Source organism: Cytobacillus gottheilii (assembly GCF_001636345.1).
In the GTDB taxonomy this organism is placed as follows: Bacteria; Bacillota; Bacilli; order Bacillales; family Cytobacillaceae; genus Cytobacillus; species Cytobacillus gottheilii.
Genome location: NZ_KV440945.1, coordinates 3,986,538 through 4,217,223, shown reverse-complemented (window position 1 = coordinate 4,217,223; position 230,686 = coordinate 3,986,538). Strand labels below are relative to the sequence as shown.

At 37.5% G+C, this 230,686-nt stretch carries 203 protein-coding genes, 5 pseudogenes and 2 riboswitches (1 of these 210 running past the window's edge); of the genes and pseudogenes, 150 read left to right on the top strand and 58 right to left on the bottom strand.

Features of this window, described 5'->3' with window-relative positions; all coding sequences use genetic code 11:
* Positions 1-58: 58 nt before the first annotated feature.
* Positions 59-457, top strand: a complete 399-nt coding sequence (locus A6754_RS20470) for a DUF2500 domain-containing protein (protein ID WP_066450278.1) — start codon at positions 59-61, stop codon at positions 455-457.
* Positions 458-788: 331 nt separating this feature from the next.
* Here A6754_RS20470 and A6754_RS20465 read toward each other — a convergent pair whose 3' ends face one another.
* Genes A6754_RS20465 through A6754_RS20455 form a run of 3 tightly spaced genes read right to left on the bottom strand, consistent with a single transcriptional unit; the run spans position 789 to position 3,204 of the window.
* Positions 789-1,658: a GNAT family N-acetyltransferase gene (locus A6754_RS20465; RefSeq protein WP_066450275.1), complete on the bottom strand. Its 870-nt coding sequence runs from the start codon at positions 1,656-1,658 to the stop codon at positions 789-791.
* A gap of 35 nt (positions 1,659-1,693) precedes the next feature.
* The gene (gene plsY / locus A6754_RS20460; RefSeq protein WP_066450274.1) at positions 1,694-2,308 is read right to left on the bottom strand and encodes a glycerol-3-phosphate 1-O-acyltransferase PlsY; all 615 of its coding nucleotides are present in this window, start codon (positions 2,306-2,308) and stop codon (positions 1,694-1,696) included.
* Positions 2,309-2,367: 59 nt separating this feature from the next.
* Positions 2,368-3,204, bottom strand: coding sequence for a hypothetical protein (locus A6754_RS20455; protein ID WP_066450273.1), 837 nt, complete (start codon positions 3,202-3,204; stop codon positions 2,368-2,370).
* 114 nt (positions 3,205-3,318) lie between these two features.
* Between A6754_RS20455 and A6754_RS20450 the strand changes: the two genes are divergently transcribed.
* The 6 genes from A6754_RS20450 to rlmD all read left to right on the top strand — a co-directional run bounded on the left by A6754_RS20450 (position 3,319) and on the right by rlmD (position 9,604).
* On the top strand, positions 3,319-3,894 hold the full coding sequence (locus tag A6754_RS20450) for an RNA polymerase sigma factor (RefSeq protein ID WP_066450271.1): 576 nt from the start codon (positions 3,319-3,321) through the stop codon (positions 3,892-3,894).
* Complete coding sequence (locus A6754_RS20445) at positions 3,891-4,373, top strand: anti-sigma factor (protein WP_066450270.1); 483 nt, start codon at positions 3,891-3,893, stop codon at positions 4,371-4,373. Before A6754_RS20450 ends, A6754_RS20445 begins: the two co-directional genes overlap by 4 nt.
* Positions 4,373-5,449, top strand: coding sequence for a hypothetical protein (locus tag A6754_RS20440; protein ID WP_082851771.1), 1,077 nt, complete (start codon positions 4,373-4,375; stop codon positions 5,447-5,449). The genes A6754_RS20445 and A6754_RS20440 overlap by 1 nt, the downstream gene beginning before the upstream one ends.
* Before the next feature lie 15 nt (positions 5,450-5,464).
* Entirely contained in the window at positions 5,465-6,379 is a 915-nt protein-coding gene (locus A6754_RS20435) for a LiaF transmembrane domain-containing protein (RefSeq protein ID WP_066450261.1), read from the top strand.
* A gap of 307 nt (positions 6,380-6,686) precedes the next feature.
* Complete coding sequence (locus A6754_RS20430; protein WP_066450258.1) at positions 6,687-7,622, top strand: diacylglycerol kinase; 936 nt, start codon at positions 6,687-6,689, stop codon at positions 7,620-7,622.
* 593 nt (positions 7,623-8,215) lie between these two features.
* Positions 8,216-9,604: a 23S rRNA (uracil(1939)-C(5))-methyltransferase RlmD gene (gene rlmD, locus A6754_RS20425; RefSeq protein ID WP_066450247.1), complete on the top strand. Its 1,389-nt coding sequence runs from the start codon at positions 8,216-8,218 to the stop codon at positions 9,602-9,604.
* A gap of 15 nt (positions 9,605-9,619) precedes the next feature.
* Here the strand turns inward: rlmD and A6754_RS20420 are convergent, their stop codons facing one another.
* The 6 genes from A6754_RS20420 to A6754_RS22865 all read right to left on the bottom strand — a co-directional run bounded on the left by A6754_RS20420 (position 9,620) and on the right by A6754_RS22865 (position 15,767).
* Positions 9,620-11,101: a recombinase family protein gene (locus A6754_RS20420; protein WP_066450243.1), complete on the bottom strand. Its 1,482-nt coding sequence runs from the start codon at positions 11,099-11,101 to the stop codon at positions 9,620-9,622.
* Positions 11,098-11,268 carry a hypothetical protein gene (locus tag A6754_RS23075; RefSeq protein ID WP_180320251.1) on the bottom strand — a complete coding sequence of 57 codons (171 nt, stop codon included), beginning with the start codon at positions 11,266-11,268 and terminating at the stop codon, positions 11,098-11,100. The genes A6754_RS20420 and A6754_RS23075 overlap by 4 nt, the downstream gene beginning before the upstream one ends.
* A 281-nt stretch (positions 11,269-11,549) precedes the next feature.
* Positions 11,550-11,993 (bottom strand): recombinase family protein, encoded by a 444-nt coding sequence (locus A6754_RS20415; RefSeq protein ID WP_066450240.1) that lies wholly within the window; start codon positions 11,991-11,993, stop codon positions 11,550-11,552.
* A gap of 364 nt (positions 11,994-12,357) precedes the next feature.
* Entirely contained in the window at positions 12,358-13,869 is a 1,512-nt protein-coding gene (locus tag A6754_RS20410) for a recombinase family protein (protein ID WP_066450237.1), read from the bottom strand.
* A complete protein-coding gene (locus tag A6754_RS20405; RefSeq protein ID WP_066450235.1) occupies positions 13,866-15,248 on the bottom strand; it encodes a recombinase family protein in 1,383 nt (460 codons plus the stop codon). Before A6754_RS20405 ends, A6754_RS20410 begins: the two co-directional genes overlap by 4 nt.
* Before the next feature lie 372 nt (positions 15,249-15,620).
* Positions 15,621-15,767 (bottom strand): hypothetical protein, encoded by a 147-nt coding sequence (locus A6754_RS22865; protein ID WP_156495831.1) that lies wholly within the window; start codon positions 15,765-15,767, stop codon positions 15,621-15,623.
* A gap of 213 nt (positions 15,768-15,980) precedes the next feature.
* Here A6754_RS22865 and A6754_RS20395 point away from each other — a divergent pair, with 213 nt between their 5' ends.
* From A6754_RS20395 to A6754_RS20335, 13 genes are all read left to right on the top strand, one after another.
* Positions 15,981-17,489: a type I restriction-modification system subunit M gene (locus tag A6754_RS20395; protein ID WP_066450234.1), complete on the top strand. Its 1,509-nt coding sequence runs from the start codon at positions 15,981-15,983 to the stop codon at positions 17,487-17,489.
* The gene (locus A6754_RS20390) at positions 17,489-18,646 is read left to right on the top strand and encodes a restriction endonuclease subunit S (protein ID WP_066450232.1); all 1,158 of its coding nucleotides are present in this window, start codon (positions 17,489-17,491) and stop codon (positions 18,644-18,646) included. The genes A6754_RS20395 and A6754_RS20390 overlap by 1 nt, the downstream gene beginning before the upstream one ends.
* Before the next feature lie 43 nt (positions 18,647-18,689).
* Positions 18,690-22,028: a DEAD/DEAH box helicase family protein gene (locus tag A6754_RS20385; RefSeq protein WP_180320250.1), complete on the top strand. Its 3,339-nt coding sequence runs from the start codon at positions 18,690-18,692 to the stop codon at positions 22,026-22,028.
* A gap of 168 nt (positions 22,029-22,196) precedes the next feature.
* The gene (locus A6754_RS23070) at positions 22,197-22,697 is read left to right on the top strand and encodes a hypothetical protein (RefSeq protein ID WP_066450227.1); all 501 of its coding nucleotides are present in this window, start codon (positions 22,197-22,199) and stop codon (positions 22,695-22,697) included.
* Positions 22,698-23,106: 409 nt separating this feature from the next.
* Entirely contained in the window at positions 23,107-24,708 is a 1,602-nt protein-coding gene (locus tag A6754_RS20375; protein WP_066450226.1) for an ATP-dependent nuclease, read from the top strand.
* The gene (locus A6754_RS20370) at positions 24,692-25,804 is read left to right on the top strand and encodes a DEAD/DEAH box helicase (RefSeq protein WP_082851769.1); all 1,113 of its coding nucleotides are present in this window, start codon (positions 24,692-24,694) and stop codon (positions 25,802-25,804) included. The genes A6754_RS20375 and A6754_RS20370 overlap by 17 nt, the downstream gene beginning before the upstream one ends.
* A 14-nt stretch (positions 25,805-25,818) precedes the next feature.
* A complete protein-coding gene (locus tag A6754_RS20365) occupies positions 25,819-26,214 on the top strand; it encodes a hypothetical protein (RefSeq protein WP_066450225.1) in 396 nt (131 codons plus the stop codon).
* 50 nt (positions 26,215-26,264) lie between these two features.
* Positions 26,265-26,861: a hypothetical protein gene (locus A6754_RS20360; RefSeq protein WP_066450224.1), complete on the top strand. Its 597-nt coding sequence runs from the start codon at positions 26,265-26,267 to the stop codon at positions 26,859-26,861.
* Positions 26,848-27,897 carry a DUF262 domain-containing protein gene (locus tag A6754_RS20355; protein WP_066450221.1) on the top strand — a complete coding sequence of 350 codons (1,050 nt, stop codon included), beginning with the start codon at positions 26,848-26,850 and terminating at the stop codon, positions 27,895-27,897. Before A6754_RS20360 ends, A6754_RS20355 begins: the two co-directional genes overlap by 14 nt.
* 314 nt (positions 27,898-28,211) lie before the next feature.
* Positions 28,212-28,823: a DUF1643 domain-containing protein gene (locus tag A6754_RS20350; protein ID WP_066450219.1), complete on the top strand. Its 612-nt coding sequence runs from the start codon at positions 28,212-28,214 to the stop codon at positions 28,821-28,823.
* A gap of 45 nt (positions 28,824-28,868) precedes the next feature.
* A complete protein-coding gene (locus tag A6754_RS20345; RefSeq protein ID WP_066450216.1) occupies positions 28,869-29,681 on the top strand; it encodes a hypothetical protein in 813 nt (270 codons plus the stop codon).
* Positions 29,682-29,996: 315 nt separating this feature from the next.
* A complete protein-coding gene (locus tag A6754_RS20340) occupies positions 29,997-31,334 on the top strand; it encodes a DUF262 domain-containing protein (protein WP_066450208.1) in 1,338 nt (445 codons plus the stop codon).
* Entirely contained in the window at positions 31,331-33,184 is a 1,854-nt protein-coding gene (locus A6754_RS20335; protein WP_066450205.1) for a GmrSD restriction endonuclease domain-containing protein, read from the top strand. The genes A6754_RS20340 and A6754_RS20335 overlap by 4 nt, the downstream gene beginning before the upstream one ends.
* A gap of 627 nt (positions 33,185-33,811) precedes the next feature.
* Here the strand turns inward: A6754_RS20335 and A6754_RS20330 are convergent.
* Complete coding sequence (locus A6754_RS20330; protein ID WP_066450203.1) at positions 33,812-34,483, bottom strand: DUF3885 domain-containing protein; 672 nt, start codon at positions 34,481-34,483, stop codon at positions 33,812-33,814.
* A gap of 85 nt (positions 34,484-34,568) precedes the next feature.
* Here A6754_RS20330 and A6754_RS20325 point away from each other — a divergent pair, with 85 nt between their 5' ends.
* The 21 genes and pseudogenes from A6754_RS20325 to A6754_RS20220 all read left to right on the top strand — a co-directional run.
* Positions 34,569-35,033: a hypothetical protein gene (locus tag A6754_RS20325; RefSeq protein WP_066450196.1), complete on the top strand. Its 465-nt coding sequence runs from the start codon at positions 34,569-34,571 to the stop codon at positions 35,031-35,033.
* The gene (locus A6754_RS20320) at positions 34,988-35,263 is read left to right on the top strand and encodes a hypothetical protein (protein WP_066450192.1); all 276 of its coding nucleotides are present in this window, start codon (positions 34,988-34,990) and stop codon (positions 35,261-35,263) included. Before A6754_RS20325 ends, A6754_RS20320 begins: the two co-directional genes overlap by 46 nt.
* 31 nt (positions 35,264-35,294) lie before the next feature.
* Entirely contained in the window at positions 35,295-35,672 is a 378-nt protein-coding gene (locus A6754_RS20315; RefSeq protein WP_066450186.1) for a CPCC family cysteine-rich protein, read from the top strand.
* A gap of 43 nt (positions 35,673-35,715) precedes the next feature.
* Positions 35,716-36,156: a DUF4275 family protein gene (locus A6754_RS20310; protein WP_040342972.1), complete on the top strand. Its 441-nt coding sequence runs from the start codon at positions 35,716-35,718 to the stop codon at positions 36,154-36,156.
* 334 nt (positions 36,157-36,490) lie between these two features.
* On the top strand, positions 36,491-36,925 hold the full coding sequence (locus A6754_RS20300) for a YhfM domain-containing protein (protein ID WP_016202197.1): 435 nt from the start codon (positions 36,491-36,493) through the stop codon (positions 36,923-36,925).
* A 43-nt stretch (positions 36,926-36,968) separates the two neighbouring features.
* Positions 36,969-37,355, top strand: coding sequence for a YxiJ family protein (locus A6754_RS20295; RefSeq protein ID WP_066450184.1), 387 nt, complete (start codon positions 36,969-36,971; stop codon positions 37,353-37,355).
* Positions 37,356-38,298: 943 nt separating this feature from the next.
* Positions 38,299-39,315 (top strand): siderophore ABC transporter substrate-binding protein, encoded by a 1,017-nt coding sequence (locus A6754_RS20290; RefSeq protein ID WP_066450180.1) that lies wholly within the window; start codon positions 38,299-38,301, stop codon positions 39,313-39,315.
* A gap of 19 nt (positions 39,316-39,334) precedes the next feature.
* Positions 39,335-40,351, top strand: a complete 1,017-nt coding sequence (locus tag A6754_RS20285; protein ID WP_066450178.1) for an ABC transporter permease — start codon at positions 39,335-39,337, stop codon at positions 40,349-40,351.
* Positions 40,348-41,412 carry an iron chelate uptake ABC transporter family permease subunit gene (locus tag A6754_RS20280; RefSeq protein ID WP_066450176.1) on the top strand — a complete coding sequence of 355 codons (1,065 nt, stop codon included), beginning with the start codon at positions 40,348-40,350 and terminating at the stop codon, positions 41,410-41,412. Before A6754_RS20285 ends, A6754_RS20280 begins: the two co-directional genes overlap by 4 nt.
* A complete protein-coding gene (locus tag A6754_RS20275; RefSeq protein ID WP_066450172.1) occupies positions 41,409-42,161 on the top strand; it encodes an iron ABC transporter ATP-binding protein in 753 nt (250 codons plus the stop codon). The genes A6754_RS20280 and A6754_RS20275 overlap by 4 nt, the downstream gene beginning before the upstream one ends.
* Before the next feature lie 49 nt (positions 42,162-42,210).
* Positions 42,211-42,933, top strand: coding sequence for a dihydropteridine reductase (locus tag A6754_RS20270; protein WP_066450169.1), 723 nt, complete (start codon positions 42,211-42,213; stop codon positions 42,931-42,933).
* 70 nt (positions 42,934-43,003) lie between these two features.
* A riboswitch (SAM riboswitch) is annotated at positions 43,004-43,101 on the top strand.
* Between the two features lie 86 nt (positions 43,102-43,187).
* Positions 43,188-43,940, top strand: a complete 753-nt coding sequence (locus tag A6754_RS20265; protein ID WP_066450166.1) for a cyclase family protein — start codon at positions 43,188-43,190, stop codon at positions 43,938-43,940.
* Between the two features lie 218 nt (positions 43,941-44,158).
* Complete coding sequence (locus A6754_RS20260) at positions 44,159-44,650, top strand: YehS family protein (protein ID WP_066451784.1); 492 nt, start codon at positions 44,159-44,161, stop codon at positions 44,648-44,650.
* A gap of 390 nt (positions 44,651-45,040) precedes the next feature.
* Complete coding sequence (locus A6754_RS20255; protein WP_066450163.1) at positions 45,041-48,805, top strand: PDDEXK-like endonuclease domain-containing protein; 3,765 nt, start codon at positions 45,041-45,043, stop codon at positions 48,803-48,805.
* Positions 48,806-49,097: 292 nt separating this feature from the next.
* A complete protein-coding gene (locus A6754_RS20250) occupies positions 49,098-50,207 on the top strand; it encodes a phosphatidylglycerol lysyltransferase domain-containing protein (RefSeq protein ID WP_066450160.1) in 1,110 nt (369 codons plus the stop codon).
* A 34-nt stretch (positions 50,208-50,241) separates the two neighbouring features.
* A complete protein-coding gene (locus A6754_RS20245) occupies positions 50,242-50,631 on the top strand; it encodes a GtrA family protein (protein ID WP_066450155.1) in 390 nt (129 codons plus the stop codon).
* Between the two features lie 175 nt (positions 50,632-50,806).
* Complete coding sequence (locus A6754_RS20240) at positions 50,807-51,493, top strand: response regulator transcription factor (protein WP_066450151.1); 687 nt, start codon at positions 50,807-50,809, stop codon at positions 51,491-51,493.
* Entirely contained in the window at positions 51,493-52,758 is a 1,266-nt protein-coding gene (locus tag A6754_RS20235; RefSeq protein ID WP_066450150.1) for a HAMP domain-containing sensor histidine kinase, read from the top strand. Before A6754_RS20240 ends, A6754_RS20235 begins: the two co-directional genes overlap by 1 nt.
* A 121-nt stretch (positions 52,759-52,879) precedes the next feature.
* Positions 52,880-53,641: an ABC transporter ATP-binding protein gene (locus A6754_RS20230; protein ID WP_066450145.1), complete on the top strand. Its 762-nt coding sequence runs from the start codon at positions 52,880-52,882 to the stop codon at positions 53,639-53,641.
* 10 nt (positions 53,642-53,651) lie between these two features.
* Entirely contained in the window at positions 53,652-55,988 is a 2,337-nt protein-coding gene (locus A6754_RS20225) for an ABC transporter permease (RefSeq protein ID WP_066451782.1), read from the top strand.
* 182 nt (positions 55,989-56,170) lie between these two features.
* Positions 56,171-57,730 (top strand): annotated as a pseudogene (locus A6754_RS20220) (IS1182 family transposase); the annotation flags it as partial.
* A 164-nt stretch (positions 57,731-57,894) separates the two neighbouring features.
* On the opposite strand, the gene garD reads toward A6754_RS20220, so the two are convergent.
* Positions 57,895-59,403, bottom strand: a complete 1,509-nt coding sequence (gene garD, locus A6754_RS20215; RefSeq protein WP_066450144.1) for a galactarate dehydratase — start codon at positions 59,401-59,403, stop codon at positions 57,895-57,897.
* Positions 59,404-59,526: 123 nt separating this feature from the next.
* Here garD and A6754_RS20210 point away from each other — a divergent pair, with 123 nt between their 5' ends.
* The 6 genes from A6754_RS20210 to A6754_RS20185 all read left to right on the top strand — a co-directional run bounded on the left by A6754_RS20210 (position 59,527) and on the right by A6754_RS20185 (position 65,337).
* On the top strand, positions 59,527-60,450 hold the full coding sequence (locus tag A6754_RS20210) for a LysR family transcriptional regulator (RefSeq protein ID WP_066450143.1): 924 nt from the start codon (positions 59,527-59,529) through the stop codon (positions 60,448-60,450).
* Between the two features lie 96 nt (positions 60,451-60,546).
* On the top strand, positions 60,547-60,879 hold the full coding sequence (locus tag A6754_RS20205) for a DnaJ family domain-containing protein (RefSeq protein ID WP_066450140.1): 333 nt from the start codon (positions 60,547-60,549) through the stop codon (positions 60,877-60,879).
* 102 nt (positions 60,880-60,981) lie between these two features.
* Entirely contained in the window at positions 60,982-61,707 is a 726-nt protein-coding gene (locus tag A6754_RS20200; RefSeq protein WP_082851766.1) for a hypothetical protein, read from the top strand.
* Positions 61,708-62,454 (top strand): hypothetical protein, encoded by a 747-nt coding sequence (locus tag A6754_RS20195; protein WP_066450139.1) that lies wholly within the window; start codon positions 61,708-61,710, stop codon positions 62,452-62,454.
* A gap of 588 nt (positions 62,455-63,042) precedes the next feature.
* Positions 63,043-64,305 carry a group II intron reverse transcriptase/maturase gene (ltrA, locus tag A6754_RS20190; RefSeq protein ID WP_066441994.1) on the top strand — a complete coding sequence of 421 codons (1,263 nt, stop codon included), beginning with the start codon at positions 63,043-63,045 and terminating at the stop codon, positions 64,303-64,305.
* A gap of 333 nt (positions 64,306-64,638) precedes the next feature.
* Positions 64,639-65,337 carry a hypothetical protein gene (locus A6754_RS20185; protein ID WP_066450137.1) on the top strand — a complete coding sequence of 233 codons (699 nt, stop codon included), beginning with the start codon at positions 64,639-64,641 and terminating at the stop codon, positions 65,335-65,337.
* A gap of 148 nt (positions 65,338-65,485) precedes the next feature.
* Here A6754_RS20185 and A6754_RS20180 read toward each other — a convergent pair whose 3' ends face one another.
* On the bottom strand, positions 65,486-66,565 hold the full coding sequence (locus tag A6754_RS20180) for an iron-containing alcohol dehydrogenase family protein (RefSeq protein ID WP_066450135.1): 1,080 nt from the start codon (positions 66,563-66,565) through the stop codon (positions 65,486-65,488).
* Between the two features lie 776 nt (positions 66,566-67,341).
* Here A6754_RS20180 and A6754_RS20175 point away from each other — a divergent pair.
* The 5 genes from A6754_RS20175 (at position 67,342) to A6754_RS20155 (ending at position 74,468) form a co-directional block, all read left to right on the top strand.
* Positions 67,342-68,865 (top strand): glycine betaine uptake BCCT transporter, encoded by a 1,524-nt coding sequence (locus tag A6754_RS20175; protein WP_066450133.1) that lies wholly within the window; start codon positions 67,342-67,344, stop codon positions 68,863-68,865.
* Positions 68,866-69,497: 632 nt separating this feature from the next.
* Positions 69,498-70,757 (top strand): group II intron reverse transcriptase/maturase, encoded by a 1,260-nt coding sequence (gene ltrA, locus A6754_RS20170; RefSeq protein ID WP_066450131.1) that lies wholly within the window; start codon positions 69,498-69,500, stop codon positions 70,755-70,757.
* 208 nt (positions 70,758-70,965) lie between these two features.
* A complete protein-coding gene (locus tag A6754_RS20165) occupies positions 70,966-71,691 on the top strand; it encodes a 3-ketoacyl-ACP reductase (protein WP_066450129.1) in 726 nt (241 codons plus the stop codon).
* A 974-nt stretch (positions 71,692-72,665) separates the two neighbouring features.
* On the top strand, positions 72,666-73,550 hold the full coding sequence (locus A6754_RS20160) for a glycine betaine ABC transporter substrate-binding protein (RefSeq protein ID WP_066450127.1): 885 nt from the start codon (positions 72,666-72,668) through the stop codon (positions 73,548-73,550).
* Positions 73,551-73,742: 192 nt separating this feature from the next.
* Positions 73,743-74,468, top strand: coding sequence for an MOSC domain-containing protein (locus A6754_RS20155; RefSeq protein ID WP_066450126.1), 726 nt, complete (start codon positions 73,743-73,745; stop codon positions 74,466-74,468).
* Between the two features lie 97 nt (positions 74,469-74,565).
* Here A6754_RS20155 and A6754_RS20150 read toward each other — a convergent pair whose 3' ends face one another.
* Positions 74,566-75,141: a TetR/AcrR family transcriptional regulator gene (locus tag A6754_RS20150; RefSeq protein ID WP_257298775.1), complete on the bottom strand. Its 576-nt coding sequence runs from the start codon at positions 75,139-75,141 to the stop codon at positions 74,566-74,568.
* Between the two features lie 269 nt (positions 75,142-75,410).
* On the opposite strand from A6754_RS20150, the gene A6754_RS20145 reads away from it, so the two are divergent.
* The 7 genes and pseudogenes from A6754_RS20145 to A6754_RS22860 all read left to right on the top strand — a co-directional run.
* Complete coding sequence (locus A6754_RS20145) at positions 75,411-77,354, top strand: efflux RND transporter permease subunit (protein ID WP_257299246.1); 1,944 nt, start codon at positions 75,411-75,413, stop codon at positions 77,352-77,354.
* A 2-nt stretch (positions 77,355-77,356) separates the two neighbouring features.
* Positions 77,357-79,168 (top strand): hypothetical protein, encoded by a 1,812-nt coding sequence (locus A6754_RS20140; protein ID WP_066450121.1) that lies wholly within the window; start codon positions 77,357-77,359, stop codon positions 79,166-79,168.
* A 380-nt stretch (positions 79,169-79,548) separates the two neighbouring features.
* Complete coding sequence (locus tag A6754_RS20135) at positions 79,549-79,893, top strand: hypothetical protein (protein ID WP_066450119.1); 345 nt, start codon at positions 79,549-79,551, stop codon at positions 79,891-79,893.
* A gap of 320 nt (positions 79,894-80,213) precedes the next feature.
* Positions 80,214-81,509 (top strand): IS110 family RNA-guided transposase, encoded by a 1,296-nt coding sequence (locus A6754_RS20130; protein WP_066448703.1) that lies wholly within the window; start codon positions 80,214-80,216, stop codon positions 81,507-81,509.
* Positions 81,510-81,992: 483 nt separating this feature from the next.
* Positions 81,993-82,658, top strand: coding sequence for an HAD family hydrolase (locus A6754_RS20125; protein WP_066450115.1), 666 nt, complete (start codon positions 81,993-81,995; stop codon positions 82,656-82,658).
* Positions 82,659-82,859: 201 nt separating this feature from the next.
* Positions 82,860-83,525, top strand: a complete 666-nt coding sequence (locus A6754_RS20120) for an HAD family hydrolase (RefSeq protein WP_066450114.1) — start codon at positions 82,860-82,862, stop codon at positions 83,523-83,525.
* Positions 83,526-83,854: 329 nt separating this feature from the next.
* A pseudogene (locus A6754_RS22860) lies at positions 83,855-83,989 on the top strand (IS3 family transposase); the annotation flags it as partial.
* 60 nt (positions 83,990-84,049) lie between these two features.
* On the opposite strand, the gene istB reads toward A6754_RS22860, so the two are convergent.
* Positions 84,050-84,769 carry an IS21-like element helper ATPase IstB gene (istB, locus tag A6754_RS20110; RefSeq protein WP_066446112.1) on the bottom strand — a complete coding sequence of 240 codons (720 nt, stop codon included), beginning with the start codon at positions 84,767-84,769 and terminating at the stop codon, positions 84,050-84,052.
* Positions 84,766-86,271, bottom strand: a complete 1,506-nt coding sequence (istA, locus tag A6754_RS20105; RefSeq protein ID WP_066446114.1) for an IS21 family transposase — start codon at positions 86,269-86,271, stop codon at positions 84,766-84,768. The genes istB and istA overlap by 4 nt, the downstream gene beginning before the upstream one ends.
* Positions 86,272-86,421: 150 nt before the next feature.
* Between istA and A6754_RS20095 the strand changes: the two are divergent.
* Positions 86,422-87,635, top strand: a pseudogene (locus A6754_RS20095) (IS3 family transposase); the annotation flags it as partial.
* Between the two features lie 59 nt (positions 87,636-87,694).
* Here A6754_RS20095 and A6754_RS20090 read toward each other — a convergent pair.
* Both A6754_RS20090 and A6754_RS20085 read right to left on the bottom strand, forming a co-directional pair.
* Positions 87,695-88,702 (bottom strand): DUF3231 family protein, encoded by a 1,008-nt coding sequence (locus A6754_RS20090; RefSeq protein WP_047945067.1) that lies wholly within the window; start codon positions 88,700-88,702, stop codon positions 87,695-87,697.
* 326 nt (positions 88,703-89,028) lie between these two features.
* Positions 89,029-90,264 (bottom strand): annotated as a pseudogene (locus A6754_RS20085) (IS110 family RNA-guided transposase).
* A gap of 627 nt (positions 90,265-90,891) precedes the next feature.
* On the opposite strand from A6754_RS20085, the gene A6754_RS20080 reads away from it, so the two are divergent.
* The 5 genes from A6754_RS20080 (at position 90,892) to A6754_RS20060 (ending at position 94,575) form a co-directional block, all read left to right on the top strand.
* Complete coding sequence (locus A6754_RS20080; protein WP_026907431.1) at positions 90,892-92,745, top strand: heavy metal translocating P-type ATPase; 1,854 nt, start codon at positions 90,892-90,894, stop codon at positions 92,743-92,745.
* Positions 92,746-92,937: 192 nt separating this feature from the next.
* Positions 92,938-93,171 carry a heavy-metal-associated domain-containing protein gene (locus A6754_RS20075; protein ID WP_026907430.1) on the top strand — a complete coding sequence of 78 codons (234 nt, stop codon included), beginning with the start codon at positions 92,938-92,940 and terminating at the stop codon, positions 93,169-93,171.
* 33 nt (positions 93,172-93,204) lie between these two features.
* Positions 93,205-93,504: a hypothetical protein gene (locus tag A6754_RS20070; RefSeq protein WP_026907429.1), complete on the top strand. Its 300-nt coding sequence runs from the start codon at positions 93,205-93,207 to the stop codon at positions 93,502-93,504.
* Positions 93,505-93,569: 65 nt separating this feature from the next.
* Entirely contained in the window at positions 93,570-93,803 is a 234-nt protein-coding gene (locus tag A6754_RS20065) for a heavy-metal-associated domain-containing protein (protein WP_026907428.1), read from the top strand.
* A 64-nt stretch (positions 93,804-93,867) separates the two neighbouring features.
* Positions 93,868-94,575, top strand: a complete 708-nt coding sequence (locus A6754_RS20060) for a Crp/Fnr family transcriptional regulator (protein WP_082851762.1) — start codon at positions 93,868-93,870, stop codon at positions 94,573-94,575.
* A gap of 598 nt (positions 94,576-95,173) precedes the next feature.
* Here A6754_RS20060 and A6754_RS20055 read toward each other — a convergent pair.
* The 5 genes from A6754_RS20055 to A6754_RS20035 form a co-directional block, all read right to left on the bottom strand.
* Positions 95,174-95,563, bottom strand: a complete 390-nt coding sequence (locus tag A6754_RS20055; protein ID WP_066450111.1) for a hypothetical protein — start codon at positions 95,561-95,563, stop codon at positions 95,174-95,176.
* 150 nt (positions 95,564-95,713) lie between these two features.
* Positions 95,714-97,093, bottom strand: a complete 1,380-nt coding sequence (locus tag A6754_RS20050) for a sensor histidine kinase (protein WP_066450110.1) — start codon at positions 97,091-97,093, stop codon at positions 95,714-95,716.
* The gene (locus A6754_RS20045) at positions 97,090-97,770 is read right to left on the bottom strand and encodes a response regulator transcription factor (RefSeq protein ID WP_066450109.1); all 681 of its coding nucleotides are present in this window, start codon (positions 97,768-97,770) and stop codon (positions 97,090-97,092) included. The genes A6754_RS20050 and A6754_RS20045 overlap by 4 nt, the downstream gene beginning before the upstream one ends.
* A gap of 157 nt (positions 97,771-97,927) precedes the next feature.
* Entirely contained in the window at positions 97,928-98,614 is a 687-nt protein-coding gene (locus A6754_RS20040) for an ABC transporter ATP-binding protein (protein WP_066450108.1), read from the bottom strand.
* A 1-nt stretch (position 98,615) separates the two neighbouring features.
* Entirely contained in the window at positions 98,616-99,650 is a 1,035-nt protein-coding gene (locus A6754_RS20035) for an ABC transporter permease (RefSeq protein WP_066450106.1), read from the bottom strand.
* 285 nt (positions 99,651-99,935) lie between these two features.
* Here A6754_RS20035 and A6754_RS20030 point away from each other — a divergent pair, with 285 nt between their 5' ends.
* The 8 genes from A6754_RS20030 to A6754_RS19995 all read left to right on the top strand — a co-directional run bounded on the left by A6754_RS20030 (position 99,936) and on the right by A6754_RS19995 (position 106,925).
* Positions 99,936-100,775, top strand: a complete 840-nt coding sequence (locus tag A6754_RS20030; RefSeq protein WP_066450104.1) for a tyrosine-type recombinase/integrase — start codon at positions 99,936-99,938, stop codon at positions 100,773-100,775.
* A gap of 159 nt (positions 100,776-100,934) precedes the next feature.
* Positions 100,935-102,230: an IS110 family RNA-guided transposase gene (locus A6754_RS20025; RefSeq protein WP_066448703.1), complete on the top strand. Its 1,296-nt coding sequence runs from the start codon at positions 100,935-100,937 to the stop codon at positions 102,228-102,230.
* A 485-nt stretch (positions 102,231-102,715) separates the two neighbouring features.
* On the top strand, positions 102,716-103,063 hold the full coding sequence (locus A6754_RS20020; RefSeq protein ID WP_066450101.1) for a hypothetical protein: 348 nt from the start codon (positions 102,716-102,718) through the stop codon (positions 103,061-103,063).
* On the top strand, positions 103,042-103,314 hold the full coding sequence (locus tag A6754_RS20015; protein WP_066450099.1) for a GNAT family N-acetyltransferase: 273 nt from the start codon (positions 103,042-103,044) through the stop codon (positions 103,312-103,314). Before A6754_RS20020 ends, A6754_RS20015 begins: the two co-directional genes overlap by 22 nt.
* 222 nt (positions 103,315-103,536) lie before the next feature.
* A complete protein-coding gene (gene pdxR / locus A6754_RS20010; RefSeq protein WP_066450093.1) occupies positions 103,537-104,979 on the top strand; it encodes a MocR-like pyridoxine biosynthesis transcription factor PdxR in 1,443 nt (480 codons plus the stop codon).
* A gap of 154 nt (positions 104,980-105,133) precedes the next feature.
* Complete coding sequence (locus A6754_RS20005; protein WP_082851761.1) at positions 105,134-105,328, top strand: hypothetical protein; 195 nt, start codon at positions 105,134-105,136, stop codon at positions 105,326-105,328.
* Positions 105,321-105,815 (top strand): YfmQ family protein, encoded by a 495-nt coding sequence (locus tag A6754_RS20000; RefSeq protein WP_257298756.1) that lies wholly within the window; start codon positions 105,321-105,323, stop codon positions 105,813-105,815. Before A6754_RS20005 ends, A6754_RS20000 begins: the two co-directional genes overlap by 8 nt.
* Before the next feature lie 666 nt (positions 105,816-106,481).
* Positions 106,482-106,925 (top strand): NlpC/P60 family protein, encoded by a 444-nt coding sequence (locus A6754_RS19995; protein WP_066450090.1) that lies wholly within the window; start codon positions 106,482-106,484, stop codon positions 106,923-106,925.
* Between the two features lie 167 nt (positions 106,926-107,092).
* On the opposite strand, the gene A6754_RS19990 is transcribed toward A6754_RS19995, so the two are convergent.
* Complete coding sequence (locus tag A6754_RS19990; RefSeq protein ID WP_066442657.1) at positions 107,093-108,328, bottom strand: IS110 family RNA-guided transposase; 1,236 nt, start codon at positions 108,326-108,328, stop codon at positions 107,093-107,095.
* Positions 108,329-108,924: 596 nt separating this feature from the next.
* On the opposite strand from A6754_RS19990, the gene A6754_RS19985 reads away from it, so the two are divergent.
* The 17 genes and pseudogenes from A6754_RS19985 to A6754_RS19905 all read left to right on the top strand — a co-directional run bounded on the left by A6754_RS19985 (position 108,925) and on the right by A6754_RS19905 (position 133,340).
* A complete protein-coding gene (locus tag A6754_RS19985) occupies positions 108,925-110,376 on the top strand; it encodes an IS1182 family transposase (RefSeq protein WP_066450089.1) in 1,452 nt (483 codons plus the stop codon).
* A gap of 912 nt (positions 110,377-111,288) precedes the next feature.
* The gene (locus tag A6754_RS19975; protein WP_180320298.1) at positions 111,289-112,785 is read left to right on the top strand and encodes an AbgT family transporter; all 1,497 of its coding nucleotides are present in this window, start codon (positions 111,289-111,291) and stop codon (positions 112,783-112,785) included.
* Between the two features lie 312 nt (positions 112,786-113,097).
* On the top strand, positions 113,098-114,807 hold the full coding sequence (locus A6754_RS19970; RefSeq protein ID WP_066450085.1) for a serine hydrolase domain-containing protein: 1,710 nt from the start codon (positions 113,098-113,100) through the stop codon (positions 114,805-114,807).
* An 18-nt stretch (positions 114,808-114,825) separates the two neighbouring features.
* Complete coding sequence (locus A6754_RS19965) at positions 114,826-116,913, top strand: glycoside hydrolase family 3 N-terminal domain-containing protein (RefSeq protein WP_066450084.1); 2,088 nt, start codon at positions 114,826-114,828, stop codon at positions 116,911-116,913.
* 74 nt (positions 116,914-116,987) lie between these two features.
* Positions 116,988-118,241, top strand: a complete 1,254-nt coding sequence (locus tag A6754_RS19960; protein WP_066450082.1) for an exo-beta-N-acetylmuramidase NamZ family protein — start codon at positions 116,988-116,990, stop codon at positions 118,239-118,241.
* Positions 118,242-118,441: 200 nt separating this feature from the next.
* Positions 118,442-118,627: pseudogene (locus A6754_RS23095) on the top strand (ABC transporter ATP-binding protein); the annotation flags it as partial.
* Positions 118,627-120,279 (top strand): ABC-2 transporter permease, encoded by a 1,653-nt coding sequence (locus A6754_RS19955; RefSeq protein WP_066450081.1) that lies wholly within the window; start codon positions 118,627-118,629, stop codon positions 120,277-120,279. The pseudogene A6754_RS23095 and the gene A6754_RS19955, both read left to right, overlap by 1 nt.
* A 357-nt stretch (positions 120,280-120,636) precedes the next feature.
* Positions 120,637-121,749, top strand: coding sequence for a sugar ABC transporter substrate-binding protein (locus tag A6754_RS19950; protein ID WP_066450076.1), 1,113 nt, complete (start codon positions 120,637-120,639; stop codon positions 121,747-121,749).
* A gap of 125 nt (positions 121,750-121,874) precedes the next feature.
* Complete coding sequence (locus tag A6754_RS19945; protein ID WP_066450074.1) at positions 121,875-123,395, top strand: ATP-binding cassette domain-containing protein; 1,521 nt, start codon at positions 121,875-121,877, stop codon at positions 123,393-123,395.
* A 12-nt stretch (positions 123,396-123,407) separates the two neighbouring features.
* Positions 123,408-124,580, top strand: a complete 1,173-nt coding sequence (locus A6754_RS19940; protein WP_066450072.1) for a sugar ABC transporter permease — start codon at positions 123,408-123,410, stop codon at positions 124,578-124,580.
* Between the two features lie 189 nt (positions 124,581-124,769).
* Positions 124,770-125,744 (top strand): sugar ABC transporter substrate-binding protein, encoded by a 975-nt coding sequence (locus A6754_RS19935; RefSeq protein WP_066450069.1) that lies wholly within the window; start codon positions 124,770-124,772, stop codon positions 125,742-125,744.
* Positions 125,744-127,207, top strand: coding sequence for a sensor histidine kinase (locus A6754_RS19930; protein WP_066450067.1), 1,464 nt, complete (start codon positions 125,744-125,746; stop codon positions 127,205-127,207). The genes A6754_RS19935 and A6754_RS19930 overlap by 1 nt, the downstream gene beginning before the upstream one ends.
* Complete coding sequence (locus A6754_RS19925; RefSeq protein WP_066450063.1) at positions 127,182-128,705, top strand: response regulator; 1,524 nt, start codon at positions 127,182-127,184, stop codon at positions 128,703-128,705. Before A6754_RS19930 ends, A6754_RS19925 begins: the two co-directional genes overlap by 26 nt.
* Positions 128,706-128,722: 17 nt before the next feature.
* A complete protein-coding gene (gene xylF / locus A6754_RS19920) occupies positions 128,723-129,781 on the top strand; it encodes a D-xylose ABC transporter substrate-binding protein (protein ID WP_257298747.1) in 1,059 nt (352 codons plus the stop codon).
* Positions 129,782-130,039: 258 nt separating this feature from the next.
* Positions 130,040-131,110, top strand: coding sequence for an ATP-binding protein (locus A6754_RS19915; protein ID WP_066450059.1), 1,071 nt, complete (start codon positions 130,040-130,042; stop codon positions 131,108-131,110).
* Positions 131,111-131,713: 603 nt separating this feature from the next.
* Complete coding sequence (locus A6754_RS19910) at positions 131,714-132,547, top strand: Na-translocating system protein MpsC family protein (protein ID WP_066450057.1); 834 nt, start codon at positions 131,714-131,716, stop codon at positions 132,545-132,547.
* Positions 132,548-132,656: 109 nt separating this feature from the next.
* A complete protein-coding gene (locus A6754_RS19905) occupies positions 132,657-133,340 on the top strand; it encodes a Na-translocating system protein MpsC family protein (RefSeq protein WP_066450055.1) in 684 nt (227 codons plus the stop codon).
* An 86-nt stretch (positions 133,341-133,426) separates the two neighbouring features.
* On the opposite strand, the gene A6754_RS19900 is transcribed toward A6754_RS19905, so the two are convergent.
* Genes A6754_RS19900 through A6754_RS19890 form a run of 3 tightly spaced genes read right to left on the bottom strand, consistent with a single transcriptional unit; the run spans position 133,427 to position 136,463 of the window.
* Positions 133,427-134,572 carry a glycosyltransferase family 4 protein gene (locus A6754_RS19900; RefSeq protein ID WP_066450053.1) on the bottom strand — a complete coding sequence of 382 codons (1,146 nt, stop codon included), beginning with the start codon at positions 134,570-134,572 and terminating at the stop codon, positions 133,427-133,429.
* A gap of 18 nt (positions 134,573-134,590) precedes the next feature.
* Positions 134,591-135,112: a phosphatase PAP2 family protein gene (locus A6754_RS19895; RefSeq protein WP_066450052.1), complete on the bottom strand. Its 522-nt coding sequence runs from the start codon at positions 135,110-135,112 to the stop codon at positions 134,591-134,593.
* Between the two features lie 25 nt (positions 135,113-135,137).
* Positions 135,138-136,463 carry a UDP-glucose dehydrogenase family protein gene (locus A6754_RS19890; RefSeq protein ID WP_066450051.1) on the bottom strand — a complete coding sequence of 442 codons (1,326 nt, stop codon included), beginning with the start codon at positions 136,461-136,463 and terminating at the stop codon, positions 135,138-135,140.
* 366 nt (positions 136,464-136,829) lie between these two features.
* Between A6754_RS19890 and A6754_RS19885 the strand changes: the two genes are divergently transcribed.
* The 4 genes from A6754_RS19885 to A6754_RS19870 all read left to right on the top strand — a co-directional run bounded on the left by A6754_RS19885 (position 136,830) and on the right by A6754_RS19870 (position 141,290).
* Positions 136,830-137,441 (top strand): acetate uptake transporter, encoded by a 612-nt coding sequence (locus tag A6754_RS19885; RefSeq protein WP_066451775.1) that lies wholly within the window; start codon positions 136,830-136,832, stop codon positions 137,439-137,441.
* A 183-nt stretch (positions 137,442-137,624) separates the two neighbouring features.
* Positions 137,625-139,085: a PAS domain S-box protein gene (locus A6754_RS19880; protein ID WP_066450050.1), complete on the top strand. Its 1,461-nt coding sequence runs from the start codon at positions 137,625-137,627 to the stop codon at positions 139,083-139,085.
* Positions 139,086-139,449: 364 nt separating this feature from the next.
* Entirely contained in the window at positions 139,450-140,112 is a 663-nt protein-coding gene (locus A6754_RS19875) for a 5-bromo-4-chloroindolyl phosphate hydrolysis family protein (RefSeq protein ID WP_306806933.1), read from the top strand.
* The gene (locus tag A6754_RS19870) at positions 140,109-141,290 is read left to right on the top strand and encodes a toxic anion resistance protein (protein ID WP_066450045.1); all 1,182 of its coding nucleotides are present in this window, start codon (positions 140,109-140,111) and stop codon (positions 141,288-141,290) included. The genes A6754_RS19875 and A6754_RS19870 overlap by 4 nt, the downstream gene beginning before the upstream one ends.
* A 190-nt stretch (positions 141,291-141,480) precedes the next feature.
* Here the strand turns inward: A6754_RS19870 and A6754_RS19865 are convergent, their stop codons facing one another.
* Positions 141,481-143,115, bottom strand: coding sequence for a PAS domain S-box protein (locus tag A6754_RS19865; protein WP_066450041.1), 1,635 nt, complete (start codon positions 143,113-143,115; stop codon positions 141,481-141,483).
* 255 nt (positions 143,116-143,370) lie between these two features.
* Here A6754_RS19865 and A6754_RS19860 point away from each other — a divergent pair, with 255 nt between their 5' ends.
* The 4 genes from A6754_RS19860 (at position 143,371) to A6754_RS19845 (ending at position 146,394) form a co-directional block, all read left to right on the top strand.
* Positions 143,371-143,601 carry an excisionase family DNA-binding protein gene (locus tag A6754_RS19860; protein ID WP_066450039.1) on the top strand — a complete coding sequence of 77 codons (231 nt, stop codon included), beginning with the start codon at positions 143,371-143,373 and terminating at the stop codon, positions 143,599-143,601.
* Positions 143,602-143,847: 246 nt separating this feature from the next.
* Positions 143,848-145,041, top strand: a complete 1,194-nt coding sequence (locus A6754_RS19855) for a YhgE/Pip domain-containing protein (protein WP_066450037.1) — start codon at positions 143,848-143,850, stop codon at positions 145,039-145,041.
* Positions 145,042-145,087: 46 nt separating this feature from the next.
* Entirely contained in the window at positions 145,088-145,627 is a 540-nt protein-coding gene (locus tag A6754_RS19850) for a PadR family transcriptional regulator (RefSeq protein ID WP_066450035.1), read from the top strand.
* Positions 145,628-145,830: 203 nt separating this feature from the next.
* Positions 145,831-146,394: an FAD-dependent oxidoreductase gene (locus tag A6754_RS19845; protein WP_066450033.1), complete on the top strand. Its 564-nt coding sequence runs from the start codon at positions 145,831-145,833 to the stop codon at positions 146,392-146,394.
* 75 nt (positions 146,395-146,469) lie between these two features.
* Here the strand turns inward: A6754_RS19845 and A6754_RS19840 are convergent, their stop codons facing one another.
* A complete protein-coding gene (locus A6754_RS19840) occupies positions 146,470-147,756 on the bottom strand; it encodes an MFS transporter (RefSeq protein ID WP_066450029.1) in 1,287 nt (428 codons plus the stop codon).
* Between the two features lie 62 nt (positions 147,757-147,818).
* Positions 147,819-148,970: a winged helix-turn-helix domain-containing protein gene (locus tag A6754_RS19835; protein ID WP_066450027.1), complete on the bottom strand. Its 1,152-nt coding sequence runs from the start codon at positions 148,968-148,970 to the stop codon at positions 147,819-147,821.
* A 144-nt stretch (positions 148,971-149,114) separates the two neighbouring features.
* On the opposite strand from A6754_RS19835, the gene A6754_RS19830 reads away from it, so the two are divergent.
* A complete protein-coding gene (locus A6754_RS19830; protein ID WP_066450025.1) occupies positions 149,115-150,032 on the top strand; it encodes a DMT family transporter in 918 nt (305 codons plus the stop codon).
* A gap of 61 nt (positions 150,033-150,093) precedes the next feature.
* Here A6754_RS19830 and A6754_RS19825 read toward each other — a convergent pair whose 3' ends face one another.
* From A6754_RS19825 to A6754_RS23370, 4 genes are all read right to left on the bottom strand, one after another.
* Positions 150,094-151,056, bottom strand: a complete 963-nt coding sequence (locus tag A6754_RS19825) for a D-2-hydroxyacid dehydrogenase (protein WP_066450023.1) — start codon at positions 151,054-151,056, stop codon at positions 150,094-150,096.
* A gap of 133 nt (positions 151,057-151,189) precedes the next feature.
* On the bottom strand, positions 151,190-151,537 hold the full coding sequence (locus A6754_RS19820) for a hypothetical protein (RefSeq protein WP_066450021.1): 348 nt from the start codon (positions 151,535-151,537) through the stop codon (positions 151,190-151,192).
* Between the two features lie 375 nt (positions 151,538-151,912).
* Positions 151,913-152,755, bottom strand: coding sequence for an MBL fold metallo-hydrolase (locus A6754_RS19815; RefSeq protein WP_066450018.1), 843 nt, complete (start codon positions 152,753-152,755; stop codon positions 151,913-151,915).
* A 182-nt stretch (positions 152,756-152,937) separates the two neighbouring features.
* Positions 152,938-154,404, bottom strand: a complete 1,467-nt coding sequence (locus A6754_RS23370) for a TerD family protein (protein WP_066450016.1) — start codon at positions 154,402-154,404, stop codon at positions 152,938-152,940.
* Positions 154,405-154,729: 325 nt separating this feature from the next.
* Between A6754_RS23370 and A6754_RS19805 the strand changes: the two genes are divergently transcribed.
* The 7 genes from A6754_RS19805 (at position 154,730) to A6754_RS19770 (ending at position 161,278) form a co-directional block, all read left to right on the top strand.
* Complete coding sequence (locus A6754_RS19805; protein ID WP_066450014.1) at positions 154,730-155,335, top strand: glycerol-3-phosphate responsive antiterminator; 606 nt, start codon at positions 154,730-154,732, stop codon at positions 155,333-155,335.
* On the top strand, positions 155,332-156,426 hold the full coding sequence (locus A6754_RS19800) for an ABC transporter ATP-binding protein (RefSeq protein WP_066450013.1): 1,095 nt from the start codon (positions 155,332-155,334) through the stop codon (positions 156,424-156,426). Before A6754_RS19805 ends, A6754_RS19800 begins: the two co-directional genes overlap by 4 nt.
* Positions 156,423-157,361 carry a carbohydrate ABC transporter permease gene (locus A6754_RS19795; protein WP_066450012.1) on the top strand — a complete coding sequence of 313 codons (939 nt, stop codon included), beginning with the start codon at positions 156,423-156,425 and terminating at the stop codon, positions 157,359-157,361. The genes A6754_RS19800 and A6754_RS19795 overlap by 4 nt, the downstream gene beginning before the upstream one ends.
* Positions 157,358-158,170, top strand: coding sequence for a carbohydrate ABC transporter permease (locus tag A6754_RS19790; RefSeq protein WP_066450010.1), 813 nt, complete (start codon positions 157,358-157,360; stop codon positions 158,168-158,170). The genes A6754_RS19795 and A6754_RS19790 overlap by 4 nt, the downstream gene beginning before the upstream one ends.
* A 42-nt stretch (positions 158,171-158,212) precedes the next feature.
* The gene (locus A6754_RS19785) at positions 158,213-159,565 is read left to right on the top strand and encodes an ABC transporter substrate-binding protein (protein WP_066450009.1); all 1,353 of its coding nucleotides are present in this window, start codon (positions 158,213-158,215) and stop codon (positions 159,563-159,565) included.
* A gap of 76 nt (positions 159,566-159,641) precedes the next feature.
* The gene (locus A6754_RS19780; RefSeq protein ID WP_066451773.1) at positions 159,642-160,370 is read left to right on the top strand and encodes a glycerophosphodiester phosphodiesterase; all 729 of its coding nucleotides are present in this window, start codon (positions 159,642-159,644) and stop codon (positions 160,368-160,370) included.
* 299 nt (positions 160,371-160,669) lie between these two features.
* Positions 160,670-161,278, top strand: a complete 609-nt coding sequence (locus tag A6754_RS19770; RefSeq protein WP_066451768.1) for a DNA-3-methyladenine glycosylase — start codon at positions 160,670-160,672, stop codon at positions 161,276-161,278.
* A gap of 117 nt (positions 161,279-161,395) precedes the next feature.
* Here A6754_RS19770 and A6754_RS19765 read toward each other — a convergent pair whose 3' ends face one another.
* Entirely contained in the window at positions 161,396-163,060 is a 1,665-nt protein-coding gene (locus A6754_RS19765) for a glutamine--tRNA ligase/YqeY domain fusion protein (protein WP_066450006.1), read from the bottom strand.
* Positions 163,061-163,295: 235 nt separating this feature from the next.
* A complete protein-coding gene (locus A6754_RS19755) occupies positions 163,296-164,207 on the bottom strand; it encodes a DUF1002 domain-containing protein (RefSeq protein WP_156495829.1) in 912 nt (303 codons plus the stop codon).
* Between the two features lie 651 nt (positions 164,208-164,858).
* Here A6754_RS19755 and A6754_RS19750 point away from each other — a divergent pair.
* The 3 genes from A6754_RS19750 (at position 164,859) to A6754_RS19740 (ending at position 171,640) form a co-directional block, all read left to right on the top strand.
* Positions 164,859-167,579, top strand: a complete 2,721-nt coding sequence (locus A6754_RS19750) for a tetratricopeptide repeat protein (protein WP_257298730.1) — start codon at positions 164,859-164,861, stop codon at positions 167,577-167,579.
* A 232-nt stretch (positions 167,580-167,811) separates the two neighbouring features.
* The gene (locus tag A6754_RS19745; protein WP_066449994.1) at positions 167,812-170,613 is read left to right on the top strand and encodes a response regulator; all 2,802 of its coding nucleotides are present in this window, start codon (positions 167,812-167,814) and stop codon (positions 170,611-170,613) included.
* A 208-nt stretch (positions 170,614-170,821) separates the two neighbouring features.
* Positions 170,822-171,640 (top strand): CheR family methyltransferase, encoded by an 819-nt coding sequence (locus tag A6754_RS19740; protein WP_257298727.1) that lies wholly within the window; start codon positions 170,822-170,824, stop codon positions 171,638-171,640.
* A 232-nt stretch (positions 171,641-171,872) separates the two neighbouring features.
* On the opposite strand, the gene A6754_RS19735 is transcribed toward A6754_RS19740, so the two are convergent.
* Complete coding sequence (locus tag A6754_RS19735; RefSeq protein WP_066449989.1) at positions 171,873-173,015, bottom strand: SpoIIE family protein phosphatase; 1,143 nt, start codon at positions 173,013-173,015, stop codon at positions 171,873-171,875.
* A gap of 267 nt (positions 173,016-173,282) precedes the next feature.
* Here A6754_RS19735 and A6754_RS19730 point away from each other — a divergent pair, with 267 nt between their 5' ends.
* The 9 genes from A6754_RS19730 to A6754_RS19690 all read left to right on the top strand — a co-directional run bounded on the left by A6754_RS19730 (position 173,283) and on the right by A6754_RS19690 (position 182,578).
* Complete coding sequence (locus A6754_RS19730; protein ID WP_066449986.1) at positions 173,283-174,644, top strand: aspartate kinase; 1,362 nt, start codon at positions 173,283-173,285, stop codon at positions 174,642-174,644.
* Positions 174,645-174,785: 141 nt separating this feature from the next.
* Entirely contained in the window at positions 174,786-176,372 is a 1,587-nt protein-coding gene (locus tag A6754_RS19725) for an ATP-binding protein (protein ID WP_066449982.1), read from the top strand.
* Entirely contained in the window at positions 176,369-177,040 is a 672-nt protein-coding gene (locus A6754_RS19720) for a response regulator (protein ID WP_066449979.1), read from the top strand. The genes A6754_RS19725 and A6754_RS19720 overlap by 4 nt, the downstream gene beginning before the upstream one ends.
* Positions 177,041-177,122: 82 nt before the next feature.
* On the top strand, positions 177,123-177,479 hold the full coding sequence (locus A6754_RS19715; RefSeq protein WP_156495828.1) for a hypothetical protein: 357 nt from the start codon (positions 177,123-177,125) through the stop codon (positions 177,477-177,479).
* Between the two features lie 200 nt (positions 177,480-177,679).
* Positions 177,680-178,684 carry a tripartite tricarboxylate transporter substrate binding protein gene (locus A6754_RS19710; RefSeq protein WP_066449976.1) on the top strand — a complete coding sequence of 335 codons (1,005 nt, stop codon included), beginning with the start codon at positions 177,680-177,682 and terminating at the stop codon, positions 178,682-178,684.
* 21 nt (positions 178,685-178,705) lie between these two features.
* Positions 178,706-179,164: a tripartite tricarboxylate transporter TctB family protein gene (locus tag A6754_RS19705; protein ID WP_066449973.1), complete on the top strand. Its 459-nt coding sequence runs from the start codon at positions 178,706-178,708 to the stop codon at positions 179,162-179,164.
* Positions 179,165-179,176: 12 nt separating this feature from the next.
* The gene (locus A6754_RS19700) at positions 179,177-180,688 is read left to right on the top strand and encodes a tripartite tricarboxylate transporter permease (RefSeq protein WP_066449969.1); all 1,512 of its coding nucleotides are present in this window, start codon (positions 179,177-179,179) and stop codon (positions 180,686-180,688) included.
* Between the two features lie 245 nt (positions 180,689-180,933).
* Positions 180,934-181,521, top strand: coding sequence for a hypothetical protein (locus tag A6754_RS19695; protein ID WP_082851759.1), 588 nt, complete (start codon positions 180,934-180,936; stop codon positions 181,519-181,521).
* Between the two features lie 280 nt (positions 181,522-181,801).
* Complete coding sequence (locus A6754_RS19690) at positions 181,802-182,578, top strand: TerC family protein (protein WP_066449968.1); 777 nt, start codon at positions 181,802-181,804, stop codon at positions 182,576-182,578.
* A gap of 69 nt (positions 182,579-182,647) precedes the next feature.
* Here A6754_RS19690 and A6754_RS19685 read toward each other — a convergent pair whose 3' ends face one another.
* A complete protein-coding gene (locus A6754_RS19685; protein ID WP_066449965.1) occupies positions 182,648-183,133 on the bottom strand; it encodes a QueT transporter family protein in 486 nt (161 codons plus the stop codon).
* A gap of 9 nt (positions 183,134-183,142) precedes the next feature.
* Positions 183,143-183,187: riboswitch (PreQ1 riboswitch) on the bottom strand.
* A gap of 288 nt (positions 183,188-183,475) precedes the next feature.
* On the bottom strand, positions 183,476-183,811 hold the full coding sequence (locus tag A6754_RS19680) for a hypothetical protein (RefSeq protein WP_066449962.1): 336 nt from the start codon (positions 183,809-183,811) through the stop codon (positions 183,476-183,478).
* Between the two features lie 279 nt (positions 183,812-184,090).
* On the opposite strand from A6754_RS19680, the gene A6754_RS19675 reads away from it, so the two are divergent.
* A complete protein-coding gene (locus A6754_RS19675) occupies positions 184,091-184,321 on the top strand; it encodes a hypothetical protein (RefSeq protein WP_066449958.1) in 231 nt (76 codons plus the stop codon).
* Positions 184,322-184,420: 99 nt separating this feature from the next.
* Here A6754_RS19675 and A6754_RS19670 read toward each other — a convergent pair whose 3' ends face one another.
* Entirely contained in the window at positions 184,421-185,728 is a 1,308-nt protein-coding gene (locus tag A6754_RS19670; RefSeq protein WP_066449954.1) for a hemolysin family protein, read from the bottom strand.
* A 58-nt stretch (positions 185,729-185,786) separates the two neighbouring features.
* Positions 185,787-186,149, bottom strand: a complete 363-nt coding sequence (locus A6754_RS19665; protein WP_066449952.1) for a MerR family transcriptional regulator — start codon at positions 186,147-186,149, stop codon at positions 185,787-185,789.
* Between the two features lie 456 nt (positions 186,150-186,605).
* On the opposite strand from A6754_RS19665, the gene A6754_RS19660 reads away from it, so the two are divergent.
* The 3 genes from A6754_RS19660 to A6754_RS19650 are packed head-to-tail and all read left to right on the top strand — an operon-like array spanning position 186,606 to position 188,420.
* Positions 186,606-187,337, top strand: coding sequence for a GTP pyrophosphokinase (locus A6754_RS19660; protein ID WP_066449950.1), 732 nt, complete (start codon positions 186,606-186,608; stop codon positions 187,335-187,337).
* A gap of 12 nt (positions 187,338-187,349) precedes the next feature.
* Positions 187,350-187,784, top strand: a complete 435-nt coding sequence (locus tag A6754_RS19655) for a DUF5392 family protein (RefSeq protein ID WP_066449947.1) — start codon at positions 187,350-187,352, stop codon at positions 187,782-187,784.
* Positions 187,785-187,802: 18 nt separating this feature from the next.
* Complete coding sequence (locus A6754_RS19650; protein ID WP_306806932.1) at positions 187,803-188,420, top strand: TetR/AcrR family transcriptional regulator; 618 nt, start codon at positions 187,803-187,805, stop codon at positions 188,418-188,420.
* A 63-nt stretch (positions 188,421-188,483) separates the two neighbouring features.
* On the opposite strand, the gene fosB is transcribed toward A6754_RS19650, so the two are convergent.
* Positions 188,484-188,903, bottom strand: coding sequence for a metallothiol transferase FosB (gene fosB / locus A6754_RS19645; RefSeq protein WP_066449941.1), 420 nt, complete (start codon positions 188,901-188,903; stop codon positions 188,484-188,486).
* Between the two features lie 143 nt (positions 188,904-189,046).
* On the bottom strand, positions 189,047-189,775 hold the full coding sequence (locus tag A6754_RS19640) for a DUF1287 domain-containing protein (RefSeq protein ID WP_257298711.1): 729 nt from the start codon (positions 189,773-189,775) through the stop codon (positions 189,047-189,049).
* A 138-nt stretch (positions 189,776-189,913) separates the two neighbouring features.
* Between A6754_RS19640 and A6754_RS19635 the strand changes: the two genes are divergently transcribed.
* The 5 genes from A6754_RS19635 (at position 189,914) to A6754_RS19615 (ending at position 192,552) form a co-directional block, all read left to right on the top strand.
* Positions 189,914-190,096, top strand: coding sequence for a hypothetical protein (locus A6754_RS19635; protein ID WP_066449938.1), 183 nt, complete (start codon positions 189,914-189,916; stop codon positions 190,094-190,096).
* 37 nt (positions 190,097-190,133) lie between these two features.
* Complete coding sequence (locus tag A6754_RS19630; protein ID WP_066449936.1) at positions 190,134-190,580, top strand: flavodoxin; 447 nt, start codon at positions 190,134-190,136, stop codon at positions 190,578-190,580.
* Positions 190,581-190,730: 150 nt separating this feature from the next.
* Positions 190,731-191,036, top strand: coding sequence for an antibiotic biosynthesis monooxygenase family protein (locus A6754_RS19625; RefSeq protein ID WP_066449933.1), 306 nt, complete (start codon positions 190,731-190,733; stop codon positions 191,034-191,036).
* 99 nt (positions 191,037-191,135) lie between these two features.
* Positions 191,136-191,789 carry a cobalamin B12-binding domain-containing protein gene (locus tag A6754_RS19620; protein ID WP_066449930.1) on the top strand — a complete coding sequence of 218 codons (654 nt, stop codon included), beginning with the start codon at positions 191,136-191,138 and terminating at the stop codon, positions 191,787-191,789.
* Positions 191,776-192,552 (top strand): STAS domain-containing protein, encoded by a 777-nt coding sequence (locus tag A6754_RS19615; protein ID WP_066449928.1) that lies wholly within the window; start codon positions 191,776-191,778, stop codon positions 192,550-192,552. Before A6754_RS19620 ends, A6754_RS19615 begins: the two co-directional genes overlap by 14 nt.
* A gap of 61 nt (positions 192,553-192,613) precedes the next feature.
* Here A6754_RS19615 and A6754_RS19610 read toward each other — a convergent pair whose 3' ends face one another.
* On the bottom strand, positions 192,614-193,807 hold the full coding sequence (locus A6754_RS19610) for a pyridoxal phosphate-dependent aminotransferase (protein WP_066449926.1): 1,194 nt from the start codon (positions 193,805-193,807) through the stop codon (positions 192,614-192,616).
* 310 nt (positions 193,808-194,117) lie between these two features.
* Here A6754_RS19610 and A6754_RS19605 point away from each other — a divergent pair, with 310 nt between their 5' ends.
* Positions 194,118-195,044 carry an aldo/keto reductase gene (locus A6754_RS19605; RefSeq protein WP_066449923.1) on the top strand — a complete coding sequence of 309 codons (927 nt, stop codon included), beginning with the start codon at positions 194,118-194,120 and terminating at the stop codon, positions 195,042-195,044.
* A gap of 213 nt (positions 195,045-195,257) precedes the next feature.
* Here A6754_RS19605 and A6754_RS19600 read toward each other — a convergent pair whose 3' ends face one another.
* Positions 195,258-196,139, bottom strand: coding sequence for a phosphotransferase family protein (locus A6754_RS19600; protein WP_066449920.1), 882 nt, complete (start codon positions 196,137-196,139; stop codon positions 195,258-195,260).
* A 228-nt stretch (positions 196,140-196,367) separates the two neighbouring features.
* On the opposite strand from A6754_RS19600, the gene A6754_RS19595 reads away from it, so the two are divergent.
* From A6754_RS19595 to A6754_RS19575, 5 genes are all read left to right on the top strand, one after another.
* Positions 196,368-197,123: a MerR family transcriptional regulator gene (locus A6754_RS19595; RefSeq protein ID WP_257299235.1), complete on the top strand. Its 756-nt coding sequence runs from the start codon at positions 196,368-196,370 to the stop codon at positions 197,121-197,123.
* Positions 197,124-198,137, top strand: coding sequence for a C45 family autoproteolytic acyltransferase/hydrolase (locus A6754_RS19590; RefSeq protein ID WP_066449914.1), 1,014 nt, complete (start codon positions 197,124-197,126; stop codon positions 198,135-198,137).
* 122 nt (positions 198,138-198,259) lie between these two features.
* The gene (locus A6754_RS19585; RefSeq protein ID WP_066449909.1) at positions 198,260-198,757 is read left to right on the top strand and encodes a cupin domain-containing protein; all 498 of its coding nucleotides are present in this window, start codon (positions 198,260-198,262) and stop codon (positions 198,755-198,757) included.
* A gap of 203 nt (positions 198,758-198,960) precedes the next feature.
* On the top strand, positions 198,961-199,482 hold the full coding sequence (locus A6754_RS19580) for a YfiT family bacillithiol transferase (protein WP_066449906.1): 522 nt from the start codon (positions 198,961-198,963) through the stop codon (positions 199,480-199,482).
* A 125-nt stretch (positions 199,483-199,607) separates the two neighbouring features.
* Positions 199,608-200,030, top strand: a complete 423-nt coding sequence (locus tag A6754_RS19575) for a VOC family protein (RefSeq protein ID WP_066449903.1) — start codon at positions 199,608-199,610, stop codon at positions 200,028-200,030.
* A 166-nt stretch (positions 200,031-200,196) separates the two neighbouring features.
* Here the strand turns inward: A6754_RS19575 and A6754_RS19570 are convergent, their stop codons facing one another.
* A complete protein-coding gene (locus A6754_RS19570; RefSeq protein ID WP_066449897.1) occupies positions 200,197-201,174 on the bottom strand; it encodes an iron-hydroxamate ABC transporter substrate-binding protein in 978 nt (325 codons plus the stop codon).
* Between the two features lie 230 nt (positions 201,175-201,404).
* Between A6754_RS19570 and A6754_RS19565 the strand changes: the two genes are divergently transcribed.
* The 6 genes from A6754_RS19565 to A6754_RS19540 all read left to right on the top strand — a co-directional run bounded on the left by A6754_RS19565 (position 201,405) and on the right by A6754_RS19540 (position 206,642).
* The gene (locus A6754_RS19565) at positions 201,405-202,469 is read left to right on the top strand and encodes a FecCD family ABC transporter permease (protein ID WP_066449894.1); all 1,065 of its coding nucleotides are present in this window, start codon (positions 201,405-201,407) and stop codon (positions 202,467-202,469) included.
* Positions 202,470-203,489: a FecCD family ABC transporter permease gene (locus A6754_RS19560; protein ID WP_066449891.1), complete on the top strand. Its 1,020-nt coding sequence runs from the start codon at positions 202,470-202,472 to the stop codon at positions 203,487-203,489.
* A 322-nt stretch (positions 203,490-203,811) separates the two neighbouring features.
* On the top strand, positions 203,812-204,096 hold the full coding sequence (locus tag A6754_RS19555; protein ID WP_066449889.1) for an AbrB/MazE/SpoVT family DNA-binding domain-containing protein: 285 nt from the start codon (positions 203,812-203,814) through the stop codon (positions 204,094-204,096).
* A gap of 218 nt (positions 204,097-204,314) precedes the next feature.
* On the top strand, positions 204,315-204,716 hold the full coding sequence (locus A6754_RS19550) for a VOC family protein (protein WP_066449886.1): 402 nt from the start codon (positions 204,315-204,317) through the stop codon (positions 204,714-204,716).
* A 124-nt stretch (positions 204,717-204,840) separates the two neighbouring features.
* Positions 204,841-205,377: a signal peptidase I gene (gene lepB / locus A6754_RS19545; RefSeq protein WP_066449884.1), complete on the top strand. Its 537-nt coding sequence runs from the start codon at positions 204,841-204,843 to the stop codon at positions 205,375-205,377.
* A gap of 29 nt (positions 205,378-205,406) precedes the next feature.
* The gene (locus A6754_RS19540; RefSeq protein WP_066449882.1) at positions 205,407-206,642 is read left to right on the top strand and encodes a GGDEF domain-containing protein; all 1,236 of its coding nucleotides are present in this window, start codon (positions 205,407-205,409) and stop codon (positions 206,640-206,642) included.
* A 35-nt stretch (positions 206,643-206,677) separates the two neighbouring features.
* On the opposite strand, the gene A6754_RS19535 is transcribed toward A6754_RS19540, so the two are convergent.
* Complete coding sequence (locus tag A6754_RS19535) at positions 206,678-207,784, bottom strand: metallophosphoesterase (RefSeq protein WP_066449879.1); 1,107 nt, start codon at positions 207,782-207,784, stop codon at positions 206,678-206,680.
* A gap of 229 nt (positions 207,785-208,013) precedes the next feature.
* Positions 208,014-208,850, bottom strand: coding sequence for an ABC transporter ATP-binding protein (locus tag A6754_RS19530; RefSeq protein ID WP_066449876.1), 837 nt, complete (start codon positions 208,848-208,850; stop codon positions 208,014-208,016).
* Between the two features lie 208 nt (positions 208,851-209,058).
* Between A6754_RS19530 and A6754_RS19525 the strand changes: the two genes are divergently transcribed.
* Positions 209,059-210,108: an NAD(P)/FAD-dependent oxidoreductase gene (locus A6754_RS19525; protein WP_066449874.1), complete on the top strand. Its 1,050-nt coding sequence runs from the start codon at positions 209,059-209,061 to the stop codon at positions 210,106-210,108.
* A gap of 555 nt (positions 210,109-210,663) precedes the next feature.
* Here the strand turns inward: A6754_RS19525 and A6754_RS19520 are convergent.
* From A6754_RS19520 to A6754_RS19505, 4 genes are all read right to left on the bottom strand, one after another.
* Positions 210,664-211,179: a DoxX family protein gene (locus A6754_RS19520; protein WP_066449873.1), complete on the bottom strand. Its 516-nt coding sequence runs from the start codon at positions 211,177-211,179 to the stop codon at positions 210,664-210,666.
* Positions 211,180-211,586: 407 nt separating this feature from the next.
* Positions 211,587-212,576 (bottom strand): DUF3231 family protein, encoded by a 990-nt coding sequence (locus A6754_RS19515; RefSeq protein ID WP_066449870.1) that lies wholly within the window; start codon positions 212,574-212,576, stop codon positions 211,587-211,589.
* Between the two features lie 207 nt (positions 212,577-212,783).
* Positions 212,784-213,038: a protein YuzH gene (locus tag A6754_RS19510; protein ID WP_066449867.1), complete on the bottom strand. Its 255-nt coding sequence runs from the start codon at positions 213,036-213,038 to the stop codon at positions 212,784-212,786.
* Between the two features lie 42 nt (positions 213,039-213,080).
* Positions 213,081-213,986: an AEC family transporter gene (locus tag A6754_RS19505; RefSeq protein ID WP_082851757.1), complete on the bottom strand. Its 906-nt coding sequence runs from the start codon at positions 213,984-213,986 to the stop codon at positions 213,081-213,083.
* A 95-nt stretch (positions 213,987-214,081) separates the two neighbouring features.
* On the opposite strand from A6754_RS19505, the gene A6754_RS19500 reads away from it, so the two are divergent.
* Positions 214,082-214,318 (top strand): hypothetical protein, encoded by a 237-nt coding sequence (locus A6754_RS19500; RefSeq protein WP_066449865.1) that lies wholly within the window; start codon positions 214,082-214,084, stop codon positions 214,316-214,318.
* Positions 214,319-214,408: 90 nt separating this feature from the next.
* Here A6754_RS19500 and A6754_RS19495 read toward each other — a convergent pair whose 3' ends face one another.
* On the bottom strand, positions 214,409-215,680 hold the full coding sequence (locus A6754_RS19495; protein WP_066449863.1) for a DUF4179 domain-containing protein: 1,272 nt from the start codon (positions 215,678-215,680) through the stop codon (positions 214,409-214,411).
* On the bottom strand, positions 215,673-216,191 hold the full coding sequence (locus A6754_RS19490) for a sigma-70 family RNA polymerase sigma factor (RefSeq protein WP_066449861.1): 519 nt from the start codon (positions 216,189-216,191) through the stop codon (positions 215,673-215,675). The genes A6754_RS19495 and A6754_RS19490 overlap by 8 nt, the downstream gene beginning before the upstream one ends.
* Positions 216,192-216,413: 222 nt before the next feature.
* Here A6754_RS19490 and A6754_RS19485 point away from each other — a divergent pair, with 222 nt between their 5' ends.
* From A6754_RS19485 to A6754_RS19470, 4 genes are all read left to right on the top strand, one after another.
* Positions 216,414-217,133 carry a YebC/PmpR family DNA-binding transcriptional regulator gene (locus A6754_RS19485; RefSeq protein ID WP_066449859.1) on the top strand — a complete coding sequence of 240 codons (720 nt, stop codon included), beginning with the start codon at positions 216,414-216,416 and terminating at the stop codon, positions 217,131-217,133.
* A gap of 202 nt (positions 217,134-217,335) precedes the next feature.
* A complete protein-coding gene (locus A6754_RS19480) occupies positions 217,336-218,112 on the top strand; it encodes an alpha/beta hydrolase (protein ID WP_066449857.1) in 777 nt (258 codons plus the stop codon).
* A 54-nt stretch (positions 218,113-218,166) separates the two neighbouring features.
* Positions 218,167-218,592, top strand: coding sequence for a hypothetical protein (locus tag A6754_RS19475; protein ID WP_066449854.1), 426 nt, complete (start codon positions 218,167-218,169; stop codon positions 218,590-218,592).
* 176 nt (positions 218,593-218,768) lie between these two features.
* Complete coding sequence (locus tag A6754_RS19470) at positions 218,769-219,383, top strand: lysophospholipid acyltransferase family protein (protein ID WP_066449852.1); 615 nt, start codon at positions 218,769-218,771, stop codon at positions 219,381-219,383.
* A gap of 87 nt (positions 219,384-219,470) precedes the next feature.
* On the opposite strand, the gene A6754_RS19465 is transcribed toward A6754_RS19470, so the two are convergent.
* From A6754_RS19465 to A6754_RS19450, 4 genes are all read right to left on the bottom strand, one after another.
* Positions 219,471-221,012, bottom strand: a complete 1,542-nt coding sequence (locus A6754_RS19465) for a sensor domain-containing diguanylate cyclase (protein ID WP_066449846.1) — start codon at positions 221,010-221,012, stop codon at positions 219,471-219,473.
* 99 nt (positions 221,013-221,111) lie between these two features.
* Complete coding sequence (locus A6754_RS19460; protein ID WP_066449843.1) at positions 221,112-222,326, bottom strand: Ger(x)C family spore germination protein; 1,215 nt, start codon at positions 222,324-222,326, stop codon at positions 221,112-221,114.
* The gene (locus tag A6754_RS19455; RefSeq protein WP_066449840.1) at positions 222,323-223,909 is read right to left on the bottom strand and encodes a spore germination protein; all 1,587 of its coding nucleotides are present in this window, start codon (positions 223,907-223,909) and stop codon (positions 222,323-222,325) included. The genes A6754_RS19460 and A6754_RS19455 overlap by 4 nt, the downstream gene beginning before the upstream one ends.
* Positions 223,848-225,011 (bottom strand): GerAB/ArcD/ProY family transporter, encoded by a 1,164-nt coding sequence (locus A6754_RS19450; RefSeq protein ID WP_066449836.1) that lies wholly within the window; start codon positions 225,009-225,011, stop codon positions 223,848-223,850. Before A6754_RS19450 ends, A6754_RS19455 begins: the two co-directional genes overlap by 62 nt.
* A gap of 520 nt (positions 225,012-225,531) precedes the next feature.
* Between A6754_RS19450 and A6754_RS19440 the strand changes: the two genes are divergently transcribed.
* The 5 genes from A6754_RS19440 to A6754_RS19420 all read left to right on the top strand — a co-directional run bounded on the left by A6754_RS19440 (position 225,532) and on the right by A6754_RS19420 (position 229,623).
* Complete coding sequence (locus A6754_RS19440) at positions 225,532-226,509, top strand: ring-cleaving dioxygenase (protein ID WP_066449832.1); 978 nt, start codon at positions 225,532-225,534, stop codon at positions 226,507-226,509.
* A gap of 282 nt (positions 226,510-226,791) precedes the next feature.
* On the top strand, positions 226,792-227,958 hold the full coding sequence (locus tag A6754_RS19435) for a TraB/GumN family protein (RefSeq protein ID WP_066449829.1): 1,167 nt from the start codon (positions 226,792-226,794) through the stop codon (positions 227,956-227,958).
* A 33-nt stretch (positions 227,959-227,991) separates the two neighbouring features.
* Entirely contained in the window at positions 227,992-228,183 is a 192-nt protein-coding gene (locus tag A6754_RS19430; protein ID WP_066449825.1) for a histidine kinase, read from the top strand.
* Between the two features lie 165 nt (positions 228,184-228,348).
* Positions 228,349-229,113 carry a MerR family transcriptional regulator gene (locus A6754_RS19425; protein ID WP_066449822.1) on the top strand — a complete coding sequence of 255 codons (765 nt, stop codon included), beginning with the start codon at positions 228,349-228,351 and terminating at the stop codon, positions 229,111-229,113.
* 138 nt (positions 229,114-229,251) lie between these two features.
* Positions 229,252-229,623: a hypothetical protein gene (locus A6754_RS19420; protein ID WP_066449819.1), complete on the top strand. Its 372-nt coding sequence runs from the start codon at positions 229,252-229,254 to the stop codon at positions 229,621-229,623.
* Positions 229,624-230,318: 695 nt separating this feature from the next.
* On the opposite strand, the gene A6754_RS19415 is transcribed toward A6754_RS19420, so the two are convergent.
* On the bottom strand, positions 230,319-230,686 hold the 3' end of the coding sequence (locus tag A6754_RS19415) for an aldo/keto reductase (RefSeq protein WP_066449817.1). The gene runs 565 nt beyond the window's last position; the window shows 368 of its 933 coding nt (coding positions 566-933); its start codon lies beyond the right edge, outside the window — the gene reads right to left on this strand; it ends in the stop codon at positions 230,319-230,321.

Here is a 230,686-nt window from a genome sequence, read left to right as displayed (position 1 = left end):
ACATTCTGAATTATTAATCGTATATAAATGAATACGAATGTAAAGGAGTGATCATTTAATGGAGCCTTTCTATGGAGGAGATCTTATTTTTCAAATTGTTCCTATCATTATTGGGATTATTTTTGTTATTGTTATTGGCGGTATATTATTTAACATATTTAACGGGATAGGGCAGTGGCGAAAAAATGAACAGTCACCAAGGCTTAGTGTGCCGGCAGTTGTGAAATCAAAACGTACTGATGTATCCAGACATGCAAATCATCATGATCATCACCACCATGTCAGCTCATCGACTAGATATTATGTGACATTTGAGTTTGAGAGCGGAGATCGTTCTGAACTCCACCTTTCCGGTAAAGAATATGGATTGTTGTCTGAAGGAGATAGTGGCGTGTTAGACTTCCAGGGCACAAGATATTTAGGCTTTGAGAGAAATAGATCAGCACAGGATAGTTAAATCTTTATACAGAATGAGGCTGGGACAAAACGAAATTAATCTTTTTAAAACACGAATATTCAATAACTTGATTTAGTTATTTAAACAAGTCCGTTCCATTGCGCTGCAGACCCTCGCTTTCCGTGGGGAGGAAGCTGAGCCTCCTCGGAGCAAGCTCCTGCGGGGTCTCACCTTTTCCTCTATTGCCCACCGGAGTCGAGTGTCCTCCGCTCCATTACACTCTTGCTAATAAAATATATTATATAATCATAAAAAACCGAATGATTAGAAAGATGATTTCCTAACCATTCGGTTCTAGGAGTGTTAAATACTTATATCCCAGCCTCGTATTTTAGCTGGATTCTTCCTCTATCAATTGATAACTCTCTAGCATATGATCTAATTTAAATCCTGCAGCAACATAAAGTTTAATAGCAGCACGGTTATCCTCACTGACGCATAAGGTGATCTCAGTGATGGAAGAAAAGCTGAATAGACGAAGTAGTGCCGTTTGAATCAGCATTGTACCGTACCCTTTTTTCTGGTGAGCAGGAGAGATGGCGATGTATTCAATATTGCCTTCACCATGTTTGGGATCTGCTTCAAAATATACATAACCAATAATTGATGAAGAATCTTTGATCAGCAGCAGCTGCCGGTGATGATCTATATTTCTAATGATGTCCGCTGCAGAATAATATGTATTAGGAAATATCAAGGTATGCAGCTGTGAGAAGGCATTTTCATCATTAGGCGTAAAAGGCTGAACGAGAGAGATATCATTGAATCTTACTTGATCACGGGACATTTTTAAGATAGCATAGGTTCCTTTGCTTACTGCTCGCTTAGTATTCAGCCAGCGGATGGCTCTCGTATTTTTTATATTGATAAAAAAATGAAGTTTGTTAATGGCAGCCAGTTTTTCAAATAATGCCTCTGCAATGTGCTCCCAGCTGCTATCCTCTTCTGCATGGATAAAAGGTCCCCATACCTCTGCTTCTTCGTTTGAATCATAAATATCCAAACCAATGGCACCAATCAGTTTTTGTTCTTTATACGCACAGACGAACGCTGACTCTGCATTTAGCTCATGAAGTGTATCGTAAATTTCTTCTTTTTCCTGGCCGCAGAAGCCGATATGATTGGAGGGCGTATTATTCAACTGTTCTAAAAAAGCGGCAAGTTCATGCAAATCTCTAGGGTTTTTGTACAGAATGGTCATATGCAGATCTCCTTTATATCTTTGTAAAAACCAGCCTAAATTTTTCTAGGCGGGATTCGATCGTTCTTTAAGCTTTTATCATTAATTTTTGGCTCCTGTTTGTTGAGGTGATTTCGAATATTAGAGCGATGCAGATAGATAAGGAGCAAAAAGAATATAGAAAAAACAAAAACATGTTCCGTGTCAGGGGTGAAAAAAGAATAGATTAATAGTGAAAGTCCAACCGAAAGAGAGCCATAGTAAACATATTTAGTAAAATAAATGACTGCAATAAATGAAATATAGGCAATGAAGAACATTTGAATATCTGCTACAAGCAAGGTGCCGGCAGTGGTGGCAATCGCTTTGCCTCCCCGGAAACCTGCAAAAACAGGAAAGCAATGTCCAACAACCGCAATAAGGCCGATGTAAAGCGGTTCGATATCAGCATTAAAGAGAATCGGTAAAGCTGCCGCTAGTGCTCCTTTTCCGATATCAATCAGCAGTACAGCGATGCCCGCTTTTTTACCGAGTACTCTGATGGAATTGGTTGCACCAGGGTTATTGCTGCCATGCTCCCGTATATCAATCTGGAAAAAATACTTCCCTACGAGTAAAGCGGTTGGAATGGAGCCAATTAAGTAAGCTGCTAGTGTAAATAGTAAACTCATATATGCCTCCTTCTAGAATTCTGTACATCATTATATTCCTAGTTGTCCCATTTTATAGCCTAGTTGTTCTGAAAAAAGATCAAATCATCTTTATCCAAAAAGGATCCATACATTTGCTGTAAATAATGTTGTGTCTGCTCCGGCAGCGTCATTTGGTTTTCAAAAAACATCAGCCATTCATCTTCCAATTTCAGTAAACTTTTACCATAGATAGTCTCTATTGTATCAGCTAAATTCTGTTCGTTGTAGATACTCTCGAATTTTTCCATTCCATATGTTTCAATTAAATAACTGATAAAGGAACCTGCTTGTACATAGGCAATGTGCTGAATTTTATATCCGTCTTCCGACGACATATTTGGCCGAAAGAGTTCAGTGCTATTCTCCGTGCTTGCCAGCAGGGAGAGAGGATAGATTTTATTATATTGCTTTAAAAATCTCATATGGGAATGGTGAGGAATGGCGTTATTTGTGCCGTATTTTTGCTCAAAATATTCAGCGATCCCCTCTTGTGTAAGAAACCCAGAACTACTATCAAAATTACCCCCATATCCAAGCAGTATATGGCTTAGTTCATGTACAATTGGGTAGGTATCCGTATTTCCATATAATTTAATCGTGTTTTTAAAACCAGAAGAAACAAGATTGCCTTCTTTTAAAATGACATGAATCTCACTTGGATATTTATAGTCAATTTTAATAGAAGAAGTAATCTTTTTATATGCGTTTTGTAAACGAGTCTCAACAGTCTTTACATCACTGTCTGGCAAACCAGCTTCGTTTTCAATTTTAAAGACAACCTGTGGAGCTTTCTCTTCATATGTGTCTATCTCCGGCGGTGAACAGCTGCTGATAAAAAGAAGAATAAATCCTAATAATATAAGCCTTTTAGACATAAAAACCCCCTTGGATAAAAATGGATGAATCATTTTATCATAGTATTACGATTAAATGTTAAAAAAGTTTTCATTTTTTTGTAGGGATACGTGTGTGTAGCTTCGTCTATTAATGTGGAAGCTGACAGAAGGGGGGAGAGAGAGATTAGCGACCAAGTTCTTATCCAAAAAGTAAAAAGCGGCAATGATCATGCGTTCCGCCTTCTTGTTGAAAAATATCGCTTAGACGTGTTCCGGACCATCTATGCGGTATTAAGAGACGAGAAAGAGGCGGAGGATGCTGCACAAGAAGTGTTTATGAAGATTTATACCTCTCTCTCCCAATATGAGGATCAAGGCTTTAAAACATGGATAAAAAGAATTGCAGTCAACCATGCAATTGATGTAAAAAGAAAGAAGGACAAAAGGCAGGAAGATTCAATTGAATCTGCAGGCTATGATTTATACGGAGGTCAAAGGGAGCAAGTGGAAACAGAAGTGATCAATCGAGCCCGGCGAAAGCTAGTACTGCAAAGGCTTGACGAGCTTCCTGACAATTACCGTCATGTTATATATGATTTTTATATTCGGGAAAAAACATATCAGCAAATGGCCAAGGAGCAAAATGTGCAGGTGAAAACGATTGAAACAAAGCTTTACCGAGCCCGCATCTGGATGAAAAAGCATTGGAAGGAGGACGATTTTTCATGAAGCACTATTCTTTAGATGAATGGATGAAATATGTGAAAAATGAAGTAGATGATGACACACGCGAAATGTTTGAGGATCATCTATACAGCTGCGACCAATGTCTCGATCTTTATCTTATTGCGGTCGAGGAAGCAGAGGATGAATTGCCTGTTATGGCGGATGAACTGAATTTTACAGATATGGTCATGTCTAAGGTTCAAAACCAATCCCAAGCAATCATTATTCCATTTCCGGAGCAAAAGAAACCGGAAAAGAAAAAAACGGTGCACAAAACGGCGATTTTTCATTATGCTGTGGCGGCGGCGATGACGATTTTATTAATGACAACAGGTGTGTTCCAGTCGCTTACCCAATATGCAGAAGGTGTACAAAATACGAATTTCCAAGAGAAAAAGAATTCTGTTACAGAAGGACTAGTGGATAAAACCTTCGCTTGGATGGATTCTCTTGAGAGTAATAATAAGGAGGAAGGCAAATAATGAAAAATCCCATTATCGCATTTTTGTTAGGATTTTTCCCTGGCGGAGGCTTGCTGTATTTAGGAAAGGTACTGCGGGGATTAGGTTATATGTTTACGGAGTTTATTCTGATTGCGATCGTGTTATTTTTGGTTGCAAGTGGTTCCGGTGCTGTGGGTCTTGCCATATTTATCGTAATTGCAGGAGTCTTTTTATATATTGTCAGTTTGGTCGATACGGCCATAACCGCATCTAAGCTGCTTCAAAATAATACGTCTATTCAGCTGCAGGAGCAGAAGTCATCTGAAATGGAATATGAGCGTTTCAGGACCATCATGTTATCTTTTATCCCTGGTGTCGGGCATTTTCATCTTGGTTTGATGAACCGGGGGCTAACACTGCTTGCTGCCTTTCTGGGGCTTGGCATTATGGTTTTATTTGTTGCCTTTTTGACAGGCAGAAGTGAGTTTTTAATTTTCCTGCTATTGTTCCCGGTCATTTGGGTCTATGGCTTTTTTGACGCAATCGGGCAGCTGAACAAAAAACAGCAGGGAATAGAACTGATTGACCGCACGATTTTAGAAGACTTTGAAGTGCGCCGTGAAGAGGGAAAGAAAAGCAAGTCAATCGCCACCTTTTTATCCATCTTCCCTGGTGCCGGCCATTTATATTTAGGTCTGCAAAAAAGAGGCGTTCAGCTGATGGCGGCGTTTCTGTTTTCTGTCTATATCCTGGATGTGCTCCGGCTTGGCATATTCCTTTTTCTCATCCCGATCATTTGGTTTTATAGCTTCTTTGATGGCCTGCAAAAAGCCTCTCGATATGGAGAAGAGGAACTTGAAGATGTACCGATTATTTCCTACTTTATCAATCATCAGAGGTGGATTGGCATTGGGCTAGTTGTTGTCGGGCTCTATTACATGACTACCAATATTCTGCTGCCGATCGTGGCACCAATGATTTATGACTTTAACATTTGGTATGTGTTCAACCAATACTTCCAAACGGCTGTTGTCTGCATTGTGTTAATTGCAGGCGGAATTAAATTGCTTGCCGGCAACTTAGAAAAGAAGAAAAATGAAGATCCCGTTAAATAGAAAGGGGGAAATAGAATGAGGACTTGGAGAGTAGGAACCTTTTCAATGGGAGCTGCTTTGCTCCTGCTTGGCATTTATTTATTATTATCTCAGCTGATGGGGTTTAATATCGAACACATCATGATATCATGGTGGCCGATCATCCTAGTGATTCTTGGTCTTGAAATTTTGCTGTTTTTACTATTCTCACGAAAAGAAAAACCATTTCTAAAATATGATTTTATTAGTATTTTCTTTGTGGCTGTCTTGGGAATGAGCGGAATTGGTTTTGCACTGCTGAGTTCAAGCGGTGTTTTACAAAGTGTCAGCGCGTACATGAATAGCGAAGAAAATACCTATGAAATTGAAAATGTGGAGCAGGCTATAGGAGAAAACGTGAAAAGAGTAGTTGTCAGTACAGGAGGCAATCCAATATCCATTGAAGGAACAGATTTAAATGAAGTTTCAATGTTTGGCACTGTGCATAGCACATTAGCAAATAGTGAAATGTCAAAGATGGATTATGTTTCGTTGAATGAAAAAGGAGATACACTTTATATTAATATAAAGAGAATGCCTGAATATTCGAACGGACCATTTAATCATTACACGAGCATGGATGCAACACTTCTTGTACCTGTAAATCTGCAGCTGGAAGTTGAAGCTGAAGGCAGTTCTGTTACGGTCAAACCCCGCTTGTTAAAGAGTGATTGGACCGTGGACGGAAGTTCGGATTTAAACGTTATGCTGGAAGAAGCAAGTGATGTCAGTTTACTGGCAGACGGTGTGCAGGAATTAGGTGGAAATGAGCAAAAGTGGACAATCACTGATAGAGAAAAAGCGGATTCATACTCTGAAACCGCTTTCGATGCTTCCTTCAAAACAGGAGAAGGAAGCCATACTCTGCAAATCGTAAATGGGTATCGAGTAAGCCTCCATACGATGAAATAGATTGAAACCTTTCTAATAGACATGCCGTATAGAAAAAGAGCGGCCGGCTGGCAGTTTTTTCGAAACTTGGATCATATTTATGTGAACAAAAAATTTAGAGTCCATTTGGGATTGGCAGATTACTTTAAAGGCTCGCAAATCAGCAGCTTTTCTTAAAGGCTAAACGTGAAAGCTTGTTTTATATAAGCAAAATGAATAGAATAAATGGTGCTGATTCCAAATACATTGCTATATAGAAGCAGTTTCGTTATGATGTAAAATGATGGAATACGCAAGATAAATAAATCATTATTTTAGGATGATGGGCATGAAAAGAGCAAGAATTATTTACAATCCAACTTCCGGCCGGGAGATTTTTAAAAAACATTTAGCAGAAGTACTGCAAAAGCTGGAGAATGCAGGATATGAAACCTCATGTCATGCAACAACTGGCGAAGGAGATGCAACAAAAGCAGCTCGTCTGGCGGTTGAGCGCCGCTTTGATCTGATTGTCGCTGCAGGCGGCGATGGAACCATCAACGAAGTTGTCAACGGTATAGCTGAACAGGAATTTATTCCTAGACTAGGAATCCTGCCAACAGGGACTACGAACGATTTTGCACGTGCATTGCATATTCCACGCGATATTGAAGCAGCTGCTGACATCATCGCCAAAGGAGATAGCATCCCTGTAGATATCGGCAGAATTAATGATAAATATTTCATTAATATTGCCGGCGGCGGAAGAATTACCGAGCTGACCTATGAGGTCCCAAGCAAGCTCAAAACGATGATCGGCCAGCTTGCATATTACCTAAAAGGAATCGAAATGATCCCTTCGATCCGCTCAACAGAAGTGAGCATTGAGTATGATGGAAAATTGTTTGAAGGAGAAGCTATGCTATTCCTTGTTGGCCTTACTAATTCAGTAGGAGGCTTCGAAAAGCTGGCACCAAACGCTTCAATCAATGACGGTTTGTTTTCACTTCTCATTTTGAAGAAAACAAACCTGGCAGAGTTTATTCGTATTGCTACACTTGCATTAAGAGGCGAGCATGTGAACGATCCTCATGTGATTTATACACAGGCGAATCGCATTAAAGTCCATTCAACCGAAAAAGTACAGCTGAACCTTGATGGCGAATTCGGCGGACTTCTGCCTGCAGAATTTGTTAATTTGTACAGGCATTTAGAAGTGCTGGTTCCAATTGATCAAATTCGCGAAGAAGACCGGCCAGTTGAATTGGAAGAAGGAAAAGAATAAGATGAAAGAAGGGCTTCCAGATGTAAGGGGAAAGCTCTTTTTTTATAGACAGAACATTAAGGAAGAGGACATCTTGATATGGATCTGCATATGGGATTTTTATTAGTAACATGATGAGAAGAAGAAGCTGATTTCCGCATCTCTAGAGGTCTGCTTTTACAGGCGGGAGGAACTTGTTCAATATCCGTGTTCATAAATAGACGGAGAAATTCCGCTTAATCAATAAAAATCACTGAAAACAGCTAAAATAGCGGGAGGAATTCCGACTATTGACACAAAAAAGGGGGAAAAGTGAGCTTTTTCTATAAATAACCGGAAAATCTCCGTTTAAATACCCCCTAAATGAGGGTCTGCCTGCAAATAAGCGGAATCTCTCCGCTTAATTTACAGCTGATAAGTTAAGATGATATGCCCTGTTTAAATGCGAATCATGGTGGAGAGTCAAAAAAATTGAGTGGGCAATGGACAGCAGGTAACAGGTAAGTCATCTGGATAATAATAGGAAAACTGTGATCCATTTCGTATTCAGGCTGATTATATGATACAATTTTGCTAGCAATTAGAACGTATTAAGAGAGTAAAGGAAGACATATATGAGCAAAACAATTCCAGTTCAAAAGAATGATTATATACAGGTAGAATTCGAGGATTTGACCCATGATGGAGCAGGTGTGGCTAAGGTAGATGGTTATCCAATCTTTGTTCAGGGCGCACTGCCAGGTGAAAAGGCAAATATTAAAGTAATTAAAGTCAACAAAGGCTTTGGGATCGGCCGGCTGGCTGAACTTTTAGAACGAAGCCATTTTCGAGTTGATATTGCTAAGGAGGATAGCCATAAGTATGGAGGCTGTCAGCTTCAGCATATCAGCTATGAAGGTCAGCTTGCTTTCAAGGAGAACCAAGTACGTCAAGTACTTACACGAATTGGGAAGCTTGAAGATGTGAAGGTTCATCCAGTTTTAGGGATGGAGCATCCATGGCATTACCGAAATAAAGCACAGGTTCCTGTTGGGGAGAAAGATGGGAAACTGATCTCAGGCTTCTTTAAACCACGGAGTCATGAAATTATCGAAACGGATGAAAGCTTAATTCTGCTTCCAGAAGTAGATGAAGCAATCCAGATGGTGAAAGAGATCTGCAGTGAGCTTGGCGTGAAGGCTTACAATGAAGAAACACATAAGGGAGATCTGCGTCATATTATGGCTCGCTACGGGAAGGAAACGGGTGAATTGATGGTTGTCATGATCACAAGAACCCCTGATTTCCCGAATAAAAATAAAATTGTGGCTGAAATAGTCAAGCGCATACCAAAGGTGAAATCCATTGTTCATAATATCAACTCCAAGCGGACAAATGTGATTTTAGGGGATAAAGTGAAGGTGCTTTGGGGAAGCGAAGTGATCTACGATTATATCGGTGATGTGAAATTTGCCATTTCTGCTTTGAGCTTTTATCAGGTTAATCCCGACCAGACCAAGGTTCTCTATGATAAAACCTTAGAGTATGCTGGTCTTGCTGGAGATGAAACGGTCATTGATGCATATTGCGGCATTGGAACGATTTCGTTATTCTTGGCACAAAAAGCGAAGAAGGTTTATGGAGTCGAAATTGTTCACGAAGCCATTGAAGATGCAAAGCGAAATGCTGAGCTAAATGATATTACCAATGCGGAATTTGCTGTTGGAAAGGCTGAAGAGGTCATCCCGAAATGGTACGAGCAAGGAGTTAAAGCGGATGTTCTAGTCGTCGACCCGCCACGTAAAGGCTGCGATGAAGCCTTGCTTCAAACCATCATTGAAATGAAACCCAAAAAAGTCGTCTACGTCAGCTGCAATCCAGCCACCCTCGCAAGAGATCTACGAATCCTTGAGGACGGTGGTTACAAAACGCTGGAAGTACAGCCAGTGGATATGTTTCCGCAGACAACGCACGTTGAAGTAGTATCGCAGATGATTTTAAAAAATGAAGCAGGCTCCCGGTAAGGGAAATACCTGCTTCTATTCAAATGTTGGGGCGGCAAATCGGTAATGAATGACCGGTGTGCCGTCTTCCTTTACATCGATTCGATTAATGAGGCGATGTAATATTTCAGGTGTTAATTCATCAAATTTAAGAAATTGAAGAAGCTCTTGTTTAAGCTTGTCGATATTATCAATGATTTGCTCACTTTCGAGCATCGTGATCATTTCATTTTTCTTTTCCGTAAGCTGTGCGAGTTCGTTATTGTTATCTTCTACCATTTCTAAATACTCATCATGATTGATTTCTTCATCTGCGAGCATTTTGATGAATTTCTTTTTTCGCGTTTTTAACACTTCAATTTGCTTGTTAAACTTATCCAGCTTTTGTTGGATATCCTTCTTTGATTTCTTCGACTTCGCCTCAAGTTCTTTCAGATATTGTTCTTTGTCAATTTCTTGAACAAGTTTTTGGATATCATATAAAATCGTTTCTTTGAGAAAATCCTCTTTAATCATGTGTGAGCTGCAAGCCTTTTTACCGTGACGAGCGTAATTACCGCAAATGTAACCATTTGGTCTATTGCTTCTATACCACATGCCCTTTCCGCAGTCGGCACAGAAGAGGATGTTCGTAAATAAGTGAAGCTTCGGAGCCGTAATGAATTTTTTGCGCTGCTTCATCAGATTTTTTACCGCTTCAAACATATCCCTTGAAATGATGGGTTCATGGGTATTTTCAAAGATATACATTTCATCTTTCTGTTGTTTCTTTCTTTTTTTACTTGTGACACTTACTGTGGTCGTGCGCCCTTGAACTAAATCCCCAACGTAATGAGGATTAGTAAGAATGAGCTTGATTGTGGAATCATTCCATTTGTCACTCGCATTTTTCTTCCCTGCAACATCAGCGGGTGTTTTGACTCCTTCATTGTAAAGTCGTCGTGCGATACTTTCACGACCACTACCTTCAAGATACTCTCTATAAATTCGTCGTACAATTTCAGGTGTCTCATCTTTGCGAATATAAAGCTTACCCTCAACAACCTCATAGCCGTATGGAGGATTAGAACCTTTAAACAAGCCTTTTTTTGCGCGGGTTTTTAATGTTTCCTTTACACGATTGCTTGTATTTTGTGACTCTTGTTCATACATCCACGCATAAAGCCCAAACATATTTGTGTTTCCGGTAAGAGTATTGATCGCATTATCCAATGTGATAATGTGGATTCCTTGATTTTCACAAAGGTTTTTGATCTTATAGGACAACTCACCATTACGAGCAAGTCTCGATAACTCTTTGGCTAAGATGATATCGAACTTTTTTTCTTGAGCGTCTTCAATCATTCGTTGAAGGTTTTTTCTCTTTGCTGTTGTCCCGGATTGAACATCTACGTAAAATTCGTAAATGTCCCATCCTTTTTCTTCAATGAATTTGTAAAACAATTCTTTCTGATATTTTAGTGAGGCTTTTTGTTCCTCTTTATCTGTTGATACTCGAATATAAATTGCACATCTCATGAAGCATCTTGCTCCTCATCGTTTGATTGAGATGTAGCAGTGTTCACCTTGTTAGCAGTATAGACAAGTTCCTCAATTTTATTATCAATGATTGCTTTAATGACTTGAGTAAATGCCAGCTTGGGATCTGTGTAGATTCGTTCTGCAGAAAGAGTGTTTTTACTCATTAAGACCGCCCCTTTCTATTTAAGTTAAGGACGTTTGATTTAACATTATTTTTACGAGAATAATATAGGAATTCAGATAACAATTCTTCTACTTTTTTTAGATATTTGAATGCTTCAGGATTCATTCGGCTGTATAACTCGCCTTTACTAATATTACTTGTTTGCATTGATTAATGCTCCTTTCATAATAAAAACCGCAGAAAATTACATAGCCCTCTAATGATAGCTATGTAACCGCTGCGGTTTTCGCTTGTTGTTGGGTTACAATATATTTTTGAAAATTACTTAATTTGTTCTTCTAATATGCGTTTCTTCTTACCAAATTTGATTCGTTGGCTCATGATTTGAGTTTCATGTTCAATTATCCAAGCATAAAGACTAATTAAATCTACATTTCGTTGCTGAGTATTAATGGAACCATCTAATGTTATAATATGAATTTCATTCAATTCACAAAGCTTCTTCATTTTAGACGATTGTTCAGGATTTCGAAATAATCGTGAGGGGTCTGTCGAAAGAATAACATCAAATTTATTATTTTGGGCATCTTCAATCATCGCCTGTAGATTTTTATGCTTATTGGTACCTGAACCAATATCAATATATGAATTGAATAACCCCCATTTTCGTTCTGCAATATAGCGTTCAAGTCGCTCAGTTTGTGTTTTTAAGTGGTAATCTTGATTGTTTTTGCTTGCTGTTCGAATATAAATTGCACATTTCATTATAATAATTTCTCCTTTAAGTTTTTAAAATTGAGTAAACTAAAATTGTCTAACATATTTAATAGCTATTTATTTCCCTCTAAAATCTTTTAATCAGTAATTGGTTAACCGGAATACATTGTATCTTCGTATTTTTATATTTGAAGACTTTTTCATAAAACATTATGATTTTATTGCAGTTTAAACTTTCGGTTTTTTGACCATAAAGTAAATATATGGTTCGGTTTATTAACCATCGAAGTATTCTTCGATGGTCAGAAAGCCGAAAGGCTACTCCCAAAAAGCGTTGATATCAAGGGTTTTTGAGAGTAGAGAACTACAAACGATGGAGTTTCAATTCGTTGCTTAGAAGAATTTCGGTTTCTTAACCAGTCAAATTCTCTCTATTGCCAATTTTTTCGGTTAGCTGACTAGTTGTGACTTCTAACGAAATAAATGGAGAAAGACGATAACTGATCTGGATTTTGTTGTTTTTCTCAAAATCAATCATCACTTCATCGAAATACATTAGGAAGAAGACTCGTAATTCGGTATCTGATAAGTCGTAAAAACTCTCCTGTATCAGCTCATTCATAAATGCATCGAGAAAGTTGTCTTCAAGTAATCGATTGATTTCATCCAGTGTTGCATTGATATACATAATCTCACCTTGCAAGTGTTTTTGTGAAACTGAAAAAGCTTCAGCCAATAGGGTGTTGGTCGCAATATCAGGTGCGAGCATTTTTTCATTATAGAGTGATTTTTCTAAAAGTCCCTTTAGCTTATTTTTAGCCTTTAGGAGTTTTGCAGACCAGCCTTTCAGTTGTTCCTTAGCACTTGTTACAAAGGTTGAAAGCTGAGTATTCCATTTGCGTTGTAAATCATTTAAGACGGTTTTGTGAACAGGAATGATAGGAACGGCTTTCTTACATCCTGTACATCGATAAATCATATATTGACCTTTTTTACCTTTTGGAGAATTATCTTTAGCCTGAAGTAAATTATTACATTTCCTGCATTTAATTATTCCACGAAGGTAATAAGGCGTACTCATTGCACCGTATTGAACTTTCAATTCGTTGATTTGACTTACCAAATGAACAAGTGTTGGATTTACAATGAGGTCATGAGAATGCCTTAACAAATCAATTTCAGATTCTGGTTTTGATTTGCTGATTTCATAGCTCGTTCTAACGTTCCAAGCTAAATTTCCAGAATAGACACGGTTGGATAAAATATAACCAATGGTGCTACTATTCCAATACTTAATCTTGTTCGTTTTTATCCTACATTTGTTAAAATACTCAGCTATTACATCTTGCGAGTGTCCTAGACTTGCTAGATAAAAGATGAGTTCTACAATTGGAGCATCTTTATTTGGATATAAGATACCATCAACCATATCGTAGCCAACGGGTACACGAGAGCCGGGACGTTTTTTTTCTCCTAGTAAACTTGCTTGAGCATCCTTTGCTCGGACGGATTTTATTTCCGATTCCTCTGCAGCAAAAACAAGCTTGGCTTGTACAATAGGGTCATTCGGATTCCACACACCATCATATTGAGTGCTGAAAAACTTTACAAACGGATAATGCTGTTTAACAGGGGTGTAGACCTCATTATAAAAATCCGTGATACTACGGGTAATTCTAGATTCTTCGTAGAAGCAGATAGCTTCAGCTCCATTTTCGATATCCGCTAGAATCATCTGTATACCCTGACGTTTACTGGCATTATTGTGATAGGCACTTGTTGCTTTGTCCGCACGCCATTCAACAATTTCTAGATTTTCTCTTTCAGCCAACAGTTGGATTTGGTTTTTCTGAATTTCCAATGAATGATTGCCATCTTGTTTTTTATCTGAATAACGTAAATAGGCGGTTGCTTTTGTCCTCATGATGCATTGCATTCCTTTGCAAATGTTGAAAGGAATAGATCAATTCCTATATAGGATTCATGAACTACGACATCATGAACAAGCAATTCCGTTAATCGTTGAACATCTTGTTGTGAGAGGCTTAATCCTTGTTGAGATAAAATCATATCGATGCTTTTAATCTCATTACTTAATAGTTGTAAAGCTACTAAATCTTGCCCAATCTTATTGGATTTGTCCTTTAACATTTGAATTCTATCCAAGTATCTAGAAATAACAGATTTACTAACTAGGTTAATGGTACTTAGCTCAAGTGAAGATTCAAGATATTCTGATGTTGCGATATCCTTTTCATGTTCTAATCGTTTCTTTGTATTAGCAATATGTTTGGACATAATCTTATTGGCTAACTGGGCAGACATAGACTGTACATGCTCCAGAACAGCCTGCCTAACGGAATCATTTAATTCAACAACTGTAATCATCTGCCTTTTATGATTGGCACTGCAAACGAAATAACCTTCATCCAGAACGTTTTGCTTGCGATGCTTCATTTTATTTCCGCATTTGCCGCACAATGGTGTTGTCATGAACAGGTTACTAACCTCATTAAGCCTTTCTTTATAGATAGCTAGAAATTCATCTATCTGAGACTTGGCTACCAAATATAAATCTAAACAGATTATAGGTTCTACATGATCCATTGGGTGCAACCCATTTTTCGAATCGTAATGAGCAGCGTAAAATGGATTGGTTAAAATTCGTAGTCGTTTCTCAGGTTGATTTAGTCCCTTGTGGCGTGTCATAAAAAAGTTAAAAAATTGCTCTTCGTCTTTCACATTACTAAACTCAGTGAATAGTGAAACAATAGAATCTCGCTTTTCCTCATTCACGACAAAATAAACTTGATTTTCTTCCTTTATACGCTTATATCCAAAGATGCTGGAAGGATACTGCTTGCGGGTATCACTGGTACGTGTTCGAATATTTTCGCCTTCCATCTGTCCGAACATTCCATAAAATGCTTCTAGAGCTAACTTATTTCGGAATGGCGGTTCATTGCTAGCTGTATAAACAACTTCCACATTATATTTAATAAAAACTCTCGTGATATCCACAAACTCATAAAAGTTTCTAGCGAAGCGATCCCGCTTATATCCAATAACCTTTTTAACTTTACCTTCTTGTATTAGTTGGATTAACTCCATCAGTTTTGGTCTATCCTTCATTTTGAACTTTGTTGCAGAAACGTCATGATCGGTTAGTTCGATCACAAAGTCCTCTTTTCCGGTTAAACCCTGTGATTCAAGGTATCTCCTAGCTGCAGAAAGCTGTAATTCAAGACTTTGGGCAGCTGAACTGACACGGCCATAAATGACCGTTAAATCTTTTTCATTCATGGTAAAATCCTTTCAAATTATTATTTTTACTAATCAATAAAGCCTGAAGTCTATAATCGTCTTTAGTAATATGGTCCAACAACGCCTTCTCAATAAAGCGCTTGAACCACAGTTCTGAGTCTGACGATAATTCCTCGGAGTAACTGACTTTAACGACACGATACTTCTCGGTCATAGCTTCCCCTCCCATCAAGTATTTGCTTACCATCTTTGACGTGAGGGGAATGATTTATACTTTATTTCTTTAAATCTTGCTTATTTGGTTCCATCTCTATATCAAGTGATAATTGGATGCCATCCGAAATTTTTTCAGCTTTGGTTGATTTGTTCTTACGTGGTACAATTATCACTTTTGTTTCATATCCGGGAATTTTAAGCTTTTGTATGATCTTGTCCATACTTTTGTTCCTGTAAGTGGATGAACAAACTAATGCTAGTTTTAGAGATTCCAAGTGATTCACCATGCTCTAGGCATGAATTCATCCAGTCTGTATTTGTCTTCTTTTTCTTGTCCTCCACTCTTGGAGTCCTCCTTTCTTGTTAAAATAAATGCCTTTGGCCTCAAGCGTTAATCATCTTACTTTTAAGAAATTAATATTCTTATAGGTCTAAGGGACTATTTTTGCTGTGGTAAAATAAATTAGACAAAAATAAGCTTTTCCAAGAATGCTCATATCTTCTTTTATAAAAGAAGTAGTATAATTAGACTGGGAATTATTTAGGAGGAAAATCATGATTACAGGTGAAATTAAAAATAAAATCGATGGGATTTGGACAACGCTTTGGACAGAGGGGAATACAAATCCATTAACAAATATTGAGCAATTAACCTATTTGCTGTTCATTAAAGGATTAGATGAAAGCGAATTACGTAAAGAAAAGGATGCAGCTTTTTTAGGCTTAGAACATACAGGAATTTTTTCAGAAATGCCAGCTGATTTTACAGATATACAAAAAGAGCATTGGTCAAAAATGCGATGGACTCAATTTAAACAACTACCTGCTGAAGAGATGCACCAAGTTATGGTAACGACCATCTTCCCGTTTATTAAAACATTAGGCGGCAAAGAGGATTCTGCATTCTCTAAATATATGAAAGACGCTTCATTCCTGATTAATAAACCAGCAACACTTCAAAAAGTTGTTACTGCACTTGATAGTATTCCAATGGAAGATCGTGATACACAAGGAGACATATATGAGTATCTATTATCAAAGTTACAAACTTCAGGTACAAACGGTCAGTTTCGTACACCACGCCACATTATCAATATGATTGTTGAATTAATGAAACCTACACCTGAAGATACAATTATTGACCCTGCAATGGGATCAGCGGGATTTTTAGTATCAGCAAGTGAATACTTACGAAAAAACAACAACGATTTATTCCTAGTACAAGGTTTAAAAGAACATTTTCACAACACGATGTTTTACGGGAATGATATGGATTCAACTATGTTACGTATTGGTGCAATGAATATGATGCTACATGGTGTTGATGCACCAAATATTGAATATCGTGATTCTATTTCTGAAGATAATAAGGATGTAGATAAATATACAATGGTTTTAGCGAACCCTCCTTTCAAGGGTTCCGTTGATAAAGAATCAGTTGCTAATGATTTGAGCTATGTAATGAGTAAAAATTCAAAATCTGCTAAGACAGAATTATTATTTTTAGCATTAATTCTTCGTACATTAAAACCGGGTGGACGAGCAGCTGTCATTGTACCAGATGGCGTGTTATTCGGTAGCTCTAATGCCCATAAAGCCATTAGAAAAGAGATTATCGACAACAACAAACTAGAAGCCATCATTTCTATGCCAAGTGGCGTATTTAAACCATATGCCGGAGTATCAACAGGAATCATGGTTTTCACCAAAACAGGCACAGGCGGCACAGATAAAGTCTGGTTTTATGATATGAAATCAGATGGATTTTCTTTAAATGACCATCGTACGCCAATTGCAGAAAACGATATTCCAGAAATTATTGCCCGATTTGGTAACTTACAAGGTGAAGCAGAACGCAAACGGACAGAACAATCATTCTTGGTACCAGTCGATGAAATCCGCGAGCAAAGTTATGACTTATCTATTAATAAGTATAAAGAGATTGAGTATGAGGAAATGGAATATAAAAAGCCTGAAATTATTATCGATCAGATTTTACATTTAGAAAGTGATATTCAAAAAGGTCTAAACGAGATAAAAGAACTAATTAAGGAGAATCGCTAATGAATTTACGAAAGTTGAGCGATGTTTGCGAAATAATTATGGGGCAATCTCCTGATTCATCTTCGTATAATGAAAGTGGAGAGGGCTTGCCATTCTTTCAAGGTAAAGCGGACTTCGGTGAATTATATCCGATACCTAGAATGTATTGCAATAAACCCTTAAAAATCGCAATTACTAACGATATATTAATGTCAGTTAGAGCGCCGGTTGGTGACGTAAATATTGCAACAGAAGAATGTTGTATTGGTCGTGGTGTAGCTGCCATTCGTAGTAAAGAGAATATTGATTTTAAATATTTATATTATGTGCTGGAATTTATGAAAGAGAGAATTGCTAGTTTAGGAACAGGTAGTACTTTTAAAGCTATCAGTAAAATACCGCTTTCTTCTATTGAAATCCCCGTACCAACTTTAGAACAACAGATTAAGATTGTAGATGTATTGGATAAGGTAAAAGATGCGATTAACAAACGCCACTATCAACTTGCAGCATTAGATGAGTTAACGCAAAGTTTGTTTTTAGAGATGTTTGGAAATCCTGTTGCAAATTCTAAAGGATGGGATATAGCATCTTGTAAAGATATAACTGAAAAAATTGGTTCAGGTTCAACCCCTAGAGGGGGAAATGCTAGTTATAAAGAAAGTGGTATCAGTTTAATAAGAAGTTTAAATGTCCATAACAACAATTTTACTTTAAAAGATTTAGCCTTTATTGATGATCGTCAGGCAGAAAAATTAAAAAATGTTGAAGTACAAGAAAATGATATTTTACTTAATATTACAGGAGCTTCAGTGGCAAGAAGTTGTATAGTTCCTAATAATATTTTACCCGCAAGAGTTAATCAGCATGTTTCTATAATAAGGGTAAAAGAAAATCTTGTTAGTCATATTTTTTTAAGTAATCTGTTTACAAATGAAATTTATCAGAGATATTTATGGCAAATAGCCACTAGCGGTGGGGCAACAAGGGAAGCTATAACAAAGCAGCAAATAGAAAATTTATCTATTATTTTGCCACCACTGAATTTGCAAAATGAATTTGCATATAAAATAGAACAAATTGAAAAACAGAGAACTTTAATGCAATCAAGTAAGGTAAAGCTAGAGAATATGTATAATTCACTACTCCAGAAAGCCTTCAAAGGGGAACTGTTTTAACAATAAGAGTTGAATGAATTTATCTCGTAAAGGAGTTGATGTGATGTCGAATTTTGGATTTTTGCAGGAGAAACAAGCATTTAGTAGCTTTACCAATGCTTGTTTAGAAGCAGAAAAAGCGATGCAAGTTAGTCCAGCGACGTGTGCGATTTTATCGCGCCGCGCGCTGGAGTTAGCGGTGAAATGGGTGTATCAGTTTGACCAAGATGTAAAGATTCCATATCAAGATAATTTATCAAGCTTAATTCATGATAGACATTTCCTAGCCATTATTGATGAAGAATTGTTGCCGATATTGAAATATGTTGTGAAGTTAGGCAATGCAGCTGTGCATACAAATGTTGCAATTACACGAGATGAAGCGGTTTTATCATTACACAATTTACATCAATTTATTTCATGGATTGATTATTGTTATGCAGAGGAATTTACATCATCGGAATTTAATGAATCTCTTCTTTATACATCGGAGTACAAGCGTGAACGACCGGAAGAACTTCACGATTTATATGAAAAACTAAGTGCAAAAGACCAGAGTCTAGAAGAGTTGCGTAAACAAAATGAAGAACTTCGTAAGGAGTTAACAGCGAACCGAGTTATGCAACAAGAAGAATATCAGTTTCAAGTCGATGAAATATCAGAGTTTGAAACACGGAAACGTTATATTGACCTAGACTTGAAATTAGCAGGCTGGGAAATCGCTAAAAATGTGCTTGAGGAATATCCAGTGCGAGGAATGCCGAACAACACCGGGGAAGGCTTTGTTGACTATGTGTTACTTGGGACAAACGGTAAAGTGTTAGCAGTTGTCGAAGCAAAACGGACTTCGAGAGATGCAAAAGTTGGTCGTCAGCAAGCTAAGCTGTATGCAGATTGTATTGAACAAGCCCAGCAAATTCGACCAGTTATTTACTATACGAATGGCTTTGAAACCCATATTTGGCATGATGAATATCCTGCTCGCAGTACATCTGGATTTTATACTCAAGATGAATTACAACTTATCATTGATCGCCGAAAGTTGAAGAAACCATTAGTCAATATTGAAATTAATGATGACATAACTAATCGTTATTATCAAAAGGAAGCAATATTGGCTGTTTGTGATGCATTCAGTCATAACGGGCGTAAAGCATTACTCGTCATGGCAACAGGAAGTGGGAAAACTCGTACTGCCATTTCATTAGTGGATGTACTAACGAGGCATCATTGGATTAAAAATGTGTTATTTTTAGCGGATCGTAAGTCACTTGTTAAGCAAGCATTCCGTAACTTTAACACACTCTTACCGAACTTGTCTTTAAGTAATATGCTTGAGAAAAAGTCGAATCCAGAGGATGCGCGGATGGTTTTTTCAACATATCCAACGATGATGAACTCGATTGATGAAGTGAAAAGTAAAGATGGAAACCGTTTATTTACGGTCGGTCATTTCGATTTAATCATTATCGATGAATCTCACCGCTCGATTTATCAAAAGTATAAAAGTATTTTTGACTATTTTGATGGGATGCTTGTTGGGTTAACCGCAACACCAAAGGATGAACTGGATAAAAACACATATACGATTTTTGATTTAGAAAATGGCGTACCTACTTTTGCCTATGAGCTGTCAAAAGCAGTAGAAGACGAGTATTTAGTTGATTATCGCACACGTGAGACAACATTAAAGATTTTAGATGATGGGATTCGTTATGATGATTTATCAAAAGAAGAGCAAGAAGAATTTGAAGAAATTTTTGAAGATGAGCCACAGGTAAAAGATATCGACAGTGCTGCGATAAATCAATTTGTCTTTAATAAAAATACAATTGATCACGTTCTGCAAGATGTTATGGAACACGGCATTAAAGTAGAAGGCGGCGATAAACTAGGAAAGACAATTATATTTGCGAAAAATCATAAGCACGCTCTAGCAATTAAAGAGCGTTTCGATTTGAAATTCCCTGAATTCGGTGGCAGTTTTGCAGAAGTTATTGATTACAGCGTGGAATATTACCAAACGTTGATTGATGACTTTTCAGATAAAAATAAAATGCCACAAATTGCGATTTCGGTTGATATGCTTGATACAGGAATTGATGTACCAGAAGTTGTAAATCTCGTTTTCTTCAAAAAAGTTCGTTCTAAAACGAAATTCTGGCAAATGATTGGTCGCGGTACACGTTTGTGTGAGGATTTATTTGGTCCGGGAATGGATAAAGAGTATTTCCTGATTTTTGATTATTTGCGAAACTTTGAGTATTTTCGTGCCAATGAAAAAGGAGAAGAATCGAAAGTCACACAAACCCTTACAGAAAAGTTGTTTAACTCAAAGGTGGATATTGTTCGTGAGTTGCAAGATGTTCAGTATCAAGTACAGCCCTATTCTGAATACCGTCAGCAGTTAATAAAAGAAATATTGGCTGATATACGTGCATTAAACGATGAAAATTTCCGAGTGCGTCAATATTTGCAATACGTGCATAAGTATCAAAACGCAGACAACTGGCAAGCTTTATCCGTTGTTCAGACTAACGAAGTAAAAGAAAATATTTCACCGTTAATAGCACCACTTGATGATGATGAATTAGCCAAGCGTTTTGACTTATTAATGTTAACAATAGAATTGGCACAATTGCAGTCAAACAATGCAACTAAACCTATTCGTCGAGTTGTTGATACAGCAGAGGCACTTTCTAAATTAGGAACAATTCCATCAGTAGAAGCACAAAAAGAAATTATTGATGAAGTGCGAACAAGTGAGTTTTGGCAAGAAGCCTCGATAGCAGATTTAGAAAAAGTACGTGAGGCCTTGCGTGATTTAATTCGCTATATTGAGCGTACCCAACAGAAAATTTATTACACTGATTTTAAAGATGAAGTAATGGAAGTAAGAGAAAACGAGTCGATTTTAAATGTGAATGATCTTCAAAGCTATCGTAAAAAGGTCGAACATTATTTAAAAGAACATCAACATGAAGACACATTAGCAATCTATAAACTTCGTAATAATAAGCCATTAACTAAACAAGATATTGAGTACTTAGAGCAAATTCTATGGAATGAACTAGGCTCTAAAGAACAGTATGAAAAAGATTTTGGTGATACACCAATAACAAAACTTGTTCGGAAAATCGTTGGACTAGACCGAAAAGCAGCTGTTGAAGCTTTCTCTAAATTCTTATCAGAAGAAAATCTAAATCTACAACAAACTCGATTTGTCGAATTAATTATCGATTATGTAGTGAAAAACGGAACTCTTGGGCGTCAAGCTTTACAACAGGATCCTTTTACAACATTAGGCGGGATAACAGTCGTGTTCAAAGACCAACTACCAAAAGCAAAAGGGATTTTGGATATTATTGATATGATTAATCGTAATGCAGAGGGGATTTCTTGAGTAGTAACCCAAGCTGACAGCTACAACAGAAAACCCAATCTATAGTTACCTTTTTTAAGACACCTTTGATATGTTTATTAGGGTGTCTATTTTTATCTTAGAAAACAAAACTTCTTGCATAAAGCAACACTCTAAATTAAAAATCATTCTGGAAGGATGAAGCACATTATGAGAGACCCTAATAGAATTAAGAGAATATTAACCCTGCTCCAGAAGATATGGGAACACCAAGCCGATGTGAGGTTTAATCAATTAATTTCAAACTTACAAAGTCTCTATTCTCAAGAAAATAACAGTTTTGGTCGTAGAGAAGTATATACTAAAAACTTTATTGACCTAGAGAAAACATCTTACCTAGACTTTTTCTACCTTGAGGATGATAAGTGGGAGGAATTTCTGACCTCATATTGGTCAAGTATTGAACAAGAATTAATGCTACGAAGAGAGGAAATTAATGTGGATAAGATTGAAGAAGTAATAAGGCTCTTCATTGAAGCAGGGATTGAGAGTGAGCAGATTACGATTCCCTTTAAAGAAAACCTAAAAGCGTTTTTTGTTCAAGAAAGTAGATGGTTAACGGTTGAAGCAATAGTAAATCTGGTTCGAAACTTTTCACAAAATGAGAGAATAGAACTTTTTGAAAAGGTAAAGCGATATTCTGATATGTAATTACGGCAATGTATACAAAATAAAAACAGAAGGAGTATTTTTGTCCCCTTCTGTCTTTGACATACAGATTGCACTAACAATTATATGATTGCCAAATGAATGAGAAAATAATCCACTTCTCATTTCCTTTTAATAAGGTTTGGATAGGTGTCTCCCCTTTAATCTTATATAAGACATCCTTGCAATCATCTTCTAATCTTCTATTTGCTAAAAAAGGACTTATCTCGAAAAACTACGGTACATTTTTTCTTTGTAAAATGAATTGTGAAAAAATTATCGCAATTTGTAGAATTAATAGATGGAAAATTATACAATTATATTAAATGACAATTACATAAAATGGTGCTGCATTACAACCATTTCTCTAGAAGATTCCATACTTTAAGATTCAAGAAAGTGGTGAGTTACAGTGATTAATAGAATCATAATAAAAAACTATAAATCAATTCAAAACTTGGATTTAAGATTGAATGATACTATGAACATCCTTGTAGGAAATAATGAGCAAGGTAAATCTACTATTTTGGAAGCAATTAACTTGGCCTTAACTGGTTTACTCCATCGGCGGAGTATACATAACGAGTTAAATCCATTTATTTTTAATAAAGAGATTGTTAATAGGTATATTTGTGATGTTAAACGGGGTAGCAGAGAAAAACCACCACATATATTAATAGAAATTTATATCCAAGAGAATGAACAAACATCGCATTTAAAAGGAACAATCAATTCAGTTAGAGAGAATGCTTGTGGTGTAAAGTTAGAAATTGAGTTTAATGAAGAATACTCTGAAGAATATGAGCATTATATTGAATCCACATCTGATATTTATAATGTTCCAATTGAGTACTATAAGGTTAGTTGGCATTCTTTTGCATCTAATGCCATCACCAGCCGAAACGTCCCTGTAAAATGCATCCTTATTGATACTACTGAAGGAAAAACATGGAATGGTCCTGATAGGTATATATCTAATGTTATTGGTAGCACATTGGATTCCAAACAACGTGCAGCTCTAAATTTCCATTTTAGAGATATTAAAGAGCAATTTTCTAGTATTGAAGCAATCTCGGAGTTGAATACGGCGCTATCTCAAAGAACGGGAGAAATATCGGAAAAGAATCTGGCAATTTCTTTAGATATTTCTCAAAAAAACGGTTGGGAATCTAACCTCATTGCTTATTTAGATAGTATACCGTTTGATTTAATAGGAAAAGGTGAACAGAATTCAATTAAACTAAAATTGTCGCTAGAAGCTAGTGAAAACGATGCTCATGTTGTATTAATTGAAGAGCCAGAAAATCACCTATCATTCACAAATCTGAATAAACTAGTAGACCAAATTTCTAGTAAGTGCGAAGGGAAGCAGATTGTATTAACAACCCATAGTAATTATGTATTAAATAAATTGGGGTTAGATAAGGTAATTCTTATTAATAACGGTAATCATATGACCTTAACAGATTTAAATGAAGATACATATGAGTATTTCAAAAAACTTCCGGGCTACGACACTCTCCGATTATTGTTATCGGAAAAAGCGATTCTAGTGGAAGGACCTTCTGATGAACTTATCGTTCAAAAGGCATACCTACAAAAGTACAATAAATTGCCTATTCATGATGGCATAGACGTAATAACCGTAAGAGGGTTATCATTTAAACGTTTTCTTGAAATTGCTGATAAATTAAAAAAGCAAGTTGCTGTAGTTACTGATAACGACGGGAATGTAGAACAAAATATAAAAAATAAGTATAGTGAGTATTTATCTCATCCAACAATTAAAATCTGTCACAGCACTGATGAGACATTAAAAACACTGGAACCTCAGTTGGTTGCAGTAAATGAAATTCAAAGAATGAATAATATCCTAGGAAAAGAGTTTTCTACAAAAGACGATTTAATAAAATATATGACTGCTTCTGGCAATAAAAATGAATGTGCTTTGAGGATTTTTGACACAGAGGAAGTAATTGTAATACCGGAGTATATAAATGAAGCTATTGAATAATACAGTAATAATTGCTGCCGCTGGTTCAGGAAAAACATCAGATTTAGTTAAAAGAGCTAAGGAATGTAATGATAAAAAAATCTTAATAACAACATTTACTATCGATAACACAGAAGAGATTAAAAACAAGTTTTATCAAGATTTGGGGTTTATTCCCCCCAATGTTACTATACAAACTTGGTTCTCGTTCTTACTAAGAGAATGCGTAAGACCGTATCAAAACTTCTTGTATGATGAAAAGCGAATTGAGAATATCGAGTTCGTAAATGGTATGTCAGTGCCGTTCGTCCCAAGAAGAGATACTAAGAGATACTATCTCCGGGAAGGCAAGTATATTTACACGGATAAAATATGTGAATTTGTGCTTAATGTAAATTTACTATCAAAAGGCATGGTAATTAGCCGTCTAGAAAATATGTATGATCTAATAATGATAGATGAAGTTCAGGATTTAGCAGGATCGGACTTAGACTTTCTATACCTGTTATTATTCTCCAAGATCAACACAATTTTGGTGGGAGACAATAGACAAGCTACACTGTTCACGAACAACGGGAGAAAGAACAAGAAATACAAAGGGACCCGTATATTTAATTTATTTTCCGAGTGGGAAAAACAAAAGATTTGTTCAATTTACTATAAGACGGAGTGCCATAGAGGTAACCAATTAATATGCGATGTAGCCGATTCACTTTACCCTGAAATGCCCCAAACCACTTCAACAAACAAACTTATAACCGGTCATGATGGTGTGTTTTATATTAAAAGTCGTGACCTACAGAAATATATAAAAAAATATAAGCCAGTAGTTTTGAGATATGATAAAAGGACAAAATGTCCAGATTATTTATTTCCTCTAAACTTCGGAAAATCTAAGGGACTAACTTTTGAAAGAGTTGTTATTTTAGTTAATGGGCCGATACAAAAATTCTTACAAAATGATTACCTTGCAGTAAGTAGTCCGAAGTCTAAGGCTGGTTTATATGTTGCAATAACTAGAGCAAAATACAGTGTAACGTTCGTAACAGACCAAAAGGTAGTTTCAAACAAGTATGTAGCCGAATTCATTTTGGAAAAAGAATTAATCGTTAATTAAGGAGGAAGTAATTATTGGTTGCTTTTGATTGGGAATGTCCGGAATTTAAACTATTTAGTACAACAAATCTTGAAAACAACGTAAATGCAGATAAACTATTTGTAAGTTTTTTAGTGGAAGTTGAAAAGCAACGGAAAGATATTACCAAAACATTTACTATACAAGAAATAGCAAATATTATTGCAAAGGGAACAGCAGGGATTAACAATTATTCAACTTATGGTTTTTCATTTATGAGTATGCTGAGTGGTCAAAAGAATAGAGATTATTTTATTTTCGAGAATAAAGAACTAAGAGATGAGTTCACCTCATTATGTAATAATAATGTTGACAGAGATAACTATTATTGGAAGAAACATTGTTTAAATGAGAGGGTTAGGATAAACCCAAAATACTTGAAAAATATCTAACTCGTTTTTCTACAGAAAGTACAGTAATCATTTTATAAAGGAGATAAGAAATGTCTTTATTATTAGAGGAAAAAAAGTCAATCTTATCTAAAGATATAGATGAAATTTATAACGAAGATTTACTAGGAAGTCATGCTTTTTGTTTTGGCGATATACCTACCGTTGAATCAATAAAAAAATATGACTCTTTTAAAATAAGCGTAGCTAATCTTTTAGGTGTACATAAGAATGATATTAATATATTTGGAAGTGCAAAAATAGGTTATAGTTTAAATCCTGAAAAGGAATTAAAAGATTTTAATGAAGACTCAGATATTGATATAGCTATCGTTAGTTCAAATATTTATAGAACATTTAGGGATGCGTATTTGGAGGAATTTTACTCTGGTAGGTTTAAATATTACAAGCATAAACAAGTAACAAGTGCTATATTTAGAAAGTTTATTATTTTTGATGGGTTTTCTGAAAAGAACTCTGAATATAGAAATTGGCTAGAGAAGACAGGTGAATTTGAGGCAATTATTCAATTGGAATATGAATTAAATAATGAAATAAACTATAGGATATTTGAAACATGGGATGCAGTGGAATATTATTACAAAAAATCTATTAATGAATGTAAGGTGAAGTTCTGTGAGAATAATTGAAAAGATATCTAACGAAAATAGAACTGTAAAGAATTTGGTGGATGATAGAAGATCAGGTAACCTAATTGTTGATCAGTCATTTCAAAGAAACTATGTTTGGGGTCCGAAGGATCAAGTTAAATTAATCGAAACGATTTTATTAGGGTATTCAATCCCTGAAATTTATTTATATAACCAAACTGTTAACCCAGATACTGGAGATATGACTACTAGCATAATAGATGGTCAACAAAGAATTGGGGCAGTTTATGATTATATTAATGATGAATTTTCCTTAAATGCAAGGTATTTATCAAATTCATCAAGCTCATACGCCAATAAAATGTTTAGTGAATTAACTGTAGAAGAAAAAAAGATTATTTGGAGCTACCCTTTTACGGCGAGAGTTATTAATTTCAATATAGAGAGAGAATATATTGTTGAACTTTTTTTAAGATTAAATGCTACTGATAAAACATTAAATCCTCAAGAATTAAGAAACGCCGAATTTAATGGTGAGTTTATTAAACAAGCTGAAAAAATATCAAATTTTAACTTTTGGAAGGAAATCTTTTCCTCATCAAGAATTCGCAGGATGGCAGATATTGAATTTATAAGTCAAATTTTGATATATTTTCGTTTTGGAATTGATAGTGACTTAAATCAAACAGCTATTAATAAGGCATATGACACATTTAATGAAATTTATGAGAAAAAAGATGAGGACTTTAATCGCTTTAAAGCAATAATTTATGTATTAGAAGAGTTATCAAAAAGTAAGGTCATTTTAGATTTTATGAAGAAAGTTACACACCTTTATACGATTATTATCGTGGTCGATTATTTAACTAATATAAAGAATATTAATATATTACAAGAGAGTGTTATGTTAAAAAATATAGAAGAATTTTCATATTATGTAATTGGCGATGAACGACATAAAGATAATGCAGTGTTAAACGAATACTTAGAATTATCTCTTGAAGGAACAAGGAGAAAAAGTAATCGCCTAAGAAGAATTAACTTAATGAAAAAATTTGTGTTAGAAGGATTCTAGAAATAGATTAGATACTAAATGCATTATTGTACCAATATAAACTATTGTGCTTTTAAGTATAACCAGCATCCTTCATGTAATGGGTATCTTGTGAAAAATATGAACACCATATCAGTTGCTACACAATAGATACCTAAAAAAGAAACCAAATATTGATTAAGGGTAAAAGGTGTAGCAGAAGTAGCTACTTCAGTACTAATGTTAAATAAAAGGAAAAAGTAATTATCTATAAATAATTTTGTATCAAATTTTATTCTCTTACAGAATATTTTATTTTTTTGTAGTACAGCAGATTCATAAGAGAGGGGAACAATTTGTCCAAAGATTATCCTTCCTATGTAAAAGTTTCTAAAATTAAACCAGTAAAGAATACCTATTATAGAGTTTCGTTAGAGATTCAAAATAGTCTTCAATCTAATAATCATAAAACAGTGGTAATAATGATGAATCCTAGTGCAGCCGATGCCAATAATTCAGATGAAACTGTTAACAAAGTAATTAAGGCTTTACGTACAATCTCTGAAACAATTTATATTTTAAACTTATTTCCATTCTATGAGCCTAATTCTAAAAAATTAGGGGATCTAGTAAAAAAAAAGACTAACATACATATAGTTAATCAAAATAAAGTAGCAATCTCCCAAGCAATTAAAAATGCCGATAAAATAATTTTTGCATGGGGAGATGTTCCGAAAGGATTATCAGCTAAATTACATAATGAACGTGTGAAATCTGTAATTGATATTGTTAATTTATATAATAAAGAAAATTGTCTTTATGTTTTCAACTATATTCAAAAAAATAAATTAAAATTTATTTCTAAGAAAAAGCGACCACTACACCCTAGCAGAAAAAATATTCATAGCTTAAAAAGTATTAAATCGTATTATTTTAGACGAAGTTTATTGAACTTAGAATTTGATTAAAAAATTTGACACATCAATTGGAAATATGTAAATAGGAGAATAATAATGACTGGAGCAAATGGGTTTGGTTCAAAAAGCAAAGTAATTGCTTGGGGATTATTGATAACTACAGTACTTGTAATTAGCTGGTTTTTACTTAAAACTATTGATAACGGTGTTGATCAAAATAATATCTATTATATCTTTAGCACTAGCGCTCAAACCTTAGCGGCACTAGTTGGTTTCGTATTAACAGCTTACATCTTTACTCATCAAAATCTCAGAAATATAAAAGAATCAGATGAGACATTGGCAGAAATCGTTGAAACAACTATAAATAAGTATTATAAATTAATATTCATCTTATCATGCTACACTGCTATAACATTAATTTGTGATATCTTAATGTTACAGTTGAATAAAATTGCCTATTGGAATTATAGACCATTTTTATTTTGTTTTTTTTCTATGCTTAATATTTTGGGCATTCTATTTGCTTTCGTTATTGCTTTGTATATTCTTAAACCATTTAGGGATAAAGAGTTGGCGAAAGAAATATTTAATCAAGAAACAGCTGGCGTTGATAGACCTGTAAGAGCAGGCGAATTTATAGAAAAATTTATAGAGTTAGAAAAACTTATAACTAATAGCACAGAGGAAATTCATTTTAAAGAGCAAAAAAGATGGCCCACTTTACGTGAAAGGTCACAACTTCTGTATATTCGGGAAAAAATTAACAAACAAGAATTGGACGAGTTACTACGAGTGATAAAATTTCGAAATTTGGTAGTTCATGGTCAAGTAACTAATATTGAAAGTGATATTTATGAATCGTTAAATAGGTTACTAAGTGATTTGAAGGAAAGATTGGGTAGTTAATAAAATAGAAAGATAAAGAACGGAATCATTAATCAGCGAACTTGGGGAAAGCTTCTTTTTTATTTAATGAGTAACGTGGAAATAGAGATTTTATTAGTGATAAGTCATATATAGAGGTGGTAGCACTGCTGGTTAGTGAATAGAAATATGTACCCTCAAAAACGCTGTATATATTCAATGTTTTGAGGGTTTTGTATCTTTGGGGAAGCATCTTTGAAGAGTGTTTGTTTTGAATTAAATATAACGGACGGCTTAAACTAGTTTGAATTTGATATAATCTTATATATATAAATTATTTAAAAGGAAGGCATCTGAATGAGCCAACAAGTAGAAACTTCCGTAATAAACTTAAAGGAATTGTTAGAACTTAATTTGTCTATTCCAGAATATCAAAGACCATATACATGGACCGAAAAGAATGTCGTCCAGCTTCTAGAAGATGTCATAAAGTTCTCTAAGTATCCTGAATATCGAATTGGAACAATTATTTTACATAAAAATAAGAGATTAGATATTGTTGATGGACAGCAACGTATTATTACCAGCCTTCTTATCACTAGATTTTTAGAATCTAAGGATACACTAAAACTAACTAAACTAGAAATTCCTATGCACGAAAATACTAATGAGAATGTCAAAAATAATTTCAATATAATTGAAGATTATTTCGACAGAAATCCTAAAGCAAAAGAAATTCTTGAAGATTATTTTTTAGAAAATTGTACAGTTATGGTTTTAAAGTTGAGCAAATTAGATGAGGCATTTCAATTATTTGATTCTTCCAATAACCGTGGAAAAGCGTTGTATCCTACTGATTTATTAAAAGCCTACCATTTGCGAGAATTAACAGGAAACGAAGAGAAAAAACTAGAGATGGTTGAGTTATGGGAAAACATTAAACCTGAGCATATCTATATACTATTTTCTGATTATTTCTTTAGAATTAAACAGTGGTCAAGGAATAAACCTGTTAAAGATGTAGGTTTCACGAATAATGATATTGATTTGTTCAAGGGAGTAAGTGAAGCAGATGATAACAAACATAATAATTGGTCGAAATCGCTATTAATGGCTAAGAATTTTGTAGATATGTATAATAGGCAAAATCAAACAATGATTGAATTTAAAGCGATGCAGCCTTTGAAGTATCCCTTCCAGATTGATCAACCAATAATTAATGGAGAGTACTTCTTTAAATTTGTAGATTACTATTATTCTTTAGCTAAACGTTTGGGATTTCTAGAAGGGGAAAAACAAAGTGTGACTGAATCAACTGAATTTGTTAAGTTAGTCAACAAATTGGAAAAACATAATTATTTCAGATATGTAGTTTCTTTGTATAAAACTGCGGTGTTATATGCAGTAGATAAATTTTCTGATGAAGAAATCGAGTCAATTGAAAAGATATGTTTTAAATATGCTTTTTATCCACGTTTCGACTTCCTACAAGTACAAAAGAAAACGATTAATAAATTTGTGGTTGATAGCGATGCAGGTATTGATAACTTCTTTAATCATATAAATGAATCGTATTCCATAAGTAATGTCCTTCATTTTGAGATAAAGACAAAAGAAAATCTTAATAACTCACAGAAAATGAAAGATAAATGGGGAGAAGTATATAACAAATTCTTTAAAGGCGGTAACAAATGAAAGAGAAAGAGTTTAGTATAAAGGATATATTTACCGGTAACTACAAAATTCCTATTTATCAAAGAGCGTATGCTTGGAGCGATAAAGAAATAGAAACTCTTGTTGATGACATCTATGATTATTATTCTCTTGGTACTTATCAAAATTATTATATTGGTTCACTTGTCGTTCACAAGGATAATGAAGAAAAGGAAAATGTCATTGATGGACAACAACGACTAACAACAATGTCCTTACTCATATGTTATTTAAAAAATGAATCAAACTATAAAGATTTTGTGAAGGATATCAATGTTAATCTTGAGTTTGAAAGTAGGAAACGATCCACTGATATTTTTAAGTATTTAAAAAAGAACTACGAAAAAATAATCGATGAATCAAATGAATTAGTTGAAGGCTATAGAATTTTGAAAAAGAAATTAAAGAGCGAGAAATATGACGAAGGATATTTTCGGTATTTGATTAATAATGTGATTCTGATTAAAAATGAATTGCCAAAAGATACGGATCTTAACCATTATTTTGAGATCATGAATAACCGTGGAGAGCAACTTGAAAAGCACGAAATTGTGAAAGCTCATTTGATGGGAGTTCTAGATGAATCCGATGTTATAGGTCGTAAGGTTATTTCAGAAGTTTGGAACGCTTGCCAGCGATTAGACAAATATGTACAAATAGGGTTTAAACCGATTATTCGCAAGAGGATTTTTGGCGAAAGATGGAATGAATTTATTCCAAAGGATTATTCTTCAATGAAAAAAATGTTTGAAGAAGCCAACGAAAATGGAAAATCATTTGCAAAATCTATAACAATTGATGAGATTATTCAGATGGATAATACAGAAAAAGGACAAAATGAGAAATCACAAACAAATGACGATGATACTGGAAGATATCATTCCATTATTAATTTCCCTAATTTCCTGTTGCATGTATTGAAATTGTTCAAGGGTGACAGTTTTGACTGGAGAAATGAGTCTGAGGGGATTTCTCTGGATGACAAGAAGTTAATCGGTCAGTTTAAAACTAATATCTATAACGTTAAAGATGTCGAAGGCTTTGTTTACATGCTGTTGAAAACACGATATGTTTTTGATAATTATGTTATTAAAACGGATCATATGAATGATGCTACTGATGATAACTCTAATTGGAGTTTGCATAAACCTTATATGTTGAAAAACAAAGGTAGTAATAAGTTATCTCCGCGTAATACTTTTTATAATGATAAGAATACGCAAGAAATTGTGGTCAAAATTGAGTCTATGTTCCAAGTGACAGATCCACGTCAAATTTATAAAACCTTCCTTTTTGGAATTCTGAGGATATTGAACTCATGGATTGAGTATAAAGATGAAAAACAGCTTGTAGATCAACTGATTACTTTTGCAAAAGAACGTTTTAAAGCATTGACTGTTAAGGATAGAGTCTATGATAGCGGTGTTTATACACCAAACTATATCTTTAATTTCTTAGATTTCGTCCTTTGGTATCAACAAAAATTTGAAGGCAAAGAACATGGAATTAAAGCGAATGAATTTGAATTTAAGTATAGGAATTCAGTAGAACATTTTTACCCTCAAAATCCTAATCAGGCTGAGAATCATGAACGAATCGACAATGAATATCTTAATAACTTTGGCAACCTTTGTATCATGGCACGAAGGCATAACTCTCTCCGTTCAAACCTAATGCCATCTGCTAAAATCAAAGAATTTAGCTCAACGAGTCAGAGCTTGAAATTTGAACGGATGGAAAAACTTGCTAAAAAGAATGATGATTGGAATGTATATGAAATCATTCAGCATGAGACTGAGATGAAAAAAATACTATCAGAATTTATTTCTTAGGAACTTGTGAGCATATAAATAAATTTCATGATGGCAGCTGCTTTGCTGATAAGTCATTATATGTACAAATGGAAGCCATGTCCCTGTTCAATAAGTTGGTTTAAGCCCCAAAAGTTTGAGTTATAAGACTAATTTATGGAGCTAACCATATTCTTGCAAAGTATAATAAGGTAAACACCACTACACCAATCTATCTGCCATCACCATCCAAGCCATGTGGAGTGCGTGGCATTAATAGAATTAAGATGTAACCCAATAATAAACTCCTGTGCCACATAACAAACCTCTCCATCTTTTTTCGTCTTTTGGGAACACATCCAGCACGAACAATGAACTTTCCCTTTTGCGAAATATCCAGGAAAGCGAGATTGCCGACCTAAATGTTTGGCAATCTTTATTTTACGCTGAATCACTCTTTTCCGATGATGTCGAAAATAGGAACGACTACGATTTTTTTTGATGTGGTTTCATTTGCCATCACACTCCTTGGGAAATGGCTTAGCCTGTAAAAGTCCCCAAAGGAAAATTAGACCCTTACAGGCAGAGCCTGATGGCAAGAAATGTGGTGAGAAGGTCCAAGTTAATCACCTCTTGTAGATGTTTTTCTTTAATTATACAACAAATGGATTATTTGAATATCTTATCAATCTGTTCTCGGTCATAGTCTAAAATCCAATCATTTAGTTCTTCATAAAGTGAATGTAAATCTTCTTTGTTTGAGGCGATAACGTCACAGCCTCGGTCATCATATAGATGGTAAATCATTTTCTTTGTAACATTTACAAAATAAATATCAATACCAGGGCGGTAAAACCCTTTTAGAATTTGGGATGGATGTGGAAAATCCTCATAACTAATAGCAGTTAAGAGCGGTTTATAACGAATGTCGCTCTTTTCACAGGACAGAGCAAATCGGTGCGTGACCATTTCTTCATAATCTTCACCGTCTTCATCTTCCCAAAAAACACTTGGTAACACCCTATGTTGCAGTTTTCGTCTTAATTCCTTGTCTTTTATATATTTTTGATAGACCTTTGTTGGTCTCTTTTGTAAAAAGGTATCGTTCTTCTCACAATGAATGTCTGTGACCAGTAACATTTCATCGGTATCATGAAAAACTTTATTGAATATGCCATTAATTCTTTCTTCGATTTGCTGAAGATTGTTCTTATCTTCATGTTGTACCCAGGGCATAGAAATTTCAAAACGGATACCATATTCCCATGAATAAAATAGGGGCGGTCTTAGAGTAAGGTTATCAAAATGCTCTTTCATAAATTGGGATAAAAAGTTTATCATATTGTTCCTCCAAATATATGGTTAATAATTGCGTACTTTATAAAAATAGGATTTGAGGTAATATTGGTTTAGGAGGTGTCTATAAATGTCAGATGTAAAATTGTTCACAGCTATTTATATTCCAGAAACACCATTTGTAAATGGGGGATTAAAGCCTAAGAGTACAAAGAAAAATAATTTTGATTTGCTGGAAAGCGAAAAAATAGCGGATACTCTTTATCATTTTATTTATAAAAAGGATGAAATACAAATACACAGCTATTATTATATTGGGGATTTAGAAGATGCCTTGGAAAGATATTTATTTGTGGAGAACAATGATTTATATGATGACTTTGTTTCACAGTTTTGGGGTGGTGGACAAAGGTATTGGGAAAGTGGTATGGATACCTATTTAGATATTTATAGCCCCGAAACCGTACTTGAACAGCTAAATCAAGCATATAAGAATCATTTTTATGAAGAGGATGAACCGACCCTTTGTGCCATATATTTGGACAACAGATGTGGCATAGTAATGCCTATCTTATTGCCAATCGAACAGCTTTAATCGAACTTAAAGAAGCGATTGATGTTGCATTAAAGCATAAAGAAATAAGGTTAGGGTTATCCCCTTCAGATGGAGAGGGTTACGATTTATTTATTAAATGTGTTGAGGATGATTTTGAATGGGAAGAGTTAGAAATGCCATATCACGATAGAGATTGTTATGTACCTGATGAAACGGTAGGGATTCCACCACACAAGGCATTTAAGCAGTATAAACGTCATTTGCGGTAAAAACTTTATCTGACTAAAGGGAGAGATTAGATTGAAACGGGAAAAGTGTCCTTGTTGTGGTTTTCCAACAATTGAAGAACGGGGAATATTTGATATATGTGAACTTTGTCATTGGGAAGACGATGGACAAGACGACCCAAATGCGGATGAAGTGTGGGGAGGTCCAAATGGTGATTATTCCCTTACAGAAGCGAGAAAGAATTTTAAAGAACACCTCATTATGTATCGAGATAGGAGAAATATAGAAAAACAAACCGATAAAGAAGTTGAATTAGAAAAATCTTTAATAAGTATGTTTGTTGAATTAGACAAGTGCAAACCTGATTCGTTGGAATATGAGGCACTTTGGAGGAAGATAAAGTCATACGAAAATATTTTAATGGAGATTTCTTATGAAACATACGGTTAGCAATTTGATTATATAAAAAGTGGGTGTCATGTTGGAAAATATGATGGATTTAGTATCTTTACTAAGAATGAAAAAAGTAAGAGTGATAGAAATACCTAAGTGGGGGACATATCTGCGAAAGCAATGGGAAGATAACTTTGTCAATCATCTTAGCGATAAAGAAAAGAAATCTATTTATCTTTATGATGAAGATGGTTGCTGTGGCTACCTATGGCATGTATTTAGTTATGAAAGAAGGAAATGCTTAAAAGAAGAACAAGCTGATATAACATTTAACAAACAATCAAAACAATCTTGCTATGTTTTTTATCAGCATACGGATGATGCTTTTATACTTGAAAATGCGTCACCTTTAACAGCCGAGGACTTTATAAATGAAGAAGATGTTTACGTAGTAGATAAAGAGTTTAATTGGACTTATGTAAAAACTCATGAAACAGGTTGGTGTGGTCCATATTTCAGTCAAAAAGACAAAACAAACTAAGCTTTATGGATTGATTAGCAGTCAATCGTGATGACATTGATAGTTAAAATTGACGGATATTATCACCAAGTTCTAATTAAAGGGAATAGGTGTTCAAAACAGGAACTTATGAAAAGGTACATAAATTCCAAAACTCTTACTTCAGATATTTTAGACCTTCCAGCTATATTTTGCCGAATTAACTGTTTTGACCAACTTGCCTATAACGAAGATACAGAGGTTGATTTTGTGATTGATACCGACACCGATAGAATATATAAACCATCTTATTAAGTGGGCAACTCTGCTCACTTTGTAAAGGTCATCATTTTGATGATAGAGGAGAGAAAATAGCTTGAAAGTTATATTTTCGATATTAACAATTTTATGTGTTGCAATCGCTTTAATAGGTTGCCAATTACAACAAGAAGAAACAATGGTTCTTTTAGATGGAAAAATATCAGAAATTAAAATTTCAGAGTCGAATGGAACAGGAGAAATGAATGAGGAGATTATTCTATCAATTAAAGATGATGAATCATTAGATGTTTTTGAAAAGGCGATTACGACTGCTGTCAAACAACCAGGGGAGGTTAAGATATCTGAACCTGATTACGATGTAATGGTGGAATACGAGGCGGAAGAAGGGGGACTGCCTACACATGGAATTCATTTATGGTTAGGAAAGGAAAATGAGAAGAGTACGTTTATGTATATTACCGATGATTCTATTTATCTTACATCCCCACAAATGACAAAGGAGTTAAGAAGGTTGATACTATCGAAATGATTAACGTAACAGGAAATAATGTGGAAGATGCGGAGAAAAGGAAATGGATTTGAATGATATTGAAAGACAACTGGTACTGATAAATGAGAAATTGCAGAAACCGTTCCCCTATAGAGATACAGATAAAATCCAAGAAGATTACAGTAATGCTTTTTCCAAGTTATCTGATGATGATAACTGGTTGACAGCGGATTTTAATACTTATTGCATGAACATCGCTGGGTCTTTAAGTTATGTTTTAATAGGGAAATCAAATATAATTCCAAAAGGTCAAATAGAAATGTTGAGGTTTTCATTCTTTGAGTTCTTTAAACAATATAGATTTTTTGAAGATAACATAACTCAATATGATGGATTTTACCAAGAATATATGGATTTTGAAAAGGCAAGAAAATTGCTGTTGCAATATTTATCTACATATATGAAATGAGTTGTGGGATTAAAATGCTTTATACTCCCTAATCCCTTTAATCCTATTCCCTGCAGTAACTATGTAACCCAATAATAAACTCCTGTGCCACATAACAAACCTCTGTCATAATCAAAATAAAGTCAAAGGATTCCTGTGGAGAACGTGTGGACAAAGGCAGGAAAAAAAGAAAGAAGAAAGAGGGTGGGAACAAGAATCCCATCCTTTTTTGCCCGAATAAAAAAGCGAGAGAAAAGCCTGATAAAACCTTGTCCTATCAATGCTTGAATAAAAGTATGAGGGGTTCATAAGAACTCCATAATCCCGAAAAAAGAGTAAGAAAAAGCAGGAGAAAAAGGCAGGAAGAAAAGCGAGAAATCCCACGACATTATTTTAAGAATTAATAAAGTTGTGGCAGAAAAAGTGAGAAGAAAATCGGGAAAATTTGTGATTTGTGCAGGACTCTATTTTATATGGTAGAATTCAGGTAGCGTAGGAATGCAGGAATGGCAAGGGTTTGAGAAAATGAGTGTAGCAATACTTAATTATTACTGAACATAAGATAAATAAGACTGACACATTAAATCCCGGATTCTCTCAACAGAAATCCGGGATTTTTTGCATTATCAGTCCACCCTTTCCTCCCTCTTTTTCCTTTCAAATCCCACTCAATTCCATCTAACTCCCAGGACAAAAAAGCCTCCAACAACCCCTAATTGAAAAAATAAGCACAGTAATTGAGAAAATAAACCAAATTTAGGGTTGATTTTTCTAATAATCTTGTTATATACTTTGGTAGAACATTGCAAATGATAATCATTATCAACGTTTTATCAACTAGCTGAGCACTATGTTAAACATCTATTTCATTCAGCAAAAATAAAACATAGGTAGTCGTTTTATCATTTCAATAATCTGTTAGTTTTATAACAATTTATAATACATAGGGAAGAAGGTATGAGAAATGGGGAAAATTAAATTAACGATCATTATGGCAATTTTTGTCTTGATGCTGGCGGCTTGTTCAAGTTCAGATACTGCAAATAGTGAGCCTGAGGCAAGTGAACCTGAAACAAGTGAGGACGCTGAGCCTGAAACAGTTGAAATCACTGATGCTCATGGAACGGTTACAGTTCCTGTCAATCCTAAGAATGTAGTTGCTTTGGATAATAGAACGTTTGAAACATTAGAAGCTTGGGATATTGAGTTAGCTGCTGTACCCAAAGCAGTAATGTTAGAAGATTCCCCATATGTAGCGGATGAGAATGTACAGGATATTGGAAATCACCGTGAACCAAACCTTGAAATATTAGCAGCTGCAGATCCTGAGCTTGTTATTGTGGGTCAAAGATTTTCAGGATTCTATGAAGATATTAAAAAGTTAGTGCCTAATGCTGCGGTTATCGATTTAAATGTTGACGTTTCTGAGGAAGCTGAAGCACCTGGTGAGAATTTGGTAAATGGTTTTAAAGAAACAACTCTTACTTTAGGGAAGATTTTTGATAAAAATGAAGAAGCTGAGCAATTAGCAGCAGATCTTGATGCAGCAATTGAAAAAGCGAAGTCTGCTTATAATGGCAGTGATAAAGTGATGAGTGTGATCGTTTCTGGCGGTGCTATTAATTTCTCAGCTCCACATACTGGACGTGTTTGGGGGCCGTTATATGATATCTTTGAATGGACTCCAGCTTTAGAGGTTGATGAAACGACTACAGATCACCAAGGCGATGAAATCTCAGTTGAGGCGATTGCACAAAGCAATCCGGATTGGCTGTTCGTACTAGACCGTGATGCGCCAATCTCTGGTGAAGCAGATAAAGTTCCAGCACAGGATGTAATTGATAATTCACCTGCTCTTCAAAATACAACAGCTGTTTCTGAAGGACAGATCGTTTATGCACCAATGGATACGTACTTAAATGAATCAGTGCAAACTTTCATAGAGTTGTTTGAAAGCATTGCTGCTGCTCTAGCAGAGTAGTGTAAAGGGGTTTAACATAGTGCAGAAAAATATCATAGCCGGGATTGAGAAAAATTCTCAATCCCGGTTGTATAACCAAAATAAAATATGGACAAAACCTTTTATACTGGCGATTATCGTTGTTTTAGGTCTAGGAGTTGTCTCGCTTTTTACTGGAGTCTATGATATAAGCGGGCAAGATGACGGGATGGAAATGTTTTTTATCACTCGTGTGCCAAGAACAGTTGCACTCATGCTTACCGGAGCTGCGATGGCAATGGCAGGGCTTGTTATGCAGCTTATTACACAGAACCGTTTAGTTGAACCTACCACAACAGGTACGATTGAGTGGGCAGGCTTGGGGCTTCTAGTTGTTTATTTATTTGTTCCAGGACCATCTTTGGTTCTTAGAATGACGGGTGCGATCATTTTTTCATTTGTGGGCACCATGATTTTCTTTTTATTCTTAAGAAGGGTCAGACTTCGTTCCTCTTTAATTGTTCCGATTATTGGTCTGATGCTGGGTGCAGTTATTTCAGCTGTTTCCACCTTTTTAGGACTCTTTTTCCAAATGTCGCAAGTGATTGAAGGCTGGTTTGTCGGTTCTTTTGCGTCTGTTCAGGCTGGAAGGTATGAGTATTTATGGATCATTGTCATTGTTACAGTTCTTATTTTTATTTATGCAAACAGACTGACTTTAGCTGGCCTTGGAGAAGATGTAGCAACAAGTCTTGGAGTTAATTATAATACGCTCATTCTTTTGGCTAATGGTCTTATTGCGGTTGCAGTTGGTATTGTTGCAGCAGTAATTGGGAACTTGCCTTTTTTAGGTTTAATAGTCCCAAATATCATTTCCATGATTAGAGGAGATGACCTTAGAAGTAATCTGCCTTGGGTATGCTTGATCGGTATGGGGACAATTACTCTATGTGACATCATTTCTAGAACCATTATTATGCCTTTTGAAGTACCTGTCTCTTTAATACTTGGATCAGTCGGATCGGTTGTGTTTATTTCGATCTTATTGAGACAAAGAAAATCAAGGAGGCTAAGATGAACGCTTTAGAATATAAAAAGAAAGAAAATATGAAGAAAATCGATTTTAGCCTCCATAATAAAAGCAGGTCTGCTAGTGCTTTTCGCACGAAGAAGGATGAAAAACGGTATTGGATTCTGCTTATAACATTGATTGCTTTGGGTCTTCTCTTTGCATTCGGCCTTTTGGTTTATAACAATCCGGTACCAGTTGATTCACCTTCGTTCATTCCAGTTGTTGAAAGAAGGATCGTCGCTGTTGTGGCCATGCTGATTGCGGCCATTTGCCACAGTTTGTCGACTGTTGCCTTCCAATCCATTACGAATAATCGCATTATAACGCCTTCTTTATTAGGCTTTGAATCACTGTACTCAACCATTCATACGAGTACAATGTTTATTTTTGGTGCTAGCGCAATGGTGAGTTTTAGCGGCATTGGACCATTCTTTCTTCAAGTTTGTCTTATGGTCTTAATGAGTTTGATCCTGTATGGCTGGCTGCTTTCGGGGAAATATGGGAATTTACAGCTTGTGCTTCTGATCGGAATTATTATTGGAACTGGGCTGAATACGATATCCGCTTTTATGAGGAAACTCCTTGCGCCATCAGAATTTGACCTTCTGCAGACAAGATTAATTGGTTCTGTTAATAATGCCGATCCAGCATATTTTCCGATTGTCATTCCAATGGTCATCATTGTCGCATTATTGCTTTATGTTTTTTCCAGGAAGTTAAATATATTGTCACTTGGAAAAGATGTCTCTACTACTTTTGGCGTTAAATACCAATCAAATGTCATTTACACACTGGTACTTGTCGCTGTTTTAATGTCGATATCAACCGCTCTAGTTGGACCGCTTACGTTCTTTGGCTTTTTAGTTGCCATTTTGAGTTATCAGGCTGCGCCAACTTATGATCACAAATATATTTTTCCTATGGCTCTTGCTATCGGGTTCTTTGTTTTAACGAGTGCATACTTTTTAATGTATCATGTATTTAATTCTCAAGCTGTTTCCGTTTTTATTGAACTGTTTGGCGGAATCGTATTTCTAATCGTCATTTTAAGGAAGAGGTCGCTATGATAAAGATTGAAAATGCTAGAAAGCTATATACGGAAGAAGTAAAAATTGGACCTTTGAATATTGAAATACCAAAGGCTGGGTTCACTTCTTTAATTGGACCCAATGGTGCTGGAAAGTCTACGACACTATTAATGATTGGAAGGCTTCTGGATTTGGATGAAGGTCAGATCATGGTAGCGAATATGGATGTTACTTCTTCGAAATCAAATGACTTAGCAAAAATTGTTACCATTTTGCGGCAGGAAAATCATTTTGTGACGAGGCTAACGGTTAGACAGCTGGCCGGGTTTGGACGCTTTCCTTATTCAAAGGGAAGATTAACGAGAGAAGATGAAGAGATTATCTCTAAATATATCGATTTCTTAGACTTAACGGATCTGGAAGACAGATATTTAGATGAGCTTTCAGGCGGCCAAAGACAAAGAGCATATGTCGCAATGGTGCTTTGCCAGGAAACTGAATATGTGCTTCTGGATGAGCCTTTAAACAATCTTGATGTTGCCCGATCTGTTCAAATGATGGAATATTTGCGGCATGTTGCGAATGAATTTGGCAGAACCATTTTGACTGTTATGCATGATATCAATTTCGCTGCTAAATATTCTGATCGAATTTGTGCGATGAAAGAAGGACAAATTGCGGCATTTGGTACTGTAGAAGAGGTTATGGATCCAAAACTTTTAACAGATATTTTTGAAACGAAAATTGAAATTATTGAAGGTCCTTATGGGCCGATAGCTGTTTATTAGATTATTAAATTAGTAGATGAAAATGGAACACACAATGAGGAGGATCACCATGCAAATATATTGGGTGAAAATTAACAAGATTATTGAAGAAACACCTGAGGTAAGAACGTACCTGCTTGCCTGTCCGCAAGATTTTACATGGGAAGAAGGTTCTCACACCCACTTCGCATTAGAAGGTTTTAATGCAGGAGATAAACCCAACCGCAGCCTGATTCGCCATATGTCCATCTCCACTTTACCTCAAGAAAATGCGATTGGAATCACAACACGCATTAGAGAGCAATGCTCTGAATTCAAAACGATACTAAAAAACCTTACAGTTGGCGATGAAGTTGCCATCTTTAAGACCCACTCAAATGTTCCGCTGAAAAGAGAAGGGAAAAATATTTATCTGCTGTCATCAGGTGTTGGCCTGGCAACGTTCAGACCGCTCTTACTTGATTTCTTAAACCGAGCTGACGATGTTAATCAGATTCATTCCTTAAACATCGATTCATCAAAGCAGTTCTTGTTCACAGATGTTTTTGCATCTGCACCAGATAAAAAGGTTACATCACAGTTCGTTGATAACCGTGAAGAATACTACGAAGAAGTGAAAAATCTGGCTGCAGACAAAGATGGTCTCTACTATGTTGTCGGCAGTGACGAATTCCTTGTGCAGAATATCAAAGTGCTTCTGGAGCAAGGCATTAAGGCTGAACAGATCATGCTGGATAAGCATGAACAGCAGCTGGCTGAGTTTCTGCCGCTTCACTTGTCAAATGAAAGATAAATACTTTTGTATTGACAGGTGAGTATATTAACTATATGGTAAATACAATAACTTAATATTTAGAAAATTTTTCTTATCCAGAGAGGTGGAGGGACTGGCCCTGTAAAGCCTCGGCAGCGAACTTTTAAGTTTGTGCCAATTCCAGTAGCGTGTGCTAGAAGATAAGAAGAGCGGCAGCAGTTTATGTTTATATATCCCTCTTCTTATTTGTGAAGAGGGATTTTTATTTTAAAAAGATTGGTGAGGTGCTGGTAATGTCAACTGTAAAAAATGCGAATGATTTATTGCAGGCTATTGAGGTACTGAAAGGGAAGGAATGGGTCGATCTCACACATACATTTGGACCAGATTCTCCTCATTTCGCTGCATTTGAAGATGCAGAAATCCAAACACTTTTTACACATGATGATGGCTTTTTTGCACAGCGTTTTAATTTTCCAGGACAGTATGGTACCCATATTGATGCTCCTATTCATTTTGTTCGCAATAAGCGTTACTTAGAGGAACTCGGCCTCAAGGAATTGGTTCTGCCTTTGGTTGTCATCGATCAATCAAAGGAAGCGGAAGAAAATAATGATTTTATTCTAGGTGTTGAAGATATTCTAAAATTTGAAGAGAAGCATGGAACCATCGAAGCAGGCTCCTTTGTCGCATTGCGTACGGATTGGAGTCTTCGCTGGCCGAACAAGACTGCTTTTGAGAATAAGGATACAGAGGGAAATAGTCACACTCCAGGCTGGGGAATTGAGGCTTTAAAATTCTTATTTGAAGAAAGAAATATCAAGGCTGTTGGCCATGAAACATTTGATACGGATGCAGCGATCGATGTTCGTAAAAATGGATCTCTAATTGGAGAATACTATGTACTGGAACAGGATACCTATCAGGTTGAATTATTAACCAATCTCAATAAATTGCCGGCCAAAGGTGCTGTTATCTTCAATATTTGTGCAAAGCCCGAAAAGGCTACAGGTTTTCCAGTTCGTTCTTTTGCTTTGCTGCCTTAAAGAGGAAAAGAGCCTCTCCATATGGAGGGCTCTTTCATTTTTGGAGAGATAATTGGTTATGATAAAAATATTCGGAAACCTTGAAAGAGGTTTAGCGGAAACTTCATGAATAGAACGAAGATCAAATGATTTTATGTTAAAATGAGTAATGCCTTTCAGAAGGTATTCCACACGTGTTTTTAAGCAGAACCGTACAAGTTATAGGAGGAAGTAGAATGATCGATAATAATGATCTATTAATCCGTTTAAGATATGCGTTAGAAATCAAAAATAGCCAAATGGCAGAGATTTTTAAACTGGGCGGCCATGAGGTTACCGTTCCAGAAGTAGTGAGAATTCTCAAGAAAGAAGACGAAGAAGAAGAGACAGACCGAATTAAGCTAACAAACAGCATGCTGAATTCATTCTTAAATGGCTTCATTATTTATAAAAGAGGAAAGCAGGAGCCAAAACCAGGCCAAGAAACTACTCCGGAACCGCCCATCAAAAATAACTCAAGCGTGAATAACATCCTTTTAAAGAAGGTTAAAATCGCCTTGTCTCTCACAACAGAAGACATGATTGAAATATTCAAATATGCCGGCTTAAATGTATCAAAAGGTGAACTTGGTGCGTTTTTAAGAAAAGAAGGTCATAAAAACTATAAAGTTTGTATGGACCATTTCGCGAGGAACTTTTTGAAAGGGCTAGCGATTAAGTATAGAGGCTAGGCGGTATTTTAATGCTGCGGAAAAAAACAGCATCTACGTAATATGTAGATGTTTTTTGTTGACCTCTAATTAACTGGAAATAGCACCAAAAAGCTCAGAACTAACGGTACTGGGCTTTTTTGCATTATTTTACTGAATCTTTTTTTACTTAACCAAAGGAAGAGTTTTGACCTTAATGTTTTGGGAAAGTAATTCCGCTATTTTTAATTTTATAATCTATCTAGGATTAAAAAATATCTATTCAATATCTATACTAATTACTATTATTTACATAAGTATAAAGTCATGTTTTGTCTTTTATTGTAAAAAAATAGGGGTTATAATAAATGTACTAATATGTATATAAATTCACATAAAGTATGTATAGATCATTTTGAAATAGGTGATGAGATGAAGCAAAAGTTGGTTCATTTGAAAGACAGGTTAAACGATTTAAGCAAAAGGAACCGGTCGATTCGAATGTTGAAACTCTATGATAAATGGGCATTTGATATCCATTCAATAAGTAAGCTAAAGCAAGCAGATACAGAAACGATTATTGAGAAAATGATGAAACAAAAGGGAAAAGCATTGCTCCTTAAACAGGACCTTAATAACGATGATACTTTAGTTCTTTCTAATAAAATTAACTCTTTGTACAGGAATATCAAAGGAATTGAAGAGGAAACAGGGCTTTATGATCTGTTTGTGGGATACCCTTATATTACAGGAACAATGCTGGATGGTACTTTTATTAGAGCTCCATTATTTTTATATCCTGTTAGACTTGAAAAAGAAAAGGCGAGCGGAACACAGTGGCAGCTGGATTTTAATGATGGAGAAATTCAACTAAACCGAACGTTATTTCTTGCTTTTAAAAAATTCAGCGGAATTTCTGTACCTGAACAAATCTTTGAGGAAGCTGAGGAACAAGCTAGTTCTGGGAATTTCCTAAAGTGGTTATCATGGCTTAAAAAATACTCTTTAAATATTCTTTGGTCAAATAATCATGAGTTACAGGCGCTGAAAAACTATAGACAAGATGAAGTGCCAGATTTTAAATTAGGACAATTTGAGTTGGAAAACTTGGCTATCCTGGGGAACTTTCCACAAGGAAATTCCGCTTTACTAAAGGATTACGATGACCTAATTGAAATAGTTGAAGATGATAATGCCCATACGGATCTTGGAGTAGTTGGACAGCTGCTTCAAGCTGGAGTTGAATATGATGCAGGGCAGGATTATGAGGAAATGGAAGAAAGAGAACCAATAGAAACGAGAGAGAAAGAAAAATTCTTTGTGTTAGATACTGATGCCTCACAAGAAGAAATTATAAAAGAAGTGGATAAACAGAAAGGTATTGTTATTCATGGACCACCTGGTACGGGAAAGTCGCAGGTCATTGTCAATTTAATCGCAAATGCCATCTCTCAAAACAAGAGGGTTCTACTGGTTTGTCAAAAAAGAGCTGCTTTAGATGTTGTTTATCAGCGTTTAGATTCGATTGATTTATCCTCTCAGGTAGCTTTGCTGCACGATGAAAAAAATGATCGCAAGTCATTATACAGAAAAATGCATAGTTTACTTGAGATTCATGGTGCGGAGGTTAACCATGAGAATGAACTCAACCAATTATCATCAAAGATTGAACAATATGAATATCAATTAAATGCAATAGCAAAAGGTCTTTATGAAGTTCAGCATCATGGATATAAAGCTTATGAGTTATATGGGCAAAGTAAACCCGTAACGAGTATTGAAACTATTTTGAACATGGAAGATATTATCTTATCTTTAAATAAAAATAACCTGGAAGAAACTTTAGTTAAAATTTTCTCTTACGGAAAATACTATAGCAGATTTGGCAGTCCAACTTATCCTTTAAAAGATAGATATCCTTTTACAAATCTAGAAATGAAGGATTCTTTAAAAGTAGTTGAAATTCTAAAAAATGTACTAGAAAAAGCCCGTAAGAGTATTGAATATCTGGAGAAATTTGAGCAGGAATTTATCACACCAGAATACAGTTGGAATATTAGCGACAAATTAGAAAAGATTTATGACGATTTAAGTCTTGAGGAAAAAAGAACCTTACAGAAATTGCGGCTTTGGTGGTGGACTTCATTTACAGGAAAGACAATTATAGAAGAATTATTGAATGAAGACAAATTCAAAGGTCTTTCTTCTAAAGAGTGGCCAAGACTAAGAGAAAGCCTAAGATTTCTTTATGAGCTTTCTCAGGTCTCCGAGAAAATGTCAAAAGAAGTGGGCACATTAAAAACTTATTTCTCAAAAGATGCCATTGATCAATTGAATAATAGAATAACGAAAGGTGATATTCCTTTAAGTGATTTCCAGCAGCAGCAAGAATTTATGATCCAAGATTTTGAGGAACTAAGGAACATGGATCGACATTACGAAGAGAGTCTACCTTATATACGTAATACCATTGATCTCCTGAAGGAAAAGACTGGCGATCATGTTCATAATCAGCTTGCGGAAGAATGGCTGGATATAGTAAAACAATCAGCCTATATTCATTGGATTGACCAAATTGAACGGAAGCACCCTGTATTAACAAAGATTGGTACAGAAGAGATACAGGAAGTGCGCGAAAATTTTAAAAAGTTGCTAGTTCAAAAAAGAGATTTATCAGTAAAGGTATTAATCAATCGTCTTCTAAAGAAGCTGCAGAATGCGAAAGAGTATAACAGCAAAGCAATGAAAGAACTAAAGCACCAGGTTGGAAAGAAACGTATGGTTTGGCCAGTGCGAAAGCTCGTTAGGCAGTTTTCAAGCAATGGATTACTAGATGCAATGCCAATATGGCTGACATCTCCTGAAACGGCATCTGCCATTTTTCCTTTGCAGAAAGATCTGTTTGATGTAGTTATATTCGATGAAGCATCACAATGTACGGTTGAAAATGGGCTTCCTTCAGCATATCGGGGTTCAACACTTGTTGTAGCAGGTGACGAAAAACAGCTTCCGCCATCAAGTTTATTTAAAGGCGGAATTCAAGGAGATGAAGATGATGAAGAACAGATGGAGCTGCAAGAATCTGAAAGTCTTCTCAACTTGTCTAAACGAATTTTGCCTGAAAGAATGCTGCAATGGCACTACCGTTCAAGATCAGAGGAATTAATTAATTTTTCCAATCATGCTTTTTATAATGGCAACATCCAAGTGGCACCAAATGTGCAGCCTCTGAAATCACCGGCGGCCATTCAATGGAGAAGAGTAGATGGAAAGTGGATTGATCAATGTAACCGGATTGAGGCAGAGGCAGTGGTAGCCTTAATTAAGGATATTATGGTTATGAACCCAACAAAATCAGTTGGTGTTATTACATTTAACGCGAAACAGCAGGAGAAAATTCTGGATAGCATTGAAAGCGAAGTTGATAAAGATCCTGAATTCGGAGTGATTTACCAGCAGGTGATGAGTAAGGAACTAGACGAACGGCTCTTTGTGAAAAATATTGAAAATGTTCAAGGCGATGAACGAGATATTATTGTTTTCTCTATAGCTTATGCCAGAAATGAAGAAGGCCGAGTGTACAATCGATTTGGAACATTAGGGCAACAAGGGGGAGAAAACCGATTAAATGTTGCGATTACACGAGCAAAAGAACAGATTTATGTAGTCTCAAGTATTGAACCTAGTGATTTAAATGTAACAAATGCTAAAAATGATGGGCCAAGACTGCTTAAGAACTATTTAGAATATGCTAAAGCTGTTTCATCGTTGAGAAAGGATGAAGTTGAAGCTGTTTTAGTCCAATTAAATGAAGCTAAGAATACAAAAAAACAGGCAACAACCTTATCGTTTGATTCTCCATTTGAAGAAGAAGTCTATAGAGAACTAACCAAATTAGGATATAGATTGGATACGCAAGTAGGAATGTCTGGTTATCGAATTGATCTGGCTGTTGTCCACCCTGAACTCCCAGAAAAATATATCTTAGGTATAGAATGCGATGGTGCCATGTATCATAGTTCACCTTCTGCAAAAGAGCGAGATGTATATCGACAAAGATTCTTAGAATCTAAAGGCTGGATAGTTACACGAATATGGAGCCGCAACTGGTGGAGAAATTCAAGTGTTGAAATTGAAAGAATTGATAAAATGATTAAGCAAATGGTTGAGGACGAAAGAGTCAAGGAATTGGTCTGAAAAAATGATAAAGATATTTGCGAATGTACTCCGTGTATGGTGTACATTCTTTTTATTTAAAAAGAGGAATAAGTTTTACCGGGATAATTATTGTAATGTATCTACACAATCTGTAGATGTTTTTGTGACTTTTAAATAGCAGAATCTTGGCTACCCTTTGAACCGTGGAACAATCCGTGAAACAAGATTTTTCGGGGCGTCACAGTGACCATAATTTGTTTATATGAACAAGGTCCCGTTTATGGTATGATCAAATCTGTGAAATTTATCTATTTATCAGGAGGAAGGGCCTATGATTTTTATGAGAAATCTCAATTTTTTCTTTCAAAAACAACAAGTGAATAGGGATTTATCTGAAAATCAGCTGCAAGTTCATTCTGATAAGCTGTCAGCTTTTTTAAAAGAAAAAGGCGGCAATCATGTATCGCATTTAATTTTTTTACAAGATAAACAACAATTTTGGTCAAGTGATCAGAGTGTTTTAATTATGTATAAGCAAATTTTTAATAAATTCGTGGTTCTTGGCGATCCAATCGGAGACGAAGCACATTTTGGCAGAGCTATTAAAGAATTTAATGAATACTGTAAATGGAAAAAAGCAAAGCCGGTATTTTACCAAGTCACACCTCAGTACATGCAGCATTATCATGATGGCGGTTATCGATTTGTAAAATTGGGTGAGGAAGCTGTCATTAAGTTAAATCAATTTACACTTGAAGGAAAAAAAGCGGGAAAATTCCGAAATACGATGAGTAAGTTTTCCAGAAGCGGCTTTTCATTTAGTGTGGCAGAGCCTCCGCATTCACAAATGCTGATTGCGGAAATACAGGAAGTCTCCAATTCTTGGTTAGGAAGTCAGAAGGAAAAGGGCTTTTCGGTTGTTTCTTTTTGTCAAAATTATGTTTCGCATTTTCCGATTGCCGTTTTGCGTGACGATGCGGGAAAAATTACGGCGTTTGCTACATTAGCCGATGATTATAAACAGACACTGAGCATTGATCTGATGAGAAAGACCGAGAGCAGTCCTCCTGGTGCAATGGATATGCTATTTTTAAGCATTTTTGAATGGGCTAAAAATAATCAATTTCAAGAATGCAGTTTAGGAATGGCGCCTCTTTCCAATGTTGGAGATGGTCAGGATTCTTTTATGGCTGAAAAGATGATACGTCTGGTTTATCGCTATGGAAATAAAAAATATAATTTTAAAGGGTTAAGAGAATATAAAAGTAAATTTGCAACAGATTGGGAGCCGAAATATTTAGCATACAAAAAATCCTTTTTGCCTGTGATTTTTCTTCAATTAATTGTTTTGATTAACCGAAAGAGACAACTACAAGAAAAAGCGATCATCAACAGCAATGATATGTTTATAAAAAAGGTTTTTAGAAAACTAGATTTTTAGCGTCAGCTAATGTGATGGTAGTGAGGGGAAATATATGCTTTTGCAGAGAGATTTAATTATACGGTTTCTTAAATATAGCCTGGTCGGCTGCATCAGTGTGGGTGTGTATTTTCTATCTGTTTTTATTTTTATTGAAAAATATCAATGGGATCAGGTGATTGGATCTGCAGCTGCTTTTATCATCATGACGATTGTGTCGTTTTTAATAAACATTCGTTATACATTTAACAGCCGGTTTACTCAGCGTAAATTAGTTCGGTTTTTATTAGTTTCGCTGGTCGGATTTTTGTTGAATGTCATTCTTATATTTTTTATTGTTCATATTCTTTCTTTTCATTACTTCATTGGAGAGCTGGTAACTGTTCTCGTGATTCCACTGGTCAATTTTTTATTAAATAATTATTGGACTTTTCAGGGGGAATAATATATTCTTCGCGTTTTTAAAAGGCACCTGCATATGTATGCAGGTGTTTTTGGTGTATACACATAGTACTAATTCGAACCGTGGAACAACTTGTGAAACAATATTTTTCGGGGCGTCACAGTGACGCCATATTCTTGTACAATAAATATAAAGCAGACCGAAAGGAGTTCAGCGGATGTTCCTGGATTGTTTAATTGTCGATGATGAGGTTGCTTTGGCTGAGTCGACTTGTGAGTATTTTAATATGTTTGATGTGAAGTCTGAGTTTGTGACGGGGGCGGAGGAGTGCGAGCGCTTCCTGGAGAAAAATCAGCCGTCGCTGATTCTTCTTGATATTAATTTGGGAGATTCATCTGGATTTGACTTGTGCAAAAAATTGCGCCAGACTACACAGATTCCGATTTTGTTTATCAGTGCGCGTTCTAGTGATGACGATGTATTAATCGCCCTAAATATAGGGGGAGATGACTATATCCAAAAGCCATATACATTAAGCATCTTATTGGCAAAAGTAAAGGCTGTACTTAAAAGATATGGCAGCAGTCAAAGAAGCAGCCTGGAAACTATAGAGTTCGGCAATATTCAAATTGATACTAAGCTGCACCGTGTAAGGGTAAATGGAGTTGCTATTGGGCTTAAAGCAATGGAATACAAGCTTCTGTCCTACTTGGCGAATAATAAGAATCGAATCATCACAAAAGATGAATTGTTTCAGAATGTTTGGGGAGACGCCTTTGTAGGGGACGGAACCTTAAATGTCCATATTCGTCATTTGCGTGAGAAAATTGAAAAGGATCCTAAGGAACCGCAATACATCAAAACAGTCTGGGGAACAGGTTATGTTTTAGAGGATATCAGCTAATGAAAGTTAAGTTGTTAATCATGATTATACTTGCTGTATTTAGTGCAGGATTAATTTTCTCTATCCTCATTATAAAAAATAAAAATGTGCCAGTCACCGATCTGGCTGCCATTAATGATGTGGTGAAAACAGCTGAAGCAAATTGGGGAAATTTCAGCGAAAATTCATTCAACAACAGCGACATCAAACAATCTTTTGCTATCATAGATGATCAATCAAACGTGATCTATCAAACACCCGGCAATCATTTTACCGATTTATACGAAGCCATAAGAAATAGGGATACCATTGTAGACATACAGAATTATGACGAAACGGTTGGAAAGGTCATTATCCGCAATAATGAGCAAGAGCTTTTGCAGCAGATGAAGACGGAATTAATCACTTTTGTAAGTTTTATATTTGGAATATTGATGCTAGTTAGTATTCTTTATATTGTTTATATTCATAGAACACTATTAAAACCATTTCAGCAGCTTCAGCACTTTGCAGCGAATATAGCAAGAGGTCATCTGGATATTCCTTTACCTATAAAGAAGGATAATTATTTTGGTGCTTTCACAGAAAGTTTTGATTTGTTGCGTGAAGAACTTGATGCAGCCAAACAAAGAGAATATGAATCTAATCAGAGCAAGAAGGAGCTAGTGGCAACATTGAGTCATGATATAAAAACACCTGTTGCTTCAATTAAAGCGGTTAGTGAATTAATGCTCGTGCAGGCAAATGATGAGAAAGTGAGAAAGCGTGTGAACACGATTTATTCGAAAGCAGAACAAATTGACTTGCTCATAACGGATATGTTCCACGCCACTTTAGAAGAACTGCAGCAATTAAAGTTAACTGTTACCGAAGTATCAAGTGAAGAACTTCTTACCATGATTGAAAACGTCAATTATGATCAGCAAATTGTTTATGGTTCGCTGCCGCAGTGTATTATTTTAATCGATCCTGTAAGAATGCAGCAGGTCATAGACAATATTATTAGTAATTCCTATAAATACGCAGGTACACAGATCAAGATCAGCTCTCAAATTAATCAAGGTTTCCTTGAACTCCACATAATGGATTTCGGCATGGGAATTAGTGAAGATGAAGTGCCTCTCCTTTTTAATAAATATTATCGGGGGAGAAATGTGGAAGGGAAAACCGGTTCAGGTCTGGGTTTATACATATCAAAGTACTTTATGGAAAGCATGGACGGCCAAATTAGCTGTCACAGCCGAGAAGATGGTTTCACCGTCTTCCTTAAAATCAAGCTTGCGTAATAATTAAGAATCAGTTAAGAATTGCACAAAGATTTAATAAGAATTCATTTTGTATGATAAGACTGTACTCGTTTTTACAGTCTTTTTTTATTCTGTTAAATAGTAAGGGAGTTGCCAAGTTATGACAAAAACCATTATTAGAACGGAAAAGCTTTGTAAGACCTTCTCAAGTGGCGGAACGCAGCAGCATGTCTTGAAAAACTTAGATATCAGTTTACTGGAAGGAGATTTTACGATCATAATGGGCAGTTCAGGCTCAGGGAAATCTACTTTGCTTTATGCGCTTAGCGGTATGGACCAACCAACTTTAGGGGAAATCGATTTTGCTGGTAAAAGTTTGGCGAAGTTCAGCAACGATCAGCTGGCTGTTTTTAGGAGAAAGCATTGCGGGTTTGTCTTTCAGCAAATTTATCTGCTTGATAATATGAGTGTGCTGGATAACGTGCTGACAAGCGGCCTCTTAGTTAGTAAAAATAAGAGAGAACTCGTTCAAAAAGCCAAAGAATTATTAAAACAAGTAGGGATAGAGGAAAACTCATGGGCTAAGTTTCCAGCACAGCTTTCCGGCGGTGAAGCACAGCGGGTTGGAATTGTAAGAGCCATCATCAACAAACCAAAAGTATTATTTGCAGATGAGCCGACAGGTGCCCTGAATTCTGCTTCAAGTGACAGTGTTTTGGATGTTTTTACAGATATAAATACGAAAGGACAAAGTATTGTCTTAGTTACACATGATCTAAAAACGGCATTGCGGGGAAATCGCGTGATTTATCTAAAAGACGGAGTCATTTACGGTGATTTGCAGCTAGGGGCATTTAGTGAGAATAAGAACCTTGAGCGTCTTGAAAAGCTCAAACACTTCCTTGCAGAAATGGGGTGGTGATGTGAAGATAATGAAACTAGCCTTAGCTAATATTAGAAAAGGTAAATCAGCTGCTGTCTCTTTATTTATCTTTATAACGATTGCTGCAATGCTTCTTAATATTGGCCTAATGGTCATCACCCAAATGAATCCTTTTTTTGATCGGAAAGTTGAGGAATTAAGAGATCCCCATGTAGCCATTATGATGGATCAAGCTAGTTATCATTCAGGATATGACGAATTTTTAACAAACTACTCTGGGGTAACAAAAACAGAGACAGAAGAAATTGTCATGATGAACCTTGCTAAATTTAATTATGGAAGCAGTGAGTTAACCAGCAGTGTTGCCATCTTTAATGCAGAAAACAGCCGAAGTATTGGACCATTAAAACTGATTGAAAAATTAGATACTTCAAGTGCCAACGATATTTTTGTTCCTTATAGTTTTAAAACGGATGGAGGATACAAATTAGGAGATAGCTTTACCATCAGATATCTTGGTGCAGTCTATGAATATCACATAGCTGGATTCTTAGAAACGACCATTATGGGTACAACCAACATCGGAGTTATGAAATTCATGCTGCCGGAGAGAGCCTTTCTAACACTGGCAGATCATGTAGATGATTCATCAAATGGAATCATTCTATCTGCACTGATGAAAGAAAAAACTGAATCTCCGAAGCTTTTAAATGATTTCACTAAGAGATTTCCGCAAACAATTGCAGGAGAGACTTCTTCCTATGTATTAGGATTGGATACTGAAATAGTGAAAAATGTAAGTACGTTAACCATTAATATTATTGCGACTATACTGGTAGCATTTGCAGCCATTATTGTGCTCATATCACTAATTGTTATTACATTCCGAGTTTCTAATAGCATTGAAGATGGAATGGGAAATATAGGTGTATTAAAGGCAATTGGCTATACCAGCAGGCAAATTCTTTCATCCATTATCCTGCAGTTTATCGTCATCGTTTTTTGTGCGGGGGCTGCTGGAATTGCTTTGTCATACGTCTTAATGCCCTTCTTCGGTGGTGCTATTTCATCCTTATCTGGCTTAGTATGGCTTCAGGAATTTGATGTTTTAATAAATTTTGTAAGTATCATTCTATTAATTTTCTTAGTTGTGCTGGTTACCCTGCTATCAGCTTTTCGAGTCAGAAGGATTTTACCTGTCGAGGCACTGCGCGGCGGCATTCAAACGCATAGTTTTAGAAAAAATTACTTTCCATTGGAGAAAGAGAGAGGGAATCTTCATTTCCTGCTTGCGATTAAATCAACGCTCATAAATGCAAAACAAAATATAATGATCTTCATTATAATTAGTGCATTAACATTAGCTGCCATCTTTTCTGCAGTTCTGTACTATAATGTAGCTTCAGACAAAACTGCCTTTATTAATATATTCGGTACTGAACCTGCAAATGTAATGGTTAATGTGAGACCTGATGCCGATACAGGAGACATGCTGAATGACATTAAGAAAATAGATCATGTGAAAAATGTAAATTTATTCGACTTAATTACAGTAAAAATTGATGATCAAACTGTTTATACAAATGTTACACACGATTATAGCAAATTAGAAAATAATATAGTTTATGATGGCCGTCAGCCGATTCATGAAAATGAAATATCCATCTCATGGATTGTGTCCAGCCAAATCAATAAAGGTATTGGCGATACCGTTGAAGTAGAATATGGCAGTGAAAAGAAGCGTTATCTCGTAACTGGTCTCAGTCAATCTGTTGGGAATCTTGGACAGGTAGCCGCACTGACAATGGATGGCATGCAGCAATTACAATCAACATATAAAGGGACTTCTCTATATGTCTATTTGGATGGTATATCGAATAAAGACTTTATGAATAAAGTTGAGCAACAGTACGGTGATCAGATTGCTAAAACGTTAGATATTGACGATAATATTGAAACCCAAACGGGGATGTATACAGCTGCGGTATTTGCTGTTATGCTGATCGTTTTGACCATAACCGTCCTCGTTGTAGTATTAATTCTATATCTAGTAATCAAAACGGTCATTATTAAGCGTAAAAAAGAGTTTGGGGTCATGAAAGCAATAGGGTATACAACCCTTCAGCTCATGAATCAAATATCGATTAGTTTTCTTCCAGTTGTCACAGCTGGTGTAGTGATGGGTGGGATACTTGGTTATTTTTTCACGAATCCAATGCTGTCTCTATTACTCTCAAATGCAGGAGTTAAGCGGTTGGATTTCACCATTCATTTACCAACCATTCTACTAATCTGTATAGCGATCTTTGTTTTAGCTTATGTTGTCTCCATGCTTGTATCGCGAAGAATTAAGAAGATATCTGCTTATGGGTTGATTACGGAATAAACTATTCTCTGCTAAAAAGGCAAAAGGAGGCTGGGACAAAACCTACCTCCAAGATAAAAAAGCCGGTGAAATTTTACTCATTGTAAAATTTCACCGGCTTTTATCATTTTTAAATAAAAATAAGGACCACTTCTGATAAAATAAAGTCACCACAACAAATTCAATCAGAAAGAAGGGTCCTTATGTTTAAAGATTATAACATGAATCAAATTATTTTGCCTTTAGATTTAGCAGTGAAATTACAAGAAAATGATATCGCCTTTTCCATCCATCATTTAGTCGAAAGTATTCCTCAAGAAGCTTTTCATTCCTTTAGCCGACAGACTGGCTGTCCATCCTATCATCCACGCATGATGCTGAAAATTATTTTATGCGGCTACACGCAATCTACTTTCTCTGGTCGTAAAATAGAAGGATTATTGAAAGATAGTATCCGCATGATGTGGCTCGCACAAGGATATGAGCCAAGCTACCGCACGATCAACCGGTTCCGTGTACACCCCGAAATGAAAGAATTAATACGCCAATGTTTCGTCCAATTCCGATGTCAGCTGGTTCAGGAGAACCTGATTGATCAAGAAGCGATCTTTATTGATGGCACAAAAATTGAGGCGAACGCTAATAAATTCACGTTTGTATGGAAGAAAGCCATTGAAAAATTCCATGCCAATCTCATTGAAAAGTCTAATCAGTTATACAGCCAGCTCCTTGAAAATGAAATCATTCCTGAAATAAAAAGAGAGAATGAAGAACAGCTTTCGATTGAAGAGTTAAAGCAAGTCGCCAAACAACTAGATGAAGTAGTCGATGATTATACACAAAAAATTGAGAGCTCTGATGATGCAGAAGAGCGTAAACAGCTTCGGAGTGAACGGAAGTCACCAAAACAAATGGTAAAACAACTGAACGATTGGATTGCCCGCAAACAGAAGTATGAAAAGGATTTTAACATGTTTGGCACAAGAAACAGCTATTCAAAAACGGATCAGGATGCAACTTTCATGCGAATGAAAGATGACTATATGCAAAACGGACAATTAAAGGCTGGCTATAATGTACAAATCGCGACAGAAGGACAATACGCACTGGCTTATGATGTGTTTCCAAACCCGACGGATACCAAAACATTAATCCCCTTTCTTGACCGAATTGAACAGGAATTCTTTTCGTTGCCGAAATACATTGTGGCAGATGCCGGTTATGGAAGCGAACAAAATTATGATGACATTTTGACAAAACGCAGCTGTACACCGCTTATTACGTATAATCACTACTTAAATGAGCAAAAGAAAAAGTTCAAACAAGATCCCTTCAAAACAAGTAACTGGGAGTATGATAAGGAAAGTGATACGTTCACTTGTCCGAATGACAAAAAGGTCATGTTTCAATACCATTCAACTCGTTCCGATAAAAGTGGTTACAAGCGACAATTAAAGGTTTATGAATGCGAGGACTGTTCAGACTGCCCATTGCGATCGTTTTGTACAAAAGCACAAGTAGGTACAAATCGTAAACTCATGATCAACGAGAAATGGGAACAGCAAAAAGAATATGTAAAGACAAAGCTTTCGGAAGAAGAAACGGCTGCCATTTACCGTCAACGCAAAACAGACGTGGAGCCAGTTTTTGGATTCTTGAAGGCTAATTTGGGTTTCACTCGGTTTTCGGTTCGCGGTCAATCAAAAGTCGATAACGAAATCGGCCTCGCGTTAATGGCCGTGAATATAAGAAAATCTGCGGCAAGAGCGTAAGATCTTGCCTACCTAAGACCAAAATACATAAGAAAAAAGTGAAATCGACGAGCGATTTCACTTTTTTTCATTGACTGAGACTATTTGTCCCAGCCTCTTTACGTTGTGAAACAATTGCTGTGAAACAAGAAAAACCGGGGCGTCACTGTGACCGCTTAAGTAATCGGAGCCGGATTAAACGGAGTAAAATCATTATAGATTTCATATTTCTCTGCACAGGTTTTGCGTCCGCTGGCGACATCGATGATTTCGTTAAATAGGAGTGTCCCGATTTCTTGGATGCTGGCTTCTCCTGTGGCAATTGGTCCTGCGTTCACATCAATGAGGTCATGCCACATGTTTTTTAGATCGTTTCTGGTTCCTACTTTAATCACTGGAGCCGCAGCCAGTCCATATGGCGTTCCTCTTCCTGTCATAAAAACCTGAAGGGTCATACCGCTGGATAGCTGGCAGGAGCCGCATACAAAGTCACTGGCAGGGGTTGCCGCAAAAATCATTCCTTTTTCTGCAGGTCTTTCTCCAGGAGAGAGCACCTCTACGATCGGTGAGGAACCAGACTTCGCAATGGAGCCCATCGCTTTTTCCACGATATTGGATAGGCCTCCTTTTTTGTTCCCGGGTGTAGGATTTGCAGAACGGTCCACATGAGAATTTTCTAAGTATTGATCATACCAGTTCATCTCTGCTGCTAATTTGTTTGCTACCTCTTCATTTATACATCGTTCAGCAATAAGATGAACTCCATCGCGAACCTCTGTTACTTCAGAAAACATCACAGTTGCACCGGCATTTACGAGCAAATCAGCGCTATATCCTGCTGCCGGATTGGCAGTAACACCTGAAAACGCATCACTTCCACCGCATTGCAGCCCAATACATAATTGTGAGAGAGGCAGTTCAACCCGCTGTCTTTTGTTTAGTTTCTTCAATTTTTGCTCGGCCATTTTCATCATTTCCGAGATAATGGCATCATGCCCGTTTACTTCTTGTAATGTCAGCACATTTTCAGGTGTGTTATAGTCTTCATCCATTAGCATTTCTAATGTTAACTTCTCACATCCTAGAGAAATGATCATCGTTTCACCGCCGAAGTTCGGGTGTTTCACCATATTTCTCAGCATGCGAATGGGAATAACCGCGTCAGGAGCAGAGATCGCGATCCCGCATCCATATGCGTGATTAATCGCTACAATATCATCTACATTAGGGTATTGCGGCAGAAGGGTTTCTTTCATCTTTTTCACAGCATTGTTTAAAATCCCAGTGACACACTGAACGGTTGTCACAATGCCTAAAATGTTTCTTGTCCCTGCAAATCCGTCTTCATTAGGAAAACCCATAAATGTTCTGACAGGAGGCTCTGGTAAATCACTCATTAAGTTGACGGCATAGCTCATATCATCCAGCGAAGGCGGGATGGGAAGCTGCAGCATATGCTCATTAATCCAATCTCCTTTTTGAATATCTGTAAGTGCGTAGCCTAGAGTCACGCCATATCGAATGATGGCTTCACCTTCAGCTATATTGCAAAGTGCAATCTTATGACCTTGTGGAATATCTTGATTGACTTTGACGCCATCCATTATTTCCGTTCCAGAGGCAATGGCATTAACAGTAATGGCAACGTTATCACTTTCGTTCACTTTAATGTAAGTTATCCCCACATTTTTCCCCTCCTGCAGTCTTGTTCTTTCTTTGCCTTCATTGTACGCTTAGAGAAAATAGAAGAAAACGTTAATCATTTTAGATTGCTCTTAATAAAATTAAGAGTTAGGGGTGTTTCGTGAATGGATTTAAAGCAGCTGGAATATATCATAAAAATAGCTGAGGAAAAGAATATTACGAGAGCCGCGGAAAAACTGTTTATCACCCAATCAGCCTTGAATCAGCAGCTTCTTAAATTAGAAAAAGAACTCGGTGCACAGCTATTTGTGCGATCAAGAGCGAATTGGCAGCTGACAAGGGCAGGGGAGATTTATATTGAAAATGCCAAGAGCATAATGCGTATCAAAAAAGATACGTATAATCAAATAAATGACCTGCTGGAGAAGCAAAAAGGAAAGATCACTATAGGATTAACCCATGAGCGGGGTTATGAAATGTTTGCTTCTGTCTATCCGATTTTTTATAAAAAGTTCCCTCATATAAAAATTGAACCGTACGAGCTGACGGTCAGACAGCAGCAGCACGAAATCATGGCCGGAAATCTTGATCTTGGTTTTCTGACTTTACAAGATCACCAGAAAACAAAGGATGAGTATATCCCTATTTGTAAGGAAGAAATTATTTTGGCTGTGCCAGGGTCTCACCCTCTAGCTCATTTAGGCGCAGCGGTCGGTGATACTCTCCCCGAAATTGATTTACAGCACTTTCATGCAGATTCCTTTGCTATTATGCAAAAAGGCTCTACTTTACGAGACCTTTTCGATCAGCTTATCAGTGAAGATGAGCTAAATATCTTGCTTGAAACGAAAAGCTGTCACAATCTGTTTACAATGGTTGCTGAAGGAATTTGCTGTTCGGTCATTCCAGCTATTTATGCAAAAGACCATCACAATGTGAAATACTTTTCGATCAGACAAAAACCCACATGGAATATATATGCTTCATATAAAAAGGGCAGCTATCTAAGCCTTCCTGCAAAAGAATTTATCCACTATGCCTCTTTTTACTGGAATAAAAAATGCAATACTCTGTGGAACAATCTGTGAAACAAGAAAAACCGGGGCGTCACTGTGACTGCTATTTACAAAATAAGGAATCGAATCTAAAATTAAATTAGAAAATGAAAATAAAGGGGGAATACGATGGAGAGAGAGTACAATGACTTAATAGGGGATATTTTAAAAAACACTGGTGAGAAGGATCAGGTAAAGGGAAAAGGAAAGCCTCTGCCAAAGGATTATTTGGAAAGAGATGTTTATCAAAACTTTCAGAAGATCGCAAAGGATGCTGGATACTTGCCTGAATGGCTGAAGCTGCAAAAGCAAATTTCTGAATCTATCCACCAATGCCAATCCGAAGAAGATATAAAAGCAATAAATGAAAAAATCATGAAACATAACAAAATATGTCCACCTCCTATGCAAAAAAACCTCATATCCCTGGAAAACTTAGCTCAAGCAAAAAAGATTTGGTGATTCTGCAGCTAATTGAGAGCGCTAACTTTCCCAGGGGCGTTCTGTGGAACAATCTGTGAAACAAGAAAAACCGGGGCGTCACTGTGACAGCAAAAAAAGGAGGTGCCTAAAATAGAACTTAATTACCCTGTCTTCAATCTTATAACGGTACTGACTACAGTTGTAGGATGGGGGATTATTGTATATATTGCTTTTGGAATTTATAGAAAACAAACTTCTAAGCCGAAAATATGGAAAATTTTAATTGTTCTTATTGCTGGTTTATTTACTTTTTCATTTCATTGGATGCTTTTTGGCACACTTTTAAGAATACCGCTTCTTCCTCTTGGTGTCTGGGTACTGTACTTTATTCTTAAACAAAAAGAAGGACGCTGGGAGACATATCGAAAATTTGCATGGCTAGCGTTTATGGGGAATTTTATTTTTCTAGCATTAACCTTGTTAGCAATACCTCTTCAGCAGCTCGTTTATCCTGATGACAGTCCATCTACGTATATCTCTAACATTGAGAATGCTTTTGTTATTAATATTCACCCGTCAGCTAAGGAGCAAATATTAAACAAAGAAAGGCTATTAAATGAACTCAAAACAATGAAAGAAGCAGCCATTATGGGTGCTGAGTGGTATGAAGATTCAATTGCGTATGAAGATGATGACTTAGTCAATGAACGGTTTCCATATCAGCTAATTGAGGTTTCACCCATGTGGGGAAGCGGTATCTCTGCTATTACTTACATTGAAGAGGACGGAAAGGGTCTTTTAATAAAAACGCCACAAAAGCAGTTATATGTCCGTTCAGAGTCATCTGTGCTTGAGGTGGTAGAGTAAATGGTGAAGAAGAAAAAATATATTATAGGACTAGGGTTACTAGTGATCCTTTTAGCAGCAATGACATATTGGTATTTCTTTACGGAACCTTCCACTTTGCCAGCAGACGAACAACTAGTAAAAGAGATTAATAGCTTTCACCTGCAGGCTGATGCGGAAGTCATCCAGGACACGATTTTTGTTGACGAGCGAAATGTGCTAGTCCCGTTTATTTCTAATAAGGAGAATTACGGCCTTTCTTTCTGGACTTGGCATAACAAAAAATGGATGATTAATTCTGTCAATACAAAAGGAAATCCGGTGCTTTGGAAAATTGACCCTAATGATCCATCAAGCTATCGTTTTGTATGGAATATTCATCCTGATGATCAACTAGGATTCATTGATTTCTTTTTAATTAGAGACAGAGGGTATCAGGGCATTGATGATAAGCAATTTTACGATCCAAAGGTTCAGATGGGAGAAACTGTATCACTTGGAGATGAGTCTTATGGAATAGTAAAGATTCCACACGAATGGACAGCTTTTATGGATGCTTTTATTGAAGTTGAAATGGCAAAACAGCCTACGATAATGAGCAGCTTCTATTCTGAGATGTATATGTATTTTGGCTGGATCGCCTATGATGAAGATCGTGAAGAAGCTAATCCTGAACTTTCTTTTGGCGGAAGCGGATCTAGTGGCGGGATTGAATTAGAACATATTAGAATGCTGCAAAAGCGGGATATTGAGATTCCGATAGATTAACGGCTAAGAAAGTGTACTCGATCCTGGGTACACTTTTTATTGTGTGCCCGGCATGGGTGCAGGCTCTAGGGTGCGAGTCCCGAACGGCGAAGGCAGTAGTAGCCGTAGCTTAAGACAAGGATATGCGGGGTGACCCTCCTATCTGAAGGAAGTCGGCGGCAAACTTCCGCTCTGAGGAACACGAATCTCATATGAGGCTAGATGACATTGGGTGAGTCTGCAATACAAGACAAAGTCCATACTGCCAAAGGTGTCACATAGTAAATGAGGCGGAGACATGGAAGGAAAGTCTGTACTCTTACCCGGGGAGAACCTGTCGATATGCCGTACTCATGCGGTAAGCCTATCCGTGAGGATAAGTTGAACGACAGGCGTCAGCAGAAGCCATAGTACTTATTCGCTTAAGAGGATAAGGAAGGGCTGAACCGGTTATGGAAAATAGGAACTAGGCGTATCTTTCCATTCGATGAAACAGAAAACATAGTACCTGTTTAATGAAAGAAACGGTGAATCCGCGGGGGTCATTAAACAGGGTGGAGAATGAAAAGGACACAAACAGAACACCTATTTACGCGGGAGGTTATATCAATGTTAATGGAACGAATCATGTCACGGGAAAACCTACTTAATGCGATTAAAAGAGTAGAAAAGAATAAGGGAAAACATGGAGTGGACGAAATGCCCGTCACTGCTCTTCGTGGACATATTATGCTCAACTGGAGCGAACTGCGAAAATCCCTCTTCGAGGGAACCTATATCCCATCCCCCGTCCGTCGAGTCGAAATCCCGAAACCAGACGGCAAAGGGAAGAGGAAACTGGGAATCCCAACCGTGACAGACCGTTTCATTCAACAAGCAATCACCCAAGTGCTTACCAGAATGTATGACCCTAGTTTCTCTGAATGTAGCTTCGGCTTTCGCCCTAACAGGCGAGCGCACCAGGCTGTTAAATTAGCCCAAAGCTATATAGAAGAGGGTTATCGATGGGTAGTCGACATTGACCTTGAAAAGTTCTTTGACAAGGTTAACCACGATAGATTAATGAGTAAATTAGCCATGAGGATAAAGGATAGTACTCTCCTCAAACTAATAAGACGGTTCTTAACCTCTGGTGTTATGGAAGGCGGACTTGTCAGTCCTAACCTTGAGGGGACACCGCAAGGTGGACCTTTAAGCCCTTTACTTTCGAATATTGTGTTGGATGAACTGGATAAAGAACTGGAGCGCAGAGGACATCGCTTTGTCCGCTACGCCGATGATTGTAATATCTATGTGAAATCTAAAAGAGCTGGAGAAAGAGTTATGAAGGCAATGACCCATTTTATCGAGAGGAATCTTAAACTGAAGGTTAACAAGGATAAAAGTGCTGTAGACCGCCCTTGGAAAAGGAAATTTCTTGGGTTCAGTTTTACAAGTAATCTAAAACCGAAGGTGAGAATATCTCCCCAATCAGTTAAACGGTTTAAAGATAAAATAAGAAAGCTTACAAGCAGACGAAGGTCAATTGCCATGGAAGATAGGATTCATAACCTTAACCAATATCTAGTGGGATGGGTTAATTATTATCATTTAGCAGATACCCGTTCAGTAATCGCAAAACTCGAAGGATGGCTTAATCGAAGGTTAAGAATGATTCGATGGAAGGAATGGAAACTTCCCCAAACGAAGGTCAAGAAACTTATTAAACTAGGTGTTTCGAAAGGGAAAGCATATGAATGGGGAAATACAAGAAAGGCTTATTGGAGGATATCCAAAAGTCCAATTCTTCATAAAACATTAGGGAAAGCCTACTGGCTTTCCCTTGGGTTAAAAAGTATTTCTGCTAGATATGACTTACAGCGTTCGACTTAATCGGAACCGCCGTATACGGAACCGTACGTACGGTGGTGTGAGAGGGATAAATGGAGGTTAATCGCCTCCCCCTATCTCAATTGAACAATTTTAGAATTTAAGAGGGGATTGAGGATTTTTAACGAATAAAAGTAATTAGCAGCTATAGAAGCAATAGCATACTAATCGTTCAAAAAATTTGGAAGGGAGGATGAATGAAACAGCTTTAAGGTTCTATAATTGCCCTCAACCAAACTCCTGGTTAATATCCTTCAGAACTGACCCAGACAGTCACCCCACAATATCGAAAACATTTCTATTTTATTGAAATCAATCATTGAAAGGAAGATTTATTTGCAGAGATCTTTTAAAAACGTCGTATCTATATCAGAAAAAACAAATGATCAGCTGTTAGAGGTCATTGAGGATTTTACCTGTTTTTCTCTAGATCAATATGGTGATATCCTTATTCCAAAAACAGAAGAGTATCTTGATCAATTTCCTATTAGTGAGAAAGAAAAGGAATATTATTTTCCATACTATTATTGGTGGGCCGTATTCTGTTCCCGCAGTTTGGCTGCTGAAAAGAAAACGGTTTATGAACTCTATTTGCAGGATAATAGCTGGAAATTTAAGAAGAAACATAATCTTGAAAAAGTACTATCATCATGGAAATTTGTTTTCCCGAGCTTCTTCTTTATAGAGGAAATGGCAACAGAAAGGATATTTTGCTTAGTTGACGTTTTTGATTACTTTAAATATAAACCTGTTGTATTAACCTCAAAACTGTATACACAGCCTTCAAGCAATGACGCTTTTACGGGTCTTATACTTCCCCTGGCAGGAGGCGGCTATTTTACTGTCATTGATTTCTTAATGATTCCTGAACATCTCAAAGCCCCGTTAATCTCAAAGCTCATGAGGTTTTGCCGAAATCATAAAGTAATTCCCCCTGGAGTTGTCCTCTCTAAATATTATCCTGAAATGTTAAAAATTACGATTGACCATCTAATTAAAAATAAGGTTGAGATCCCACATGTGAGTCTTAATTAAGAGTTTATGTGATGTGGGGAAGTCCAATAAAATCCATGACTTAGCCTTCGCTTATGCGGAGGCTTTTAGGCGTCCTTATGAATTGTGAAACATTCCGTGAAACAAGAAAATTCGGGTGGTCACTGTGACCACCCGAACTTGAACCAAATCAATTCCCAACCAATATATTCTCAAGCTGTTCCATAGCAGTGATGACGTCTGCTTCGGTAAATGTGCCCATTAGCTGAAGGGATTCTTCAGGTTTGGCTGCGTGGGAAGCAACTAGTGCCATGGCTTGGCTTAGGTTTTCGGTGACATTTAAATCTTTAAAGTTGATAGGAAAGTTGAGTGCCTTATAAAAAGGAATTAGCTCTTCTACTTCGGCATGCCGTTTTTCTAATACTAATTGCACCAAAATTCCATAAGCCACTTTCTGGCCATGAAGAATACTGTGTGTTTCATTCACAAAGCTTAGTCCATTGTGAATAGCATGGGCACCAGCCATTCTTCCGTAGCGGCCGGCATACCCGCCTACCGTCCCGGCTAAGGTGATGACTGATTCCACAACCTTTGTGAAGGCATGGGAAACCGTATTTGTTTCTAAACTTTTGATTGCCGTCAGACTTTCTTTTAATAAGATTTCCTTTATAAATGCAGCGTGCTGTAAGCCGGAATGAATCATAATGGAGAAGTTATCATCTTTCATAGTGTTTCGAATGATTGCCTCTGCCTCATACCATTTTGCCAATGTATCACCAATTCCGCCTTTAAAGTATTCGACAGGAGAATTAAGCAGCATGACCGGATCGATTAAAGTGTAATAGCTGGAGCGTTTGTGATAATCCACTCTAATAAAAGAGCCTGTGTCATCATAAATGACACTTAAAGGAGTGGTTGCTGCACAAGTGCCAATCACGCTTGGAATCGTGATCACTTCAATGTTTAATAAGTCAGCAACAGATTTAGCGGTGTCAAGAATAATTCCTCCACCAATGCCGATAATGACATCTGCTTGACGAGCACGATCTGCTAGAGAGTTAATAGCTGAATCTGAGCTATATCCACTATGCTGAAGAACTTTAACATGTGAAGGCAAGCTTGTATAATGAGTAAACGCTTCGAATGATTTGTGTCCTGTAACTACCACAGGAGATTGAAAGTTCTTTAAGAAGAAAGAAATATCTTTTAGAACACCTTCCTTGCAAACATACTGATTTGGACCGCTTCTTACGATATCTTCTGGTTTCATGCTTTTTTAACTCCTTTACCTTATAATTAAAAAAGACCTAAATTCAGCAATATAGATCAAAGTGCTAATTTAGGTCTTGCCTGCATGGACAGCCACAGGCCTAAAATATTTAGATTATATGTATTTTAACAATTTTCAGCCAATTGTCAAATAACATCAGTTTAAAGTTAAATTTATAAATGATATTCATAGAAAATCTCCGAAATATGTTTAATTTATCGATTAATTCACTGAAATTTTCTCGAAAAAAACAAAAAAATTTTGATAGAAAATTGATTAACGCTTTCAAAAAGGAAATAGGAGAAGTATTCCTGAAAAAATTTACTGTTAATAAAGGTTGTTATACCAACTTTGATTCATACTTTTGAAAAGAAAAATATGCGAAAAAAAAACTAAAAATTATGGGAGGTTTTTTTCTAGAATTTGGACGGGATTTGAAGGTTCAAATGACCATGAAAGTTGCTTCTCGCTTTTTTTACGGTGTGGAGGTGTGTTAAGATAAAGCAGTTGGCATAATACCTTATAGCCAAGTACATCCTTTTATGGCATAGGATACTTTTTGGAAGTTATTTAATATTGTACTCTTTTATTTCCTGCAAAATAGGCAATTCCACCTGGGGATCACCTCTAATAACCCCGTTTATTCAACATAAATAAACAATTCATAATAAAAAATATACAATCTTTGAACTTAAAGTGGAGATTTTGGGAAAAGTTATAAAAGGATGTTATTTGTATTTATAAGGAACAGTATTTTACAGAGAGAGGAATTTTCTATGAGTAAAATATCAAACGTTTTTTGGATTTCGGTTGCGATAGTCCTTGCAGCTGTCATATTTGGTATTGCTGCGCCAGAAACATTTGAAGAGGCGACAGGCAATATACAGGCATTTTTCTCAACTGCCTTTGGATGGTATTATTTGATTCTGGTAACCATCATTGTACTTTTTTGTATATTTCTTATTTTTAGTCCGGTTGGTACGATTAAATTAGGAAAGCCAGACGAAAAACCTGAGTACACAAAATCATCATGGTTTGCGATGCTTTTTAGTGCAGGAATGGGTATTGGTTTAGTTTTCTGGGGAGCAGCCGAACCGCTTTCCCACTTTATTGATCCTCCGCTTGCTGAGGGTGGAACACCTTCTGCAAACAAAGAGGCAATGAGATATACGTTTTTCCATTGGGGGATTCATGCTTGGGGAATCTATGCCATAGTGGCATTAGCACTTGCTTACTTCCAATTCCGTAAAGGTGAATCGGGACTTATTTCAGCTACGTTAAAGCCTGTCTTAGGTGCAAAACGCATGGAAGGACCACTCGGTACATTGATTGATGTCCTTGCGGTATTTGCTACAGTGATTGGAGTAGCGACTACTTTAGGATTTGGTGCGGCACAGATCAATGGCGGGTTGTCTTATTTATTTGGTATTCCCAATAACTTCATGGTTCAATTTATTATTATTGCAATCGTTACAGTACTTTTCTTAATGTCTGCATGGTCTGGACTTAGTAAAGGAATTAAGATTTTAAGTAATGCTAATATGTTTTTAGCCGTTGCTTTACTAATCTTAATGTTTATTGCAGGACCAACCATTCTTATATTAAATCTGTTTACTGATTCACTTGGCGGTTATATTCAAAACATCGTGCAAATGAGTTTTAGAATTGCTCCTCTTAATGAGGATCATCGTTCTTGGATTAATGGCTGGACCATATTTTATTGGGCATGGTGGCTATCATGGTCACCGTTTGTCGGAATTTTTATTGCACGTGTTTCAAGAGGGAGAACGATTCGGGAATTTTTAATAGGGGTTTTATTGCTTCCTAGTATTGTGAGTTTCTTCTGGTTTGCTGTATTCGGTACATCAGCAATTGATGTTCAAAATTCAGGGGCTATTGATTTAACACAATTTGCTACAGAGGAAGTTCTTTTTGCAGTCTTTAACGAGTTCCCATTGTCAATGATTCTTTCCATTGTAGCACTCGTGCTGATTTGTACATTCTTTATTACGTCAGCCGATTCAGCAACATTTGTACTAGGAATGCAAACAACAAATGGTTCTCTAACACCGCCAAATACGATTAAGTTAACTTGGGGGATTGCACAATCTACAATTGCGCTGACTCTTTTATACAGTGGCGGGCTGCAGGCTCTTCAAAATATTTTAATCGGGGCCGCCTTTCCATTCTCGATTATTGTCATATTAATGATGATTTCCCTGTACAGGTCGTTAACAAAAGAAAAGAAAGAGCTTGGTTTATATTTCAAACCAAAGCCGCGTAAGCCAGTTAATAAATAATTTTTTGAATGAATTTTATTATAATGCATATGCCACATGAAGAGAAACCCGGATTTTAGAGGAAATCCGGGTTTTTTATGTGCGCCCGGCATGCGCATGAACTAAGGGTGTAAGTCCCGAACCTCGAAGACAGAAGTAGAGGTTAGCTAAAAGCAAGGGTGTCCGTGGTGACGCGGAATCTGAAGGAAGCTGGAGGCAAAACACCGGTCCGAGGAACACGAATCTCATATAAGGCTAGGTATGATTGAATGAGTTTGCATAACAAAACAAAGTTCTTTCTGTCGAAGGTCATATTCAGTAAATGAGGCGGACAGATGGTGTGAAAGTGCATGCGCTTACCCGGGGAGGTCTGACAGAAACGTGAAGTTCCCTTCATAACCTACTTGGTGACAAGTAGCTGAACTGTCAGAAGTCAGCAGAGGTCATAGTACGAGTAAGTCTAGAATTACTCGGAAGGACTGAACAATTAAGAGAGATTAGCCCTTGGCTTTCCACCTAGAACGAATAAACACAGAAAACAGCAGAACCTCACGCTTAGAAAGTAGTGGTGAATTCCACGAGGGTATTTGCGGAGGGTGGAGTTCAGGTGGGCATAAGAAGATAAGCTAATCACGGAAAGGAACGAAATGGCGATGTTGGATCAAATTCTGGAACGGCCAAATATGATACAAGCGCTAAAGCGAGTAGAAGCGAATAAAGGAAGCCATGGAGTAGACATGATGCCCGTACAAACCCTACGACAGCACATCCTCGAAAATTGGGAAACCATTAAATCGCAGATTTTGAAGGGAACTTATGAACCGCAACCAGTACGTCGAGTCGAAATCCCGAAACCAGATGGTGGTGTGCGTTTACTAGGGATCCCAACCGTGACAGACCGTTTGATTCAACAAGCTATCTCGCAGATTTTATCGAAGGAATATGACAAAACATTTTCGGACCACAGTTATGGATTCCGTCCAAATCGGAGCGCCCATGACGCGGTTCGGAAAGCAAAGGGTTATTTGAAGGAAGGTTATCGATGGGTGATTGATATGGATTTAGAGAAATTCTTCGATAAGGTCAATCATGACCGACTAATGGCGACATTAGCGGAACGAATTTCAAATAAACCATTATTAAAACTTATTCGTAAATACCTCCAAGCTGGTGTCATGATCAATGGAGTGGTTTCAAGTACAGAAGAAGGAACACCACAAGGTGGACCTTTAAGTCCTTTACTTTCAAACATAGTTCTTGATGAACTTGATAAAGAGTTGGAGAAACGTGGACATAAGTTCGTTCGATACGCAGATGACTGCAATATTTATGTGAAAACAGAACGTGCGGGGCTAAGAGTAATGGCGAGTGTACAAAGATTTATCGAAGGAAAACTTCGTTTAAAAGTAAACGAAAAGAAATCAGCAGTAGACCGCCCTTGGAACCGAAAGTTCTTAGGTTTTAGTTTCACGAATCACAAAGAACCAAAGGTTCGTCTTGCGAAAACAAGTCTAGTTCGAATGAAGAAGAAAATACGAGAAATTACTTCAAGGAAGATGCCATATTCCATGGAATACAGAATCATGAAGTTAAACCAATATCTAATGGGATGGTGCGGTTATTTTGCCTTAGCAGATACAAATTCCACATTTAAATCATTAGATAGCTGGATTAAAAGAAGATTAAGGATGTGTCTATGGAAGGATTGGAAGAAACCTCAAACAAGGGTCAGAAATCTTACTCGGCTGAAAGTGCCATATGGAAAAGCATACGAGTGGGGAAACACCCGAAAAGGGTACTGGCGTATTTCGAAAAGCCCCATATTACACAGAACCCTCGGCAATTCCTATTGGGAAAGCCAAGGGCTGAAAAGTCTGCAAGTTCGTTATGAAATTTTGCGTTACTCATCTTAATTGAACCGCCGTATACGGAACCGTACGTACGGTGGTGTGAGAGGTCGGGAGTTAATCACTCCCTCCTACTCGTTTTTGATCTAAAATGTTAGAGGTTTGGATTCATACCCTGAGCTTCCTTAATAAAAATAATATGAAAATAAAAAAGCATATTCTTAGAAATTTTTATCCACAATTATATAATAGAACAAGAAAGGAGTTGTCGAACATGGCACAATCGTTAAAAGGAAAAGTGGCGTTTGTCACTGGAGCTGGGAGAGGAATCGGTAAAGCTGCAGCAATTGCATTAGCAAAAGAGGGGGTGAACCTTGGCCTGCTTGCAAGAACTGAGGAAGCACTCAAGGACGTTGCAAAAGAAGTGGAAGCATTAGGTGTAAAAGCAGCTTATGTTTCTGTGGACGTATCATCACAGGAAGACGTTAAGCAAGCAGTTGAAAAATTGACAGGCGAAGTTGGTTCAGCAGATATTCTTATTAATAATGCTGGTGTTGGTCAATTTGGGACATTGCTGGAGATGGATCCGCAAGATTGGAAAAACATCATTGATGTTAACTTAATGGGTGTCTACTATATGACACATGCCGTACTTCCTCAGCTTATTGAAAAAAATAGAGGGGATATCATCAATATTTCATCCACAAACGGATTAAATGGAGCGGCTACATCCAGTGCATATAGCGCATCTAAGTTTGGTGTGATCGGTTTAACGGAATCATTAGCACAAGAAGTCCGCAGAAACAATATCCGTGTTACAGCTTTAACACCTAGTACTGTTGCAACAGACATGGCTGTTAAAACCAATCTGATTGCTGAAAATAATGATGAGAAATACATGCAGCCAGAAGACATTGCTGAAGTAATAGTTTCCCAACTAAAATTACATCAGCGAATTTATGTTAAAACAGCTAGCATGCTGGCTACAAATCCATATTAATTCATTTATCATCTCGATTTGTTACATAAACCTTATGTCACTGAAAATGAGGCAAGACATAAGAATTTAACACTATAATAGAACCGAATAGTTAGTAAGTGAATCTTACTAATCATTCGGTTTTTTTATTTTTTATTTTAATGTTTCTTTATAAAATAGGTTTCATATGAAAAATAGAGGGTATAAATAAAAAGTTATTATATTATTTTTGATGAAATGCGCTCATTTAAATAGAAATTAAGACTCATAAACTTAACAGGGTAAGTATACAATAATAATAAGTCAGTCTTCTTTTTTGAGAGAAGTAAAGTCAAATTGTAAGGAATCATTAGAAAAAAGGAGGATATGTAAGCATTAGACGGTCTTTTTCACTCAGTTATATGACATAGGAGTTTTTAACCATTACATAGCAGATACGCTATTTGTAAGGTTCCAAAGTATTATTCTATAATAGAAGTAGATCATTTTGAAAATTGCAGAAATTTGAGATGATTCACAGGGGAAGATGTTTTTTACATATTAGTATTCTATTTAGCACCTCAAACATACAAGGAAGAGTGCGAAAGCCTGTTGAACCGACAAAAGGCACTGGGAAATGATCCTGATATTCTTTTAATGGGTAACTCTCTAAGTTTACACGATCCATTACTTGAAAAAAGATAGGCAGGATGAGTTTCCAGAACGTAAGATTTCGGCATGTAATATTTCATCTTTTAGCTGCGTTCATATATGCTGCTCGATACATCTCTTGTTATTAGATGCATATCGAATTTCATTTTATAGCCAAAACTGCTGTGTTGGTTCTATTTTGATGCGCTGTCTTTCTTTATGTGATAAAGGTTATTACGGTTATGCTAATACTAGTAAAACAGATTCCTCTATTAATGAGTATGACGTAAATCAGCGGCTGCCAGATGCATTCTGATTTGCATTTCCATACTTAATTTGTAAACAAAATGAAGGGGGAACTGTAAATGATTAAGAAAGTTTTAGGTATGGCTTCAGCAGTAACATTAACATTAGGTTTAGCTGCGTGTGGAGGAGAGGAGGCTTCTTCAGGGTCAGTTGGAGAGCAGCTTGATTACGAAATCATTGGAATTGATCCAGGTGCGGGAATCATGAATTTAACGATTAATAACGTATTGCCTGGATACGGATTAGATGATTGGGAAGTTGTGGAAGGTTCTGGTGCTGCGATGACAGCAGCTCTTAAGAAAGCCTATGATAGAGAGGATCCTATCATTATAACTGGATGGAGTCCACACTGGAAATTTAATTCCTTTGATCTGAAATACCTGGAGGATCCAGAAGGTTTATACGGTGAAGCAGAGGACGTTCATACGATTGCTCGGTTAGGCTTAAAAGATGATCACCCAGATGCTTACTTGCTGCTCGATCAGTTTAATTGGGAACCTGAGCACATAGAAAGCGTAATGAACTTAATCCAAGAGGGGGCGGCACCTGATGAAGCTGCTTCACAATGGGTAAGTGAGAATGAAGATTTAGTAAGTGAATGGACCGAAGGCGTTAACGAGGCTAGCGGTGAAGAAATTACCCTCTTATATGTAGCATGGGATGATGTCATCGCTAGTACAAATGTCGTTGCCAGTGCACTTGAAAGTGTAGGGTATGAAGTGGATTTAGTTCAGGTTGATGCAGGTCCAATGTGGGCAGGTGTTGCAGATGGAAGCGGAGATGCGATTGTGGGTGCATGGCTGCCGACAACACACGCTGATTACTTTGCTGAATATGAAGGCAATTTTGAAGATCTTGGTTCCAATCTGCATGGTACAAAATTAGGGCTAGTCGTTCCTGAATACATGGACATTGATTCAATTGAGGATTTAAAAGAAGAGTAGAAATATATAGTCAGAACAGAAGCCTTACACAAATAAGACAGAGTTAGTGTAGAAGCGAAGCATATGCAGGTGGCGGGAGAGTCTCTGATGGGATTTATCTGTCACCTGCAAAAAAATGCCCTTTTCATCTGTTGGAACTGGTGCATTTTTTTATTATGATTAATCATCAGAATCAGTATTGAGGTGAATGTATTGATAATCGGTCACATTGAACAGATTGTCCGTCATCCAGTTAAATCATTACGCGGAGAAAGTGTTCAAACATCCAAAGTAATGAGTTATGGCCTGTATGGAGACCGCAGCCATGCTTATCTTGATGAAACGAAAAAAGGGAATTTTTTAACGATAACCCAATTGCCAGAGATGGTACAGTATAGTGCGCGTTTTCAGGGGGAAGAGGAATCTGATCGTTATCCAAGAGTAGTTGTAGAGACACCGGAAGGCAAAATCTTTGATTGGGACGACCAGAATTTACTTCATGAAATGGAGAAAAAATCAAAGCGTGCAGTATCCACGGTTGTGTATTCTCCTTCCCATGTTCCCATCGGTCCGATCGCAGAAGAACATCTTCTGATTGTTACGGATGCTTCCCTGAAAAAGCTTGAAGAAATATGGGGGCATGAGGTTGATTCTAGACGATTCCGCCCCAATTTAATACTTAATTTAACTGACAAAGTTCCATTCGTAGAAGAGGAATGGTTTGGCAAACGAATTCGGATTGGAAATGAAGTTGAAATAGAATTCGTCAGGTACTGCAAAAGATGTATGATCATTACGGTTGATCCTGTAAGCGGTGAACGGGATTCGAGTATACATAAAACGGTGATTAAAGAAAGAAATAATCATTTTGGTGTCTATGCATCGGTAGTGAAAACAGGCAGTATCCAAGTTGGAGATGAAGTTCATCTTTTTTCTTAATAAAAAAACTATTAGGGATGATGATTTTTCTTTTTAGATGATGCCCCGGATAACGAACTCGTTTCCGGGTTTTTTATTGTTAATATATTACCCTTTCTTAGCGCATCGTTGATAAGCCTTTATTAATAAGATTGTTTATAATCTCTGCCATTTCCTGATAACTTTCCTTCATCCCAGTTTCCAGCCAGTTTTTGATGACAAACACGCTGCCTCCTACCACAAAGATGCTTATGTATTCAAACTGATGCCGATCAAGTGTGTTTTTAGCTATCCACTGATTAAAAATAAATTTTTTAATAATAAGCGTTCCTTGTTTTTGAAAATGGCGTTCGGTGCTCTGATCAAGGAGAACTTGGCAAATGATCTTATTATTCGCTATGAACTCCAGAATTTTCTCAATGATTAAGAAGGCTTCTTCTTCTTTAGAGAAGTTGTATTGTTCTAATGCAGACATCATGTCCTGTATGAATTTTTCTTCGATAGAATGTAATAAGTCATATTGATTGGAATAGTGGGCGTAGAATGTAGAACGGTTAATATCGGCAAGCTCACATATTTCTTTGATGGTAATAGTAGATATTTGTTTTTCCTGCAATAACGCAACCAGACTATCCATTAATACCATGCGTGTATATTGCTTGCGTCTATCTAATTTCGTACTCAAATTCAACATTCCTCTCTTCTTTTATCCATGATGATTAGTTAGCCAACACTTCAGTTAAATGTGTTGGGCAACGTACATAATGAAGGTAACTGTTTGTTGAATAGCCAACACCGTGTTTATATAATGATAAAGTGTAATGACAAATGACTCAAGAGAGGTGAAAAAAGATTCGTATTGCAGAACATATTATTAAACATAAAAAAGCCGTCTTGCTAATATTTGCTTTAGTTACGGTCCTTTCTACGGTGGCACAGTTCTTTGTGTCCGTCAATTATAATATGGTGGACTACTTGCCGGACGATGCGGGGTCAACCAAAGCAATGGAGATAATGGAGGAAGAGTTCACTGCCACTGTCCCCAATACACGAGTAATGATTTCGGATGTAACTGTGCAGGAGGCGCTTAGCTTTAAAGAAGAATTAACAGCTATTGATGGAGTCTCAGAGGTAATATGGCTAGATGATGTTGTCGATTTAAAGACGCCATTAGAGATGGCTGATCGTGATACAGTTGAGTCTTATTATAAAGATCGAAATGCGTTGTTTTCAATCGCTGTCACATCAGGTGAAGAAGTAGCCATTACAGATGAGATCTATGAATTGATCGGTGAGGAAGGTGCTATTGCGGGAGAAGCGATCAATACAGCTTCGTCTCAAAAAATGGCAGGAACAGAGTCCATGTATGCGGCGATCCTATTGGTTCCCCTGATTATTTTTATCCTTGTCATTTCGACAACTTCGTGGATTGAACCATTGTTTTTCTTAACCGCTATAGGGGTATCGGTCCTGATTAATTTAGGGACGAATATTTTTATTGGAGAAGTTTCTTTTGTCACACAATCTGTAGCACCTATTTTACAGCTGGCTGTTTCTTTGGATTATGCCGTCTTTTTACTGCATAGTTTTTCAGATTATCGGAAGAAAACGAATAGTCCTGAAGAAGCGATGCAGCTTGCCATGAAAAAATCATTTCCGGCAATTACAGCTAGTGCTGCGACTACCTTTTTCGGCTTTATTGCATTAACCTTTATGGAGTTTCAAATCGGTTCTGATCTCGGTTTGAATTTAGTTAAGGGAATTATATTGAGTTTCATTAGTGTTATGGTGTTCTTGCCGGCACTAACGCTTTATTTTTATAAGTGGATGGATAAAACACAGCATAAAAGCTTTGTGCCAAGCTTTGCTGGTACCGGAAAACTCATGATGAAGTTAAGATTTCCGAGCCTATTGCTTGTCCTGATTATTATTGTTCCTGCCTTTTTAGCCCAAAGTAATACTACTTTTACTTATGGTTTAGGTGAGCAGCCAGAAACAACACGTGCCGGCAGTGACTTTATTGTTATAAAAGAGGCGTTTGGTGAAGCGACACCAATTGTGCTTCTTGTGCCAAAAGGGGATACCGCTAAGGAAGCAGAGCTTGTTGAAGATCTGGAGCAACTTGATTATGTCACAAGTGTGATTGCCTATGTTAATAATGTAGGAGCTGTGATTCCGCCTGAATACTTGGAAGAAACCATCACAAGTGAATTTTATTCTGAGAATTACAGCCGCATTATTATTAATACAAATCAGGCAACTGAAGGAGATATTCCATTTTCAATTGTCAGTAATGTAGAGGAAATAGCGGATAACTATTATGGAGATGAAGCATTTAGCTTAGGTGAGAGTGTGACCTTGTATGATATAAAAAATACGGTTGCAACAGATAACATTGTTGTCAATATTTTAACGGTCGTTTCCATTGCTATTGTACTTCTCGTAACGTTTAAATCTATTTCTATACCGGTTGTTTTGCTTCTGACGATTCAATCGGCCGTATGGATCAATCTTTCTATACCATACTTTTCAAATTCGTCGTTAGTATTTGTAGGCTATTTGATTATTAGTACTGTTCAACTGGCTGCAACGGTTGATTATGCGATCCTATTAACAGAAGCCTATAATGAACATCGCAAAGAGATGCCTGCGATGAAGGCGATTAAGAAAACATTAGATGAAAAAACATTCTCGATATCAATATCAGCGGCTATTTTATCAAGTGTAGGATTTATCTTATGGGCAACCTCTTCAAATCCAATCGTATCGTCAATTGGATTATTATTAGGAAGAGGAGCATTACTGGCATTTATCATGGTTGTGCTGCTGCTGCCAGCGATGCTTGTTGTCTTTGATAAGGTGATTAAGAAGACAACAATGAAATCAAATTTTTATGAGGGAGAATGATGATGAGAAAAAAACAGATGTATCGAAGTATGCTTGCTCTTGTAATCATCTTTCCAGTATTTCTTAACAATGGATTTGCACATGACAATGCTTATGCAGAAGCTTCAAAAGGTCAGCTTACTTCGAAGGATGAGGTTATATATGCAACTTTAGAAGCGGGCGGCACATTAGAAGACATCTATGTCGTCAACACGCTTGATGTTGCAGAAGCCGGTGAAATTCAGGATTTTGGAATGTATGATAGTGTCAAAAATTTAACAGATTTATCAGAGATACAGCAAGAAAATGAATCGATTTCAATTCAAGCTCCTGAGGGGAAATTTTATTATCAAGGCAATATGCAGGAAGATACCGATTTACCATGGAATATAAATGTCACTTATTCCTTAGATGGAAATGAAATCAATGCTGCAGACCTTGCCGGACAGTCAGGACAACTGGAAATTTCAATAGATGTCAGTGCAAATGACAATGTAGACACTGTTTTTTATGATAATTATTTGCTTCAGGTTTCTCTTCAGCTTTCAAACCTATATGAAAATATTGAAGCCTCAGGCGGAATGATTGCTAATGCTGGTGAGAATAAGCAAGTGACATTTACCGTAATGCCAGGGCAGGAAGATACGCTTAGCGTGCAGGGTGATGTTCATGATTTTGAGTTTCAAGGAATTGATATCGCTGCTGCACCATCCACTCTGCCGATTGATACATCAGAAATTAATAATCTAACAGATGATATGGGTGCTTTAACAGATGCGATTTCTGAACTTAATAACGGAGTTGCTGATTTAAGGACTGGAGTGTCTCAATTAAATAACGGAGCAACTTCTATGAGAAGTGGCTCCAGTGAATATCTCAATGGCATAAATCAGCTAGACGGTTCTTCATATGAGATCATTAATGCATCTAAAGAGATTGGCGGAGCATTAAGTAAGATGAACAGTGCCTTATCATCGGGTTCATCATCGAATATGGACCTAAGCAGTCTAACTGAATTGCCAAAAGGCCTTTCAGAGCTTGCTGCTGGTTTGACCCAAGCTGCTAGCGGGTTAAATACTTTAAGCGATCAATATGCAAAAAGCTATCAGGCGTTAGATGCTGCAATTGCCGAAATTCCTGCAGGGCAGCTGACAGAGCAGGAAATTGCAGGTTTGTATGCCAGCGGTGCGGATGCAAAAGTGCTGGATAAGTTAATCGCGACATATAAAGCCGCGCAAAAAGTGAAAGCAACTTATTCTGCTGTCAAGGCAGCATTTGCTGCAGTACAGCCTTCATTAGATGAGTTGAATGGGAACATGAAGACGATGAGCGGGACATTATCTTCAATCTCTGAGAATCTTACTGGTTCTTTACAAGATATGGATATGAGCGGATTGGGAGAACTGCAAAAAGGATTGGCGGCATTATCCGCTAATTACAGTGAATTTCATTCTGGTTTGGTAGGTTATACTGGAGGCGTTAACCAGCTTGCTTCTTCTTATAGCCAATTGCATACAGGTATAACAGGTATTGCAAATGGAACAAGTGAATTAAATGAAGGAACAGCTGCTCTTCAAGATGGAACAGCTCAACTATATGAAGAAACAAAAGATATGCCAGCAGAAATGCAAGCGCAAATCAATGAAATGATTGGTGAATTCGATAAATCCGATTTCACCCCTGTATCTTTTACATCATCAAAAAATGAGGACGTACACTCTGTTCAATTTGTCATTAAAACAAGTAGCATTGAGAAGAAGGAAGAAGAAACAAAAACGGCAGAGCCTGAAGAAGAAAAAGGCTTTTGGGATTTGCTGCTGGATTTGTTTAGATAAGAACATGTGCGGAGATTTTGACTGGAATTAAAGAGCAGTAAATCATAAACAGGCTGATACAGAAGGATTAGGTCTAGTGATATATCCGAATGATTAGAACATAACAGTTTACTAATCATTCGGGTTTTTTTGTTGCTTTTTAAAATACGATCTTTTCTTGAGTGAAATGGGAGCGAATGACACCCGACTCCAAAAGGCCATAGAGGAAGGTTTATATTCAGGAGAGCATCCAGCTTTCTCGCCTGTAGATTTAAAAGAAAGTTGTACCGTTCTTATGTAACAAACGGCGCAGGTTTGTTTAATTTAAATCAAAAAAATTGGGAGAATTTGTTATAATATTATAATGAACAATCACTTAGAATTCACAAGGAGTTGATTCAATGTCAGATGCTCTAACTTTGTTAATCGGATTTCTGGTGAATGGGTTAATAATAGCTATTTTATTGAACATTAAGAAAATGAATTCACAAAAAGTAAAGCTAACTATTTTAAGCATTATTTTCATTCCCATAATTGCTATAATCCCTGACCTTGGATATCGGATGGATAATGACTTTGGGTATTATTATTTTGGTTTTCCAGCAGATGCTTTAGTTTATCGGGGAGGATCGTTATATACGTTAGAATCACTCGGCTTGGCATTTAACTTTTTCTTCTTTTATTGGATACTTAAACTAATATATAAATCTTGGATACTTTTGTTTCCTGTAAAAAAAGAATATTGATAAGGAGTTATGTGGCGGCACTAGCTCCAAGTTGTAGTGACTAAGGGTCAAGGTTTACCTTTAAATTAACAACCCATATAACCTAACGTAAATAATGCAGATAAGTTTATTATGCTGAGAGTGCGTTAATGAAAAATAGTTAAGTGCTTTTTATGAAGATCCAACTGCCAAATTAGGCAGATTTTCTTATGTAATAAAAGGGGCAGCATTCCTGTAATAAGTGAAAATGAGATTTGATAGAAAAAAGACCTCTTGATAAGATAAATGTGTCCTAAGCCGGCTAGCTAAAAGGGACAAAATATCTACTCGGAGGTCTCAAAATGAATTATAACCAAAATCATAAAATAGCTCAAATTACACCAAAAACCTTAATCATTGGTATTGATATTGCCAAACATCATCATGTAGCTAGAGCACAGGATTATCGTGGAATAGAATTAGGTTCTACTTGCTTTTTTGATAATACTCAAGAGGGAGTCAGGACATTTATTAATTGGATTAATCAAATAAAAGATTCATACGAAATGGAGTCTGTCATTACTGGAATGGAGCCAACAGGCCATTATTGGCTCAATTTAGCTCATATTTTAAAGGAAGAACAGATTAAGTTCGTCACGGTCAACCCCTTACACGTCAAGCACAGTAAGGAGCTAGACGATAATTCTCCAACTAAGAATGATGTGAAAGACGCAAAAGTCATTGCACAACTAGTCAAAGATGGTAGATACTCCGAACCAACGATACCACAAGGAGTTTTTGCAGAACTGCGTGTGGCTAAGAAATTACGTGATCTATTAAATGTAGACTTACAAATAGTGCAAGGACAGGTACACAACTGGATTGATCGATATTTTCCAGAGTTCTTTACCGTCTTTAAAAGTTGGGAAGGGAAGGCAGCTCTTCATTTATTAAAGCTTGAAGCATTACCGGAAGAACTGGTGAGATATACAGAAGAAGAATTGCTTGAATATCTTAGGCAAGCAGTGAAACGAAGTATAGGGATTAAGAAGATTCGTGCTTTAAAAGAAGCAGCCAATCGCTCGATTGGCATCCGTCAGGGTGCCATGATGGCTAAAATGGAGTTAAGAACGTTAATCCAAAAGTATGAACTCATTCAAAACAAGTTTGAGGAACTTGACCAAACTCTGGATACACTACTTCAAGATATTCCAGGCGTTGATCAAATGTTAGAAATAACAGGAATTGGCCGCGATACAGTGGCGGGTTTCTTCGCTGAAGTAGGCGATTTGAGTGAATACAATCATCCTCGCCAGATAACTAAACTGGCTGGACTTAGCTTAAAAGAAAATACATCAGGTAAGCATAAAGGGAGAACCAGGATAACCAAACGTGGTCGAAAGAAATTACGAGCATTGTTATTCCGGGCATCTATGATTCTAGTAGCCAAGAACAAAGCCTTTAAAGCCCTCCATCATTACTACACAACGAGACCTGAAAATCCGTTGAAAAAGATGCAGTCTTTAATTGCTTTATGTAATAAGATCATCCGTATACTCTTCTCTATTGGTAAGAAACAGTTTGTGTTTCAAGAAGAGAAGATGTTGAAGGACATCCCCCATATGCATGCATTTATCCAAGAACCAATAGCAGCTTAATCACTATTAAACTAACGATTTAACCAATAGATTTGAAAAGATGAACAGACAAAATCAGCATGGGATTAGTTGGCAACGCAACTAACGTAAGGACTTAGATCCTGTGGGGCAGCATGACTGACATCCACCTTATGGAAAGGTTGAACGAAGGAATGTAGGAGCGTAGACTCTGTGAGACTTGGGAGGGTAGACCCCCATAAGAAATGTGGATATCCATTGGTGCGTACATACCTATTTATCCAACTTTTAGAAATTAACCGAAGGTTGGCTAGTTTCTTGCGCTCATTTTCTTCGTAAACAGCTTGATTGTGTACTTTTCTCTCTAATCAAATCTGTAAAGTAAAATAAGTTAGATAGCAATACGGTGAAAAACTGCGTATTTAAGAGAAAAGTGTTTGTTTATTGAGGGAGGTTAGTTGAACTTATTTACTTTCATAATGGTAAGATTGAGTTTGATTAACTGTTAATAGGGGGAGGTCTCATATGGATAAATATAAAGTAATTTTATTTGATTTAGACGGAACACTTTCAGACCCAAAAGTAGGAATAACTAAATCCGTTCAATATGCGTTACATAAAATGGACATTGTTGAGTCAAATATTGATAAACTAGAATGTTTTATTGGACCACCATTACAAGTGTCATTTGCTGAATATTACAATTTTGATGAGGCGAATTTACAAAAAGCAATAGCTTTATATAGGGAGAGGTTTAAGGAAAAAGGAATGTTTGAAAATGACTTATATTCAAATATTCCCTTGTTATTAAAATCGTTAAAAGACCTAGGATTTACTTTAGTTATTGCGACTTCAAAGCCTACTGTTTTTGCTGAGCAAATACTAAAGTATTTTAATATTAACCAGTATTTTGAACTTATTGTAGGAAGCAATCTTGATGGAACAAGAGCATCAAAAACTGAAATCATTCAATACATATTAGATAAATATACTGCATATAAACCTAGGGACTTTATTATGATTGGAGATAGAAAGCACGATATTATCGGCTCAATTAATACTGGAATTGACTCTATTGGAGTTACTTATGGTTATGGTTCATTTGAAGAATTAAGACATGCTAACCCTACTTTTATTGTCGATAATGTTGACCAGATAAAAGATATTCTGATGGGTAGCAAAATGGAATAAATAGCATTTCCGCAATCAATTATGGAGGGTGTTGATCCAGTAAGGATAATGCTTCTTTTTTGCTCTGGTACTAAAGGGACAGCATTCCTGTAAATAGATGAAACTTTGCTTATGGTAGAAACGGGGCAGGTTAGTTGAACTTATTTACTTTCATAATGGTAAGATTGAGTTTGATTAACTGTTAATAGGGGGAGGTCTCATATGGATAAATATAAAGTAATTTTATTTGATTTAGACGGAACACTTTCAGACCCAAAAGTAGGAATAACTAAATCCGTTCAATATGCGTTACATAAAATGGACATTGTTGAGTCAAATATTGATAAACTAGAATGTTTTATTGGACCACCATTACAAGTATCATTTGCTGAATATTACAATTTTGATGAGGCGAATTTACAAAAAGCAATAGCTTTATATAGGGAGAGGTTTAAGGAAAAAGGAATGTTTGAAAATGACTTATATTCAAATATTCCCTTGTTATTAAAATCGTTAAAAGACCAAGGATTTACTTTAGTTATTGCGACTTCAAAGCCTACTGTTTTTGCTGAGCAAATACTAAAGTATTTTAATATTAACCAGTATTTTGAACTTATTGTAGGAAGCAATCTTGATGGAACAAGAGCATCAAAAACTGAAATCATTCAATACATATTAGATAAATATACTGCATATAAACTTAGGGACTTTATTATGATTGGAGATAGAAAGCACGATATTATCGGCTCAATTAATACTGGAATTGACTCTATTGGAGTTACTTATGGTTATGGTTCATTTGAAGAATTAAGACATGCTAACCCTACTTTTATTGTAGATAATGTTGACCAGATAAAAGATATTCTGATGGGTAGCAAAATGGAATAAATAGCATTTACGCAATCAATTATGGAGGGTGTTGATCCAGTAAGAATAATCCTTCTTTTTTGCTCTGGTACTAAAGGGGCAGCATTCCTGTAAATAGATGAAACTTTGCTTATGATAGAAACGGGGCAGGTTAGTGGAATAATGGCTTTCATATATCTAGTACACTCACCATTTCTTAAAGGAGATTTGGAATACTCCTTTGAAAAACAAAAAAGCTACCGTACTTTTAAAATGTACCCTATAGAGTAGACACTTTAAAAAAGTCTACCTATAGGGTATTTTTTTGTATAATGACAAATAGACAACTAGTAGAAATCGGGGAAAACATCATGAGTAAAAAAACATTCACAGAGAAAGAAATCAAAGAATTATCCATTAATCCTTTTGTGAAAGCTGTAAGTGCTAAGGGAATTACCTACACAGATGAATTTAAACGCCTATTTATCGCTGAGAATGTATTTGGCAACTAAAAAATGCATAAAACGGCAATTAAAAATGTATCCACTTGTCAACGAACTCGTTTACTAATTTTGTAAAATAGATTCTCTGTAGCGATGACTATCACCATTAAACACTACAAGATGCGAATGGTGAATGAGTCGGTCAATAACTGCCTCTGTCAATATAGGATCGCCAAAGACATGATTCCATTGACCGAACTGAAGATTAGTTGTTATGATGATACTCTTTGCCTCATAACACATCGAAATGACTTGAAATAGTAATTCTCCTCCCTGTTTATGTAGGGGAATATAGCCCAATTCATCAAGTATCAAGCAATCTAGTTTTTCAATCTGCTTAAACAGTTTGCTTAACGTACCCTTTTCATTGGCATCAAGAAGACGGTTGACCAATCCTGCCACTGTGTAGAACTTTACTGATTTGCCATACTTCTGTATGGCATTTAACCCAATCAGTGTGGCTAGATATGTTTTCCCTGCCCCTACTCCACCATAGAAGATGGCATTCTCTTGTTGGTCCATAAATTCTCCATTCAATAGAGAATCCTTTGTTAGTCCTCCAGGCAATTGTACTTCTGTCCAATCAAATGGCTTTCCTTTAACTTTAGGGAGGGTAGCCTGAGTAAGTAATAAATTGGCTTTTCGCTCCTCCCTTTGTTGGATTTCCTCCTCAAAAAGCTTTAGTAAAAAGTTTTCATTAGTTGTTGCTTCTACCTCGTGGTAATGTTCCCTAATCCAACTGAGTTTTAATCGTTTCGCATAGGACTGAATCTGCTGGTTCAATGTTTTGTCACTCCTTTATGGAGCTGGTCATAAAGATCAAGTCCTCTTGTAGCTTTAGGTAATTCAGGTAACGGGATTGTCGGCTTTATCTCACTACGTACTCCACGTCCATTAATAAGTTGGTAGAATACTTGTTTAATTGCCTCGACAGAGGGATGTCCTTTCTCTGAAGCGGTGACAAGAGCTTTCGTTATTATGGTGAAATCGTAATCTTTTAATATAGTCGATAATAATCGCAATGCTTCCGGTTTTTCAGATACCGTGCAGCACTCAAAATACACCTTCCATTCCTCAGGTAGTTGATCATAAAAACTGGTATACTTTAGTGCCATAGGGCGTTTGGCCATTAAATTTAAATAAGGCTGCCATTTCATCGACTTGCGGTATTGCCCGTACAGTCGAGAATGACTCACTACTAATTGATGATCATCATTTAAGATCTCAACGGTATTGTAGGATATCTTTACTAATACCTTGCTTTGTGCATATCTTGGTGAAGTGGAGTACAGGTTCAAGTCCAGTTTAATATAACCATATTTATCAGCTTTCAACGTTTCATATCTAACACAATTGTATTCTTTAGAAGGTAAAAGTAGAAAGGCTGCTTTATCTTCTTCAAATAGGTCAGATATTAAGCTTTCTTTTTGGTAATGCTTTCGATTTCTGTCACTCTCAGCTTTTTCCCATAACTTCATATTTAGCTCATCGAGCTCAATAATAGAAAGACTAGGAAGGAGAAAGTTATTTCTCACATACTTTACCATGGATTCAACGTGTCCTTTTTCATTGCCACTGTTGGGATTACAAAACTCGCACTCAAACCCATAATGCAGTACGAAATTTTGGAACTCATCCGTTAATTGCCGTTCTCCATTCGGCAAGATCTTCTTTACGGCAGGGGATAGGTTATCAAAACGTATGGTTTTTGGTACTCCTCCCATATGATGAAACACTCTCTTCATTCCTTCTAAGAAACATTCCTTGTTTTGCGAAGGAAAGACCTGAAAATAAAATCCATTACTTGAAGGGAAGGACATCACTAGAAATGGCAAGACTAACTCTTCACCTGCATATATAAACGGAGCCTCCCCGAAGTCCACCTGTGCTGTTCCTGGAATAGATTCTAATGGAAGTGCAGCTTGAGGTGACTCCTGCAGTAACTCCTTCTTCTTGAATGAAACATAATTCCGTACACTACGATCAGAGCCTTTGAATTCATGAAGTTCTTTTAACAATTCCCACATTCTCTTAGCCGTTCTTCGGAACTTCTTTTTCTTCCTCAAGTCTTCCATAATCCAATCATCTAGGATAGATTTTACTGGGCCTAATACCGGTGCTTGTCTTTGTTGCACTTTTTTTACCTTTTCGTTAAAGTCCTCCATGTCCGCATATTTCTTAACTGTTCTAGGATCCTTCCCCATTCTTTTAGCTACATCTGTATAATTGCAATCTTTATTATTAACCTCGTGTCTGATATACTTAATCTCGGCCACTGCCAACATCTCCTTAATACCTCCTGCGCTTGTTTGTCCCAACAGGAAGTGTATGTGTATTTTGGAATGTTGACAAGTGGTTTTTTTAATTTGTACAGGCCCCCTCGGGGCCTGTACAAATTAAATGCCGAACCTTACATTTTTATAATGCCATAAACAGCTGAGAAGGAGAGCGGCAAATTCTCTAGACAGATCTTTGAAGAGGCTGGATTTGATATAGATATAATTGGTATGACACGTATTCATGCCGCTAGTAAGAGATGGAATGCTGCTTTTAAAATGAACGGAGTTTTGGGGCTCAGTGATACAAGGAAGGGCAATTCCGGGAGACCTAGAGAACGGGAGTTATCCCTTGAGGATAAGAATGCTCGACTAGAAGCACAAATCAACCTGCTTAAGGCGGAAAATGAACTTTTAAAAAAGATTCGATTCGCGGAAAGGGGGCTAAAGAAGTAGTCCTCTCTCCAAGTCAAAAGTTCATTCTCATTCGTTCCGTAATAGAGAAATATAAGCTAAAAAAAATGGTGAGATACCTTTGTGGGGTCGCAGGAATTTCCAGAAGTGCCTATTATAAATACTACTCTCCCGAGTCTCAAGAGCATAGAAAACAACGGGAAGCAAGGGATGAAGAACTGAAAGAAATCATCTTGAAAGCATTCCGTCATAAGAATCGAAAGAAAGGGGCGCGTCAAATTAAAATGACTTTGGCGGGTCAATTTAAGATTGTCTTTAACTTAAAAAGAATTCGAAGAATCATGAAGAAGTATAACATCGTTTGCCCCTTCCGGAGGGCGAATCCATATAGGCGTCTTATGAAGGCCACCCAGGAACATTCAGTGGTCCCGAACCTCCTGAAGCGCCAATTCAATCAGGGTAAACCAGGGAAAGTGCTGTTAACAGACATCACCTATTTGAACTATGGAAAAAGTTCCAGAGCGTATTTATCTATGATATTGGATGGCTCCAGCGGTGAAGCTCTTGCTTACAATGTGTCTGACAGAATGACTATTGAATTAGCCACAGATACCATCAAAAAGCTAAAGAAAAACAAAAGGTTTAAAAAACTTAAAGATTCACTCATCCATTCGGATCAAGGGGTTCACTATACCCATCCTCAATTTCAGAAAATGATTAAAAAACTTGGAATCAGGCAATCAATGTCCCGAAGGGGTAACTGTTGGGATAACGCCCCCATTGAATCTTTCTTTGGACACCTGAAAGACGAAACCTCTATTAAATCCTGCCTGACACTAGAGGAAGTACAAAAGGAAATTAAGCAATACATGACTTACTATAACCATCATAGATATCAATGGAACCGAAAAAAGATGACCCCTGTTCAATACAGAGATCATCTTTTAGAAGTAGCTTAGGCTTTTTTTAAATGTCCTTTACAAAGGGTACAATTTACTTTGGTAGCTTTATTTTTTTTTTAGTCTTGAGCAAGCTTATCTCTATTTAGTGCAACAGGAGGTTTCTCCATCCACTCATTTTTTATCATAAAGGTTTTTATATTTTCTTCATATTGATACACATCTGCAATTATCTTTGCATATGTAGTTTTTAAATCTTTTCGGATACTTACTGCTGCACTATATCCATAACTGGCGATACCATCACGATTAAGTTGGTCTAATAGATAAGATATTAATTTATCTGAAAAAGGAGATGTTTTACCATCCAAAACATTCGTATCCCAAGTCATTGAAATAGGCAAATCATTTTGAACTAAAATATCACCTAATTTGTCTATAATATTTAAAGATAATTCTTTTCCATGTTGCAATAAACTCATTAATTGCTGATTAGATGTAGATTGTATAAATCCAATTAATAAGTTTTTACCAATATAATTCATAAAAACATTTTTGTGTAGCTCATTTGCTTCTCTTGCCGTTAATTCTCGATTATCATTAAAGAAGTTACCCAAAAATCCTTTATCTGCAATTGGGTTTGTTTCATGAGTGGAGGTAATTGAAGGAGGTCTTACAAATACTCCCTTTTCTAATAGAATAGTTGTTGTACGTTCAAATAAATTTGAAACGTTTTTTAATTGTTCATGGAAAAAATTGCGGATATCCTCCCTTACTGAATCGGATAGTGCCATACTTGTTAAGGACATTCCAATTTTAGACATATTATTTAAATAAAATAGTATAAAAACATCCGTATACATCTTAGGGGCATTTGGGTTTAAATCATCTTTAATGTTAAAGCCTTTAGGGATTGGATAGTTTTCACTTCGTAGAACAGATTCAAAAAATTGTACAGCAGATTTAGAAATAGAAACCGCCTCACTACAAAGAGATTTAACTTCTTCTAGTTCTGATGTTAGGGTAAGATACTCCAAAACAACATTTGACATACTATTATTCATGAACTGTTCCCAACAGTGTGCTAACTCACCCGCAGTTAACTTTGCAGCCTTTTTATTATCCATATAATCAATTCCTTTTTAAGATTAATTTTATATTCTATAACAAGTATCTGGTATTTTTTTATCAATTATGTATTATTGCATGGAAAATTAATAATTTTTTGGTTTGTCAAGGGAGATATCATAACTAAGAGGGCTTTTCAAATATTCAGCAATGGGGGACTTTAAAAAAGTTTGTGAAATATTGTACTTAAACGAAACCAGCTAATAGTTTGTCAATAAATATATTTTAAATTTATAATCACTAAATGCTATACTAAAAATGCACAACTCAAATAACCCTCCTGATTCATTTTGGAAGGTTTTAGTTGTATAGGAAAATGCTGTTACTAAATAGTTTCTTGGAATGGAGTTTTCGTTTTTAACATCGCATAAATCCAGTGTAAAAGCTTATTAGCACATGCAATAATGGCTACCTTATAAGGCTTACCTTCTTCACGTTTTAAATCGTAGAAGGCACGTAATCGCTTATTTCGCGCAATGGTTTCTTCAGTTGTTTTCTTTTTACGACTATCGCGAATGGAACACCGAACTGCTGTGAAAAGCATGTGGCGAAGCCTTGCAGAGCCTCGTTTAGTAATATGATGCTTCGTGCCTTTAAAGCGACCTGATTCAAATACACTAGGATCGAGTCCTGCAAAGGCAACTAACTTTTTGGGATGACTAAACCGATCAATTTCCCCAATTTCAGAAATAATCGTTGCAGCGATTTTTTCACCTACACCGGGAATTGGTTGGAGTAGTTCATATTCTTCGAGTTGTACTGCTAACTGATCAATCTCACGCTCCAACGTAGAAAGCTGTTGGTGGTACACTTGAAGTAAATCAATATACATATTTAGACTGACAAGAAGGCTTTGATAAAGCGTTGACTGATATGGGTTGCGTTCTGCGGCTGCGATTCATCCCTCTGCTTTTTCAAGCGCCCAATTAAACGATCGTGCTTTACAATGCCTATCAATAAATTGTGCAATTTCCTCCACACAAGCTTTTAAGACAGTCTCCGAGGTAGGGAAAGTTTGTAAAGTTCTTAATGAAACCTCGGCATACAGATCGCCAAAAACGCCTTTATACTCTGGAAATACTTGATCTAACACAGATTGAAATTGAAGCTTTGGTTGAACCATAATTCCCGTCATATTTTCATGTTGTCTTGTCAGATACCGAAGGTTTAATAACTGAACACCACGCTTTTTCTGCGGCTCTAAATCCTCTTTGTAATACAGTTCGCCTAAGTGATAAGCATCAATGGCATCTGTTTTGGTTTTTCTTAAACTAGAACTTTTTGCTCGGTAAGATACCAATGGATTTACGATAATGACAATGTACTCTCTTGCTTCTAAAAACTGTACAACTGGGGCATGATAGTGACCCGTTGATTCCAAGACAACTGGTGGTTTCATCCCTGTTTGATGCTCTAAATGTAGTAAATAAGAGTATAACTCTGTTAAACCATCCACCGTATGTTCAACTTTCACACTGTTTTTATAGGGTATTTTTTTATCCAAGAACATTTGAACCTGACTTTCACCTTTAGCTACCTCCAGACCAACAACTGGATTCATAAATTATCTCCTCCTAGTGTAGTGGATTGACCGGTAACCTCTATCTAGCTTGTCATTCAGATCTTCGCGTGTTATACGGGTTCATCAAGTCCCAACCAGCCTAATCATGTGTTAACAAGTAGAGGGCGAACAGTTTAGTTGTCGGGATCAAGTCCCACGGGTGCTTCCGTTCTACCCCGGCTACTATCAATCTATAAATTGAATAAAAAATAGTCAACCAGGTTTCTCTGGCTGACCTTATAATACGATCGGGTGCTTTCCTTAAGTAAAAGGGAAGCCTTTTTCTTATGTCGCTAAAGGGGCAGTTTAGTTGAGGAAGAAAAATTAAATATTAAGATAATAATGCTCAGAATATTTTCTGAGCGTTTTAGTTTGCTGTTTATAATGCTTTTCTAAAGCCTGCTGAATAAAGAATGAACAATATAATGAATTTTTGTGATTGTATGTCGGTGTTCGATAATATATAAGAGTTATTCCGTAAAACAGTTGGTTTTGTTTTGCTGTTCTTTATAATTTTTCACTTTTACAATAGAACTTGATTCGAATCAATTTTTATTTCATAGAAACATCCTATACTAGAGTCATCAACAAGGAATACAAATGAAAATGAAATTGGAGGGAATCAACATGCAAAGATATATATTAAGTAAAAAGAATTCTATTACACTGATCAGTGCAATTTTGATTGCATTTGCATTCTTCGGACGATTTTCCTTAGACAACATGGCCATTTTCAATTGGTCGCTCATCATTGCATCCATTCTTGGTGTGGCGCCGATTGCAATCCAAGCCTATCAGGCATTAAAAGTAAAAGTTGTCAGTATTGATGTTTTAGTTACCATTGCAGTTATTGGGGCAGTATTGATTCAAAATTATGAGGAATCAGCCATCGTTACTTTCTTATTCTTATTTGGTTCTTACTTGGAGCAACGTACCTTGAACAAAACACGTTCTGCCATTAAAGAATTAACAGAGCTGGCACCAGAAAGCGCTTTAAAGCAAATGGAAAACGGAGAATTTGAAGAAGTAGATGTCGATGATGTAGACGAAGGTGATATTTTATTAGTTAAAACGGGTGCAAAAGTTCCGGTAGATGGAACAGTGTTAACTGGTGAAGGTCACATTAATGAAGCAAGTATTACTGGAGAATCTCTACCTGTAAGTAAAAAGGTTGATTCTGAAGTATTTGCAGGATCTATCTTAGAAAATGGAACGATCCAAATTCGAGCTGATCGTGTTGGAGAAGATACAACATTTGGTAGAATTATCGAATTAGTGGAAGAGGCACAGGATTCAAAATCAGAAGCAGAACGTTTCATTGACCGATTCTCAAAATACTATACACCAGCTGTGTTAGTCCTTGGTTTTATTGTTTGGTTTTTCTCAAAAGATATTGAACTAGCTATAACGATTCTTGTTTTAGGATGTCCAGGTGCATTAGTTATCGGGGTTCCTGTATCCAACGTTGCCGGTATCGGAAACGGTGCACGTAATGGTGTCCTCCTAAAAGGTAGTGAAGTTATCAATGACTTTAGCAGAGTAGATACTATCGTTTTTGATAAAACAGGAACATTGACAGTAGGAAACCCTGAAGTTGCCGAAAAAGAATTTTACGGAAAAAATACTGAAGAGGTTCTAGGATATTTAGCAAGTGTGGAGCGTGAATCGGACCACCCACTAGCGAAAGCTGTTCTACAGGATATTGGCGAGACAACTTTCTCTACTGTTGAAGAAACCGAAGTCGTTAAAGGTGGCGGAATTGTAGCAAAAATAGGTGTTCATCGTGTAGCCGTTGGTAACGTAGCTTTAATGGAAAAGGAAAATGTGAAATTAAGCGAAAAAGCTAAAAAAGACGTCGAACGCTTTGAGAAAAATGGGAATTCTCTTGTGTTAACTGCGGTCGACGGAGAATTAAACGTTCTGATGGGTATTCGGGATCAAATCCGTCCAGGTGTTAAAAAAGATCTTCAAAAACTGAAAAAACTAGGGGTCAAAAACCTTGTCGTTCTTTCTGGGGACAACCAAGGAACCGTAGATTTAGTTGCTCGAGAACTTGGGTTAACAGAAGCACATGGTCATATGCTACCGGAAGGAAAATCTGCTTATATCGAAAAAATGCAAGCAGAAGGCGGGATCATTGCCTTTGTCGGTGACGGAGTGAATGATAGTCCTTCACTAGCCTTAGCAGATATCGGAATCGCCATGGGAAGTGGAACAGATGTTGCAATTGAAACATCAGATGTTGTTTTAATGAATTCTGACTTTAGTCGTTTACCACACGCATTAGGCTTAACAAAATCAACTTCAAGAAACATGAAACAGAACATTACCATTGCAGTTGGTGTGGTATTAGTCTTACTTGCCAGCCTACTATTTAGTGAATGGATGAATATGTCAATCGGGATGTTGGTTCACGAAGCAAGTATCTTAGTAGTCATCTTGAATGGTATGAGATTGCTTCGATACCGTTTGAGAGAATAATTTTAATAGAAAGCAGTCTTGATGAATGATAAAGGGGAAGTATTCAGGTAGGAAGAACAAAATACTCCCCTACTTTTTCTTAAAACTTGATTTGCATCAATTTCATTTCGTTGAACCTGAACTATACTTAAATTGTAAAGAAGAAGAGGGAAAACAAAAAAATCAAAGATAAGATGAAAGGAGAAATAATTCATGCAAAAAGCAGTTATTCAATTAGAAACATTATCTTGTCCATCTTGTATGCAAAAGATTGAAAATGCGGTGAAAGGATTAAACGGGGTTAATCAAGATAGCTTAAAAGTATTATTTAATGCCAGTAAAGTAAAAGTAGATTTTGATTCAGAAACGATCACCATTAACGATATCGAAAAAGCCATTGAAGACTTAGGATATCCAGTCGTCAAATCAAAAGTAAAATCGGCCTAAGACCAAAAAACCACAAGAAAGAGGGAACGAATAATGTCTGAACAAACATTTAACGAAGTAATAACAAACCATTTTGAAAAGCTGGATTTATACACCACTGCAATTACACGGGCCCATGGTAAGAATCACCCAGAAGCCTTTGAAGTACGTGAATTGTTTGAAACAATTAGTGGAAAAGTAAAAGACGCAGGTACGAACAAACCTGACTTAGATGCTGAATTTGCTCAATTACGAAAAATCACAGACAACTACACCATTCCTGGAGATGTATGTGAAACGTATGCAGGCACATTCGAGATGTTATCAGAAGTAGATAAAGCATATCAGGCTTAAAGTAACTCAAAAACAAAAGAATAGATTGGTTTACGGTCGTTAAAAAATGAAGGGGGAAATGATTTATGCAAAAAGCAACGATTCAATTAGAAACCTTATCTTGCCCATCTTGTCTCCAAAAGATTGAAAATGCGGTGAAAGGAATAAACGGTGTGAATCAAGATAGCTTGAAAGTAATGTTCAATGCAAGTAAAGTAAAAGTAGATTTTGATTCAGAAGCAGTCGCTATTAACGATATCGAAAAGGCAATTGAAGACTTAGGATATCCTGTTGTCAAATCAAAGGTAAAACCTGCTTAATCGAGTGAATAGAAAGAAAGCCTAGGATGCCCTCTTAGGCTTTTTATAAAAGGGAGAGGTTATTTTGGAACAAAACCAATGTTGTCATCACCAACATGGACATGCAGAATGTATTCGTATTGTTCCCATTTTCAACCATTTGGAAGACTCACAAATGGATTTGATTGCGGAATCTGCCAAGACACTTCATCTTAAAAAAGGGGAAATGTTATTCCGTGCAGATGAGGAAGATGATACCTTATATATTATCAATTCAGGTAAGGCTCGGATTTACCGCTTATCGGATTCTGGAAAAGAACAACTTGTTCGCATTTTAAATCCTGGTGATTTTACAGGTGAAGTCGCCATTTTCCAACCTGGAAGGATTCATGAGAATTATGCGGAAGCACTACAAAATACATCTATTTGTTTAATTAAACGAGGTGATTTACAGGAGTATTTGGTGGAATATCCGCAGATCTCATTAAAAATACTGTCAGAAGTAACGATGCGTTTAAAGGATTCTGAAAAACAAACCACACAAGTAGCGATTGAAAATGTAGAAACCCGCATTATATCCTTTTTAGCTGAGAATATTGAAAAGGGAAGTGGCAATAGTCCAACGATTATCTTACCAATGTCCAAAAAGGATTTAGCCTCGTATCTTGGTACCACACCAGAAACAATCAGCCGTAAATTTACTACTCTAGAAGAACTTGGATTGATTAAACAGTTACCGAAAAAGAAAATTAAAATAATGGATTTAGATCAATTGTTACTTCATACTGAATAAATATAAGCAGAGTAGCGTGCCATCATTAACGTGTTAAGTTTAATAGTACAAAACATAAAATAACAAACCTTTTAGCAATCCAATTAGCATATAAAATGGATTGCTAATTTTTGTTGATTTAACAATGTTTATCTACAAAAAGAAAGAGAAATGGCTACTTATTTGGCACTTATTTTACCAAGATGACATAAACTTGTGTCAACTGCATAATTCATTAGCAAAACACCCCCTAATAACTAAGCTAATTCCTCTGATAAATAACTAAGTAATTGGCAATTTATGTTAAAATTATAATTTGGATTGTGAATTAGTGTACTTAAAGTAACGGGTGCTATCGTTCATGTTGGGCTGCCTAAAATAGGCGGCTTTTCTAATTCCATAAACGGGGCAGGTTTGTTGAAGAAGGAGTCCGCCACTCTTAGTGCGTAGTAGGCAATTATTTCTATAATTTCCTACCCCCTCCGTTTTTGAATCAATTACATAAGTAAATGATAATAGATAATACTTGGCTTATATCTATTATCATTTTTTATATATTTTTAATAAATACTGCTCTACTTTTAAGCATATGATAATCACAAATAAAATATAAAGAAGCCTAATTCTCTCCCTTGATAAACAATGTTAATAGGAAAAATAGCAGAAAGCTCACAAGTAATGCAACTCCACCACCAATATAAATGAATAAAGTAACGCCCTCAGGTAGATTAAATGGTTTAACCATATATAACCACATTCCTACTGTTAAACCTATAGAGCCTATAATTGCGCTCCAAACATGCAACTTTGTCAAAACTGTTTCTGTTGTTTGGAAAACCTTATAGAAAACTGCCCATCCGAAAAGAGTTAACCAGCCAACAACGAGGATATGTGCATGAACTGCACGAAATGCATATGAACCAGAACCTGCCATATGTGCGCCTAATATTGCTCCAATCAACCCAAAAACTCCGGCAAATCGTAATAGAGTTTTACTATTTTTATTCATACAGAATTCCCCCTCCATTTGTTCATCCAACTTTTTAAATCAATCATCTATAATGTACTTCCTGAATATGAACGGAATATGAACAGATGATTATAAAAGGGGGAATGCAAACCAATTGATTGATTTGCATGACACAAATAAAAGACAGTACTAATTTACAGGCAATTCAACAGCAAAGGTAGTTCCTTTATTTTCCATACTATTCACGTGGATCAGTCCACCATGAAGTTTAACAATGGCAGCAACAATTGATAGTCCCAATCCTGTTCCCTCAACTGAACGCGTCCGTGCGGTATCTACTCGATAAAAACGATCAAAGATTCTTTCTTTCTCTTTAGCATTCAATCCTATCCCCGTATCTTCAAAGGTTACCAGTACCGATTTTTCTTTCTCTTCAATCGATATTTCAATACTGCCATTTGATTGATTATATTTGATGGCGTTGGTTAACAGATTATCCCAAACCGTATTAAGTAAAGAGGGGTCTCCAGTGATTTCTACATCCGGTAATGTAAAACCGAGCGTAATATTTTTTTCACCTATTTGCCACTGATAGTTTCGTACCAGTTCCTTAATTTGCTTCCCAACATTAAATGGCTTTCTTTTCATAATATCCTCATCACGATCTAACGAAGCAAGAAGTAATAATTGTTTCGTTAATGTAGAGAGCCTTATAATTTCCCCGTTGATGATAGAAATGTAATTGCTTTTTTCTTCTGGGCTTATTGATTCACTATCCAATAGGTTTGTATACCCTTTTATATTGGATAGAGGTGACTGTATATCATGAGAAATATTCGAGATGAACTCTTTTCTCATATCATCCATTTGCTCCAGTTTACTGGCCATTCGTAAAAAGCTATGTGAAAGTTCTCCTAACTCATCATGACGAGTTATATCAAGTGAAACATTGAAATTACCATTAGAGAGAGATTTTGTGGCTGTTGTAAGTTTTAAGATTGGATTAACTAAATATTTTGTACTAAAAATAACCATAACGATACTCAGAATAATCGTTAATGCTAGCAGCCACCCAAATAAAATATGCATCTCGTTAAAAAGGAGTTTAATATCCGGTCTAAGGAAAAGAGCATACTTTTCCTCGTTATGTGTTAACGGTACACCAATCGTATTCTTCAATTCATTTGCAAAAAAACCTGTAACAAATGTTTCCTGTGGGAAATTTAGAATACCATGAAAAATATCACCGTTTAATACTTGTTCTTTAGTAGAATTAGACAGAGTGTTTTCCCTAAAAGGTGCACCAAAATAAGATTCCTTGCCAGAATTGTCAACCAATAAAATTTGGTATCCAATGGAGGAGATATTCTCCAAATACTCTTTAAGATTTATATCGGGATGTTTGTCGGTAAATTCAGCAATATCTAATGCGATTTTTGTGTTTTTTTGATCATTATAAGGTTTTAATTTTTGCTGATAATACGTATTGGAGATTAAAAAAGCAAAGATCCCACTTAAAATCATAATTCCAATGGTAATCACAACAAACTTCACATAAAGAGACCTCATCTGCGATTTGCCTCCAGCGAATATCCAACCCCACGCACTGTCTTAATTTGAAAATCATTCGTCAATTTAGAAAAACGTTCCCTTAATCTTTTCACATGAACATCTACAGTTCGTTCATCCCCTTCATAATCCAAACCCCAAATAAGTTCTATTAGGTGATCACGGGAAAATACTTGCATAGGATTTAAAGCCAGAAAATACAGTAGTTCGAATTCCTTTAAGGGTAAAAGTATTGTTCGATCTCCAATCTGAACCTCATAGTTTTTTTTATTTATAGTTGTACTTCCTAAGCGAATAATAGATTCATCTGATTGTTTATCATATCGTCGCAATAAAGCTTCTATTCTAAAGTTTAATTCCTTTGGTTCAAATGGCTTGACCAGATAATCATCCGTCCCTGATCTGAATCCTTCTTCTTTATCCTCAATTTGGTTCTTGGCTGTTAAAAGGATGACTGGAATATCATATTTCTTTCGAATCTCCCTTGTTAATGCATAACCATCCATAAAAGGCATCATCACATCTACTACTACTAAATCACATGCTTCTCTATTAAGAACTACTAATGCTTCAGTACCGGCTTTTGCTTGAAGTACTTTATACCCGGCTTCGGATAAGTGGATATTTACTAGCTGTAAAATATTGATATCGTCATCTACAATTAGAATAGTTGTCATTCTGTATTCTCCTATTTTTTTTTAATCAAAATATTAGTTTTCTGTTTCAATTAAAAGTACATTTAATAAATAATAACAAATAAACAGCCCCGTAAAAATGTGTAGGCTGTTCATTTACATTTTACTTATAATAATAATTTTCTAGTCTTTGTAGAATTTAATCTCCACTTTGCAAAACGATACCATCACTCATTTTGATGACATGGTCAACATATGAAAGCATTTCTTCATCATGAGTAACCATTAATGTAGTAATATTCAACGTTTTAGTTATATTTTGAATTAACGACATAACATCTTTAGACCTTTTTGAATCTAGACTTGCAGTTGGTTCGTCTGCGAAGAGAACTTTGGGTTCATGAATTATGGCACGTGCAATGGCAACACGCTGTTTTTCCCCACCTGACAATGAAGATGGGTAAGCATTTTTCTTATGATCCATTTCAACTAATAGTAGGATTTTATTCACTTCTGCTTTTCTTGCCTGTTTGCTTAATCTTGATTCAGAAACATCTAGCATTAGCATTAGTTGTTCTTCAACTGTGAGAAAAGGAACAAGATGAGCAAACTGAAAGACAAACCCAAATTTGCTTGCTCGTATTTTTCGAACCTCTTCAGAACTCATAGCAGTCATATTATTACCATCAAATATAACTTGCCCATTTGATGCAGGTTGTAGTCCTGCAGCTATTGTGAGGAGTGTACTTTTACCAGAACCTGATGCACCCACTAATGCTGTTACCTCTCCTTCTTTAAGAGAAAGGTTAATTCCTTTTAGTATTTCTTCCTCTATTTCACCATTAGTAAATGTTTTTCTAACTTTATCAAGTGTGAATATTGTCATATTAAGCCTCTCCTTGTTGTATTGCTTGTAATGGTTCGATTTTTTTGATTTGCATACCTGAGAGTGTAGCTCCAATAAAACCGATAATTAGGAAAACTATAGATAATTGTGCTGTTGTTTCAAAGGTTAAATGGAAAGGCATTCCTTCAGGTGCAACCATATTAAAAAATTGGCTAAGTGTAATAGACATAATAAGTGCAATTATTGTAATAAAGAGCATTTGTGTCCACATCATTTTGAATAGTCTGCTTGTTTTTATACCAATTGCTTTTAAAATACCGTATAAACCAACTTTTTGAACGTTCATCATGTAGAAAAAGATAGCAAATAACATTCCACTAATGACAACTAAAAACCAAACAATCATATTTAAAGACATTTGTTCTGCGTTATAACTTGGAATTGTATTGAGAAAATCTTTATTTGAAAATGATTGTAATCCCGTGAATTCTTTAGAAGAATCTCCTCCAGGGGTAAAAATTAATTGCATTTCCATAACTCGATAAATTTCTTGATAATTCTTCATGTTTATATAAGCAACAGGGGCATGACTATATTTCTTTTGATCAACAAAACCCTTTACGATAAACTCACCACTAAATTGATTATTCGTTAAGGTATCTCCAACTTTTATACCTTTATTCTTCAATGAGCTATCTAATATAATTTCCCCATCTTTAACATTTTTAAATAGCTTTGAATCAGTGGATGCAACAAAGGCGACGCTCTGTTGTTTATCATCCTTGTCATTTAGAAAACCCATTTGAATTGAAAATGCCACAGCATCTTTTTGTTTGTTTAATATTTCTTTTTGTATATCACTATCTATTTTTGATAGGTTATAAGTTTCCTCTGCATCTTTATTCATATAAAATTGCCCTTTTGGTAAATCTTTAATGAGGGCAGCATTGTCTTGGGACAATCCATTCGCCAAACCAGATATTATAAATGTTAATAAACTAACTAGAAAAACAATTGAACCTAAAATCAAAAATCTTACTTTATTTTTCTTAATTTCTTTCCAAGCAATGTTCATCTTTTAATTCCTCCCAAACTCTTTTTAACATCCTTAGTTTATGTCTCGAATATGAACGGAAGATGAACAGGAAATTACATCTAATGTGAATTAGGAAATTAACAATCAACAAAGACAACATTCCTGTAATAAACTTAAGTGAGTGAGATTGAAATTTAAAGTTCTTCACAGTCCTTCACTTAAAATAAAGGGTACAATAACTTAAAAAAAATCTATAAAGCTAGTATATTTTATAGTTTTCAAGCGAATAATGACATTAATAGAACAATTAGGGAGATGTTCATTATGCTTATATCTGAAGCCTGGAATCTTTATAAAGCAGATAAACAAATTCAGGGATATTCCTCTCAAACCTTAAAGGTATACAAAGTGCAAATGTCCTTATTAATCAAATATTTGGGGGATATTAAGATTACTGATATTACTACAGAATCTATTAAATTATATCTTGGAGAAGTTGCAGCTCAGTTAAAAGCATCTAGTCTCTGTCATAGGATTCGTTTTATTAAATCATTGTTTAAATGGGCTCAAGAAGAGAAATATATTTCGATTAACCCGGTAACTACCATTAAAGAACCAAAGCCAGAGAGTAGAATCCCTAAGTTTCTTACAGAAGAAGAAATTGAATTGCTCCGTGAAGTCTGTAAAACAACTTTTGAAAAAGCCTTATTCGAATTTATGTATTCAACAGGCTGCAGGATAGGAGAAGTTGTAAACTTAGATAAGCACTCTATAAATATGGCAGAACAATCCGTTATTGTATTCGGAAAAGGCAAAAAAGAAAGAGAAGTGTATTTTAATACTCGCTGCAGCATTTGGTTAAAAAGATATCTAGAAGAAAGAACCGATGATCAAAAAGCACTGTTCGTTACAATTCGGGCACCGCATCGAATGAGCATTGCACAAATGAGGCATATCATTAAACAGATCTCCAAAAGAGCAGGGATAAATAAGTCTATTCATCCACATCAGCTTAGACATAGTTACGCAACGACTCTTCTCAATAATGGGGCTCCCTTAGAGGTAATACAAAACTTATTGGGACACGAAAAAAGCGAAACTACTAGAGTATACGCTTATCTCAGCGGACAATTAAGACGCGAATTATACAAGAAATTCTTTTAAGTGCTGCTGATTTATGCAGCATTTTTTATTGTGCTAAAGGGGCAGCATTCCTGTAATAAGTGAAAATGAGATTTGATAGAAAAAAGACCTCTTGATAAGATAAATGTGTCCTAAGCCGGCTAGCTAAAAGGGACAAAATATCTACTCGGAGGTCTCAAAATGAATTATAACCAAAATCATAAAATAGCTCAAATTACACCAAAAACCTTAATCATTGGTATTGATATTGCCAAACATCATCATGTAGCTAGAGCACAGGATTATCGTGGAATAGAATTAGGTTCTACTTGCTTTTTTGATAATACTCAAGAGGGAGTCAGGACATTTATTAATTGGATTAATCAAATAAAAGATTCATACGAAATGGAGTCTGTCATTACTGGAATGGAGCCAACAGGCCATTATTGGCTCAATTTAGCTCATATTTTAAAGGAAGAACAGATTAAGTTCGTCACGGTCAACCCCTTACACGTCAAGCACAGTAAGGAGCTAGACGATAATTCTCCAACTAAGAATGATGTGAAAGACGCAAAAGTCATTGCACAACTAGTCAAAGATGGTAGATACTCCGAACCAACGATACCACAAGGAGTTTTTGCAGAACTGCGTGTGGCTAAGAAATTACGTGATCTATTAAATGTAGACTTACAAATAGTGCAAGGACAGGTACACAACTGGATTGATCGATATTTTCCAGAGTTCTTTACCGTCTTTAAAAGTTGGGAAGGGAAGGCAGCTCTTCATTTATTAAAGCTTGAAGCATTACCGGAAGAACTGGTGAGATATACAGAAGAAGAATTGCTTGAATATCTTAGGCAAGCAGTGAAACGAAGTATAGGGATTAAGAAGATTCGTGCTTTAAAAGAAGCAGCCAATCGCTCGATTGGCATCCGTCAGGGTGCCATGATGGCTAAAATGGAGTTAAGAACGTTAATCCAAAAGTATGAACTCATTCAAAACAAGTTTGAGGAACTTGACCAAACTCTGGATACACTACTTCAAGATATTCCAGGCGTTGATCAAATGTTAGAAATAACAGGAATTGGCCGCGATACAGTGGCGGGTTTCTTCGCTGAAGTAGGCGATTTGAGTGAATACAATCATCCTCGCCAGATAACTAAACTGGCTGGACTTAGCTTAAAAGAAAATACATCAGGTAAGCATAAAGGGAGAACCAGGATAACCAAACGTGGTCGAAAGAAATTACGAGCATTGTTATTCCGGGCATCTATGATTCTAGTAGCCAAGAACAAAGCCTTTAAAGCCCTCCATCATTACTACACAACGAGACCTGAAAATCCGTTGAAAAAGATGCAGTCTTTAATTGCTTTATGTAATAAGATCATCCGTATACTCTTCTCTATTGGTAAGAAACAGTTTGTGTTTCAAGAAGAGAAGATGTTGAAGGACATCCCCCATATGCATGCATTTATCCAAGAACCAATAGCAGCTTAATCACTATTAAACTAACGATTTAACCAATAGATTTGAAAAGATGAACAGACAAAATCAGCATGGGATTAGTTGGCAACGCAACTAACGTAAGGACTTAGATCCTGTGGGGCAGCATGACTGACATTCACCTTATGGAAAGGTTGAACGAAGGAATGTAGGAGCGTAGACTCTGTGAGACTTGGGAGGGTAGACCCCCATAAGAAATGTGGATATCCATTGGTGCGTACATACCTATTTATCCAACTTTTAGAAATTAACCGAAGGTTGGCTAGTTTCTTGCGCTCATTTTCTTCGTAAACAGCTTGATTGTGTACTTTTCTCTCTAATCAAATCTGTAAAGTAAAATAAGTTAGATAGCAATACGGTGAAAAACTGCGTATTTAAGAGAAAAGTGTTTGTTTATTGAGGGAGGTTAGTTGAAGAAGGAATCTCTACAATATACGTTGAAATAAAAATAAATTAAACTTTATACCGGGGTGGAACTTTTGAGCAGAAACCGATATGTAGGTAGCTGGAATGAATCAAATTTTATAGAAATTGATTCATTTTTTAGTAAGGAAAACCTTGTTCATTTGTTAAAGGGTGCGATAAATAAACCAGATCAATATACTCATCAACAGATTTGTCATTGGTGTGAAAAGCAATATATGAACTATATTAATGAGGATAAGCTAGGTGATGAAAAGCTTTACGGCATTTTAGGGGATATCTCTGCACAATGGAATTTGTATTTAGCTAACACATTCTCTCTTAAAGAACTACAACAGTTGGATTATTCAGAAATAAAACTCCCTATTAAGTGGTTCGAAGATTGGTTAGAGGACCTAACTTAAAAGCATTTACCAAGCTTATGAAGTTGCAACAGGTGGCTATGTTGAAGCTCAGCTGCTATTTAATGTTTTTTTTAGGAAGTGAATACATAGGGTTATTTGATATAGTGACAACCGAAAAGTACAGAAATAGAGGTTATGGAAGTAAACTCATTCAAAATATTTTACAATGGGGTAAGGAAAATGGAGCAAAATATGCATACCTTCAAGTTATATTAAATAACACTCCAGCATTAAACTATATTCTAAGTTAGGGTTAGAGGAAGTGTATAAATATTGGTATAGAATAAAAAAATAACCATTTCATAATTCTTCAAACTACGGGTGCTTATACACAAGATCGCTGCCAAATAAGGCGGCTTTTCTTATATGTAAACGGGGCTGTTTCACAGTAAACTCTGTATTATAATTATTAGTAAATTACAAGGGTAGTTACTTACTACAACACATACTAACACAAAAAGGACTGTTTAAATTTGGAATGGAAACCAGACAGAAACATGAAAAAACCTATATATAAACAAATAGCAGAGTATATAGAGGATGGAATTAATAATGGCACTTTTTCTACCAATTTTCCACTTCCATCTGAAAGAAAATTAGCAAGTCAATATGAAGTAAACCGCAGCACAATAGTAACGGCATACTCAGAATTAGAAGCAAAAGGGCTAATAGAACGTAAAAAAGGAAGTGGAACAATTATTAGTAGAGATATTTGGGGTATTACCAAGAAGAGAATTCCTAGTTGGAATATGTATATTGAAGCGGGGACTTTCTTGCCCAATATTCCTGTTATACAAAGAATTCAAAAAGAAACTACAGAACAAAATCTAATTAATTTAGCTACCGGTGAATTATCTACAGACTTATTTCCTCATGGTATTTTTCAAGATGTTTTACAAAAAGATATACCACCCTTGTATTTCGGTTATGACCATCCATTAGGAAATAAGAATTTACGTGAGACAATCGTAAGACATCTTAATGAATACAGAGATATTGTAACTACCCCTGAATCACTACTTGTCACTTCAGGTGCTCAACAGGCTATACATTTGGTAATTGAGTGTTTATTAAAGCCTGGTGATGTTGTTGTGGTTGAAGATCCATCCTATAGCTATAGCCTTCCTATATTCAAATCAGCAGGCTTGAAGGTATTTTACCTACCAGCAAATGAAAACAAAATAGATTCGAATTATCTTACAAATTTACATGAAAAACAACAAATAAAAATGATCTTCTTAAATCCAATCTTCCAGAACCCTACTGGGATGTTATTATCCTATAGGAAAAGAAAAGAGATATTATCCCTCTCTACGCGCTTTGGGATCCCTATAATTGAAGATGATCCATACAGTTTAATGTCCTTTTCTAAGAAGAACAATACATCCACTTTAAAATCTATGGATATAAACGGGAATGTGCTATATATTAGCTCATTATCAAAAATGGCAGCGCCAGGATTAAGGATTGGGTGGATTGTCGGTCCTAAATCTGTTATTGAGAGATTAGCTGATGCTAAACAACAGTTTGACTTTGGGCATTCCACTGTCTCGCAATGGATTGCGAATCAATTACTTAACTCAGATAATTTGATGATTCACATGGATTTTCTAAAAGAACAATTACAAAGAAGAAGAGATGTATTAATTAGTTGTCTTAACCATTACTTTGGAGAGAATATCGAGTATTCAACTCCAATGGGTGGTATTCATCTATGGTGCAAATTCAAAAAAGATATAAATGAAAACAATCTATTAGAACAATCAATTAAGGAAGGTGTCATTTTTGCTCCAGGCAGTACACTTGGATCTAAAAAAGGGTTTATCCGTCTTACATATGCTAGAAGTAATGAAGAACAAATCAGGGAAGGAATTAAACGATTATATAACGCATTTAAAGATTATGAAGATCATTGATAAATAAACATTTGTCTTTTATTGTAAAAAGTGGATGGTCATAATAACTCTAAATTGGATGGTTTTTATTTTAAGAAAAACCTTTATGATATTAAGGGCAATAGGGTCTGAAGTTTCATAATAAATCCTTAAAATTATGGTGGTGGATCGAACTATGACCTTTTCATACATTTTGATTATATTAATTATTGTTTCAAGCGCGGCTGGCACTTTGCTAATTGCAGGAAAATCTGATGAAAACTATAGTTCTGCAACTAAAGGAAACTTAACAAGAATCTTATTAATGTACATCATACTAGGGATCATTTTTATTATTGGTGCAATTGTGGTGTTTATTTATCTTGTTTAATATAGGTCCTATTATTGCCGTAGATATTCAAGATGAGGGGTTAATAAAAATGACATGGTATTTAATTGCTATTATACTTACCGGTATCCTAAAATTTGCAACAAACCCTCCAAGTGCTTTTGTTGCATGGCTGCTAAGCAAATTTGAACTCCAGCCAAAGCTTAGTTCAGAAGATGTTAATGTTACATTTAATGGTAAGTTATTAGCAGGGAAAGATAAACAAGAATTTATTGATGGCTTTAACAAAGCTACATTCTTAAAAAAGTATTTTAATGTCACCGGCACTGAGAAAGCATATTTAAATCCAGAGACTGATATTAGTCCTTTTGTTATTCAGACAACAAAAGGAAAGAATGATATAAAGTTTCATATTTATTGTTACAATGAACACATTGATGTAGTGAAGCAGTACAAAAAGAAAGTGATTCCATACAGGATAAGTTCTAGTAATTTACAAACATTTTCAAATCAGCATATAGGCTTTTAAAAGACATGATATAAAAGGGCAAACCTAACATATATTGTGACGTATTTCACTTAAACAAACGGGTGCTTTCCTTAAGTAAAAGGAAAGCCTTTTTCTATGTCGCTAACGGTGCAGTTTAGTTGAATAAGCCGATTGTAAGATTAGGTTGACTTCGAATATGCTTAATGATAAAATATTCTTAATATTAAGGAAGGGGAGTGAGACTATGCAATTTAGAAACTTAATGAAGTTAACCTTGGGAATTAAATTTTTGTATCTCACTCATTCGGATTCATATTATTTTTAAAAAATGATTTTCCATTATGATGTGCGACTATAATAAAGCATTAGCTTTTTGATTTGAATTTAACATTTGAGCCACAGGGTTATATTATATAATTCTGTGGCTTTTTGTCCGTTTTTAAATCAATAAGCTAATAAATCCTTATTTCTCTCGGTTACTTTCAATTAATAAATAGGAGGTAATCAAATGGATTTTAAAATAACATTGGTGGAATAATTTTTATCAAAAACACTTTAGACCCTTTCAGCAGAGAGGTCTTATCCAATCAAAATAACTTTCATTATGTTATAAAATCAATGTTTAATGTATATTAGTTTCTTTTCAGGAAGTAGAGCTTTTTTTTTTTACAATTACCAATAGAGATGATTAGAGGAGAAAATAAAATGGATAAAAATTATGATGAATATATTAACAATGCAATTGAGTGGGCTAAGAGTCATCTGAATTCTAAAGAGTATTCTCTTATTTGTTTAGCTTTTGTAGAGGATGCATTAGAAAGAAGTAATGACATTGAAATCTTTGGTGGAGATTTTGCAAAAGAATCCGCAGATTTATATGAAGCAAATAAGCAAACAGGTATACCTCCAAAAGGAACCTTTGTTTTTTATGATTGCTTAGGAGTAATTAATGATGAGCGAAAAAATTGGGGGCATGTAGGCTTATCTATTGGTAATGGAGAGGTTATTCATGCATGGGATAAGGTAAGGATTAATAATTACCTTGATGTAGAAAAGTTAACTACTGCTTCAGGTTGGGAAAAACCAAAGTTTATTGGTTGGGTATCACTTGAACGAATTATGGTCGGGTTTCAAAGGAAAATTTATTAATTTAAAAATAGAACGTGAAAAAATGTACTTAAACAAAACCAGCTAATAGTTTGTCAATAAATATATTTTAAATTTATAATCACTAAATGCTATACTAAAAATGCACAACTCAAATAACCCTCCTGATTCATTTTGGAAGGTTTTAGTTGTATAGGAAAATGCTGTTACTAAATAGTTTCTTGGAATGGAGTTTTCGTTTTTAACATCGCATAAATCCAGTGTAAAAGCTTATTAGCACATGCAATAATGGCTACCTTATAAGGCTTACCTTCTTCACGTTTTAAATCGTAGAAGGCACGTAATCGCTTATTTCGTGCAATGGTTTCTTCAGTTGTTTTCTTTTTACGACTATCTCGAATGGAACACCGAACTGCTGTGAAAAGCATGTGGCGAAGCCTTGCAGAGCCTCGTTTAGTAATATGATTCTTCGTGCCTTTAAAGCGACCTGATTCAAATACACTAGGATCAAGTCCTGCAAAGGCAACTAACTTTTTGGGATGACTAAACCGATCAATTTCCCCAATTTCAGAAATAATCGTTGCAGCGATTTTTTCACCTACACCGGGAATTGTTTGGAGTAGTTCATATTCTTCGAGTTGTACTGCTAACTGATCAATCTCACGCTCCAACGTAGAAAGCTGTTGGTGGTACACTTGAAGTAAATCAATATACATATTCAGACTGACAAGAAGGCTTTGATAAAGCGTTGACTGATATGGGTTGCGTTCTGCGGCTGCGATTAATCCCTCTGCTTTTTCAAGCGCCCAATTAAACGATCGTGCTTTACAATGCCTATCAATAAATTGTGCAATTTCCTCCACACAAGCTTTTAAGACAGTCTCCGAGGTAGGGAAAGTTTGTAAAGTTCTTAATGAAACCTCGGCATACAGATCGCCAAAAACGCCTTTATACTCTGGAAATACTTGATCTAACACAGATTGAAATTGAAGCTTTGTTTGAACCATAATTCCCGTCATATTTTCATGTTGTCTTGTCAGATACCGAAGGTTTAATAACTGAACACCACGCTTTTTCTGCGGCTCTAAATCCTCTTTGTAATACAGTTCGCCTAAGTGATAAGCATCAATGGCATCTGTTTTGGTTTTTCTTAAACTAGAACTTTTTGCTCGGTAAGATACCAATGGATTTACGATAATGACAATGTACTCTCTTGCTTCTAAAAACTGTACAACTGGGGCATGATAGTGACCCGTTGATTCCAAGACAACTGGTGGTTTCATCCCTGTTTGATGCTCTAAATCTAGTAAATAAGAGTATAACTCTTTTAAACCATCCACCGTATGTTCAACTTTCACACTGTTTTTATAGGGTATTTTTTTATCCAAGAACATTTGAACCTGACTTTCACCTTTAGCTACATCCAGACCAACAACTGGATTCATAAATTATCTCCTCCTAGTGTAGTGGATTGACCGGTAACCTCTATCTAGCTTGTCATTCATATCTTCGCTTGTTATACGGGATCATCATGTCCCAACCAGCCTAATCATGTGTTAACAAGTAGAGGGCGAACAGTTTAGTTGTCGGGATCAAGTCCCACGGGTGCTTCCGTTCTACCCCGGCTACTATCAATCTATAAATTGAATAAAAAATAGTCAACCAGGTTTCTCTGGCTGACCTTATAATACGAACGGGTGCTTTAGTTCAATAACGGTCTTCAACAATATGGCGCGCTTATTGAAAAAAGAAGTAAGAGGCTGGGACATAAGTAACTAACACACCTATTGGACCGAATGGTAAGGAAGGTCATCTTTCTAATCATTCGTTTTTTTATTTATAATTATAAAATATATTTTATTTACATGAGTGAAATGGAGCGGAGGGCCCTCGACTCCTGCGGGCTGCAGAGCAAAGGGTGAGACCCCGCAGGAACGAAGTGAGGGCACTGAAAAAGTCCTTTTTAAAGCCAGTGAAACATTGTTTCGCTGGTTTTTTGTTTTATAATAAAAAGTAATAATTATATTGCAGGTGAAATCCAATGATCTCCAACCAACAATCCTTTAGTTTCAGCCCATATTCACAAATATACGACCTTGTTGTCCCTCAAGATAATATGTTACGTAAAATCAACGATCTTGTGGACTTTAGCTTTATTCTTGAAGAATTAGAATCAAAGTATTGTTTAAATAACGGCAGGAATGCCGTTCATCCTATTCGTATGTTCAAATACCTCTTACTCAAATCAATCTTTAGTTTATCCGTTGTTGATGTTGTTGAACGCTCAAAATATGATATGTCATTCAAATATTTTCTTGAAATGGCACCAGAAGAACCTGTCATTGATCCAAGTTCCCTAACGAAATTTCGTAAACAGCGACTACAAGACATGAATTTATTAGACATGCTTATAAACAAAAGTGTAGAAATTGCGCTAGAGAAAGAAATCATAAAAAGTAAAACGATTATTGTCGACTCCACTCACACAAAATCACGCTATAATCAAAAGTCAGTTAAAGAATTCCTACAGGAAAAATCAAAAAATGTACGGAAATCTGTTTATCAGATTGATGAATCGATGAAAGAGAAATTACCACCCAAAACGATTAGTAATAATGTGGAGGATGAAATCGTTTACTGCCAGGATCTTATAAAGGTCATTGAATCAGAGCCAAGAATTTCAGAAATACCTGCGGTAAAAGAGAAAATAAATGTTTTAAAAGAAGTCGTTGAAGATTGTACAGAACAATTGAGTTTTTCCATGGATCCTGATGCCAAAGTAGGACATAAATCTGAAGAATCCTCCTTTTTTGGATATAAAACACATCTGGCGATGGCTGATGAACGGATTATTACGGCTGCGGTGATTACGACTGGAGAAAAAAGTGATGGAAAATACTTACAAGAATTAGTGGAGAAAAGCATGGAAACCGGAATGGAAATTAAAACGGTAATTGGAGATACGGCATATTCGGAGAAAGAAAATATTCGTTTTATGAAGAAAGAAGAGTTGGAGCTAGTTTCGAAACTGCATCCACTCGTAACACATGGTACCCGTAAAAAAGAAGACGAATTCACGTTTAATAAAGATGCGGGAATGTATGTGTGTAAGGCAGGCCATTTAGCAACCAAAAAGAAATTTGAGGAGAGAAAGGGCCAAGATCGAAACCAAAGAATGAAATATTTCTTTGATATCGAAAAATGTAAGGTTTGTCCATTCCAAGAAGGCTGTTATAAAAAAGGAGCGAAATCAAAAACATATTCAGTCACCATAAAATCAACCGAGCATAAAGACCAAGAGGCGTTCCAGAATACAGATGAATTTAAGGAGTTATCTAAAAGTCGATATAAGATTGAGGCTAAAAATAGTGAACTGAAGCATGGGCACGAGTATGATACAGCAAAATCCTCGGGGTTATTTGGCATGCAAATTCAAGGGGCCACAACCATATTTGCAGTCAATCTAAAACGGATTTTAAAATTAATGAAGTGACTAAAGAGATAAGACAACCCAGAAATTAAGGTATTAAGACAGAAAAAGCCACTTTTCTATCTGATAAAAGACAGAAAATGGCTTTTTTGCTTTATAAAATTCAGTATAGATTCCCACTGGGTTAAACAAGAAACATAAATTATAAGAAAATCAGTGCCCTCAACGAAGTGACGAGGAGGCTCAGCTTGCTCCCCGCGGAAAGCGAGGGTCCGCAGCGCAATGGAACAGTCTTGATTAAATACCGAAATTGAGATATTGAATATTCGTGTTTTAGAAATATTAATTTCATTTTGTACCAGCCTAAATTTTATACAGCTTTTTATAAATTTGGTCTTGGTAAAATCTTTTTTCAAAATGGTTTTTTTCAAAGTATTTAAACAAGGAGTTAATTGCATTTTTTCACTAGAATTTTATTACAACTCTGCATCACCACAAGAAGTGATTGGCCGCAGCACAATGGAAGAACGAACAGCAAACTACGATTAATCCTTTTTATAGAATAATTATTAAGCTCAGTCTCAGTCACTGTGAACAATATGAATAAATTTTGTATATTTCGTGTATAGAAATACTTTTCATATAATTAGACATTCATTACTTTTATATAAGATTACATATTATATTTACTGGAGAGCTTTAACTAAGAGATTAAGCCGTACGCTTAAAAAATCTACTGGATATGTAGAAAAAATATGAATCTAACCGAAAATAGTACGGACTTTAATCGCTAAAGAGAAATTAACTCTAAACACTTTTATAATATTTATAACTATATTACTATTTTGAATACTTCCATATCTATTCCATTCTATGAAACTATTGTCTATACTAACTTATGTATAAAAATTATTTTTTTTATTAAATTGAAGGGTAGGTTTAATCTTGGAAAAAGCTCAAAAGAACGGTTTCGTTATGCGTTTTCTAAATGTAATTGAGCGTGTCGGCAACAAACTGCCAGACCCGGTTACATTGTTTTTCTTTTTTGCTGTAGCAGTAGTTGTTTTGTCTGCTATCTTTGCTTCTGCTGGCCTTAAAGTAGAAGACCCGCTGAATGCAGGAGAAATGATAGAAGTCAAAAACCTATTAAACTCAGAAGGGATCTTATACCTTTTTGAAAGCGCAGTCTCTAACTTCACTGGATTTACTCCACTCGGCACAGTTCTTGTGACCATGCTGGGGATTGGAATTGCAGAACGTTCAGGACTGATTAGTGCGGCTCTTCGCGGCCTTGTAACATCTGTACCGCGCGTACTTATGACAGCTGCTTTAGTATTTGGCGGTGTTATGTCAAGTATGGCTGCTGATGCTGGTTATGTTGTCTTAACTCCTCTTGGAGCGGTATTATTTGCAGGTCTTGGACGACATCCATTGGCAGGACTTGCGGCAGCATTTGCAGGGGTTTCCGGCGGATTCAGCGCCAACTTACTGTTGACTTCATTGGACCCGCTATTAGGCGGCTTAACAATGGATTCAGCAGCAATCATTGATCCGGAGTATGCAGCAGGCATGAATTATGCCATGAACTACTATTTCATGATTGCCTCTGTTTTCCTTATTACCATAGTTGGTACGATTATTACTGATAAGATTGTTGAGCCTCGTCTGGGCACATATAAAGGAAATGTCACTGAAGATGTTTCCTATCTAAAGCCAGAAGAGAAAAAAGGTTTATGGGGAGCATTATTATCTTTAATTGTAACGGGTATTGCTATTGCACTATTGGTTATCCCATCTTGGGGACCATTACGTGCAGGACAAGAAAACTTTGTTGATACTCCATTTTTAGGTGTGCTTGTGCCTGTAATCCTTATCATGTTTTTCATCCCTGGTTTGGTGTACGGAAGAATTACCAAATCAATCAAAAATGATAAAGATGTAGCTAGCCAGCTGGCAGATACCATGTCAACAATGGGCTCTTACATTGTATTGGCATTTGTTGCCTCTCAATTCGTGGCGTATTTTACTGAATCAAATCTTGGAACTGTCCTTGCCGTTAAGGGTGCTGACCTAATTGACGCAACAGGCTTTACGGGCATTCCGCTGATTCTGACATTTATTGTGATCTCAGGCTTCATCAATTTATTTATCGGAAGTGCCTCAGCTAAATGGGCAATTATGGCTCCGGTATTTATTCCAATGATGATGCTGTCAGGTTATTCACCTGAGTTTACTCAGCTGGTTTACCGTATTGCTGATTCAACAACGAATGTTATTTCGCCATTAATGCCGTATTTTGCAATCGTCATCGCGTTTGCGCAGAAGTACGATAAAAAGGTTGGTATTGGTACCTTGATTTCTACTATGCTTCCATACTCCATCGCATTTACAATCGCTTGGGTAGGGATGCTGTTAATTTGGATGCTGACAGGTATTCCAATTGGAACTGATTCACCAATTTACTACCCATAAAAACTCAGAACCTGTTCTTTCTTAATGAAAGGCAGGTTCTTTTTTTATGATGAAAGGATGTGTGATGACCATTGAAGGGGACGTCCTGTCTGGCAGGTATACTACCAAGTCATCTCCGCTTCTTGTATGTTTGGAAAACGATATGGCAAGTATATATACGTTTATGAATTTTAGAAGTTATTTCACTCTCTAGATAATTAGAACCATCTGAATTTTAAGACTATTTTGGTATAGACAACTATACTATTATTTCGATACCCTAAAAGGGAAGCACAAATGTAAGTGCTGTCATAAATAAATGGAGGTGTGCCAATGAAAAGAAAAGCAATGACTGTTGCCGCAATTTTATTCACTACATCCGTTTTAATGTCAGGAGCAGATCCCGTTATGGCTCAACATCCATTAAATGAACCTCCGGGGATGGAATTCATGGAAAAAAAGAAAAAAACTAGTCAAAGAATGCATCCGCTATTTTCCTGGGATCGTCCAGGACCCATTTCGCCTGTTTTGCATAAAGGTTCACCGCGCAGTGCAGGAATGATGAATCAGCCTCTAAAGGAAATGGATCCGGCAATAGAAGCGCTGATTGAAGAAGGAGCGATGCCTGGTGCAGTAGCCTTTGTGGCAAGGAGAGGGCATATTGTAAAGCATGAGGCTTATGGAAACGCCTATCAGTATACCGATGGAGAGTTCACTGAAGCAGACAATCCTATATCAATGAAAGAGGATACGATTTTTGACGTGGCTTCCATCAGCAAAATTTTTACAACTGTAGCCGCAATGAAGCTATATGAAGAAGGGGAATTTCAATTAGATGATCCTGTTTCTCACTATATTCCCGAGTTTGAGCAGAATGGAAAAGAAGCAGTTACGATCAGACAGCTTATGACGCATACTTCTGGATTTGAACCTGGAATTCCACTGTATTCTCAAGCGAATAGCCGTGATGAAAGATTACAGCTTGTATTTTCGCATGATTTAGAAGCAGAACCTGGCACTCAGTATACGTATAGTGATTTAAATATGATTACACTTGGTGCGTTAGTGGAACGGCTTTCAGGTGATCGACTCGATGTGTTTGTTAAAAAGTATATTACTGGACCATTAGGGATGAAAAATACTATGTACAACCCGCCTGAATCACTGAAGCCCCGCATTGCTGCGACAGAAGATCAGTCCTCAATTGGAAGAGGTCTTGTATGGGGTGAGGTGCATGATGAAAATGCCTGGTCACTTGAGGGAGTAGCTGGTCATGCTGGTGTATTTTCAACAGCAGAGGATTTAGGCAAACTGGCTCATATGTTTATAAATGAGGGCGAATATGCCGGCAAGCAGATCTTGAAGGCTGAGACCGTGAAGCTGCTGGAGGAAAATCAGAATGAAGCTTTTCCTGGAGATGATCATGGTCTCGGCTGGGAGCTGGGGCAAGGCTGGTATATGGATGCCTTATCAGAAGGCAGTACTTTAGGGCATACAGGATATACTGGAACTTCAATTGTAGTAAACAAAAATAACGCTACCATCAGCATTCTGCTGACAAACCGAGTTCATCCAACCCGTGAGACGGTTTCAACAAACCCTGCCAGAAGACAGGTTGCCAGATTAACAGCAGACGCCATTCCTGTGGCAATGCCTTCTAAAAAGAAAGCGTGGTTTTCTGGCTATGGTGATGAGCTTAATCGCACCTTGACTGCCGAAGTTGAGGCGGAAAAAGGTGCAGTATTAACTTTTGATACTTGGTACAGAATTGAGAATGAGAGCGATTATGGATACATTGAGGTTTCAAAAGATGGTGAGAATTGGACGGCTATTGGAGCTCCTTACACAGGAACCAGTATTGATTGGAAGAAGAGCACAGTGCTGATCCCGAAAGGAAGCAACTATATCCGCTTCCGTTATGATACAGATGCGACTGTAAACGGACGAGGCTGGTATATCCATGACGCAATGATTAAGCAGCCAAATGGAAAGGACATGAAATTGAAACTATCAACCGATGGCTGGGAAAAAAGAAGATATTAAACAGAGGAGGCACTCTTCATGAAAAACTTCTTAAAGAATGGACTTGTAGGTATCCTGACAATATTGCTCCTTGCTTCTATGGCACTGCCAGCTGGAGTACAGGCAGCCAAGAGCAAAACAAAAGATCTTATTATATTGGAAAATGTGCCTGACTTAGATCGACAGCCGGCTGATGGTTATAAACTGACTGTCCTTAATGTCTATAACGATGGCCAGTTCAAAACAGTCAATAACGAAACATTAAAATGGAAGTCTTCTAATAAAAATGTTGCAACTGTTAGCAGCGATGGTGAGATTACATTTACCGGCAAACAAGGAAATACGTTTATTACAGTATCAGCCGGCAAGGATCGTGATCGAATTGCCATTCAATTCAAAGGAAATCACAAATCCAAAGAACCATTTTTTAAGAAAGAAAAAGGTAAGCAATATGATCTAATTGCAAAGTCTATTAGCTCCATGACCATTGAAGAGAAAGTCGGGCAAATGCTTATGCCGGATTTCAGAACTTGGGATGGGAAAAATGTAACTGAAATGCTTCCTGAAATCGAACAGCTCGTTAAGGATTACCATCTTGGCGGAGTTATTCTTTTCAGAGAAAATGTTGTGACAACAGAGCAAACAGCCAGACTGGTTTCTGCCTATGAAGAAGCTTCTGAAAAATATGGACTTCTAATGACTATTGATCAGGAGGGCGGTATCGTTACCCGTCTTCAATCAGGCACCGACATGCCGGGCAATATGGCATTAGGAGCGACCCGCTCTGCTGAAGTGGCGGAAAAAGTTGGGCATGCAATCGGTGAAGAATTGAACGCCCTTGGTTTTAACATGAATTTTGCACCCGTATTAGATGTAAACAACAACCCTGATAACCCGGTGATTGGCGTACGTTCGTTTGGAGAAGATCCTGAGCTTGTCGCCGAAATGGGTGTTGCATATACAAAAGGCATGCAGGCATCAGGTGTGGCAGCAACGGCCAAGCACTTTCCTGGACATGGAGATACAGCGGTAGATTCACACCTAGGACTGCCAGAGGTTCCGCATGACCTAGAAAGATTAAAAGAAGTAGAACTGTATCCATTCCAAAAAGCAATGGAGGCAGAAATTGATGCGATCATGACCGCACATGTCACATTTCCGAACATTGACAATACAAAAGTGATTTCGCAAAAAACGGGAGAAGAAATTTCACTTCCGGCAACATTATCTTATAAAGTGCTGACTGAACTGATGAGAGACGAGATGGGATATGAAGGGGTTATTACCACCGATGCCATGAATATGAAAGCCATCGCGGATCATTTTGGGCCTGTTGATGCGGCAATCAGAGCAGTGAAAGCGGGAACAGATATTGTTCTTATGCCTGTTGGCTTGCAGGAGGTTGCCGAAGGACTTGTAGAGGCAGTGAAAACAGGTGAAATTTCTGAAAACCGAATTGAAGCATCTGTAGAGCGAATCTTAAAGTTAAAGCTTGACCGGGGGGTAATCAAGCAGGAAAAGCCGCAGTCCATTGAAGATAAAATTGCAAATGCGGTGCAAGTAGTTGGCTCTGAAGAACATAAACAAATCGAAAAAGAAGCGGCACAGCAATCCATTACATTGGTTAAAAATGATAACGGCGCTCTTCCGCTTCATCCTGATGGAAACAAAAAAATTGCTGTAGTAGGCAGCAACTATATTGGCGAGCTTGGTGATGCAATTAAAAAGTATCATCAGAATGCAGACGTTATTACAGTAGCATCAAACTTTGTACTAACCGATGAACAGAAAGAAACGATTGCTAATGCAGATGCTGTCATAGTCGGTTCACATACATCCAATGTAGCTGGCCGCACTTACGACCATCCGCAGATGAAGATGGTCCGTGATATTTCAGCCCAGACAGAGGTGCCAGTCATTGCAGTTGGAATTCGCAACCCATACGATATCATGTCTTTCAATGAAGTGGATGCTTACATCGCGCAATATGGGTTTAGAACGGCCAGCTTCCAGGCTTCTGCAGCAGCTATTTTCGGTGAGATCAATCCAAGCGGTCAATTGCCTGTTACCATACCTGATCTTGACGGAAATACATTATATGAATTTGGCCATGGATTGAACTTTTAAAAAGTTTTTTAGGAACAGCGGCTTCGTAAGTGGAGTCTGCTGTTTCTGGGAATCAATTGAGGGGAGATGCTTGAATGAAGAAATGGATCATTTTCTTAATAACCATTACATTAGTGCTTTCCGGTTTAGCAGGCGTTTCAGCGAAGAATGACAAGAAAAAGAAGGGGAAAAGCTTCCAATTAGGCGTTGAGGTGTTATTAGATAAAGAAAAGGATTTAATCAAAGGTAAAAAAGTCGGCTTAATTACGAATCCAACAGGCGTTGATCAATCATTAAACAGCATTGTTGATGTATTGCACGAGGATCCAGAAACAGATCTTGTTGCATTATACGGACCTGAACATGGAGTAAGGGGAAGTGCACAGGCAGGAGAATATGTTGAATATTATATTGATGAAAAAACCGGCTTGCCTGTTTACAGCTTATATGGCGCAACGAGAAAACCGACACCAGAAATGCTCGAAGGAGTAGATGTTCTGCTATTTGATATCCAGGATGTAGGGACCCGATTCTACACGTATATATACACAATGGCTTATGCGATGGAAGCAGCAAAGGAAAACGATATTCCCTTTGTTGTTCTGGATAGGCCCAATCCTCTCGGGGGATTAAAGGTAGAGGGACCTGTACTGGATATGGAATATTCTTCTTTTATAGGCAATTACGCTATTCCGCTCCGTCACGGGATGACAGTTGGGGAACTGGCAAAGCTCTTTAACGAAGAATTTGAAATTGGTGCAGATTTGCAGGTGGTTGAAATGAAAGGCTGGAAGCGGAGTATGTATTATGATGATACGCCTCTGGAATTTATCATGCCATCTCCAAATATGCCAACCTTGGATACAGCATTAGCTTATCCTGGCGGTGCTTTAATCGAGGGAACCAATATATCTGAAGGCCGCGGCACTACGAAGCCATTCGAACTAATTGGTGCACCTTTTATCAATGGCGATGACCTTGCTAAAGTTTTAAATGAAAAGAAGTTGCCTGGAGTAACATTCAGAGCTGCCTCTTTCACACCGACATTCTCTAAGCACGCAGGCAGTCTTTCACATGGAGTCCAAATCCATATTACCGATCGTGATGACTTTAAGCCAGTTGAAGCAGGCTTGCAAATGGTTAAAACAATTCATGACTTATATCCGGATCAATTTGAATTCAGAGCCGAAAACAGCAGCGGAATCTCCTTTTTCGACCAGCTAATCGGCAATGGATGGGTACGCGAAGACATTGAATCAGGAAAGTCTGTGGAAGAAATGAAAGACAAATGGGAAAACGAATTACGTTCATTTTTAAAAGTAAGAAAGCAGTTTTTACTATATAAGTAAGTGTGATGAGAATCTGAGGTAGAAGGTAAACCCGAACTATGGTTAAAAGAGTTCGGGTTTTTGTTTTTTAAGGAAGAAAGGATGACAAGGTGGTGGTCTAAGTTGGTTTAAGGGAGGATGAAAGTGCTCGTTAGGTGTGGGAAAAGGAGGTGGGGGGCATAAAGGGCGGGTGAAAGTGCCCTCCAGCAGAGCAAAAGAGTGAGAAAATCAGCAGCCGCATTATCCTGCTGAATGATGGGAGAATTGCAGCAGATGGCACGTTTGAACAACTGCAAGCAGGGCATATGGGCGGCTCGCTTGAAGGTATTTTTAATCAATTGACAGGCTTTAATAATCATAAGGAAATTGGCGAAAGATTTGTTTCCGTTGTTCAAGAGGTGCAGTAATGGACGATTTTAAAACCTTACAGCTGCTTGATAAATTTCAGGTTTTGTTTGCGAAAATCGGTGTGGATTATACTGCCATGAGAAAAATTCTCCAGATCAAACTGACCATGGATGAGCGCAGAGTACCGACTTTTTTTAATCAAGATGCCAACAAAAAAGGGCAAGAGGACAAAAAGTATGGATACATGAAATCACTATGGATTTATGTTCTTATTGGTCTTGTTCTAATTCCTTTTATGGGTTTTGGAGACAGTTATCTGTTTCAGCTTAGTATTGCTTATGCCATTATTATTTTTATGATTATGACGTCGATGATTGCTGATTTTTCCAATGTCTTACTTGATGTTAGAGATCGAAGCATTTTATTAACAAAGCCGATTTCTGCCAAAACAATCAATGCGGCTAAGTTTATGCATATTTTCATTTATTTATCTTATTTATCGATCGCTTTGACAGCCATTCCGCTTGTGGTTAGCCTATTTAGGCAAGGAATCTTCTTTTTCCTTATAACCATTATAGAATTGTTCCTTATTAATATATTTATTGTTGTTATCACAGCAATCTTATATATTGCCATTTTGAAGTTTTTTGATGGAGAAAAGCTAAAAGATATGATTAATTATGTGCAAATTGGCTTATCTTTAGTGCTGATGGTGGGGTATCAATTCCTTGCCAGGTCTTTTGAATTTGTCGATTTAAATATGGTGGCAGATTATCATTGGTGGAGCATTTTCCTTATTCCCATGTGGTTTGCGGCACCTTACGAATTATTGCTGAATGGAAATACTTCCATTATGACAATTGCTTTTAGCACTTTAGCTATCGTCGTTCCTATTATATCCATCTGGCTATATATGAAACTTATTCCGACATTTGAGCGAAATCTGCAGAAACTCTTAAGTTCAAGCAAATCAAAAAAAGAAAGAAAAAATCATCTCAAAGAATTGCTGTTAAAAATCATTTGCAAAACGAACGATGAAAGAGCTTTCTATCGCTTTACGTCCTTAATGATGAAGCAGGAGCGGGAGTTTAAGCTGAAGGTCTATCCATCACTAGGTTTTTCATTGGTAATTCCATTTATCTTTATATTTAACGTTGCAGCTGGCGGGGAAGCTGATTTCACAGAAAGTGTCAGCTATCTGAATATTTATTTCAGTATGCTGATTATCCCAACGACAGTGCTCATGTTAGGCTATTCGAGTAAGTATAAGGCTTCCTGGGTGTATAAAATTTTTCCGATTGACGATTATACCAATTTACGTAAAAGTAGTTTAAAAGCCTTTTTAATTTCGCTTTATATTCCGCTATATATTGTTTTAGGCATTATTTTCTGCATCATTTATGGAACAAGAATTATTCCGGACTTAGCAGCTGTTCTCGTGGCAGGCTTCCTATATACAGTGATTTGTTATGTTAGTTTTGGGAGTAGGATTCCTTTTTCGAAACCCTTTGAAGAAGTGGGCAATTCTCAAGGGTGGAAATCATTTATATTGTTCATTCCTGTTGGACTATTAGCAGGCGGGCATTATTTAGCAATTAATCAGCTGAGCTACGGTTCGTATCTATACTTAGGCATCTTATTAATTGCTAACTTTATAGTTTGGAAAGCGGTATTTAGGAAACAGAGGAAAAATTTAAGAGTTTCTGCCTAGGTTGATTTCCACTTCAGGCAGCTCGCTTTCCGCGGGGCGGGAGGTGAGCCGCCTCGGCGCATCATGCGCCTGTGGGGTCTCACCTTCCCACTCGTCCCACAGGAGTCTCGCAGCCTTCCGCTTCAATCAACCAACTTAACATAGCGTGATCCTGCTTTATTAATAAGTAATAATTATTAAATATATATTTCCCATTAAAACTTCCTGTATAAACCCTCCTCTAACCTATAAACCTCTAACAATAAAAAAATCCAGTTAATGCTAAAAGATTACTATTGATAACGCTTACAAACTAAACCCCTGCCGAAATATAATGAAAAGTGTAAACAGACAAACAATTTTGAAAGGGGTTTCAGAATGAGAAAACGATTAAAGAGATTGTCCTTATTGCTTGTTTTTACACTTTTTGCAGCGATGCTTGCAGCTTGCAGCAGCGGTGCAGGCGGAAGCAGCAGCGGAGTAGATGTTGGGATTGTCCTGCCGACAAAGGATGAACCAAGATGGGTTCAGGATGAAGAACGTTTCAAAGCTGCTTTAGATGATTCTGACTACACAACTGAAATACTATTCAGCCAAGGCTCTTCAGCAAAAGAAAAAGAAAATGTGGAAACATTGATCAGCAAAGGCATTGATGTTCTCATTATCTGTCCGCAAGACGGTGATGCAGCGGCATCAGCTGTAGAAGCTGCTAAGAAAGAAGGCATTACGGTTATTGCATATGACCGTCTCATTACGAATACAGACGCAGTAGATTATTATGTAACATTTGATAGCGTTGCTGTTGGTGCGGCACAAGGTCAATATTTAATCGATCAAGCATCAGGCACAGATGTACCGCTTTACTTGTATGCAGGAGCAGCAACAGACAATAATGCATTCTTATTCTTTGAAGGAGCATGGAGCACTCTTCAGCCTAAAATCGCTGACGGCACTTTTAAAATTGCCAATTCAAGTGAAGCAGAAGCGCTAAAAGACAAGGCAGAGCTTACACGCGATGAAATGAGTAAAATTCTTGGCCAGGTAACAACAAACTGGGATCCAAATGAAGCAAAAAATAAAGCGCAAACGAACTTAACTGCTGTTGGAGCTGATATGAAGGGCGATATTTCAATCCTTGCACCTAATGATGGAACATCTCGTTCAATTGCAGATGTGTTTGCTTCTGATGGTGATATTTCTTCTTACACAGTGACAGGGCAGGATGCAGAAAAAGCGTCCATTCAATATGTCATTGATGGCAAACAATCTATGACCGTTTTTAAAGATGTACGTACCCTTGTAACAGATGCAATGGGAATGGCGATTTCAATTCTAGACGGTGATACACCTGAAACAACAGGTTCTTATGATAATGGCGCAGTTGAAGTCAAAGCAAAGCAGACAAACGTCATTGTCGTGGACCAAGAAAATGTGCAGAAGGAATTAATTGATTCAGAGTATTACGAGGCAAGCGAATTTACAGGACTGTAAGATTGCTGGTGGCAGGTAGTGATAGAGCAATCTATCACTATTTCGCCATTCTAAGCCCCTTGCTGGTGAAGAATGTGAACGGGTGAAGTGATGTACACATCCGCTTAGGTGATAGGAGTGAAAGTATGGCTCAAAATATTCTAGAAATGAACTCAATTTCAAAAAGCTTTACGGGTGTCAAAGCTTTAAGCAATGTTAGCTTTAAAGTAGAAAAAGGAGAAATTCATTGTTTAATAGGTGAAAATGGTGCTGGGAAATCAACCTTAATGAAGGTGCTCAGCGGTGTGTATCCTTATGGAACATATGAAGGCGATATCGTTTTTGAAGGAAAAGTACAGCAGTTTCATAAAATAAGCGATAGTGTAAAAGAGGGAATTGCCATTATCTATCAGGAGCTGGCCTTATTCCCGGATTTAACAGTCTATGAAAATATTTTTGCCGGCAATGAAGTGAAAAATGGCGGTGTCATTGATTGGAATCAGACCATTGTTGAAGCGAAAAAAATGCTTCAAAAAGTGAATTTACAGGTGAATCCAGAAACGCTTGTGAAGGATTTAGGTGTTGGGAAACAGCAGCTTGTAGAAATCGCTAAGGCACTAACGAAAGATGTAAAGCTGCTGATTTTAGATGAACCAACAGCCGCTCTCAATGAAGATGACAGTGAAAACCTCCTAAATCTCTTATCGGAGTTAAAGGACCAGGGAATTACAAGTATTATGATTTCTCATAAACTCAAAGAAGTTATCTCAATTGCTGATAAAGCAACAGTGCTGAGAGATGGAGAGACCGTCTGCACACTTGATGCGATGAAGGGTGAAATATCAGAGAGCGTCATTATTAAAAATATGGTTGGCCGCGAAATCGATGATATTTATCCAAAGAGACCAAAACACACTTCAGAAGAGAAAATTCTGGAGCTGCATAATTGGTCTGCTTATGATCCGCAATTAGGCAGAAATGTCGTTAAAAACGTCAATCTTCATGTTAAGCGGGGAGAGATTATCGGTATTGCGGGCTTGATGGGCTCCGGGCGCACAGAACTGGCTCTTAGCGTTTTTGGAAATGCCAATTCGTATAAGCTTCAAGGGGACTTAATGGTCAATGGAGAGTTAAAAGAATTTAAGCATACAAGTGATGCGATTCAAGCTGGATTAGCATATGTGACAGAGGACCGAAAGGGAGATGGACTTTTCCTTCTTCAGGATATTAAAAACAATATTTCTGCAGCCAATCTGCATCATATCGCTTCTGGCGGGGTGATTAATGATAATGAGGAAATCAAAGTTGCTGAAAGCTATAAAAAGTCACTATATATAAAAGCTTCTTCTATTGAACAGAATGTTGGCAAGTTAAGCGGCGGCAATCAGCAAAAGGTGTCACTTGCAAAGTGGCTGTTTGTAGGGCCGAAGCTGCTGATCTTAGATGAACCAACAAGAGGGATTGATGTTGGAGCTAAGTTTGAGATTTATTCGGTTATGAATGAGCTGATTGAAAACGGATTAAGTATTATCATGATTTCCTCTGAACTGGGAGAAGTGCTGGGGATGAGTGATCGGGTGTATGTGATGGCACAGGGAGAGATCAAAGGTGAGCTTTCAATAGCAGAGGCCGATCAAGAGAAAATCATGGAACTCGCAACGCAATAGGAGGTTAAACAGATGAACTTATTTAACGAAGCAAAAACGCTCGTTAGTGAAAATATTCGTGATTATGGCATGTATATTGCTTTATTCGTTATTATTTTGACGTTTTCGATTATGACGGACGGCCTTTTCATGTCTTCCCGCAACATTAGTAATCTATTAGATTCAGCAGGTTATATTGCCGTTCTTGCTGTCGGGATGACACTTGTGATTGTCATCCGGCATATTGATCTATCAGTTGGTTATGCAGCTGGATTTCTTGGCGCCATTGCCGCAATTTTATTAACACAGGCCGGTGTGTCCGTGTTTTTAACCATTCCAATCATTTTAATTCTTGGGGTAATGGTGGGACTGTTAAATGGGGTCCTTGTTGCCAAAATTGGGATTCCTTCTTTTGTGGCCACATTGGCAGGGATGCTCATTTTCCGCGGAGCGTTATTGCAGGTAACTGAAAAAACTGGAACCATTATTATTCAAGATGATACGTTTAATGCGATTGGAAATGGCTATATCCCATCTCTGCTGCAAGTCAGCGGGCTGCATCTGCTCTCTATTTTAGTCGGGATTGCCGGTATTTTATTTTATATTTATAGTGAGTTCTCCAACAGAAAAAATAAAATTAAGTATGAATTTGAGGTTGTTTCAAAAGGTATCTTTGTCTTAAAATTAGTCTTTGTTTCGGCAATTATTGCCTATATTACATGGATTTTAGCCGGATATAATGGTTTTTCATGGACAGTGATCATTATGCTGCTTGTCGTAATACTTTATCACTTTCTTACAACGAAGACCGTGCTGGGACGTCATATTTATGCGGTGGGAAGCAATCCAGAAGCAGCACATCTGAGCGGTATGAATGTCAAAAAGATTACTTATATTGTATTTGGTTCGATGGGGATGCTGGCGGCTCTTTCAGGTATTTTGTTTACGGCACGGCTGCAGTCTGCGACGACAACAGCAGGAACTTTATTTGAACTGGATGCAATTGCTGCTGCATACGTAGGCGGGGTTTCTTCTGCTGGCGGTGTTGGAAAGGTAACAGGTGCCATCATTGGTGCAATTGTTATGGCTTCACTGACAAATGGGATGAACTTGCTTGGTGTCGGGATTTCGTATCAATATATGATCCGCGGCGGAGTGCTTGCTGGAGCAGTTATTTTTGATGTTATGACAAGGAAAAAAAGATAGATTGCAAGGGGGGCTATAAAAATAAGTCCCCTTTATTATTTCATCTAGATAAAAGCTAGACCCCAAATCTGATAATCCTCGAATTGTGCACCTGGTCGGCCTATTTTATCCAAAAATACTAATATCCAAATTTTTTATGGTCATGATAAAATGATCTTAGATTCGCATAGGGGGAAGGGGTCATTTCGATTGCGAAAAAAAGCGGCTCTTATTTTGCTGATCAGTGTATTGATTACACTGTGTTTTTTAACAGTAGATTCTGCGAAGAAAATTCTTCGCTCAGATTCACAGAAAATCAGCTCGATAAAAGGAGAGGAACAGCGAAGACTCGTATTAATTACTCAAGATTTAGATACGCCCTTTTGGGATGGAGTTGCCGGCGGCGCAGCACAGCAGGCTGAAGAGGAGCTTGTTAGCCTTGAGGTTTGGGGCAGTTATAATAATAATGAACAAGAATTTCTAAAAAAAATAGATATTGCTATACAATCAAAGGTTGATGGTTTAATTCTCCAAGGGTTAGATACAGAAGAGTTTAAAGAAATGACGAAAGTGAAAGCATCCTTTTATGGCATTCCGGTTATAACGATCGCTAATGATGTGCCAATGACAGAAAGTCTTCGTAAAACTTATGTAGGATCAGATCAATTCAAGGCCGGAAAAATGCTGGCATCAAGTTTAATTCAGGATATGGGCCAGGCTGGAAGTGTCGTGCTGCTGTATGATAGTCATTCTGAATTTTATCAGGAGGAAAGGCTGCGCGGTATACAGGATGAATTCAGCCAATATCCGGATATTAAGCTCGTTCTAACGGAAACAGCACATACGCGAGAACCCGTTATTGCTGCTACACAGGGGGTATTAAACACGTACCCGGATGCAAAAGCATTTATTGCATTAAATGGGAAGATGGCAGGGCCGATGATTCAAGAGATTAGTAAACGTTTTCAAATAAAACCAATGTTTCTTTACACCTTTGACGATGGTCCAGAACTTCAGCCGCTGCTTGAAGAGGAAAAACTGGATGGCATCGTAAAACAAGATCCGGAAATGATGGGTAAAATTGGTGTTCAAAGGCTCCTTGAGTGGTTAGATGGGGAAACCGTTCCGCTGAATATCAATGGATACTATACAGATATTCACATTGTGAAAGCAGGAAACATGTAATGAGCAGTATTCAAAGAAATATATTAATGTTAACAACGATTGTTATGGTTTTTATGTCGACAATTTGGATAACGCTTACATACTACAATTATAAAACGCATAATCAATATAATGATATTCTGCAGCGATATTTAATCATGAATGAAATGACGAATGCCACTCAGCAAGTAATCACAGACTTGAACAACTATCTGCTGGATCCTGCGGAGGTCAAGCTTGCCCAATTGAATGACAGCATGGCACATATAGAAGAAACGAAAGATGAAGTATCCACTTTAAGCAATGCAGAAAATCAATTTACGTTAACCAATTATATGCATATGATTGATAGTTTTACAGAGACCACTGATCGGCTGCTTCTGTTTTACGGAGAAAAAGATAATGAAGCATACACGAAGGAATTTTCAGAGGCGACAAGGATTTCAACTTATATCTCAGAAATGACGTTAACTTTATTAGATCAAGAGCTTAAAACGTATGATCGGTTTTACCGCGGCATTATTGCACAATCGGAGGAAGTGCTGAAACTGGGATTATGGATATTGCTCCTGATTACACTTTTGCTGCTTGTGGCGACTTATTGGTTTTCTTTAAGTATTACAAAACCAGTCTTGCAGCTGACGAAAGCAGCAAACGAGTTATCCAAAGGAAGGTTCGATTTGCCAATTGAAATAAAAACAAAGGGAGAAATTGCTTTTTTAGCGAAAACCTTTGATCGGATGCGAATCAATATTAATGGGTTTATTTCCGAAATGAAACATAAAGCTCAGCTTGAACGGGAGCTGCAGCAAAGTAAAATTCTTCTGCAGGAAAGTCAATTTAGAGGCTTGCAGAGTCAAATAAATCCGCATTTTTTATTCAATACACTAAATACCCTTTCGAAAAAAGCGTATCTCGAAGGTTCAGAGGAGACAAGTAATCTTCTAGTAAGTGTGGCAGGGATTCTTCGCTATAACTTAAAACAGCTGGACCGCTCTGTTTCATTGCAAGAAGAAGTACTGGTACTGCAGCAATATATGGATATTCAAAAGGCGCGCTTTACAGATCGCCTTCAGCTGCATATCGACGTTGATCCTGCATGTCTGAATGTGCCAATTCCAGCATTAACGCTGCAGCCGATTATTGAGAATGCTGTGATTCATGCAGTTGAACCAAATATTGAAGGCGGGGTTATCTATTTCCGCATAAAAGAGGAAGGTGGCTTTGTCCTCGTAGAAATAGAGGATAACGGAAATGGGATGCCAGAAGAAAAAATTCAGCAAATCCTTGAAGAGCGGCCAGTTCAGACAGAAGGTCATTCAACTGGAATTGGATTTCCGAATGTTGTAAAAAGACTGCGGCTATTTTATGGATGCGAAGATGTCATTGAGATCATAAGTGAGAAAGGAAGCGGGACGAAAGTGGTCTTGAAAATAAATAAGCAAGGAGTTGAATGTCATGATGAAACTCCTGTTGGTGGATGATGAGCAAATTGAAAGAGAAGGGATGCAGGCGATACTAGAGAACAGCTTCTCAACACTTCTAATTGAACAGGCCAGGAATGGGCAGGAGGCAGCTGAAATGGCCAGAACTTTTCATCCTGATCTGATTTTAATGGACATAAAAATGCCAGGGATCAATGGACTGGAAGCTGTAAAAATGATTAAAGATGAATTTCCTGACATTCAGTTTATTATGGTGACAGCTTATGATACAGTTGAATATTTACATCAGGCGATAAAGCTGGGGGTAAAGGATTATTTACTGAAACCCAGCCGTGCCAGTGATATCGTCTCTGTGGTTGGGAAGGTTTTGGAAAAAATTGAAGCTGAGCATCTTACTTTGGAAAAACGGAGGATTCAGCAGCAAAAAACCCTTGCGCTAGCTGAAACAGACATCATTACACAGCTTTTATTTGATCATGTTCACGATGTCCATGTTGATCTGCTTGTGGAGATGCTTGAAATTCCATATACGACGGATATGTATGTGATGCTGCTAATAGTGCCGGCAGGAGAAGAACATATTTATCCTTTGGTAAAAGAAAAAATTCGAAGCAGAAAAACGGGCTGGATCGGTGCCATATATGGAAATCAGCTTCCCATCATTATATGCTGTGATCATGAAAAAACATATCGGTCACAGGCGTTGAACCTTGCACGTGAACTAATATCTTTATCAAAAGCTAAAACAGATGGATGGTTTATCGGTATTGGCAGTGTATGTAAGAGTCTGAAAGAAATCCGACAGTCATATCAGCACGCATTAATCGCCACGATGGACACATCTCTTCCTGTGAAATATCGATTCTATGAGGATGTGCCTAAAATAGGAAATAAGAGTGATGGAAAGCCACGGATTCATCAGCGCAAAGAATTCTCAGATCAAATAAGATTGGGTCAGTGGGAATACATCAAACGGTATGTAAGTGAGATGATTACTTATTACGAAAAGAAAGGAACCTCCATTCACTCCACACAGCAGCGAGTACTCGAAGTGCTTTGGGTGGCTGCCCGTGTAATGAGTGAGCTTGGCATGGAAGTTGAAACACCTGTCTATTCGTATGAGTTAAAAAATGTCAGTGAGCTTAAGAGAGCTACTGACCATATGTTTGAAGGAATGAAACAATTATATGTGATCCATTATGATCGTCTTGAAGCAGACACGTTCCACAAACTGAAACAATATATTTTTGAACATTCACATGAAGATATCTCTCTCGAATATTTAGGGCAGCTTGTTGAATTAAGTCCCATCTATATTAGTAAAATGTTTAAGGAAAAGCTAGGGATAAATTATATTGATTTTTTAACACAATGCCGTATGGAGAAGGCAAAAGGCTTATTAGGAGATTCAAAGAAAAGTATAAAAGAAATCACCTTTGAAACGGGTTATCATGACCCCAACTATTTTAGCAAGGTGTTTAAAAAAATGTGCGGCATTACACCGATGGAATATCGTAAATCAGTGCTCCGAAAATAAGAATGGAGGAAAGACCATTGCGGCAATTATTTCTTCTTATGCTTTTGGCGGCAGCAGCCTGTTTAACTTCTTGTGAAAATAATGAAACGGCGAAGCAGCAGCCTATTCCCCCAGTAAAAATCCAAGCTCCTGCTCCTTCGAAGGATCCTATTGAAATCGGATTTTCAATGGATACGCTAGAAGAAGAGCGCTGGTATAAGGACAGAGATCTTTTTAAACAGGCTGCGGAGAATTTAGGAGCAAACGTCAGAGTCATGGCTGCAAACGGCAATGACGCACTGCAGGTCTTACAAGCAGAAACGCTTATTGATCAAGGAGTTGATCTGCTTGTAGTGGTACCTCACAATGCAGAAGCGACGGCAGCTATAGTTCATAAGGCTCATTTGGCAGGAATTAAAGTAATCTCCTATGACAGGCTGATCCGCAATGCTGATATAGATTTTTATGTCTCTTTTGATAATGAGCAAGTTGGCGAACTGCAGGCTAAAGCAATCAGCTCGATGGTTCCAAAAGGCAAATATGTTTACATTGGAGGAGCCGAAACAGATAATAATGCCCACCTATTTAAAAAAGGCGTATTCAATGTACTGCAGTCTTCTATTGATCGAGGTGATATCACGATTATTTATGATGCATGGACAAAAAACTGGGATCCGGAAAATGCCTACAAACATATGAAACAAGCGTTAGAGGCAAACGCTGGTGAAATTGATGCTGTCATTGCTGCAAATGATGCCACAGCTGGCGGAGCCATACAGGCACTGGAGGAAGCGGGGCTTGCAGGGAAAGTTCCAGTTGCAGGACAGGATGCAGATCTGGCAGCAGCACAGCGTATTGTAGATGGTACGCAAACGATGACCGTGTATAAACCGATTAGAAAACTTGCCGAGGAGGTTGCAAAGCTCGCTGTGAAGTTGGCAGAAGGAGAGGACATAGGGGTGAAAGAAACGGTGAATAATGGAAAATCACATGTCCCTTACTTACTGTTGCCTCCAATCGCCGTTGATGCCAATAATATCGACGAAACCATTATTCTTGATGGATTTCATGCTCAGGAAGATGTATATAGTAGATAATAATTGAATGAAATTAAAAATAAAACTGAAAAATTTGATAACATATTGAAAGATTGGAGAAATAAGTATAAAATTAAACATGAGGTTGGAGTTTAAAGCTTTACCTTACTACTATTAATAATGAAAATTTTTATATAATATAAGGAAAGATCCTCCAGAGATATGCTGGGTTTTAAGCCAAAATAAGTGTAGAGTAGCTACGCTTATTTTGGCTTTTTCTATTTTTTAGGATATAGATTCTAGAAAGGAGGTAGTTCTATGGCCATATGCGAAAAAGAATGGGGAAATCTCCATCTAGAGACGTATATATATAGGATGAATGATTTTTCGATCCTATCTGACACAGCAGATTCTTTTTTAATTCTTAAAAAGAATGGGCAATTGGCCTATATAAGTGAAGCGTGTCAGCACTTTATTGGTTATTCATTCGAAGAAATCGAAGATATGAGGATTTCTGATATTTTTCAGCCATCATCTTTAAACAAGGAAAATTCTTATTTTAAAGAGCTAAGTCGAGATTCACTTTGTCACTCTGACATACATATTAGAGCAAAATCAGGAGAATTGATTCATGTTCAGCTCACCGCCTTTCCAATAATCCTGCATAATGCAATAATAGGCAGCTATGCTGTTATAAAAGAGATGACACATCATAAAGAGCAAAAATTCATGTCGGAAAAACAAGCTGTGGCAGGCCAGCTGGCGGCAGGAATTGCACATGAAATTCGAAATCCAATGACAGCCATAAAAGGATTTCTGCAGTTAATGATGAGAGATTATAAAGGGAAAAAGGCGAGCTACTTTGAGATTATTAAATCGGAAATTGAGAGGATCGAATTAATTTTAAGAGAACTAATGGTCCTGGCCAAGCCAAATAAGATTTCCTATAAAAATGTAAATTTGGATTCGCTGCTTGAGCAAATTCTCACATTAATGCGATCGCAGGCACTTCTAAATGACATAGAGATTGAAGCTGCATATTGCTTTAAGGATACTTCTATATTTGGAGATGAAAATCAGTTAAAGCAGGTTTTTATAAATTATATAAAAAATGCAATCGAGGCTATGACAGATGGCGGTAAAATACTAATTGAAGGAGAGTTTCTCTCAGAAAATCAAGTCATTATCCGCATAGTTGACCAAGGACCGGGAATTCCTGCTGAAATATTAGAACGGATTAGCGAGCCGTTTTTTACAACAAAAGAGCAAGGAACTGGTCTGGGCATGCCGGTCAGTTATCAGATTATTAAAGAGCATAAGGGAGATATGTTAATCAGCAGCAGCTCAACAGGGACATCTGTTGAAGTGGTCTTACCACGTGAATCGTAATGTTTGCAGTAGCACTTTTATAATGATAGAATAATAAAGTCTAATGTCTTGCTGTCATTAGGTTTGGAGTAACGCATTCTATGAGCAAATACATATCTATTCATATTTCTTTATGGTAAATGGAAGAAACTGTAATTAGTCGTCTTATCCGTGGCCTAACTTCTTTATTGGAGTTAGGCCTTTTTTGTCTTCAAAATGATGAGCAGCCATATTTTATGCTTATTCCTCTGCTTCCACCATTTTTTATGAAATAGACACTTTTATGGTTTGTAAAGATAGATAGTTGGGGAAAAAGACATATATATTTTATTGGGAAGATTGTCCAGTTCGACTAATTCAAAAGCAGTTAAAATTGGTGCCTTTTATTCACCAGCTATATATGAGAATGACCATCACATATTGAAAGAGAATAGTATCTGCAAGATGTTGGCTGAAATGTAGTACAGCATAGAAGGTAAAGAGAACGATAGCGAACCATTGTTATTATGATCCTTATCGAAACAGCATCTATTTTTAGAGGTAGTCATCTGGGTTGCTGCCGGTCAGGTTGCATCACATTGTGGTAAGAAAATAGGGCAGCTTAGACAACTTTTAGGGCTTTCGATGGGACTAGCTTCAGCAGCGGCTAGCCCTTTAAGGTTAAAAGATACACTCCCCATAAGGTTAAAGCAACCTTTATTTCAGTCTATCTTTTGCTTTTTCGGGCTGAGTGACCAGCTTCCACATTCAGGGAAAGGAGAGGTTATTATTAAGGCTACTCAAGATCATATGCTTCATCTTAGCAGTACGCTTAGCAAGTTGCTGAAACGGAGATTCGGTAAAGGTCCTGAAACTTGCTATGTTAATGGAGATGAAGAAAAAATATATATTTTTATGCGAAACTTTATTACCCCGGCGGAAGAAGTTTTACTGGGGAATAAACAATGGGAAATTGCTATTCATTTTCGTACTGCGATCATTGAAGCTGTTATTAAAGAATTTTCTTTTGAAATTAGCAAAACATTAGATCAGTCATATACAAACTTTTATCATGACTGGAATTATGAGAAAAACACTGGAATGATCCTGCTCGTTAACGGAAAAGCTAATGTTGAAGAAAGATTGCCGTTAGGAACCAAAAATGGAATTCTCGCTATGATTGATAAAATTGGATCGCATTTTCATAAGAGACCGGAAAACTTAACGATCCTTAAATATGCGCCCAGTATTTGTATAATCGAAGCAGATGGAATTATGGCTCCACTTGAAAACCTTGTCTATCAAATGGGGAATATGAACCTCCTTAATCGATATTCAGAGAGTGCCAAGAAAGGATATTTTGAGCATAAGCTGTCTTTAGAAGATGTCTTTAACCGTATAATCGAAGATATTTTCATCATGTGGGATTACCAAAATGATAAAAGTTTCCTTGTCTTTACATTTCGAAAAGAGATGTGAATTTACCGTTACGGGATATCTCCCTTTCTTCTTCTAAATTTCATACATAATAAAGGTCTGAATAACAAACATAATTTAATAGGCGTGGAGGAAGGGGAGTTCCAATCGCATGGATCATATGAAAGCGGAGTACATAAGCAGCTATATAAGCAAATTGTTAAGAAAAAACTTTGGCAGAGGGCCACAATCATGTCGGACCACAGTCGGAGAAAAACATTTAGTAACCTACATTACAGGATTTATTAATCCCATGGAAGAGATCCTAATCCAGCAAGGTCAAGGAAAATATGTGGACGATGCCAGAACCTCTATTATTAATCATTTATTGGACGAAATTAAAGGACTGGTGAAGGTAACGCTAAATGTTGAGGTGGAAGAATGCTATCATGATTGGAACTTTCCAAACAACTCTGGCGTTCTGATCTTTGTACTTGAGGAACGTAAAGGGGAAAATTCCCAAACCGATTTAGACATTAAAAGTCTTGAAAATGAGGTTGGGAGAATAAGTGAAATTGTGCAAAAGATGCCTGACCAAATCAATACATATCCTCTTTCGAAAACAATACTTGTAATTGAAAGAATTGGAATATTAATCCCGATTGAAAAAGCACTAATAGCTCAAGGATTTCAAAAAGAGCTTAGATATACAAAGGATGAGCTCGAAAAAAGTTACTTCCATCGAAGCGGTAAATTTGAATCTATTTTTCATACCCATGTAAAGGACATTATGATTGATTGGAATTTTAAAGAAGATAAGTCGTTAATGGTTTTTGTACTGGCGTCAAATAATTAACAGTGCAAATATGGGTTCCAGCTTTATAGCTGGAACCATTTTTTTATTATGGAAGCCGTGGTGAGAAAGCTTTGCAGCAAGCAGTCTCAGGCATATTTTTCGGCAGCCCGCTCTTTTATTACATCTGAATAATGATCAAGAAGTGTATTGAAAATGGTGTCCCATTTTTGGGTGAGAGCATAATTCCTGGCATTTGTGCCCATTTGATAGCGATATTTATCATCATAGAGCAAGGAGATGATAGAATCTGCAAACTCAACAGCAGAACCTGGTGTACAAAGTGTGCCTGTGGAGCCGTGTTTAATAATATTTTTTACACCGCCTGCGTTTGCAGCAATAACAGGAGTACCGCTTGCCAGCGATTCGAGTACTACGTTTCCGAAGGTTTCTGTAGTAGAAGGAAAAACGAATAAATCGCCTGCTGTATAAATATTTGCAAGCTCTTTTCCTTTCAAAAAACCTGTAAATGTCATATTAGAAGGTGCAGCTTTTTCCATTTCACTTCTCGATGGTCCATCCCCTACAATAAGCCAATGACTATTCTCTTTTAAATGAGGCGGCAGGTCATCTGCAATCTCGAGCAGGGTGTCGACGTTTTTTTCTGGTGCCAATCTGCCGACGTAAACGAGCAGGTACTTGCTGCGGATATTATATTTTTGCCGAACAGCATATTTATCATAATAAGGATGATACAGTTCGCAATCTACACCTCTTGACCAGATTTCCAAATTGTGAAATCCCTGTACAGTTAATTGTTCTTCTGTATCAAGCGAAGGCACAAATAATTTGCGGAAAGGGCGATGAAACCAGTTCATATATTTCCAAACCATCTTAGAAAAGAATTGCAGGTCATAATACTCTAAATAATGATCAAAATTTGTATGATAAGAGCCTACTAGTGGAATATTTAATTTCTTTGCGAAGAAGACTCCACACAAACCCAGGTTAAAGGGTGTTGCCACATGAATAAGGTCAGGCTGAAATTCGGCCAATTCTCTTTTCATATTAAAAAGATTTGGGAGTGCAAGTCTGCATTCGGGATATAAAAAAAAGGAGAGACTTTTAAATCGATGGATATTGGCTGAAATATATTCATCAGAATTCTCGCCATCTGGTGCAAATACCTTCACTTCAATATTTTGTGAGGATAGATAATCAGTGAAACGTTTTAACGTACGGGCAACACCATTGATATCAGGGTAAAAGGTATCTGTAAAAAAAGCAATTTTCACCTGAATCTCCCTCTCTTCTTAAGAATGAAAAGCAAAAAAGCAAGCTATTCCAGTGATCGTGCCAAGCAGCGAACCTGCAAGGACATCTGTAGGGTAATGCAGACCTAAATAGATTCTCGAGATTCCAACTATACAAGCCAACGGAATAAGAATAATACCGATATACGGAATTAAGAGAGTAAAAGGAATAATGATAGCAAAAATAGCTGTCGTATGACCAGATGGAAAAGAGTGATCCTTCAATGGATTATCGGGACTGAATGAATCGGCCAGCGTCAGGTATGGTCTTTTGCGCGGATAAAATCTTTTGGCAAAATGCACCGGCAAATGGCTGATCAGCAAGGATAATGCACTTGAAAAAGCGGCTATTCTTAAAGGTGCAGCAAGCATGAGCAAGAGTGTAATAGCGATTGTGAAACGTGCTCCGCCTAGGTGTGTAATGATGCGGAAAAATGGGTTTAATATTTTGTTTTCAAAATGGCGGTTTACCGTCTGAAAAACTCTGCAATCTATTCCATATAAAGCATGTAAAATTTTCATATCTATAAGTCCTTTCTGGATATCTTTACACCTTTGCTATGGCAGATTGTGCATATGGCGATCTACCGACTGAAATATAAGTGATTGAATGACGTTCTATATCACTGAGAGAGTAACAGTTGCGCCCATCAATGATTAGAGGTGTTTTCATTAATTCCTCATATTGAACAAGCGGAAATTGAATGATTTGATCCCATTCTGTGGCAATAATGGCGAGATCGGCATCTTTTAAGGCTTCATTTATGTTTTCGGTATACTGAATTTCATTTCCGAATATGCTTTGTATATTTAAGACAGCTGCAGGGTCATATGCAATCACATCAGCATTTTCCTCAATTAGCATTTTTAAGATTGTTAGAGAAGGTGCTTCCCTAATATCATCGGTATTCGGCTTGAACGCCAGCCCCAGCAGTGCAATTCTTTTGCCTGCGAGTTCGCCGGCTGCTTCTTTGGCTTTTGCGACAGCTAATGTATGCTGGCGATTGTTGACGCCGATGACTGCTTCAAGTAATTCAAATGGATGATCAACATGACCAGCGAGCTGGACAAGTGCTTTTGTGTCTTTTGGAAAGCAGGATCCTCCATAGCCAATACCAGCTTTTAAAAACGATGAACCAATTCGTTTATCCTTGCCGATTCCATCTGCGACCTGACTAATATCAGCTCCAACCTTTTCACAAATAGCAGCAATTTCATTAATGAAGCTGATTTTGGTTGCCAGAAAAGCATTTGATGCATATTTAATCATTTCTGCACTGCGGGTATCTGTCACCATGATTTCCGTGTTAAGCGGAGCATAAAGCTCCTGCAGGACTGCAGCTGCTTTCTCATCCCCTGTTCCGATAACGATTCGGTCTCCATGGAAAAAGTCATTAATAGCAGATCCTTCACGCAGAAATTCAGGATTAGAAACGATGCTGACATTCAAATGAGTTGGTGTCATATCTTTAATCATTTCGGCGATTTTTTCATTCGTACCAACGGGAACAGTGCTTTTCGTACAAATGATGACATCTTTTTCAATATGTGAAGCAATCGCATAAACTGCTTCCTGAAGATATTCTAAATTTGCTGTGCCATCGGGATTTTCAGGAGTTCCAACTGCAATAAAAATGAGGTCTGCTTGTGCATAGGCAATCCTTGGATCAATTGTGAAAAGGAGTCTGCGTTCCTTTAGATTGTTCTCCAGCAGCTGCTGTAATCCAGGTTCGTAAATAACAGAGCGGCCGTTCTTCAGCTGCGCGATTCTTTTGTCATCAATATCAATATTCGTGACAGTATGGCCCATTTCACACAAACAAATACTCGTTATTAATCCGACATAACCTGTTCCTACCACACTAATCCTCAACCTCATCCCTCCAGCCATTAAAGTTCTACTATTATTGTATTAGACCACTTTGAAAAATTTCTTGAGGAAGTGTAAAGATCATGTAAAAAATACGTATGATTCATCACAGAGCTTGGCTCACCAAGTTTTGCTGCTGAATAAAAGGGGTGAATCCGCGAATCATTACACTATCAAAATGCAGCAGCACATAATTTAAAGGCGAGTAATTCTCGACAAAATTCGAGGAATTCCGGGGCGTCACAGTGACAGCCAAAAAATTCTATTGACATGTCCCCCTCAATTCTTATACATTACATAAGTATGTTTGATGAGATTGTTATTTATTGAACATGTATATGTGTGAATATATAGGAGGATTTTATGGGGATTCAGAATCAAACAGAAGTAAAGATTACAACAGCAGATCCGTCAGCATTAGGTCTGTTCGGTTTAGCGATGGTCACTTTTGTAGCCTCATCGCAGAAGCTTGAGTTAACAGAGGGGCTTTCTCTCATTTTGCCATGGGCATTTTTTCTTGGCGGATTAGCACAGTTATTTGCGGCAGTGCTAGATGCAAAGCATAATAATATTTTTGGAATGACAGCGTTTGGCGCATTTGGTTTGTTCTGGTTTGGTGTTGGAATGACCTGGCTGATTCAGCTTGGAGCTTTCGGTGAACAATTAGCTGCAGCAGCAGATCCGCATCAGCTTGGCATGGCATTTGTTGGTTATCTGATTTTTAGCCTGTTCATGACTGTCGGTGCAATGGAAACACATAAAGTATTATTCTTTATTTTTGTTCTTATAGATTTTTTATTTATTGGTCTATCATTAAGCAGCTTCGGAATCATGGAAGAAGCTACACATATGCTGGCAGCACTAGCTGAAATGGGAATTGCCTTATTATCGTTTTACGGTTCAGCAGCTGTGGTCTTAAACACGCATTTTGGCAGAGTTGTTTTGCCAGTAGGAAAAGCATTTGGGATATTCAAAAAATAATAAGCACAGCAAAGCAAGAGCGTTGTTAAATCAATGACTCTTGCTTTTTTTATTTATTCCTACATAGTGACATCAATCGACAAAACCCGGGGCGTCACAGTGACACCACAATAAAAAAGGGTATTCTTATTTATCCCAACATTCTGTAAAATAATATAAAAAAGAGGGCTGGAGAGGTTTTTTATGCTGAAGGGTGATCCGGAATTAGATTTTACGGAAGGTGTGAGCTGCAATGAAGTGCTTGATTTGTTTCTTGCGAGCAGTGCAGATGGAATAGCGATCTTTGATATGCAGGATTGTTTTAGAAGGATTAATCCGACGTTTACGTACATTTTTGGATATACAGAAGAGGAAGTGCTTGGAAGAAATATTGCAGAAATGCCGAACCCTGTATCCGTTATTGATATCATTAGAGAAGTAAAAACAGGGAAGGTTTACAGCAATTTAAACACGATCCGTTATCATAAAGATGGCAGGCTATTGGATATTGCTGTCTCTTATTCACCTTTTCGCGATTCAAATGGAAAAGTAATGGGGATTATCGCGGTTTTACGGGATATCACGGAACTAAAAGAAATGGAAAGAGAATTAATCCAGATCAAAAAGCTGTACAACTTAATTACTGAAAATACTACCGATATGATTAAAATCTATACAAAGGATTATGAAGTATTGTATGCGTCCCCTTCACACCATACTGAGCTGGGCGTTTCTCCTGAAACACTGAAAGGGCAGAAGCTGGAAACGCTAATTCAGCCAATAAATGATGAACCGGTAGATGAACTGCTGCAGAGAATCGCGAAGAATGGAAAATCTGAAATCATCCAAGCAAAAACCAGAACCAAGCAAAATGAATTTATGCATATCGAATCAAATATCTCACCTATATATAACGAAGCGAATGAGATAGACCTCTTTTTAAAAATCAGCAGAAATATAGATGACCGCATTAAAAATGATGAAGTACTGCGGAATTTGGACCGCTTATCAATTATAGGACAGATGGCCGCAAGTGTTGCACATGAAATAAAAAACCCGCTTACAGCTCTTAAAGGGTTCTCGAAACTGCTTCAATATAGTGACGAAAAGGAACGGCAAGCAGAATATTTAACAATCATTATGGATGAATTAAAAAATATTGATAAAAGTGTAAACGAATTCTTAGCCTTAGCAAAACCCCAGGCCGTAGAATTAAAAAGCAGCAGTCTATTCTCCATTATCAATAGTTCGATAAAAATGCTTCGTTCTGATACTTACATACATAATGTGAAGATCATTCACTCTATCAAGGAAGACCAATACTTTCTTAAGTGCAATCCAGATCAATTGCAGCAGGCTTTTATGAATTTCTTTAAGAACGCCATAGAAGCCATGTCGGAAGGAGGTCTTATCCATTGCTGTATCAGTGAGGCAGAGGAAGACATGGTTGAAGTTCAGATTTCTGATTCGGGTATGGGAATTGAGCCGGAAATCCTGCATTATTTGGGCACTCCTTTTTATACGACAAAAGATAAGGGTATAGGTCTTGGTCTTACTGTCAGCAATAAGATTATTCAAGAACATAATGGAACCATGCAAATTGACAGCACACCAGGTCATGGAACAATCGTTACAGTTCAATTGCCAAAATCTACACAGCAATAAAGGCATGCTCGCAAATTACACCGTGTTTTTTTCCTTTGCTGCAAAAGGTTTTAAATATCAAACGCTATCAAACTAATTAAAATATCTCAGATCAGCACCTGCCATATCTCGATCGGGTTCAATGATCTAATAAGAGGGAATTCTTTTTATGAGATAGAATAATCTGCGCAAATTGACAAACGCACAAGCCCTAAGCCTTAAGTCTTAGAATATAATCGGATTGTGGTCTATGGAGACTTGTTGAATTTTCGTGTATCGTAGAAGGTAAGAAAACTGCCTCACATGAAAAATTTGGTGTTTGTCTGTTGAAACCTTCAATGTTCATATTTCGTATATAAATAAAGGGTTAGGATAGGAGCGATCAATGATGAATTCGTTTTTAGCGTTTATATTAAGATCTTTAATTGCAGCTCCAACAGCTGTTTCAGTCTGGCTCGTTGCATTTTTTGCTTTTGATCAAACATTCCCGCTTTCTGGTGTAATAGGGGTCAGTGCCGGCATTATCACATTTTGGCTATCAGGTGCAGTAATGAAATCCAGATTTTTAAAGCGTCATGGTCTTTCCAGAAAGGAATATGCGTATATTGAAAAAAATCTGGATGAAGCAAAAGGAAAGCTGGCAAGGCTTCATAAAGCATTAATGTCGATTCGGCATATGCCGTCCTTAAAAGAACGGGTGCAGTTTATCCGGGTTACTCGAAAAATTTACCGCCTGACGAAAAAAGAACCAAAGCGATTTTATCTTGCTGAACGGTTTTATTTTTCACATCTTGACTCAGCTGTGGAATTAGCGGAGAAGTATGTCTTTTTATCCTCTCAGCCAAAAATGACCATGGAGCTTGAACATTCTTTAAGAGATACAAGAAAAACGTTGCAGGAATTAACTGCTTTTGTGGAGAAGGACTTATATGACGTGATTGCAGAAGATATTGATCAGCTGCACTTTGAAATAGATGTTGCAAAACATTCCATTAAAACATTGCAGGAATCCCGTAAAAATGCAGATGAAAGCAGGCGTATAAAATGAATGAACAAAATTCCCCTCTGTTAAAAAAGACAAACGATGCCAATCTGCTCGATGACTTGCTGGCAAATCCATTTGGAGAAGAAAGTCCCCAAATGCCAGCCTATGAGGACACTGGGGCAAAGAAACAGCCTCGACTCATTGATGTCATTCCAGAGGAAAATAGGGCAAAAGCATACCAGCTTGCCGAACAAATAGATCCGAAAAATCACCAGGCGATGATTTCGTATGGAACACCAGCGCAATCAAAGCTGCTTTCCTTTTCACATACCATGCTTGAACATGTACAGAAAAAGGACGTTGGTGAAATAGGCGAGATTATTGGCGATTTAATGAAAAAGTTTAATGAAGTAAATCCTGATGAGTTAAAGCCGGAAAAAGCAGGCTTCTTTTCAAGGATGTTTGGAAGACTGTCGGGATCTATTCAAGAAGTATTGTCCAAATATCAGAAAACAGGGGCTCAAATTGACCGGATCAGTGTAAAGCTTGATCGCAGCAAAAATCTTTTATTAACAGATATTGTTATGCTGGAAAAGCTTTATGAAAGCAATAAAGAGTATTTTCATGCCTTAAACGTTTATATCGCTGCTGGAGAGTTAAAGCTGGAGGAACTTCATGAGAAAACAATTCCTGCCTTAAAGCAGGAAGCCGAAAAATCTAATGATCAAATGAAGTTCCAAGAAGTAAATGATATGATTCAATTTGCAGATCGTTTAGATAAGCGGTTATATGATTTAAAACTAAGCAGAGAAATAACGATTCAAAGTGCTCCGCAAATCCGCCTTATTCAAAATACGAACCAGGCGCTTGTTGAAAAAATTCAATCGTCCATCATGACAGCTATTCCATTGTGGAAAAATCAAGTGGCGATTGCATTGACACTTATTCGCCAGCGGTCAGCTGTTGAAGCGCAAAAACAAGTTTCGAAAACAACAAATGACTTGCTCTTAAAAAATGCTGAAATGCTGAAAACGAATACGATTGAAACAGCAAAAGAAAATGAGCGTGGCTTAGTAGATATTGAAACGCTTAAGAAAACACAGGAAAATTTAATTTCTACACTAGAAGAGACATTAAGGATTCAAGAGGAAGGCAGAACAAAACGCAGACAAGCCGAGCAGGACCTTGCTAATATGGAAAATGATCTTCGCGTAAAGCTTCTTGAAATCAAAGGTGAATAATAAAAAGAAAAGCCGTTGCCTCGGAATGAGTCAACGGCTTTTTGATGAGATATTTTTCACGTATGAGCGTGAGATTCAGTTTTTTCTGGATGGAAGCTCTTCATCTGGGGAGCCTGCCGATCTTTTTTAAAGCTAGTCCTGCTTTATACGTTAGGAAACTAACTCACCTATTAGCTCCATTTACGAGCACTTACTGGGCTGAGCGGGTCAGAGGGAGTCGAATCAAAACCTCTGTCCCTTCATTTACTTTGCTGTTAAAGGACATTGCTCCTTTATGCAGCTGTACAATTCGATAACTGACGGTTAAACCTAAGCCTGTTCCCGTTTCTTTTGATGAATAAAATGGCTGGCCAAGCTTCTTTAATGCTTCTTCAGATATGCCGATGCCAGAATCTTTTATTGACACAACTGCTTCGTTTTGCTCAATATGGAATGAAACAGTGACTTTTCCGCCGCTGATTGAGGCTTCAACCGCGTTCTTTATAATATTAATAAACAACTGCTTCAGCTGATTCGGTTCACACTCGATTTCGGCAGGGAACTTTGCTCTTTTTAAATCAATAGAGACATTAAACAAAGTAGCTTCTGTTTTCAAAAGAGACGTCACATTAAATAGGATGGTTTGAATATCAGCCTTCACAAATCTTACTTCCTGCGGTTTTGCCAGTAAAAGAAGCTCGCTCACAATGTAATTAATTCGGTCCAATTCTTCCTGCATAATGCGGTAATAAAAATGATGCTTTTCATTTTCGCGTTCCAGTAGCTGCACAAAGCCTTTAAGTGAAGTAAGTGGATTCCTGATTTCATGAGCGATACTGGCAGATAGTTCACCAACGGCTGAAAGCTTCTCGGATAAGCGAAGCTTCTCTTCTGTCATCCGCAATTTTGTTATATCTTTTCCTTGTACAATCATTCCTGCCGTTTTCCCATTAATAACAATCGGAAGGATGTTACATTCCAGCATGATCTTTTCGCCGTTTTTTGTCGTTAATTCAAGTTCACTTATCTTTGGCAGGGGATCAGCATCCATTTCATTGATTTTCTCAAGAATAGCGGAATGCTGCTCTCCTTCAATAAAACTCGAGAGGGATTTTCCATGTACTTCATTTTCAGTAAACTGAGTAGACTCTATAAACTGCGGGTTAACTTGAGTAATTAGACCTTTTAGATCTGTCATCATAATAATGCCTGTATTATATTCAAAAAGCGATTTATATTGCTGTTTCGTTTCCTCTAATAACTGCTCCACAGCAATTCGATCAGTAATATCACGCCCGATAATGACAAGCCCCTGACGGCTCCCGTTTTTATTGAATAGAGGAACTTTAATGGTGTCAAAGGTTTTTGAGCTGCCATCCCTCATTGGAATGACTTCTTCCACGCGGCTGATGGTGCCATGCTGCCAGGCAGCCTCATCTGACACTTCACAATAGATTAAGGCTTCACGATAAAACTCCGTGTACTGTGCAAGTTCAGAATCCTTTTTTCCTTTATAATCGACATGTTCTAAGTCAAAGAGCTTCAAGCCAAATTCATTTGCTTCAATCCATCTGCCTTGTCCATCTTTAAAGTTGACGAAATCAACCATGGAATTAATTAGCGTAGAAAGCCGCTGTTCCTCTTCACGTGATTTATTGAGCTCTTCTGTTTTTTTGATAAAATAATAAAACAGTAATCCTGTCAGAACAATATATAAAACCTCTTTACTGCTGGTAATAAACTGCAATAAAGGAGAAGGCTCAAATTGCTCCAGTAAATAATTCGTGCCAAATATCCAGATCAGGCCCGCTATGCAATACAAACCGATTATCTTTTTTTTATTCATGCTTTTAGCTTTGCTCCTTTTTGCGTACGTTCCGAAATATGAATGAATCTTTATAACATGTTCCTTTCAGTAACATTCAGATTAAAGTTATATTAGAAAAATGTTTAAGTCCAACCGCTTTATTGTCTTATTTTTAGTATAATATGAGTTAGTATTCAAAAGATGAATCTTTGTACCTAGTTCATTTTAAATGAAGTACCTATTTTTAGCTAGTCGCAGGAAATGGAAACGATGAATGAAGGATGGATGTAAATCATGTATTTAACCGTTAAGGAAACAGCAGAACTTTTGACATGTTCAGAATCTCAAGTGAAAAAGCTAATCCTAGGCAATAAGATTCGTGCTCTCTATGATGGACAGGAGTATTTAATTAATGAAGATCAATTTCAATCACACTTCAAGCAAGTTGAAAAGTATAAGCAATTCATTGAAGAGATTTTAAATGAACCAATTCCAGAAGATATAGATGTTAAGGATGAAGACTAAACTTGCTAGTTTAAGAGCAAGCCTTAATCTTACGTTTTCCTAATAATAACAGATTCAAACAAGACTTCGGCTAAGCAGACAATGATTTCGTTTGCTTAGCTTTTTTTATTGCAAAAACGACAATTCGAATATTGACTTCATAAAGTGATTGGAGTAAACTTCATAAGTACTTTGTTTAAAGTAGTTTGAAAAAAGCACTTTGAGAAAAGCTATTAATTAGATTTTGTATATAAAGGAGATAGAAAAATGAAATTTACTCAGTTTCTAAAAACAAAAGGGGCAATTGCAACTATCTTTATGGGTGTATTCTATGCGGTTGCTATGCTGGGAATATTTTTGCCGGGCTACTCATCGATTCCGGGGAATGTTGATCAATTGCCAATTGCGATCATTAATGAGGATGCTGGGGATTATGGGGCCACGATCGCGGATCAGCTGAAAGAGAATCTGCCTTTTAAGGAAATTGAAACGGAATTAACGAATAAACAAGCATTAAATGATTTAGAGCATAATGATTTAGCATTAGTTGTGCATATTCCGAAGAACTTTTCTGATGATCTCCAAAAAGGAGAAGTTTCATCCAGTATTGATTTCACAATCAATGAAGCAGGTGCAACAACTGTTTCTTCTACGATGAATTCGGTGGTTACACAGATTAACAGCCAGTTGAGTGCACAGTTCTCAGAGCAGACGGCCAAAGGAGTCATCATGAATTTCAATGTGCCGGAAGATCAAGCGGAACAATTAGCGAATAAAATTGAAACAGCTTATGTTGGCAATGTCATCACAATCAATGAAGTGCCAGATGGAATGCATCATAATATGCTTCCAATGTTTTTAACAATGGCAGGTTATACCGGTGCCATGATTGGTGCCATGCAATTAGTAAGTGCCTATAGAGCAAGCCGGGGAAAAGCAAGTAAGAAACGTTTATTCACTTATGTACAATTAACGGCTATATTGGTTGCTGTTGTATCATCTTTATTTGCGTTAGGCATTACGTACCTCATTAATAAACCTAGTGGAGACCTATTCTTAGAATTATTTGGACACCAGGTCTTAAATTATATCGTTTGTTTTAACTTTACAGCTGTTTTCGTCTTTTTAGTTGGTGAAGCCGGAATGGTATTAAATTTACCGATTTTATTAATTCAAACATTAGCAAATGGTGTTACGGTTACTCGTGATATGATGTATCTGCCATATGAATGGATGAGCCACATTTCTCCAATGTATTATTCTGTTCAGGCATACTTTGCGAGCCTTTATGGAAGCATCAGCCCTGCACCATTTATTTGGTCAATGGCTGCTATTGGCGCAGCTGCATTGCTGCTGAACATACTAATAGTTGCATTCGTTCATAAAACAGAGCCTGTTGAAAACACAGAAGATGCCCTTGAATCAGAAGGATTACAGAATACAACTGAAGTCACTGCTTAGTTTTTGCTATAATAAAGAGATCATTTTTCTTGAAGGAGCAAAAATCATGTCCGTTCAAATTTTTATTTTGAGCAAGCTAATGAAAGAAAACACCTATCCATATAAATTAAAAAAACAGCTCTCGGAACCAATTCCCCTGGATCAGCTTGGCGGACTAACAGAGAGTAAGCTATATTACCATTTTGATTCTTTAGCCAAAAAAGGTTTAATTGAGACCGTTGAGATCATCAAAGAAGAAAATCGTCCTGATAAGCATGTATTTTCAATTACAGCTAAAGGCCGTGAAGAGCTGCCTAAATTAATTTACAGTCTATTTAAAAACGCTGATGATATTAAAGGCATGACGGTAGGCTTAGTCAACTTAAAATATGTTGAGCGAGATGAAGTCGTAAACATTCTCAAAAAAAGATTAGAAAAGGTTAAAGGGCATTGGGAAGAAATTAAAGGAATTGAAGCACAGCTGCAGGTCAGCAAAGAGAATGAATGGTTCGTTGATTTTATGAGCAGCTATATTTCATCTCAAAATGAGTCCAGCATCCATTGGCTTGAAAAACTGATTAACACAATAAAACGAGATGAGAATTAAAAAGGAGGCGAGCTTCATTGAAAAGTGAAGCTCGCCTTCTTTGTGTTATAAAGGGCAGTATTTCGAGACAGCGGGAAATCTTGATTTTTCTGTGAACAAATTTCTTTGAATGACCAAAATAAAGCTTCTGGTTAAGTCTTTCAATTTTACAAAGGAAATTATTTTTAATATTCTTTAAATATAGAAGATAAGGAGGAGATACAATGTATGAAATTTTAATTGTTGGTGCTGGCCCATCTGGTGCAAGTGCTGCAATTTTTGCAGCGAAGGCAGGAAAAAAGGTACTTGTGATTGACAATGATAAAGGTGTTACAAAGCGTGCCTGGGTTGAAAATCATTACGGTGTATCTGAAATCTCCGGACCAGATCTTGTACAGCAGGGGAAGAAGCAGGCAGAAAAGTTTGGTGCGGAGTTTGTTCAGGGAACTGTTGAGTCTATTAATGGCGGAGACTCTGGATTCGTAGTTAAAACAGATCAAGCTTTATATGAGGCAAAACATATCATCCTTGCAACAGGCTTTATGGCCGATTTAGCAGAGGAAGCAGGCATCACAACAAAGGAAGGTACAGAGCCGCGCGTAAAAACCATCATTGATACAGATGAAGCTGGGAAAACAAATGTTAGAGGCATTTGGGCTGCCGGAACAGTTGCTGGTGTCAGTGTACATACCATTGTGACTGCAGGGGATGGAGCAAAAGTGGCAATTAACGTAATCAGCGAACTCAATGGTGAGCGCTATGTAGATCATGATGTATTGAAGGGATAAGATATTTAGGAAAAGCAGCTGGAGAGCTGAGCATTTTAAGCGCAGCCTCCAGCTGTTTTTTGTGTGAAAATCAAGCTATATGCTTTGCTCTTGTGTGCTGTAAATCTCTTTGGACTCCTTCCACAATACTTTTTGTAAAAGAAGAGCAGCTAATCCCACAAGAGTACAAATTACTCCAATGATTAAAAAGATCGTGCCAGGTCCCCATTTCTGCACGAGCATGCCGCCAATTAACGGTGCAATCACCACGGTCATGCTTGATATGGAGTTGCTGATGCCAGATACCCGGCCAATGCTCTTTTCCGTTGTATGTTTTTGAATAATGTACTGAAACCCGATGGAGTAGAGACCTACACCGAGACCGATAAAAATTCCTAATAATACAGGAAGCCACATGGCAAAACCTTCTGTTAAGAAACCAAATCCGCCAAATCCAGCTCCGATAAATAAGATACTGCCGCCAAGAAGAGTTCCATAGGAGCGGAAATGCTCGAACCGATTTAAAAACATCATCATCATCAATGCGCCAAAACCGGAAGAAGCGAAGATCCAGCCGATAAGCTCTGACCGTTCCGGTGCGTAAACCCGGAGCCAGGTTGTAAACTGGACATCAATCATTTGGATAAAGCTTAGTCCGATAAACGATAGTAAAAAGCTGACTTTGAGAATGCGGCTTCTAAAAATAAAACCCCATCCTTCCTTCCAAGACTGCCAGAAGGAGGCCGGAAGTGCGGAAGCATCATCTGTTTCATTATGGTCTGCAGATGTATGAGTAATTTTCTTTTTTTTTACAAGTGTCATTAATATGACGCTGGAGATAAAAAAGGCAATTGCGTTTAAAAGAATACAAACCTGCGGGGAGGTAGCACCAGCCAATATTCCGCCCAGAAGTGGAGCGATAATCTTAGAAAGCTGCATAACCATCCCGTTTAAAGATACAGCTTTAATCAGCTGCTGTTCTGGGACAACATGCTTTATCAGGCTTTGCTGTGCTGGAAAGTGAACGACGTTAACCGTAGAGCGCAGGCTGATTAAAAGTAAGGCAATCCATGGACTTGCAGCCCATAACAATAAAAGGGTCAGCAATGCTGTTAATAAATCAGAAACAAGCATGAGTTTCACTTTGTTCATTTTATCCGCAAGGACACCTGTAAATTGGCTTAATATAGCTTGAGGCAAGGCAACCGCGACAGGAATAAATGCGATTACGATTGGTTCTGCCTGCCAAAGGTAGCCAAACATGATCATAAGTGCTACCGAATCAAAGTAGTTGCCCATAATGGATACGGAATAAGAAGCGAAAATTCTCATGAAAATCGAATTGCGCCATATACTGTTATTTGTTTTGTTTTTCTCTGACATCTTATCACCTTTTCTCATTGAGATTTCTATCTCAACTATAGAGGCGGTATGTCAGAGGAATATCATCGTTCTCCGATTTTCTTATCAAGAATTTTTTTTAAAACTGCAACAGCTTCTTCTGCCTGCTGCTCTGGAATAAGCATAGAACGCATAGTCAAAATTTGTTTATAGAGCATCGGATCATCCACGAAATTATTAAGAAGGAATAGCGAAATATCTGTTGCATAGTAAAGATGTGAGGTGAAATGACTCTGCTTAATAATGTCAAATCCATTTTCGACTTTTAAACGGCCCTTCTCTATATGTCCAGATTTAATAAGATAGCTGCCCTCCAGAATGTTGAAAATGCCCATTTCTCTTTTATACGGCCGATCCTCAAAAAAACGCTTCAGGATAGAAATCAATCTCTTAATATCTTGTTTGTTATCTTCACAAATAGCGATCGTTAATTGCATGGTCATGAGAAAAGGAAAATACCCATGCTCTGGATCCATAATCTTTGGTTCAATCCCAGGAATTTTTTCTATATGAAGTTTGGCTGCTGTAAAGTCTTTGCTCATGATATAAGCAGTGAGCAGGCCAAGAGTTTTCGCTTCAAGCATGGTGCTGCCTGAGAACATTTTTTTTTGAATAGCAGTTTTATTATAATGGAGTGTTCTTTGGTAATCATGGGATAATGTTTGAAATATATTGATAAGAAAATAAAGGTTATCGTCTATGTTTGAATGATCATCAATAAGGCTCCAAATGTCGCCCTTCATAAAAGCAATAATTTTATGAAAATGTGATGGGATGGCAATTCCCAGTTCTGATTGCTGAATGATTTTTTCAATTGCTTCTCCATGTCCGTATAAGTGATATATACTTAGCAGCCGCTGAGATAACATTTGAAAATCCTCATCATTGCTTAGAGCAAAGGTTTTTTCAGCTTTTTTACAATTGAGCTGGTAGCCAAAGCCTTTTATCGTTTCGATTTTCAGATCATTTTCCCAAGGCTTTATTTTTTTTCGCAGGCGATAGATATGATCATCCACCGTCCTGTCAGAAGGCATTTCCATCGGCCATACAGCATCGAGCAGCTGTTCTCTTGTAAAAGGCTGATTGGCATGGTCATATAAAAATTGTAATAAATAAAATTCCTTGCGCAGCAAGTGTATGTGCTGATTTTCCTTTTTAACACAATAATTTGATAACTGAAACTGTAACTGTATCATGTTAAAACTCCGTTTCTAGTATTTCTTTTACAATACCTCTATCTGTTCTGTACGGCAACGGGTTTCGATTGAAAATTAGATTGCTCAACTGGTTCTGCACTATGTTAAGATAAGAAGTAAATTTATAGGAGAGAAGGATTATAGTTGAAGAACTTGTCAACGTTTTTGTTGCTAACAGGTGTGATGGCGATATGGGGATTTAACGTTTCCATTATAAAAGTATTGGTGGGTAGCTTTTCGCCAATTACAATTACGTCATTAAGGATTTTAACAGCAGGCATTACTGTGTTTTTGATTTTGTTTCTGTTAAAAAAACTGAGAGGCCCAAGTGGAAAAGAATTGGTCTACATACTGTTTGCTGGCCTGATAAATGTTGTTGCCCATCATGCTTTTTTATCGATCGGTTTAACAGAAACTTCTGCTACTAATGGAGGTCTTATTTTAGGAGCAGGTCCATTATTGACGGCTATATTTTCAACGGTCATATTAAAAAATCGTCCCACCTTTATCCAAGTGTGCGGATTTTTGCTTGGAGGCACTGGCGTAACATTTATTGTTCTGTCAGGCGGTGAAGGAATCTCCAGTTTATCAATCGGTGACTTCTATGTGTTTCTGTCTATTTTGGCACAGGCATTCAGTTTTATATTAATAAGCAAGGCATCAAAGACCATGGATGCCCGTCTTTTGACAGGTTATATGCTTGTGTGGGGAGCCATTATTTTATTTGTCATCAGTCTTATTGTCGAGCCAAGAGGACTTTCTGAAATTTCCTCTGCTCCAGGATATGTTTGGCTATTATTCTTTATTTCTGCCATTCTTGCTACCGGTGTTGGTCATATGGTTTATAACTCGGCGATCAGCAGGGTTGGACCAGCGGAAGCATCCATTTTCTTAAACTTAAATACTTTCTTTGCGCTTGCAGGATCTGCTTTATTTTTAGGTGAGGTGATTACAATATCTCATCTCCTGGGCCTAGTTTTAATTGTCAGCGGTGTGCTCTTTGGATCAGGGGCTTTAGAACAGATTCTTTCTAAGCGAAAGCATAAGACACAAACGATGTAGAAGCCAAAAAACGAGATACCTTATATGGGAATCTCGTTTTTTATTATCAAGATAAAATGGTTTAATACCCTTTTTTATAGTCAACTAAGTTAATAGACGGATCCTCGCCAGCAAGGTATTGCTTTAAATTTGGCAGAAAAATATCCCTGATTAGGCGCTGATCATAATGTTCCGTTGAGCCGGCTGTATGTGGTGTAATAATGACATTATCCAGCTCCCATAAGGGGCTGTTTTCGTCTAAAGGTTCCTTTTCAAATACATCCAGGCCAGCTCCAGCAATTTTCTTATCCCTTAGTGCTTCAATGAGGGCCTGTTCGTCAGCGATTTCTCCACGCCCGATATTAATAAAGAAGGATGAAGGTTTCATCAGCGAGAATTGCTTAGCACCAAAAAGGTGTTTTGTCTCGTCGGTAAGAGGCAAAGTAACGGCTATGTAGTCACATTTGAGCAGAATTTCATCTATTTCTTGAGCAGTATACATTTCATCTGCATACGGATCTGATTTGCCGGAGAAACGGACACCAATGACATGCATGCCGAATGCTTTTGCAATTTTGGCTGTTTCCTTTCCGATTGCTCCAAATCCAAAAATACCAATCGTTTTGCCATGGATTTCAAGGTTAATATCAGCATGATGCCATTTTTTTTGCTGCTGATTTTTCACATACTGATCAATTTTTCGAGTGAGAGCAAGCATAAGGGCAAAAATGGTTTCAGAAATAGGATAAGCGTGCACGCCAGCAGCACTTGTCAGTTTAATATTATGGGAAGAAAGGACAGAGAGAGGCATGTAATTAACGCCAGCGCTCCATGATTGGATCCACTTGAGCTTAAGATTTTCACCATCCAGTAATTCTGCAATCCCCTTTTTCCAGCCTGCAATTATTTCGGCGTCCTGTAAATGGTCCTGCCAAATATGAGGTTCTTTTCCAACGATTAATTCCCAGTCAGGTACAGCTTCCTGTATGTCTTTGATGTATGATTCATGTATAGAATGTGTAATGATCATTTTTCTTTTCGTCATTGAAAAAACCTCCTGTGCATTTTCTTATAATCATAGCAAACTTTTGAGATGAACAAAAATTCAAAGTTTTAAGGCAATAGATTTAGAAGAGCAAAAGAAAAAACGGAAAAATAATTTCCGTTTGAACGTGCACTTACTTTATTTCAAATCCTATTAATCTTGCCTGCTTATCTGCTCCTAAGGAAGCATCATTCGGAAAGGTAATGACTGAACTAACATATTCCCAGCGGATTAATAGGTTTGTTGTGCATTCCTCTTCTTTTTGCTTTTCTTTTGGTATATCTGTTCCATCTTCTTCCTTGATCTTTGTACGTTTGTAACAAGGATTTTCAACCCAAATCCCCATGCTCTCTGTTTTCACGAGTTTGACCAAGTACCATTCATCTGGTTCATAAATGCCTGTGACAGGTCCTGTTAAATAGTCAGGCAAGTTTTTAAATTTCACTTGGACCTTTTGGTTAATAAATCCATCTAAAAACATAAAGGAACCTCTCCTAACAATGATGTTTGTATTACTGTTCCTTTTTTGAATAAAGATAAACTTTTTCGTTATTAAAAAATGGCTGGACAAACTATAATAAGATTTCAAATATACAAATGTCATAGTGTTGGCTGTTTAAACAAGCCCGTTGCATTGCGCTGCTGACCCTGTTTTTTCGTGGGATCACAAGCTGAGCCTCCTCGTCGCAGGCTCCTGCGGGGTCTCACCCTTTCCTCTGCCCACCGGAGTCGAGGGTCCTCCGCTCCATTTCACTCAAGTTTATAAAAAAATAAAAAACAGGATGATTAAAAAAGTCACTTTCTAATCATTCTGTTCTATGGTGTGTTGAATACTTATGATCCAACATCAAATTTATTATTCATCTACATATTTCCCATGCTCCGGAATGGCGATAGAGTCGAAGTCTTGAACGAGCTTGTGCAGGTTTTCTTCCAGTTCAGCTGCCGCCATTGGAATGCCATGACCTGTAATGGCAACATAGGGATCCAGTTTCTGCAGTGTTTGTACCGACGAGCGAGCAGCGTCCCAGTCTGTTGTTAAGTATTTTGGCGGACCGCTTACCTCCTGTTCCTGTGTCAATACTTTGTAAAGTGATTCTTGTTTAACTGTTACAAATGCATCTCCAGCGATTAAGGTTTTATCATTTTCTCTAAAGAGGGAAATATGTCCTGGTGTATGTCCTGGTGTATGAATCCATTTCCATTCTGGCATTGAAGGAACAGTACCATCAGCTGGCAGTGATTGAATATGTGCGCCAAGATCTATGCCTTCATGAGGAAATAATGGAGAAATTTTTGCAATTAAACCGCCTTCTACTGATGGATCTGGTTTAGGATAATCTTTCTGTCCTGTTAAGTAGGGGATTTCCAATTCGTGTGCAAATACAGGCACATTCCATTTCTCTACAAGGTCTATAATGGCTCCTACATGATCAAAATGTCCATGTGTTAAAATAATCGCCTTTGGTTTTGCTCCTTTTCCAAAGAGCTCCTCTGCAGCTTCAATAATTTTTTCTTCTGATTTAGGCATGCCGGCATCTACTAATACCCATTCCCCTGCAGCTGTATTTGTCGCAACAAAACATACATTGACGATCTGAACGGTAAAAGCATATACACCATCTGCAGCATTTTGTATCATTCCGCTTGTTGAAGAGGTGACAGGCATATATCGTTCAGTTGAAGAATTTTCATGCATTTAACTCATCTCCTTTGCCACATATCATTTAAGAGAGTTTACCCTCAATGCAGAAGAACTATTCATGTGAAAGAGGAGAAGCAAAAAAGGCTCTGCAAAAAGCAGAGCCTCAGATAAGATAAGTCAAGTTTTTTATAGCTGAGTCATACTATTAATTTATCGAAATTAACCTTACATGGTTCTTATGAAAGAAATTCATGCGGATTTAAGCCAAGTTCCATGCAAATTTCAGTGACTGCCTGTTTTTCATTTGGATCAAAGTGGCCGTCTGCATAGCCGATCGCAATACAGTAGCGGGCAACTAAACGGGCTATTTCGGGTTTTGAACGGACACGGCCAACCGCTTTAAATGCCTCTGCACGGCCGATAATCGGATCCATTTCAATTTTTTGCACGAACATATTGAATTGCTGAACGACCTTATTCGTTTCAAAAACTCTCAGCTCTTGGCTCTGGTGAATAAATTCCATCATCTTTTGACGCTCACTAGGATCTAAGCGGCCATCAGCCATGCCGACAAGGGCACAGGAAGCAACAACCGCATCAAGGACATCCTGACTTTTATAACGTGCAAATAAAGCTTGTGCTTTATTCTTTTGATCGTTCGCCCATTGTGCATAATCCGTTTGATTTGGAGACCAATTATTTCCGCACTGATTACAGGAGAATTTCAGCTGGTTTTTCCCGATAAAACCGCCAAGCAGACCAATTGGTCCTAATATAAGTCCGCCAATCGCTGCCTTTCCAAGGCCGAACCCTTTTTCACCAGTTCTTACATTTGTGGAGCCGCAGCGTGTACAGCTGACATTATCACCATAATTGGATGAAGGCTGAAGGTGGTGTGTCGGCTGTGTTGCTGATTCGTATCCAGGCTGTGAGTAGGACGGCTGATTGTACGAAGTGCTGCTGTTATAGTTAGGCTGACCGAAAGCTGGCTGACTTTGATTCTGGTAGGATGGCTGCTGGCTATATGTGTTTTGCTGATAGGACGGCTGCTGATAAGATGGCTGTGCTGGCGGAGCCTGAAATGAAGGCTGAAAATTACCTCCTTGTGGCTGTGCAGGTGCAGGCTCGTCGTCTACATCAATGCCGAAATTGCGGCACAGGGCAGCAAGTCCTCCTTGGAAGCCTGCTCCAGTTGCATTAAACTTCCATTCTCCATTATGACGGTATAACTCCGCCGCTACGATTGCTGTTTCCACAGTGAATTCCCGGCCAAGATCAAAGCGGAGCAATTCTTCATTTGTAAAAGCATTAAAAATGCGTACATATGCGTTTTGAATTTGTCCAAAATTTTGCCCCTTCATTTGGGCGTCATGAATCGTAATCGAAAATGAAATTTTTTCAATTGATGCCGGGACTTGATTCAAATCAATTTTAATTTGCTCATCATCCTGATGGCCGGCACCAGTCCTATTATCACCAGTGTATATAACAGAACCATTGCCTCCATTAGGATTATTATAAAAGACAAAATCGAGATCACTATGTACTTTGCCGGCACCATTGGTCAGGAAGGCGGAAGCATCCAGGTCATAGTTTGCCGGACCGCCGCTTACATCCCAGCCCAGGCCAGCGACAACCACTTGTAAGCCTGGATTTGATTTCGTAAGATCTACTTTTTGCCCTTTCCTTAGACGAACACCCATTCATTATTCTCCCCTTTGTCTTCATATGTAAGTTTTGAACATTCTGAGATTCATATAATCTTACTATTATTATAAGGCAATTTTATAAATGATGGAAATCACAAGGGTAATGATTTTGAATTTACAAAAATATACTATTTTTTTAACACGCTCTTCACAATAACAGGATAGAATGAGCCTTGTGAATGACAAGTGAATAGACCGGTTATGAAAATGAGAAGCCATAAAAACATGGAGATGATCCCGATCCCTCCACCTGTTTTTATGGCTTTTTTTAAAAGTGTATGGTCTATCCTACCGAAACTAAATGGCTGGGAGGATTAATATGACGGATCAGCAACAGCAATTTCTGAAAAACATGAAAGAAGAGCGGGTGATCGCGGCTATTAAGGATCCAAAATCATTGGATTACTTCTTAACTCGTGATATCCATACTGCATTTTTGTTAATGGGAAACATCAGTGTTATTAAAAGGTATGTTGACTTGCTTAAATATCACAACAGACTCGTTTTTCTCCATTTAGAAAAGATCCCGGGCATTAGTCAGGATAAGGAAGGCCTGCGCTTTATTTCAAACTTCATTCAACCGACTGGGATTGTAGCAACCAAACCATCACTGATTAAAATAGCCAAACAAGAAGGTTTGGTTGCCATTCAAAGATTGTTCCTCATTGATTCGGAAGCAGTTGAAAACGGTTTAAAAGTAAGTAGAGAGATCAAGCCAGATGCATTGGAACTTATGCCCGGGCTTCTTCCTGGGATTGTGAAAAGTATAAAGGAAGAAACAGATATCCCTCTTATTACAGGCGGGCTTATACATTATAGAAGCCAAATCCAAGATGCAATAGAAAGCGGGGCGATGGCAGCCTCTACAGGGAAACAGCAGTTATGGAGGGTTTATAAATCGGAGGAAAAGGTGGTGCTTTCATGAAAGCAGTGCAGCTAAAGGATATTCGAAAGTCCTATGGTCAAAATCCTGAAGTGCTGAAAGGAATCAATGCGGCAATCGAGCCTGGAGAATTTTTTGTATTAGTTGGACCCTCGGGCTGTGGGAAAAGTACAATGCTGCGTATCATTGCCGGTCTTGAAGAGGTGTCGGAAGGAGAGCTGATCATTGGTTCGGAAACAGCGAATAGACTGCGTCCAAATGAAAGAGATTTATCCATGGTCTTTCAAAACTATGCTCTATTTCCGCATTTGACAGTAGAGCAAAATATTATGTTTGGCTTACATGTAAAGAAAATAGCCAAATCAGAGCAGATCAAACGCTGTAAGGAAGCAGCAGAGATGCTTGGGATATCTGACTATTTAATGCGCAAACCGAAGGAATTATCAGGCGGACAAAGGCAGCGTGTTGCCTTGGCAAGAGCCATTGTAACACATGCACCTATTTGTCTGATGGACGAGCCGCTTTCGAACTTAGATGCAAAGCTCCGTGCGAGAATGCGTTCAGAAATACGGCAAATTCAGCGGAAGCTAGGCATTACCATGATTTATGTTACCCATGATCAGACAGAGGCTATGACAATGGCTGATCGGATGATGATCTTAAACCATGGCGAGGTACAGCAAGTTGGAAAGCCCCTCGATATTTATAATAACCCGCAAAATACATTTGTTGCGTCTTTTATTGGCTCTCCGCCAATGAACTTAACCGCTGCACATGTGAATAAAGGCAAGCTGCAGATCGCAAACAAGTGGAACATAAAGGTCGATGGTTATCAAGATGGAGAAGTCATTATAGGTGTAAGGCCAGAAGCCATACTGCCTGCTAATGAGGGGCTTCCTGCTGCAGATGTTAAAGTGGCCAATGTTGAAGTCCTTGGAACGGAGACACTAGTATCTTTTGAATTAGAAGGAAACAAACAATGGATTGCTAAGTGGCCCGGTCAATGGAGCGCTGAAATAGGGGAAATCCTCCAGGTTTCGGTTGATCATAACAAAATCGAATTATTTGATGCGGTTACAGGAGAACGTTTGGAGAAAACTCACTCCAAGAAAGTGCTGGAGGTTGTATTATGAGTCTTCCGCAGGCACAGCAGGAAACACAGTCATTTGTGAAGCAGAGATGGCTGGGAAATTCGAGGAGATTTGCATCGCTTTTAGAAGGGCTTCTCTATTTATTGCCTTCCATTTTGTTATTTACGGTGTTTTTATTTTATCCACTAATGAAGACTTTGTACTTAAGCTTTTTTTACTCAGATGCTCAGGGTGTGCCACTTTCATTTGCTGGTTTTGATCATTTTGTACAATTGTTTTCCTCATCAAGCTTTATGACAAGTATGAAAGCTACTTTATTGTTTGTTCTCTATACTGTGCCGCCAGGAATTATATTAGCGTTAGCTTTGGCTTTGTTAGCAAATGAAAAGCTGCGCGGCATTGGGTTTTTCAGGACTATTTTTTCATCGACAATGGGAATGAGTGTTGCCGCATCTTCTGTTATTTGGATGTTTATGTATAATCCAGCGATTGGGATCGCAAACCGTTTTCTTACCTGGGCTGGCTTGTCAGAAATTCAATGGCTGCTTGATCCTGGTTGGGCGTTAATTTCCGTTTCCATTGCAACAATCTGGATGAATACCGGCTTCACCTTTATGATTCTGCTGGGAGGATTGCAGAATATTGATAGCCAGCTTTATGAAAGTGCGAAAATAGCAGGTGTCAGCCGGTTTTATTCATTGAGAAAAATAACGTTGCCAATGCTTTCACCCACATTGTTTTTCGTCATTACAGTATCAATGATTAACGCCTTTCAAACGTTTGGACAGATTGATATTTTAACGAAGGGCGGACCGATGGAAACGACCAATGTTATTGTGTATGCGATTTATAAGGATGCTTTTATAAATTACAATGTTGGTTCAGCAAGTGCCCAGGCAGTTTTGCTCTTTTTCGGTATTCTGATTGTCACTCTAATCCAATTTAAGCTAGGTGAGAGGAAGGTGCATTACCAATGAGCTGGGGCCAAAAGCTTTTCACCTATGCTTTGCTTCTGATCGCTGCGGCCATTATGTTTTTCCCGATTATCTATGCCTTTTTAATCAGCTTTATGCAAGGCGGAGAAGTGCTGCAAGGGAATCTATGGCCAGAAGAATTTACATTAGCCAATTATATTAATGCATTTGAGAAAGTGCCGCTGTTAACTTACTTGTTTAATAGCCTGATTGTTTCATTTCTTATTATGCTTGGTCAGGTGATTTTTTCTAGTTTAGCAGCCTTTGCCTTCGTGTTCATTCCCTTTAAAGGGAGAAACGTTTTATTTTTTATCTTTATTTCAACCATGATGATTCCTTGGGAAGCAACGATGGTACCTAACTTCCAGACTGTTCAGATGCTCGGCTGGCTCAATAGCTACACAGGCCTGACGGTTCCATTCTTTGCAATGGCATTTGGAACATTTCTGCTGAGACAGCAGTTTAAAACGATTCCAAAAGAGCTATATGAAGCCTCGCAGGTTGCGGGGATCAGCAATTTCCGCTTCTTTCGTTCAGTTGTAATGCCTGTCTCTAAGACAAGCTTGGTGACGCTTGGGATGTATTGCTTCCTAACTGCATGGAATATGTATTTGTGGCCATTGCTCGTAACAAACGACGAGCAAGTGCGCACCGTGCAGATTGGCCTGAAGCAAATGCAATCTCAAGAAATTTCAACAGAATGGGGGGTGGTGATGGCTGGTGTAGTAATGGTAATTTTACCGACATTATTGCTTTTATTCCTAGGACAAAAAAGATTGCAGGAAGGGTTAACAAAGGGAGCTTTAAAGTGATCAGTTTTTTTATATAAAACTAATAAGATAGGAGTTTTTAACATGAAAAAAAGATGGTTATTTATGCTTTTATTGGCGATTTCTATGGTGATTTCTGCATGTTCTGGTGAATCTGCAGGGAATGAGGCAGAAGCAGAGAGTGATACGGAAACGGAAGCTGGATCTGAAGAGAAAACAGAGGTTGTATTCTGGCATGCTATGAGCGGTGAGCTTGAAGGAGCTGTTCAGAAAATAGCAGACGATTTTAATGCCTCACAAGAAGAGATTGAAGTAAAACCTGTTTTCCAAGGCACATACGAAGAAGCAATCACAAAGTTTAATACTGTTGCGGGTACAGAGGATGCACCAACTATTATGCAGACTTTTGAAGTTGGAACAAAATATATGATAGACTCTGGTAAAATACAGCCAGTACAAAAGTTCATCGATGAAGAAGGCTACGATACCTCTCAATGGGAAGAAAATATTACAAACTATTATGCAGTAGATGGCGTACAATATTCGATGCCGTTTAACTCATCAACACCAGTGCTGGTTTATAACAAAGATGCTTTTGAGGAAGCTGGACTTGACCCGGAAAAGGCTCCTGCTACATACGATGAGTTAAAGGATGCAGCAAAGAAATTAACGAATGGCGATCAGGTCGGTTTCTCTATCTTGAATTATGGCTGGTTCTTTGAAGAGCTTCTGGCTGCGCAAGGCGGTTTGTTTGTAAATGAAGATAACGGACGTGCTGGAAATGCAACAGAAGCGGTATTTAACAGTGAAGAAGGCTTAAAGGTTTTTGAATTAATCAGTGACATGTATAATGAGGGTACTTTCTACAATACAGGACAAGTTTGGGACGATATGCGTGCTGCTTTCCAATCTGGAAAAATTGCCATGTATATTGATTCTTCAGCGGGAATTAGAGCAATGGTCGATAACTCTCCATTTGAAGTTGGTGCTTCTTACTTGCCTGTACCAGACGAAGCTAACCGTCAAGGGGTTATTATTGGCGGTGCATCTCTTTGGATGACAAGCGATATTGAAGAGGAAAAACAGCAGGCTGCATGGGAGTTTATGAAATATGTAACAACTCCAGAAGTACAGGCTGAGTGGCATTTGCAGTCAGGTTACTTTGCCATTAACCCTGCGGCATATGAAGAGGACATCGTTCAGGAAGAGTGGGAAAAGTATCCGCAATTAAAAGTAACTGTTGATCAGCTGAAAGATACGAAACCATCTACAGCTACACAAGGTGCTTTAATATCAGTATTCCCAGAAGCTCGTCAAAAGGTTGTAAGTGCAATGGAGAGTTTATATCAAGGGGTGGATCCTAAGGAAGCACTTGACCGTGCTGTGGAAGAAACCAATCAGGCTTTGGAGGCTGCTGCCAAAAAAAGCGGGAATTAATAAGGCTTTAGCTAATAACATAAATACAGATGCAATAAAGAAATACAATCAGGCCGATGACAGGGAGGAAATTCATGTGACTAAGCAAGCTTCTGTTTTTGCCCATCGTGGTGTAAGTGGTGATTATCCTGAAAATACAATGGAGGCTTTTGAAGCTGCGTTGCGATCAGGGGCTGCAGGGATCGAATTGGATGTCCAGCTCACAAAAGATGGTGAGCTTGCCGTTATACATGATGAGCAGATTGATCGAACAACTGATGGAATCGGTTATATTAAAGACTTCTCATACGATCAGTTAAAAAGGTTTGATGCAGGAAGCTGGTTTTCATCAAAATTTGAAGGCTCATCCATTCCAACCTTAAAAAACGTCTTTGACTGGGCTGTTATGCCAGGGAATGATTTAACCATCAATATTGAGCTGAAAAATGATCAGCTTCCCTATGAAGGCATGGAAGAGAAGGTTCTTGATTTAATAGAGCAGTATAAATTGGAAGAGCGGATCATCATTTCTTCTTTTAATCCAGAAAGCTTAAAGAAGGTTCGCTCACTTCAGAAAACGATTGAAATAGGTTACTTAATTATAGGCATTCCAGAGAATGCGGTTGAGACGGCCAAAAAGATTGGAGCGAACGCAATCCATTGTCAGCCAGAGTTTGCACTCTCTTCATTTGGTCAGGAGGCAATAGAAAAAGGTTTTCCATTGCGGGTATATACAGTTAATGATCCGCACGAACAAAATCCGCTTCTTGAAGCTGGCGTTGAAGTCATAATGAGTGATTTTCCAGAACGTTTTATGAATAATTAATGTAGACGGGTGCGAGTAGATCGCATCCGTTTTTTAATTTAATTAATACATAAAGGCATCTTGGCGACGCAAGTGTTACGTGGTCAAAAATAAGGCATTTGATAGGAAAAGGAGGAAATTTGATAGGAAAACAGGAAACTTTGATAGGAAATTCATAAACTTTGATAGGAAGCTGTCGAAACTGAATGTAAAAGAGGATTTTGCATCTCTTTTATACCAATGGGCGAACCCAAATAGCTTAAATGAAGAACAAAAAAGGAATACTAAGTTAAAAAGGGTTACGAAAGGTGGATTCTATGATTGATTTTGTAAATAGTTCCACAGAAGAAGTGGCCAAGCAGCTTCTTGGCAAAAAACTGATTCATAGAATTGGAACAAAGGTTTATAGCGGTTATATTACAGAAACCGAAGCCTATGTGGGTGTTGCTGATGAGGCATGCCACACCTTCGGGGGAAGGCGTACGCCGAAAGTAACCTCTATGTACCAAATAGGCGGTACGATCTACATATACACCATGCATACTCATCATATGTTAAACATTGTGACAAAGGAAGAAGAAGATCCCCAGGCTGTTTTAATAAGAGCCATTGAACCTGCAGAAGGAATAGAACACATGGAGAGAAATAGAAATCATACCGGAGTACAAGTCAGCAATGGCCCTGGGAAACTAACAAAAGCAATGGAGATCACAAAAGCATTAGATGGTCAGAACATAGGCAATTGCGAATTATATATTCATGAGGCAGATAAAAAAACACCATTAGAAATCGCTGAGTCTCCTCGTATTGGTATTCCAAATAAGGGAATATGGACTTCGGCGCTGCTTCGATATTATGTAAAAGGCAATCCTTTTGTCTCAGGATTGCCGAAAAAGGAATGGGATAACAGGAATTATGGATGGTCATAAGAAAACTTCATATTAGCAGTTGCATTGAATTTTCTCCACGCTGCTTTTGAGAGCATAAAAAAGAAGGTAATCCCTCGGCAGTAGCAGAGTGTTACCTTCTTTTTAATTGCTGCGCAATTATTTTAACTTAAAAGAACTCTTAAGTGAAACAATTCTGTTAAACACAATGTTTCCTGGTGCAGTGTGTTTTGGATCAACATTGAAATAGCCATGGCGGAAGAATTGGAATTTGTCCTGTGGCTGAACATTTTCCATATTCGGTTCAATATATCCTTTAATAATTTCGATTGAATTTGGATTAATATAATCAAGGAACGTTTTATCTTCGCCTTCTTCTTCAGCTGCTTTCATCACTTCGTCGAGAACAAGCGGCTCGTACAAACGAAATTCTGCAGGGATTGCACTGTTTGCATCGACCCAGTGAATTGTTCCTTTTACTTTACGGCCAGTAAAGCCAGTTCCGCTTTTTGTTTCAGGATCGTATGTGCAATGGATTTCAACGACATTTCCCTCGTCATCTTTAATGACATCATGGCATTTAATAAAATATGCGTGCTTTAAGCGCACTTCATTGCCAGGGAAGAGACGGAAGTACTTTTTCGGAGGATCCTCCATAAAGTCATCCTGTTCGATGTATATTTCTCGTGAAAATGGAACTTGGCGCATGCCCATTTCCGGATTTTCGGGGTTGATTTCCGCTTCAAGCATTTCACTTTCGCCTTCAGGGTAGTTTGTAATCACAACCTTCAATGGACGAAGGACTCCCATCGTACGAGGAGACTTTAATTTTAAATCCTCACGCACATAATGCTCTAGCATTGCCTCATCAACTGCTCCGCTGCCTTTAGATACGCCTGTTTCTTTCACAAACTCTCGAATAGCTTCAGGTGTAAAGCCCTTTCTTCTTAAGCCGGAGATCGTTGGCATACGGGGATCATCCCACCCATCTGTGATGCCTTCATCTACAAGAAGCTTTAACTTCCGTTTACTCATGACCGTGTTGGTTAAGTTTAAACGGCCAAATTCAATTTGCTGCGGCTGGCTTTCCATTTCACATTCCTGTACCACCCAATTATACAATGGACGCTGATCCTCAAATTCTGTTGTACAAAGCGAGTGTGTGACATCTTCAATTGCATCCTCGAGCGGATGTGCAAAAGCATACATTGGATAGATGCACCATTGATCGCCTGTGTTATGATGGGTAGCATGTGAAATCCGATATATGACAGGATCGCGCATGTTTAAGTTAGGTGAAGTCATATCAATTTTCGCGCGAAGCACTTTATCGCCATTTTGAAATTCTCCGTTTTTCATGCGCTCAAATAATGATAAGTTTTCTTCAACCGAACGATTTCGATATGGGCTTTCTTTTCCAGGCTCTGTCAAAGTTCCGCGGTATTCGCGAATTTGCTCTTGGTTTAAGTCGTCTACATATGCTTTGCCTTTATTAATTAATAAAACAGCGCGCTGATACATTTCCTCAAAGTAGTCAGATGCATAGCGAAGGTCGTCCCACTCATAGCCAAGCCATTTGACATCTTCTTGAATAGCGTCGACATATTCCTGATCTTCTTTCAGCGGATTGGTATCATCAAAGCGTAGATTTGTTCTTCCGTTAAAGTCATCTGCCAATCCAAAATTAATAATAATTGATTTTGCATGACCGATATGCAAGTAGCCATTAGGCTCAGGAGGGAATCGGGTAATGACTTTATTGTGTTTCCCGGATTCAAGGTCTCCTTTTATAATGGTTCGAATAAAATTTGAATTATGTTCCAAACTCGGATCAGCCTTTCTATTTAAGTAGTTATCCATATTTTAATGATTATATCGCAAGAAATAAAGCATTCAGCCATTTTTATTTTCAGCTGTCATTCCAAGTTGTCTTTTTCTCTGTACAATATTATATCGAATCAGCGGTTTCGCCGTCCGAATTCCATAGGACCTTTTACTTTCCTTATTATAGACAAAGAAGCCTGGAGAAAAAAGTCCCCAGGCAATGTTTATCCGTGCTTTATGAAAAAATGCTTTTGATTGAATCAATAAGGTTCTTAAAGAAGTCAGACACAGCTTGAAGGAATCCTTTATCTCCAACTGCTTCTTCAATTTTTGATTTTACATCATTAGCTAAGTCCTCGAGCTGGCTTTTAACATTATCAAAATTAATGTTCAGTTCACGCATTCTTTCAAACAAATCGACCAGAAGCTGGCGATCTTCTTCGCTTAATGATACTTCAAGTGTCTTTAGCTGTTCGTCGATGATTTGCTGAATATCTTCTTTTGTCGCCGGGTTTTGTTCAGCGATAGCGGTTTTTATTTCAGTCAGAAGCTCAGATACTTTATCTTGATCAAGTCCTTCTTGTCCAGCCAGTTTTGTCGCCAAACTAAGCTCTTCATTTGCTACCTCAGTACGATCCTGATTAAGGGCAGTGCTATCACCTTGATCGTAAGCTTTGTAAATTCCAACTAATGCAGAATGTCCGCTTACTTTAACAGGAGAGGCGATGTCTACAACTGCATCTTCAATGCCGGCGGTTAAAAGAGCATTTGCATACATTTCATCGGAAACTTCAGTAATATTTTCTGGAGTCACCTGATTAATAACGACACCTTCGCCCGTTTCCTTGCGTGTGATTTTAGCTGAAGAATACATATTAGAGTGAGGATCTCCTTTAATATAATAAACGATGTCCTCACTTGTTACCGTTATTTCTTCCACCATTTCAGGATCATTTATATTTAGCAGGCTGCGTGTTTCTTCTTTTTGAGCTGCTGTTAAGGCTTCGCCATAAACGGCGATCGGCAGGCCAAATTTTTCATTAATACTTTCTTCTTCATTTCCGTTTGCAGCAAAAGCTGTTCCATTTATACTAAAAGCAAGAGATAGGGCTGCAGCTGCAGCCAGCCATTTTTTAAAATTTGTCATGTTAGTAAACTCCTTATTCATAATTTTGAGCTATATCATATAGACGTCTTTGTATGATAAAAGTTTCATTTATCACATATATTATTGGGAAAAAGGTACGTAAAATCATCCGAACTGTCGTAATTCAGAACCAAAGTGGGTATGATATATATGATTTATACCGCTTCTTTGCTCCTTTCAAACGTTTTAATGAGTATAGACAGTGGTAAAGGAAAATACTATGCGTTCTTTTATATTAAAGCATTTTTTACATAACTTGCAGGGCAATAGTTGGGAATTTTAAATGAATAGAATACTTTTTCTTACTTTTAATCATATGATAATGGTATATTCCTAGAACCTGTCTTTCTAGAAGGACTGCTATCTTTTGAAGGCAAGTATAGGTTTATAGTTTGGGAAAGTGTCTAGCTGCAGCGCCTAGCCCCTCGAGGTCTTAAGCCAATCCGTCCAGAAGGTTAAAGAACAACCTTCTTGCCATCTTGTCTTAAGCTTGTCGGGGCTGAACAAGGCGCTTCCGCTTTTCTTAATATGATTGTCTTTGAATTGATAGGGAAATGACATTTATCTTCGTATCTTCTTTGTTAGAATACAAGATATATATGATAAATGAGTCTGTGCGTAAAAAGATGCATAGCGGAGGTTGATGAACACTTGGAAAAGCAATTAATAAAAAAAGTATATTATGAAACATTTATGGATGGTCGTGACGGAGTACACCCTCTTAAAGTCCTTGGTGATATTTATATGGAAGAGCAGAGCAGTGAGGTTCCAGATTTAGCGCAAATTCGGTTTGCACAAGGTGAACTCTACTTTATGCACAAGGATTATGAGGCAGCCATTTTTAAGTGGGAGAATATCAATAATGAGCTGGAGCCTTGGGCGAAAAAAAACATGGCAGATGCCTATTTTGAGCTTGATTTACTGTCAATGGCCGAGGATATATACAAAACGATTGAAACAGATTCCACGATTTTGAAAATGGAAGTGCTGCTGCAGTTATTTTCCTTATACATACAATGTGGAAAGCTTGAATTAGCAGTTGATACCATTAAGGAAGCTGTTGCCTTAGACCCGGATTATCCAGACGTCACGGAAATTGCCCGTATGTTTTTTGAAAAACATCAGGATTGGAGCAATGCATTGCAGCTTGCTGCAGATGAATCAATTCGCACCAGGGCTGTCAGCTGGTTTGATGTTCTGCAAAGGTATATTGAAGCTGGAAAAACGAAGCAAACTGAACCTAGTTATTATAACGAAGCAATGCTGTCACTATATGAAGTTGATCAAAATAGGTTTGAACAGCTGGCATCTGCTTTATTTCTTCATTATCAGCAAAAAGAAGAGCTTCGGTTTGCATTTTTAAAAGAAATAAATCACATGTTGCTTCATGTAAATGATGCTGATGACTATACATGGAATAGACTCTTAGAACATTATTTGGATGCCTATAAAGAGCTGATCTCTGGTAAATATTTAGTGCGTGAAATAGCTCATCTAATGCCGAATACGTTAAAAGTTTGGTTAAGCATTGCATCCTCAGCACACGCTTTATTGGCAGGTTCCGCTGTGCTGGCATGGCAAGAATTATTTCCATCAGATGTAGATGAAGAGACAATATATCAAGCTGAGAAAACATTAAGCTATACTTTACGTACACAAGATGGACTGCAGTCAGGTTTCGCCTTGTTTGAAAGCCTTATGTCCTGGGCATCTGAAAATGGTGTCTTTATGGGAGAACGGTTTAAATGGATGGTGCGGGAGCTGCTAAATTTGGATGAACTGCATTTGCTTGTTTCCGGGGCAGGAAAAAGTTCAGCAGCTGAATTTCTAGAAGCTATAACATCCTTTCCATTTGCGGGTGAACTTGAAAGCAGTGCAGTGATGATTAAGGACTCAGAAGAAAATAAACTAACAGCTATAATGGATGACAAGATGATTCCGCTGAATTCAATTGAAGAGACGCGAGAATATAGAGGCGGCCTGCAGCAGATGATTGTTGATGCAGAAATGCCAATTCCGTTTCTTCAGCAGCATCACACGGCTATTATTCATGCAAAAGATCAGCAGCATATCATGGCTAAAAATCTGCAGCAATACTTGCATTTTGCGGATCAGCTGCTTCTTGTAATTGATGTTCGTCATTCAATTACTGAGGAAGAGATTGAGGCTGTTGAAAAAATACAGAATAAAGCTCCCAATTTGCCAGTACATTTCCTCTTACTGCAGGAGGAATTTGGAGTCCAAAATGCGGCAGAGGAAGTTGCTCAAAGAATATACACTAGTTTTCCTAGTGCATCTATCTTTTCGTATTCATTGCATTATCATGGACAGGATCAAATGGAAGAGCTGGGAGCCTTTATCCGCCAGATGATTAGCGGAAGAAGCCTTGAAGTAGAACGGACAAAAAAAGTGCTCTACTATATAAGGAAATCAATCAATTACCTGCTTGAAAAAAGAAGTGAAAAGGAAAATACATTGGTCGAACAGATCAGCTGGAATGAAGAAATGCAGGCAAAATTAAAAGGCGCTATTCATCAGCTTGAGGACACTGAAGAGGGGAAAGTGCAATCTATAACAGCTGATTTTAACCAGCTGAAGAATGAAATGAAGGATAAAATAACCTCTAAGCTCCCTGAACTATTTAGACAATGTTCAGAGCTGATTACGGAAAGCAGCAATTTTGGAAATATACATGTGGAATTAAATGAAGAGATGAACCGGAAAGCCCAGCAATTTATCGAACTGGAGGTCTTGCCGGAGTTTCATAATCGTTTTACTGAATGGATCGTCAGCAGTGAAGCTGAATTAGCGGAGAGCCAGCGCTTTCTTGATGATATCGGCGAAGGCTTTAATGATATGTATAATGAAGAAAAGCTGCGGTTGCTATGTGACTTTAAAGTGCTTGAAGACTGGGCGAGAGATGCTGACAGAATGACAAGAGGAACTGTGCGTTTTGAGCATGTGAATATTCTGTTAAAGTTTTCACCTTCACAATTTATATTGAAAAGCGCAGGAAAACTCTTTGGCGGACTGCAAAATAAAACGATGCTTCATAACAGATATAAACAGTTTATAGAGCATGAAGATTATAATGAAGTTACAAATCAGATTTCAGAGCGGTTTATTCAGCCGTTTGATCTTTTCGAACAAGGATTAGAAAGAGATATAAACATATTTTTTAGGCAGCCGTTTGATGTATTAGAGGAAGCAGTAACCGAAACAAAGGACGCTATAGAAGGTGCCAGTCATGGTTTAGAACAAATGAGAAAGCAGCCAGAGCGCTATCGTGATCCATTGACTCTTTTTGATTTGAGATTAAGACAATATGAATGGATGATTTCTTCTAACCAAGAAAAAATCCCATATCAGTAAAAGGGACATGAATTTAGAGAGCGAATCATTCGCTCTCTTTTTCAGATTAAAATGGCAAAAAACATAATAAGTAATTGAATATTATGACTAATAAAATCGGTATTCCCGCTATTTACCAATGAAAAAATTGGAATATATATATTTTAGAAGTTTTTAACTTAAAAACTCGTAACATACTGTTTTTATTGCTATATTTGTATTAGGAATAAAGTTAGAGATAGGGGGGGCATTTTTGAGCTTTAAGAGAAAGCAGTTCATCGGGTTAGGACTGACCACTCTTTTTTTATTTTTGCTCATGTTTGTCATTCTAATGATGGTAAACGTTATGAGAGAAAATATGCTGGAGATCGTTCAGGACCGATATAGCAAAGTAAATGAAGCGACAGAAATTAGACAGGAATTTTACGAAGCCGACCGTATGCTTCTAAATGTTATCTCATATGGTGAAGAACTGGATGCTCAAATATTGGCTAGTTCATTGCAGGAAAGTCACCAAACGATTGAAAGCAATTTGATTGACCTTGAACGCAGCATTAATACAGAAAGCGGCAGGGGCATCTTTACTCAATTAAGAGCAAGTTATGACTCCTATCTGGAAATGGAACAGGAAATTATCCAGTTAATGAATGAGGGAAATGAAGCGGGTGTAGCAGCTTTATATTCAAATGAACTGGAAAATCGAGATATGCTGCTGCAGCAATTGGCAGATTTTAAGGATCATCAAGAAACACTAATGAATGATTCCCTTGAAAGTGCTACAAACACATATAATCAGCTTCTTATTTTCATTATTTCGGCTGTTTCTATTGCGATTATCCTAATTATCGGAGTGACGATCTGGGTCATTCGGAGTACAAGCAGAAGCATAAATAGCATTACTAAAGGAATCAATGACATTGATTATAACGAGCTATCTAAAATTCCTCGTTTGGAAGTAGAAACACAAGATGAGATCGGCGAGATTGCGAAGGCATTTAACTATATGGCCGACTCTTTAGAGGATTACAATAAAAAAGAAAAAAGATATACGGCCGAAATCACTGAACAAAACTGGATACAATCGACTTCCGCAGACATTATCGGAGCGTATAGCAGATTTATAACAGTAGATGAACTGGCATCTTATTTTATAAAGAAACTGACACCAATTGCTGGTGCTGACCTTGGTATTTTTTATCTCAAACATGAAAATGGAGATGACATTCTTTATAAACAAGTTGCTGCAGTTGCTGGAGAAAGAAATAGTGCAGGAAGAAATGCCTTCGCACCAGGTGAAGGATTAATCGGCCAAACTGTTCTGGATAAGAAAATAACACAAATTCGCGATATTCCAGATAATTACCGCATGATGACAACTGGCCTTGGGGAATTCCAGCCAAGAAGTATTGTTATGGCGCCAATCCTGATGAATGATGAAGTTGTCGCGGTGATTGAGCTTGCGGGGCTGCAGTATTTTACGAATGCACAAGTTAAATTGATTGAAGAAGTAACAGAAACGCTTGGAATAGCCATTACAAATATTGCCGGACGAATGGAAATTGTCCGTTTGCTTCAGGAATCGCAAGCGCAGACAGAAGAACTGCAGACCCAATCAGAAGAATTGCAGACGCAATCAGAAGAACTGCAGGCACAATCTGAAGAGATGCAGACCCAAGCAGAAGAATTGCGGATTATCAATGAACAGCTTGAGGAACGTACAAAGGATGCAGAACTGAAGTCTGAAGAACTTCTTGCTGCAAAAGAAGAGCTGGAAGAAAAAGCGAAGGAATTAACATTAAGTTCAAAATATAAATCTGAGTTCCTTGCCAATATGTCACATGAGCTGAGAACACCTTTAAACAGCATTCTATTATTATCGGAAATGCTTGAAGAGGATCCAGATCAGGTACTAACAGACGAACAGAAGGAATTCTCACGTGTAATTCATACATCAGGCCAGGATCTTCTGAACTTAATCAATGATATTCTCGATCTTTCAAAGGTAGAAGTCGGGAAGCTTGAAATTAAGTTTGAAGAAGTCAATATCGTAGACTTTGCTGATCGCATTAAGCTTCATTTTGCACAAATGGCAAAGCATAAAGGTCTGGACTTTTCTGTGAATTCAAATGATGATATACCAATGCTTATGCATACAGATGAAATGCGTCTGCAGCAAGTTGTCAAAAACCTGCTATCAAATGCATTCAAATTTACAGAAAAAGGTTCGGTAACTGTGTTGCTTGAAAAAGCGAAACAAGAGGAGTATGCTCTACTGCCTATGGCAGAGCATTCAACGAATTGGCTAAAAATAATTATTTCTGATACAGGGATCGGGATTGCACCTGATAAGCAAAAAATGATCTTTGAAGCATTCCAGCAAGCTGACGGTGCAACCATGCGCAAATATGGAGGAACGGGTCTTGGTTTATCCATTACAAAAGAGTTTGCTACTCTGCTGGGCGGCACATGTAAGGTAGAACGCAGTGTTGAAGGAGAAGGAAGCAGCTTTGCTTTAATCATCCCTAGCTTACCGGGAGGAATGCCTGCCACAATGGAGGAATTAAAAGCAGAAGAGGAAGCAGCATCTGCTTTGGCAATAGAAAACACCTTATCAAATGAGCATGTAAAAGAAACAATTGAAATAGAAGAACCGATTGAAAAGGCTGAGCTGACAAAGGACCTTAAGGGTAAAACAGTTATCGTTGTAGATGATGATAATCGTAATATCTATGCTTTGAAAAATGCCTTAGAAAAAGAAGGAATGAATGTCATTACAGCATCGAATGGTCTTCAATGTCTTGATACCTTAATGTCCCAAGACCAAGTAGATATTGTCCTAATGGATATTATGATGCCGGTAATGGATGGCTATGAAACAATGAAAAGAATCCGCGGCCTAGAACAGCACCACGATGTTCCAATCATCGCTTTAACAGCAAAGGCTATGAAAGGCGATCGCGAAAAATGTATCGAAGCAGGAGCATCAGACTACATCAGCAAACCACTCAAGCTAGACCAGCTCCTATCAGTGATGCGTGTGTGGATTGCAAAGTAATGCGCCAGGAGGATGCAGGCTTTAACGCCTGATTAGGTGCAAAAAACATGTTACAGGAAGATGGCGGCTTATCACACAAGCCGCCATCTTTTATAGGTAAAACGTTACAATAGGTTTACTCATCTATAAATCTGGGTATTTAAGGATTGCTTTATATTCGGACGCAATGGAAATGCGTGTTTAGAAGAATGATTGAGAAAGATGAGGAATGAAAATATTCATGGATAAAGAAGAATTGGAATTAGACTTGCTGCTTCATGCAGTTTATAAATTATCAGGTTATGACTTTCGAAAATATATGCGTGCTTCCATTAAACGGAGAGTTGAGAATAGACTTCGGCTTGAGCGGATTGCCAACATGACCCTCTTAACAGAAAGAATTATTCATGATGAACACATGCTGACAAAAATATTAAGCGACTTCTCGATAAATGTAACAGAAATGTTCAGAGATCCGAGCTTCTTTCAAACATTTCGCAAAGAAGTAGTGCCGCTTCTTGCTGGGCTTCCTGAAATAAGAATATGGCATGCGGGCTGTTCTACCGGTGAAGAGCCATACTCAATGGCTATTCTTATGGAGGAGGAAGGTCTTGGAGCTATTACAAGCATCTATGCAACTGACATGAATGAAAAAGTTTTAAAGAAAGCAGAGAGCGGCATTATTCCACTCCATAAAATGCAAGCGTACACGAAAAACTATATGCTGGCTGGCGGAAAAAAGTCTTTTTCGGAATATTATACGGCTGATAGCGAAGCTGCTTATTTGAATAAGCATCTCCTGGATCGGATTATTTTTGCTCAGCACAATCTAGTTACAGATCGATCGTTTAATGAGTTCCATGTTATCATCTGCCGCAATGTACTCATTTACTTTAATCTGGAATTACAAGGACATGTACTAAACCTGTTTAACGCAAGTTTAACGAAAAAAGGATTTTTAGGTCTGGGCAGCAAGGAATCAATTCGTACTGAAACAGAGATGTTTGAGCCGTTTAATTTTAAAGAGAAATTTTATATTAAAAAATAATGTTAAACAATAGTCAGCTAAATTAGTAGATATAAAAAATCCGTACGAGTAAATTCGTCTATTAGAATTTGACTCATACGGATTTTTATTTTTATGGTGACGGATTTATGTATGTAGTAATTTTAATCTCTCGTATTCTGTCTGAACCTGGACACAATAAGTGATGCATTCAAGAAAGCATACTCTTTATAATTATAGTACGATTAAATGCATTGTGCTAAAAACACGTATCTTAGTTAGCTTGAATTAAAACGGCACACATATCATCATCTGCTAATGATTGCTGTTCTTTTGAAAGAATCATGTTAATCGGTTCAATTTTAGCTGCAGAGTTCCATCGGAATGAGGATGTTTCTTTTAAGTATTCACAAGGTAAGACACCGGAATCCTCTATTGTCTCAACAATTCCATCGGTTACAAGCAGCAATTGCATTGATTCTGTATAAGTAAAGGTAGATTTCTTAATTTGGATGTCTTCAAAAAAGCCTATTGCATATGTGTTGTTAGGAAGCTCTATTACTTCCTTTTCGTCGATAAGAGCAATGCCGGGAGGGTGACCCGCATTTACATATTCAACCGTTTTTTCCTCTGTATCAAGGACAAGATATATTGCTGTAAAGTAATAGGGTATTTGCCCATTATGTTTATTGAGTCCATTCATCCACTTGTTTAACTCCTGCATAACATAATCCGGATCAGGATCTGTTCTCATTAAATCACGCAGTACAGAAGAGATAAACATACAAACAAGAGAAGCAGATATTCCATGCCCCATCATATCAAGCTGGATGATGGCATAACGATTCTCTTCGATTTTTCGCCAGTAATATAGATCACCTGCTAGCTTATTGGCAGGCAAATAAGAAGCTTTAATAAGAAGGTGGTCGAGATCCAGCGTTTCACTGAGCACACTCATCTGTACTTGTGTGGCCAAATCTAATTCTGTTTTAATTTTTTCCTCCTGATCCTTGTGCCAATCCTTTTCTTCTTTTAAGCGAAGAGCAACGCGTATTCTGGCAAGAAGTTCAACTTTATTAATTGGCTTCATCACATAGTCCATCCCACCAGCATCTAACGCTTCAGCCACTTTATTGGAATCTTCGAGAGCGGTTACAAAGATAACTGGTATATCCTTTAATGTTTCGGACCCCTGAATCAGCCTGCATGCTTCAATTCCATCCATTTCAGGCATCATAATATCCATTAAAATAACATCAGCCAAGCTTTCGCCAATTACATGTGAGCTTTCTTGAAAATAATGGAACATTGCATCTGCTGAAGTAAATGTTAAAAGATCAAGATACCCTGCGCGTTTTAAGATATTTTGGATGACATATAAATTTGCCTCATTGTCATCAACCACTAGTATTCTCATCGTTAACTTCCCTTCGGTTGTATAAACATAATAAATATCCTTTTTCTATACCCAATTCATTTTGTTTTAAACATCATAATTATATTTTTTATTATTAATACTTTCTAGAAAAGTGTTTCATATTCCTTTTGAGAAAATTATTTTAGTAAAACCTTTTGTTCTCTCAGTATAAACATTTGTACTCTGTGGATAGAAAAAACCCTTGATTATTTTATTAGGTACTGTAAAATTAAGATTAAATTTTTGAAGGATTGGGAGAGGTGTTTTATGAAGGTCATCAAGTTCGGTGGGTCCTCTTTAGCTGCAGGTGAGCAAATAAAAAAGGTATTTCAAATTGTTTGTGAGGATCCGACTCGGAAAATCGTTGTTGTTTCGGCACCTGGAAAACGCAGCAATGAAGATCAGAAGGTTACAGATCTATTAATACAATGTGCAGAAAAACATTTTCGAGGAGAAAATTGTTCGGAGATCATAAAGGCGATTTTCTGCCGCTATGAAACGATTTGTATCGAACTTGAACTGCCCATGTCGATTTTAGAAAGTATAAAAGAGGATTTTGCCGAACGGTTAATGGCTGGCTATAAAGATAAATTCAGCTTCTACGACCGCATGAAAGCCTGTGGAGAAGACTATATGGCGCAGCTGGTTGCCCACTTTTTTCAAGCACAAGGGTTGCAGGCTGCATATGTTAATCCGAAAGAAGCTGGACTTATTGTATCAAGAGAACCTGGGAATGCCCAGGTATTGCCTGTATCCTATGAAAGACTATCAAATATAAAAGAAAAGAGCGGGATTACGGTGTTTCCAGGGTTTTTTGGCTATAGCGAAGAGGGTGAAATCATGACCTTCTCCCGGAGCGGTTCAGATGTCACAGGTGCTATCCTTGCAAAAGCAGTACAGGCAGACGTTTATGAAAACTTTACAGACGTCAATGCAGTCTATTCTGTAAATCCTGCAATTGTGTCGAATCCAAAGGAGATTCGAGAACTTACCTATCGGGAAATGAGGGAACTTTCTTATGGAGGCTTCACAGTATTGCATGATGAGGCTTTAATACCAGCTTTCTCAGAAAAGATTCCAGTTCATATTCGAAATACAAATAATTCTTCTGCCCCAGGTACAAAAATTGTCAGCAGACGCGAAGAGGAAATCGGTCCAGTTGTGGGCATAGCCAGTGATCATGGCTTTTGCAGCATATATGTGAGCAAATATTTAATGAATCGCGAAATTGGATTTGGTCGCAAGTTGCTTACTATATTAGAAGAGTTTGGATTAAGCTATGAACATTCGCCATCAGGCATTGATGATATCTCCATCATTTTACGTGAGGACCAATTAACACCTTCAGCAGAATCTAAAATTATTGAACGCATAAAGATAGAATTAACAGCAGACGAGGTAGTCATACAGCACCATTTATCCTTAATCATGGTTGTTGGTGAAGGAATGAGACACAATGTTGGGACCATGTCACGAGCATCTAAAGCTCTTGCCGAAGCAAGGGTAAACATCGAAATGATTAATCAAGGCTCTTCAGAGGTAAGCATGATGTTTGGAGTTAAAGAAATAGATGAAAAAAGAGCAGTTGAGGCACTTTATAGAGAGTTTTTTGCTCCTGTTCCTGTATAGCGCGTGATTGTATCAACGCTCCTCTTACTTGAGGGGCGTTTAGCTTTTGGGAAGCTATCCAAAAAATTAAGACAAGTAAATGACACTATCCATAAATTTGTATATAGTTATAGAAAAGGAATAAACAGGGAGCAGCTGCAAATGAAAAAGAGAAAAGGGGTATCATTGCAAACAAAGATCATCGTTCTTATTGTGGCAATCATTATGACGATTATATTGGTGCTTACAGGATTATTCGCAAAGATGGAATATGAGCAGACTCAGAACAATATGGGGACCCTAGCACTACAGGTTGCCAATACGGTTTCATTAATGCCGTCATTAAGGGATGCTTTTAAAGAGGATGATCCTTCAGCAGTGATTCAGCCGCTTATTGAAAAAGTAAGGAAAGATGTCGGCGCTGAATTTATTGTGATTGGGAATACAGACAGTATCAGATACGCACATCCAGATGAGAAGAAAATCGGCAAAAAAATGATAGGCGAAGATAATGATCGCGCTATCCTTCATGGGGAATCCTATATATCTGAAGCAACGGGCTCTTTAGGACCATCTTTACGAGGCAAATCACCCATTTTTGATTTGAATGGCGACATTATGGGTGTAGTTTCTGTTGGTTTTTTAGTCGATGATTTAAAAGAAGCCGCTTTCAATAATATGAAAACCATTGTAAGTGCAGGTGCTATATTATTCGGCATCAGCTGTGGCGTTTTATTAGCCAAGAATATACGTAAAGATATCCTAGGGTTAGAGCCGTATGAGATCGCCTCACTATATCACGAAAGAAATGCAATTTTATCCTCTGTCAAAGAAGGAATTATCGCCATTGATGAAAACGGGCTGATCACAATGCTGAATCCTGCTGCCCGAAATATACTCAATATTGAAAAAGATGGTTTAAATAAAAAAATTGAAAGCGTTATTCCAGATACAGATATTTATAGAGTCCTAGAAACTGGTGAAGCAGAAAAAAATCTCGATGTCATGTTAGGTGAGAGAAGAGTGATTGTGAATCGCACCCCTATCATCAAAAACGGTCAAGTAGCAGGTGTTGTTGCAAGCTTTAGAGATAAAACGGAAATTGATGAAATGGTTAATACCTTATCGGAGGTAAAGCAGTACTCCGAGGAATTGAGAGCTCAAACTCATGAATTTACAAACAAGCTCTATGTTTTATCGGGTCTCATGCAGCTGGGCAAATATGATGAGGCAGTAAAGATGATCCAGATCGAATCAGGGAATCATGAACATATGCAAAAAATTGTGTTTGAACAATTGGCAGATAGTAATCTGCAGGCAATCCTGCTCGGCAAAATGGCTAAAGCTTCTGAGAAAAAGATCAATTTTACGATTGATGCCGACTCAAGAACAGAATCATTGCCTGCTCATATTACAATTTCTCATTTGATTACGATGATCGGGAATATCATTGACAATGCATTTGAAGCGACAGAAGGGAAGTGTGAGCGGAATGTGAGCTTTTTTACAACTGATATCGGTAAAGATATTGTATTTGAGGTAAGTGACAATGGCGATGGCATTTCAGATAGCGACTTGGAGAAAATCTTTGAGAAAGGTTTTTCAACGAAAGCAGAGCAAGGCAGAGGCTATGGACTAAGTCTTGTTTCGCAAACTATACACCAATTATCTGGACATCTTGAAGTGTATCAAAAGGATGATGGAGGTTCTGTTTTTACAGTATTTCTTCCAAAGGAGGTCAAAGAATGATTAAGGTTGTTATTGCTGAGGATGATTATCGGGTTGCCCGTATTCATGAAGAATTTATAGAAAAAATTGCTGGAGCAGAAGTAACAGGGAAAGCACTAAATGCAAAAGCAACACTAGAACTGCTGGAAGAAAGAAGTGTAGATCTGCTAATCATGGATATTTATATGCCAGACCGCCTTGGAAGCACTCTTCTGCCTGAGATTCGAAAAAAGTATCCGCATGTTGACGTTATTATGATCTCTGCTTCAAATGAAAAAGAACAGGTTGAACAATCATTGCGCAACGGTGTGATAGATTACATTATTAAACCTGTAAGCTTTGAACGTTTTAATACGGCAATAAAGGAATATCAGAAAAAAAAGAGCTTACTAAATCAAAAGAATGAGCTGGACCAAGACCTGATTGATCACTTTTTTAGAAGAACTGGACAAACAACAATGGATCATAAGTTTCCTAAAGGAATTGACCCTTTAACATTGTCTAAAGTAAAAGAGATCCTTCAAGAAAAAAAGGCCGGCATGAATGCTGTAGAAATAGGCAGTCAAATGGGGGCATCAAGAACAACAGCCAGACGGTACCTTGAATATCTTGTATCAACTGGAGAAGCAAGCGCAGAACTTGAATACGGAATTGTCGGAAGACCGGAACGGAAATATTATATGGGGTAGAGGAATGGGGCTGCTGACTTTTGCGGTCTCTTTTTTGCTGAATGAGAATGCGAAAAGACGTGTTTAGCAGATCAAGTTTTGTTTGATAGGAAAAACGATTAGTTTGATAGGAATCGGTTTGGATTTGATAGGAAAAACGATTAATTTGATAGGAACCCGCCTAAGTTTGATGGGAAAAGCGATTAATTTGATAGGAACCCGCCTAATTTTGATAGGAAAAGCGATTAGTTTGATAGGAACCCGCCTAAGTTTGATGGGAAAAGCGATTAATTCAATAGAAACACGCCTAAATCTAATAAAAAAAGTCTCAGATTCATCACAAATCATCTCAGTTTTAATAAGAGACATACTTCAATCAAAAATTCCCTATTTTAGCTGGGGAATCGGCTATTTTACTTGGAAACTGAACAAGCTGAAGGATTTTCCCCGAAAATACTGATCTAAATGCTAAAAAATATACCTCTTTCTTAACAGATGTTTAAAGAATACCCCCATATTTAAATTCCGTGAACATAATGAACAAAATATATACAACGTTTTTAATGTCGTTTACTTGTTTAATAGTTACAGACTATTCTGATTTTTTCTATACTAACAAAAAGAAAACGTTTACAAGCAAATGAGGAGGAGGAGTCACAAATGAATAAGCGCTTTTGTTTATATATGATCGCTTGTGCTGTTGTTATTTTGTCTGCTTGTTCAGGTAAAGATGTTGCTGGTGTATATGGAGAGAATGGCTGGAGTCCGAATAACCCAATTGAAGTAGTTGCCGCAGCAGGTGCTGGCGGCGGATGGGATACTACTGCAAGATTGGCGACTCAAACGTTTGAGAAGGAAGGAATTATTAAAGAACGCATGCCGGTGATCAATAAGCCAGGCGGCGGCGGAGCAGTTGGCTGGGCTTATATGACGAGAAAAGAAGGCAATCCCCATAATATTTTTGTCACCTCACCGCCTATTCTGTTAGTTCCGCTGAATGGACAGTCCAAATATGGATATGAGGATTTTACCCCGCTTGCAAATGTGATTGCGGATTATGGTGCTTTTGCTGTGAGTGCTGATGCAAAATGGGATACTTTAAATGATCTTTTTGATGATATGAAGAAGGATCCAAGCAGTGTTTCAATTGTTGGAGTATCATCGCCAGGCAGTATGGATCATATCCAATTTATTAAGATTGCCAGAGCGGCAGGAGTAGATGTGACGAAAATAAAGTATGTTTCTGACCAGGATGGAGGAGCATTAACACAGCTTTTAAATGGAAGCGTTGATGTTTATTCGGCAGGCACTTCAGAAACTGTTGAGCAGGTGAGGGCAGGAAAGATTAAAGTGCTTGGAATTACAGCACCTGAAAGGCTAGAAGGTGAGACGCTGGAAGACTTCCCAACAGCTGTAGAGCAAGGGATCGATGAAACATTCGTTAATTGGCGAGGTTTCTTTGGACCGGCTGGGATGGACGAACAGCAGATTCAGTATTACCAAGATAAGTTTAAGCAGCTAAATGATTCACCTGAATGGAAAAAAATCCGCGAAAAATATGGCTGGAATGAATTATATATGGATGGCGAGGAATATGAACAATTCTTAGATGAACAAAATGAAGAAATGTATGCCATATTAGAAGAATTAAAGCTACTGAGATAAGTAGAGGAAGGAGTGCAGAAAATGCTTAAAATGATTCATCGTAAAATCGCATTAGTGCTGATTGTCTTTTCATTTTTATACCTTTTGATGAGTTATCAGCTGCCTGAATATCCTTATGCCATCATTGATGCAGACTTTGTACCGAAAATATTAGGGTTTCTGCTCCTATTCTTATCTGTACTGCTGTTTTTATCAAAGCAAAAGGAAACAGAGGAAGAGAGAAAGAAGCGCAATATACCTAAAGCAGATATTGTAACATTACTTGTTGTATGCGCGTTTATGCTTGTTTATATATTTCTATTTGAAATGATTGGCTTTTTTATAATGACAGCATTGTTTATATTTATTTGCTCCTGGTATTTAGGCTACAAAAGACATGTTGTAAATGGAATTGTATCGCTGTCTTTTTCATTATTCATTTACTTGTTATTCAATTATATGCTGCAGATTAATTTGCCGGCAGGAATTTTGCCGTTTTAAGGGGGGATCTATATGGGCTCAATAGAAGGATTGATGTCAGGTTTTCAGGTCGCACTTAGTTTACAGGGGATATTGTTTGTTTTTATTGGTGTATTTGTTGGTACTTTCATTGGTATGATGCCAGGACTTGGACCGATCTCGGCTATTGCAATTATGATTCCAATTACGTACAGCATGGATCCTGCGATAGCACTAATGATGATGGCCGGGGTCTATTATGGAGCAGTTTTTGGCGGCTCATCTTCATCCATACTTTTGAATGCACCAGGAGTTGCGGGAACAGTTGCAACTGCATTTGACGGATATCCGATGGCTCAGCAAGGAAAAGCTGGTAAAGCACTCGCTATTGCCGCCATTGCCTCATTTATAGGCGGAACAGTCAGTGTTGTGTTATTGATGTTATTTTCACCATTGCTATCCTCGATTGCTGTTTCTTTTGGACCGGTAGAATATTTTGCCTTAATGCTGCTGGGCTTGACCGCCATTGCCAGTTTGTCGGATGGATCAACATTAAAAGCATTTATTTCTGCCACATTAGGAATTATAGTCGTTACAATTGGAATTGACGGGCAAACGGGAACAGCTCGTTTCACATTTGAGAATGCCTATCTGCTTGAAGGGATTGACTTTTTAATCATTGCTTTAGGTTTATTTGCTCTAGCAGAAGTTTGCACACTGATCTTTAACCGGAATGAAGCTGCAGATAAAGAAAAAAATGAAAAGATTGGCAGTTTGAAACTGACAAAAGAAGATGTAAAGGAAATTAAAGGACCAATTACAAGACAGTCATTTTTAGGCTTTATCATTGGTGTTCTGCCGGGAGCGGGAGCCACTATCGCCTCTTTCATTGCGTATATAACAGAGAAAAAAATTGCAAAAAAGCCTGAAGAATTTGGAAAAGGATCAGTTAAAGGACTGGCAGCTCCAGAGGCGGCAAATAATGCTGCAACGAGCGGTGCCTTTGTTCCGCTGCTAAGTTTAGGAATCCCTGGTTCAGGAACAACTGCCGTAATGCTCGGTGCCTTTCTAGTTTTGGGCATTCAGCCTGGCCCGCTTCTTGTTCAAGATAATCCAGAAGTATTCTGGGGAATTATCGCCAGTATGTATATAGGGAATGTATTTTTGCTAATCTTAAACCTGCCCCTCATTCCTTATATATCAAAAGTGTTAACGATTCCAAGACCAATGCTCATTTCTCTTGTGATCACGTTTAGTATGGTCGGTGTATATGCGTTGAGCTTCAGTACATTTGACCTTTACCTGCTGTTGATTTTTGGTATAGTTGGATTCTTAATGAGAATCTTTTCATTTCCAGCAGCTCCATTTATTTTAGCGTTTATCTTAGGTGGCATGATGGAGCAGGCCCTAAGACAAACGCTGACCATTTCAGATGGCAGTTTATCAATCTTTGTTGAACGCCCAATTGGGTTAACCTTGATGATTGTCGCAGTACTTGTTATGACTGTGCCTTTATTTAAAAAGAAATCGTGGAATCCAGCTAAGAAAAAAACGGATGCTGCTTAAATAATATCTGCCGATTGCCATTATGTGCAGTCGGTTTTTTGATTATCCTGTTTGAACAAAGAATGTTGACTAAGGTGAAGTCCCATGCTGGAGTGAAGCGGCGTGGAGACACAGTACTTTCCTATATAGCTTGGAAATCTTTCTAATAGTATTAATAGTGAAGAAAGTTCGGAGGCTATTAAAAAGAGAATAAATATAGAAAATAAATCCAATATAAAAGAGAGGATGATAAAGGAGAGATTAAATTGAAAAAAGCTGTTAGATACGTTGTTTTGATTATGGTTATGACGTTGTGTCTTTCAACGGTGCATGCTGCCGCTTCAAGAAAAGGCAGCAGTACCCAAGAGGATTATAAAAAGCTATGGACAGAACATTTCGTATGGTCCCAAAGCTATATTGTAAGCGAGATGGAGGACTTGAATGATCGTGATGCCGTTCTAAATAGATTGCTTAAAAACCAGGAGGATATTGGTGTATCACTTTCACCTTACCTTGGTGAAAAAGGAACGGCACAAGTAACCGCTCTCTTAAAGGATCATATTTTGCTGGCTGGAAAAATGATAAAAGCAGCAAAAAATGGTGAGAAGGAAACGGTTGCTCAAGAACGGAAAAAATGGTATGAAAATGCGAACGAATTGGCAGCAGTTCTAAGTGAAGCCAATCCCCGCTGGCAGGAAAAGACTCTTCAAAATATGCTGCACATTCATTTAGAGCATATGGAAAATTATATTTCAGCTAGAATCATTCGGGATTGGGAAGCAGAGATTACAGCTGCTGATGAAAGTCTGGTTCATATGCAAAAACTCGCTGACTATCTAGCTGAGAAAAATTAGGTTGACAAAAAGTACGATCCTTAATATGATAAGAATATAATTAAATATGTTCGGATATCCCTAAAGGGGAGTAGCTTTAACAGCAAAGTCGTCATTTCGGAGCTTTTAGCTCTCGGCTTTGTTGGCAGTGTGAACACTGTTAGCAAGACCTTTACCTATTCACGGTAGAGGTCTTTATTATTTTTGTTGACCTTTACCAAAATGGTAAAGGTCTTTTTATTGCCATTTTACATATAGGACGGCCGAACATATAAACAAAACGATTAAAGGAGGAAAAAGAATGGAGTTATCATTATTATTGGAGTATGGATGGGTGTTATTAGTTCTGATTGCACTAGAAGGACTGCTGGCAGCTGATAATGCGCTCGTACTTGCGATCATGGTAAAGCATTTACCAGAAGAAGAGAGAAGAAGAGCCTTATTTTACGGATTGGCGGGAGCATTTGTTTTCCGATTTGGTTCCTTATTTGCCATTTCATTCCTGGTAGATGTATGGCAGGTTCAGGCAATCGGTGCGATCTATTTATTATTCATCGCGCTTAATCACATATACCGTAAGCTTGTTGTAAAAAAAGCAGAGTCTTCGGGGACAGAGCGTCCCAAGAAAAAATCTGGTTTTTGGATGACTGTATTTAAAGTAGAACTGGCAGATATCGCATTTGCAGTTGACTCCATCTTAGCAGCAGTAGCATTAGCAGTAGCACTCCCAGATTCAGGACTGCCAAATATCGGCGGCCTTGATGGAGGAAAGTTCTTAGTTATATTTGCTGGAGGACTAATTGGCCTTGTTATAATGCGTTTTGCAGCCAACTTCTTTGTCGGACTTCTTGAAAGAAGACCAGGGCTTGAAATTGCAGCCTTTATGATTGTCGGCTGGGTTGGGGTTAAGCTGCTTGTTTATACAATGTCACATCCAGCATTGGCATTCCTTCCAGAAGCGTTTGCAAAGTCCACTGAATGGAAATCAATTTTCTATATCGTGTTAGTTCTTATCGCAGCAGGCGGCTGGTTCCTTTCAAAAGAAAAAGCTGTCGCAAGTGGTGAAGTGAAACATTAATTCGTATTTGACCACAAAAAGAAGCTTGCCTCCCAACACATGGGTGCAAGCCTCTTTTTTAGTGTCTGATTATAATGCTTTAGCCAAATTAATTCGCTTATTTAAAGCATACATAACTGGAATTCCAGCCAATAAAACAATAAATTCCCCAACAGCTGTTGTGTAGTACGTTTCTAAAAATGGCAATCCAAACGCCAGTTTCAGCTCTAATGCAATCAGCCACATCATCAGCGTAAAGACAATCGTGTTAATTGCTAATCGTGCCCAGATGTTTTTAACATATTTACAAATAAATATTGTAATCAGCAAAGATAATAAGGAATGACCGGTACCGAAAATGAGGTCATAGCCTTTCATTGGAGAAAACAATAAATTGGTTAAAAATACGCCTAATACGATGCCATAAAGGTATTTTTTATTAAAGACAATCAGGTGGTTAAACAACTCCGATACACGGAACTGAACAGCTGTGAACCCGAATGGCTGAATAAGCATGGTAACAGCAATATAAAGGGCAGCAATAATGCCGTTAAGGACAAGGTTTTTACTATTCATTTTATTTCTCTCTCCTTAGTTTTTTATCGTGGGAGGTTCTCGAACCACGTCAGACATACTTTCAAATAATAGTCTATGAATATAGGCAAGTCAATAAGAAAAGATTTCAATTTTAGGAGAGACCAGGTAATGTAACCATGGAAAAGGGAAATGATCCAAATTAAAAAACCGCAGGCATATGTCTGCAGTGTATCGATTAGTGCCGTTTCATATAGTCAAATAACACATGGACCACTTCATAGCCTTGGTAAGCAAAAATACTTCCTGCTGTAAGTGAAAATAATCCAATCATTAGAAAACGAAATAACATCATAATTCCTCCTCGAATTTTTATTAAATGCTTTAATAAAAACAAGGAGAAACAGAAATTGAATTTGCCTGATAAAAATATGGTGTCATAAAAATCTTTATTCTCGTATTCTTTGAGAAATGCAGACATATAGCTGCTGCTGCAGTTGTCATGAGTACAATGATGGCCGCAGAATCAAATAAAAGCGACGGGACCTTTTTTACTTCATCCTTTTCGCCAGCATGGTCATGTATTCCAATGGATCCAGCTGTCAGGACATCGTCAGCTCCGATGAAGGACTGTGCCATATTGTTTGGAAAACCAATGAGAAGATAAGACAAAAAGATGAACAGTAAACCGATGGATATGATTTTTTTATGTTGATTCATCTTTAATCCTCCCTCTCTAAAAAGTGTTCTTATCATAACAATATTTTTTAAGTTAGTAAATAAAAAGATTTCACCAAAATGACCTATTATTTGCAGAGTAAAAGACTAATCAAATGTTTGATTAATAGGTATGTTCGTATTTTTCAGCATGTAATATAGAACTGAATGAAAAGAATAGCTGTTTTTTTATTTTGAAGAAATTCTACTTAATAACGCACTTCTTCCTTTTTTTTTGTTATCATATGGTAAAGAAGGATAAAAAATGAGGTGGAGAAAATGATGACGACAGGTACCATTGCTGTCATAATGGTGTTTTCAATTCCGATTATTGCGATTTTGGCAGACCACTTCCAAAAACAAACAAAGCTAAAGCATAAAGTCGTAAAAGACCAATTGGAACTGGAAAAGCTTAAACATGAAAACTTCATGCTGGAAACGGAAAAAATGAGGCAAGAGCTCGAGATACAACTAAAACTGGATGAAATAAAAAACAAAAAAGAAATTTTATAATAGTGCATGTAGAAAAGTTTGGCATAAATTCCAAGCTTTTTTATTTTTATTCAAAGAAACAAAGCTGCCAAATAACACGGCAGCTTTCTTTAGAAAACATTATAAAGTTATCTCTTTGTTTATTGTCACTTCAATATAATGAATCTGATGACCTTCTATTTCAGTAACCGTAAAGACAAAGCCTTCATATTCCACTTTACTGCCTACTTCAGCGTCAAAGTTTTGAGTAAGAAACCAGCCGCCTAATGTATCGACGTCTTCATCATCCAGTTCAATTTCTAGAAGATTATTGACATCATCAATAAGAAGCTTTGCATCTAGAAGATAATGATTTTCTTTTATCTTGCGAATTTCAGGCAATTCGTCTTCGTCAAATTCATCACGGATTTCTCCAACAATTTCTTCGATGATATCTTCTACAGTAACCAGTCCAGAAGTACCGCCATATTCGTCCATTAAAATAGCAATATGTGTGCGTTCTTTCTGCATTTTGATTAAAAGGTCGTTGATTGGAACGGTCTCAATTACGCGAATCACTGGGTTGATGAATCGTTCTAGTGTTAAATCCTTTGTATCTTCACGCTGCAGATTAGCAGTTAAAAATTCTTTTACATTAATAAATCCAAGGATGTTATCTTTATCTCCATCCACAACGGGGTAACGTGTATATCGTTCTGTTTTAATAGTGCTCATGACATCCGTAAAGGAGTCATCAGCGGAGAATGCAACCATTTCTGTCCGCGGTACCATGATCTCTTTTGCAATTCTTTCATCAAACTCAAAAATGTTGTTCATATATTTTAGTTCATTTTTATTAATTTCACCGCTTTTATAACTTTCAGATAAAAGGATGCGTAATTCTTCCTCAGAGTGAGCTAATTCATGCTCGGATGCAGGCTTTAAACCGAAAAGTCCAACAAGAAGCCGAGCTGATCCATTTAAGAACCAGATAAATGGGAATAAAATGCGATAGAACCAAATAATTGGTCGCGCAAAAGCAAGTGTAACTGCTTCTGCCTTTTGAATAGCGATGGTTTTAGGTGCTAACTCGCCAACCACTACATGCAAAAATGTAGCAATAGCAAAAGCAATTCCAATCGTTAGAATATGAGACATTGAGTCATTTACTTGAAAGTATTCAAACAGGGGATGAAGAAGGACTTCAAATGTAGATTCCCCAACAAATCCTATTCCTAAAGCTGTGACCGTGATCCCAAGCTGACAGGCAGATAAGTATTCATCTAAATGTGTGATGACTTTTTTGGCTGCAAGTGAGCCAGCTCGACCTTCCGCAATGAGTTGATCTATTTTTGAGGAGCGTATTTTTACAATTGCAAATTCAGTTGCCACAAAAAAAGCGGTTAAAGCGATTAATATAGCAAATAAAGTTAAATTAAGGGTTGTCAATGGCAGTCTTACAATACTATGTAAGACTTACACCTCCTGTGAAAAATTTTAATTTACATTAATTAAGTAATAATAACAAAGCTTGAATAAGTGACATGCTCTCGCTTGAAACTTGCTTCTTTACATATTCATGATTATTTTCATCCTTTTTATCAAGCTGAGCCAGTACATCTGATACTTCTTCTTGTAATCCTTTAATCTTTAGACGCAGCTCAAGAACATCAATTTCTTCTGCTTCTTCTAAATCCTTTTTATGCAGCAGCTGTTTGATTTCTGAAAGCGGCATGCCATTCTTCTTATGATTTTCAATAAATTCAAGACGTGAAACAGCCGATATATCGTAATAGCGATAATTTGATGGTGAACGCTCGGCATGCAGAAGGCCCAAGTTTGTATAATGATCAATTGTTCTTTTTGTCACTTGAGCTCTCTCAGCAAGCTCACCAATTTTTAATTTCTCGTTCCCAATGCAATCCCTCCGAACTGTAACGTTATAGTTATAAGAAGCATTATAAATTTCTTGCTGGATTTACGCAACTAAAAGTTATTATAGAGAACGATATAGCCAGAAATAATACAATTTTTTTTTACTGCAATAAATTCCACTACAATTCGATTGTGCTGTTTTTACTATTCAAATAATTTGTTGTTTATTCTTCACTATTGTTATGACATTTATGACACCGTGTCACAAATTTATTGACAGATGACACCGTGTCATATAAGATATTAATATGATCATGACAACATGTCACATTGAGGTGTAATGATGAAAAATAGTAAAGTAGCAGCACTCGTTAAAAAACTGCAATTACAGGGAATTAACGCTGTATTATGTAAACGTCCAGTACTAGTAAAGAATTAAGAGGAGACTTCCATGAAAACGATTTTTGACTTGGATAAAATGAAAACACTTAAGACAGATCTTGTACGGTTTATGATGACATACAAATTTGCTTTAGATGAAATGAATACAAAAATTGATATTTTAAAGCAGGAATTTCAATATATACATGACTATAATCCAATTGAACACGTAAAATCGCGTTTGAAATCACCTGAGAGTATCCTGCAGAAGATGCAGAGAAAAGGCTATGACCTTTCTTTACCAGCAATAAAAGAGAATATACATGACATTGCAGGTATTCGGATTACCTGTTCATTCATTTCTGATATTTATGAAATAAGCAATATGCTCCAAAAGCAAAAGGATATTAAAGTGATTGAATGCAAGGATTATATTAAAAATCCTAAGGGGAATGGCTATCAGAGCCTGCATTTAATTCTGCAGATCCCTGTATTTATGTCCGACCGGGAGGATCTCGTTAACGTTGAAATTCAAATTCGTACAATTGCGATGGATTTCTGGGCGAGCCTCGAACATAAAATTTATTACAAATACAATAAGGAAGTACCCAGCAATATAAATGAGGAGCTTAAAGAAGCTGCTGAATCAGCTGCTGAGCTTGATAGGAAAATGGAGAAAATCCATAAAGAAATGAAACAAATAAAAGAGCTGAATAAAGAGGAAAACCTAGAGGGATTGATATTCAACAATCGCCACTTCCGTTTTCCATATGATCTGTTAACAGGAAATCAACAGAACTAAGGAGGAAGATTTATGTTTCAAAGAACAGCAGAGATGCCTGCATTTATAAAAAAGGAGCTAGAGAAATTAGAAGAAAAAATACAGCCAGTTATGAAAAAGGCATCAAAATATGTACTCTTTTCATATCCGCTTATTTTTATCTCCATTATGAATCTGTTTCTAGTGCTGTTTGGCATGACAACTACTGAGAATGCGGCTTTAACCATTATGATATACGCTGTAATCGGGGCGGTTGGGATGGCTCTTTCAAAAGAAGGGAAATTACTAAGAAAAGATATCCTGAAAAGAACAGCAGAATATATTATTGATCGTATCAACAAGAGTGAGGATGCAAGTGAGAGTTTAAAAAATAAATATATCATGCTTGTTAAGGGACAGCCTTTTTTACTGATACAGCATTTTATCGAGTTCTTAAAAGAGGAAAAACGCGACAGATTATATAGCTAGTCTGATAGAGAATCAGGAGTGAGACCATTGCCGAAAATCACATTCTTTAATTTACCTGAAGATAAAAAAACAATATTAATTAAAGCGGCAAGAGAAGAGTTTTCAAGGGTGCCCCTATCACAGGCATCTATAACAAATATTATAAAGGCTGCTGGAATTCCAAGGGGGAGCTTTTACCAGTATTTCGAGGATAAAGAAGATGCCTTTTTCTTCTTGCTGAATGAGCATGTAAAAGAAAACAAACAGCGTTTTGCTTCTATCTTAATAAAAAACAATGGTGACCTGTTTTCGACTATGCTGGAATTTTATGAGTCGATTATAAGTGAGGAAGAGGAAAACCTGCATTTCTTAAAGAATATTTTTCTGAATATGACTCACCAAATAGAAAGTACCTATGCAAGAAGTTTTCATGATAATCAGGATCGAAATAGCGACTATAATATGTTTGCTGGCCTTGTGGATCAAAAGAAATTAAATATTACGAATGAACAAGAACTGGCATGTATGGGGCAGATCATTATAGCAGTAACAATTAGGAGTTTCATTGAAAAATTTGCGCGAGAGCTTCCGAATGAAGAAGCTCTTGAGCATTATAAAATGGAAATGGAGCTTCTGAAAAGAGGACTTGCCAAATAAAGTGAAATACGAATTACAGACTTCCTCGCCGGAATTGGCGAGGTTTTTTTATCCTCTAAATTCTTAATAAAATTTCATATGTTCTTTTTTAGCTTTATAGTAGTTCATTCGATCCTCAAGTGTCCCTGTATGAAACTCAAACTTATGACCATCTGGATCAGTAAAATAGATTGATTTTCTGTCTAATTCATCTCTGGAACGACCAGGCAGAATATGAACGTGAAGTTCCTGCAATTTTTTAAAAGCAGCATCAAAATCATCTTCATTAATTGAGAAAGCAATATGAGTGTACGACAAGTTTATCTCATTTCTAGGAATATCCTTTTCTTCGTTGAGCGCCAGCCAAAGTCCGTTTAAATCAAAATACGCGGTTGAACGTCCATTTACAAGGAGCTTAGCATTGAATACAGATTTGTAAAACAAAATTGATGTTTCTAAGTTGGATACAGAAAATAGTAAATGGTTAATGCCTTGTATATTCAAGATATATTTCTCCAATCAAAGTTTTTTTTTCCGGAACATGGTTTGCTAAAAAGGAAGATTCACCAGTAATAATTCAATTCTGTTTCCAATTTATAGGATCTAATTGTGTGCCATCCAAATTAAAATAATCCCCTTTAAATCCATCACTCATTGCCTCCTTTTTTTCCATATTTCCATCGGTAATGTCCGGTAATAGGTGTTTTAAATGAGGACAATTTTATTTCAGCAGCAAAGGGACGAATATTATGAATGAGATAAGGGGTTCCATCCTTTGCCCGCTTATCTGAGATAATCCCGACATGCTGGAACTGATCTGTCAGAAAGACGACGATATCTCCAGGCTGCCATTGCTTTAAGTTTTCGATTTCTCCCGGTATTAGATCCGTTGTGAGATTTTCAGCAAATCTTTTGAAGAAAACATCTTGATTGGGAACACGCCTAAAATCAATATTCGGATCCGGATTTCCTTCTACCCGAGGATAAAGTTTTGTATGGAGAGCAACATCCTCATCCAATAAATCCTTTAAATGAATATCTGCTCTTAGCATTGCACGCCAAATCACATCAGTACAGACTCCCTCATCATCAGGCGGATATCCGCCTTCATAATAACGGCTTCGATAAAAGGTACGCTGTTGAACCTCCTGTCTGGCTGCATAGACAAAGTCAAGAGGATCTGGAATTCCATTGTCATTATGATCTTTTTCATCGTATAAAAGGGGAACTTCGAATTCTTTTGTAAAAGGTCTTTCGATGTAAATGCCGATATGATCTAAAAGAAGACCGCCCCGAAAAAAGTAGGCGAAAAGAGTAGCAGCAGCAAAAGAAATAACAAAGATTTTAAAAGTTGCTAGTAATTTCTTTTTATGCAATCATAGCACCTCCAATTTATAAGACGGAATTATTTTCCTTTTGGTTTCAAAAGAATGAAAATTAAGTATTGATTTTGATAATCATTATCAATTAAAATAAAGTAAATGATAACCATTCTCAAATGGAGGTGCTTAAAAATGACATTAAAAGAGCAAGAAATTATGTACATATTAAATTGTTTTGACTGCGGCTACTTTGAAAATGGAAAAGTGTATTATGATGCCTGTCCATGCTGCGGGGAAGCGAGTTTATTTGAAGATCAAGCATCAAGTTATTTAAACGAGCTGCCTCTCAGATATAGCAGGGGGAAAAGATCTTAAATGAACCAGCACCATATTCAATCAATCGAGGTGTAAAATGAGCAATATTCTCTTAATATTTGCAAGTATGTCAGGCAATACAGAAGAAATGGCTGATTTGATTGGGGCTGCCATTAAGGAAACGGGCACTTCTATAACGATAAAGGAAGTGTCAGACTGTCACGCGCAGGAGCTATTAAATTATGATGCAATTATTCTTGGTTCATATACATGGGGAGATGGAGATCTTCCGTATGAGTTTGAAGACTTTTATGATGATATGGAGGGACTGCAGTTAACCGGAAAAAAGGCAGCTGTTTTTGGCTCGGGAGATACCTTTTATCCTGCATACTGTAACGCTGTAGATTTATTAATCGAAAGGCTAACGAGTTGTGGAGCTGATGTCGTTACAGAAGGCTTAAAGGTTGAGTACGCTCCTGAAGGGGAGGATATTGGGCGGTGCCGCAGTTTTGGCGAGGAATTTACAGTAAGAGTAAAAGAATAATAATAAGGTAGAGATCATCCTATGTGGAAGAAACTGCATGGGTGTGATCTCTTTTTTCTTTGTATTTACCAAAGGAAATGGGAAAGATTTGTCGAAAGGAGTAAGATGGGAATTCAAAATCAATGACCTTCTAAAAGGAGATATACATCGATGTACACTGTTTTTTCAACATTTGACGTGCCAGAACATAAGGCTGATGAAGTCATTTCAATCTATAGAAATCGATCTAAAATGGTTGATACCGCACCAGGATTTATTGACTTTATGCTGCTCCAAAACGATAAACGCAAGGGAGAGCTGACGGTACAGCTCATTTTTGATTCAAAGGAAAATTATTTAAATTGGGTAAGAGGCGAAGATTTTAAAAAAATACATGACCTGGAGAAAAAATATCCTGATCAAGAGCTTGCTGCTATTGTTCCGAAAGTAACGCAATATAAAATCGTTGCACGGTAAGAATGGCCGACTTCCGGATCAAAAGAATAAGCAGTTCATCTCATACAGAAATGATTGTATGTTACACTATTCTTAAACAGCAGCAAAGGGTGTGATCAAGTGAGTAAAGAAGTTGAATTTGCTTCCATCCTTCTTTTGGGAGACACCGATAAAGCAATAGAATACATTCAAAAAGAGAAGAAGCAAGATCACCTCTCTATTTATAATGACGTTATGACACCCGCGATGCGATATATTGGAGTGCTATGGGAACAAAATAAAATTACGGTCGCTGAAGAGCATCTTGCAACAGCCACATGTGACTTTGTTCTTTCAAAACTTATGTATAAAAATAAACGTGAAGAAAACAACACAAAAAGAGCTATGTTCTTTTGCATAGAAGGTGAACAGCATTATCTCGGGCTAAAAATGGTGGACAGTCTTTTCCAGGAACATGGGTGGGAAACAAAGTATTATGGACCCAACCTCCCCCTAGATGTTGCTCTGCAGGATAGTTTGAAATGGCAGGCAAAAGTGATCTGCCTATCCGTTTCACTAGCAACAAACCTGCCAAAACTTAAAGAATATACGAAAGCATTTGAAGGGCTTCCACAGAAACCTGCTATTTTAGTAGGCGGCAGACTCACATCCATGTATGATCTTAATCATTTTACCTCATCTCAGTCGATTGTTTTGAAAGATTTAAATTCAGTAACAGACTGGCTAATGGATTGGAGCACAAGGACGGAGGATTCAACATATGCAAGCAATTGATGTAAATCTGCCGCTTCCTTTTGTGAAAATTAAACAAGACGGTACCATCCTTTCTTTTTCCAAAACAGCCTATGAGGAATTCAATTTATTAAGGGGAAATCTCTATTCACTTGTAGATGGGGAAAGTATGGCTAAGCTCCAAAGAGCGATTCATGCAGAAGGATCAGCCACAGGTGTAGAAATACATGTTAAATCCTCAAGATCAGATTTATCTTTATACGAGGTGTTTATATCTATAGATGAGAATGAACATGCGAATCTGCTATTTCGATCCAAAGATAATGACACCAGCATATTAATGGAAAGGCTGCTCAGTCTGCAAACGAGATTAAATGATACTGACTTTGAATTACTTGAAAAAAAGGAACAATTGGAGCGTGCCTTAAGAAGACTAGATGTCCTGTCCGGACCATTTATTCCACTGAGCGAAAAAATAGGCTATATTCCGATCTTTGGGGATATCGCTGAAGAGAAGTTGCGGGTGATCTCGGAAACTTGTCTGCAAAATATATCTGAAGGTGATTTTGAAACGATTTTAGTAGACTTAACAGCAACTGGATCTATAGAAGAAGCTGGGGTTCGGAGGCTGATCGATTTCTTAAAAACAATTGAGATTATGTCAGGGGAAAAGGCTAGATTAATTGGTGTAAAACCTAAGGCTGCTGAGGCATTGAGCAGGAATGGGATACAAAATTATGTACTGACAGCTTCATCTTTAAAAAGGGTACTCTGGCAATATTTTTATGAGCATTCGTTAACATGAGATTTTAGTAAAGCAGGCGGGATATTGTTTATACAGTTCCCGTCTGCTTTTGTTTATTTAGTCATTCTTTTAAGGACAGCTTATCTTTGGTGGAGAAAAGGCCAAGTTTGCCTATGCGATCTACTGCTTCCTGAATCCTTTTCTCATCTACAAGCAGTCCGACACGGATATAGCCTTCTCCATATGTTCCAAATCCATTTCCAGGGGCTACAGCAACATCAGCATGTTCAAGCAGATAATCGGAAAATTCCTCACTTGTATATCCATCTGGAACGGGGAGCCATGCGAAAAATGAACCTGATGGTGCTGAAACGTCCCAGCCAATTTTTCGACATGAGGAAATAAGTGTGTTGCGGCGGCTTTCATAGCGTGCAACAAGATCTTTTACACATTGCTGATCGCCAGTAAGGGCTGCAGCTGCAGCTTTTTGAACTGCAGGAAAAAGGCTGACGTACAGGTGATCTTGAATTAAATTTAAGGCTTCAACAATGACGGGATTTCCGACAGCAAACCCAACGCGCCAGCCAGCCATATTATATGTTTTAGACAAGGTATACATCTCTATCCCAACATCTTTTGCACCTTCAATTTCAAGAAAACTTACTGGCTTCTGATGATCAAAACCGATCGCTCCATAGGCAAAGTCATGTAAAATGACGATATTATGCTTCTTAGCCATTTGGACTGTTTGTTCAAAAAAAGTATGGTCTGCAACTGCACCAGTAGGGTTATTAGGGTAATTCAGATAAAGAAGCTTTGCATGATCCTTTACTTCATCTGAAAGATCATTGTAATTTGGAAGAAATTGATTTTCCTCCAGCAATGGGAAGGTTTTATATTCAACATCTGCCAATACCGCTCCAGATAGGTAATCCGGATATCCTGGATCAGGCAATAGCATTAAATCTCCCTCGTTCATCAAACACATAGGCAGCTCAACTAGACCTGTTTTAGTTCCAAAAAGGATCGCAACTTCTGTTGAAGGATCAACTGTTACACCATATTCCTTCATATAGAAATCCGCAGCTGCTTCTTTCAGTTCATCTATTCCACGAAATGGAGAATACTTGTGTGTAATAGGGTCTGCAGCCGCTTCCTGAAGCGCACTGACAATATGTGGAGGAGTTGGCTGGTCTGGGTTTCCTTGTCCCAGGTTAATAATATCTCGGCCTTCATTTACTGCCTTTGCCACTTTTTTTACTAGCGATGCAAAAAATTGCGGCGGCAAATTTTTTAATCGATTAGAATGCTCCATGCTGATCCACCCTTAAATGCAAATTTCAAAACAGAGGAATTATGTACTTTTAAAGTGAAAATTAGTCATCAGGCAGTTAACTTGGATACGGTTAAGCCTATGCTTTTCATACTTGGTCAATCGTGTTCTTGCTTGCAAATTTACTTAGAACAAATTTTATATTCAATTTTCAAAAAAGTCTAGTAAATAGAAATAAAAAATGAAGCTCGTTATAATAGGATATATAATTGATAAATGAAATTTTGGCTGCAATCCATACTTATGGCATAATCAAGATGAGTTATATATGACAGTAGAAGGTGGAGCTAAGATGAAATATACAAACATAGCACATACTGATTTACATGTATCGAATATGATCATGGGAAATATGAGATTAAAGCAGCTTTCAGCGGCAGAAGCGGAAGCATTAATTAAAACGGCGCAAGAGGAAGGCATTAATTTCTTTGATCATGCTGATATTTATGGTAAAGGGGAATGTGAGGAGCTCTTTGCAAAGGCAGTTCAAATGAACCCGGCAGTTCGTGAAAAAATGGTCATACAGAGCAAGTGCGGCATTCGTCCAGACTTAGGTATTTATGATTTTTCAAAAGAATATATAATAGAAGCAGCAAACGGGATATTAAAAAGATTAAACACTGATTATCTTGATCTGCTGCTGTTGCATCGTCCAGATCCACTCATGGAGCCTGAAGAAGTGGCAGAGGCATTTGATGAGCTTCAAAGCAGTGGAAAAGTGCGCTATTTCGGAATTTCCAATCACAACCCTCAACAAATTGAGCTGCTGCAAAAACATATTCAGCAAAAGCTCGTTGTAAATCAGATGCAGTTCAGCATTGTCCACACACCAATGATTGACTCCGGTGTTGCGGTTAATATGAAAATCGATCAAGCAGTGAACCGTGACAGCAGTGTGCTGGAGTATAGCCGTATAAATGAAATGACTCTGCAGGCATGGTCTCCATTTCAATCTGGATTTTTCGATGGCCCATTCATTGGCGACTTGGAGAAATATCCTGAATTAAATGAAGTCCTTAATCGGATTGCAGATAAGTATAATGTAACAAACACTGCAGTCGCCGTTGCCTGGATCACAAGACATCCAGCCAATATTCAAGTTGTTTTAGGAACGACGAATACTGGGAGAATGAGGGACGCATGTAAAGGATCCGACCTGAAGCTGACGAAGCAGGAATGGTACGAGCTCTATAAAGCCGCTGGAAATAAGCTGCCTTAAAAAATATAATACTAAACCGCTGGGAACTTTGACTTAAACGTCTCCAGCGTTTTTTTTGTAATCATATAACTTATTTTAATTGAATTTCTTTCATAATGTTTTTACTGTGAGGTAGAGCTGGAATATCAGCACCAGCGCAATTATAAGCTGCCTTGCACAATACCTTTGGCTTTTGAAAATTATAGAGGCACAAAGAAGCAAGTAAAAACTGTTTTATTGTAAAAATTGCAGTCTGAGCAATTTATCCAATCCTTTCTCGAAGTTTGGGTCAGATTTTTCATTTGCAGCATGCAGCCATTCATGGAAAACAGGCTGAAGTCCATAAAAAGCAGAGACTCGTTGAAACAATTCTTCTTTAGGAAGCGAAACGTGATAATGTTCCAATACTTCTCTTGTAAATTGTGGACCATGTTCCCAATACAAGCCTGCAAAATCAAAAGCAGGATCGCTAATTTGTGCATCAGTGAAGTCAATAATGCCGCTGATGTTTTTCCTCGCAGGATGATATAAGATATTGGCACCTGTTAAATCGCCATGAATAGGAACTATTGGATGCATATGTTTTTGGCCATTGGAAAGAAAGCGATCAAAGATAATTTTGACTTCCTTTTGCTCAGAAGAACGGAGAAAGGGACTGATCTTAGAAGTAATCTCAGCATAAAATTCTTCCCAATAACGCTGTGTATGTATGGTTTTCAATCCATGTTGCATCAGTTTTTCAGAATTTAAGTTATGTAAAGTCGTTAAAAATGCCCCCAGCTGCACTGCTGCCTCTGCTGAATTGAGATGTTCCAGCTTTTCAAGAGGCTCTCCATCAATTTTCTTATGCATGGAGCAAACAAGCCGTTTTTCTTTATAAAATAATTCATAATGAGGCACATGGATTGAGAGGTTGTTTTCGTGCAGTTTCGACAGAAGCATGGACTCTGTTAGGAGCCTCTGTAAACCATGTTCCTTTTTAGGGAACCGAAAGACATAGGATTGATTAATAATGATGACATCATGGTCCCAGCTTCTGCTAATTTTGTCTATACTCTTGATAGACAACTCAGGCATGCGGTTAAGCAGAAAATGTATCTTTGCATTTATGTCCATTACAAATGCTCCCTTCTTAGGGTATTAAAGAGAAAAACATTAAAGGTATATATGATGGTAAAACAAGTGTAGCATTTTCTGGTTATAAAGATGTAAAGCAAACACTTGGGGATTACTCTATTAAACTAGGTGCAGCAGTTAAGTGAAAGAAATCAGTTTAACCTCTTGACCTTAAAGTTACTTTAAGGTGTAAGTTATGATTATGGAGGTGTTCGATTAGTGGAGGATATGTTATCGATTCAATCATTTTCAGTTAGAACGGGCATTCCAAAGAGTGCGCTACGTTTTTATGAAACGAAAAAGCTGCTTCTGCCTGCTTTCCGGGATCATAATGGCTATCGATTTTATCACAGAGTGCAAATTCAGCTCGCAAAGCTGATCTCTAGCCTGCGTTTAGCACAGATTCCAATAAAGGAAATTCAATCCTATTTAACACTCGGCAGGCAAGAAAGACAGGACAAAATGTCCGTATGGATATCGGAACTAAAAAAGATGCATCAGGTAATGGGTGCTAGTCTCCATTATTTAGAAAGTTATCAAAGCAGTTCTGAAATTTATTTTTTTGATAAATCGGCTTGTGAAGTCATTTGGTTTGAAGCAGAGGCGCAGCCTGGAAAGTTTAGCACCGTTTTTCAAGAAAAGCTTAGCATGCTGAGAAAGCTGGAAATTCAAGTTGATGAAGCTTATTTGCAGTATATGTCAGGGGAAGACCGTATTAAAGCGCGAGTTGGTTTCCGCATAAATAATGAAGGTGAAAAAGAAAAATTGAATGATGACGGGAGATGCGAAACAATGCCCGCTATGGTCTGTATTGGAATGCCTTTTCGTCTTGAAATTTCATCTATAAAAAGTGGATATAAACAATTATTTGACTGCGCACAGCAGCATAACTGGTTCCCTGCTGGCGCCATTTTAGAATGGTATCGGGGAGAGAATCTTGAAGATCTGGATTTAATAATGCCGATTATAAAGGGGGATTTGTAGATGAAGAAAGTGCTAGTGGCTGATGCAGTAAAAATAAAGGGAAGCTACTATGAAATCGGTTATAAACAAGGGCAATATTTGCTGGAAAAAGGAAGTATACTTGTTGAAGAATATAAAAAAATGGCTTCCCATTCGAACACCATGGAGGGAAAAGAGATGATATTCACTTATTTTCCTTCTTTTGCTGAAGAGATTAAAGGAATGGCAGATGCTTTAAAGATGGATGAATCCATGGCTATTAGTCTGTTTAGCGGCTACGATGTCACCTTCCCGCAAATGGGCTGTACATCCTATTCACAAGATGGTCTTTATGTAAGAAATTATGATTTTAGCCCCGATCTCTATGATGCCAGACTCGTTTGCCTCCAGCCGAATACAGGCTACGCCTCAATTGGTTTCAGTCAGCAAATATGCGGAAGGCTGGATGGAATGAACGAAAAAGGCTTGGTCATTGGTTTGCATTTTGTCAATGATCAATTATTCAGTAAAGGGTTTATTGCAACAGCTATTGTAAGGATGGTACTGGATCAATGTGCAAACGCGAAAGAAGCAGCCGCGCTAATTAAGAAGGTACCTCATGGATATTGCTATAATTATTCAATCATAGATAAAGAGGGAAATAGCTTATTAATTGAAGCAGCACCAGAAGAGCAAATTGTTTCGAATGCACCTGTTATGAGGGCAGTAAACCATTTCCATTCTCCAGCTCTGCAGTCTAAAAATCGTCCTAATATCTCAGATTCCTGCAAGCGTAAAGAAATGCTCTCTGAATTGGACGGATTAGAGTTATCTCCTCAAGAACTTTTTCGTTATTTTAACCAGGGCAACTCTCCATACTTTTATCATCAATACAAACAATTTTTTGGAACCCTTCATACAGTTGTATACAATTCTTCTAATCTGCAATTAATATGTGGAGTGGGAGCAGATTCAGATCCTCATATACTTTCACTTAAAGACTGCCTTCAAGCTGAGTGGGAGGATTGGCAGATGAAAGGAATCATTCATATTTAGCAAAAGATAGGTAAAGTTAAACAGACATCTATTGTGTATTGATCTTTCAATCTATTCGTTTGATCCATAGAGTCCAGGGTATAGAAGAAGTATAGCAAAAGGAGTAAGGAGCTGATGAGATCATGAATATGGATGTAACGTCCTTTTACCTTAAAGATGATGGTCAAATCCCTAATAACAGTGATTTGCCTGTAGTTGTTTATAAAGGAGCATTTGATGACGGTCTTCCAATACAGGAAACATTTCAGCAACACAATTGGAAAGGGTCATGGACTGGAGATGTATTTGACTTTCATCACTATCACAGCAATACCCATGAAGTCTTAGCAGTAAAAGAAGGTGAAGCCACGATTCTTGTTGGAGGAGATGAAGGGGAGAGACTGCAGCTGAAAAAAGGTGATGCGATTGTGCTTCCTGCAGGCACGGGTCACAAAAAGCTGGAAAGCAGTCACGATTTTGAAGTGGTTGGAGCTTATCCGAATGGAGCCAGTTTCAATACAAGGAAACAGGATCCAGCGGACCGTACGCAAGCAATTTCTGAGATTAAAAACGTCCCTGTACCAAATCAGGATCCAATCTTTGGAGAAGAAGGCCCACTGCTCGAAAAGTGGATTAAATAAGATAGAAACCGCATCCGGTGTGATGCGGTTTTTTTGTAGCACTTATTTGCAGAAGCAGGAATCCTTGCAACACTTATGGAATACAAGAATTAGAGAATACTTCAGTATTTAAATACTTGAGGCGAAAAAATCTATGGAAAAAGCTATTACAGAAAGGGTTATCACAAGTTTTGCTAAAGAAGATGAAAAAAGGAGGATTCACAATGAATCTGCAATATCCGATAGGGAAATTTCAGCACCCGGGCAAGATTACAGCAGAGCATGTAAACAGTTGGATTGATGATATAAAGAACCTGCCAAATAGATTGCAGCAGCTTGTTGGAACGTTAAGCGAAGAACAATTAGATACAGCTTATCGGGATGGAGGCTGGACAGTCAGGCAAGTGGTTCATCATATTGCTGATAGCCATATGAATGCTTATATCCGCTTTAAATGGGCGCTTACCGAGGATCAGCCTGTCATTAAAGCTTATCACGAGGCCAAGTGGGCTGAGCTTCCTGATACAAAGATGCCAATAGGTGTTTCTATTTCACTTATTTCTGCACTGCATGAACGCTGGACATATTTATTGCAGAATTTAGATGATGATAATCTGAAAGTTATATTTATTCACCCCGATTCTGGGGAAGTTACGCTTGAAGAGAATATTGGAAGGTATGCATGGCATGGAGAGCACCATTTAGCTCATATACAAGCCCTGTGCAGCCGGATGGACTGGCTCTGAGTTTATATATATTTCTGCTGTGAATGGGCAACAATAAGTATGGAATATTCTTGCATAATTTCTGCTAACGTGCTAAATTTCAATAAGAACGTGTGTTCTAAAAAACAGAGGATGAGGTGCCTGTCATGATTGTGAATATGTATCCGTATTTGGTGCTTAATGGTAATGGGAAAGAGGCAATTAAGTTTTATGAAGAGGCTTTGGGTGCAGTTACAGAAAGCGTGCAAACCTTTGGTGAGTCACACGCTGATCCGGATTTTCAAATTCCGGAAGAAGCGAAGAATCGTATCATGAACGCTCAGTTGAAGATTGGCAAGGTTGAATTGATGTTATCAGATACCTTTCCAGGGCAGCCTTACGAACTAGGCTCCCAAGTGACCATTGCGATCATTCCTGAAGGAGCGGAAGAGGCAAGAGCTATTTTTGAAAAGCTTTCTTCTGGCGGCAAAATTGGCATGGAGATACAAGAAACATTCTGGAGTCCTGCATATGGGCAAGTAACAGATCAGTTCGGAATCTCATGGCAAATTTCTGCACAAGCTAAATAAAGAAAGTTGCCAATTGGCAAGTTTATGGGCTGGAGACATAGGCTTAATTCCACTAATAGATTTTTACATTAAAACTGAGTTGGATTTTCTTAGTGCTGCTGATTTCTACTATCTAAAATTATAAAAAAAGAACCCCCTTGGTCATATCCCAAGGGGGGCTTCTTCATTATTGTACTAAACTTCCCATAATGTGATCGACAATTTGTTCATTTGCTACAGCACCTGTATATAACCAAGCTGTATCAGGTCCGAACTCATATACATTACCATTCTTAACAGCAGGAATATTCTGCCATAGTTCTTCTTTAATAGCGGAATCTTCAATATTCGTATCGCTGTTTATTAAGAAGAGATGATCTGCATCTAATTCTACTAATTTCTCAAGTGAAATGGCACTCCAGTTTCCAGTAGCACTAGCTGAAATTTCTTCTACTACACTTGGTACGGTTAAACCAAGGTCTCCATACATGACAGCACCGCTCGATAGGTTATCGCTTACGATAAAGAAGCTATTGTTTACTAGCCACACAGCAGCAGCCGATTGTGTTCCGATCGCATCTGTTAATTGCTGCTTAGCTTCTTCAGCTTTTCCCTCATAATCATCAAGAACTTTTTGGGCGTCATCTTCACGGCCAAAGATTTCACCAATTGTCAGGAGCTCTTGTCGCCAGTCATTATTTTCTTCTGTACCTATTACATAAGTTGGAGCAATTTTATTATATTGATCATACTTGCCGCCTTCTACCATACCAGGAGAATCCATAATAATTAAATCAGGGTTATGGCTCGCTACTGCTTCGAAAGGAAGGTCATGTGGAATCATAGGAACTGATTCTAATTCTTTTTGTAAATATTCCTGGGGATCGCCATCTCTCACGGACCATTGTGCAACTGGGGTAATGCCTAATGCGACTAAATTATCTTCAAGGTAAGATGCTAAAACCCGTTCTGGCTTTGCTGGAATCGTAACTTCATTTCCTAAGGCATCCGTTAATACTCGGTCTTTTTCAACGGTTTCTTCAGAGGCAGAGTCATTTGATGCATTATCCTCTGCTGGCTGCTCATCATTTCCGCATGCAGCTAATACAAGTGCTATTGAGCACATTGCAGCCAATTTATATAATTTCTTTTTGGTTGAATTCATGATTGTTCCCCCTATAGTTTAAATAAAGCTTCTTGCTAAATGATAACAATTTTCATTTGCAATTACAATCTATTATTATGCAGATCAAAAAATATATTATTTAATGTTCAAAAAATCTTCAAATAATAAATAGAATCAGCTGCTTTATGGAGTAACACATTGAGATTTTAACAGCATTCCCCTATAATGAAAATGATTTTCAGTTCGCCAAATTGAAGGATGATATACATATGAGCATTCATGAAAAAGGAAAAGCAAAGCATGTCACGGAAAAGCACGATGAAAAATATAAAGTAGAAACAAAGCCATTTGCTGCTTGGTTGATCTTAACTCTAGGGACAATTGGATTGTTTCTCATTATTGCTTCATCTATTGCATTTGGTGCCGCGGACATTCAATTAAGTACGGTTTGGCAAGGAGTCTTTCAGTTTGATAGCAGTAACCCTGCACATCAGATTATTCGTGAACTTCGTTTACCGCGAGCCTTGGCAGCTGCTTTAATTGGTGCTGCCTTAGCTGTATCTGGAACTATTATGCAGGCAATGACGAGAAACCCGCTTGCATCTCCATCCATCATGGGGGTGACGGCAGGAGCTTCTTTTTTAATGGCTATAGCTTATGCTGCTCTGCCTGGCCTGCATTATTCAGGATTGATGATCTTTTCATTTGCCGGCGCAGGTTTAGGCGCAGCACTTGTTTTTGGAATTACAGCTGCTTCTAAAGGCGGCATGTCACCTGTAAAGCTTGCATTGGCAGGAACAGCGATCACCACACTGCTAAGCTCGCTTTCTACAGCAATTGGAATTCGCTTTGATGTTGCCAAGGACATAAGCTTCTGGTATGCCGGCGGTGTGGCAGGAGTTCAAAGCACAAGTGTTCTATATTTATTATTGCCAGTTGCAATTGGAATTCTTCTTGCCATTTTTCTTTCCAGGTCTTTGACCGTATTGAGCCTGGGAGAAGATGTTGCAAAGGGTCTCGGGCAAAATACCGGAAGAACTAAGCTATTGGGAACAATTGCTGTGTTGCTTTTAACAGGTGCAGCAGTATCAATAGCCGGAATGATTGGATTTGTCGGTTTGGTTATTCCGCATATTACCCGATTTTTAGTAGGGCTGGATTACAGATGGATTATTCCGTGTTCAGCTGTTTTAGGCGGGATTCTCCTTGTTGTGGCTGATATTGCAGGAAGAATGATTAATGCACCTTTTGAAACACCAGTTGGTGCAGTAACGGCTTTAATCGGTGTGCCGTTCTTTCTCTATCTCGCACGGAATGAAGGGAGAAATATTTAAATGGATTCATTTGGTCAGCAATGGAAAAAAACAATATCTGTACTCAGTATCCTTTCTGTCGCGATAATTGTTATGTTTTTCGTTAGTTTAAACACCGGGTTAACGAAAATCCCGCCTCTTGAAGTGGTAAAAACAATCTTTGGATCAGGAGACGAAGGTACAAAGATGGTATTATTTGATTTTCGCCTGCCGCGTATGGTTCTGGCATTATTAGTGGGAGCAGGGATTTCTCTGGCAGGAGCTATTTTGCAGGGCGTATCACAAAATGCTCTTGCAGATCCTGGAATATTAGGCATTAATGCTGGTGCAGGATTTGCCGTTGTGCTCTTTATGTTCTTTTCACAGGGAACAGGGTTCGCCATTGGAGCGTTATCGATTTTCTCCCTTCCATTTACAGCTTTAGGAGGAGCTTTTGTTGCAGCACTCCTTATCTACGTGATTGCGTGGAAGAACGGAGTAACACCAGTTCGGCTTATTCTTGTGGGGATCGGTATTAACTCTGCGTTTGGTGCGGCCATGCTTGTATTTCAATTGATGATGGAGCCGAATGATTTCACGAAGGCCCTTGTCTGGTTATCTGGAACCATTTGGGGAACCAATTGGACTTTTGTGCTGGCACTGCTGCCGTGGCTTCTCATCTTTACACCGATCGCTTTTTATAAAGGAAGAGTTCTTGATGTATTAAATTTAGGGGACCCGATGGCCATTGGACTGGGCAGTCATGTGGAACGGGAAAGAAGGATTCTTCTTATTATAGCCGTTGCTCTTGCTGGTGCATGTGTTTCAGTTGGAGGGGGCATCACCTTCCTCGGATTAGTAGCACCTCATTTAGCCAAGAGAATTGTAGGAGCAAAGCACGCAAGAATGCTGCCTGTAACCGTTTTGCTTGGAGCATTTTTGCTCTTGACTGCAGATACATTAGGAAGAGTTGTTCTGGCACCGGCAGAATTACCAGTCGGCTTAGTTGTCTCTGTCCTTGGAGCTCCATACTTTATCTATTTGCTTATGAGGACGAGATAATCAAGCAAAGCGGCTGGTCCAATAAGAATTCAATGAATAGTATCTATCCGAATGATTAGGGGATTTTTTTAGTCATTCGGTTTTTTTATATTCATTTAAATATTTTTTCTGCCTCCCCAGTAGGATCGCAGCGCAATGGTACGAGCATGTCTAACAGTCTATTTGTACGCTGTAAAAAATTTTATTAGTAAACCATTCTCTGCTCTGATCTTTAAATAAATGTGTCAATATTTCTGATTGTAAAAAATAGTAATTTAATATAAAATTTATATAGCTTGATATATAAGAATAATCAGAAAATTAAGGTCGCAGGAGGGAAAATATGAAAAGTACCGGGATTGTGCGCAAAGTTGATGAATTGGGTAGAATTGTAATCCCAAAAGAACTTCGGAAAACATTAAACATCCAAATTAAAGACCCAATTGAGATTTTCGTAGAAGATGAAAAGATTATACTGCGTAAATACGAAAGCAGACAAGCATGTCTAGTTACAGGGGAAATACTGGATGACAACGTGGCTCTCGCCGATGGAAAAATTGTCTTAAGCAAGAAAGCACTTAAAGACTTAGTAGAAGAAGTAAATGAGCGGTTTGAATTAAAGGTGTAAAACAAATCAAAAAAAATTCTCCCATTCAATCGGCAAGCCTGTTGTTATAATACTTCAGGCTCTTTGTATGCCGGGATGCTCAGACCCGCCCCGCCGGAAAGCTCAGACCCGCCCCGCCGGAAAGCGAGTATCCGGGAGTTAAAACCATAACAAAACAATATGTTTTTTTGAAATGATGTTAACAAAGATAACCAAAACAAAGAAAGTAGAGGGATCAAATGAATCAGCAGAAATTAGTCCGTGTAGGCACTCAATATATACCTGTTGAAAATCCAGAACAGGCTGCAAACTGGTATAAAGAGATCCTTGCAGCAGATATTAGCTATTGTGATAGAGATAAGGCCATTGTTAATTTTGCAAATCAAAGCTTTTTTCTTGTGAAAGGAAAAGATGGAGAAAGTGCTAATTTCATAGATTATTATGGGGAGAAGCGTTTTTCAATGACATTTGAGGTTAATGGATTAGAAAATCTCCAAGCACTTCATAAAGAGCTGAAGGAAAAAGGAGTGGCAATAGGAGAAATAGAGGATAGAGGACATGCAGGCAGGAATTTTGTGTTTTCTGATCGTGATGGGAACTTATTTGATGTTTGGAGCGAACTCAGTCCTGCATATAAATAGCAGCTATTATGGCTAACCATCAACCATTGTAGCTCTGTTAGTTTATTTTTAACTTAAAAAGCTTAGGTGATAAACACCTTTAAACTTTATGTTAAAATGGTAAAAAAGAAGCAGGAGGGACTGTATGGAAACCAGAACGAAAAACGAAATCGTTTCATGGATTAAATCATTAGCATTAGCATTTATTTTAGCTCTTATCTGCCGGCATTTTATATTTGAACCTGTCACAGTCCGTGGAGAGTCCATGGTGCCTACTTTTTCGAATGAACAGAAACTAATAGTGAGCAAAACGAGTGAGATTGAAAGATTTGATATGATTGTTTTCCATTCTCCTGTGGAAGATCAAGACTATGTGAAAAGAATAATAGGCATGCCTGGCGACACAGTGGAAATGAAAGATGATGTTTTATATGTAAATGGCAAAGCCTATAAGGAGCCTTATGTGAACCGAGATCTAGTCATGGAAAAAGTGACAGCTGATTTTACATTACAAGAGCTTTTGGGTCAGAACATCGTTCCGGAAAACTCCTATTTTGTGATGGGAGATAATCGTTTAAGAAGCTATGACAGCAGAGAGTTTGGTTTTATATCAGAAGAAGCTGTCGTAGGTGAAGTGAAGTTCCGTTTTTATCCTTTTGATGAATCAGGATTTACAAAATAATGAAGCATATATGATTTGAGAGGCTAGCGATGAAAAAGATTTTTCCCTTCCCTGTTCAGGAGGTTACCGAGGATAAAAAACGGCTGCTTAAAAAGCATTTATTAATGGATAATATTAAGCGCTGTAAGCTTTTTGCTAAAATAGTGATTCTCTTTGAAACCATTCTGATTCTTATGCATATGTATTCTTCCTATACGAATAGTGGCACCGTGTTTGTGATTGATGCATATATCATTTTATATTTGCTATTATGGAGTTTTAGTATCCTGATGGTTATATATATTACCATTTATGAAAGAAGCAGCAATCATAGTGAGCGAAAGACAAAGCTGTTTCAGAATGGACTGTGGCTATTTGTGATTTTCTTTTTAACATGGGGAGCATTAGTGACTCTTGTTGATCAGAGAAACTATGGTCATGTTATGGCATTTGCTGTTAATTTTATGTGTGTTTCGGTTTTATTTCATGCATCAAATAAAACGATTCTTTATTTATACAGTCTTCCTGTTGCAGTGTTATATATTGGTCTTCCATATGCACAGTCTTCTGGAGAGATTGTCTCAGGGCATTATATCAATCTATCCGTATTCTTGTTTTTTTGCTGGCTAGCTTCCCGTATGCTTTATACAAGCTATTCCTCAAATTTTTACCAGAGGCTACTTTTAACGGAGATGAATGAAAACTTAGGGTTAAAAGTGGAAGAGAATGAAAAGATTTATAAGGAACTTGCGAGTGCAAATAATCAGTTAAAGCAGCTCTCTGTGATGGATGAACTAACGCTCATACTTAATAGGCGCGGGTTTCGTCAATATGTTCAGAATGAATTTGAAAACATCCAAGTAAAGAGACCATTTGCTGTGCTGATGGGTGATATTGACTCATTTAAGAATTATAATGATCATTATGGTCATCTTGAGGGAGATCAAGTGATTGCTACTGTCGCTGGAGTCTTTAGAACACATTTGAATGAAGAATCGAGCATTCTGGCCCGCTTTGGCGGTGAAGAATTTGTGGCGGTTCTATTTGATGTAGGTCTGGATGAGGCGTTTGCTAAAGCAGAAAAGGTGAGACAAGCGATTGAACGTCTTATGATTCCTCATGAATACTCAAGTGCTGCTAATCATATCACCTTAAGCATAGGTGTGACAGCCGGCAAAGCTCAATATCCAGATGAGATTTTTCAGTTAATCGGAGATGCTGATAAAGCTTTATACGAAGCAAAAGCCAGCGGCCGCAATAAGGTGAAAATCAGAATAAAAAAGTAGGCCATCTCAATCAATAGGAGATGGCCTTTTTCTGCTCATTTATTTGCAATACTAACTTCAATTTTAATAATTTCCGAACGGCTGCCGATTCGAATAGGCGGACCCCAAAATCCATAACCTGAAGATACAATCGCATGCAATTTGCCAAATTGACGGTAGCCCCAGTCCAAATCAAAGATTCTTCTTGTAATAAGGTGGTTTGGTGCCATTTGTCCCCTGTGCGTATGTCCGCTTAACAGAAGATCAACATCATGCTCTTCTGCTTGCCTAATTTCTGCAGGCTGATGGTCCATCATAATAATTGGTATGTCTTTGTTCAAATCACTGGTTAGTTCTGCGATTGATTTTCGCTGTTTATCCGTTTTATCCTTCCTGCCGACAAGGTGAAAGGAGTCTTTAATAGAGAGGACTTCATCTTGCAGAATACGGATGCCTATTCGGTCCATTTCTTTTAAGAATTGGGGAATTGCTCCTCCATAATATTCATGGTTGCCAAGTACACCATATACTCCAAGCGGCGCAGATAATCCACTCAAAACTTCACCCATATTTTTACGGATAAATGCTCCAGGATCGTCATCGATAATGTCCCCTGGAAGCAGAATAAGATCTGGCTGAAGCTGATCAATCTCTTTTACTAAACGCCGTGCATGCGCTAATCCTGATAAATGGCCAAAGTGCATATCAGACGCCATGGCAATTGAAAAGGAATCGATCCTGCTATGTTCATTTATGTGAACTTTATAGGTGCGTATCACAGGTGAATACGCATTATAGGAACCATAAAGGAAAAGGGAGATAAAAATAATGACGACGATTAATCCAACCCAGGTAATACCCTCATCTTGTGGAATTCCCATTATATTCAATAACCAGACGGTAAGATTGGCTATTGGCAGTAATAGAAGAGCGTATTGAAGAACGGCGAACCAATAGGAACCGATCATCCGAAAAAAGGAAAGTCGCTTAGAGCTTTGTCCAATGAGGTAGGAATAAAATAAAATTCCTGCCAGAAAGGCGAACAGCCATTGGTTTTGAAATCCAAACACGGTTTCAAGCCAAACCCAGCCATTCCAGCTAATATAAAAAGCGATGGCTGTGTATATTAGAATAAAAACAGCAAAGCCTAAAATACGTTTCATAAATAAACCCCAATTCGCTGCATAGATTTTGAGTTTAAGATACGATATATAGATATATTTGTCTATTTATTAGCATCTATATGTCATTCTTAAAGTGATGTAGAGGTATTTACCCCATTTAGCAGCTTCCAGGATCAAATGGAGAATATAGTTATTTCCTATATAATTAAGATTTATGCAAACCAATAAAAAAGAGGAATCCATTTTCGGAATTCCTCTGATGTAGCAATTAAAGTGCTCCTGCAGCTGATAAAAGCGGCTGCCGAATCTCTTGTTCTGCATTTCTTACAAGATCATATGTCACACACATCGGTTTGTTTGTACGTGGATCACGTCCAATCAATGCGTCAATATGGAATACATCTCGTAAAACCTCTTGTGTAATCACTTCTTCACATGTTCCTGCTTTAACAATCTCGCCATTCTTTAAAGCAATTAAGTAATCGGCAAAACGTGCAGCCTGATTTAGATCATGAAGCACCATAACAATCGTGCGTTCCTGTTCACGATTAAGCTTTTGAAGTAGCTCCAGCACTTCCAGCTGGTGTGCCATATCTAAATACGTAGTAGGCTCATCCAAGAAAATAATCTCTGTTTCCTGAGCAAGGGCCATCGCAATCCACACACGCTGTCTTTGACCGCCAGAAAGAGCATCAACAGAGCGGGATTTAAATTCAGCTGTTCCTGTGACTTCTAATGCCCAGTCAATCACTTCATAGTCTTTCTTTGTCAAACGCCCAAAGCCAGTCTGATGGGGGAATCTCCCATAAGAAACGAGCTCTCCAACGGTTAAGCCGCTCGCACTTTCAGGCGTCTGCGGCAGAATCGCCATTTTTTTGGCTAATAACTTCGTATTTTCCTTGGCAATATTTTCACCATCAAGAATGACAGTTCCTGATTGGTGAGAAATAATTCTTGTAATGGCTTTTAACAATGTGGATTTCCCGCAGCCATTAGCACCAATTATGGTTGTAATTTGTTTATCCGGGATCGATGCAGTGAGGTCTTTTACGATTAGACGTTCACCGTATCCAATATTTAAGTCCTTTGTATATAGGCGAACCATAATAGCCCTCCATGTCTAATTTAGAATATATATAAATAGTGATAACGATTCTCATTTCAACTTTCTACTTAACTATAAACCTAACAATAAAAGAAGTCAACGGATGTTGAAAAACGTTCACAAACCTAGTTGAAAAATATTCTCAAACCATGTATAGTATAGTGAGAATGATTATCAATTTTAGTGCAAGCTGAGGAGTGGAGATAGCATGAACATAGATGAATTGTTTGATGTCACGATTATTGGCGGTGGCCCGGCTGGTCTTTATTCAGCATTTTATAGTGGACTAAGAGAAATGAAAACAAAAATAATTGAATTTCAGCCTCAGCTTGGCGGAAAAATACATGTATATCCAGAAAAAATGATCTGGGATGTAGGCGGTTTATCGCCGATTCCTGGTGCAAAGCTGATTGAACAATTAGTGCAGCAGGGATTAACGTTTGATCCAGAGGTTGTACTCAATGAAAAAATCGTTTCTGTCAGCAGAGATCAAGATGGAATATTCCTATTAAAAACAGCTTCTGGTGTGGTTCATTACTCCAGAACAGTGATTGTTGCAGTTGGAGGCGGAATTCTAACACCTCAAAAGCTTGATATTGAAGGTGCAGAGCGTTTTGAAATTGCAAATCTAAATTATACTGTGAAATCATTACAGCATTTTAAAGATAAAACAGTCGTCATCTCAGGCGGAGGAAATTCAGCGATTGACTGGGCAAACGAGCTGGAATCCATTGCAAAAAAAGTATATTTAACATATAGAAAAGATTCACTAAATGGTCATGAAGCGCAGATCACGCAGCTAATGGAAAGCTCTTGCGATTGCTATTTTAATTCAACGATTACGAAACTGATTGCCGGTGAAAATCATGAGTTGATCCAACAAGTGGAATTAACCAATAGCGAAACAGGAGAGGTTACATATCTGGAGATTGATGAAGTCATTATTAATCATGGATATGAACGCGATAGTGCCCTCCTTCAAAATAGCGAGCTGAAAATTGAAATGGAAGAAGACTTCTATGTCAAAGGTTCAGCAAACAGTGAGTCTTCCGTTCCAGGTCTATATGCGGCAGGAGATATCCTTAAGCATGACGGCAAGCTTCACTTAATAGCAGGAGCCTTTCAGGATGCAGCAAATGCTGTAAACAAAGCAAAACAATTCATCCAGCCAGATGCTTTAAAGTATGGCATGGTTTCTTCTCATAATGATGCATTTAAAGAGCGGAACCGGGAGTTAGTAAAAGAATTAATAAAATAAGAAAATGTGTAGGGCGATGCAAGAGGTTTAGTGCATTGTCTTTTTTCTGCTCTGATCTTAGTGACTGCTGTTCTTAGTGTGTACCGCGCGCGCATATCTGACTTTTTTTGTGAAGAAACCAGTGAAATAAGCGGAGAATTTACCCTTATTTCCAGAATTGAGCTACTTTCGGGCGAAATAAACGGAGATTTTCCGGTTATATTGAAAAAAATCGTCCATTTTCACGTTTTTTGGTCCGTTAGTCGGAATTTCTCCGTCTATTTAAGCGCATTTTAAGTGATTTGACGATTTAAGCGGAATTCTTCCGCCTATTTATGCATTTGTAATTCTCGCGTTTCTTGAAAACTTTAAAGGCAATGCTGAAACGATAGAGTGCCAGACTCCTGCTTAAGCTCAGTACCCGTTTAGCCGGAAAGAGAGAATCATTATACATTTATATAAAAAAAGCAAAGTTAAAAGAAACGCCTTTTTTATAAGTATACTGAATGACCTCTACATACAAAAAAAGCCATCAACCTAATGATTGATGGCTTTTTTATTTATATCAAGGAAGTGTTAAGCCCGGCTAGTGCTTGTGCTGCTATCTTTTGCTCTGTTAAATTGCTTGCGAAGGAAAGGTAATACATAACGGTCAAGTCCAAATTTACCTGCATTATATCCAGCAGCTGCTATAAAGACACCCATTAAGATATCTGTTGGATTGTGAGATACTGTTCCAGCGAGTAAGAAAGAGAAGTTCATCACCATACCGAAGAATGCAGCTGCAGTAGTCAAGCAGCCAAGAATTAATCCAAGACCTACTAAAAACTCTCCCCAAGGAATGATAAAGTTAAATAGTTCTGCATTTGGTAAGGCAAAGCTTTCAAGGAAGCTGCTGTACCATCCAAAAACGGGTCCGCCATCTGGTCCTGTAACGGGGTTTGCAGCGGCATTTGTTAAGAATCCACTTGAATCAAATCCTCCGGTAATTTTCCCCCATCCTGCAGTCAGCCATAAATAACCCCAGTATACACGAATAACTGTCAATAGAGCAGCAGCAATGTTATTTTCTCTTAGCCAATTGTTAATCATCTTACATCTTCCTTTCATTGATAAGAATTATGTTATTGATTACACTTAAAATATAACATGGAAGCAGATTTTCCTCACTAATATTGTGATTAATTTCACAATCTTGTAATAAAGTTTTGACTAAATATTGAACAAAAGTTTATAAGATATACAAATATAATAATTATAGGCTAGGAAATTGGGAGTCATATCAACTATTTACAGAGAAAGAAGTTTATAAGAATAATGAATACGAATACATTATGTGGTGAGGAAAATCACAGTATTATATTGATTCTCCAATTACAGAAGGTAGAAATCGCTAGCAAGCTGTGAATGTCTAATTTTCAGCACTGTTAGCATGTGTAAATTTTAGACAACTAACAGCCAGCGGGAATAAACGATTCCCGCTTGGTCGTAGTTTCATTTTAAAGTTTTTTACGATCTGGAGCAGATGGAGGCTTTTCAATCCAGTTTTTTTCAATGGAGATATTCACACCATCCTTTGAATAATCACCGACCTCAGTAATGAGTCGTGTGTACGCTGTGATTAGATCTCTTCTTGCGCTTGTTCCAATACTTGCTCCATAAAAGCCGATGCCAGCAGAGTACAATGCTTTTGTATGAAACATAACGAGCTTGTCCGAAAAGACAGGGTCAGTTGAAGCGGTAGCATGTATAGTTGAATTTGCTGGCGGAAACAGATCGCTCTCCTTTAGGAATTCGGAGAACACATCACAATGATGCTTCGCTAATTCTGTACCTCTTTTTAAAAACTTTTTTACTTCAGGAATTTTGGCGGTTTGAGAGAATCCCATAAGCAAAACAGAACCAAGCATATTCCGGTATAAGTTTGTAAACAAATGGGAAATTTCAACTGATGTCAGTGGTCTTTGTTCTCCAAACCATCCTCCTAAAAACTTCTTGGAATGAATGTATTCCACCTCAGTTGGATATGGGATATATGGTGCCCAAATATAATTGCCCATCTCCTGTGCAATATCAATTCCCTGATTAAAATAGTTTGTACTTGATTGAAGGCATGAAGCATAAAAATTACGGATATCTTTTCGAGCAGCATTGGGAAGAGCTGAACTAAAGGCATTCACCCCCATCAGTCCAATATTCATCGCATAATGAAGGATGAATTCATCGGTATACAAGCGTTCTGCATGAATATTTACGTCGTTTTCTGTGAAACCATCAGGAACGGGAATTTCTTCTGAAACCATTAATTTCCGTATAACATCGTAATTTGATTGAGATATTTCAAGGCCTGTCTGGATATAAGATTTTATGACAGGATTCTGTACATGCTGTAAAAAATACGTTAATACACAAACCGATAACGATTCTGCCATAAATGTACCGTTTAGAACTGAGAGCTCGCTAGCGGTCAGCTTTGAAGTGTCTTCCATATGCTTACCTCCTTATATTCATTGCATAAGTAGTATTTGCTACTAATAAAAACTTATGAATAAAAATGGAAGACAGTTGAGGAGGATAAATGTATAAAAAAAGACAGAGCGAACGATTCACAAATCGCCTCTGTCCTTTTAGCTACTTCAAAAAGTATTAGTCCGATTAAGTTTTTGTCTTTCAGGCTTGCCATTTGGCAAGTAGCTTTAGTATTTCTTCAAATAGGAATCAGGATGTATCCTTTGCTTATAAGAATCAATTGTCCCCATCAAATCGTTAACGGCTAACTCCATCTTTTCTAAGTCTTGTCTGGTAACTGGAGGATCCTCAGCACTCCAGCGCACAGATTTAACGAAATAATATTTTTTAATTGGCACAAGAAGGGCCTTGGAATTTGGAAACTCTGCAAAAACAAATTCAATTCCGCCTCTTTTTCGATAAGAATGGCTGAGTATTTTCATGAGGGTAACAACCTTTCAAAATTTCTAAAGCGGTTTAAAGGTCTATACCCCAATGTAAATTAGAATAAGCGGAATGGATATAATGCTCAAAATAGTCGTTATAAAGGTCGTGAAAGATACAAGATCAGGTTCTGTGTTAAACTGTACTGCCAGCATGGTTGTATTTGCAGCAGATGGCATGGCAGCCTGTATAATGAAAACATGCTTCAGTAAATCTGGAATCGGCATAAAATGGACTGCAATAATGGCGATAACAGGTGAAATTACCATGCGAATAACCGTAACAATCGAAACGAAACGATATGCCACTCTTTTTCTTGAAATAACGGCAAGCTGCATTCCCAATATCAGCATGACAGTAGGAATGGAGGCGTCTGCAACTAAACTGATTGCATCCATGAAATTAACAGGAATACTCACTCCGGTCAGTTGGAGAACTACACCTAAAATGGCACCGTGCAATACTGGCATTCTTACCATTCTTCGTAAAGATTCTTGAATACTGGCACCTTCTTCTCCGCCAAGAGAAGCGAAAAATAATCCAACTGTATTCATTAAGAAAGATTGAAAGACCATCATGATGACCGCATAATCAAAGCCAGCAGCTCCAAAAGCAAAAAGAACAATTGGTGCACCATAGTTCCCCTGATTCATAAAAATACCGCCAAGCATCATGGCGGACATTTGCTGCCGGGTTGCCTTGGTAAAATAACTGACAGCTCCCACGATCAGCGCGAGAATGATGTTGAGCCCAAAACTAAACAGTAAAATATAATAATAATCAATCGTAATTTCATTTGCATAAAACGTTCGGAAGGCGAGAGCCGGTGACATAATATAAAGAGCCATTCTTGAAATAGACTTTATATCAAAGCCGAACTTTTTCTGTGCTAAAAAGCCAGTAGCAAAAATCAGCAAAACTGGCAGCATAATCATAAGTAAATTCAAAACATGTTCATCCCCATAATTGAAGTTTATAAAAAACAGTATATCAAAATAAAATAAATTCGGAACCCCTTTAGTGTGGTGATTGGTTATAGAATGTGAATGGAAGATGGCGTGGCTCTGGTACTATTGCAACGCTGGCAATGGGAATTAATAGGAAAGAGCTTGAGTTTGATGGGAAATTGAAAAGTTTTGATGGGAAAAGCTCAAATTTTGATAGGAAAACGAAGAAATTTGATAGGAAAACGGTAAATTTTGATAGTAAAGCAAAAAATTCGAAAGGAATTAGCCACAACTTGATAAGAAATCGAAAAAACTCTCCTGATCCATACTAAAAATGGCGAGTCAGGAGAGAAATTAACCCAAATGCTCTATACAGCGGTCATATTTTCTTATAAAAAAGCCTGAATTATTGCTGCTAAACGTCATTTGATTTCTATTTTTGTCTTCCTTTCAATGTCAGCCGGATAATCAACTAAATTCAAATGGATTAGCTGTGACCCATTGTAGGGAAGGCTGTAGCGCATATGGTCTGCATCTTTAGCGATTCCATAACCTCCGCCTTTACTGCCCATAACCTCTTCTAAAGGAAAGATCAGATTTTCAAATGAGTTTGTATCCAAGCGTATGTATAGATCATCCTTTATTATATACACATCTGATAACAGACCATCACTAGGTGTTTTTATAAATTGCTCTTTATCGGCATCTATGACTACGGATGTTTCCTTTTTATCTAAAGCTCTTAAAGAGGTAAATTGCAGATATAGTTTTTCCGACTCTGTAAAATAACTGCTTTCTAGGATTACAACTTCTTCATTTTTAGTACGGGTGTTGGCAGCAGGCTCTGAAGGGTATTGACTCCATACATTTCCGTGCTCATCAATTAATTGCAGGTCATTAAATCCAAAAATCTCCATGCTGTTTTCTTCAGGGTATTTTACATGAACAGCTGTCATGGTTGGATAAATCTCAATTGAAGTAAAGGTAAGTTGCTGCCCAGCAACTGTGACTGTTTCATTTAGTTCAAATTCCTTCTTTTTTGCAGCCTTTTCTTTATCCAATGTTACCGGAAATGTAAGATACTCGATTTTATCTGTATTAACCTCTACACGAATATTTATCTCATCCGGCATAGTATCTTGAGGATCCGTTAAAGTTAAGGTACGAGACTCTAATGTATCGGATATGTCTAATGCTTCCGTTTGTTCAAATTTATATTCTGCATCTAATAGCTGCTGCTGGTCATCAAGCAAAGATATGCTCAGAACAGCATCTGAATTTCCACCTGTAAAAAATACAATGATAGATTTCTCGTCATGAATAATAGAATCAATGGTTACACTTCCACTTGTATGTTCCTTGGTCATTCCTATTTTTTGAATATAATTGTTTTCAGCAGCCGCCAAAAGGCCAGTATCATTTCGAATCTTACTTATGACCTGTTCTAAACCAGGTATATTGGCAAAAAATTTTGCAGCTGAGTCTGAGGTATGAATAGTAAGGAAAAACGACAAGAAAATAAGGGAAGCCGACAGCAGCAAGCTGAAAGGTCTTGTTTTGTTTTTCTTTAATTGCATAGCTTTTGCTTTCTGAATTCCTTTTAATATGGCTTGATCTGCTAATTCTTCAGAAACCATAATCTTTTCAATTTTGTTTCTTGATTGTGCCAGTTCTTTTTCTTCTCTTTCAAACATGAATACCGCTCCCTTCTTCCAATTCTTTTCGCAGTGATTTCATCCCTTTATATAGCCAGGTTTTTATGGTACTTTCAGGACTGCCAAGGATATCCGCAATCTCTTTAATTTTGAGATCATGATAATACTTTAAGATAATGACTTCACGGGAACGGTCATCAATTTTTGATAAGGCATCTTCTATCACTATTTTTTGCTCATAGTCTTCTTTGCTGTTATATTCTTCAAACAAGTCTGTTACGGTCATTCTTTTTCTATGTTTTGCTTGATCGTGGCAATAATTAAGCATGATTCGAGTGATCCAAGTTGAGAAGTATTCTGGCTTTTTTACTTTCTTTATGGATTTATAAGCTCTGAATGTAACCTCTTGAAGTGCTTCGAGCGCTTCTCCTTCATTCTTTAAATATGAAATGGCTACCTTCAAAAGCCGATCCCTATGTATTTTAATTAAAAGATAAAAAGCATGGTCATCGCCTTTTTTGGCTTTTTTTAATAAATCTGCTATCTCCAAGAAAATCCCCCCTTTATATATTAGACATCAAGGCAGGTTAAAAAGACTTAAAAAGATTTACTTAAATAATGATATAAATACAGTATAAATGTAATTAAGTGCCATATGCTTTTTTTGCCTAAAGGTTTGCGCTATAATATGGTTTGAATAGTTCATATTCGGTATATGCAAGCATATACATTCATTTATTATAGAGTTAAAAGCTGAAAGAGAGTGGGAAATATGGGCCGTAAATGGAACAATATTAAGGAAAAAAAGGCTTCAAAGGATGCAAATACGAGCCGGGTTTATTCGAAATTTGCACTTGAAATCTATGTTGTGGCAAGACAAGGGGAGCCTGATCCTGAGTCAAACCAAGCATTGAAGTTCGTACTTGAGCGTGCTAAAACATACAATGTGCCTCGAAATATTATTGATCGTGCAATTGAAAAGGCTAAGGGAAGCTCAGATGAGAGCTATGATGAATTGCGTTATGAAGGATTTGGTCCTAACGGTTCTATGATCATAGTGGATGCTTTGACAAATAACGTGAATAGAACAGCATCCAATGTTCGCGCTGCCTTTGGCAAAAACGGCGGAAATATGGGTGTGAGCGGATCTGTTTCCTATATGTTTGATGCTACAGCCGTCATTGGATTAGAAGGCAAAACGGCTGATGACATTTTAGAGATTTTAATGGAAGAAGACCTGGATGTGCGTGACATCATCGAAGAAGATGATTCCGTTATTATTTATGCTGAACCAGATCAATTCCATTCCGTACAGCAAGCTTTAAAAAATACTGGCATTACTGAATTTACTGTTGCAGAGCAAACGATGCTGGCGCAAACGGATGTTGAACTTGATGAAGAGGCAAAAGCTCAGTTCGAAAAGTTAATCGATGCCCTCGAAGATTTAGAGGATGTGCAGCGTGTTTATCATAATGTAGATCTAGAAGACTAATTTATCCTGCAGGCAGACCCATTTGGGTCTGCCTGTTTTTTTGCATTAATATAGAAGTGTACAGGCAATATTTAAATTTTTGTGTACCCATTCTTAAATTACGGTTGTTATACGTAGAAAAATAAGGTATATTTTAATTGATAATGATTATCATTATCTTTTGTTTTTTTGCAATCATTATTAATGGGGGAGTGTTATACATATGAGTTCAAACAAAATAGAAAAGTGGGAATGGGCAGCAGAGGAACAAGATTATCAGATCATGGTCTCTATACCAAATACACCAGTTCCAGCAGAAGGTTTTCCGGTTATGTATATTCTTGATGCCAATGCATTTTTTACAATGTTCACAGAAATAGCCCAACTGCAATTGTTCCAGCCTGAAAAAACGGGTATATCGCCTCTGATCCTTGTAGGCATCGGATACCCTGGGGAGGAGCGATTTCATCCAAGAAGGCTTGCTGATCTGACAACACCTGTTGAGGAAAAGAACATTCCATCTAGACCAGATGGAAACCCATGGCCAGAGAGCGGAAAAGCAGCACAGTTTTTATCACTTCTTACTGAAAAAATACAGAAGGAAATTCAGCGGAAATATCCAATTGATGTACGAAAACAAACACTTTATGGTCATTCACTCGGGGGCTTATTTGCGTTATATACAATGTTCCAAAAGCCAAACAGCTTTCAGAACTATTTTGTCAGCAGCCCATCCATTTGGTGGGATCAGAAAAGCATCTTGAATTTAGAAACAGCATTTACCACCAATATTGAACTTAAAAGCCCAACAAAATTATTTATCACCGCAGGCACTGAGGAAATGGCAGGGGATATTTTTGAAGATTCAAAAGCGATGTACGAAAGACAAAGCCTCAACCCCAAGATTAATCTCGAGACAGAGTTTTTTGCAGGAGCAGGCGAAAATCATATGTCTAATGTTCCAGCAGCATTCAGCAGAGGGCTAAGATTTTTATTATAATTGGACCATTCATATCATCACTATAATAGGGCATCGTAAGAATGAGGTGATAATATGAAGAAACAAACAGTGGCAGTTCTGCTTTGCATTTTATTCGCGATAGCAATACCTATAAATACGAATGCTGCATCACCAGCTAAGAATGTAGAAATCTATAATGTTGATAAAAGGGAAGTCACAAGTACTATTACACCAAATGCAAAGATTCAAAAACAGGCTGAAAAGATGATTAAGCAAATCACAGGTGTTTACAAAAAGCTTGATCCACTGCCGAAAACAGGCTATATGGTGAAAATCCCGTTACAACCAAGTGTTTCTGTTAATAACCAATGGCTGAATGGTTATATCGATGAACTCATCATCATTATTCCAAATGAACAATCATCGCATATCCTTGTCTTCGACGATGAAAACAATCCACACTTCTTTACCTGCAAAAATGATCAACAACCGCCCTTGGAACTATTCAACCTCAAATAGATGCTGAAGATCAGGAGGAGAGCAGGGAACTGTTCTCCTGTTTTTCAAAATTATAATCAACTCCCTAAAGAAATACATTCCATCTTAGTCTAGGAAATAAAAAAATTGCCGAGACAAACTCATCCATTATATAATTATGACTAGGTACTATAATCTAGTGATAAGAGGTGTGGGAGATGTATAAATTTATCAGCACTATTATTTATATCTTTTTAAGAATCTTTAAGGTTGTTAAAGTAAAAGGGAACCATCATATTCCAAAGAACACCGGCTTTATCGTTACATGCACACATATAGGCTGGGTAGACGTGATTATATTGGCCATAGCTTTATATCCCACACCAGTACATTTTATGGCAAAAAAAGAGTTATTTGAGGGTAGATGGAAGAATAAGTTCCTGCGTTCCATCCATGCCTTTCCTGTTAATCGAGAAAACCCTGGTCCCAGTACGATAAAGACTCCTTTAAAGCTGCTGAGAGCACAGCAATGTGTAGGGATTTTTCCAAGCGGCACCAGAACAAGTGAGGATGTACCCTTGAAAAGAGGTGCGGTAACCATTGCAGTAAAAGCAAAAGCCCCGATCTTGCCAGCACACTATGAAGGGCCAACCAACTTTTCACAGCTTCTAAAAGGCAGGAAAGCGATTATTACTTTCGGAGAACCGCTGATATTTAGCGGGACAGCCAAGAAAGATAATGCCATTGATGAAGGTATTCACCGGCTTGAGCTGAAAATGAAAGGTCTTGAAGATGAGGTAAAAGCCAGTTTGAAAAAACAATTGCCAGGATGAACGGAAACTTACATGATTATAAAAATTGCCCGCCAAGCGGCGGGCGTACGGAGAACAGAACTTAGTGATTGAATCACGGCTGTTCACTTATTTAAGTTTAGGTATATTTTTTGCTTTTATTGTTGTATTGCGGCCAGAATGCTTTGCCTCATATAATGCCTGATCCGTCAAATGCAGCAGCTCGGAGAAGTAATCAGACGTTTCATACAGTGTTCCGACACCTGCCGAAATGGTGATTGGCTTATCTATCGGGCTTAAAGTGCGAGCGAATGTTTCTCTAATTCGTTCTGATATAAAATAGGCTTCTTCCTGTTTTGTTTCCGGGAGGAGAATAAGGAACTCCTCGCCGCCCCAGCGGAAGCAAAAATCAGTATTTTTCGTTTCTGCCATAATGGTTTCGGCCGTATAACGAAGAACTTGATCCCCCATTAAATGGCCATACTGGTCATTCACACTTTTAAAATAATCGATATCAAATAAAATGAGAGAATATTGATTGATGTCTTCAATCATTTTATCTAATGCCCGCCTATTGTATAACCCAGTGAGCTGATCCCGTTTTGACTCGCTTTCAGCTTCAATTAGTCGCTCTTGATAATGTTCAACAGTTACTAATATGGCTCTTTTGAGTTCGCGAGCTTCAAAATACCATGCTGGTATTTTTTTTATTTGTTTAGGTTTATTGCGGCTTATATTTTGTGCATATAGAGCTAAGTCACGAATAGGATGGACGATTCTAGTCAGAAAAATAATTGAAAAAATTAGAATGAAAATCATAAATGGAATCATGTTGAGTATAGACTTTTTAACCAGATCGATTGTAGGTTCCATTAATGTATTGACTGGCGTTTGCGAGATAATCCCCCAGCCAATTGAAGCAGCTGTAGGAGCATATCCAGCCAGCATATCAATACCTTCTGAATTTTCCCCTTGAAGACTTCCCGTTTTTCCCTTCATGACTTCCTGAACATAAACGTTTGACTGGACATTCCTATTCACAAAATGTTTATTGGGATGATAAATAATCGTCCCATTTGAATCAACGACATATACATAAGATTTATTTCCAGTGAGAGGATGCTGGCCAAGAACCGTTTTTAAGCTATTATATTCCTCAAGATAAATCGTCCCTCCAAGATAGCCGGCATATAAACCTGATTGATCTATAACTGGCACAGAAACCAGAATCATGAACCTGCCAGTAGCTCCTATATAGGGTTCACTGACTAATGGCATCTTTTTCTCTAAAGCTTCTATAGCACCTGGACTGCTCAGTTTCCTGCCTTCAAAATTAATATCTGGCGCTGTGGCCACAATTTTGCCATTAGCATCAACAAGCCATGTTGAATTAAAGTAAGAAGTTGATTGCAAGAGGTTATTTAAATCCAAGCTTGCTTCACTAGCATTAGCGGTTTTAAAGGAAGTATTATTGGCTGCGACTTCAAGGCTTTTAAACATATCTTTAAACAGCAGATTGGCTGTAGCAGCCAATTTTTCAGCATAATATTGATTCTCAGCTAAGTAATTTTCTTTTAAGTGATTGCTGCTGCTGATAATGCTAGATGCTATACTTCCAACGAAGGTGCCAATCATTGTAAAGCTGAGCAATGTTAAAATTAGAAACTTCATACTCAATTTCATATGTTAACCAATTCTACTTTCTTCATATTAATATTAAAGTTGAGTATACCCTTCTCTTTAGAAGTGTTCAATGGTAACTGAAAAAAATTATTGTTCTACTTCTTGGTCATTAATTTCTGAAATATATGATTCATTTCTTAAGCCAGATCTGCGAATCTTAATAGTAGAATTCACTTCAAACTTTGCATTAACGAAAGTTTCGTTCCAATTTGTCTGCTTCTGTTTGAATTGTTTTGGCAGAGATTTATAAAGGAGTTCTCCAAAGCCGAATATATCTGCACCATAATCATTTTGGACTTCGTTTATTGTATGGAGGAGTTCTCCTTCAATAAAGTCTTCAGCTTTTGTTTCAAATTTCTCAGTTGTTGCAGATAAATTCAGTTGTTCAGAGCATTGAACCCCATTTATATTACCTTCTCCACTTATCGAAATATGATAGGTAGGCTCGTTATTTTTCACAGAAACATTTGTACCAACGTTAATGTCCTTTAGCTGAATATCAACAGTCTGGTCATCCTTACAGTTTATGGACAAAGAAGTTTGTCTTAGTTTATTTTGTGTGATCAAATAATCTCTAGTTGCTGAGATGGGCATCTTGCCAATCATCGCGTCACCTTTAAAAAGAGCTATCCCGCTGATTTTAATATAAGTATTAGGGTGAGTAGAATGTATATTTTCTATTTTTGAACCTTCTTTTGGGTCACCAACAATTTCTACCATTGCTGTAATAGGCTCTCGTCCTTCAGATACCATTGAATCAATAATATCCTTTAACCGGACATCAGGATCTCCACCCCAATCCTCAAAAAAATTGTTCGCTTGCGTATTTATTTTTAGTGTTGAAACCTTTTGCAGAGGATACGTAATTTTTAATGCGTCTGCTGCCTTATGAGGTGCTTCTACAACCATGATATTAAAATCATTTCGTATTTCTCTGTTGCGGTCCATTGGATCTAATAATTCGGCAATTCCAGTTTTGGCAAGCTCTTCGCTAATAAACATGGTTTTCATATGTGAAAAAATCGGCTTCCTGGAAAATATCTCATTTAGTCTAAGCATCATTTCCCCAATGGAATCCCCATTAATGCCAAAGACAATACTAGCAGTGTTCCCAGAACTCGTCTGAGGGGTTAATTCAGTAGGATTAAATAATTCAATTGTTAATCGATACTTTGATTCTTCGCCTTGGTCAAGAGCCAATCCAGAGACAATGGAAACTTGATTGACTTCTCTCAGATCCCAGCAGCCGGTAAGCAGTATAGTTCCACCCAAGTAAAACAAGAGAAATATCCATTTTCTCATTGTTGTCCCTCCTTATTTACTGGAGGTGTTGGAGAATTATCATTGAATTGCTTTGTTTCCTTTTTTGTTTTTAAATATTTTGGTCGTGAAAACATCATAAAATAGGGAAGACGAACAAAGGTATCCTGCTGGTCAGAGGCAATAAATGGTGTAACTGGAGTTAAATAAGGTACCCCAAACGATCTTAAACTATTTAAATGGGCAACCATTATAATGAGAGCTAATATAATCCCATAAAAGCCGATCATCCCGCCAAGCAGAATAAACAAAAAGCGCAGCATCCGAGTTGAAATCGCTAAATTGTAAACAGGTGAAACAAAACTTGCAATCGCTGTTAACGCTACAATAATAACCATGAAGTTAGAGACGATGCCTGCCTCAACTGCAGATTGACCAATAACAAGTCCGCCAACAATGGAAACGGTTTGCCCGACAGCGCGTGGCATACGAACCCCAGCCTCTCGCAAGATTTCAAATGTAATCTCCATAGCAAGCGCCTCAATAACAGCTGGAAAAGGAATTCCTTCTCGCTGGGAAAATATTTTGGTGATGAGTGTGGTTGGGATCATTTCATGGTGATAGGTAATTATGGCTACATAAAGGGATGGAAGCAGCAGTGAAATGACAAAGGAAAAATAACGGATGATCCGCAAAAAGGATGCCATAAAGAAAGGCTGATAGTAATCCTCTGATATGCTGAAAAAATCATTAAATGTGGCAGGTGCCGTAAGTACAAAAGGTGTTCCATCCACTAATACAGCAATTTTTCCTGAGACGATATGAGCCGCAACAGAATCCGGTCTCTCCGAATTATAAATAAGTGGAAAGGGAGTGAAGGTCTTATCAGCTATCATTTCCTCAATATTCGCTGATTCAAAGATGGCAAACGTCTTAATCTCTTCAAGCCGTGTCTTAACCTCTTCTAATATTTTATCATTTACAATATTACCCATATAGCCGATTGTGACAGAAGTACTTGTATCTTCACCAATTATATATTTTTGGAAACATAAGTTTGGGTTCTTGATTCTGCTTCTTATTAGACTCAAGTTTGTTGAAAGATCTTCAACAAAACCATCTTTAGGACCTCTAATCGTTGTTTGCGTTGTTGGCTCTGTAATGCTTCTTGTTTCAGCGCCTTTTACCTGTATAAAACAATATGGCTCTGAATCCTTTAAGATGATTAAGGCAAACCCATCAACCAGTTTTTTTCCGGCTTCCTTCAAGTTATCTGAAAATTGAAGCTGTGCACTTGAAAAGAGTCGAATCAGTTCGCGTTTACTATCGAGTCGTAAATTTTTATCTGTTACAGTTGGGATCGTGTTTAAAGGGTGCTGAATTTTTTCGTAAATATGACTAGAATCACAAATAGACTCAATATAACATAATTTAGCTTTTAGACTGCCAACATAAATATCATCTATTAAAAGATCACTTGTATGGTGCAGGAGTGATTTTAATTCGTTAATATGCTCTTCCAGTGAATCGGGAAGATCGTCTTTTTCTTCAACCGTTATTTCTTCAGCTGCTTGCCTCGTTTCCTTTGTTCCGATTTTTTTGAAGGTTTTTATTGTTTTTTTCATGTTCTGCTCCCTCCCCACGTTTAGATTTGTAAAAAAGAATGGAAAATACTAGCATCGGCAATCCTATCTGCAGCGGAATGCTTAGATAATAGGGAACTATTTCTAAACCTTCTTTTAAATGCTCATTCAAGCTAAATGCAATAAGAACAGAAAACGCAGCAGCAAGCATGCCAATTGGAAAAGCGAAATAACGATAAGGCTGCTCGTAAATTGCTTCTAGCCCTTTTAGTGCACAAAATAAAAAAATAGACACTTTTACAAATACGCCCAACATAATAATAAAAACAACAAAGGCATCAATTCTTTCCAGAAAATTTGCAATCGATATTTCCCTTGCTGAACTAAGTAAGGGGAAGTTGGCGCGTAAGTAACCGGACTCGCTCAAAACACTTACATTTAAAATAATAGTAAGCGTGATAATCAATCCTGAACTGTATATCGCCAGAAGAATAAGACGAAAGCTATTTTTAACATTCACCACCTGAGGCAGGATGATTGTAAACACAATCAGTTCACCAAAGGGAAAGGTTAAAAGATCAGGGAAAACTGCTTTTAAAATAGGCATTATTCCATCTGCAAGAATAGGCTGCAAATTTGTTAAATCAATGCTCTTGTTCACCCATAAAAAGAGCGTAACTGCACCTAGTAGTACAAAAATATATGGTGCAAAAATAACAGTTGTCCTTGAGAAAACCTCAAATCCTAAGTATAGAGTATAAGCAGAAACAGCCATAAACAGGATTGAAGAGAATTCAATTGGTGTTTGAGGCAAAACCACTGATACAAGCATTTCAGTGAAATCACGCAGTCCGCGGCTTGCTAAATAGATAAAATAGACGGTATAAACCGAAGAGAAGACCTTCCCTAATTTATTTCCGAAGCATGCGATTAAAATTTCATATAAACTTCCTTCTTTCCATAAGAAAGATTTAAAGTACATAGCAAACAGCAAAAATCCAAACACCATCGCAATGCTCACTGCCAGCCAAGCGTTTTGTCTTGCATCTGCACCTCGTATAACGACAATGGCAGTACCAATTTCAAATAGTACAATTAATAACATAAATTCAAAAATGGAAATTTTCTCACCGGAGTTATTCATAAAACACGTTCATCCCTTTATGTGAAAATAGTATATTTAAGCAAGCGAACCTTCATCTATCCTATATTTAAGTAGATGAATTCTTATTGTTGTTCTTTTTACCATTGGAATGAGATGAACTCCTTTTTAATCTCAGATCGGTAATGAAGCTATAAATCAATGCAAAGCCCACAATTCCCACAAGATACATATTTCCTGGGTTTTTGCTAAAATCGAACAGATCACCCATCACCTTTTTATAATCAAAGTTTTTAATAGGAAAATCTAAAGAAACAATGAGAATTAGGGTAAGTATAAAAAATAAAAAGGTTGCACGAGTGATCATATAAAGGACTCCAATTACATTATTTGTGATTGTAAGTAGTTTTGCATAAAGGGAGGGGAACTATGTAAAAAAACAGGAAGTTATTTAATGAATTTGTAAATGTTACATATTTGACAAGGAGAAGAGTTCAATGTTATATTTATCTCGAATTAAAAATAAATTAATTAAAGATATTTAAAATGGAGGTATATTATAATGCATCCTTTAAAAGGTATCCATCACGTAACTGCGATTACAAGCAGTGCAGAAAAAAACTATCAATTTTTCACTTATACATTAGGAATGCGTCTTGTGAAGAAAACGGTCAATCAGGATGATATTCAAACATATCACCTCTTTTTTGCAGATGATCTAGGCAGTCCAGGTACTGATATGACATTTTTTGATTTTCCGGGTATTCCGAAGGGTACTCATGGAACAAATGAAATTTATAAAACAGCCTTCCGTGTTCCGAGCGATGCTGCTCTTGACTATTGGGTAAAACGTTTTGATCGTTTGAATGTCGCACATAGTGGAATAACAGAAGAATTTGGCGTTAAAACACTTTCTTTTACAGACTTTGATGATCAGCAATATGCACTTGTTTCAGATGAAAATCTTACTGGTGTTGCCCCAGGATCACCTTGGGAAAAAGGACCGATACCAACACAGTTTGCGATCACAGGTTTAGGCCCCATTACTGTTCGCATTGCTAATATTGACTATTTTAAAGAGATGATGAACAAAGTCCTTCAGTTCAAAGAGGTTGCCCGCGAAGGAGACCTATACTTGTTTGAAGCTGGAGAAGGCGGAAATGGCGCTAGAGTCATTGCTGAACATAACTCAGTATTGCCGCAGGGACGCCAAGGGTATGGCACGGTACACCATGCCGCTTTCCGTGTTGAGGATCGCAGTGCTATCGACTATTGGGATGAAAGACTTCGACAATTTGGTTTTGGTACTTCAGGCCACGTTGATCGCTTTTTCTTTGAATCACTTTACTCAAGGCTGGCACCTCAGATTCTTTTTGAATTTGCTACAGATGGACCTGGTTTCATGGGAGATGAACCTTATGAAACACTTGGTGAGAAATTATCATTACCGCCATTTTTAGAGCATAAGCGGGAAGAAATTGAAAAGCTGGTACGTCCAATTGATACAGTAAGAAGCACACAGGCATTTACGAAGGAATAAACACTTCTCAGCTGAGAGCCGGTTTAGCAATGCGCTGCCGGTTCTTTTTGTATATACCTGACAGTCAGTTATTCTCTCGGCTATATACCGATTTCAAGTACTTCTCTTTAAAATAATGTAAAATGAGTATACGTGGGAATAAAGTAGTTGTTTATATCACGTACATTTTGTACTCTTATAGTATGGATTTTTTAACAGTTTAAAAGAAAAGTTAAGAAAAACTATAAACGTCTTGTGAATAAACCTATAAGTAACTGTGATAGGTTAAAAAGGAAGGTATTTATGTCTGAGGAGAATATTACGAGGCTGCATTTAGATGGAAAAGAATACATACTAATTGGCACCGCTCATATTTCAAAAAATAGTGCTGAACAGGTAAAAGAGGTCATTGAACAAGAAAGACCAGACTCAGTCTGTGTTGAACTTGATGCAGGCCGTTATCAGTCTGTTATGGAAGGTAACAAATGGAAAGAGATGGATATTTTCAAGGTCATTAAAGAAAAAAAAGCAACCTTGCTGCTGATGAACTTAGCTATATCCTCTTTTCAAAACCGAATGGCCAAGCAGTTTGATATAAAACCTGGTCAAGAAATGATTCAAGGAATTGAATCAGCGAAAGATGTAGATGCAAAACTAGTGTTGGCGGACCGGAATATCCAGATTACTTTCTCGCGTATCTGGGGAGGATTAGGGTTAAAAGGAAAGTCGCTCCTCTTATCTCAAGTGATCGCCAGTATTTTCAGTGATGAAAGTATTACAGAAGAAGAGCTTGAAAAAATGAAAAAGCAGGATACCATTAATGCGATTTTAGATGAATTTACAGATTCCTTTCCGCAATTAAAGGTGCCGCTTATTGATGAACGTGATCAGTATCTCGCTGAAAAAATCAGAAATGCACCAGGTGAAAAAATTGTAGCTGTACTTGGGGCTGCCCACGTACCAGGAATAACAAAAGAAATACATAAAAAACATGATTTGAAAAAATTGACGGCACTGCCGCCAAAATCAAAGGCACCAAAAATAATTGGCTGGAGTATTCCAATCCTTATCCTGGCGATTATAGCTTATACGTTTATTGCTAATCCAGATGCAGGACTTCAGCAAACACTTAGCTGGGTATTATGGAATGGCGGTTTATCTGCACTGGGAGCTGCGTTAGCTCTGGGCCATCCGCTAACTATATTAACGGCATTCATTGCAGCACCTATTACTTCGTTAAATCCGCTGCTTGCAGCAGGCTGGTTTGCAGGTATAGCACAAGCATTTTTAGTTAAACCAAATGTAAGTGATTTTGAGAAATTGACAGAAGATGTATTTACGTTTAAAGGCTTTTGGAGAAATAAAGTGACACGCATTTTGCTTATTGTCGTGCTGGCGAATCTGGGAAGTTCATTAGGCACATTCATTGGCGGAGCTGATGTTATACGTTTATTCTTTCAAAACTTTTAATCTTACCATTGCCTTGAAAGGAAGTTATTTATCTTGAAAAAAAAGCTGCCGGCTGTGATTGCCATCATGATCCTTGTAGCAATTGCCGCCTTGTGGATGCTCGATAAGGATTTTTCGGATATTGAACTTGGCATTCGATTTTTGATCGCCATTGGTGCTTCATTGTTGTCTGGGCTTATATCCTATACACTGTTTTTCCTTGATCATCGGGATCAAAGAAAGTAAGAAATTCCTCCTTAGACCGCTTTGGTTTAGGGAGTTTTTTATAATAGAATATAAAAATGTGAAAAATACGGTTGACCTTTACGCAGCGGAAACGTGTAACATTTTTGATAGAAGGCAGGGTTTCAAAGGCGCCTTCTAAGCTGAACTTTGTATAGGAGTGATTACATGGAATATACAGTGCAAAAACTGGGAGCATTAGCTGGAGTAAGTACAAGAACCTTAAGGTATTACGATGAAATTGGACTTCTAAAGCCGGCTAGAATCAATTCATCTGGATACCGGATTTATGGTGAAAAAGAGGTAGATGCACTTCAGCAGATTCTTTTTTATCGTGAGCTTGGTGTCAGTCTTGAGGAAATCAAAGAGATTGTATCTAGTCCAGACTTTGATTCAGTTGCTGCACTAAAGGAACACCGTGAAAAGCTCCTGGAAAAACAAAGACAGCTTGATCAATTAATAAAAAATGTGAATGCGACAATTCTGTCTGCAGAAGGGAGAATGACCATGTCTGATCAAGAGAAATTTGAAGGCTTTAAAAAGAAACTAGTCGATGATAATGAGAAAAAATATGGTGCAGAAATTCGTGAGAAGTATGGAGATGCTGCGATTGATGAGTCCAATCGCAAGTTAATAAACATGTCTGAAAAGAATTATGAACAATTACAGGCGCTGGAACAAAAAATGTTTACACTGCTGGCTGAGGCAATTGAAACAGGAGACCCTTCTTCAGAAATAGCTCAGCAGGCAGCAGACCTTCATAAGAAGTGGCTATGCTTTCATTGGAAGGAATACAATAAAGATGCCCATGCCAATCTTGCGCAAATGTATGTGGATGATAAAAGGTTTACAGCCTATTATGATAAACAGAAGAAGGGAACCGCGGTTTTCCTGCGTGATGCAATATTGATTTATACAGCAAAACAGCAGTAGAGATGAGTTAGCGACCGGTGAAATCCCGGTCGTTTTTTATTGTAGAAATTTATACTTTTGCTATGTTCATAACATGATGAATATAGTCTCCATTTCAAAAATACAATGTAGTATTCTTTTTTGAAATGGAGGAGAACAATGATAACGAGAGAAATGCTTGTCCGTTATACAGAGCTAATCAAGCGGAAAAAAGAGCTGGATGACGAGCTGGCTGATTTGAAGACTTCCTTTAACAGTTATTTTGATCATACAGTCGGAGAAGGACAAAAGGGTGAGCTTGTTGTACATGATTTCAAACTGCAGCGGCAAATAAGAACGGCTGAAAAATATGAGCAGGAATCGACCGTAGAAAAGTTAGAAGGCCTTAATTTGAATAATCTCATTGTAAAAAGCCCGGACGAAGCTAAAATAAAATCAGCGATTGAGCTGGGACTTTTAACAAACGAAGATTTGCAAGACTGTAAAACTGTTAAAAAGACTCAAGCTATTTATGTAAAGCAATCTATATAATGTGTAAGAAAGAGGGAAACTGATGTCTGAAATCGGGATGCCGAAGTAGTTTCGGGAAATGCAAAGGGAAAGTGATTCCCGAAATCCGCTAGGAGACAAAGTTTCGGGAAATGCAAAGGGAAAGTGATTCTCGAAATCCGCTAGGAGACAAAGTTTCGGGAATTACAAAGGGAAAGTGATTCCCGAAATCCGCTAGGAGACAAAGTTTCAGGAATTACAAAGGGAAAGTGATTCCCGAAATCCGCTAGGAGACAAAGTTTCGGGAATTACAAAGGGAAAGTAATTCCCGAAATCCGCTTGGAGATAAAGTTTCGGGAAATGCAAAGGGAAAGTAATTCCCGAAATCCGCTTGGAGATAAAGTTTCGGGAAATGCAAAGGGAAAGTACCTCCCGAAATCCGCTAGGAGACAAAGTTTCGGGAAATGCAAAGGGAAAATAATTCCCGAAATCCGCTAGGAGACAAAGTTTCGGGAAATGCAAAGGGAAAATACCTCCCGAAATCCGCTAGGAGACAAAGTTTCGAGAAATGCAAAGGGAAAGTAATTCCCGAAATCCGCTAGGAGACAAAGTTTCGGGAATTACAAAGAGAAAGTACCTCCCGAAATCCGCTTGGAGACTAAGTCGAGGGAATCACTCAAAAAATGCCTAAAACCCATACTTAGAGGGTTTCAGGCATTTTTCATGGAGATTTTTATTTAGTTAAAAATGCTGCTGATGTTCTTGATTTCTTCTGCTGTTAAAGAGACTTCTAATGTTTTTAAATTGTCTATTGCCTGTTCAGCTCTCTTAGCTCCAGGAATAAGAACATCAATTGCCGGCTGTGCAAGGTACCATGCCAGAACAAGATGGGCCACTTCCACATCTTTCCCCGCTGCGATTTTCTTTAATTCTTCAACTTTTTCTAAATTATGCTCAAAAACTCCTGGCTGGAAATGTGGAGAGTTTGCACGCAAGTCGTTAAAGGCTGTATCCTTTGTATATTTACCTGCGAGCAAGCCGGATGCCAGCGGGAAGTAAGGAACAAATGAAATATTGTGCTCTAAAGCATATGGAAGCAGCTCTT

Bases quoted from the DNA above. Each gene is read 5' to 3' on its own strand.
- A6754_RS20470 (WP_066450278.1), top strand. From the start codon at position 59: ATGGAGCCTTTCTATGGAGGAGATCTTATTTTTCAAATTGTTCCTATC.
- A6754_RS20465 (WP_066450275.1), bottom strand. From the start codon at position 1,658: ATGACCATTCTGTACAAAAACCCTAGAGATTTGCATGAACTTGCCGCT.
- plsY (WP_066450274.1), bottom strand. From the start codon at position 2,308: ATGAGTTTACTATTTACACTAGCAGCTTACTTAATTGGCTCCATTCCA.
- A6754_RS20455 (WP_066450273.1), bottom strand. From the start codon at position 3,204: ATGTCTAAAAGGCTTATATTATTAGGATTTATTCTTCTTTTTATCAGC.
- A6754_RS20445 (WP_066450270.1), top strand. From the start codon at position 3,891: ATGAAGCACTATTCTTTAGATGAATGGATGAAATATGTGAAAAATGAA.
- A6754_RS20440 (WP_082851771.1), top strand. From the start codon at position 4,373: ATGAAAAATCCCATTATCGCATTTTTGTTAGGATTTTTCCCTGGCGGA.
- A6754_RS20435 (WP_066450261.1), top strand. From the start codon at position 5,465: ATGAGGACTTGGAGAGTAGGAACCTTTTCAATGGGAGCTGCTTTGCTC.
- A6754_RS20430 (WP_066450258.1), top strand. From the start codon at position 6,687: ATGAAAAGAGCAAGAATTATTTACAATCCAACTTCCGGCCGGGAGATT.
- rlmD (WP_066450247.1), top strand. From the start codon at position 8,216: ATGAGCAAAACAATTCCAGTTCAAAAGAATGATTATATACAGGTAGAA.
- A6754_RS20420 (WP_066450243.1), bottom strand. From the start codon at position 11,101: ATGAGATGTGCAATTTATATTCGAGTATCAACAGATAAAGAGGAACAA.
- A6754_RS23075 (WP_180320251.1), bottom strand. From the start codon at position 11,268: ATGAGTAAAAACACTCTTTCTGCAGAACGAATCTACACAGATCCCAAG.
- A6754_RS20415 (WP_066450240.1), bottom strand. From the start codon at position 11,993: ATGAAATGTGCAATTTATATTCGAACAGCAAGCAAAAACAATCAAGAT.
- A6754_RS20410 (WP_066450237.1), bottom strand. From the start codon at position 13,869: ATGAGGACAAAAGCAACCGCCTATTTACGTTATTCAGATAAAAAACAA.
- A6754_RS20405 (WP_066450235.1), bottom strand. From the start codon at position 15,248: ATGAATGAAAAAGATTTAACGGTCATTTATGGCCGTGTCAGTTCAGCT.
- A6754_RS20395 (WP_066450234.1), top strand. From the start codon at position 15,981: ATGATTACAGGTGAAATTAAAAATAAAATCGATGGGATTTGGACAACG.
- A6754_RS20390 (WP_066450232.1), top strand. From the start codon at position 17,489: ATGAATTTACGAAAGTTGAGCGATGTTTGCGAAATAATTATGGGGCAA.
- A6754_RS20385 (WP_180320250.1), top strand. From the start codon at position 18,690: ATGTCGAATTTTGGATTTTTGCAGGAGAAACAAGCATTTAGTAGCTTT.
- A6754_RS23070 (WP_066450227.1), top strand. From the start codon at position 22,197: ATGAGAGACCCTAATAGAATTAAGAGAATATTAACCCTGCTCCAGAAG.
- A6754_RS20370 (WP_082851769.1), top strand. From the start codon at position 24,692: ATGAAGCTATTGAATAATACAGTAATAATTGCTGCCGCTGGTTCAGGA.
- A6754_RS20360 (WP_066450224.1), top strand. From the start codon at position 26,265: ATGTCTTTATTATTAGAGGAAAAAAAGTCAATCTTATCTAAAGATATA.
- A6754_RS20345 (WP_066450216.1), top strand. From the start codon at position 28,869: ATGACTGGAGCAAATGGGTTTGGTTCAAAAAGCAAAGTAATTGCTTGG.
- A6754_RS20340 (WP_066450208.1), top strand. From the start codon at position 29,997: ATGAGCCAACAAGTAGAAACTTCCGTAATAAACTTAAAGGAATTGTTA.
- A6754_RS20335 (WP_066450205.1), top strand. From the start codon at position 31,331: ATGAAAGAGAAAGAGTTTAGTATAAAGGATATATTTACCGGTAACTAC.
- A6754_RS20330 (WP_066450203.1), bottom strand. From the start codon at position 34,483: ATGATAAACTTTTTATCCCAATTTATGAAAGAGCATTTTGATAACCTT.
- A6754_RS20325 (WP_066450196.1), top strand. From the start codon at position 34,569: ATGTCAGATGTAAAATTGTTCACAGCTATTTATATTCCAGAAACACCA.
- A6754_RS20320 (WP_066450192.1), top strand. From the start codon at position 34,988: ATGTGGCATAGTAATGCCTATCTTATTGCCAATCGAACAGCTTTAATC.
- A6754_RS20310 (WP_040342972.1), top strand. From the start codon at position 35,716: ATGGATTTAGTATCTTTACTAAGAATGAAAAAAGTAAGAGTGATAGAA.
- A6754_RS20295 (WP_066450184.1), top strand. From the start codon at position 36,969: ATGGATTTGAATGATATTGAAAGACAACTGGTACTGATAAATGAGAAA.
- A6754_RS20290 (WP_066450180.1), top strand. From the start codon at position 38,299: ATGGGGAAAATTAAATTAACGATCATTATGGCAATTTTTGTCTTGATG.
- A6754_RS20280 (WP_066450176.1), top strand. From the start codon at position 40,348: ATGAACGCTTTAGAATATAAAAAGAAAGAAAATATGAAGAAAATCGAT.
- A6754_RS20275 (WP_066450172.1), top strand. From the start codon at position 41,409: ATGATAAAGATTGAAAATGCTAGAAAGCTATATACGGAAGAAGTAAAA.
- A6754_RS20270 (WP_066450169.1), top strand. From the start codon at position 42,211: ATGCAAATATATTGGGTGAAAATTAACAAGATTATTGAAGAAACACCT.
- A6754_RS20265 (WP_066450166.1), top strand. From the start codon at position 43,188: ATGTCAACTGTAAAAAATGCGAATGATTTATTGCAGGCTATTGAGGTA.
- A6754_RS20255 (WP_066450163.1), top strand. From the start codon at position 45,041: ATGAAGCAAAAGTTGGTTCATTTGAAAGACAGGTTAAACGATTTAAGC.
- A6754_RS20250 (WP_066450160.1), top strand. From the start codon at position 49,098: ATGATTTTTATGAGAAATCTCAATTTTTTCTTTCAAAAACAACAAGTG.
- A6754_RS20245 (WP_066450155.1), top strand. From the start codon at position 50,242: ATGCTTTTGCAGAGAGATTTAATTATACGGTTTCTTAAATATAGCCTG.
- A6754_RS20240 (WP_066450151.1), top strand. From the start codon at position 50,807: ATGTTCCTGGATTGTTTAATTGTCGATGATGAGGTTGCTTTGGCTGAG.
- A6754_RS20235 (WP_066450150.1), top strand. From the start codon at position 51,493: ATGAAAGTTAAGTTGTTAATCATGATTATACTTGCTGTATTTAGTGCA.
- A6754_RS20230 (WP_066450145.1), top strand. From the start codon at position 52,880: ATGACAAAAACCATTATTAGAACGGAAAAGCTTTGTAAGACCTTCTCA.
- A6754_RS20225 (WP_066451782.1), top strand. From the start codon at position 53,652: ATGAAACTAGCCTTAGCTAATATTAGAAAAGGTAAATCAGCTGCTGTC.
- A6754_RS20210 (WP_066450143.1), top strand. From the start codon at position 59,527: ATGGATTTAAAGCAGCTGGAATATATCATAAAAATAGCTGAGGAAAAG.
- A6754_RS20205 (WP_066450140.1), top strand. From the start codon at position 60,547: ATGGAGAGAGAGTACAATGACTTAATAGGGGATATTTTAAAAAACACT.
- A6754_RS20195 (WP_066450139.1), top strand. From the start codon at position 61,708: ATGGTGAAGAAGAAAAAATATATTATAGGACTAGGGTTACTAGTGATC.
- ltrA (WP_066441994.1), top strand. From the start codon at position 63,043: ATGTTAATGGAACGAATCATGTCACGGGAAAACCTACTTAATGCGATT.
- A6754_RS20180 (WP_066450135.1), bottom strand. From the start codon at position 66,565: ATGAAACCAGAAGATATCGTAAGAAGCGGTCCAAATCAGTATGTTTGC.
- A6754_RS20175 (WP_066450133.1), top strand. From the start codon at position 67,342: ATGAGTAAAATATCAAACGTTTTTTGGATTTCGGTTGCGATAGTCCTT.
- ltrA (WP_066450131.1), top strand. From the start codon at position 69,498: ATGTTGGATCAAATTCTGGAACGGCCAAATATGATACAAGCGCTAAAG.
- A6754_RS20165 (WP_066450129.1), top strand. From the start codon at position 70,966: ATGGCACAATCGTTAAAAGGAAAAGTGGCGTTTGTCACTGGAGCTGGG.
- A6754_RS20160 (WP_066450127.1), top strand. From the start codon at position 72,666: ATGATTAAGAAAGTTTTAGGTATGGCTTCAGCAGTAACATTAACATTA.
- A6754_RS20150 (WP_257298775.1), bottom strand. From the start codon at position 75,141: ATGTTGAATTTGAGTACGAAATTAGATAGACGCAAGCAATATACACGC.
- A6754_RS20145 (WP_257299246.1), top strand. From the start codon at position 75,411: ATGGTGGACTACTTGCCGGACGATGCGGGGTCAACCAAAGCAATGGAG.
- A6754_RS20140 (WP_066450121.1), top strand. From the start codon at position 77,357: ATGAGAAAAAAACAGATGTATCGAAGTATGCTTGCTCTTGTAATCATC.
- A6754_RS20135 (WP_066450119.1), top strand. From the start codon at position 79,549: ATGTCAGATGCTCTAACTTTGTTAATCGGATTTCTGGTGAATGGGTTA.
- A6754_RS20130 (WP_066448703.1), top strand. From the start codon at position 80,214: ATGAATTATAACCAAAATCATAAAATAGCTCAAATTACACCAAAAACC.
- A6754_RS20125 (WP_066450115.1), top strand. From the start codon at position 81,993: ATGGATAAATATAAAGTAATTTTATTTGATTTAGACGGAACACTTTCA.
- A6754_RS20120 (WP_066450114.1), top strand. From the start codon at position 82,860: ATGGATAAATATAAAGTAATTTTATTTGATTTAGACGGAACACTTTCA.
- istA (WP_066446114.1), bottom strand. From the start codon at position 86,271: ATGTTGGCAGTGGCCGAGATTAAGTATATCAGACACGAGGTTAATAAT.
- A6754_RS20090 (WP_047945067.1), bottom strand. From the start codon at position 88,702: ATGGATAATAAAAAGGCTGCAAAGTTAACTGCGGGTGAGTTAGCACAC.
- A6754_RS20080 (WP_026907431.1), top strand. From the start codon at position 90,892: ATGCAAAGATATATATTAAGTAAAAAGAATTCTATTACACTGATCAGT.
- A6754_RS20075 (WP_026907430.1), top strand. From the start codon at position 92,938: ATGCAAAAAGCAGTTATTCAATTAGAAACATTATCTTGTCCATCTTGT.
- A6754_RS20070 (WP_026907429.1), top strand. From the start codon at position 93,205: ATGTCTGAACAAACATTTAACGAAGTAATAACAAACCATTTTGAAAAG.
- A6754_RS20065 (WP_026907428.1), top strand. From the start codon at position 93,570: ATGCAAAAAGCAACGATTCAATTAGAAACCTTATCTTGCCCATCTTGT.
- A6754_RS20055 (WP_066450111.1), bottom strand. From the start codon at position 95,563: ATGAATAAAAATAGTAAAACTCTATTACGATTTGCCGGAGTTTTTGGG.
- A6754_RS20050 (WP_066450110.1), bottom strand. From the start codon at position 97,093: ATGAGGTCTCTTTATGTGAAGTTTGTTGTGATTACCATTGGAATTATG.
- A6754_RS20045 (WP_066450109.1), bottom strand. From the start codon at position 97,770: ATGACAACTATTCTAATTGTAGATGACGATATCAATATTTTACAGCTA.
- A6754_RS20040 (WP_066450108.1), bottom strand. From the start codon at position 98,614: ATGACAATATTCACACTTGATAAAGTTAGAAAAACATTTACTAATGGT.
- A6754_RS20035 (WP_066450106.1), bottom strand. From the start codon at position 99,650: ATGAACATTGCTTGGAAAGAAATTAAGAAAAATAAAGTAAGATTTTTG.
- A6754_RS20030 (WP_066450104.1), top strand. From the start codon at position 99,936: ATGCTTATATCTGAAGCCTGGAATCTTTATAAAGCAGATAAACAAATT.
- A6754_RS20025 (WP_066448703.1), top strand. From the start codon at position 100,935: ATGAATTATAACCAAAATCATAAAATAGCTCAAATTACACCAAAAACC.
- A6754_RS20005 (WP_082851761.1), top strand. From the start codon at position 105,134: ATGACCTTTTCATACATTTTGATTATATTAATTATTGTTTCAAGCGCG.
- A6754_RS19995 (WP_066450090.1), top strand. From the start codon at position 106,482: ATGGATAAAAATTATGATGAATATATTAACAATGCAATTGAGTGGGCT.
- A6754_RS19990 (WP_066442657.1), bottom strand. From the start codon at position 108,328: ATGAATCCAGTTGTTGGTCTGGATGTAGCTAAAGGTGAAAGTCAGGTT.
- A6754_RS19985 (WP_066450089.1), top strand. From the start codon at position 108,925: ATGATCTCCAACCAACAATCCTTTAGTTTCAGCCCATATTCACAAATA.
- A6754_RS19975 (WP_180320298.1), top strand. From the start codon at position 111,289: ATGCGTTTTCTAAATGTAATTGAGCGTGTCGGCAACAAACTGCCAGAC.
- A6754_RS19970 (WP_066450085.1), top strand. From the start codon at position 113,098: ATGAAAAGAAAAGCAATGACTGTTGCCGCAATTTTATTCACTACATCC.
- A6754_RS19965 (WP_066450084.1), top strand. From the start codon at position 114,826: ATGAAAAACTTCTTAAAGAATGGACTTGTAGGTATCCTGACAATATTG.
- A6754_RS19960 (WP_066450082.1), top strand. From the start codon at position 116,988: ATGAAGAAATGGATCATTTTCTTAATAACCATTACATTAGTGCTTTCC.
- A6754_RS19955 (WP_066450081.1), top strand. From the start codon at position 118,627: ATGGACGATTTTAAAACCTTACAGCTGCTTGATAAATTTCAGGTTTTG.
- A6754_RS19950 (WP_066450076.1), top strand. From the start codon at position 120,637: ATGAGAAAACGATTAAAGAGATTGTCCTTATTGCTTGTTTTTACACTT.
- A6754_RS19945 (WP_066450074.1), top strand. From the start codon at position 121,875: ATGGCTCAAAATATTCTAGAAATGAACTCAATTTCAAAAAGCTTTACG.
- A6754_RS19940 (WP_066450072.1), top strand. From the start codon at position 123,408: ATGAACTTATTTAACGAAGCAAAAACGCTCGTTAGTGAAAATATTCGT.
- A6754_RS19930 (WP_066450067.1), top strand. From the start codon at position 125,744: ATGAGCAGTATTCAAAGAAATATATTAATGTTAACAACGATTGTTATG.
- A6754_RS19925 (WP_066450063.1), top strand. From the start codon at position 127,182: ATGATGAAACTCCTGTTGGTGGATGATGAGCAAATTGAAAGAGAAGGG.
- A6754_RS19915 (WP_066450059.1), top strand. From the start codon at position 130,040: ATGGCCATATGCGAAAAAGAATGGGGAAATCTCCATCTAGAGACGTAT.
- A6754_RS19910 (WP_066450057.1), top strand. From the start codon at position 131,714: ATGGGACTAGCTTCAGCAGCGGCTAGCCCTTTAAGGTTAAAAGATACA.
- A6754_RS19905 (WP_066450055.1), top strand. From the start codon at position 132,657: ATGGATCATATGAAAGCGGAGTACATAAGCAGCTATATAAGCAAATTG.
- A6754_RS19895 (WP_066450052.1), bottom strand. From the start codon at position 135,112: ATGAAAATTTTACATGCTTTATATGGAATAGATTGCAGAGTTTTTCAG.
- A6754_RS19880 (WP_066450050.1), top strand. From the start codon at position 137,625: ATGCTGAAGGGTGATCCGGAATTAGATTTTACGGAAGGTGTGAGCTGC.
- A6754_RS19875 (WP_306806933.1), top strand. From the start codon at position 139,450: ATGATGAATTCGTTTTTAGCGTTTATATTAAGATCTTTAATTGCAGCT.
- A6754_RS19870 (WP_066450045.1), top strand. From the start codon at position 140,109: ATGAATGAACAAAATTCCCCTCTGTTAAAAAAGACAAACGATGCCAAT.
- A6754_RS19865 (WP_066450041.1), bottom strand. From the start codon at position 143,115: ATGAATAAAAAAAAGATAATCGGTTTGTATTGCATAGCGGGCCTGATC.
- A6754_RS19860 (WP_066450039.1), top strand. From the start codon at position 143,371: ATGTATTTAACCGTTAAGGAAACAGCAGAACTTTTGACATGTTCAGAA.
- A6754_RS19855 (WP_066450037.1), top strand. From the start codon at position 143,848: ATGAAATTTACTCAGTTTCTAAAAACAAAAGGGGCAATTGCAACTATC.
- A6754_RS19850 (WP_066450035.1), top strand. From the start codon at position 145,088: ATGTCCGTTCAAATTTTTATTTTGAGCAAGCTAATGAAAGAAAACACC.
- A6754_RS19845 (WP_066450033.1), top strand. From the start codon at position 145,831: ATGTATGAAATTTTAATTGTTGGTGCTGGCCCATCTGGTGCAAGTGCT.
- A6754_RS19840 (WP_066450029.1), bottom strand. From the start codon at position 147,756: ATGTCAGAGAAAAACAAAACAAATAACAGTATATGGCGCAATTCGATT.
- A6754_RS19835 (WP_066450027.1), bottom strand. From the start codon at position 148,970: ATGATACAGTTACAGTTTCAGTTATCAAATTATTGTGTTAAAAAGGAA.
- A6754_RS19825 (WP_066450023.1), bottom strand. From the start codon at position 151,056: ATGACGAAAAGAAAAATGATCATTACACATTCTATACATGAATCATAC.
- A6754_RS19820 (WP_066450021.1), bottom strand. From the start codon at position 151,537: ATGTTTTTAGATGGATTTATTAACCAAAAGGTCCAAGTGAAATTTAAA.
- A6754_RS19815 (WP_066450018.1), bottom strand. From the start codon at position 152,755: ATGCATGAAAATTCTTCAACTGAACGATATATGCCTGTCACCTCTTCA.
- A6754_RS23370 (WP_066450016.1), bottom strand. From the start codon at position 154,404: ATGGGTGTTCGTCTAAGGAAAGGGCAAAAAGTAGATCTTACGAAATCA.
- A6754_RS19805 (WP_066450014.1), top strand. From the start codon at position 154,730: ATGACGGATCAGCAACAGCAATTTCTGAAAAACATGAAAGAAGAGCGG.
- A6754_RS19800 (WP_066450013.1), top strand. From the start codon at position 155,332: ATGAAAGCAGTGCAGCTAAAGGATATTCGAAAGTCCTATGGTCAAAAT.
- A6754_RS19795 (WP_066450012.1), top strand. From the start codon at position 156,423: ATGAGTCTTCCGCAGGCACAGCAGGAAACACAGTCATTTGTGAAGCAG.
- A6754_RS19790 (WP_066450010.1), top strand. From the start codon at position 157,358: ATGAGCTGGGGCCAAAAGCTTTTCACCTATGCTTTGCTTCTGATCGCT.
- A6754_RS19785 (WP_066450009.1), top strand. From the start codon at position 158,213: ATGAAAAAAAGATGGTTATTTATGCTTTTATTGGCGATTTCTATGGTG.
- A6754_RS19755 (WP_156495829.1), bottom strand. From the start codon at position 164,207: ATGACAAATTTTAAAAAATGGCTGGCTGCAGCTGCAGCCCTATCTCTT.
- A6754_RS19740 (WP_257298727.1), top strand. From the start codon at position 170,822: ATGAAAATATTCATGGATAAAGAAGAATTGGAATTAGACTTGCTGCTT.
- A6754_RS19735 (WP_066449989.1), bottom strand. From the start codon at position 173,015: ATGAGAATACTAGTGGTTGATGACAATGAGGCAAATTTATATGTCATC.
- A6754_RS19730 (WP_066449986.1), top strand. From the start codon at position 173,283: ATGAAGGTCATCAAGTTCGGTGGGTCCTCTTTAGCTGCAGGTGAGCAA.
- A6754_RS19725 (WP_066449982.1), top strand. From the start codon at position 174,786: ATGAAAAAGAGAAAAGGGGTATCATTGCAAACAAAGATCATCGTTCTT.
- A6754_RS19720 (WP_066449979.1), top strand. From the start codon at position 176,369: ATGATTAAGGTTGTTATTGCTGAGGATGATTATCGGGTTGCCCGTATT.
- A6754_RS19710 (WP_066449976.1), top strand. From the start codon at position 177,680: ATGAATAAGCGCTTTTGTTTATATATGATCGCTTGTGCTGTTGTTATT.
- A6754_RS19705 (WP_066449973.1), top strand. From the start codon at position 178,706: ATGCTTAAAATGATTCATCGTAAAATCGCATTAGTGCTGATTGTCTTT.
- A6754_RS19700 (WP_066449969.1), top strand. From the start codon at position 179,177: ATGGGCTCAATAGAAGGATTGATGTCAGGTTTTCAGGTCGCACTTAGT.
- A6754_RS19690 (WP_066449968.1), top strand. From the start codon at position 181,802: ATGGAGTTATCATTATTATTGGAGTATGGATGGGTGTTATTAGTTCTG.
- A6754_RS19685 (WP_066449965.1), bottom strand. From the start codon at position 183,133: ATGAATAGTAAAAACCTTGTCCTTAACGGCATTATTGCTGCCCTTTAT.
- A6754_RS19680 (WP_066449962.1), bottom strand. From the start codon at position 183,811: ATGAATCAACATAAAAAAATCATATCCATCGGTTTACTGTTCATCTTT.
- A6754_RS19675 (WP_066449958.1), top strand. From the start codon at position 184,091: ATGACGACAGGTACCATTGCTGTCATAATGGTGTTTTCAATTCCGATT.
- A6754_RS19660 (WP_066449950.1), top strand. From the start codon at position 186,606: ATGAAAACGATTTTTGACTTGGATAAAATGAAAACACTTAAGACAGAT.
- A6754_RS19655 (WP_066449947.1), top strand. From the start codon at position 187,350: ATGTTTCAAAGAACAGCAGAGATGCCTGCATTTATAAAAAAGGAGCTA.
- A6754_RS19635 (WP_066449938.1), top strand. From the start codon at position 189,914: ATGACATTAAAAGAGCAAGAAATTATGTACATATTAAATTGTTTTGAC.
- A6754_RS19630 (WP_066449936.1), top strand. From the start codon at position 190,134: ATGAGCAATATTCTCTTAATATTTGCAAGTATGTCAGGCAATACAGAA.
- A6754_RS19625 (WP_066449933.1), top strand. From the start codon at position 190,731: ATGTACACTGTTTTTTCAACATTTGACGTGCCAGAACATAAGGCTGAT.
- A6754_RS19615 (WP_066449928.1), top strand. From the start codon at position 191,776: ATGCAAGCAATTGATGTAAATCTGCCGCTTCCTTTTGTGAAAATTAAA.
- A6754_RS19610 (WP_066449926.1), bottom strand. From the start codon at position 193,807: ATGGAGCATTCTAATCGATTAAAAAATTTGCCGCCGCAATTTTTTGCA.
- A6754_RS19605 (WP_066449923.1), top strand. From the start codon at position 194,118: ATGAAATATACAAACATAGCACATACTGATTTACATGTATCGAATATG.
- A6754_RS19600 (WP_066449920.1), bottom strand. From the start codon at position 196,139: ATGGACATAAATGCAAAGATACATTTTCTGCTTAACCGCATGCCTGAG.
- A6754_RS19595 (WP_257299235.1), top strand. From the start codon at position 196,368: ATGTTATCGATTCAATCATTTTCAGTTAGAACGGGCATTCCAAAGAGT.
- A6754_RS19590 (WP_066449914.1), top strand. From the start codon at position 197,124: ATGAAGAAAGTGCTAGTGGCTGATGCAGTAAAAATAAAGGGAAGCTAC.
- A6754_RS19585 (WP_066449909.1), top strand. From the start codon at position 198,260: ATGAATATGGATGTAACGTCCTTTTACCTTAAAGATGATGGTCAAATC.
- A6754_RS19580 (WP_066449906.1), top strand. From the start codon at position 198,961: ATGAATCTGCAATATCCGATAGGGAAATTTCAGCACCCGGGCAAGATT.
- A6754_RS19575 (WP_066449903.1), top strand. From the start codon at position 199,608: ATGATTGTGAATATGTATCCGTATTTGGTGCTTAATGGTAATGGGAAA.
- A6754_RS19570 (WP_066449897.1), bottom strand. From the start codon at position 201,174: ATGAATTCAACCAAAAAGAAATTATATAAATTGGCTGCAATGTGCTCA.
- A6754_RS19565 (WP_066449894.1), top strand. From the start codon at position 201,405: ATGAGCATTCATGAAAAAGGAAAAGCAAAGCATGTCACGGAAAAGCAC.
- A6754_RS19560 (WP_066449891.1), top strand. From the start codon at position 202,470: ATGGATTCATTTGGTCAGCAATGGAAAAAAACAATATCTGTACTCAGT.
- A6754_RS19555 (WP_066449889.1), top strand. From the start codon at position 203,812: ATGAAAAGTACCGGGATTGTGCGCAAAGTTGATGAATTGGGTAGAATT.
- A6754_RS19550 (WP_066449886.1), top strand. From the start codon at position 204,315: ATGAATCAGCAGAAATTAGTCCGTGTAGGCACTCAATATATACCTGTT.
- lepB (WP_066449884.1), top strand. From the start codon at position 204,841: ATGGAAACCAGAACGAAAAACGAAATCGTTTCATGGATTAAATCATTA.
- A6754_RS19540 (WP_066449882.1), top strand. From the start codon at position 205,407: ATGAAAAAGATTTTTCCCTTCCCTGTTCAGGAGGTTACCGAGGATAAA.
- A6754_RS19535 (WP_066449879.1), bottom strand. From the start codon at position 207,784: ATGAAACGTATTTTAGGCTTTGCTGTTTTTATTCTAATATACACAGCC.
- A6754_RS19530 (WP_066449876.1), bottom strand. From the start codon at position 208,850: ATGGTTCGCCTATATACAAAGGACTTAAATATTGGATACGGTGAACGT.
- A6754_RS19525 (WP_066449874.1), top strand. From the start codon at position 209,059: ATGAACATAGATGAATTGTTTGATGTCACGATTATTGGCGGTGGCCCG.
- A6754_RS19520 (WP_066449873.1), bottom strand. From the start codon at position 211,179: ATGATTAACAATTGGCTAAGAGAAAATAACATTGCTGCTGCTCTATTG.
- A6754_RS19515 (WP_066449870.1), bottom strand. From the start codon at position 212,576: ATGGAAGACACTTCAAAGCTGACCGCTAGCGAGCTCTCAGTTCTAAAC.
- A6754_RS19510 (WP_066449867.1), bottom strand. From the start codon at position 213,038: ATGAAAATACTCAGCCATTCTTATCGAAAAAGAGGCGGAATTGAATTT.
- A6754_RS19495 (WP_066449863.1), bottom strand. From the start codon at position 215,680: ATGTTTGAAAGAGAAGAAAAAGAACTGGCACAATCAAGAAACAAAATT.
- A6754_RS19485 (WP_066449859.1), top strand. From the start codon at position 216,414: ATGGGCCGTAAATGGAACAATATTAAGGAAAAAAAGGCTTCAAAGGAT.
- A6754_RS19480 (WP_066449857.1), top strand. From the start codon at position 217,336: ATGAGTTCAAACAAAATAGAAAAGTGGGAATGGGCAGCAGAGGAACAA.
- A6754_RS19475 (WP_066449854.1), top strand. From the start codon at position 218,167: ATGAAGAAACAAACAGTGGCAGTTCTGCTTTGCATTTTATTCGCGATA.
- A6754_RS19470 (WP_066449852.1), top strand. From the start codon at position 218,769: ATGTATAAATTTATCAGCACTATTATTTATATCTTTTTAAGAATCTTT.
- A6754_RS19465 (WP_066449846.1), bottom strand. From the start codon at position 221,012: ATGAAGTTTCTAATTTTAACATTGCTCAGCTTTACAATGATTGGCACC.
- A6754_RS19460 (WP_066449843.1), bottom strand. From the start codon at position 222,326: ATGAGAAAATGGATATTTCTCTTGTTTTACTTGGGTGGAACTATACTG.
- A6754_RS19455 (WP_066449840.1), bottom strand. From the start codon at position 223,909: ATGAAAAAAACAATAAAAACCTTCAAAAAAATCGGAACAAAGGAAACG.
- A6754_RS19450 (WP_066449836.1), bottom strand. From the start codon at position 225,011: ATGAATAACTCCGGTGAGAAAATTTCCATTTTTGAATTTATGTTATTA.
- A6754_RS19440 (WP_066449832.1), top strand. From the start codon at position 225,532: ATGCATCCTTTAAAAGGTATCCATCACGTAACTGCGATTACAAGCAGT.
- A6754_RS19435 (WP_066449829.1), top strand. From the start codon at position 226,792: ATGTCTGAGGAGAATATTACGAGGCTGCATTTAGATGGAAAAGAATAC.
- A6754_RS19425 (WP_066449822.1), top strand. From the start codon at position 228,349: ATGGAATATACAGTGCAAAAACTGGGAGCATTAGCTGGAGTAAGTACA.
- A6754_RS19420 (WP_066449819.1), top strand. From the start codon at position 229,252: ATGATAACGAGAGAAATGCTTGTCCGTTATACAGAGCTAATCAAGCGG.